General features: G+C 39.1%; 193 protein-coding genes and 1 tRNA gene (2 of these 194 running past the window's edge). 126 read left to right on the top strand and 68 right to left on the bottom strand.

Annotation, left to right across the window (positions count from 1 at the left end; translation table 11 throughout):
• The 6 genes from P0Y49_14265 to P0Y49_14240 all read right to left on the bottom strand — a co-directional run.
• A protein-coding gene (locus P0Y49_14265) for a hypothetical protein (GenBank protein WEK17962.1) crosses the window boundary here: on the bottom strand, positions 1-382 show its 5' portion. Its footprint begins 242 nt before the window's first position; the window shows 382 of its 624 coding nt (coding positions 1-382); its start codon is at positions 380-382; its stop codon lies off the left edge, out of view.
• A 273-nt stretch (positions 383-655) separates the two neighbouring features.
• Positions 656-1,222, bottom strand: a complete 567-nt coding sequence (locus tag P0Y49_14260) for a hypothetical protein (GenBank protein WEK17961.1) — start codon at positions 1,220-1,222, stop codon at positions 656-658.
• A gap of 167 nt (positions 1,223-1,389) precedes the next feature.
• Positions 1,390-1,971 carry a hypothetical protein gene (locus P0Y49_14255; protein ID WEK17960.1) on the bottom strand — a complete coding sequence of 194 codons (582 nt, stop codon included), beginning with the start codon at positions 1,969-1,971 and terminating at the stop codon, positions 1,390-1,392.
• 27 nt (positions 1,972-1,998) lie between these two features.
• Positions 1,999-6,405, bottom strand: coding sequence for a DUF6443 domain-containing protein (locus tag P0Y49_14250; protein ID WEK17959.1), 4,407 nt, complete (start codon positions 6,403-6,405; stop codon positions 1,999-2,001).
• Between the two features lie 3 nt (positions 6,406-6,408).
• A complete protein-coding gene (locus P0Y49_14245) occupies positions 6,409-9,999 on the bottom strand; it encodes a YD repeat-containing protein (GenBank protein ID WEK17958.1) in 3,591 nt (1,196 codons plus the stop codon).
• 184 nt (positions 10,000-10,183) lie between these two features.
• Complete coding sequence (locus tag P0Y49_14240; GenBank protein ID WEK17957.1) at positions 10,184-11,680, bottom strand: hypothetical protein; 1,497 nt, start codon at positions 11,678-11,680, stop codon at positions 10,184-10,186.
• 587 nt (positions 11,681-12,267) lie between these two features.
• Here P0Y49_14240 and P0Y49_14235 point away from each other — a divergent pair.
• Both P0Y49_14235 and P0Y49_14230 read left to right on the top strand, forming a co-directional pair.
• Positions 12,268-12,645, top strand: a complete 378-nt coding sequence (locus P0Y49_14235; GenBank protein WEK17956.1) for a helix-turn-helix transcriptional regulator — start codon at positions 12,268-12,270, stop codon at positions 12,643-12,645.
• A gap of 289 nt (positions 12,646-12,934) precedes the next feature.
• A complete protein-coding gene (locus P0Y49_14230) occupies positions 12,935-13,939 on the top strand; it encodes a T9SS type A sorting domain-containing protein (protein ID WEK17955.1) in 1,005 nt (334 codons plus the stop codon).
• 281 nt (positions 13,940-14,220) lie between these two features.
• Here the strand turns inward: P0Y49_14230 and mobC (P0Y49_14225) are convergent, their stop codons facing one another.
• The 4 genes from mobC (P0Y49_14225) to P0Y49_14210 form a co-directional block, all read right to left on the bottom strand.
• Complete coding sequence (gene mobC, locus P0Y49_14225; protein WEK21799.1) at positions 14,221-16,203, bottom strand: conjugal transfer protein MobC; 1,983 nt, start codon at positions 16,201-16,203, stop codon at positions 14,221-14,223.
• A 16-nt stretch (positions 16,204-16,219) separates the two neighbouring features.
• A complete protein-coding gene (locus P0Y49_14220) occupies positions 16,220-17,512 on the bottom strand; it encodes a relaxase/mobilization nuclease domain-containing protein (protein ID WEK17954.1) in 1,293 nt (430 codons plus the stop codon).
• Positions 17,497-17,889: a plasmid mobilization relaxosome protein MobC gene (locus tag P0Y49_14215; GenBank protein WEK17953.1), complete on the bottom strand. Its 393-nt coding sequence runs from the start codon at positions 17,887-17,889 to the stop codon at positions 17,497-17,499. Before P0Y49_14215 ends, P0Y49_14220 begins: the two co-directional genes overlap by 16 nt.
• Positions 17,890-18,078: 189 nt before the next feature.
• Positions 18,079-18,987 carry a toprim domain-containing protein gene (locus tag P0Y49_14210; GenBank protein WEK17952.1) on the bottom strand — a complete coding sequence of 303 codons (909 nt, stop codon included), beginning with the start codon at positions 18,985-18,987 and terminating at the stop codon, positions 18,079-18,081.
• Between the two features lie 152 nt (positions 18,988-19,139).
• Between P0Y49_14210 and P0Y49_14205 the strand changes: the two genes are divergently transcribed.
• Positions 19,140-19,418: a hypothetical protein gene (locus tag P0Y49_14205; GenBank protein WEK17951.1), complete on the top strand. Its 279-nt coding sequence runs from the start codon at positions 19,140-19,142 to the stop codon at positions 19,416-19,418.
• A gap of 143 nt (positions 19,419-19,561) precedes the next feature.
• Complete coding sequence (locus P0Y49_14200) at positions 19,562-19,738, top strand: hypothetical protein (GenBank protein WEK17950.1); 177 nt, start codon at positions 19,562-19,564, stop codon at positions 19,736-19,738.
• A 288-nt stretch (positions 19,739-20,026) separates the two neighbouring features.
• Here P0Y49_14200 and P0Y49_14195 read toward each other — a convergent pair whose 3' ends face one another.
• From P0Y49_14195 to P0Y49_14150, 10 genes are all read right to left on the bottom strand, one after another.
• On the bottom strand, positions 20,027-20,827 hold the full coding sequence (locus P0Y49_14195) for a PRTRC system ThiF family protein (protein WEK17949.1): 801 nt from the start codon (positions 20,825-20,827) through the stop codon (positions 20,027-20,029).
• Entirely contained in the window at positions 20,824-21,540 is a 717-nt protein-coding gene (locus P0Y49_14190; protein WEK17948.1) for a PRTRC system protein B, read from the bottom strand. The genes P0Y49_14195 and P0Y49_14190 overlap by 4 nt, the downstream gene beginning before the upstream one ends.
• A complete protein-coding gene (locus tag P0Y49_14185) occupies positions 21,533-22,633 on the bottom strand; it encodes a hypothetical protein (GenBank protein WEK17947.1) in 1,101 nt (366 codons plus the stop codon). The genes P0Y49_14190 and P0Y49_14185 overlap by 8 nt, the downstream gene beginning before the upstream one ends.
• A 62-nt stretch (positions 22,634-22,695) precedes the next feature.
• A complete protein-coding gene (locus P0Y49_14180) occupies positions 22,696-22,914 on the bottom strand; it encodes a PRTRC system protein C (GenBank protein ID WEK17946.1) in 219 nt (72 codons plus the stop codon).
• Positions 22,915-22,933: 19 nt separating this feature from the next.
• On the bottom strand, positions 22,934-23,479 hold the full coding sequence (locus tag P0Y49_14175; GenBank protein ID WEK17945.1) for a prtrc system protein e: 546 nt from the start codon (positions 23,477-23,479) through the stop codon (positions 22,934-22,936).
• A 26-nt stretch (positions 23,480-23,505) separates the two neighbouring features.
• On the bottom strand, positions 23,506-23,748 hold the full coding sequence (locus P0Y49_14170) for a hypothetical protein (GenBank protein WEK17944.1): 243 nt from the start codon (positions 23,746-23,748) through the stop codon (positions 23,506-23,508).
• 4 nt (positions 23,749-23,752) lie between these two features.
• On the bottom strand, positions 23,753-23,950 hold the full coding sequence (locus P0Y49_14165; protein WEK17943.1) for a hypothetical protein: 198 nt from the start codon (positions 23,948-23,950) through the stop codon (positions 23,753-23,755).
• Positions 23,951-24,003: 53 nt separating this feature from the next.
• On the bottom strand, positions 24,004-24,375 hold the full coding sequence (locus tag P0Y49_14160) for a hypothetical protein (protein ID WEK17942.1): 372 nt from the start codon (positions 24,373-24,375) through the stop codon (positions 24,004-24,006).
• Positions 24,376-24,458: 83 nt separating this feature from the next.
• Positions 24,459-24,995, bottom strand: coding sequence for an antirestriction protein ArdA (locus P0Y49_14155; GenBank protein WEK17941.1), 537 nt, complete (start codon positions 24,993-24,995; stop codon positions 24,459-24,461).
• Positions 24,996-25,043: 48 nt separating this feature from the next.
• Positions 25,044-25,448: a single-stranded DNA-binding protein gene (locus tag P0Y49_14150; GenBank protein ID WEK17940.1), complete on the bottom strand. Its 405-nt coding sequence runs from the start codon at positions 25,446-25,448 to the stop codon at positions 25,044-25,046.
• 418 nt (positions 25,449-25,866) lie between these two features.
• On the opposite strand from P0Y49_14150, the gene P0Y49_14145 reads away from it, so the two are divergent.
• Together P0Y49_14145 and P0Y49_14140 are read left to right on the top strand one after the other, a co-directional pair.
• The gene (locus P0Y49_14145; GenBank protein ID WEK17939.1) at positions 25,867-26,484 is read left to right on the top strand and encodes a class I SAM-dependent methyltransferase; all 618 of its coding nucleotides are present in this window, start codon (positions 25,867-25,869) and stop codon (positions 26,482-26,484) included.
• Complete coding sequence (locus P0Y49_14140; GenBank protein ID WEK17938.1) at positions 26,477-27,142, top strand: GNAT family N-acetyltransferase; 666 nt, start codon at positions 26,477-26,479, stop codon at positions 27,140-27,142. The genes P0Y49_14145 and P0Y49_14140 overlap by 8 nt, the downstream gene beginning before the upstream one ends.
• A gap of 348 nt (positions 27,143-27,490) precedes the next feature.
• Here P0Y49_14140 and P0Y49_14135 read toward each other — a convergent pair whose 3' ends face one another.
• Together P0Y49_14135 and P0Y49_14130 are read right to left on the bottom strand one after the other, a co-directional pair.
• A complete protein-coding gene (locus P0Y49_14135) occupies positions 27,491-29,200 on the bottom strand; it encodes an AAA family ATPase (GenBank protein ID WEK17937.1) in 1,710 nt (569 codons plus the stop codon).
• Positions 29,201-29,316: 116 nt separating this feature from the next.
• A complete protein-coding gene (locus tag P0Y49_14130; protein ID WEK17936.1) occupies positions 29,317-29,613 on the bottom strand; it encodes a hypothetical protein in 297 nt (98 codons plus the stop codon).
• A gap of 527 nt (positions 29,614-30,140) precedes the next feature.
• Here P0Y49_14130 and P0Y49_14125 point away from each other — a divergent pair.
• Positions 30,141-30,785, top strand: coding sequence for a hypothetical protein (locus P0Y49_14125; GenBank protein ID WEK17935.1), 645 nt, complete (start codon positions 30,141-30,143; stop codon positions 30,783-30,785).
• A gap of 205 nt (positions 30,786-30,990) precedes the next feature.
• On the opposite strand, the gene dnaE is transcribed toward P0Y49_14125, so the two are convergent.
• Together dnaE and dinB are read right to left on the bottom strand one after the other, a co-directional pair.
• Positions 30,991-33,936 carry a DNA polymerase III subunit alpha gene (gene dnaE / locus P0Y49_14120; GenBank protein WEK17934.1) on the bottom strand — a complete coding sequence of 982 codons (2,946 nt, stop codon included), beginning with the start codon at positions 33,934-33,936 and terminating at the stop codon, positions 30,991-30,993.
• A 22-nt stretch (positions 33,937-33,958) separates the two neighbouring features.
• Positions 33,959-35,098 (bottom strand): DNA polymerase IV, encoded by a 1,140-nt coding sequence (dinB, locus tag P0Y49_14115; protein ID WEK21798.1) that lies wholly within the window; start codon positions 35,096-35,098, stop codon positions 33,959-33,961.
• Positions 35,099-35,172: 74 nt separating this feature from the next.
• Between dinB and P0Y49_14110 the strand changes: the two genes are divergently transcribed.
• The 6 genes from P0Y49_14110 to P0Y49_14085 all read left to right on the top strand — a co-directional run bounded on the left by P0Y49_14110 (position 35,173) and on the right by P0Y49_14085 (position 40,107).
• Positions 35,173-35,988: a helix-turn-helix domain-containing protein gene (locus P0Y49_14110; protein ID WEK17933.1), complete on the top strand. Its 816-nt coding sequence runs from the start codon at positions 35,173-35,175 to the stop codon at positions 35,986-35,988.
• Positions 35,989-36,072: 84 nt separating this feature from the next.
• Entirely contained in the window at positions 36,073-36,621 is a 549-nt protein-coding gene (locus P0Y49_14105; protein WEK17932.1) for a GNAT family N-acetyltransferase, read from the top strand.
• 13 nt (positions 36,622-36,634) lie between these two features.
• The gene (locus P0Y49_14100) at positions 36,635-37,051 is read left to right on the top strand and encodes a hypothetical protein (protein ID WEK17931.1); all 417 of its coding nucleotides are present in this window, start codon (positions 36,635-36,637) and stop codon (positions 37,049-37,051) included.
• A gap of 243 nt (positions 37,052-37,294) precedes the next feature.
• Positions 37,295-37,849, top strand: coding sequence for a dihydrofolate reductase family protein (locus P0Y49_14095; GenBank protein ID WEK17930.1), 555 nt, complete (start codon positions 37,295-37,297; stop codon positions 37,847-37,849).
• Entirely contained in the window at positions 37,842-38,204 is a 363-nt protein-coding gene (locus tag P0Y49_14090) for a DUF2200 domain-containing protein (GenBank protein ID WEK17929.1), read from the top strand. Before P0Y49_14095 ends, P0Y49_14090 begins: the two co-directional genes overlap by 8 nt.
• 457 nt (positions 38,205-38,661) lie before the next feature.
• Positions 38,662-40,107, top strand: coding sequence for a hypothetical protein (locus P0Y49_14085; protein ID WEK17928.1), 1,446 nt, complete (start codon positions 38,662-38,664; stop codon positions 40,105-40,107).
• 62 nt (positions 40,108-40,169) lie between these two features.
• Here P0Y49_14085 and P0Y49_14080 read toward each other — a convergent pair whose 3' ends face one another.
• Both P0Y49_14080 and P0Y49_14075 read right to left on the bottom strand, forming a co-directional pair.
• The gene (locus P0Y49_14080; GenBank protein WEK17927.1) at positions 40,170-42,473 is read right to left on the bottom strand and encodes a gliding motility-associated C-terminal domain-containing protein; all 2,304 of its coding nucleotides are present in this window, start codon (positions 42,471-42,473) and stop codon (positions 40,170-40,172) included.
• A 54-nt stretch (positions 42,474-42,527) separates the two neighbouring features.
• Positions 42,528-45,344, bottom strand: a complete 2,817-nt coding sequence (locus tag P0Y49_14075; GenBank protein WEK17926.1) for an SBBP repeat-containing protein — start codon at positions 45,342-45,344, stop codon at positions 42,528-42,530.
• Positions 45,345-45,525: 181 nt separating this feature from the next.
• On the opposite strand from P0Y49_14075, the gene P0Y49_14070 reads away from it, so the two are divergent.
• The 3 genes from P0Y49_14070 (at position 45,526) to P0Y49_14060 (ending at position 51,466) form a co-directional block, all read left to right on the top strand.
• A complete protein-coding gene (locus P0Y49_14070; protein ID WEK17925.1) occupies positions 45,526-47,052 on the top strand; it encodes a hypothetical protein in 1,527 nt (508 codons plus the stop codon).
• Positions 47,053-47,098: 46 nt separating this feature from the next.
• The gene (locus P0Y49_14065; protein WEK17924.1) at positions 47,099-48,526 is read left to right on the top strand and encodes a P-loop NTPase fold protein; all 1,428 of its coding nucleotides are present in this window, start codon (positions 47,099-47,101) and stop codon (positions 48,524-48,526) included.
• Between the two features lie 129 nt (positions 48,527-48,655).
• Positions 48,656-51,466, top strand: a complete 2,811-nt coding sequence (locus tag P0Y49_14060; GenBank protein WEK17923.1) for a thiopeptide-type bacteriocin biosynthesis protein — start codon at positions 48,656-48,658, stop codon at positions 51,464-51,466.
• A 9-nt stretch (positions 51,467-51,475) separates the two neighbouring features.
• On the opposite strand, the gene P0Y49_14055 is transcribed toward P0Y49_14060, so the two are convergent.
• Together P0Y49_14055 and P0Y49_14050 are read right to left on the bottom strand one after the other, a co-directional pair.
• On the bottom strand, positions 51,476-52,192 hold the full coding sequence (locus tag P0Y49_14055; protein ID WEK17922.1) for a LytTR family DNA-binding domain-containing protein: 717 nt from the start codon (positions 52,190-52,192) through the stop codon (positions 51,476-51,478).
• Positions 52,189-53,238, bottom strand: coding sequence for a hypothetical protein (locus P0Y49_14050; GenBank protein WEK17921.1), 1,050 nt, complete (start codon positions 53,236-53,238; stop codon positions 52,189-52,191). The genes P0Y49_14055 and P0Y49_14050 overlap by 4 nt, the downstream gene beginning before the upstream one ends.
• 1,028 nt (positions 53,239-54,266) lie before the next feature.
• On the opposite strand from P0Y49_14050, the gene P0Y49_14045 reads away from it, so the two are divergent.
• The gene (locus P0Y49_14045) at positions 54,267-54,590 is read left to right on the top strand and encodes a hypothetical protein (GenBank protein ID WEK17920.1); all 324 of its coding nucleotides are present in this window, start codon (positions 54,267-54,269) and stop codon (positions 54,588-54,590) included.
• A 50-nt stretch (positions 54,591-54,640) separates the two neighbouring features.
• Here the strand turns inward: P0Y49_14045 and P0Y49_14040 are convergent, their stop codons facing one another.
• The 4 genes from P0Y49_14040 to P0Y49_14025 all read right to left on the bottom strand — a co-directional run bounded on the left by P0Y49_14040 (position 54,641) and on the right by P0Y49_14025 (position 62,381).
• Positions 54,641-55,972, bottom strand: a complete 1,332-nt coding sequence (locus P0Y49_14040; protein ID WEK17919.1) for a thioredoxin domain-containing protein — start codon at positions 55,970-55,972, stop codon at positions 54,641-54,643.
• Between the two features lie 7 nt (positions 55,973-55,979).
• Positions 55,980-57,374: a RagB/SusD family nutrient uptake outer membrane protein gene (locus tag P0Y49_14035; GenBank protein ID WEK17918.1), complete on the bottom strand. Its 1,395-nt coding sequence runs from the start codon at positions 57,372-57,374 to the stop codon at positions 55,980-55,982.
• A gap of 5 nt (positions 57,375-57,379) precedes the next feature.
• Positions 57,380-60,991 (bottom strand): SusC/RagA family TonB-linked outer membrane protein, encoded by a 3,612-nt coding sequence (locus tag P0Y49_14030; GenBank protein ID WEK17917.1) that lies wholly within the window; start codon positions 60,989-60,991, stop codon positions 57,380-57,382.
• Positions 60,992-61,190: 199 nt separating this feature from the next.
• Entirely contained in the window at positions 61,191-62,381 is a 1,191-nt protein-coding gene (locus P0Y49_14025) for a FecR family protein (protein ID WEK17916.1), read from the bottom strand.
• Between the two features lie 203 nt (positions 62,382-62,584).
• Between P0Y49_14025 and P0Y49_14020 the strand changes: the two genes are divergently transcribed.
• Together P0Y49_14020 and P0Y49_14015 are read left to right on the top strand one after the other, a co-directional pair.
• On the top strand, positions 62,585-63,106 hold the full coding sequence (locus tag P0Y49_14020) for a DUF2589 domain-containing protein (protein WEK17915.1): 522 nt from the start codon (positions 62,585-62,587) through the stop codon (positions 63,104-63,106).
• 204 nt (positions 63,107-63,310) lie between these two features.
• Positions 63,311-63,757: a hypothetical protein gene (locus tag P0Y49_14015; GenBank protein ID WEK17914.1), complete on the top strand. Its 447-nt coding sequence runs from the start codon at positions 63,311-63,313 to the stop codon at positions 63,755-63,757.
• Between the two features lie 20 nt (positions 63,758-63,777).
• Here the strand turns inward: P0Y49_14015 and P0Y49_14010 are convergent, their stop codons facing one another.
• Entirely contained in the window at positions 63,778-64,410 is a 633-nt protein-coding gene (locus P0Y49_14010; protein ID WEK17913.1) for an RNA polymerase sigma-70 factor, read from the bottom strand.
• Between the two features lie 158 nt (positions 64,411-64,568).
• Positions 64,569-64,949 carry a hypothetical protein gene (locus tag P0Y49_14005; protein ID WEK17912.1) on the bottom strand — a complete coding sequence of 127 codons (381 nt, stop codon included), beginning with the start codon at positions 64,947-64,949 and terminating at the stop codon, positions 64,569-64,571.
• Positions 64,950-65,108: 159 nt separating this feature from the next.
• Here P0Y49_14005 and P0Y49_14000 point away from each other — a divergent pair, with 159 nt between their 5' ends.
• From P0Y49_14000 to P0Y49_13885, 24 genes are all read left to right on the top strand, one after another.
• On the top strand, positions 65,109-66,062 hold the full coding sequence (locus P0Y49_14000; protein WEK17911.1) for a LytTR family DNA-binding domain-containing protein: 954 nt from the start codon (positions 65,109-65,111) through the stop codon (positions 66,060-66,062).
• Positions 66,063-66,174: 112 nt separating this feature from the next.
• Entirely contained in the window at positions 66,175-66,675 is a 501-nt protein-coding gene (locus P0Y49_13995; protein WEK17910.1) for a GNAT family N-acetyltransferase, read from the top strand.
• A 298-nt stretch (positions 66,676-66,973) separates the two neighbouring features.
• Positions 66,974-67,258: a hypothetical protein gene (locus P0Y49_13990; protein ID WEK17909.1), complete on the top strand. Its 285-nt coding sequence runs from the start codon at positions 66,974-66,976 to the stop codon at positions 67,256-67,258.
• A 10-nt stretch (positions 67,259-67,268) separates the two neighbouring features.
• Entirely contained in the window at positions 67,269-68,108 is an 840-nt protein-coding gene (locus P0Y49_13985; GenBank protein ID WEK17908.1) for an RteC domain-containing protein, read from the top strand.
• Between the two features lie 308 nt (positions 68,109-68,416).
• Entirely contained in the window at positions 68,417-68,830 is a 414-nt protein-coding gene (locus P0Y49_13980) for a hypothetical protein (GenBank protein WEK17907.1), read from the top strand.
• On the top strand, positions 68,815-70,023 hold the full coding sequence (locus P0Y49_13975) for a hypothetical protein (GenBank protein WEK17906.1): 1,209 nt from the start codon (positions 68,815-68,817) through the stop codon (positions 70,021-70,023). Before P0Y49_13980 ends, P0Y49_13975 begins: the two co-directional genes overlap by 16 nt.
• A 287-nt stretch (positions 70,024-70,310) precedes the next feature.
• Complete coding sequence (locus tag P0Y49_13970) at positions 70,311-70,604, top strand: DUF4134 domain-containing protein (protein WEK21797.1); 294 nt, start codon at positions 70,311-70,313, stop codon at positions 70,602-70,604.
• A gap of 6 nt (positions 70,605-70,610) precedes the next feature.
• Positions 70,611-71,045 carry a hypothetical protein gene (locus tag P0Y49_13965; protein WEK17905.1) on the top strand — a complete coding sequence of 145 codons (435 nt, stop codon included), beginning with the start codon at positions 70,611-70,613 and terminating at the stop codon, positions 71,043-71,045.
• A 38-nt stretch (positions 71,046-71,083) separates the two neighbouring features.
• The gene (locus P0Y49_13960) at positions 71,084-76,654 is read left to right on the top strand and encodes a helicase-related protein (GenBank protein WEK17904.1); all 5,571 of its coding nucleotides are present in this window, start codon (positions 71,084-71,086) and stop codon (positions 76,652-76,654) included.
• Positions 76,655-76,658: 4 nt separating this feature from the next.
• Positions 76,659-76,970 carry a DUF4133 domain-containing protein gene (locus P0Y49_13955; GenBank protein ID WEK17903.1) on the top strand — a complete coding sequence of 104 codons (312 nt, stop codon included), beginning with the start codon at positions 76,659-76,661 and terminating at the stop codon, positions 76,968-76,970.
• 10 nt (positions 76,971-76,980) lie between these two features.
• On the top strand, positions 76,981-77,781 hold the full coding sequence (locus P0Y49_13950; protein ID WEK17902.1) for a hypothetical protein: 801 nt from the start codon (positions 76,981-76,983) through the stop codon (positions 77,779-77,781).
• Between the two features lie 28 nt (positions 77,782-77,809).
• Entirely contained in the window at positions 77,810-80,269 is a 2,460-nt protein-coding gene (locus P0Y49_13945; protein WEK17901.1) for a TraG family conjugative transposon ATPase, read from the top strand.
• Complete coding sequence (locus P0Y49_13940) at positions 80,266-80,940, top strand: conjugal transfer protein TraI (protein WEK17900.1); 675 nt, start codon at positions 80,266-80,268, stop codon at positions 80,938-80,940. The genes P0Y49_13945 and P0Y49_13940 overlap by 4 nt, the downstream gene beginning before the upstream one ends.
• An 18-nt stretch (positions 80,941-80,958) precedes the next feature.
• The gene (locus P0Y49_13935; GenBank protein WEK17899.1) at positions 80,959-81,600 is read left to right on the top strand and encodes a hypothetical protein; all 642 of its coding nucleotides are present in this window, start codon (positions 80,959-80,961) and stop codon (positions 81,598-81,600) included.
• Positions 81,601-81,606: 6 nt separating this feature from the next.
• Complete coding sequence (locus tag P0Y49_13930) at positions 81,607-82,239, top strand: TerB family tellurite resistance protein (protein WEK17898.1); 633 nt, start codon at positions 81,607-81,609, stop codon at positions 82,237-82,239.
• Positions 82,240-82,251: 12 nt separating this feature from the next.
• Positions 82,252-83,496 carry a conjugative transposon protein TraJ gene (traJ, locus tag P0Y49_13925; protein WEK17897.1) on the top strand — a complete coding sequence of 415 codons (1,245 nt, stop codon included), beginning with the start codon at positions 82,252-82,254 and terminating at the stop codon, positions 83,494-83,496.
• An 11-nt stretch (positions 83,497-83,507) separates the two neighbouring features.
• Entirely contained in the window at positions 83,508-84,125 is a 618-nt protein-coding gene (gene traK / locus P0Y49_13920) for a conjugative transposon protein TraK (protein ID WEK17896.1), read from the top strand.
• A gap of 2 nt (positions 84,126-84,127) precedes the next feature.
• Positions 84,128-84,598, top strand: a complete 471-nt coding sequence (locus tag P0Y49_13915) for a hypothetical protein (protein WEK17895.1) — start codon at positions 84,128-84,130, stop codon at positions 84,596-84,598.
• A complete protein-coding gene (locus P0Y49_13910) occupies positions 84,585-85,451 on the top strand; it encodes a site-specific DNA-methyltransferase (protein WEK17894.1) in 867 nt (288 codons plus the stop codon). The genes P0Y49_13915 and P0Y49_13910 overlap by 14 nt, the downstream gene beginning before the upstream one ends.
• 10 nt (positions 85,452-85,461) lie before the next feature.
• Entirely contained in the window at positions 85,462-86,748 is a 1,287-nt protein-coding gene (gene traM, locus P0Y49_13905; GenBank protein WEK17893.1) for a conjugative transposon protein TraM, read from the top strand.
• 25 nt (positions 86,749-86,773) lie between these two features.
• The gene (gene traN, locus P0Y49_13900) at positions 86,774-87,628 is read left to right on the top strand and encodes a conjugative transposon protein TraN (protein ID WEK17892.1); all 855 of its coding nucleotides are present in this window, start codon (positions 86,774-86,776) and stop codon (positions 87,626-87,628) included.
• Entirely contained in the window at positions 87,628-88,863 is a 1,236-nt protein-coding gene (locus P0Y49_13895; GenBank protein WEK17891.1) for a hypothetical protein, read from the top strand. The genes traN and P0Y49_13895 overlap by 1 nt, the downstream gene beginning before the upstream one ends.
• Before the next feature lie 36 nt (positions 88,864-88,899).
• Entirely contained in the window at positions 88,900-89,925 is a 1,026-nt protein-coding gene (locus P0Y49_13890) for a hypothetical protein (GenBank protein ID WEK17890.1), read from the top strand.
• The gene (locus tag P0Y49_13885) at positions 89,922-90,236 is read left to right on the top strand and encodes a hypothetical protein (GenBank protein ID WEK17889.1); all 315 of its coding nucleotides are present in this window, start codon (positions 89,922-89,924) and stop codon (positions 90,234-90,236) included. Before P0Y49_13890 ends, P0Y49_13885 begins: the two co-directional genes overlap by 4 nt.
• 255 nt (positions 90,237-90,491) lie before the next feature.
• Here the strand turns inward: P0Y49_13885 and P0Y49_13880 are convergent, their stop codons facing one another.
• On the bottom strand, positions 90,492-91,352 hold the full coding sequence (locus tag P0Y49_13880) for a DUF2971 domain-containing protein (GenBank protein ID WEK17888.1): 861 nt from the start codon (positions 91,350-91,352) through the stop codon (positions 90,492-90,494).
• 737 nt (positions 91,353-92,089) lie between these two features.
• Here P0Y49_13880 and P0Y49_13875 point away from each other — a divergent pair.
• Positions 92,090-92,163: transfer RNA gene (locus tag P0Y49_13875), tRNA-Pro, on the top strand.
• Positions 92,164-92,445: 282 nt separating this feature from the next.
• Positions 92,446-93,699 (top strand): site-specific integrase, encoded by a 1,254-nt coding sequence (locus tag P0Y49_13870; GenBank protein WEK17887.1) that lies wholly within the window; start codon positions 92,446-92,448, stop codon positions 93,697-93,699.
• Here the strand turns inward: P0Y49_13870 and P0Y49_13865 are convergent.
• Complete coding sequence (locus P0Y49_13865; protein ID WEK17886.1) at positions 93,696-94,484, bottom strand: FRG domain-containing protein; 789 nt, start codon at positions 94,482-94,484, stop codon at positions 93,696-93,698. The genes P0Y49_13870 and P0Y49_13865 overlap by 4 nt on opposite strands.
• A gap of 101 nt (positions 94,485-94,585) precedes the next feature.
• Between P0Y49_13865 and P0Y49_13860 the strand changes: the two genes are divergently transcribed.
• The 4 genes from P0Y49_13860 to mobC (P0Y49_13845) all read left to right on the top strand — a co-directional run bounded on the left by P0Y49_13860 (position 94,586) and on the right by mobC (P0Y49_13845) (position 98,912).
• Positions 94,586-94,858, top strand: coding sequence for a helix-turn-helix domain-containing protein (locus tag P0Y49_13860; GenBank protein ID WEK17885.1), 273 nt, complete (start codon positions 94,586-94,588; stop codon positions 94,856-94,858).
• 358 nt (positions 94,859-95,216) lie between these two features.
• A complete protein-coding gene (locus P0Y49_13855; protein ID WEK17884.1) occupies positions 95,217-95,624 on the top strand; it encodes a mobilization protein in 408 nt (135 codons plus the stop codon).
• The gene (locus tag P0Y49_13850; protein ID WEK17883.1) at positions 95,609-96,865 is read left to right on the top strand and encodes a relaxase/mobilization nuclease domain-containing protein; all 1,257 of its coding nucleotides are present in this window, start codon (positions 95,609-95,611) and stop codon (positions 96,863-96,865) included. The genes P0Y49_13855 and P0Y49_13850 overlap by 16 nt, the downstream gene beginning before the upstream one ends.
• 10 nt (positions 96,866-96,875) lie before the next feature.
• Complete coding sequence (mobC, locus tag P0Y49_13845; GenBank protein ID WEK17882.1) at positions 96,876-98,912, top strand: conjugal transfer protein MobC; 2,037 nt, start codon at positions 96,876-96,878, stop codon at positions 98,910-98,912.
• Between the two features lie 266 nt (positions 98,913-99,178).
• Here the strand turns inward: mobC (P0Y49_13845) and P0Y49_13840 are convergent, their stop codons facing one another.
• The 4 genes from P0Y49_13840 to P0Y49_13825 all read right to left on the bottom strand — a co-directional run bounded on the left by P0Y49_13840 (position 99,179) and on the right by P0Y49_13825 (position 102,038).
• Positions 99,179-99,616, bottom strand: coding sequence for a hypothetical protein (locus P0Y49_13840; GenBank protein ID WEK17881.1), 438 nt, complete (start codon positions 99,614-99,616; stop codon positions 99,179-99,181).
• 254 nt (positions 99,617-99,870) lie between these two features.
• A complete protein-coding gene (locus P0Y49_13835) occupies positions 99,871-100,371 on the bottom strand; it encodes a hypothetical protein (protein WEK17880.1) in 501 nt (166 codons plus the stop codon).
• Positions 100,372-101,134: 763 nt separating this feature from the next.
• On the bottom strand, positions 101,135-101,545 hold the full coding sequence (locus P0Y49_13830) for a helix-turn-helix transcriptional regulator (protein WEK17879.1): 411 nt from the start codon (positions 101,543-101,545) through the stop codon (positions 101,135-101,137).
• A gap of 46 nt (positions 101,546-101,591) precedes the next feature.
• Entirely contained in the window at positions 101,592-102,038 is a 447-nt protein-coding gene (locus P0Y49_13825) for a hypothetical protein (GenBank protein ID WEK17878.1), read from the bottom strand.
• Positions 102,039-102,632: 594 nt separating this feature from the next.
• Here P0Y49_13825 and P0Y49_13820 point away from each other — a divergent pair.
• The 5 genes from P0Y49_13820 to P0Y49_13800 all read left to right on the top strand — a co-directional run bounded on the left by P0Y49_13820 (position 102,633) and on the right by P0Y49_13800 (position 109,692).
• Positions 102,633-103,001, top strand: coding sequence for a hypothetical protein (locus P0Y49_13820; GenBank protein ID WEK17877.1), 369 nt, complete (start codon positions 102,633-102,635; stop codon positions 102,999-103,001).
• Entirely contained in the window at positions 102,988-103,482 is a 495-nt protein-coding gene (locus P0Y49_13815) for a sigma-70 family RNA polymerase sigma factor (GenBank protein ID WEK17876.1), read from the top strand. Before P0Y49_13820 ends, P0Y49_13815 begins: the two co-directional genes overlap by 14 nt.
• A 554-nt stretch (positions 103,483-104,036) precedes the next feature.
• Complete coding sequence (locus P0Y49_13810; protein WEK17875.1) at positions 104,037-105,074, top strand: redoxin domain-containing protein; 1,038 nt, start codon at positions 104,037-104,039, stop codon at positions 105,072-105,074.
• An 18-nt stretch (positions 105,075-105,092) separates the two neighbouring features.
• Complete coding sequence (locus P0Y49_13805; GenBank protein ID WEK17874.1) at positions 105,093-108,302, top strand: SusC/RagA family TonB-linked outer membrane protein; 3,210 nt, start codon at positions 105,093-105,095, stop codon at positions 108,300-108,302.
• A gap of 46 nt (positions 108,303-108,348) precedes the next feature.
• Complete coding sequence (locus P0Y49_13800; GenBank protein ID WEK17873.1) at positions 108,349-109,692, top strand: RagB/SusD family nutrient uptake outer membrane protein; 1,344 nt, start codon at positions 108,349-108,351, stop codon at positions 109,690-109,692.
• Between the two features lie 55 nt (positions 109,693-109,747).
• Here P0Y49_13800 and P0Y49_13795 read toward each other — a convergent pair whose 3' ends face one another.
• Positions 109,748-110,122: a hypothetical protein gene (locus tag P0Y49_13795; protein ID WEK17872.1), complete on the bottom strand. Its 375-nt coding sequence runs from the start codon at positions 110,120-110,122 to the stop codon at positions 109,748-109,750.
• 265 nt (positions 110,123-110,387) lie between these two features.
• Positions 110,388-110,969, bottom strand: coding sequence for a hypothetical protein (locus P0Y49_13790; GenBank protein WEK17871.1), 582 nt, complete (start codon positions 110,967-110,969; stop codon positions 110,388-110,390).
• 408 nt (positions 110,970-111,377) lie between these two features.
• Here P0Y49_13790 and P0Y49_13785 point away from each other — a divergent pair, with 408 nt between their 5' ends.
• From P0Y49_13785 to P0Y49_13655, 27 genes are all read left to right on the top strand, one after another.
• Positions 111,378-112,643 carry a hypothetical protein gene (locus P0Y49_13785; protein ID WEK17870.1) on the top strand — a complete coding sequence of 422 codons (1,266 nt, stop codon included), beginning with the start codon at positions 111,378-111,380 and terminating at the stop codon, positions 112,641-112,643.
• A 182-nt stretch (positions 112,644-112,825) separates the two neighbouring features.
• Positions 112,826-113,701, top strand: coding sequence for an RteC domain-containing protein (locus tag P0Y49_13780; GenBank protein WEK17869.1), 876 nt, complete (start codon positions 112,826-112,828; stop codon positions 113,699-113,701).
• 123 nt (positions 113,702-113,824) lie between these two features.
• Positions 113,825-114,343, top strand: a complete 519-nt coding sequence (locus tag P0Y49_13775; protein WEK17868.1) for a hypothetical protein — start codon at positions 113,825-113,827, stop codon at positions 114,341-114,343.
• A 44-nt stretch (positions 114,344-114,387) separates the two neighbouring features.
• The gene (locus P0Y49_13770; protein WEK17867.1) at positions 114,388-114,738 is read left to right on the top strand and encodes a DUF4134 domain-containing protein; all 351 of its coding nucleotides are present in this window, start codon (positions 114,388-114,390) and stop codon (positions 114,736-114,738) included.
• A 2-nt stretch (positions 114,739-114,740) separates the two neighbouring features.
• The gene (locus tag P0Y49_13765; GenBank protein WEK17866.1) at positions 114,741-115,061 is read left to right on the top strand and encodes a DUF4133 domain-containing protein; all 321 of its coding nucleotides are present in this window, start codon (positions 114,741-114,743) and stop codon (positions 115,059-115,061) included.
• A gap of 2 nt (positions 115,062-115,063) precedes the next feature.
• The gene (locus P0Y49_13760; GenBank protein WEK17865.1) at positions 115,064-117,532 is read left to right on the top strand and encodes a TraG family conjugative transposon ATPase; all 2,469 of its coding nucleotides are present in this window, start codon (positions 115,064-115,066) and stop codon (positions 117,530-117,532) included.
• 72 nt (positions 117,533-117,604) lie between these two features.
• Positions 117,605-118,288, top strand: coding sequence for a conjugal transfer protein TraI (locus tag P0Y49_13755; GenBank protein WEK17864.1), 684 nt, complete (start codon positions 117,605-117,607; stop codon positions 118,286-118,288).
• A complete protein-coding gene (locus P0Y49_13750) occupies positions 118,272-118,925 on the top strand; it encodes a hypothetical protein (GenBank protein WEK17863.1) in 654 nt (217 codons plus the stop codon). Before P0Y49_13755 ends, P0Y49_13750 begins: the two co-directional genes overlap by 17 nt.
• Positions 118,912-119,547 (top strand): TerB family tellurite resistance protein, encoded by a 636-nt coding sequence (locus tag P0Y49_13745; protein WEK17862.1) that lies wholly within the window; start codon positions 118,912-118,914, stop codon positions 119,545-119,547. The genes P0Y49_13750 and P0Y49_13745 overlap by 14 nt, the downstream gene beginning before the upstream one ends.
• Before the next feature lie 11 nt (positions 119,548-119,558).
• Positions 119,559-120,749: a conjugative transposon protein TraJ gene (traJ, locus tag P0Y49_13740; GenBank protein WEK17861.1), complete on the top strand. Its 1,191-nt coding sequence runs from the start codon at positions 119,559-119,561 to the stop codon at positions 120,747-120,749.
• Positions 120,750-120,766: 17 nt separating this feature from the next.
• Positions 120,767-121,384: a conjugative transposon protein TraK gene (gene traK, locus P0Y49_13735; protein WEK17860.1), complete on the top strand. Its 618-nt coding sequence runs from the start codon at positions 120,767-120,769 to the stop codon at positions 121,382-121,384.
• A 247-nt stretch (positions 121,385-121,631) separates the two neighbouring features.
• Complete coding sequence (gene traM / locus P0Y49_13730; protein ID WEK17859.1) at positions 121,632-122,693, top strand: conjugative transposon protein TraM; 1,062 nt, start codon at positions 121,632-121,634, stop codon at positions 122,691-122,693.
• Between the two features lies 1 nt (position 122,694).
• The gene (locus tag P0Y49_13725; protein ID WEK17858.1) at positions 122,695-123,738 is read left to right on the top strand and encodes a hypothetical protein; all 1,044 of its coding nucleotides are present in this window, start codon (positions 122,695-122,697) and stop codon (positions 123,736-123,738) included.
• 30 nt (positions 123,739-123,768) lie between these two features.
• Positions 123,769-124,764: a hypothetical protein gene (locus P0Y49_13720; protein ID WEK17857.1), complete on the top strand. Its 996-nt coding sequence runs from the start codon at positions 123,769-123,771 to the stop codon at positions 124,762-124,764.
• A 61-nt stretch (positions 124,765-124,825) separates the two neighbouring features.
• Complete coding sequence (locus tag P0Y49_13715; protein ID WEK17856.1) at positions 124,826-125,002, top strand: histone H1; 177 nt, start codon at positions 124,826-124,828, stop codon at positions 125,000-125,002.
• Positions 125,003-125,533: 531 nt separating this feature from the next.
• Positions 125,534-126,130, top strand: coding sequence for a hypothetical protein (locus tag P0Y49_13710; GenBank protein WEK17855.1), 597 nt, complete (start codon positions 125,534-125,536; stop codon positions 126,128-126,130).
• Positions 126,131-126,177: 47 nt separating this feature from the next.
• Positions 126,178-126,360: a hypothetical protein gene (locus P0Y49_13705; protein ID WEK17854.1), complete on the top strand. Its 183-nt coding sequence runs from the start codon at positions 126,178-126,180 to the stop codon at positions 126,358-126,360.
• A gap of 4 nt (positions 126,361-126,364) precedes the next feature.
• Complete coding sequence (locus tag P0Y49_13700) at positions 126,365-127,456, top strand: DUF932 domain-containing protein (protein WEK17853.1); 1,092 nt, start codon at positions 126,365-126,367, stop codon at positions 127,454-127,456.
• Positions 127,457-127,525: 69 nt separating this feature from the next.
• On the top strand, positions 127,526-127,735 hold the full coding sequence (locus P0Y49_13695; protein WEK17852.1) for a hypothetical protein: 210 nt from the start codon (positions 127,526-127,528) through the stop codon (positions 127,733-127,735).
• Between the two features lie 14 nt (positions 127,736-127,749).
• Complete coding sequence (locus tag P0Y49_13690) at positions 127,750-128,124, top strand: hypothetical protein (protein ID WEK17851.1); 375 nt, start codon at positions 127,750-127,752, stop codon at positions 128,122-128,124.
• A 376-nt stretch (positions 128,125-128,500) separates the two neighbouring features.
• Positions 128,501-129,091: an RNA polymerase sigma-70 factor gene (locus P0Y49_13685; protein WEK17850.1), complete on the top strand. Its 591-nt coding sequence runs from the start codon at positions 128,501-128,503 to the stop codon at positions 129,089-129,091.
• Positions 129,092-129,178: 87 nt separating this feature from the next.
• Positions 129,179-130,456 (top strand): FecR domain-containing protein, encoded by a 1,278-nt coding sequence (locus tag P0Y49_13680; protein WEK17849.1) that lies wholly within the window; start codon positions 129,179-129,181, stop codon positions 130,454-130,456.
• 221 nt (positions 130,457-130,677) lie between these two features.
• Positions 130,678-134,247 (top strand): SusC/RagA family TonB-linked outer membrane protein, encoded by a 3,570-nt coding sequence (locus tag P0Y49_13675; protein ID WEK17848.1) that lies wholly within the window; start codon positions 130,678-130,680, stop codon positions 134,245-134,247.
• A gap of 9 nt (positions 134,248-134,256) precedes the next feature.
• The gene (locus P0Y49_13670; protein ID WEK17847.1) at positions 134,257-135,651 is read left to right on the top strand and encodes a RagB/SusD family nutrient uptake outer membrane protein; all 1,395 of its coding nucleotides are present in this window, start codon (positions 134,257-134,259) and stop codon (positions 135,649-135,651) included.
• Between the two features lie 25 nt (positions 135,652-135,676).
• Complete coding sequence (locus tag P0Y49_13665) at positions 135,677-136,210, top strand: hypothetical protein (GenBank protein WEK17846.1); 534 nt, start codon at positions 135,677-135,679, stop codon at positions 136,208-136,210.
• 12 nt (positions 136,211-136,222) lie between these two features.
• A complete protein-coding gene (locus P0Y49_13660) occupies positions 136,223-136,951 on the top strand; it encodes a hypothetical protein (protein ID WEK17845.1) in 729 nt (242 codons plus the stop codon).
• 21 nt (positions 136,952-136,972) lie between these two features.
• Positions 136,973-138,505 (top strand): TlpA disulfide reductase family protein, encoded by a 1,533-nt coding sequence (locus tag P0Y49_13655; GenBank protein ID WEK17844.1) that lies wholly within the window; start codon positions 136,973-136,975, stop codon positions 138,503-138,505.
• Positions 138,506-138,636: 131 nt separating this feature from the next.
• Here P0Y49_13655 and P0Y49_13650 read toward each other — a convergent pair whose 3' ends face one another.
• The gene (locus P0Y49_13650) at positions 138,637-138,948 is read right to left on the bottom strand and encodes a hypothetical protein (protein ID WEK17843.1); all 312 of its coding nucleotides are present in this window, start codon (positions 138,946-138,948) and stop codon (positions 138,637-138,639) included.
• A gap of 20 nt (positions 138,949-138,968) precedes the next feature.
• Between P0Y49_13650 and P0Y49_13645 the strand changes: the two genes are divergently transcribed.
• Both P0Y49_13645 and radC read left to right on the top strand, forming a co-directional pair.
• Entirely contained in the window at positions 138,969-139,346 is a 378-nt protein-coding gene (locus P0Y49_13645; GenBank protein ID WEK17842.1) for a hypothetical protein, read from the top strand.
• Positions 139,347-140,244: 898 nt separating this feature from the next.
• Positions 140,245-140,931: a DNA repair protein RadC gene (gene radC / locus P0Y49_13640; protein WEK17841.1), complete on the top strand. Its 687-nt coding sequence runs from the start codon at positions 140,245-140,247 to the stop codon at positions 140,929-140,931.
• On the opposite strand, the gene P0Y49_13635 is transcribed toward radC, so the two are convergent.
• Positions 140,926-141,324, bottom strand: coding sequence for a hypothetical protein (locus P0Y49_13635; GenBank protein ID WEK17840.1), 399 nt, complete (start codon positions 141,322-141,324; stop codon positions 140,926-140,928). The two genes, radC and P0Y49_13635, sit on opposite strands and share 6 nt — an antisense overlap.
• A gap of 289 nt (positions 141,325-141,613) precedes the next feature.
• Between P0Y49_13635 and P0Y49_13630 the strand changes: the two genes are divergently transcribed.
• Genes P0Y49_13630 through P0Y49_13620 form a run of 3 tightly spaced genes read left to right on the top strand, consistent with a single transcriptional unit; the run spans position 141,614 to position 144,186 of the window.
• A complete protein-coding gene (locus P0Y49_13630) occupies positions 141,614-142,231 on the top strand; it encodes a hypothetical protein (protein ID WEK17839.1) in 618 nt (205 codons plus the stop codon).
• 2 nt (positions 142,232-142,233) lie between these two features.
• A complete protein-coding gene (locus tag P0Y49_13625) occupies positions 142,234-143,817 on the top strand; it encodes a YifB family Mg chelatase-like AAA ATPase (protein WEK17838.1) in 1,584 nt (527 codons plus the stop codon).
• Positions 143,818-143,832: 15 nt separating this feature from the next.
• Entirely contained in the window at positions 143,833-144,186 is a 354-nt protein-coding gene (locus P0Y49_13620; protein ID WEK17837.1) for an endonuclease domain-containing protein, read from the top strand.
• 235 nt (positions 144,187-144,421) lie between these two features.
• On the opposite strand, the gene P0Y49_13615 is transcribed toward P0Y49_13620, so the two are convergent.
• Together P0Y49_13615 and P0Y49_13610 are read right to left on the bottom strand one after the other, a co-directional pair.
• The gene (locus P0Y49_13615) at positions 144,422-144,880 is read right to left on the bottom strand and encodes a hypothetical protein (GenBank protein ID WEK17836.1); all 459 of its coding nucleotides are present in this window, start codon (positions 144,878-144,880) and stop codon (positions 144,422-144,424) included.
• Between the two features lie 147 nt (positions 144,881-145,027).
• Positions 145,028-145,312, bottom strand: a complete 285-nt coding sequence (locus P0Y49_13610; protein WEK17835.1) for a hypothetical protein — start codon at positions 145,310-145,312, stop codon at positions 145,028-145,030.
• Between the two features lie 783 nt (positions 145,313-146,095).
• Here P0Y49_13610 and P0Y49_13605 point away from each other — a divergent pair.
• A complete protein-coding gene (locus tag P0Y49_13605) occupies positions 146,096-147,889 on the top strand; it encodes a hypothetical protein (GenBank protein ID WEK17834.1) in 1,794 nt (597 codons plus the stop codon).
• A 950-nt stretch (positions 147,890-148,839) separates the two neighbouring features.
• The gene (ltrA, locus tag P0Y49_13600; protein WEK17833.1) at positions 148,840-150,114 is read left to right on the top strand and encodes a group II intron reverse transcriptase/maturase; all 1,275 of its coding nucleotides are present in this window, start codon (positions 148,840-148,842) and stop codon (positions 150,112-150,114) included.
• Positions 150,115-150,194: 80 nt separating this feature from the next.
• Here ltrA and P0Y49_13595 read toward each other — a convergent pair whose 3' ends face one another.
• Together P0Y49_13595 and P0Y49_13590 are read right to left on the bottom strand one after the other, a co-directional pair.
• Positions 150,195-150,434: a hypothetical protein gene (locus P0Y49_13595; protein WEK17832.1), complete on the bottom strand. Its 240-nt coding sequence runs from the start codon at positions 150,432-150,434 to the stop codon at positions 150,195-150,197.
• Between the two features lie 311 nt (positions 150,435-150,745).
• On the bottom strand, positions 150,746-151,417 hold the full coding sequence (locus tag P0Y49_13590; protein ID WEK17831.1) for a hypothetical protein: 672 nt from the start codon (positions 151,415-151,417) through the stop codon (positions 150,746-150,748).
• A 123-nt stretch (positions 151,418-151,540) separates the two neighbouring features.
• Here P0Y49_13590 and P0Y49_13585 point away from each other — a divergent pair, with 123 nt between their 5' ends.
• On the top strand, positions 151,541-151,795 hold the full coding sequence (locus tag P0Y49_13585; protein WEK17830.1) for a hypothetical protein: 255 nt from the start codon (positions 151,541-151,543) through the stop codon (positions 151,793-151,795).
• 607 nt (positions 151,796-152,402) lie between these two features.
• On the opposite strand, the gene P0Y49_13580 is transcribed toward P0Y49_13585, so the two are convergent.
• From P0Y49_13580 to P0Y49_13560, 5 genes are all read right to left on the bottom strand, one after another.
• Positions 152,403-153,536 carry a DUF4143 domain-containing protein gene (locus P0Y49_13580; GenBank protein ID WEK21796.1) on the bottom strand — a complete coding sequence of 378 codons (1,134 nt, stop codon included), beginning with the start codon at positions 153,534-153,536 and terminating at the stop codon, positions 152,403-152,405.
• 26 nt (positions 153,537-153,562) lie between these two features.
• Positions 153,563-153,751, bottom strand: a complete 189-nt coding sequence (locus P0Y49_13575) for an AAA family ATPase (GenBank protein WEK17829.1) — start codon at positions 153,749-153,751, stop codon at positions 153,563-153,565.
• A gap of 537 nt (positions 153,752-154,288) precedes the next feature.
• Entirely contained in the window at positions 154,289-155,041 is a 753-nt protein-coding gene (locus P0Y49_13570; protein WEK17828.1) for a LytTR family DNA-binding domain-containing protein, read from the bottom strand.
• 3 nt (positions 155,042-155,044) lie between these two features.
• Positions 155,045-156,667: a histidine kinase gene (locus P0Y49_13565; protein ID WEK17827.1), complete on the bottom strand. Its 1,623-nt coding sequence runs from the start codon at positions 156,665-156,667 to the stop codon at positions 155,045-155,047.
• A gap of 261 nt (positions 156,668-156,928) precedes the next feature.
• Positions 156,929-157,543, bottom strand: a complete 615-nt coding sequence (locus P0Y49_13560; GenBank protein WEK17826.1) for a hypothetical protein — start codon at positions 157,541-157,543, stop codon at positions 156,929-156,931.
• A gap of 243 nt (positions 157,544-157,786) precedes the next feature.
• Here P0Y49_13560 and P0Y49_13555 point away from each other — a divergent pair, with 243 nt between their 5' ends.
• The 4 genes from P0Y49_13555 to P0Y49_13540 all read left to right on the top strand — a co-directional run bounded on the left by P0Y49_13555 (position 157,787) and on the right by P0Y49_13540 (position 163,046).
• On the top strand, positions 157,787-160,822 hold the full coding sequence (locus P0Y49_13555; GenBank protein ID WEK17825.1) for a two-component regulator propeller domain-containing protein: 3,036 nt from the start codon (positions 157,787-157,789) through the stop codon (positions 160,820-160,822).
• Between the two features lie 70 nt (positions 160,823-160,892).
• Positions 160,893-161,522 (top strand): response regulator transcription factor, encoded by a 630-nt coding sequence (locus tag P0Y49_13550; GenBank protein WEK17824.1) that lies wholly within the window; start codon positions 160,893-160,895, stop codon positions 161,520-161,522.
• A gap of 152 nt (positions 161,523-161,674) precedes the next feature.
• Positions 161,675-162,517, top strand: a complete 843-nt coding sequence (locus tag P0Y49_13545; protein ID WEK17823.1) for a hypothetical protein — start codon at positions 161,675-161,677, stop codon at positions 162,515-162,517.
• Positions 162,518-162,536: 19 nt separating this feature from the next.
• Positions 162,537-163,046 (top strand): hypothetical protein, encoded by a 510-nt coding sequence (locus P0Y49_13540; protein ID WEK17822.1) that lies wholly within the window; start codon positions 162,537-162,539, stop codon positions 163,044-163,046.
• An 8-nt stretch (positions 163,047-163,054) separates the two neighbouring features.
• Here P0Y49_13540 and P0Y49_13535 read toward each other — a convergent pair whose 3' ends face one another.
• The 3 genes from P0Y49_13535 to P0Y49_13525 form a co-directional block, all read right to left on the bottom strand.
• Positions 163,055-164,245: an acyloxyacyl hydrolase gene (locus P0Y49_13535; GenBank protein WEK17821.1), complete on the bottom strand. Its 1,191-nt coding sequence runs from the start codon at positions 164,243-164,245 to the stop codon at positions 163,055-163,057.
• A gap of 102 nt (positions 164,246-164,347) precedes the next feature.
• The gene (locus tag P0Y49_13530; protein ID WEK17820.1) at positions 164,348-166,336 is read right to left on the bottom strand and encodes a KUP/HAK/KT family potassium transporter; all 1,989 of its coding nucleotides are present in this window, start codon (positions 166,334-166,336) and stop codon (positions 164,348-164,350) included.
• 84 nt (positions 166,337-166,420) lie between these two features.
• Positions 166,421-166,846, bottom strand: a complete 426-nt coding sequence (locus P0Y49_13525) for an HIT family protein (protein ID WEK17819.1) — start codon at positions 166,844-166,846, stop codon at positions 166,421-166,423.
• Positions 166,847-167,026: 180 nt separating this feature from the next.
• Here P0Y49_13525 and P0Y49_13520 point away from each other — a divergent pair, with 180 nt between their 5' ends.
• The 17 genes from P0Y49_13520 to P0Y49_13440 all read left to right on the top strand — a co-directional run bounded on the left by P0Y49_13520 (position 167,027) and on the right by P0Y49_13440 (position 196,778).
• Positions 167,027-167,887, top strand: a complete 861-nt coding sequence (locus tag P0Y49_13520; protein WEK17818.1) for an ROK family protein — start codon at positions 167,027-167,029, stop codon at positions 167,885-167,887.
• A gap of 108 nt (positions 167,888-167,995) precedes the next feature.
• Positions 167,996-170,551 carry a galactose oxidase gene (locus tag P0Y49_13515; protein ID WEK17817.1) on the top strand — a complete coding sequence of 852 codons (2,556 nt, stop codon included), beginning with the start codon at positions 167,996-167,998 and terminating at the stop codon, positions 170,549-170,551.
• Positions 170,552-170,754: 203 nt separating this feature from the next.
• Positions 170,755-173,973, top strand: coding sequence for a SusC/RagA family TonB-linked outer membrane protein (locus P0Y49_13510; GenBank protein ID WEK17816.1), 3,219 nt, complete (start codon positions 170,755-170,757; stop codon positions 173,971-173,973).
• Positions 173,974-173,978: 5 nt separating this feature from the next.
• Positions 173,979-175,709: a SusD/RagB family nutrient-binding outer membrane lipoprotein gene (locus P0Y49_13505; protein WEK17815.1), complete on the top strand. Its 1,731-nt coding sequence runs from the start codon at positions 173,979-173,981 to the stop codon at positions 175,707-175,709.
• Positions 175,710-175,722: 13 nt separating this feature from the next.
• Entirely contained in the window at positions 175,723-176,853 is a 1,131-nt protein-coding gene (locus P0Y49_13500) for a glycoside hydrolase family 99-like domain-containing protein (GenBank protein WEK17814.1), read from the top strand.
• An 8-nt stretch (positions 176,854-176,861) separates the two neighbouring features.
• Positions 176,862-178,421, top strand: coding sequence for a BACON domain-containing carbohydrate-binding protein (locus tag P0Y49_13495; GenBank protein WEK17813.1), 1,560 nt, complete (start codon positions 176,862-176,864; stop codon positions 178,419-178,421).
• Between the two features lie 136 nt (positions 178,422-178,557).
• Positions 178,558-180,780, top strand: coding sequence for a c-type cytochrome (locus P0Y49_13490; GenBank protein WEK17812.1), 2,223 nt, complete (start codon positions 178,558-178,560; stop codon positions 180,778-180,780).
• Between the two features lie 97 nt (positions 180,781-180,877).
• Positions 180,878-183,157: a GH92 family glycosyl hydrolase gene (locus tag P0Y49_13485; protein ID WEK17811.1), complete on the top strand. Its 2,280-nt coding sequence runs from the start codon at positions 180,878-180,880 to the stop codon at positions 183,155-183,157.
• Between the two features lie 3 nt (positions 183,158-183,160).
• A complete protein-coding gene (locus P0Y49_13480) occupies positions 183,161-184,420 on the top strand; it encodes a glycoside hydrolase family 71/99-like protein (protein ID WEK17810.1) in 1,260 nt (419 codons plus the stop codon).
• 32 nt (positions 184,421-184,452) lie between these two features.
• Positions 184,453-185,688 (top strand): L-fucose:H+ symporter permease, encoded by a 1,236-nt coding sequence (gene fucP, locus P0Y49_13475; protein WEK17809.1) that lies wholly within the window; start codon positions 184,453-184,455, stop codon positions 185,686-185,688.
• A gap of 47 nt (positions 185,689-185,735) precedes the next feature.
• The gene (locus P0Y49_13470; GenBank protein WEK17808.1) at positions 185,736-189,356 is read left to right on the top strand and encodes a glycoside hydrolase family 2 TIM barrel-domain containing protein; all 3,621 of its coding nucleotides are present in this window, start codon (positions 185,736-185,738) and stop codon (positions 189,354-189,356) included.
• A 4-nt stretch (positions 189,357-189,360) separates the two neighbouring features.
• On the top strand, positions 189,361-190,326 hold the full coding sequence (locus P0Y49_13465) for a family 43 glycosylhydrolase (GenBank protein ID WEK17807.1): 966 nt from the start codon (positions 189,361-189,363) through the stop codon (positions 190,324-190,326).
• Positions 190,327-190,490: 164 nt separating this feature from the next.
• A complete protein-coding gene (locus P0Y49_13460) occupies positions 190,491-191,084 on the top strand; it encodes a hypothetical protein (protein ID WEK17806.1) in 594 nt (197 codons plus the stop codon).
• Positions 191,085-191,110: 26 nt separating this feature from the next.
• Positions 191,111-194,473, top strand: coding sequence for a glycoside hydrolase family 2 TIM barrel-domain containing protein (locus P0Y49_13455; GenBank protein WEK17805.1), 3,363 nt, complete (start codon positions 191,111-191,113; stop codon positions 194,471-194,473).
• Positions 194,474-194,540: 67 nt separating this feature from the next.
• On the top strand, positions 194,541-195,038 hold the full coding sequence (locus P0Y49_13450; GenBank protein ID WEK17804.1) for a phosphoheptose isomerase: 498 nt from the start codon (positions 194,541-194,543) through the stop codon (positions 195,036-195,038).
• Positions 195,039-195,179: 141 nt separating this feature from the next.
• Complete coding sequence (locus P0Y49_13445; protein ID WEK17803.1) at positions 195,180-196,010, top strand: hypothetical protein; 831 nt, start codon at positions 195,180-195,182, stop codon at positions 196,008-196,010.
• Between the two features lie 24 nt (positions 196,011-196,034).
• Positions 196,035-196,778, top strand: coding sequence for a hypothetical protein (locus P0Y49_13440; GenBank protein WEK17802.1), 744 nt, complete (start codon positions 196,035-196,037; stop codon positions 196,776-196,778).
• A gap of 38 nt (positions 196,779-196,816) precedes the next feature.
• Here P0Y49_13440 and P0Y49_13435 read toward each other — a convergent pair whose 3' ends face one another.
• From P0Y49_13435 to P0Y49_13420, 4 genes are all read right to left on the bottom strand, one after another.
• Positions 196,817-198,199 (bottom strand): FAD-binding oxidoreductase, encoded by a 1,383-nt coding sequence (locus P0Y49_13435; GenBank protein WEK17801.1) that lies wholly within the window; start codon positions 198,197-198,199, stop codon positions 196,817-196,819.
• A gap of 74 nt (positions 198,200-198,273) precedes the next feature.
• Complete coding sequence (locus P0Y49_13430; GenBank protein ID WEK17800.1) at positions 198,274-199,404, bottom strand: efflux RND transporter periplasmic adaptor subunit; 1,131 nt, start codon at positions 199,402-199,404, stop codon at positions 198,274-198,276.
• Between the two features lie 10 nt (positions 199,405-199,414).
• Positions 199,415-203,764 (bottom strand): CusA/CzcA family heavy metal efflux RND transporter, encoded by a 4,350-nt coding sequence (locus P0Y49_13425; protein WEK17799.1) that lies wholly within the window; start codon positions 203,762-203,764, stop codon positions 199,415-199,417.
• 97 nt (positions 203,765-203,861) lie between these two features.
• Complete coding sequence (locus P0Y49_13420) at positions 203,862-204,248, bottom strand: hypothetical protein (GenBank protein ID WEK17798.1); 387 nt, start codon at positions 204,246-204,248, stop codon at positions 203,862-203,864.
• Between the two features lie 190 nt (positions 204,249-204,438).
• Between P0Y49_13420 and galB the strand changes: the two genes are divergently transcribed.
• From galB to P0Y49_13405, 3 genes are all read left to right on the top strand, one after another.
• A complete protein-coding gene (gene galB / locus P0Y49_13415) occupies positions 204,439-207,174 on the top strand; it encodes a beta-galactosidase GalB (GenBank protein WEK17797.1) in 2,736 nt (911 codons plus the stop codon).
• Between the two features lie 100 nt (positions 207,175-207,274).
• On the top strand, positions 207,275-208,528 hold the full coding sequence (locus P0Y49_13410; protein WEK17796.1) for an erythromycin esterase family protein: 1,254 nt from the start codon (positions 207,275-207,277) through the stop codon (positions 208,526-208,528).
• Between the two features lie 20 nt (positions 208,529-208,548).
• A complete protein-coding gene (locus P0Y49_13405; protein ID WEK17795.1) occupies positions 208,549-209,388 on the top strand; it encodes a universal stress protein in 840 nt (279 codons plus the stop codon).
• Between the two features lie 34 nt (positions 209,389-209,422).
• Here the strand turns inward: P0Y49_13405 and P0Y49_13400 are convergent, their stop codons facing one another.
• Positions 209,423-209,827, bottom strand: coding sequence for a hypothetical protein (locus P0Y49_13400; protein ID WEK17794.1), 405 nt, complete (start codon positions 209,825-209,827; stop codon positions 209,423-209,425).
• Between the two features lie 139 nt (positions 209,828-209,966).
• Positions 209,967-210,254: a hypothetical protein gene (locus P0Y49_13395; protein WEK17793.1), complete on the bottom strand. Its 288-nt coding sequence runs from the start codon at positions 210,252-210,254 to the stop codon at positions 209,967-209,969.
• Between the two features lie 449 nt (positions 210,255-210,703).
• Between P0Y49_13395 and P0Y49_13390 the strand changes: the two genes are divergently transcribed.
• A complete protein-coding gene (locus tag P0Y49_13390; GenBank protein WEK17792.1) occupies positions 210,704-210,982 on the top strand; it encodes a transposase in 279 nt (92 codons plus the stop codon).
• A complete protein-coding gene (locus tag P0Y49_13385; GenBank protein ID WEK17791.1) occupies positions 210,979-211,830 on the top strand; it encodes an IS3 family transposase in 852 nt (283 codons plus the stop codon). Before P0Y49_13390 ends, P0Y49_13385 begins: the two co-directional genes overlap by 4 nt.
• A gap of 46 nt (positions 211,831-211,876) precedes the next feature.
• Here the strand turns inward: P0Y49_13385 and P0Y49_13380 are convergent, their stop codons facing one another.
• The 4 genes from P0Y49_13380 to P0Y49_13365 form a co-directional block, all read right to left on the bottom strand.
• Entirely contained in the window at positions 211,877-212,677 is an 801-nt protein-coding gene (locus P0Y49_13380) for a hypothetical protein (GenBank protein ID WEK17790.1), read from the bottom strand.
• Positions 212,670-212,936, bottom strand: coding sequence for a hypothetical protein (locus P0Y49_13375; GenBank protein ID WEK17789.1), 267 nt, complete (start codon positions 212,934-212,936; stop codon positions 212,670-212,672). The genes P0Y49_13380 and P0Y49_13375 overlap by 8 nt, the downstream gene beginning before the upstream one ends.
• Before the next feature lie 131 nt (positions 212,937-213,067).
• Positions 213,068-213,919 carry an IS3 family transposase gene (locus P0Y49_13370; protein ID WEK17788.1) on the bottom strand — a complete coding sequence of 284 codons (852 nt, stop codon included), beginning with the start codon at positions 213,917-213,919 and terminating at the stop codon, positions 213,068-213,070.
• Positions 213,916-214,194 (bottom strand): transposase, encoded by a 279-nt coding sequence (locus P0Y49_13365; protein ID WEK17787.1) that lies wholly within the window; start codon positions 214,192-214,194, stop codon positions 213,916-213,918. Before P0Y49_13365 ends, P0Y49_13370 begins: the two co-directional genes overlap by 4 nt.
• A 240-nt stretch (positions 214,195-214,434) precedes the next feature.
• Between P0Y49_13365 and P0Y49_13360 the strand changes: the two genes are divergently transcribed.
• The 4 genes from P0Y49_13360 (at position 214,435) to P0Y49_13345 (ending at position 217,646) form a co-directional block, all read left to right on the top strand.
• Positions 214,435-214,974 carry a peptidoglycan-binding protein gene (locus P0Y49_13360; protein WEK17786.1) on the top strand — a complete coding sequence of 180 codons (540 nt, stop codon included), beginning with the start codon at positions 214,435-214,437 and terminating at the stop codon, positions 214,972-214,974.
• A 21-nt stretch (positions 214,975-214,995) separates the two neighbouring features.
• Positions 214,996-215,625, top strand: a complete 630-nt coding sequence (locus P0Y49_13355) for a DUF6266 family protein (GenBank protein WEK17785.1) — start codon at positions 214,996-214,998, stop codon at positions 215,623-215,625.
• 10 nt (positions 215,626-215,635) lie between these two features.
• On the top strand, positions 215,636-216,274 hold the full coding sequence (locus tag P0Y49_13350; protein ID WEK17784.1) for a DUF6266 family protein: 639 nt from the start codon (positions 215,636-215,638) through the stop codon (positions 216,272-216,274).
• A gap of 100 nt (positions 216,275-216,374) precedes the next feature.
• Positions 216,375-217,646 carry a hypothetical protein gene (locus tag P0Y49_13345; GenBank protein ID WEK17783.1) on the top strand — a complete coding sequence of 424 codons (1,272 nt, stop codon included), beginning with the start codon at positions 216,375-216,377 and terminating at the stop codon, positions 217,644-217,646.
• 15 nt (positions 217,647-217,661) lie between these two features.
• On the opposite strand, the gene P0Y49_13340 is transcribed toward P0Y49_13345, so the two are convergent.
• Positions 217,662-218,186: an Rpn family recombination-promoting nuclease/putative transposase gene (locus P0Y49_13340; GenBank protein WEK17782.1), complete on the bottom strand. Its 525-nt coding sequence runs from the start codon at positions 218,184-218,186 to the stop codon at positions 217,662-217,664.
• A gap of 249 nt (positions 218,187-218,435) precedes the next feature.
• Positions 218,436-219,287: an Rpn family recombination-promoting nuclease/putative transposase gene (locus P0Y49_13335; GenBank protein WEK17781.1), complete on the bottom strand. Its 852-nt coding sequence runs from the start codon at positions 219,285-219,287 to the stop codon at positions 218,436-218,438.
• Positions 219,288-219,720: 433 nt separating this feature from the next.
• Between P0Y49_13335 and P0Y49_13330 the strand changes: the two genes are divergently transcribed.
• The 7 genes from P0Y49_13330 to P0Y49_13300 form a co-directional block, all read left to right on the top strand.
• Positions 219,721-220,161 (top strand): GtrA family protein, encoded by a 441-nt coding sequence (locus tag P0Y49_13330; GenBank protein WEK17780.1) that lies wholly within the window; start codon positions 219,721-219,723, stop codon positions 220,159-220,161.
• Complete coding sequence (locus P0Y49_13325; protein WEK17779.1) at positions 220,151-221,689, top strand: glycosyltransferase family 39 protein; 1,539 nt, start codon at positions 220,151-220,153, stop codon at positions 221,687-221,689. Before P0Y49_13330 ends, P0Y49_13325 begins: the two co-directional genes overlap by 11 nt.
• Positions 221,690-221,802: 113 nt before the next feature.
• A complete protein-coding gene (locus tag P0Y49_13320; protein WEK17778.1) occupies positions 221,803-222,390 on the top strand; it encodes a YceI family protein in 588 nt (195 codons plus the stop codon).
• Positions 222,391-222,476: 86 nt separating this feature from the next.
• The gene (locus P0Y49_13315) at positions 222,477-224,669 is read left to right on the top strand and encodes a polysaccharide lyase family 8 super-sandwich domain-containing protein (GenBank protein ID WEK17777.1); all 2,193 of its coding nucleotides are present in this window, start codon (positions 222,477-222,479) and stop codon (positions 224,667-224,669) included.
• A 187-nt stretch (positions 224,670-224,856) separates the two neighbouring features.
• Complete coding sequence (locus tag P0Y49_13310; protein WEK17776.1) at positions 224,857-225,471, top strand: hypothetical protein; 615 nt, start codon at positions 224,857-224,859, stop codon at positions 225,469-225,471.
• Between the two features lie 106 nt (positions 225,472-225,577).
• Positions 225,578-228,799: a TonB-dependent receptor gene (locus P0Y49_13305; protein ID WEK17775.1), complete on the top strand. Its 3,222-nt coding sequence runs from the start codon at positions 225,578-225,580 to the stop codon at positions 228,797-228,799.
• 109 nt (positions 228,800-228,908) lie between these two features.
• A protein-coding gene (locus P0Y49_13300) for a RagB/SusD family nutrient uptake outer membrane protein (protein WEK17774.1) crosses the window boundary here: on the top strand, positions 228,909-230,686 show its 5' portion. It continues 1 nt past the right edge of the window; only the first 1,778 of its 1,779 coding nucleotides appear in the window; it begins with the start codon at positions 228,909-228,911; only part of the stop codon is in view: it crosses the right edge, with 2 bases visible at positions 230,685-230,686.

Here is a 230,686-nt window from a genome sequence, read left to right as displayed (position 1 = left end):
GTAGAAAATTCACACAATACTTACTACTTGTCCATGAACATCTATTATCAATATTGTTGCCGTCATCTGGAATTTCCACGAGATCAGTTTTAGTCAAAGACGGTTCATCAATGAATTTCGCAAACCAGTTGATAATATCAAATTTGTCAAATGATCTAACGTAATTAATATTTAGTATATAGTCGTCTTTAACCAGCGTCTCTGTAGTGTCAAGCTCTGGATTTTCAATATCTATAGGATATTTTTGATGAATATGATCCATAATAAGTGATGTTCTTGTATATAAACTATCAGCAACAGTTTTATAAATATCACACTTTGTTTGAGCGTATATATTGCTGATGCCTGCTAGAGTGATTACTGTAATCAGAGTTTTCTTCATAATATTTTTTTTACACCCAAAGTTGACGAGACGTTGTCATCAGTGGCATTTTCAGGTATTCGAGAAGGAATATTTGAAAAGCCATTAGTTTTTGTATGTGCTTCCTCAATTAGAAAATCTGTAAATAATGGCCCCATTTATCCGGCTGAATGCCAATTAGATAAATGGGGCCAAAGTAACCAGATTTTCCAGTCATTACTAAATCATTAATAATCGCAGGAATTAGAAATACAATATAACGTCCGGGTTTCAATTCAATTTATAATCTGGAAGTTAAATCCGCCTATGTATAACCGTGTCAACTAATGATCTTAGTTTTGCTTTATCAATAACTGATTTTCCTTTTTTGTCCTGAAAATCTCTTAATGAATAGTAACTCCATTCTTCGGGGGGATAATCTACAATTATATGAACAGACGCAAATATCCCTAAGCCTTTTATGTAATAGAACTCATAAATATTATCATCAGCAAAGGTAAGGTTGGGATAAACTTGAAATACTTGATAAGAAAAAATGCAGGAGTCAATTGAAACTGTTTTTGATTCTGAATAGAAAAGACGTATTGTATCCGATAGAATCACCAAATCTGGATCTAAACGGTATTCGGAATATTTATTAGTATCCTTACGATCTGTTCTATTTATCATGCTATCTAAAACATGATTTTGTAACTCTTTCCATAAATATGGAATTACAATTGTACTATCACTCAATCTATGATCTTCTATTCTATTGATTCTTTTTATTGGATCTACAAATCTCCATAGACTTTTTTGGGGAACACTTTTTGACGAGAATAAACTGCAAAGTGATAACAAAAATACAGATAAAGTGTTCATTGATTTGTCTTTACGATGAAATCATTTTGTTATTTCTAAATATTCGCTCCAGGCATTTCGAACGGCAGATAAATATTTTTTATCTGCCGTTCGTGATTGAAAATCAATCATGTTTAATTTTTTTTCATGTAATGCGGCACAGGTCAAACAATGATAAGTTAGATAGGTTACCAATTAAAAATAACTTTTTCCACTAGCTTCTTTAAGAGGTCTTTCTTTACAATGGATTTCTTATCCTTTGTAAAGAGATCAATCAAATAATATCGACTCCATTCCTCATAATCCATTTCTACATTTTTATGTATAGCTCCAAATACGCCAAATCCTTTCATAAAATATATTGCGTAAATATTTTCATCTGCGTAATGGACCTTTGGATAAACTTGAAACTCATAATAAGTAAAAATACAAGAGTCTAAGGTTATCTTTCTTTTGTTGGCATACATCAATTTCATGCTGTCAGGTAAAGTGTAGAGAACTATGTCTGGCCATTCTTCAGTTTGTCCTTTAGATCTTTTATCCATAATGGAATCATAAATTTTTCCTTTTTCAATCATGCTATCCAATATTTTATTTGGAACTCCTTCCCAAATAAAAGGAAGCAAAGCATTTTCTTTATCCCATTTAGCCTCTTTAACTAGTTTGTTTTTTGCTTCAGGATTAATTACTCCCCAATTAGATTTAGTTGGTAAATTTGAAGAAGTATACAAACTACATAGGGCAAATGCCAATGAAAATAAATTATACATAAGTTGAAATTTTAAAAAATGAAGATATTATTTTTTTATTTGACCATCAGTACCTCTACCACCATCTAACATTTTCTTGATGTTTTCAATAGACATACCGCTTCCTCCATTTGTTTTTAAAAGAATTTTCTGTGCATTTATTAGAGTCGGTAATCCTTTCTTTTCCATGAAAGATCCATTAAAAACGTCATCTGAATGGTCACCATATCCAAATGTAAATTTACTTACATTGCTGAAATACTTCTTTTCGTTTATCATCCCATGTAGAAATGTTTCATGGGTAACCTTTGCAACGTTATACATGGTCTCATCATTTTCGTCGGAATATTTTTGAACAAATTTAAATGCTCTTGGAAAAACAAAAGAGGTTTTTAACCTTCCTCCATCTTTTTTCCCAAAAGTCCCTTTAGTATAATCAGAAGATGTGGCGGCCCCTCCATTATCTTGTTTTATATCACCTAAAGTATAATTTACATCTACACCTCCCTGACTAGATTTACCTTCCTCTGTAGCTTGAATATTTAAATCACAAACAATCTCACCTTGTAATGAAAAACCTGCTTGTGCATGGTCAAGCAAATATGCCTTCCCATTATCTGTTGAAGCGAAGATTTCAAAAGCTTTAACAGCTTTGGGGTTCACAAAGCTACCATCTTTGTTTTTTTCATATAATCCGGCAACATTGACACTGTCTCCTAATACATCAGTAAACAATACTGGATTATTTTCCATAGCCGCATAAGGTGAAATAGAAGTATTGGTAGCTGCTTTCGGATCAATTGAATTAAATCTACCTAACTGCGGATCAAGCCCCCTAAAAAAAGTCTCATAGGTCTCCAACCCAAAATGCTTTTCAAGAGTTATCCCCTGATATTTATACGGATTCGCCGCCACCCCAGTATTCGTAAACATATTCACCGTCAACCCAAACGGATAATAATGATCCTCCTCCGTCACCTCACTGGTGTACATATTCAGCGACAGGTTATCGAACCATACATCCTTTCCAATACTCTGGTTATCGATATAAACGATGAGCGTACCCACCCCCGGCGATACAATACCCGGATCGCTAACCGTACCCCAGCTGCTGCTACTGTTGCCATCCATAGGTGTGAGTACATTCCAGTTATTGGGCAGCTGTGCTACCTGTACCGATCCGCTCAGGTCGGCCTGCAGCTGCATCTTATCATTAAACCAAAGATAGTTTAAATGTGCTTTCGGTGCGTCCTTGTTATTGTTCTGGTTAATGATCTGGTCTACCTGTCCTGCCAGTGCAGGGTTTGCAAAAATGCTCCGTATCATGGCCTGGTTGTCGGGCAGCTTTTCTACCGGCATGCCTTTGGGGCCTATGGTGCTGCCACGCAGCAAAGTACCCATCAGCGATTCCATCATTTCGTTGGGCGATACCGGTGCATCGTGCTGGCCGTAATCGCCGTCATAAAAAGCATTCACATTAATGGTGAAACGGTCGCCCGGATTGGTCTGCAGCATAATAGCAGTGCCGATGCGCCTGTCCAGCTCCGCACCATTCAGCCTGGCCGCCATATCATCGGGGTCGGTGCTGCCGGGTTTGGTATCGCGTACAGCGGTGATGTTGTCGAAGATCAGGTTCTCTATGTTTGCCGTCGATATATTGTGCATGGCAAGATAGGGGTAGGCATTGGGCTTCGAGTTGATAGTGCTGCGCACATTACCCAAATGGTCCTTCACAAAATAATCATACACAAATTTGGTCTGCCACTCCCCATCCGGTACCGCAGCATATTCGGCATGCCCTGCGGCTATCGGCCTGGCGCGGCCTTCGTCGTTGAGTATATATTGCAGCTCCCTGTTCTTATACACAAAGTTGCCCACGTAATCCCATTGCTCCGTGGCTGCCGTCACTGCATCCACCATTACTTTGCGTATCCTGTTACCCGCAGCATCATAGGTATAGTTAATGGTGCCTTTGCCATCCACGGTGATCCTGCTTGGCTTGTTGAGGTGGTTGTACCTGATGGCGCTAATCTTCTTGTTGAGGTCCCAGACCAGGTTACCGTTCTTGTCATATCGGTATTCCTCTACCGTATTGGCATTGTTGTTGCCATCGTCCTTGAAGTCAGGCAGTGCAGCCGTTACAGCAGGTGCAACCCCGTCCTTCACATTAAAGAGCTGGTTGCTGCCAGGTGCATACTTATAGGCCAGTATATCCATTGGTATGGACGAGGCAGCTCCCGGCAGCCTTCCCATCTGGTTCATGGTAAGGATATTGCCGTTCAGGTCGTAGGTAATATTGGATGCCGTAAAATCCACACCGCCTGTCTTGTTCCAGCCACCGTTATACTGGTTAAACTCTGCATGTGTCAGGCGGTTCAGGTTATCGTAGGTATAACCATAGGCCCTTTTCACATGGTCTTTTCCCCACCAGGTAATACCTGCAATATTGCCGTTATACAGCCTGCTGGCAAAACCATTGTGGTAATACAGGTTTTCGTTGAAAACCGTATCCTGGTTATATTTGCGGAAGGCAATATGGTTCATCATACCGCCCATATTGTATTCCTGCAGGTTCAGCCCCGCAGTCCACTGTTTCAGGGTATTGCGGCCCAGGTGGTCGTATTCGTAACCGGAGAGTTCATAATCGGGCCCGTCATTGATCTTTTGGGTATGCTTCTTTACCAGGTCGTTGCCTTTGCCGCCTATACCGAAATTACGCTCAAAGGTATTGACAACCGTATAGTCGTAATAAATACCGTCGTTGGTGCCGGGTATCGCCACGGCAGAGGTATCGTGGTGCCTTAATTTATTCTTGTAAAGCTGCCCCTGGAAGTAATAGACATGGCTGTTAACGTCAAATCCGCCAATAATATTCGTTTCATTGGTCTGTATCGGCCTTGCCTTGGCATCATAATAAACGGCCTTATACATCCATTGGCCCGTAAGCCCTGTCTGCGGGTCGAGTACGCGCAGCGCCGATTTGGTAGGCAAGCCCCTGGCGATATAAGTTACATTCGATGGCACCGCCAGTACATTATTGGCAGGGATCATATCGGTAAACTCACCTGCAATAAAGCCGGGCATATCATCGCCATAATGGTCGTAATTGGTATAGCTCAGCATATCACAGTTAGCGATGCTCACCGGGCTCACATCTATCATATCATACTGTTTCAGGTAATAAAAGAGCGAAGGCATACTATAGCTCTGTGTACCATCCATAATGGCCTGTAGCGTTACCCTTGTCTCCGGCGTTCCGGCTATGCCGTAAATACCGGTCCATAAGGGGCGGTCCATGGCATCGTATCCGGTAAACTGCCATTTATTGATTTGCCTGAGGTTGCCGTCCTGCGAAAATACCATCCGGTCCCTTTTGTCATACACAAAATATTCTACGTCCTTGCCGGGTATCTTCTTTTCAATCACCCTGCCACGGTAGTCATACACATAGGAAAAACAGAGACCATCCATTACCTGTTGGGTAATAGCTGTCCAGGTAAAGTTTCCGGTAGTGCCGGTGGGTTTAACTGCTTCGGGTGGCAGCACGCAGCGTACCCTTCCCAGGTCGTCATACACATAAATGGTATAGGCATAGTCCGAAGGCCGGGTAGCACCCCAAGCATTCTGGGTAAGGTTTACCATTTTCATCACCACCTTGCCCTGCTTGTCTTTTACCTCCATCGAGCTTTTCCCATCTGCATCCGTCACAATAGTAATGTGCAATTGTCCCTGTGCATACTGCCCTGTGTTTACAGGCAATGCACCCGGAGTATTGGCAATGGTCCAGATAGGGAACCCGCCTGTAAGCACATATACATTCAGGCCGTTGTTATAAGACCAGTTGGTATTGGTTATATAATTATAGGTCGTGCCTTTACTACTGCCCACACCACCGCCACCTGGCGGCATGCTTTTTATGATCCTGCCCAATGGCGAAGGTTCGAAGACTGTCTGATTAAAGGGTTGTTCATCATTACCCGCCTCTTCATAGAACTTCCGCATCTGTGTGCTGTCGTTAAATTTGATGGTGCCATAAGAACCATTAAACACCAGTGGCCCCGTTGGCCCTGCAAAGGGCTGGTACTGGTAGGTTTCCCTGCCCATACTGTCATATACATATACGCCTACCAGGTCGTTGCCGCGCGCATGTGCCTTGCGGCCCACGGTTTGCAGCGGCCTTCCCAGTCCGTCCACATAATCGGTAGCCTGCCGGTAATAATTACTGCCGGAAGGTATATTGGATAAAGGCTGGTCGGGTATGAAGGTCCTTACATAATTGAACTGTCCGGTATTGACCAGGTTTTTGATACCCGGATATAGTACGGCAGGGTTGCTGCCCACCGTAACCGGGATATTGGCCGTAGGCGCCACCTGCGCATTTACATCAGAGGTTACTAAAGAGAAAGCCAGGGTTGCAACCAGCGCTATATTTAAAAAGGGATTGTTGTTGTTCATGGTCTAGTTATTAGTGCCCTGGTATTGATAAGAAGTTGATTTGATAAGGTTGCCCTGCTCGTCTTTTACGCTTTTCAGCCTGCCATAGGCATCATATTCATAAAAGCTGGTGGCTATCTGTTCGTTCACCACTGCCGTAACCCTGTTGCTGTTATCGTACACATTGCCCTGGAATACGCTGCCTGTAGGCAATGCCACCAGGTTGTCTATAAATGCAGTGCCGGAAATGACCAATGTTGTAAAATAACCAAATGGGTGGGTATCCGATGCGTCTATATGCCGGGTATACAGCGTCCAGCTGCCATTCGTCCGCCCCGTACTTTGCATGGGTAGGTTGTTGACCTTTACATCGCCGTTATAGGCCGCCCATACATACACATCCACACCGCCATCGGCATAAAAATCGGGGCAGGTAACAGGGCCGCCATGCAGGTCATAAAAGTAATTACCTGCAAAGGCGCCATAAGGGCTGCGGCTGCTTTCGGTCCAGGTATATTCACCCGGGTATTCAAAAGAGGTAAAGGCAAAGGCTGCATTTCCTTTAGGTACCATAGCCGTGGCAATCGGTAATCCCTTTGCTTTGTTCCAGATATACTTCCGGTATTTGTTGCCCCGCATCTCTATGCTTAAAGGGTTCGTGGCATCGTCGTATTGCAATACCTTTATTTCTGTTTCAGGGTCGCTGTTCAGTAACGACTGGCGCATACTGTCCACCAATAGCTTGCTGCCATCGAAACGGGTATAGCTGTATTGCTGGCTCAGCAGTTGTGCGTCCTTAAACTGTTTGGTACCCAGCGGCATGGTAATCCGGTTGCTGCTAACCATCTGCGCTATCGGGTTTGCATTGATGACGGTATTGGTTTCCGGCACATCGGTGGCATAATAGTTCTTCTGGATGTTCACGCTTCCGTCACTGTTACCGCTCCTTACAACAATAGGTTGCAGGTTATAGTCCCCGTATTTATAGTCATGCCACTCCGTAATTTTATTGTTGGCATTGTTCAGGTCATAGGTAATGGTAGAATCCGCATCGAGGTAAAGCCGGTTGCCTATGGCAATGTCATAAACACCCACAATTGGCGGCGCAAACCCCTGCTGTATTACCAGCGCTACATCGTACGATGTGGCAGAACATTTCATGGCCTGTATCGGATGCGAAAATGCGGTGCCGTTCGACAGGCTTACACCGGTATCATTCCACTTCTGGATCTTTACGGCAGCCGGCACAAAGCCGCTTCCGGTGTACTTATCCATAACCGTCTTTTCCTCATTACCCCTCGAGGTAGCAAAATCCAGCGGCGGCGCCAGCGGGAACCCGGTAGGGTAAGAGGGTATCGTACGGCAGGAGTAATAATGTTCCGTACGGTAGGTAACCCCATTGTCCGATACCTCTTCCATTACTTTGGGGTATACAATGCTGTTTGAAACATTCCCTTGGCCCGGCATATTGAAGCTGCCGTTGCGTACAATCCATTGGCCATTCTGTGAAACTTCCCAAAATGAATTACGGGCATTACCAATATACACGCCATAGGAAGAATCCGTTACAGGATCATGGTAACGGAACCTCCGTTTCTGGGTCATCTTGGAATAGGGGTCAAGGGTGGTAATCGATTTTACCCTCACACCTGCAAGCCCGTAATTGGGGAAAGGGGCATTGGGGTCTGGTACATTGTAACTTACATTAAAGTAGACAAATTGCCCGCCCGGCGGCTCCCCTTCTGCTGCATTAGCCGTAGGGGGAATATAGCCGTTATTGTTATAGGTCATGGTATAATTGCCATTGGGAAGGTAAACCCCAAAGGCACCGCCTGCCTGCCAGGAGCCACTATAAGAGCCACCGGCAACCCCGGGTATATTGGACGTTTTGCTGAGCGTATAATATGGGGTTCCATACACAGCATTGTTACTTCCCGGTGTGGGGTTAGGCGCATTGGGATAGCAGCTGATGGTTGCAATAACGCCCCCCTGGTTATTATTCAGGGTCGCATTCGGTGGTACATTGATGGTGAAGGATTTAGTAACCATATTGCCGATTGTACTAGAGCCCGGCTCCGGCAACTGTATCATCTGGTCAACGGTCATTAACTGCTCCTGTGGCAGGGAAGCCTGCTCTACCGGGGAAGCCGTCGTATTGGGCTCATATTCATAGTTGACCGTACCGCCTGTTGGCAGCCGGATAGCGGTTAAGATACCTGCAACAGTCCGGTCGAAATTCGGTTTCCGGTTGGCCCCCGCAAGCAATATATTGGTACCGGTAACATAGGGCGGTATCAGCGAACCCTCAAAAGTATTATAATTGGCGTAACCCCACCAGTCCTTGGCAAAAGAAAGCCTGGCCGGCATAGGGGTCTGGTTATAGCTAAAGGCATGCCTTATGGGTAAAGGGTTCGATTCGGAATTACCATATTCGGATATACTGTCCAGGCGCAGCGATTTTGTAATAAGCGTACTGTTTGCCGCCACCGGCATGGGCCCTATAGGGTAAGTACGGTCAAAATAACTGTGGTGCAGCACAAAGAGGTCCTGTACTTCATTGCTGCCATTTTTGATAACAATCTTGGAAAGGGCTTTGTTGCCCGCAGGCAGGTCCTGCCGGTCTGCCGTTTCATCTATAAAATCTACCGAAAAATTCGTGCCTCTTATCTTCGATAGCTTTGCCTGTCCGCCAATGGTGGTATTGCTGAACGACAATACCGGATAACGGAAGGCACCGCTGCGGGTCTCATAATCAATATTGGCGCCTGTTGTCCAGTAGCTGCTCAGCTGCCCCACATAGTCCAGCATCAGCGAATCGGTCTTGTCGGCATTAATAATTTTAGTCAGCTTCCAGGAAGTGGGTATTTCAGGGCCTGCCGGCGCAATACTGGGCGAAAACCCTACATTGCGTACCTGGCTCCTCGACGTTTCCCTGGCAGAAAAAATATAGGTATTGCCATCATCGGTTACAATGGTAAATGCCGAATTGGGCATATTGCTCCGGTCAAAGGTAATATTGAGGTGCGATGACTCATCAATGCACACAAACTTTGCCGGAACATCATCATATACAAATTTGCCGGAATAGGCACCGAAAGAAAAATAGAAGATATCCGGTTCTACATCCCAGGTGCCGTTCATGGCATCTACCCAAAGCTGCTGGTCTGCATAAGTACCCATTCCATTATTGTACTTTTGTACATATTCCCACATTTTCAATGGTTTGTTGAGGTAACCGGTGGTGCCCAAAGCCCCCTCATCAGCGCCCCCTCGCATTTCCCTGCTGATCTCTCCGCCACATATTAAAGAAAAGCCTAATCCATATGCCGTCGCCTGGTCGTCCACCTTCACGCCACCGGCTGCATGGTACGAAAGCGTGACCGGAATGGAGATGCCTTTGCCCGAAGCCGTATAGATCGGTATGCTTACCTGGGGTGTCCCTGTAAACAAGTTGACCGGATAGTCCTGGTACTTCATCAGCTGCGCCGACTCCGGTGAGGGGGAAAGATAGCTGTTCATGGTCTTCAGGTACAAATCGGTGGGCGCAGCCGTCTGGGCAAAACTTCCTATTGCAGACCCTGAAAGCAATAGCAAAGGCAAGATGTTGTTTCTCATAGGGTATTATTATTCATTTTTCTATTCTTAATAGTTATGTGTTTTATTCGGTGGTGATCGCCGTTTTGTTGCTCTGTAAGCCTCCTGTAAATAGGGACGTGCTTATAAGGTTATTCGTTGTAAAGGTAGAATCCGTGTCGGCCATAGCATGGCTGATACTTAATTGTTGTTTATATTTATTATACTAATTGCTTCCCCACCCAAACCTTAAAATAAACGGGCTCCTCATGTCCTCCTGCTGCCATAAAAAGTTATAGCCCACCAGGAAGGTGCCGTTCCATTTGCTGTTGATCTTGTAGCGCTTCATAATGCCCAGGTAGGCCGTTTGCTGCTGTCCGCCAAAGGCATCTTTCAGTGCGTTATTACCGGAAGGTTCCGGTGTCGGGCTGCCGTTTTGCGGGTCTGCATTTTGAGAGAGGTAAGCCCTGTTATCCGGCCTGAAGCTTCTTTCATAACCTGCCTGGAAACTGAAACCATAGATCCATTTCCAGTCGGTATAAGCACGCAGGGTAATGCCTTCATAAGTGATTTTGAGGTGCTGCCAGTCTTTGCCCAGCCCGGTACTCAGCCCGAAGCCGATGCCATAGCTCAGCCTGGGCGTATGCTTGAAACCTACGGAAGCAGAAACATCCATCATGGCAGGTTTCAGCCCGTCTACAGATGCCCTGGAGGTCTGGAAGCTGTATTGCGTCTCCAGCCTTTCGCGGAAAGGCTTTCCTCTTTCCGGGTTCTTCTTGAAAATGGGTTTTTCTATATTTTTGAGATTATCTTTTGTTTCCTTTGCGGCGGCTATGGCTTCCTTGCCCTGGCCCATTGTTTCCTTTGCTTTTCCAATGGCTTCCTTTGCTTTGCCTATTTCCTTGCCCACACCGCCGAGCTTGTCGGTGTATTGCTGCACCTGGTCGGCCATTTGCTGCTGCACGCTGTTCATGCTGCTGCCCAGCTTATCCTGTAACAAGCTGTTCACCTGGCTTTTCGTCTGGAAACCTGCTCTTTGCAGGTCGGCCGCAGTGGCATTATTGCCCAGTCCGCCAAAGGCATTATTGTCTTGCTTCAGGTATTTGTCGAAACCTTCTGTTCCCTGTAAATATTCAAGGGCTTCTGCTTCGGCATCATCGGGTTCGTCGGTCAGCTTTTTCCAGTTTTTGATTTTTTCACGGGCGTAGTAGACATCCTTCTGTATGCTTTCCATCCCTTTAATATTTTGGCTTTTGGCAAGGCTTTCCAGGCTTGCCGTCCGCTGGCTGATGAGGTTATCGATACCCTGTTGCCCGTTCAGCTGCCCCTGTAATTGGCCTAATTCTTTCGGCATGGGTACGCCTGTCTTATCTGCTATGGAAGCAGCGCCCCCCAGTTTACTTTGCTGGTTTTCTATAAAGCGTTGCACCCCTTTGAGGCTGTCGATGGCGGCATTCTTTTTATTTGCAAGCCTTTGCTGGTAACTTGTGTCTTTGGAAAGGAGGGCAATAGAATCGTAGGAAAGCCCCTGCTGGTTCACATATTGCAGGTAGGCAGCCGAATCTTTGGCAGCCAGCTTTTTGAGCAGTTTTGCCTCTTTGCGTTTTAGCCGCCTTAAAAGCCGCTGTTGGATCTTTTGCGATTTAGCAGTGTATTTATCCAGCGAAGTTATCTTGCTATTTAAATAGATAGTAGCATTGTCGATATTCTCTGCTGTTTCCACTTGTTGGGCATACAGAGATTGAAAATGAAGCAAAAGAAATAATGCAAGGATGTATGTAGAAATGTATTTCAGTAATGTTGATTTATATGCTCATACTAAGCATGTAAAAGATAGATTTATATGAAATTGCATTTATGGGGGTGCAAAAGTTGAAAATATAAATGACAAATTTTAGAGGAAATTTCCCCTTTTTAGCTTGGGGAAATTTCCCCATCCAAAAAGATGTTTTCTTTTCAAAATTTATCCCCTGATGGATTTTCAATAGAAAATGCACCATTGCAGGATTAGGAGTCTGGTAACAGTGAAAGCAGGAGCAATTCAAGAATTACTCAATAAATTTCGTTATTCGGTGAACAGGTTTATATCGGTGATAAATGCCATTTTATTTTAAAGGCAGACAAAAATAATGTCTTTTAATTAGTATCCAAATTTTTCATAGTTGCATTTAGTAAGTGTCCTAATTTGCTGAATCCCTTAACTTTGTCCCCTTACAGGTTGCTTACTGCAACTTGTAAGGGTGCAATAAGTAACTTATTTTAATAACTGAGTACTATCAATTCATTCTCTAAATCAATAAATTTATCAAGATGCCGCTCCAACAACAAGAACCTATCCATCTTGGAAGAAAAATTGAAAGCATAAGAAATCTTAAAGGAATTAAGCAGGAAACGCTGGCAAAAGCCTTAGGTATCTCAAGGCAAGGCTATGCGAAAATGGAGAAGAATGAAAAGGTTGATAAAGATAAGCTGGATATAATAGCGGAAACGTTAGGTGTTCCAGCTGAGGCTATAAAAAACTTTAATGAAAATGCCATAATCAACAACAATATATACGACCAGAACAATACTGTAATTAATTACAACATCAATGCTATTGAGAAAATTGTTGAATTGTATGATGCCCTTTTAAAAAGCGAAAGAGAAAAGATTGCACTGTTGGAGTCACTTTTAAATAACAAAAAGTAAATTTTCATATTGCTTTACTTCGTTCCTTACTTCAAAGTCAGCGATAAATACCAAACCGGCGATTTACTAAAATCACCCGGCCATGCCATATCGAAACGGATAGGATAGCCTGCAAGCATGGTTCTTAAGCTATATCCAAAAGAGCTGAGCTGTGTTTTAGGAGGTGGTAAGCCCGGTGCTGTATAAATAGTACAGAAATATGAAGTTTGAAATGCATTACTGTTTTTGTCATTATATTTGAACGCTAAATTCTTTAGTACAACATCATCAATCTATAAAATGCTCTCCCATGAATCACAAACTCTTTGGTTTATTATTATTATCGTCAATTTCGTTGACAGTAAATGCTCAAATCTCCATCAATGCCACGGATTACCCAGTTGGGGGTGGCGTTGTGTATACTTATAAAAGCGATACAACTGCCTTGTCACAAGGAGAAAGTGGAGAAAATAAAACCTGGAATTTCTCTCAATTGAATACCATAACGACATCAGATTATATAACACATGACTGCGGAGATACAACACTTTGCGACACCTTTCCCGGATCTAATTTTTACAATATTAATGTCGGTGCGAATTCCAGCAGTTTTTACATTAAAGATGCATCCGGAATATATCTAAACGGATACTATAAACCCGGGGTGAAAAATACGTTTAATGACCCAAGGCAGATCCTTAAGTTTCCCATACAATATAATACCTCATTTACAGATACCTTTGCAAGTGATGTCAATTTCGGGAATGTTTTATTCTATGTTGAAAGCGGCATCATTTCCGTCAGTGTCGATGGGTATGGTACTGTTAAAACACCAATCGGCACTTATGTAAATACATTGAGGATCAAAACAATTCTTACAATTCATGCAATAGATGGCACAATATCCCAAACTGAAATTTATGGATGGTACCAATCAGGCATAGGAAGCCCTGTGATGGAAATTTCAAATACACATTCTATACCGGAGGGACAACCGCCTGCGTTTCGTAATTATAGATACATAACAACCGCTCCAGTGCAACAACTAGGTATTGAGGAAACACAAAACAAAACAAACAACATATTTATCTATCCCAATCCTGCTCGGAACCAGTTTAGAGTTAATGTTGGCAACCTGAAAAATTATGCCATCAACGTAAGAAATGTTCTTGGTTCCACAGTATTTAAATCATCTCCGACTCTTAACCAAACCGAAACGACAATAACTACTAGCGGTTGGGCAAAAGGGATCTACATTGTAGAGGTAACAGGAATAGATGGTTCTTCTGTTCCCCAAAAGATTATTTTAGAATAAGCCATATCATAATGGGAGGTAGCATATGTCACCTCCCATTATTATGTTACCCAAAGGCGACTAACTAGACATTCCTTATATCTGAACTTACTACAATTTTGCGAGTGTCTGCACTTCAATTGCGCAAAAAACGAATCCTAAAACTTCTTTTTCTGGGATAGGATACATACGTGAACTGTCAGTTGTAATGCTAGTAAGAAGGAATTGATAATTTTCATAATTGAGGTATATGCTAATCTCCTATTATAAATAGTGTATGATTATTTTCACCTTTGCCTAGGTTACTTTTTCTTTATCACCAGATAAGAAAGCGCAGGATCGGCCATCATCCGCTCCATTTCAGAGTGCGCAATATCCAATACATCCTCCTTGATCTGAAGGAAATTCCGTTCCACCATGTCACGGTCAATCTTCCGGATCACAGGTATTTCCTTATAAGCGGCCTCCTCTTTTTGAATGGCAGGGATATCATTGAGTATCTCACAATGAAAGGCTTTGAGTGCAATTTTGTTATCCGGATCATCTGAAACCATACCTACAAATTCACCACTGGAAAGTCCTGCAATCTTACTGGAAGGTACTGCGGACTCCAGCTGTTTTGATTTACTGATGGAAGTATCGCCGCTATTAATCGATAACGATTGCCTGTCCTGCATGATTTTTCCAATCCGTTCTGATAGCTGCTTTGCGGTATCGCCCATGACTTGTCCACTGATCACATTACCCACAATGTTCATGATCACATCGGCTTCATCTTTACCATAATCCTTTCGTAATTGCGACATATCCTGCATTCCTAAAACCGTTGCTGACTTTGCACTGCGTGCAACTGCTATGTGATTGGAGATACCATTGAGGTATAAAGTTGGGAACTCATCGAAGATTAAACAGTTTTTTAATTTAGCTTTTTGATTGACAATTTTCAAAAGCCTGTTCACAAACAAACTGATCACTGCACCATAAATCTGTGATTTTTGTGGGTTGCTGCCAATACACAATATCTTTGGAGCTTCTGGGTTATTGATATCCAGGGAAAGGTCATTTCCGCTTAACACATAATATAAAGAAGGAGATGAAAGCCGGCCCAACGCAATCTTTGCAGAGGCAATCTGGCCTTCCAACTGCTCCATAACATCAGCTAAATAGGCATTGATAAAGGGGTTCACCAGATTCTCCAGCTCTTTCTCTGAACGTAATAAAGTGAACAAGAAATCATAATCCAGTTGTAAAAACTCAATCACATGTGGTAACGTGCAGTAAGCACCGTCCTGATATTTGCGCAGGTACCAGATAATAGCAGTAATCAGATTGATGGGTGATTCCACGAAAAAATCACCTTGCTTTTTGATCCATTCCTTGTTTAGTCCTAATAGTATAGTACGGGCTGATTCTGTAGCGTCCGTAATGTCCACCATCTGTGTGGGATCAAGTGGATTGCAACGGCTGCTTCTGGTTAAATCATCAAAGTTGATGGCGTAAAATGATGGCTTTACCTTATAATGATGCCTGTTTTTTAGCCAGGCATTGTAAGCAATAACAGAGAGGTCGGGGTACTTGAAATCAAATACGAATTGGGTATAACATTTTCGGCTTGTCTGCGTTATAAAGTGCCTTATGACGAAAAAACTTTTCCCGGAACCGGGTGTCCCAAGAACGAGTACAGCTCTAAAAATATTGATGAAATTGATAAAAGACTTGCGCCATTTACCTTTTAGCTTATACCGGGCAGGAAGGTTTACCGAGTATTCGTTCTCCAATAAGCGCTCTTCCTGAGGGAATGTTTCATTGTCGGAATTGAAAATATCATCCCGTAAGCTATCCTTAATGATCCTGGAAAGGAGGGTGCCACCGGAAAGCATCAGCAGAAATCCAATAGTGAGTATCCCTATATAGAGGACCGCCTGCAAGACAACATCCATCCTGGGTATCAGCGCCAAAGCACTAAAGAAATACAGCAATAGCCCTGTGATCAGATAGGCCAAAGCGGTCTTATAATTCATCTTTTCATCCTTTCTTCCTTTGGCTCCCAGTAAGGAAATAGCCAGGAATGCAAGGGCAATGAGTTTGGAATTATGGAAGTTTTTAAAGAGTCCCGTGTTACGGATATTGTCCAGAAGCCTATCCGTAAAGGATGTTGTAAATTGCCACTCGTAAAAAGCAGCATACAAATAATAATAACAATGGATTACCAGTAATACGACACTGATAAGTCGGCTCATATCCAGAATTTTCCTGAGCGCCTGTTCGTTTTCACCTGTCTGCATAGCCATGACGTTGTGTTTAGTTGTTATTGATTTTTCTTTTTTTCTTCTTTTTCTTTTTACCGGAGAGGTGGTAAGGGATGTAGTCTACCCCATGCTCCGGCTCCATCAATTCTTGTAGCAGGCTTGCCGGGTTATCTTGACTAGGTGTACTTGATGAAACCCCGAAACCCTTTTCAGCAGGAGGGTTTGGCACATTAGCCGGGTTAGTAGGTAGGGGTTTTTCTTTACCATTAAGTAATGATGGCGCTGGTATTTGCTTCGGTAAAAAACGGTCTAAGATGCCTTTGGCACTGTAGTTTGTCCCTATCTCCCGACCGTTGAATATAGATTTACTTTTATGGTCAACATAGGTGATGCCATAGATGATACCATCCTTATTTTGCCTTAAAACCGTATGGATGCCGGATGATTGAAGGGCATCCATGAGTTTATTTAAACTATCCATACCGGGTTTCCGCAGTGCTAAATCAATGGTATTTTTAACACGGGTTTTGTATTGCTGCTTGGTAACAGCACCTTTAAGGAATTTCTTTTCGAGGTTTTTTAAGGTTGGCTTATTATAAAATGCGCTTGCTTTAATAGGTACACCTACAGGGTTGCCGCACTCATCGAGTATCCTGTAGAGCAAGCCCCCATTTTTAAATACCCTGGAGCCTTCGCTGCCTTCGTCAGCCCTTACATTGTATTGCCCAAGTAGAGCATTGAGTTCATTCAGCGATCCATAATTATAGCTGTCCAACAATGCTGTAAGTACATTATGGATGGCCCTCCTGGAATCAGTTCGACCATAGATAACCTTAGCAGAACAAGCAGGTTTTAACTTGTAATCGTGTTTGGGCTGGTCTTCAGCCTTAACCAATCCAAAGTCTATTTCGATCTTCTTTCGTGCCGGTTCTGACTTTCGGATACCGAGGTGGTGAAGGTCTATCAGTGTGCCACCAGCTTCCACATTTGTGGTGACTAAATGGAGATGAGGATGTCCGGCATCGAAATGCTGATAGACAAGATAGGGCTGATTTCCAAAGCCTACCTTATCCATATAAACACAAGCGATCTCAACCATTTTCTCTGTTGAAAACTGCTCCAATGGGTCAAAATTCAACGTGACATGCATGCTGTTTACCTTTGCATTTGGATTCTGTGCAGCTAATTTCTGTAGCATCTCCAGCCGCATATTTTCCGTCATATCAGCAAGATTCTTAGGATAATTTTCAGCGTGGATGAGTGTTGCTACACCCTCCTTAACTTTGTTTTCATTGTAGCAAAAGCTGTTGCGGATCGACTTCGAGGGGCTCAGGATTGCAACCATTTGTCCGATGTTTTATTGATGTACAGCTTGATTTCCTCTATGCTTTTTTGCATGGCTTTCCGGTTGATTTCAAAGCCTAACAGCCAAGCTTTTATTTCAGGGTAAGTGGAAAGTGTATGGAGTTTATGTATAGCCTGGTTAAAGTTATTGGCCACGCCACTCAGGTCTTTTCGCAACTCATACAGCTCTTTAATGATGTCGTTAAGCGACTCGTTACGCACTGCTTTAATCAGTGGTTTTGCAAGCATAACACTACGCACGTAGGCACTGAGTTTGCGTTCTGTAGTAGACTTAAAATGCCTTATCAATAAGGCTTCTTCGGCAAGGGTCAGGCGTGCCTGCACCAGTTTTATCCGGTTGTTTTTCTGTTCTTTCATCACTTATCTTTTTCACGTTTAAAAAAGCAATCGTTGTTTTTAAAGCCTGCCCACGACTCCGGAGTAAGGGCAGCAAATTTTGGTTGTATTACAACCATTCATCTTGCCGATTACAGGGCCCACAGGTAATCGGGTTAACCTTTCTTTGAGAGAGAAGCTTTTGGAATTATTGTAGTAGCTCTGGTTTTACTAGGGCGGCTCTTTTAGCGAAGGATCAGATTGCACAGATACGATCCGCTTTTTCAATAAAAAGTCATTAAGGTCTTCATATCCTTTATAAAGGCCGGATTTGTCCTGAAAGCATTTATTTGCAGCTAAGGCTTTGACAGTACAATGCTGTCCGGCAGTGTTGTTGTCCAGATATAAATCCACGACCTCATAGGCCATCATTTGTTCTAATGATTTTTCAAAAAAGGAGAGGCTGTTCAGGATCAGGAAATCTGAATGGGAAGAAGGTATTTTTTGATAAAGGGTAACAAAAGACAGGAAGTCAAAGAAGCCTTCAAAAACGGAGAGTTTTTTATTGCCCTTAATGATGGTAGTAATTGCTTTAGGAGAGGAGCTGCCCTTGAAATAAGGGTTGCGGATTTCATAGCCCCCTATATCATTTTTGAATCCGATTCCATAATAGTTTTTACGGCCAATTTTATAATGCAGCTCTTCACAGAATTGCAACGCTAAATCTTTTGATATCCCTCGTGTAGAAAGATAGCTGATAAGTGAAGGTGCGGTAATGGGAGCGGAGCAAAGGATATTGACTTTTAATGATGGTACATTGGCTATTGGTTGAAAAGGTTTAACCAGCTTTTGAAAAGAAGAAAGATTTGGCAGGCTTTTTAAGAAATCTGCAACGGAGCAGTTGTAGAAGTGCGTGCCAAAGTCTATAAGGTTCCCACCCCAGCCCTCCCCGAAATCGTAGAACCTATTCAATTCTTTATTGACTTTAAAGGAAGGCGTTTTCTCCAGCCTGAAAGGCGAATGGTACCAGTAGTCACTACCCTTGATCCTGTGCGGCTGAAAGCCTATGCTGTCCAGATAATTTACGATGTCGATTTTCCTTGCCTGACTGCAAGAGATGCTTTGCTTTTCTTTTTCCATACTGCACTATTTCGTTTTCACTCATCTTAAAAAGTATGACAAAACTAAGTGCGTGGAACCACAAAAGGGTTAGCTGTATAAATTCTATACAGCTGAAAATCAGCTACGGTAGCTACTTTTGGTGGTGATGATTAACCATTAAAAATGTGCGTATGAAAACAGAAGGGGTAGCCGTCATCTATGATGCGGTTCTGAGTGTTCCGGGAATGGAAGACCAGGTAAAGGTGGATTTAAAACTACAAAGAAAGGATGTGTTGCTGTTGAGCCAGGCCATTGAACGTGGTATCAGTGCAGCAGCTAAAGGGGACAATTTATTAATTGATTTTGCTTCAAAAGAGTCGATCAACAAGCTTGCCGATCTTGCTGCACTATGCCTTGAAAAAGCCGGCATAACCGAACTTAGCAACAAACTTAAGTCTTTGGTTGTTTAAATTAAAGCGGGGCCTGGCCGGCAGGCCCTCCTTTCGATAAGCATATAAGTATGCTGACCAATAATCAAACTAACCTTAAAAAATGGTAGTTTGCAATTGCATCTATTGGGTAATATAAACCATCATACCCAAAGAACTTAAAAATGGACAAGACATCATTAAAAAAGCGACTTGCGGATTTACGCGATAACTATTCAGCTGGTGAAAGGCAATTAAGAAAACTAGAGCAACAAGAAATGGAGCTGAAACAGACGTTGCTTCGAATTTCAGGAGCCATAACCGTCCTTGAGGAAATGTTGCAACAACAAGAAGGAGAATAAGGAGTCAGTCAATGCATCAAAGAGCATGGTGTTATCCCTCACCGAAATAATATTGGAAGTAAGGAAGTGCTTAAGGGGTTAGGATTTACATATAAATCAGCGTTTAACACAATTCAGGATTTCTATAAAACCTGTAACTAAAGAACAATTGTGGTTATCAAAAGCTATAAAATACCATCAGAAAACCCGCAGCGTTTTTACGCTGCACCATTTCCATCGCGCCAAAACTACCCCCGAGTGAAACGAGGCCGTAGTTTTGGCGGCGGTTTCCCGCCGTTTTAAGTTGATTTAAGCCACTTTGAGTGGCTGGCTTACATAAGTGTTCAGATTCGTAAAAATGCCCCTATTCGCGGTCATTCCGCTGCGGAACATATCAGTGAGTAAACAGGCTGCTTTTTTGGCTACTTCTGCATTGATAAATAAACCTTGTTTATCCAGTGCTTCCGCTGCCGAACAGCTTGGCACATCCTCGTCGGATTGGCTTTCCAGTAATTCTTTAAATTCATCTGTGACAAAAGGCAGGTAGCTGACAGGCTTGTATAGTTTTGAATCGGGCTGTTTGATTTTGCTAATGGTCGAAAGTATAACCTGTCCTGTGAATTGTGCATTGCCCAAATCCATCCAATACAAAGGAATATCCCTATAACAGTTATTTTCATCTGCCAGTTTCTTTAGTACGGCTGCTATTTCAAAACGTGCTGCAATCTTATCGACACAAGAAATGTAAATGTTTGCCCTGTTATTCTGTTTATAAGGCAGCTCATTATCAGAGAAGGTATGTTGCACCGCTTTCCAGTTTGTGCCCCAAAAACGGTTAACTGCATTTATCCTTGCCACTGCCTTATTTAACCCGATTTCAGATTTTGCAAAAAGCTGGCGCAGGGTATTTAACTCGCTTACCGTATCATTATCCCAAAGCTGCACCTGAAAACCTGCATGGCCTAATGCAACTAAAGCGCGATTAAGCTTTGCAAGTTCCATAATCATATTACTGCCTGTGCCACCTGCACCCATCAGGTTTACACGGATTGGGTTAGTCGGGTTAATGAGGTAATTATGCACAAAGTGCATGGGTTCTGCTGTTTTCATTTCAAAAGGTCTTTAAGTGAACGGTTTGTTTTTACTAATCTGCTTTCAGGGAATTTATCATCGCTGTTTACAAGGCTGTGCCACAGGCTCACCAAATTACCCTTAACAGGAACATGGCCGCCAATGGTATGGCTGAAATAAGAATTAAAGAAAGCGTGTTCCCATTGCTGAATAAATGTTTCCAAACAGCAATCATCAGTGAAACTACTATTTACAGTACCCATACACACTTTTCCACTACTATACATATTGAAAAACGGGGCATTGAAAAGAGGCGTTTCTAATACAGGTTTTTCCTTTCCCTTGTATGCAAAAACCTCAAGGCTTTTCTTGTCCGCTTTCCAAATGAGCGCAGGTACATGCGCCTGTCCGCAGGGTATGCCTAAACTATCTGTAAAAAATAAGGGCTCTTTCTGCTCAGGGCTGTACCAAACCGCAAAGCCGCTTATACCTATTTCCATATACAATAATTTTTCAGGTAGCAGACCTTCACTTTGCAGGAAGTTGGTTTGCAGTTGCCTGGAAGCTGCAAGGCTATTGGCAAGGGCTACAGATTCGGATGTAGATAAAGGATGTGCATTGATGGGGGAGCCATGATCGTCTATGTCGTAGGCTTCCACATAGATGTCTTTGTCTTCTTCAAGCGTCTGATAGATCAGGAGTGCTTTTTGCGGAAGATAGACCTGTTCAAAAAGTGGGGTTATGTTATTCATCGCTTAGGTTATATAAGATTTCAGAAAGGTTACTTAAAAGCTCAAAAAGGCGTTTTTCAAAATCAAGATTATTATAGTTGCTACCACCGGGTTTATCAAATGTTTTCAATTGTAGCGGCTCATCTACAATGCCATTTTCCTGTAAGTCACTGTTGACCATTTCAAATAACTCGTCAAAAAGCCATCCGCTCTCAGACCACGTAAAGGAGATATACTCATCAGCTCGTGTGCGCTCATCCTCTTTTGCGAAAAACAATTCGGGATTGATGTTTTCATAAAACTTCTGATTGGGGTAATCAAGATAAAGACGGTGTGCTTTTTCGGACACCATAAAAACAGTGGCGTCCCATCCGTCATTTATCTTAAACATGTCCAGTCTCTTTTGCCACTGTTGCAGATGGCAAGTATTAGCCAACTGCCTGCCTAGCCGCTTGCCAAAATAATCCGCTTCCTTAAACTCCGATAAGGCACTGTTATATTCTGCTTTACTAAACCAATCTTCAGGTTCTGATGCTGTCGATTCCTTTATCATCTCATAACAGGTAGCTATATAGTCACCACGGTGATAAGATGGTATATGCGCAACATTCATTAAGTAGGCACATACAGAGAGGAGCAGGTCACATGCTAACCGCTTGCTCTTATCCTTTTGCAGACGGAATAATGGTCTGAGTGGTACGTAGTATAAAGTCATATTGGTATCGTAGGCTTCTACAGTCGTGATACAACATGAACTATTGCTGTTTTCTGTAATCAGAATTTCCTTTAGGAAATAATTTTGCTCCATATAATCTTTTACCTGCCGATAGGCTAGTGCAATATTAAAGGGGAATACCTGCTTGGCGTAATCAATAGGGGTAATGCCTTTGGCATCTACAAAGTGATGATAGGAGCTAAAGAAATCCTGCTGTGTCTGCTTCCAATCTTTTAGGGATGCTTTACCCATGACCATCGGAACAAAACGGCTTTTTAAAAAACCATTGGTAGCAGGTAAATCGGTGCGCTCCTTAATTTTTCTTTTTGCACCTGTGCTGCGTTCCTTGTTGCGTCTAACGCTTTGACTAAGCGGCCTATATTTTTGTAAGGTTTCCATGACTGCTGATTTTGTTGCTTGGGGATAACCCTAGCTGTTTTTCTATAGTTGTTTTTCATGACTTATCCTTTTGTACCTAATGTGCTGACGAACCTATACTGTACTTCATCATCTTTTATAACAGGTCCTTCAATATTGGCGGTGACAAGTTCAGTAAAAGTATTAGCATAAAAATTCATGACGGCCATAGGGCTGAATTTTGGTTCGGGGTCTGATAGCCTTGTTTCCTGTTCCTTTGTTTTATAGAGAAAAATGCGTGGGAGTTCCTTAGCGATTAACATAGTTTTGAATTTTAGGTGATTAAAAAAGGCTCGGTGGGAAAATGACTTTAGATAAATCCTCCCTGCGCTTACGAAGGATGTCCGCATATTCGGGATAGTCGGATGGTTCAGGAACTTTCATCCATGCCTCCCTGTGCTTGCCGTTTGCTTCGAGTTCATCGGCCTCTTTCATAGCAGCTTCATATTTCCGCTCCCTTTCAGTTTTCGGGTTTTCTTCTGCTATGCCTTCCGTCTTGGCTTTAACAGGTTTGTTTTTATCCTTAACCATCTTGGCGTTCAGCTTTGCGATTTCCTGTTGTTTGAGGTAATGCTCCATATTGCTGTGGATTTCAAATGTTCCTGTAAAGGCAGTGTTCAGATCAGGGAAGAAGCAAGTGTCCAACCTGATAGGGCTATCATTAAAATTGAGCGTTGGGATTATTTTTCTTGCACTGTCCCCACACGTTTCATCCTTATAGAGTACTGATACAATCATCTTGTTTTCCAGTTGCTTGATGACTACAACCCATTCGCTGTTACTGGCCGCAGGTAAGGCCGCAAGCGATTGAAAGAAATTCGTTTCCATGATTTTTAATTTTTGTGATTGAATAATTAAGCGTTGAGGATTAGAAAAAGGCCGAGTAGTATCAGGCCATAGGATGCCCATTTGAAAACCCATTCCAAAAAGAAAACGAGCAGTACCCATGCAAAACAGGAAGTGTTGAAATGCTGTAAGCCTCCCGCGCCCCTTCGTCTGTATTGTCTGCCGCCAATGATATATCGGGTGATTATGCCCATGCTAAGGGCAACTATGCCCCATAGCATGGGGTCGGTGGTGTCGATTAGATGTTTCATGATTTTAAATTTTGTCTTTGTTATCCATTTCTAATTGTAGCTGCATTAGTTTTTGCTGCATGTCCTTCCAATAGCGAAGCCTTTGCTGATCGAACCGTTGTAAGGATGGCGTGTCGGCTGCATCTTCGTGTGTGAGTTCAATGAACAATTCTACCTGCTCTATAGCGGCTTTCAGGTCTGTGACGATGATAATGCCGCCCATTAAATCTGTTATTTGCATTGCTGTAAATTTTTATGGTGAATGGTAATAGCTTTTTACCCAAAAAGGACACTGACCATTTTCTGAAACTTTGGGTGGTCGGTTCTGTTGTCTGCGTATTTTACAATGCAGTCATTGGTAAACATGGCCATGTGTCCATAAAATAACTGGTCGCTGAATACCTTACTGCTGCGCTCTAGGTTATACCTGTATTTATGGATAACCTTTTCTGTTTCTATGGCAAGGCTGTACCAAAAATCAAAGGTGATAAAGCCATCTGCCCATTGCTGCCTTAGTTTTATTTCATGTTCTTTTAGGTACTGACTGCGTTCTAGTATAGCTGCTATAATGGGCGCTTTTTCTTCGGGGAACAATTCAATGAGAATCCTTCCTTTTTCTGTATTCGTTAATAGGTTCAGTGCTTTCATGATCTTAATTTTTTAGTGTAAAGCAGACGGGGCATCCCCGTCTGCATGGGTTTTGATTTCCTTCATTTTGAAAACCTGTCGGGTTAGGAATTATAAAATACATACCCGTCTTCGCTCCAATAGCTGTCACCAAAAAGATCGTTTGCGTAGGCTTCATAATCGAAATAGGATTTCGCAAACTCTGACAGGTCATTGCGCTGCTGTGCTAACTCGTACGCAAAATCTTTCTCACTATCATACTCGCCTATATAATCATCCTTAAAATCTGCTATGAGATCGTCGGTGTCCTCAGATGAAAGTTTTCTACCCGTATTGTTGCACCATATCAAAAAAGGGGTTGTTTCTGAATCGCCTAAATCCTCCAAAGCATCGCGTACCATAAAAAACTTTTCAGAAAGGGAGCATTCACTTACCAACTCTTCGGGTATGTGTTCGTAGTCCTGAAACATATACTCAGGGTCTTGTTCATCCTTATGCAACAAAGCACAGGCTTCGTAAAATTCCGTGATGTCGCTGTAGTCGCTAAGTTTCAGCCATTTTCCAAATAGTGAACCGTCATTGTATTTCGCATAAGTGCCTACATAGATGGCTGCTTCTGCTATATTGCTATCGTGTGCCATGATATTTGTAATTAAAATGATTTGAAATTTTGTTGATTGAGAACCTGTTTAAAATGGCAAATCGTCATTGCCCTGCGTGCTTTGAACCGCTGCTGTAGCCAGATTGCTGAGGTTTGCGCTGTGTTGCCCATTGGAAGCCCCCCGAATTGGGGACAGTGTTTTGAAGTCATTGACATGACAGGTTATTGAACCTGCTGCCTCGCCATTGTTCTTTGTAAACACATTCATGCCGATACGCCCATATAGCTGTACCATAACACCTTTTCTTAACCGATTTGTAGCCTTTGTACTCAGCCAATAAGCACAGTTTACATAGGTGGTGATTTCCTGAAAGGTTCCGCCTTTGGGTTTGTAGCCGTCATTGATGGCGATTGAAAAATTAACGACCTCTTTGCCGCTCCTTGTGGTGTTTACCGTTGCATCTGCGGTAATCCTGCCTGTGATGATTTCCATAACATTTGTTTTTTAGTTGTGAACACTGTTTTGTTTCGCTCTCTTTTCCCCTTTTTTCCAAAAGAATTTTTCAAAAGAAAAAACGGGAAAAAAGAAAGCTGAAAAGGAATGGCTGAAGGGACCGGAGGGCTATAAGTCCCGAAGGGTGGCGAAACGGCAGTGCGCCATTATGCGCCCGCAGGTACAGGCAGACATTATCTTAGCTGCCCTTTTTGTCCGTTTCGATTGAAAAATTTATATGTCGCAGATGAGCTTACTTTTTAAAAATGAGCTTAACCGATTGGTCGAAGGCAATAAATGGATCAAAAGCTGTAAAATCAGGGTTCGTCAAAGCTTGCACCGAAAGAGAATGCAAAGTTTTTCTGGAATTTTGGTCAGCTTAAAACGATGAGGATTATATTTACTGAATAATCTAAAAATGGTGGATAAGAAATTACATTGGGAAAACGTCTTTACAAATAAGCAAGCCCATGAAGTAAGCTGGACACAGGATGTACCCCATACTTCTCTGGATTTCATAGATGGCTTTAATCTTCCGAAAACGGCAAGTATTATTGATATAGGGGGTGGAGACAGTAAACTGGTAGATTTTCTTTTAGCAAAAGGCTATCGGAACATTACAGTATTGGATATTTCGGAAAAGGCATTGGAGAGGGCAAAATTGCGGTTGGGAGAGCAGTCGGCCTTAGTGAAATGGATCGTATCTGACATTACCGAATTTGAGCCGGATCAGGGCTATGATATCTGGCATGACCGGGCAGCATTCCATTTCTTAACCACCGAGGAACAGATTAGCCGTTACATTACAATAGCGAGCAGAGCAGTTAAGCAGTATATGGTTATTGGAACATTTTCAAATGACGGGCCGCAAAAATGCAGCGGTTTAGAAATTAGGCAATATTCAGGGGAGACATTAAGTGGCCAGTTCGCCGGGTATTTCGAGAAAATAAAGTGTGTAACGGAAGATCATATAACCCCATTCCAGACAAAGCAAAATTTCTTGTTTTGTAGCTTTTCCCCGATTTGCAATGCCTAATCAAAGCATCCTTCATGAGGTTAACCCTTATATTGTCCAGACGTGGCTTAAAGGTTGGTCTGCTGCAAGGCAGCTACCTGCGCCAGTTATAGATGGCGAAATGCTTTTTGTAAATGTTGGTTGGCCCAATCAGGTCATGCGTTATGTTTTTGCTGCGCCCACGGATCAATTGAGACATTTGGCAGAAACCATTACTGATCCCTGGATTTTCCTAAAAGTCTGCGCTACCGCAGATCTAATGAAAGAATTATTACCCCTACGTTGGGTGATTCAAGCCCCGGCATATATGATGACCTGTAATAATAAAATGACATTATCAATAACAGAACTACCCAAAGGTTACACCATTGATATAAATAAGGAGACTGCTGTTCCTATTGTTAGGATACTTACACCAGAGCAGGAAGAGGCAGCCATTGGCCGGGTTGTGTTTGTGGATGGATTCGCAATATATGACCGAATTGAAACCCATCCCGGTCATCGACGAAATGGATTGGGAAGTATAGTGATGAAGACACTGGAAGCATTAGCAATAGATCATGGTATAAAAAAAGGGATACTCGTAGCCACAACGGAAGGCAAGTCGCTATATGAAAAACTGGGCTGGAAAATTTATACACCTTATACTACAGCCGTTATTCCTGCATTGATAACTTAATGCTTAATTAGCCTGAATAATTGCTGAATAGCCATGCCTGTCATGGGCTTTACAAGATAAATATTAAAAAAATAATGAATGTCTGTTTTTAGTTGACTTAAAAATCACCTATATTTTGTCTTTGGGAATTTATATTGAAACCGCAAATTTCCAGATTGCGCCTTATACTTACTAATAAATTGCCCCTCTATTCCAGAAGCACTAAAACTTTGGGATTTATCACCAAATTAAAAAGGTAGTAGTACGATATAGAATTAGTGAAGTCTGTATCGTAGCTCGACCAATTGATAACACCAATATAAAGTATAAATTATAAGATCACTGATTTCGAGGTAAAAATGAGCTTTTTTAGTTTTCTATTTCATGGTTGCCCTTTTTCCAAAGATCATCTTTTATCTTATCAAATATCGGTGTGGCTATGAATTTTGAAGGTTGAAAAACGTTCGCATTCTTTCCGATCTCCTTCTGGAGGCTTGCCTTCAGCTGGCCTAATACAGTTTTGCCATGAGAATATCTTAATGGATTATCCTTTATGTTTTTTTCCGCAACCTCAACATTTTCCCCAGCCTTGTGGCCTTGTTTGTTTTTAAGAGATTTATCGGTGAGCGTATTAACGTACTTCTTTCTAGACTTTTCGCTAGCATTTGCAATTGCAAGGGTTATTAATTCCTCCGCTCTTTGAATTGTAACTTCCGGGAAAATATGATTAATATGTTCACTGTTTAGCAAATGGGCTTCTATATCAGTTCCAGTAGTCACAAAATGGTATTCTATGTTTTGATTGTAGCCATGTAGAATTTCTTCCATTTCAGGATCTTCATAATAATCCCTATCTCTATGAATAGCTATTTTAATGTTAGGGGCATTTTTCAATATGAATGCAGAAAGTACGTTTGCTGTCTTTACATCAGAGCAACCTTTGTATGACCAAATATCTATTTCGTCAGTTGGGATACCGGAAGCTTGAACTATTGTTTTAATTGGAATTTGGTCTTCGTCTTCAGTTAATACTATCAATTTGAGCTTGTCATTTTTTAAAAGGTCACCTTTATCTAAAGCGCCAATATCCATCAGTACATTTACTATACTGAGTTCTTCGTTCAGTATTTTTCCTGAGTTGATCCAATTTATTTTTGCAATAGGTTCAAGTTCGTAAAGAAAATGTCTGGAATGTGTACTAATGATCACCTGAAATTCTTTTTCAACGGAAAGTTCAAAGAGCTTTTTGGCAAGCTTACGTTGATTGTTAGGATGTAAGTGCGCATCCGGTTCATCCAAAAGGAGTATTTTGGGTTTATATATATAGATATAGGCGAGGATTTGAATAATTTGAAGGAAACCTGTACCAGCAGCATCAATAGGCAAGTTTTTACCATCGTAGTTGATTCTGACATTTAAATGTTCATCTCTTTCTTTATCAAAATAAACAAGTATGTCAACATCAGGAAATATGTCCTTAACATCTTTCATAAAAGCTTGCCAGTCCTGTTCCTTGGTATGAAGAAGCCAAATTATGTTTCTAAAGACGTTATTAGCGTCTCCCCTTGCTGCGGCCCGTCTGACTAAACCAGGGCTCTTTAATTCCTCATAGCCTGGTATTCCGGCTAAGCCCGGTACATAAATAGAAAATGGTTCCTCTATTTTTCTAAGTAGATCACCTATGGGCCGGTTGTGAATTTCAGTTGCAATATTTTTATTCTTTCCCTTTCTAATGAGGACTTTACTGTGATCTTGACTATCCTTTTCAAAGAAATCAACTTGTATGGCCGACACCATCTCTGTTTTTAATTTACCTCCGTATGCTAAGGAATAAACATCTCTAAATGGTGCGTAGATCAGTTGTTCCGGGGTTAAAGAGGTGGGAAGTTTGCCATTTGTTCTGTTCCATTTAGTATACTCAAAATTTGTGGTTTGCGATACCGAAACAGCAAATTGAATTGCCTGGAGAATACTGCTCTTACCAGAGTTATTGGAACCAACCAGTACATTTAGGTTTTCAAGTTCAAGTGTAAGATCACTGATGTTTTTAAAGTTCCGAATCTGAATTTTTTCGATCATAGAGGTTAATTGATCGGTAAATATAAACAGCTTTAGGATAAAATAATATTATTCGTATATTTAATTATATTGGACTCAGAATTCTATTTAGGTCAAGTAATGTCTCTTTTATTAAATTACACACTCCTTGGATCAGGTTTCACCGGAAGCTTTGCAAGCTTCTGTACTTCTATTGCAGGATAGCCAAAGTCCAATACCACTTTACCTAAAATGAGGTAAACACCTGATCCATTTAACGGATAGGCAGCTAAGGATGGAGGGAAGTGTACGGTGTCGAAGAAGTCTCCGTTCACATCAAAGAATGTCCCGAATTTCATGACTTTACCATTTTTGGTGCGCACGTATTTTTCGCAAACATAATCCCCAACAAGCCGGATGACCTTGCCTTCATAGGCTTTCAGGTCACGAGCCATAACATCGTCCCTGAAGTCTATACCACCATTTCACCATTGATTCGAATACCGAAAAACCGATGAGTATTATTGCATTTGCACATCTATGTAATACATGAAATGCGGTATCTGTAATCACGGTTTTTGGGTATTTATATTTAATGTTAATTAATTTTAATAAAAATTAATTAACTTCATTACTGCTCTAATGCCAGAGAGTATACGATTCCAATATTTTAAACAATTAAAACCTTTATCAAGAGTTCAGTGTGGGCACTTAAAAAACCAACAACTCTACAACACAAATGGAAGGGAAATAAATAACGAAATATGAAAATTGTAGTTCTGAAAAGGGAGCAATAAAGTCCTCTAAAAAATGGAAGAGGCACCAATGAAAATATGGTAGTAGAATGGAGATTCACTATCTATTCCTAACCTATAAAACTAACTCATGGAATTTAATGGATTTGAAGTAACCCCTTGCGGGAATGCTGTATTATCAATCAGTAATAATATACTGACAGTTTCGGGAATATCAAATTCCGGCCTTGACGGGGGTACTGATAAAAATTGAAAATGCCGAACATTACACGGTTAATTTTGGGCCACTAGGAACTATTGCACAAAACAACGGTGTGTTAAAGAGTGCTCATCTTGTAAAAAACTCTTTTGGGCAGGTGACCACTGCTTACGAAACGTTCAAATGGTATAACCCGACAAGCAATAAGGTCATCTTTGGTTATAATGCAGAACTTTTGCCCCCTAGCTATCGTATATTCGGCAAACTACACGATCAACTTGTATTCGATCTAGATAACGGGGAAGTTACACATTCTCCTGATCCGGGTGTTCCTGCACCATCTGCATTTTGGGCATTAATCATTGCCGCCGCCGCAGTAGTTGCCGCCGTTTTTGATACTTTGTATTCTAAAACAACAACTACTACTACAAAAAATTATGATGCTAACGGGAATTATACTGGAGGCTCAACAACAACTACTACAGATCCAGAGCCATTTGAAATTGAAATAAATGGAACGACCCACATGATAACAGATTTTGGTATCAAGTACGATACAATTGTACCCCCTGAGTTAATTGGGTATCCATCGACAGAACCCTATAGCATAGGAGAACAAATAACAGGAACTAATTTATCAAGTTTCCAAATTACATCCATTCATTTACAATAATGTAAGGAGTATGAAATTGATAGATTTGCTCTTCAATATTTCATCGCTACATATTTGATAGTGTCAGTAAACTATAAGTATACAGTTGCAGGCAACACAGTAAATCAAGTGATTCAATGTCACAATTTGCTATGTTGCTCTGCAACTTTTTATTTGTCCTGAGCAAGACTCTTTATTTCCTGTATGGATTACCTATAGATGCATACTAAACACTCCTTGGATCAGGCTTCACAACCAACTTTGCAAGCTTCTGTACTTCGATTGCCGGATAGCCGAAGTCCAATACCACTTTACCTAAAATGAGGTAAACGCCTGATCCATTTAAGGGATATGCAGCTAAGGAAGGAGGGAAGTGTACAGTATCAAAGAAGTCACCATTAACATCAAAGAAGGTCCCGAATTTCATGACTTTACCATTTTTGGTGCGTACGTATTTTTCGCAAACATAATCACCTACAAGCCTGATGACTTGGCCTTCATAGGCTTTCAGGTCACAAGCGATAACATCACCCCTGAAATCTGTCCGTACCATATCAAACATAGATGCGGATACAGCGAAGCCAATCAGTTCCAGTTCATCATAGATATGCTCCACCAGTTGGGTATCAAATTTGGGAAGTAAGGGCTTTGAAACCTCCTGAAAGGCAAACATATCGGTATCCACTCTTTTCCTGTTGGTGTGACTGAGCATGAGGTGCGCTTCCCAAAGCAGTTCCTTTTTGCAGCTTCCGGTAAAGCGCAAGGCACCGACACGGATCAGGATAATTAACTGATCGAGTGAAATTCCTGTGCGCAATACAAAATTACTCATGCTGGTATAGGGGCCATTCATTTCCCTTTCATGCGGGATCAGTTGCGCATACTGGCTTTCCAAGTTTTGCATGACATCAAAACCAAGAAAGATTTCCTTACCTGTTATCGAAGCCAGATAGGAACTGTTATTGACACAGGGCAGATTGACGTTAGCCCCTGTTTTCTTTGCTTCATTGACATATACCTTCCTGGAATAAAAGCCGCCATAATTGTTGAGTACCGATACCATAAACTCCATCGGAAAGTAAGTTTTCAGGTAAAGGGACTGATAACTTTCTACCGCAAAAGAAGCGGAATGCGCTTTATTGAAACTATAGCCTGCAAAGGATTCCATCTGCCGCCATACCTCTCTTGTTATATGCTCCGGATAGTTCATGTCTGAACAATGATGGAAGAATTTGTCCTCAATTTCGGCAAGGTGTTTGGCGCTGCGCCCTTTACCACTCATCATCCTTCGTAAAACATCAGCGTCTGCAAGGTCAAGCCCACCAAAGGCGTGGCCGATCTTCATGACGTCTTCCTGATAAACCATTACGCCATAGGTCTCCTCTAATTGCTCCTTGAAAACCGGATGGATATATTCCACCTTATCCGGTGCATGATGCCTTTCAATATAAGCCTTCATCATACCTGAAGAGGCTACGCCCGGACGGATAATGGAACTGGCTGCAACCAGGGTTAGGTAATCCTTGCAATCCAGCTTGGCAATGAGTTGGCGCATGGCGGGGCTTTCAATATAAAAGCAGCCAATGGTATTGCTGCTGCGGAGTTGTGTATTGATCTTTTCATCGACAAAGAATTTTCGGGGTTGATGGATATCTACCACCTCACCTGTATTCTCTTTGATGATCTCTACGCAGTCTTTGATATGACCTAAACCACGCTGGCTCAGGATATCGAATTTCTCATATCCAATGTCTTCTGCAATGTGCATGTCAAACTGCATCGTTGGCAAACCTTTCGGCGGATAATCCAATGCGCAATAGGACGTTATAGGTTCCTCCGAAATGATGACACCGCTGGCATGTATGGTGCGCTGGTTAGGAAAATCAGCCATCTGGTCATAGACGGAAAGGATCATGGATACCACTTCGTTTTTATTGAGCATGCTGTGCGGGTCATGGATAAGGCGGTCTATCTCTGCTTTTGGCAAACCATAGATTTTCCCCATCTCCCGAAGGATGGAACGGTCACGGAAAGTACTCATGGCACCCATAAGTGCGGTATGGCTGGTACGGTAGCGCTTAAAGATATAATCATACATTTCATCCCGTTCCTTCCAGCTAAAATCTATATCAAAGTCAGGCGGGCTCTGGCGTTTGGGGTTAAGGAACCTTTCAAAGTAAAGGTCCAGCTCTATGGGGCAGACATCAGTGATCTGCAAACAATAGGCGACAATGGAATTGGCACCACTACCGCGACCGACATAATGAAAACCCCTTGACCTTGCATAGCGGCAGATATCATCGGTGATCAGGAAATAGGAAGAGAATTTCAGATTATCGATAATTTCCAGCTCTTTCAACACGCGGATTTCAGCCACTTTATCGGCCTTGCCATAACGTCTTTGAAAACCCTCTAATGCATACTTTCGCAGCAGTATGCGGTCATCGGCATGATTACCCGTGAATGTTTTCTTATTGCGATGCAGGCTAAAGTCAAAATCAAAGCTGCAATTCCCTAATAGCCTTTCAGTATTGGCTATGATCTGGGGGAAATCCCTGAAACGTTCCAGCAGTTGAGCTTTTGAAGGAAAGACTTCCATCATGTCGGCATATTGTTTTTCCGTTAATTGCGAGATCAATATGTTGTGCGAGATAGCCCTAAGCTGACGGTGCAGCTCATATTTATCCCGACCCGTAAAAGTTACCGGCTGCCACATCACCAGTTTTTGCTGTACGGAGGAAGGAAGCAAACGGATCTGGTTCAGGTGGATATGGCGGATACCGATAAATTCATTTACTGCAAGTTTCCTATCCTTATCATTTTTATTAAAGGGATAGATGAAATAGACATGTTTACACGCAGGAGCCTTTACTGGATAATTTGATTTATACCTGTTGGCTTCTGTAACCAGTTCATTGAGTTCCATGAATCCTGTGGTGTTGCGGGCAATGCCAATGTAAAGGAGTTCATCACCGTTGCGGAATTCCATACCAGCCAGGCCGTTGATGCCTTCCTTTTGGCAGGCCTTGATGTATTGCAAGGCACCTGTGCTGTTATTGATATCTGTCAGCACGGCGGTATCATAGCCACGCTGTATCAGTCCGGTAATTACCTCGTCGATACTGAGCGTGCCATAACGCAGGCTGAAATAACTATGTACATTGACTAACATCTCCCTTCCCCCTCAAACTATATTATAGACTAATGGCCCTCATCACTGCTTTTTCGCCAAAACGGTTGCGTATATTATCCATGGCAGCGGATAAATGGATGTCTTTGACGGAATCTGCAAACAGGTCAGCCTGGTAACTTCCGGTAATCAGTTCACTGAATTTGACACCGATCAGGCGGATAAGCATTCGACGGCTATAGAGCTGATGAAACAGTTCCATCGCTTTTTGGGAGAGCACCCGTTCTGAACTGGTATAGGAAATCCGTACCTGCTTGGTAAAAGTCTCAAAACTGGAATAGCGGATCTTAATGGTCAGGCAGGCTGTTAGTTTATTTTCTGCACGCAGGGAAAATGCAAGTTCGTCAATCATGGTAATGATAAGCCTGCGGAGTATTTCCATGTCAATGGTATCCTTGTCAAAAGTATGTTCCTTGCTCATGCTCTTTTGTTCCGCGTATGGCACTACCGGGCTATCATCAAGCCCGTTTGCTTTCCGCCAGATGGATACGCCATTTGCACCAAGTACCTTGTCCATCGTAACTGCTTCCATTTCCTGAAGGGTGACAATGCGGTACACGCCCATTTTCTGGAGCAGGCCGCAGGTCTTTTCTCCGGCACCGGGAATCTTGCGGATGGAAAGCGGGGCCAGGAAGTTCTTTTCGTCCCCTAAACACACCTGCCTTTCGCCACAGGGTTTGGCTTCACCCGTGGCAATCTTGGAAACTGTCTTGTTGATGGAAAGGCCAAAGGATATAGGCAAACCACTCTGATCCATGATACGCTTGCGGAGTTCCCGCGTCCATTTCCAGCAGCCGAAGAATTTATCCATTCCGGTAATGTCGAGGTAATGCTCGTCAATGGAAGCCTTTTCCACCAAAGGGGCTTTTTCAGAAATGATTTCCGTGACCATTTTACTATAATGGGAGTAGAGGTCATGGTCGCCGCGTACCAGGTGGGCTTCGGGGCAAAGCTGCCTGGCAAGCCTCATGGGCATGGCGCTATGTACCCCATATTTCCTGGCTTCATAGCTACAGGATGCCACCACCCCACGGTCACTGCTGCCACCGATCAGTACAGGTTTCCCAACAAGGCTGCTGTCCAGCAACCGTTCCACGGATACAAAAAAAGTATCCAAATCACAATGCACTATCTGCCTTTCCATCACTTTTTCAATTAAATTTCCTACTTTTGACACGATTAGTAACAAATCGTTGATTCCAATAGTAGCAAACGAAAATGAACCCGCAAAAAATATTTTTCCCCGGCAACATTAAATTCCTTCGGGAACGGAAGAAATTAAGCCAGGAATTCATGGCTAAAGCACTCGGAATCACACGTTCCAAGCTCAACGCATTGGAAAGTGGGCAGACAAAGGCACCCCAGCCGGAGGACTATGTTAATTTTTCGGGATTCTTCAAAATCAGTGTCGATACGCTGCTTAAAATTGATTTGCCGAAGCTCGGTGAGCTGCGGATCAGGGAACTGGAATCTGGCAATGATGTTTATATGATGGGCAGCAAAATCAGGATTCTGGCCATTACCGTTGATAAAAACAATAAGGAAAACGTCGAATATGTGCCGATCAAGGCTAAGGCCGGATACCGTTCCGGTTATAATGACCCGGAGTTTATTGCAACGCTACCTAAATTCAGTATGCCGAACTTGCCGGAAGCAGGGACGTTCCGGATGTTCCCGATCAGTGGCGATTCGATGCTGCCGATACCGGATGGCAGTGATGTGATTGCCGAATATGTGGAAGACTGGAGAAACATTAAAGCAGATACGCTCTGCATCGTCATCCTGAAAGGGGAACAGGAATTTGTATTTAAGCAGGTAAGGGTACAAACCGATGGCAATGTCCTGTTAAAATCACTTAATGCGCTTTATAAACCATATACAGTGGCCAATGAAGATGTATTGGAAGTCTGGAAATACTATAAATACCAGGCTAGCGAGTTACCGGAAGCCGCTACGGATTTACAGGAGGTGAAGCGTTTGATCCTTGAAGTAAAACAGGATATCCATAAGCAACAAAAACCGGATAAAGGATAAGGACAGCCATGTGTTTATATTTTGGACAGGGATGTTCAAAACTAGATTGCTTATTAAAATTACTGTTGAATTATTTTTACGCGTATGATGCTGGAACCCATTCATATTGAACATGCGGACCTGTTGGTACATTCCTTCAGGGCGGAGGAGATTAAAGGGATCGAAAGCGTGGCTGAGCAGGTTTATGGTATTTTATCGGATGAAGATACGCTCCGGTTCCTGCCTGAAAAACGGCTGTCTTCGGTAGATGATGCGGAAACCTTTTTGAAGGGAAGTTTACTCAACTTCCACTCCGGCAAAAACTACCTTCATTTTATCAGCAACCGGAAATCAGAAAAGATCATTGGTATGATCGATGTCATACCGCCGGAGACCGCTATGCAGTATTACCAACTAGAGCATTATCCTTATTTCATTGAGTTTTATCTGAAAGCAAATGCCGGAAGAAAACAAGTCATGTCTTTGGTTTTGCCCTTGTTTATAGAAAAAGTAAAGCAGCAAAGGATCAGGGAGCTTGCAGCTATTACCAACCGCGACAACATTGGCGCACAAAAAGTACTGCTGCGGTCCGGGTTTGGCTTTAGGGGCAGCTTTGATAGCCTTCAGGATTTTTATACCATTAGCTTCAATTAAAAAAACAGACACATTGACCACTAACCAAATTACGCTGGACTCAGCAAACCTTTACCATACCTTACAATCCGCATTCCGGCAGGCCACAGCTGATGAAACTGCTCTCCGGCAATGGATGGGTAGTAAGCGGACGCTTCCCCTTGATGAAACTTTACCGGAAAGATTTGATGGGCTGGTATCTAAACAATTACCGGAGGCTTTTGGCCACTTCATCAGTGGGGTGGACCTACAACATTCGTTCCTTCAACTAGGCCGGTATGTCCGGAGCTTTGCGGATGCGGCGTTTGTGATCAAAAATATGGAAACCTCTATTTTAAGCCAGATGGAAAAGTTTTCAATTACAGCGTCATGCAAATGGGTTGACGAATTGGTTAGCTGCTGTCATGAGGTTTCAAAAATGCATACCTTCCTGAATAACACAGATCAATAAACTTTTGCTTTTTGGGGCCGTAAATAAAAGAAGCCCATAACAAAGTATGGGCCTCTACTCTCAGCACTTTTGGCAAAGAAAACTGGAAGTAGCGCAAAGTTATAGCAATTCTGAACATGGAATACGCAATGCAGATTTAGTTCTCCAGATTACTTTATTTGCGATAATTAAGCATTATAATCTTTATGTCGGTTACATGAATTGTATAAAAAAAACTAATTTTATATAACAGAATTGAATATCATGAGAAAAGTCATATTTGCCCTTAATATCAGTATCGACGGCTGTTATGAGCACACGAGCTTCAGCCCGAAAAAGGAACTGATGGACTATTTCATCCAGCTCATGCAGGACACAGGCGTGATTGTTTACGGTCGCAAAACATACGACTTAATGATCCCTTACTGGCCGGAAATCGCTAAAAATAAAACCGGTGATCCAAAAGATGTCGCCTTTGCCGAGGTTATGACTCCAATTGAAAAAATTGTTCTTTCACGCACACTTAAAAGCGCCGCGGAAAATACAAGGATTGTCCGTGAAAATCCTGAAGGCCTGATCCGCGAGTTAAAAGAACAATCCGGTAAAAAAATCGCGATCAGCGGTACCAGTCTGCTTCCGGGCCTTTTGGAAGCTGGCCTGATTGATGAACTTTATCTCATTGTCCACCCAGTGCTGATAGGAGAAAACAAACGTTTATTTGATCATTTCCTACTGCCGGAAAAAACCGACTTTCAACTGCTGCATACGCAACAATTCCCATCCGGCGTAATCGCTCTTCAATACCAAAAAAATGGATAATAACGCTAGACATGATGACCGTATGGCAAAGATGGTCTTTGCCTCTGTGTATCCTTTATATCTTTCCAAAATTGAAAAGAAAGGCCGGACAAAGGAAGAATTAGATCAAATCATCACCTGGCTGACCGGCTTTAATAATACGCAAATCCAAGACCTTATCAAGAAGAAAGTAACCTTTGAAACTTTCTTCAGGCAGGCTGCACTAAATCCCCATGCCTCGCTCATAACGGGTGTAATCTGTGGATACCGGGTGGAAGATATCAAAAATCCTTTGACGCAACAGGTTCGTTTCCTGGATAAACTGGTTGATGAATTGGCCAAAGGCAAAAAGATGGAGAAAATATTAAGGGGCTAGTGAATGAAAACAGGTTAGTATGAAACCTTCTTTGCAAAGGCATTAAAACTAAACGAGGTGCAGCATAGCCGCACCCCATTCCGTTGTACACTCTCGTCTGTCTAATATACAAAAATAAAACTGCAAACTAAGAAAAGGATTCATTCCTGGATTGGTGTCATTCATTTGCCATTTGGGGATACTCATATGCCAATTGGGGGGATTCAGGTTTTTAGTGCCCTGATTGTTCCTTAAAGCGCTGAAACACTGCCGAACTTTATTCCATGCACCGGGTAAATACATGTCCGCTGTAATAATGGAAAAGTTATGCAACAATTATCCGTCACCATCAATTGCATGGAACCACGTGCGATTGATCTTCACAGCCATCCTCCTTAAATGTCCGGATTCAGGAAAACCAGAACCACTTAAGGTACGGACTTAAGATCAACCCATAAATCACTTCATAAACAACATCATGAAAAAAACAATCACTTTTGCATCAATAGCCATAGTGGCTATTGCCTTGTTCTTCGCCTGTAAAAAGGCCGGCGAGAACAGCAGCTTTAATTCACCAAATAGTAAATCCTCCGGAATCAAAGCATTGGTAGCCTGTAACTTTGTAACGTTATCTGGTACATTAACTACACAGACCTTATCGGCTGCCAATGTTTATAAAATCTCCGGTATTGTCAGGATACCGAGTGGCGTTACCCTCACCATTCCGGCAGGAACCGTCTTACAGGGGATCAAATCAGCTACCACTGCCTGGCTTGTTATTGAAAAAGGAGGGAAGCTGATCGCAACCGGAACTTCCAGCAACCCGATTGTGTTTACTTCTGATCAGAATGCAGGAGCAAGGGCTGCCGGAGACTGGGGCGGTATTGCTTTTGCAGGTAATGCACCTACCAATGTCAGTACCGGCCTGGATATCCCTTTAAGCGGCAGTTATACCTTAAGTGGCGGATCATCGATCAGCGCTGATAACTCAGGTAACCTGCAATATGTACAGATTCATTTTGCAGGAAAAGGCTACACCAATGATGCTTCTAAATCAGCACTGCTTTTGAATGCAGTAGGCACAGGAACGGCTATTGACCATGTGCAGATCAGCAATGCGCAATACGATGGTATCGGTAGTTATGGCGGCACTGTAAAACAAACCTATATGATCAGCCTGAATGCAGGCCGTACGGACTTTCCGATATCTTACGGTTACACTGGAAAAATACAGTTTATTGCAGCCATGCGGATGATCAATGGTGTAACGCCAACTGGCCCCGCTTATGGTCTTGATATTAGCAATGATCCTACAGGTACCAATAATACACCATTGACCCAACCTGTAATCAGTAATGCAACTGTTCTTGGTCCAAACTATTGTAATTCTACTGCTGTCAATAGTAATTTCCAATATGCTGTCAGATTTAATAATAATGGAGCTGGAAAAATTTATAACAGCGTTTTCTCTTCATGGAATGCTACAAGCACTTCCAGAGGGCTGCTAATCAATGGGAATAGCACCATCAGCCAAACAGCAAGTAATAATCTTGAATTTTCATATAATTCGTTCCATAACTCTGGTGTAACACCTTATACCAGTTCGTTATGGACTGGTGGATGTGAATCCACAATGGCAAGATGGATTGAAGGAACGGGTGTTGCCTCCTGTAAAGAATCTGGATATCAAGTCGTGGGTGTATCAGACTTAGACTACAATTCCAGCTTCTGTTCTGCTTTCTGTGACAATGGTTTTATTTCTAATTTTACTTTAGGAACCAATACAGATCTGGATACACCTAACTTTAGTTGGGACACAGGTAATTCATTTAATCATCCTGTTTATCGTGGTGCTTTCGGTGGTACAGATTTTACGCAAAGTTGGAGTAACTGGTGTCCGTTAAACACAGTTTACTGTTCATAGATTAAATATTTAAACAGGCAGACCCAAAATTGGATCTGCCTGTCAATTTCTGGTTCAGCTGGTTAACGAATCAGGTTTATATCTCCTTTATAAAGCTTTCGGAGCCCATTCGGATAGTCTAATTCAATCAGATAATAATAACTCCCCATGTCACAATCTCTTCCATTTTGAGTGCCATTCCAACCTTTATGACCATCAAGGGTAGAAAAGATCATTTGCCCATAACGGTTGAAAACTTTAAACTGCACCACTTTTTGATAGGTAATGTTGGAGATATTAAAGACATCATTGATCCCATCTCCATTTGGTGAAAAAGCATTTGGTGCAAAGTCCGGCATGGTGAAGTCAATATTGATGTTGACTTCTGTGGTATCCATACAGCCATATTCATTGATACCAACAACGTAAAGGAGCACTGGTTTTAATGGTCTTGAAATTGGATCGGCTTTAGATGCCGTATCCAAACTACTTGTCGGCCACCAGGTATAAAGCAATGCACCCTCGGCATGAAGCAGAATGCTATCTCCATAACGGATCATGGTATCGGCAGGGGAAGCAATAACTTCCGGTTTAGGTAAGGGCAGTATTTCAAAGTGTATTGTTGTATCACAACCTGTGGATGTTGTAATCTGCAATAAATAATTTCCAGGATCAAGTCCTCTTAGGGTATCACCATCATTTCCTGTAAAAGATTTGAGGATGCTTCCATCTTCGGCACGCCATATATAATTAAGGGTTGAGGTATTAGTTTCAATGCTGGCTATAGCAATTCCCATGTGCATTCCGGGACAGCTTTCATGTGTTTCTACAGTTGGAGTATGAACCATTTTGACGTAAAAAGTATCGGTCGCATAATTACAATCTTTAAAATAACTTACATGATAAGTACCGGTATGAAAAACTGTCCTTTTTATATCGCTTAAAGAGTTGTCCCACTGATGGCATGAACCATTTGTATCAGCAACAAGAACAAGGCTATCAGAAAAACAAACGGTATAATTATAAACATTCCCTTGAATGGTATCTACTGTATTGGTGGAAACTACAATGTCTTGCGGTAGAAAAGAGGTACCCCCAAGAGCAGAGCCAAAGAAAGAGCCTCCCATATTGCCCAAATAATCGTTGAGTATGTTATTGTTCAGTTGAGGTTGACAAGCAAGTCCCGAAATATTGGGCAGGCTGATCACATGGAATGCAGGGCCAGGATTAAATCCGACAGGTATGTTAGATGGATTAAGGCAGGTGTAACTTCCATTATCTACATAAAGTTTGCCATCACTACCTTGTTTAATTTCACCCAAAGGATTTGGCGCCACAAGGCTGCATGTGAGTCCATTTTCCATCATTGAAGGAGGGTTAGTAATGATTAATGTTTTAGACGCAATTATTGCCGGGGTAGATACTAAGGAAAGGTCATATTGAAAAAGTTTGCCTGCGGAAAGCCCCGTAGTAATACTTTGACTCCTATAGTTTTGACTCGCATATAGTTTAGTTCCATCGGGAGAAAAGCAAATACCGTTATACCTTTCATGGTTAGCCAAAGTATAGCTATTGATCTCGCTGTTGCCAGTCATCTCTAAAACCTTAGCATTCTTTAGCTTACCACTGCACTTTTCAAAATCATACAATTCAATCCCTTTCCAGTTGCTAATGGCAATATTATTTCCGGTGGGTGATGCTTTCAAATAGCCAAAGGCGATTTGATTATAATCCTGGAGACTAAAGTTCCCAATTGTTGATATTACTTTTTCGGGATGTAGTCCATTCCTGTCAACTATAAAACTATAGTATTCGTTAGCAATCCTGGAACGAATGACCAACCAAACGCCACTACAGGCTTTTATTGCCGTCATTTTCTGTGATACTACTGTTCCATAAGGCGATATCACAACATCCTTATGTCCGTTTACGATACCACCATTGCCATTGTTAAGACTCATGTCAAGCAATGAATAAAGCAATCCTTTATTATAACCATAGAAAATATAGTATTGATCTGGATTTGTAGGATGTGGTATGACTACTGGCATACACCATTCATTATCGACGCTGCACGTTAAATTGCTACCTGTAACCGGGATGCCGCTAGGTAGGTAGATATTCATGACCGCCGGAGCAAGAGAATTGTAATTGGAAAGCCTGACATAGAACCTTAATGTACCATTAGGTGAACAGACAGTAGCGCCATAACCCATAAGGTCAAATGCGCTTGGTATGGTAGAAAAAAAAGGTGAACCGGCATTGAAATTTAAAACTGTATTGTTCCCTGTTGGATAACTAGCGAACGTCCAGATATTATTTTCTCCCTGAGCTTGTGAAAGCAAAGGGAGAAAAGTAATTGCGAATAGAATTGAGAGCCATTTCATGACATTATTTTTTTTGGGTTGCCAGAATTCCGGCAAGCTTGTTAAACAATTGATTTATTGTTTGGAGACTTTACAAGAGCCAAGCATATTACCATTCAAATCACTAAATCTGATGAGGTACAGTCCGGTGACATAATGCTGCATATCAATACCAGCCAAACCAGATGGGATTGTGATGGACCGTAATACCTTACCTGCAATATCATAGATAACAGCTTTTGCCGAAACCTTAAGTTGGATGTGTAGGAAATCATTAACCGGATTTGGATAAATACTTATTCCATTTTCAACAAGCGGATGGTTAATACCCGTTTCAGTATAGTCAAAGCTTGCAGAGGTAATGCTACAGCCGGCGGTATTAAAAACAGCCACCGTATAAATTCCTGTTGCAGTCAAGGTGCAGTTTTGAGCGGTTGCACCTGTAATTGCATTACCATTTAGATACCATTGATAGCCTGCAAATGTTTGGTTCGTTGTGATTTGATTTCCGACTCTTGTAATTACCGGAACAGGAGGTAAGGCATTCACTGTAATGTTTAGGCTGACCGTATCGCTATGATAACAATCATTCATTGCCACGGCTTTTAAGATTCCGCTGTAGCCATTAAAGGTTATATCAATGGTGTCAGCCAAGCTGCTTCCAGTCCAGCCATTGGGCACAACCCAATTATAGGAATCAGCAGTTGATGAAGTCGCGTAATATTGGTGGTCAGAACCAGAACAAACGGTTGTGTCTCCATAAATCAATCCTCCGATTTGCGGAACATTGCAATCCTTAATCTTTATTAAAAAGCCATCAGCGTCACCACCACCAAATGAGGATTGATAGGCTCCGGAAGTGGCAATGCCCGTTGCGCTGACCGTTCTTCCACAAACAACAACATTTCCATTGGCGCCAATATCTAAACCAAATCCGTTGTCATCGTCAATCCCCCCTAGATAACTTGCCCATTGTAATGTATCACCAGAAAGATTTATTCTTCCGGCAAATGCATCCTGAATGCCGCCAAATGATGGCTGCATCGCGTTACTATTGGCAATACCATTGCTACTTGTGGTATATCCTGTAAAGTAAAGGGCATTATCAGCACCTAATTTTAATGCTGAAATGCCATCGCTTCCATTCCCACCATAATAAGTGCCCCATTGACGCAAACCAGTACTATTGAATTTTGCAATGAACGCATCTTCGCTACCACCAGCAAATGCTGATTGATGAACAGCCGTCGTACTGATACCTGTGGTGCTCGAAGAGGTACCACCGAGATAAATATTGCCTGCTTTGTCGGTTGCAGAGCTATAGACACGATCTACTCCTGTATTCCCATAATAAGTCCCCCAAAGTAGCTGACCTGATGGATTGAATTTTGCCAGGAAAGCATCTTCACCGTTAATCGCTGCGTCATAGGTACTTTGGAAACTCCCAGCTGTGGCGATACCTGCCGGGCTTCCAAGTGTTGAGCCACTTACATAAACATTGCCGCTGGTATCACATGAGAGTGAATACGGTAATTCATCTCCTGCCCCGCCATAATAGGTGCTCCAGTTTAAAGCACCCGTTGTTGAAAACTGAGCTAGGAATACATCTGATCCTCCGGCAAGTGTGGACTGATACGCCCCAGGGGTAGCTATGCCACTTGTGCTATTGGTATTTCCTGTTAAATAGATGTGGTTGGAATGGTCAGCACAAAGTGACATTGCGGTGTTTGCCTCATTTTGAGCACCTCCGAAATAGGTTCCCCATATTCGTTGTCCGGATGTGTCAAGTTTTACCAAAAAAGCTTCAGTTCTTGAAGCTGAGCCTAGTTTGGTCGTCTGGTAAGCCCCTGTAGTAGCAATTCCATCTGTACTATTGGTAAACCCAGCAAGGTAAATATTGCCAGAGGTATCAAATGCCACATTCCTTCCAAGGTCGTTGCCACTACCGCCATAATAGGTTGACCAGATCAGATTTCCAGAAATATTGAATTTTGACAATATAGCATCAGAACCAGCGGAATTACTGCCGCCTGCAAAGGTCGTTTGGTAAGCCCCTGTAGTAGCAATGTTGGTTGTGCTGTTAGTTGATCCAACGGTATAGATGTATCCGTCTCTGGCAACTTTGACTACTCTTAAATCATCATACTCAGTACCGCCAAAATAAGTACCCCAATCCACAATTGGGTCAATGATTAAGGTGCCTTGATATCTCTCTGTTGTAAAAGACAGGATATCGCCATTTAAACTAAATGAGGAAGCGACTTTCTTATTCCCCAATGCTTCGTATGCTATTGGCGCATGTTCTGTAATTTCACCAAGCGGAGTAATCGCTTTTAACGATCCGTCATTGTTCAGGTTAATATCGGTGCAGCCTTTATATTGGATCTTGATATCCGATACTTTTCCTCCTTCACGAATAATGAAGTCGTGTTCCATTTTCCCATTCTGAAAATAAAGTACCCAATCGATGTTTGGATATACTTCATGATAGGTAATTTTTTCAAAAGCTCTGACTATAATGACATCAGGATTTTGGGCTACATAATAATTCTCAAAAAAAGGTAGTTGGCCTGTTGTTGTTTTTACGGCATTGGGATTACTGCCCAGTAATTTAACATCCATCCGGTATAGTTCCTTATGGTCTGGGTGCTCCTTACTTATTTTCGACCATTGATAATGCAATTGTCCATTGCCAATAAATAAATTGAGTCCATGGTCTGCATTGATTTTAAAATCAATGTCATTTCTGGTATTGCCATTTTGATCAATGACCTGTCCTTTGTTTTCAGTGAACCTTTTGAGTGCATCTGATTTGGCATGAATGTGCAGGCAGGAGGGTAAGCAAAATAGAAGCGTAAGAAAAAGACTGAGAGATAAATTCCGGTTTACCATGATAAGAAATTTTTAGGGTGATAAATAGCAGGCCGTATTATTTGTACCTGACTAAAGCAAAAAAATGGCAATATTTCATAGCATCAAAAACATGTTTTAATCCAATTAGAGGTTAGTGATTTTAATTTTTGAATGCGATTTTGTCGTAACTTTAGAGAAAGCCATTCTTATGTATTACACAATGGAGGACCTTCGTCAACTGGTTAAATCCATGTCAGGAGCAGAGAAACGTTATTTCACTGTATTCTCAAATGCCTTGAATAAGGGCGGAGAAGAAACAAACTACCGGAAACTCTATGAATCTTTAACGAGTAATGAAAGTGAGGTTTCTGAAATTAATTCGAGCAAATCAAAACAGGTTTATACGACAGCGAAAAAGCAATTGTTTGGCAATATCCTCAAATCCATGCGTGCTTATTACCAGCATAAATCCCCTGAAATTATTATTCAGAACCAGCTTAGCGAGATCGAAATCCTGTATCATCTGAATCTGCCCCAGCAAAGTATGCTGATCCTGCAAAAAGCATATGCCCTTGCAGGTGAACATGAGAAGTTTGGATTACAGTTGCAGATTTTGGATTGGGAGCGGAGGCTAGCTATTGTATTGGATAATCCGCTAAGGCAAAACAGCGAGATCAGGAAAGAGGAAGGAACCATCCTGCTCAAACTGACACAGACCCTTGAAATGGAGAATATTTTTAGTGATGCAAAGGAACTTAAAAAGCAGTATGGTTATGTCAAGGGTAAAACGAAAGATAACCTGGAACTGGAAACCATTAAAGCCCCTGGTATGCCTGCGCTTAATGAATGTCGTTCACACAAAGCTACATTCTACTACCATTTCATCCACGCGCTTTATTACTGGATGATCTTTGATCATCGAAAAGCATATGAATACAGTCAAAAGTTACTAGAAATCAATATTGATGCGGTTCCTCCGAGTGATTATATCGATGGCATATTGGAACATGTCACCTCCTGCGTTTGCCTGGGGAAGTTCAATGATGCACTGATAGGGCTAAAGGTCACCGCCTCGGCCATTGAAGAACAAAAGCTGCATCAATCCAAAGCACTCGCATTTAAACAGTTCTATTACCAGGCATCCTATCAGATCATTATTTACAATTATACAGGAAACGTGGTTGAACTACATAATACCATTAAATGGGTTGAAGAAGAACTTGAAAAATTAAAAGACCAAATCCCGTTCGAAGCCAGACAGGTCATCAATGGCAACCTCATGAATGCTTATCTCGGACTCGGAGACTGGAAAAAAGTGAACGAGCTATGGAATAGCCTGTTCCGGAAACAATCCAAACAGATCAGACGAGATATCTATGATGACCTATACCTTTTCAGGCTATTCAATTTGATACAAAACAAAACCTATGCACTCATCCCATCGAAAGCAAAAGCAGCTTATCGTTATTACCTGCAGGTCAGTGATGAGGGCAGCAAAACGGATTTTGCAATGGAAATGCAACTCGCAGACATCTTTGATCAAGAATACGACCTGGAACATAAGCCTACACGTATTCGTGTGCTAACCCAAGCCCGAAAAATCATCAAACAATACTTGAAAAACTTAAAAGGCTTATCAGGTTTCCAGGAACATTATACCTTTTACGCCATCTGGATAGAAAGCCTAATCTCTGAAATTCCATTTAGTGAGGCAGCCAAGGACTGGTACGAAGCATTTAAAAAATAGTGTAAGTTGCATTTTTTTCACTTATGAATTCGCTTAATATTCCATTATGAACAATTTAGATTTGAGCTTAATCAAAGAACTAACTAAAAGTTTTACTGAGCATCTTGAAATAGAAAACAATCAAAGGATTATTCTTTCAGGTAAATTTGGGACTGGAAAATCTACATTCGTAAATAATTTCTTCTCAGATTCTGGGAAGTACAATGCAGTTTATCTTTTTCCTGTAAATTATTCGGTTGGATCCAACGAAGACATTTTTAAGTACATTAAATACGACATTTTACTAGAACTATTTTCGAAGAAGTATCCAATTGAAGTAATTCCTAAACTTGACATTTGGGGGAAATTGGCTTCATTTTTCCATAAAAACTCCACTACCATGGCGGCTAGTTACATTGCTGCTATTCCTGGTGTAGGAAAGGAGATTACATTAGCATCTTCAGTTTTGGCTGCTTGGAATGAAATCGTAATACAGCTGGACAGCTTAAAAAGTAGTAAGGATAATTTACCTCCTAGCGATTTGGAGGCTTTCGAAAAATTTACTGAAACAATAATAAATAAAGAAGGTAGCTTATATGAATTTGGAATTGAGACTATGTTAATTCGAAATATGCTTGAGAAGAAGCAAAAAGATGATAAAAAAGAGAATGTGCTTATCATTGATGATCTTGATCGGATTGATCCAGAACATATCTTTCGAATTTTCAACGTTTTTGGTACACATTTTAATGACCAAAAAAATTACGTTGGAAATAAATTTGGTTTTGATAAGGTTGTAATGATATGCGACATCGACAATGTTAGAAGTTTCTTTCACCACAAATACGGGCATGAGGGAGATTTTAGCGGATATATTGATAAGTTTTATTCACATAATATATTTAGTTATCTTGATTTCGAAGCAATTAATTATTTCTCCAGAAAACTTCTTTCCAGCATTAACGTAATTGATCAAAATGAGAGAAAAACTAACACGCTATTTAATGATGGTTTTGTATTTGAAATTGTAAGAGAGTTGATAATTAATAGAGCGGTCAATCTAAGAAATATTTCAAAGTGGCATGGTAAAACCTATGTGTTTAAGAAATATAGTCATGTTAACGATCACCATTTAAATACAGAAATTTATCCAATTATTAATAAGATGGATTTCTTATGTGAAGTAATAGGCCATAAAGTAGATTTAATTGGTGCAATAAAAAAAATTAATACTAGTAAAATGCTGCTGGATCCAAAGACAATGATGGATTACGCTTTGCCTTTAATTGAAGTATTTACATACGGAAATCCACCAGAACATGATATAATTAGCTTTAAGTTAGATGGTCTAACCTTTGTTTTTAATAGAGGTAAAGAAGATGGGAAAGCTTCATCCTTAACTTATAAAGGCGAAAATATTTTGCAAGTGTACGAAATTGATATGGGAAGCTTCTTGAAAAACTGCCTTATTGAATATCTAATTTACTTAAACTGACAAATAATAGATATGCTTTAAGATTTCACACCTCCATTTGAGTTCTTTACACCAATAAATCACAGTTTCACGAAATTTTTAAATTATTCTTGTTGTCAATCACTATGTTGGTCAAAGTTTAAAACAAATATGGCAAAATTGATTTTACACCCAACACTTATATATAGAGTACCAAGATTCTCTTACATTGAAAAAATAGACAATAATTTGGAAGAATTGAAAAGTATGATTAAAGATTCCTCACCGGACCTTTATACTATGATCGAAAATCTTACTTTAGAAGATTTCCAAGATGCTGACAGAAAAATTCAATTAAGTCTACGCAAATATTTTAACAGGGCTATATTTCGTTCCACGCCTTTTGGCTCGTTTGCTTCAGTTGGGACTGCAAGAATGGAAAATGATCCTGTAGGTAGAATTAAGATTACGAAGCAACAAAAAGTACATTCCTTTACCGATTGGGCGGTCAAGTCTGCCATTGAATATGATCCAGCTAAGTTGTTGAATGCAAATGTGAAATTATTTGCCAATACAAGCTATTATGTGGTACAGAATGAAATTAGGTATTTGCAAATGGGGGAAGATAATTTTGAAATGACAGCCATTGATTTTGATCCCATAATCATTGATATCCTCAAATGTCTAATCGAACCAAAACCATATGACATTCTTGTTAAAGAAATGGATTCAATTCTTCAACAGGATGAGTTAAACGATTACTTGTATGATTTGATTTCAATTCAGCTAATTATTACATCCCAACAACCTAATATCATCGGCCTAGATTTTTTTAATAGGATTGGAAGACAATTTATTAAAGAAGAAAAAGCCTACTTGATTGCCGAAAGAACCACATTAACAGGTTGTTTCAATAAAGAACATTTTAAACAACTTCCAGCCTTAGCTGATATACTCAGTTGCCTCGTTCATCAGGATACAGAAATAGAGTTAGAACAATTTAAGCAAAAATTTTTTCAACGTTTTGAACAAGCAGAGGTGCCAATAATGATGGCCTTAGATCCGGAGATTGGAATTGGATATGGGGAGATGAATTCTGATGTCCATTCCTCTCCGCTCATTCATAAATTAGCCACACAAGTAGGAACATCGAGCCGGTCAAAATCTGACAACGGCTTTAAAGACATCATTGGAAATACTTTACTCGAAAAAGGATTGGATGGAATAATCCAGCTTGAAGAGCTGATGGGGGATATTAAAGAAACGAAACTGCTGCCCAATACCCTAAATGCAGTCTGTAGTTTGAAAGGTAATCAAGTGTATCTTGATTATCTGGGTGGTGTAACAGCAACCTCTTTATTCGGACGGTTTGCTTTTGCAATACCGACGATTAAAAAGTTTTGCAATGAAATCGTTTCAATTGAAACCAACGCCAATCCTGATGTTATCTTTTTTGATATTGGTTACACGAAAGAAGATGACGTTGATAATATTAACCGAAGGCCTTCTATATATAATTTCCAACTTAACCTTCTTAATTATGATACTTCAGAAATGCCTTTATCGCTAACTGACATCTATATCAGTATTCAAAGGAACGAAGTGATACTGCGATCAGCAACATACAATAAAAGGCTTGTTCCCCGTGTTGCTTCAGCCTACAACTACCAGCGATCTGACCTGCCTTTATTCCGTTTTTTAATGGCGATTGAAAGTCAAAGTCTCCAAAGTAATTTACTATTTAGACCAAGTACCCTAATGCCTGGATTACCTCGCTATCCCCGTATTCAATTCCGGAATATCATAGTAAGTCCTGCTAGTTTCAGGATTTCGGCTGAACTGCTTAAAGGGCCTAATGGACTATTGAATAAAGTTACTCATTTACAAAAACACCTTATTGATCATCTTCCATTTGATTTTTATAAAGTGGGTAAAGGAGATCAGAAACTTTGTTTACATACTAAATCCAAAACCGACACAGAAATATTGCTATCTCTATTGGAGAAATCTGGCATACTTTATCTTGAAGAGACAACAATGGATGCAGATTCTTGTATTCGAGACGAAAACGGTGCTCCATATGAGTGTCAACTCATTCTTACGCTTTACCACCAAGAGAAAGTAGTATTACCAGTGATATCTAATAATTCGCATGGAAAAGAAATACGCAACTGGATACCACCTGGTCAAAATTGGCTTTATTTTGAACTATATTGTAGCCCTATTAGATCAGATATCATCCTAACAGAAAAAATAGGGAAATACTTATCTGTTTATAATTCCCGCATCAAGAAATGGTTCTTTATCCGTTACCTTGAGGGAGGAGATCATATTCGTTTACGCATTGAACTTTATGATGCTAATGATGCAAGGGAAATGACCGGAATGCTATCTGGTTTATTACAGGAAGAATTATCTTGTGGAACCATTTCGGATATCAAGCTTTGTACATATAAAAAAGAGGTTCACCGATATTCATCCGCGTTGATTACAGAGGTAGAAAACCACTTTCAACAGGACAGTATTTACATTTTACACATGCTGCAATTTATGTTACCTGACTTGGCAAAATATAAGCTTTGCATGGATATATTTGATACCATTCAATCTAGCCAAGTATTTAAAGACGAATCATTTAAAAACACTTTGGCTAAGGTTTCACAGTCACTCAATATAGAACATAAGATACAGCCGGATGGATTCAAAGAAATCAACAAGCAATACAAGGGTTTACTGATGCAAACATTTCCATCTCTAAGTGAAGGAGCAAATACTTTACATGCAGTATTAAAGGATTCCTTTATTTCAACTCTTGAAAAATGTCCAGTTTTTAGAAGGCCGGAAATGTTTGCTAATTTATTCCATATGCATATTAACAGATTATTCCGCCAGCATCAAAGGACACATGAGCTGCTTATTTATAATTTCGGATTAATGGACTTTAACAGAAAATTCCATCAGGGCAAAGCAAAGGCTAATTAATGGACTAATTCAAAGTGGATTCATTAATCTCAATAGCTCATCTTTATAGGAGCCGCCGATGGGCAACTTTGTTTTGTCCTTAAGTACAATTTCATTGCCTTCTACAGCGACGATATATTTAAGGTGTACTATAAAGCTTTTATGAACTCTGACAAATTCATTGCCTGGCAATATGGGTTCAAAACTCGCCAGGGACTTGAGTACGTTGATTTTACTCTTATCCTCCATATGACAGAAAATCCATTTATTTTTTGCCTCAATATAAACCAAATCCTTCAGTAGAAGCTGCTTGACAGTTCTTGAATCCAGTCTTAGGAAAATATCCTCATGATTGTAGTTTCGAATAGGCTCACTTTTGTTTTTCATTCGCAACGCAACCCTGTTAACTGCCCGGTTAAACAATTCCTGCCTTACAGGTTTCAAAAGGAAATCAACCACATCCACACTAAATGCCTCTAATGCATATTGATCATGGCCTGTGACGAAAATAATGTACGCAAAGTGCTGAATATACTCTGCCAGTTCAATGCCAGTCATCTCTTCCATATTGATATCCGAGAACACAATATCGGCTATCACCTTTCCCGTTCGGATCAGGTTCAGCGCTACAGTTGGATCAGTTTCGAAACCGACCAATTGTAAATCAGGATTTTCGTTAATAAGGCGGGAGAGACCCACAATAACATGCATATCATCATCGATTATAAAACAACGGATTTTTTTCATAGCTCAATTTTTAAATAAACCTCATAATTATCCTTCGAGGGTTTAATATTGAATTCGTAATGACCTTTATAAAAATATTCCATTATAGAGCGAACACCTTTAATGCCCATACCATTTCCATGTATAATACTCCTTTTATTGTAATTAAATGATTCAAAACAGATACAGTTGCGCTGCACTTTGATGCTGAGTATTGCAGGATAAACCGGATCATGAAGCACAGCATAGCGTATCATATTGTCCACTAAGGTGGCTAGTAAAGATGGAGGGATTGACAACACATTGGCATCATCATCTAAAGAGACTTTAAAATCAATAAATATTTTTCTCTCAGAAATTCGTTCATGAAACTCCAAGATGTTTTTAATCTGTTGGATTTCTTCCGTAACAGTTATTTTTTTGATGTTCCTGATGTCTAGCATAGAGAACCTTAATGTATCCGCAAATAGATGAACTGTATACGCCACATGAGGTAATTCAACTTCAGTATGGGATTTTATATAATTCAAACCATTGAACATGTTATGAAAGTTAAGCTGCATAAGAATTAGCGTATTTTCAATCCGTTCCCTTTCAGCTATTGCAGCTAACTTTTCTAATTCGAGTTTTTGCTTTTCATCTCTTAATCTAGTCCTTGTTTTAAAAAAGGATATTATTGAACCAATTCCTACAACATAGCCTAGCCGCCAAAAAGTTATGAGCATTTGTTTTTGTGAGGTTAAATAATTTAAAAAACCAATACTTTCGGACGGAGGATAAGAAATCCAATTTCGCAATATTACATGTGCGATAACTAATGTTGAAAATCGAAAAGCCAACGTAAATGCCTTATCTGGTACAAATAGTAATGGTAATATGAAATAAAAATTTACGTAAAAAGTTAAGACTTCCAAGGCGAAAATCAATAATCCAATTTCAGTCGGAGGCATCCCCCAAATCGTCATCATGAGAATTTGGTAACCAATTATAAATGCTATACCTACAAAATGGACTAAAATTTCCAGCCAATTGTTATTCAACTCGATTAAGAAAGAATCTTTTTTCATTTTCACGAAGTAATATGTAAGGTTCACACCTTTTAATTTGGGTTTCACGAATTAAAATTTGAAAGCGCTTTTTACGGTTCTATTTTTACACTACCAAGGCAATACAGCTAAGGCTATGAATTAAAACCATGATTAAAAAAGGCAAATCGAAACGAATCTCGGCACCAAAAAAATTGTACATTTTTACATCTATTGGCCAAGGAATTGAAAAGGCCAAGTCTGACACAATTGTTACCACAATCTCTTGGGGAAGTACTTGTTGCCATTAAAATTAAGTGCGAGTTCGCTCGCACTTATCAGAAAACATAAGCGCTTTATATGTCTATATAAAACTCAAAGTACAACACATTTCGATAAGAAGATAGCTTTAAGATGAAAAAAATAATTATTTTATCTTTTATATATTTCAACACAACTCGGAAGCTTATTTTAAGAATTAAATAAAGTTCTTTAATCTACCAAAACGTTTAAGAATTATACATGTCAAATTGAAAGTTTTTCCTATTTACAATTAAGATGTGTTGAACTAACCCCGATTGTTATGGGAATGAAATGCAATGCCACGGGCAAGGTTATCTTTCTCACCAAAGAAGAAGCAAAGAACCGCATGTTGTTGTTGAAAATTCGTTTCCACTATTTAAAACATAAAGTACATATCAAACATCGCCTGGGCAACCCCCACCAGAAAAGAGTTTATTACTGCCCACATTGTTTGGGATTTCATTTAACCAGCTGGACTTTTAATTATTTAAAATTCAGTAGACAAAAAAACAAAACATTTATTCAAGTTGGAGCGCTTAGGGCTAATCCGTTAACTATCAATCATGTTTATATACCCATTCTGGATTAAGCCTAACCAGATTTGAGACAATAAGGCTAGTCATAAATCACCGTCTAATGCTGGAAATAAGAAACGGCAATAGGCACACGGATATAAGGTACCAGCACTCGACCGTTCCGTCCGGCATAAGGTTTATGTAAAGGGACATTAGGCTGCATTTCACTTTAACCAACTAAATACACGCCAAATGAAAAAAACAATCTTCATTTTCGCTACTGCCCTTGTAGTATTGGGCTCTGTTTCAGCTAACGCTGGTGACCGTAAAACTACTGATGCATCTAATTCTCCTGCCGAGGTTAAAACTGAAGCTACCGGAACCACCTACTATATTACAGGTGAAACAACTAAAGATGGTCAACCAGCATATACGTTTGACAATCAAGAAAGGCCTTGTGATGGTGAAAGCATGCCTTGTCAGATCACAACTACGTCAGGCACACTTACGTCCCCTGTTTTGCAATCAGTGGTAAACAATCCTTCTTTAGTGCATATCGATTCTTTCCAGGATTAAGTTTAATCAATAGCATGGGTACTGTTGTATCCATGCTATTAATTCCCATTTTAATTAGTTACATCTTTAATTACCAATATTGGGATCATCCTCTCTTCTTTACTCAATACCAAACCCTGTTTCCTAAGTATTTCAATCAGCCCTTTCTTATCATCAGCATCAGTATGTTTAGGCAAGTCTACAAAGACAGTTGTGTTAAGCGCAATCCCTGTTTCATCCACAAATACAATGGACTGCTTTAAATTCTCCAGATAAGATAACCAACTGCTAATCTCTACATAGGGCACATTGTATTTATGAAAAAGGTTAGTATCATACTTAGTATGCTCTTCTGTCAGGGATTTGGGCTTTAATATGTTGTCGGTAATACGCCTGATTACATAAGCAGTCATTCTTTTTAGTTCAATTTTTCCGGCGACTCCTTTTTCAACAGACAAATACCTGTTGAGATCTATTCGCATAAAACTGCGAACACTATCTTTTAAACTTAAGGGAACTGCTATTTCGTAACTATATTGGTTTTTAGCATTCCATTCGTCCACTAGATTTGCGTCTTTAGGATAGTTAAATGAAACAGTATCCGTCACATCTATCTTCATTCTAAAGTTCGGCTTCATGTCAGCATATGCATCTGTAAAAAGTGCTTTTAGTGGAAGGTTTCGGGCGGTATATTTATATAGGTGCAAAGCTGAATCAGTATGAACAAGTGCCCCTGATCCGTATCCTGCATTTTTCCTGAGCATAGCAGAATAAAATAACGGATGCATTGAAGTATCGCCCGTTTGGATCAATCCCTGCTTTTTTACATCATAACCTGAGGATTTGATGTCCCTTTTAACAACCATTTTTACTTTTTTCCCATCGAGGACTTGTTGTACATGTTCTGCTGTGGCATTTTTTCCTGTAGTAGTCGCAATAACAACACCGGAACTGTCAATCCACACTTGGTAAGGCACACTACTGTGTACGAATATTTTGCGCCAGATGGTATCGCCTATCACATTAGGTAAGGATGAAAGCGCCTGAGGTGTTTTGTATAATTTTAAAATGGAGAGTTGCTTCTCAATATTCGCTTTTGTCTCCCAGGGATCTACGAGAATTACCTGAATCTTTCCATCAAATTGCTTTTGCAATTTTTCCATATGTGGCATTAACCTTATACAGCTTGTGCACCAGGTTGCCCAGAAATCTATAATAACCAACTTACCACGGAGTTCCTTCAGAGAAAATGATTTCTTAGGATAATTGACCACATTCTGAAATTCAGGTACATGATCAACCACATCACCAATTCCATAACTCTTGTAGCCTTTGTCTTGGCCATAACATAAGGTGGATAGCAGCACGCCTACTATTGCCACCAGTATTTTTTTATATTTCATCTCCCAGTTATCTTTCGTTTTGAATTAATCCGGTCAATTGAATTTCATTATCAGGTATTGGAAGCACATATAGTTTATCATTTGGTAGCAGTGTATAGTTTGTACCGTTAACCGTTCTGATAAGTGTTTTTTGAAAGGCTATTTCTTTGTTCAGCCTGCGTAGGTCTTCCCACCTTATATTAGCCACAAAGGGCAATTCCTTCCTTCTCTCAGTAAGGACTAAAGCTAGTGCAGCTGTGGCATCGGCGGCAGTTACGGCAGTAAATGTCCCAGTCTTATAACGGTTGACCAGTAAACGGTTGAGGTCGGAAAGTGCTGCATCTTTATTATTAAGCCTGGCAAAACATTCTGCTCTTATCAGGTATAATTCATTTGTTGCCAAGCCGCAAAAATTGTATGCGTTACCGGAATAGGTACCCCTGTATTTAGCGTTCGTGCCGGATAGGACGTAAAAAATGGTCTTTCTTAAATCATTGCTATTATACGATTGATATAATTCAGGTACAACTATTCCCGGACTGGTGCTGCTCACATTGACTGACCTGTATTTATTGCTGGAAGCAAAAAACAGGATTTCAGGATTGTTTTTACCATACACAGGAAAACGGTACGTAGTACCCATGTTGATAACCGAGCTATTATTATAGTCCAGTAATTCCGGATGGATAGCAATGGCATCACCAGCATAATTGGCTGCCTTGGTATAATCACCTGTATGTAAGTACAATTTTGCTGCCAGGGCAAATGCAGCGGCATTTATAGGACGCTGAAGATATGTTTGGGTAGGCGGGAGCAAATTGGTAGCTGCGGATGCGTCGGAGATCATTTGTTCATACAAGGCCTTCAGGGTTGACCGTTGTACAATCTCATTCACATCAGAGGATAACCGGATAGGCAGCCCAAGGTCAGATACAGCCGAACTATTATCGTACTGCTTACAAAAAAGCTGTGCCAAGTTGTAATAAGCAAATGCCCGATGAAATAAAGCCTGGCCTTTTACAGAATTGTAATTGGGCTCATTATCATTGATCTTCTTTAAGCCATCAAGAACGATGTTTGCATTTTCAATAATGGCAAAGAAGTTATTCCAATCTGTTGAATTACCGGCAACCCATATTGTGCGGTTCCAGGTATACAGATTCCTTTCTGCTTCCGGTACCGGTGAAAAGCTTGCATCGGGAATGGAGCTGTTATCGGCACCTGCAAGCCCGGCAGTTGAATATGTATAATTTAGTTTATAGGCATCATCCAGCAAAGCCTGGAAATCATTGGTTGATTCCGGTATCACAGACCCTTTATTGCTTTTTATATCTAGCCAGTCTTTGCCTTTATTACAGCTACAAAATGCCACGGTAGCCATAAAGAAGGCTATAAGAAGAAAGTATGGTATGTTATTTTTCATTTTCTTTAAAAATTAGCATTCAGTCCAAATGACATTGAGAAAGGGTTCGGGTAAATGGCCAAGCCATTGCCTGCCGCTGTAGGGTCAAGCCCTAATTTGTTTTTCCTCCAGATGATCCCCAGGTTATTAGCGTATAGATACAGGCTTACTTTAGATGCCTTTAGCTTCCTGTAAATTTGCTCAGGTAGATCATAGGCCAACTTTACATCCTGTAAACGGATATTATTTCCATTTTCTACCCTTGCTTCCGAATTTTGATAAAAGGAATTTCTGCTACTGTTGGTGGGATAAGACAAGGATGGCACAGAGGTATGCGCTTCATCACCCGGATGCTGCCATCTTGAAGTGTAATCCTGGTTCTGGCCGTATTGTAGAATGTCGGTGTAGTTTATACTTGTGGATGTGCGTTGGAAAACGAAGCCCAGCTGGTAAACAATATTTAAGGACAGACTAAAATTCTGGTATTGAAAATCATTACGGAAGGCTCCATAAACGGTAGGCAATAGTGATCCTTTATAAACTAAACTATCAGGATTGTAATTATTAATGATGGCAAGATAATCTTTACTGATTTTTCCATTCAGGTAACCTTGGGGATCGCCCGTTGCAGGGTCAAGACCTGCCCATTTGTAAGTGAATAAAGCGGATAATGGCTTACCAACCACCTTTCCAGGATCATAAATAGAGGAAGCATTGCGCACCGCATCATACTTGAGTACCTTATCATGAAGGGCAGTCAAAAGCAAGCTTGTATTCCATTTGAAGGCTCCCTTTAAATTTTCACTTTGCAGGGTAAGGTCAATCCCCTGTGTCTTTGTCTTTGCTGTATTGGCAGTATAGGTAGTAAAACCCGTTTGCGGAGCAAGGATCGTTGGCTGGATCAAATCATTTCCATTTTTTTGAAACAGCTCTATGGTTCCTGATATTACATTTCCTTTGGTTGCAAAGTCAAGACCCAAATTTATATTCCTTACTTTTTCCCATCTTAACCTTGGATTTGGTGCAGAAGTGTTGGTGATCGTTTTTGCTCCTGTAGACGAATCATTAAAGTAATAACCGATCAGGTAGGCTGATCCATTTTGGTAGGTATTGCCATTAAAGCCATAAGTTGCCCTTAGCTTTAAATATGGGAGCCATGTAACATCGTAAAAGGCTTCTTTGCCAATATTCCAGCCAAGCCCCGCAGACCAGAGCGGCGTAATACGGTCATTCGTTTTGGCGCCAAAGAGATTTGTCCCATCAGCCCTCGCACTCAGGTTCAGGATATATTTATCAGATAAAGTATATCCGGCGTTGGCATAATAGGATAGATAGCGGTTCAGCGTACCCGTTACCAAAGCATCCGGACTCGGAATTAATGCAGAACCTATTGGGTTTATGGGCAGGTAGTGTGCGTAGTCCAGGTTATTTACGGCAGTTCCAAATTGTTCTTCATAACCGTAAGAATTCCTAATAGAACCTTCCGTTTTAAACTGCCTTATTTCAACGCCCGCAATCGCCGTGATGGAGTGCTGTTTAAAGGTTTGGTTATAGTTTAGCTGCCCCCTTATGTTGTTCACATACCAATCATAATTCCCTAAATCCAATATCCCACCTAAAGGAAAATTATAAACCATTCCTGTACTTGTGCTAGGGACACTAAATTGATTGATGAGGTTTCGGGTATAGTATGTGCTTTGGCTATGATAATTTCTTTGTCGGATCATCTGTCTTTCATTCTGGTAATTTACCTCTGCACTCAACTGCGGCAGGAACTGATATTTAACGCCGAACCGGATCAGGATATCTGAAACCTTAGTACTATTATCTGCCATAGCAATTTCATCCAGAGGCCGGTACTGCCAGTCTAAAAAGCCTTTGGCAACCGCTGAAGCAGTATAACTGTCCCTCAGTCCACGGATAACTGGAAGGGCATTGCCATTTTGGTCTGCAAGACGGGCATAAGGGTAGATATTGCCGTAAGGATATCCGGTACCTGTATAAGATCCAAATCCAAAGTCGTTATTTAAATCTGTCTTATTCTGGCTATAATTGATACCAGCCATGAACTCCAGATTTTTTAGCGGGGAATAGGTGTTCAGCAAGTTGACTGTCGTGCGGCTAAATCCATTTCTTACAAGATTGCTACGGTTGTTGTCGTGACCTACAGAAAATTGGTAAGTCATATTCGGGCTTCCGCCCCTTAGCCCAAGCGAATATTGTTGGTTAATGGCTTTTTGATACACATACTTATTGTAGTCATTCCTAACGTCCGTATTTGCAAGCAGGTCTAACTGTGCCTGTATTGCAGTTTTATCAGCCGGGTTATTTGCGTTCTTAAGTTTCACCATTAACTCTACGCCAGGGGAAACAGTGGGAAAAGATGTATTGTCGTTAATCATAGCATCAAAAAATCCTTTATCATATAAGTACTGCTCCACCTCCATATAGCTTTTGGAATCGAGGTAGTTGCGGCTGCTAAAAAGATCTGGCTTATTGATAATAGTAATATTACTATTAAAGTCAATTTTCATCTTCTGGTTTTTCTGACCTTTCTTTGTTGTAATGACTATGACACCATTACCTGAGCGTGCTCCCCAAATGGAGGCGGCGGCGGCATCTTTTAAAATAGTAACGCTTTGGATGTCGTTCGGATTAATGTTACTGATCTCGCCCTCATAGGGAAAATTGTCTACTACGATGAGCGGTTCCGTGGAAGCATTGAAGGTACTTTTGCCCCTAATAATAATCCCGGTATTTCGGGTTATTGGATTTGTAGCTATAGGGGAAAGGGATGCGAAGGTACCTCTATAAAGACCAGTGGATATACCATCTATGCGATCTAAGATATTTGTACCAACCCTGCGGTTCAATAACTCATTATCAATCTGCACAAAACTCCCCGTTGCCCTTTCTTTCGGTAAACTCTGATAGCCGGTATTGACCACACTAAACTCCTCTAACTGGTTAATGGATTCTTTTAAGATAATGGTAGGGTTAGCATTATTCTTAGCATCCAGCTCTTGTGATTGATAGCCTACAAATGAAAATTGCAAGACTGCATTTTCATCCGCCACCTCTATAGTAAATTTTCCATCCTTATCAGTGAAAGCTGCTTTGGTAGTACCTTTAACCTTAATAGTCACACCAACCAAAGGAATTCCTTTTTCATCCAGGACTTTACCTGTTACAGTCAGCTTCTTTAAAAAGCCCATGATCTTATCCCTAACACTTTCCGGTTTAAGTTTTACTACAATAGTCTTGTCAATGATATCATAGGAGACAGGTTGACCTTCAAAGCACCTGTCCAACACTTCCTTAAAATCGGTTGCCTTAACATGGATACTAACCGGATGGGATTTAACAAGGTGCTTGTCATTATATATTGGTGCATAGCCGGTCTGCTTGCTGATTTCCTGAAGTGCTTTTTCCAATGAGGCATTGGTGAGCGACAAGGTAACCGTCTGGGCATGTGCCGCTGCACAAACATTCATGATCGTAACAGCAAGAAGGAACACGACAAAGTTGATACGCATAATGATCATTCTTTTAATGGCCGGATCAAGGCCAATGAGCCAGGATAACAGGCGCTGTTTTTCTTTGCCATGGTAGTTACCATAGCTTCTAAAAAAATTCATACTTTTGATTGGTTTGGGTTTGTTGATAAACGACTCTCGCGGGATGTTTTAAAACCCCAGACTTTGCCGGATCGCGCCCTTCACTGCGCTTTCCGGCTTTTTATTGTCTGAAGCATTATTACTACCTAATTTTAATTTTAAATACTTCTACATCATAGTTCGATCATAGGGTTAAACATAGGGTTAGCTATTGAGACCGTTAAGGTGTAATGATTAATTTCTTGCCCTTTTCTGTTGCTTCCAAAGCAAAGTGGATTTGCAGCGACTCAAATATTTTTAATACTGTTGCAAGGTTAGCCTGTCTGTCAATGGTTCCGGTTATGGTATCATCAGGAAATGTGCCGTGGTATTCAATTCTCAGGTCATACCACCTTGCAATCTGGCGCAAAACTTCTTGTACACTCGATTTCTTAAAGGTCATTTTGTTATTGACCCAAGCCATTTCCGAAGTTAGGTCTGCCTGTTGGACTTCCATATTGCCCATAGATTTGGTGACCATCTTTTGCCCTGGGATTAAGTTCATTGCCCTATCTGCCGAACTCACCTTAACGCTTCCTTCTTCAAGGGTGGTAACTGTCCGCCCTTCGTCAGCATAGCTATTGATATTGAAATGTGTTCCCAGTACGGTTACTTGCTGTGTGGCGGTTTTAACAATAAAAGGATGCTCTTTATCTTTGGCAACCTGGAAGTATGCTTCGCCGCTCAAAGTCACCCCCCGCAGCCCACGCCCCATGAAGGAAACAGGATAAGTGAGTTTTGATGCGGCATTAAGCCATACTTTGGTACCATCAGGCAAACGCACCTGATACTGGCCTCCATTCGGTGTTTCAATGGTATTGGACTTCATTGAAACGGATTGCTCTTCCAGGGTTGTATATTCAAGCTGGCCATCGCCTGCTTTCTTTATCAAGATTCCGGATTCAGACCCAATATTACCATCCATCGTGTCATTGAGATTTATCCTTTTGCCATCGGCTAGTGTAAGCATAGCTTTGTTACTGCCCGGTTCTATATCTTTCGCATTTATCACATAGCGGTGTTTAGTAGGTTGGCGCATTGATTTTAGAAAGTAAAGACCCAATAAGCTTATCAATAATAAGGTAGCTGCTGTAATAACATAAGTCCATATTTTGAAGCCTTTCGATTTCGGTGGTCGTTGGTCATTAATGTGTTTGAGCAAAGTTTCGTGGGTTGCGGCCAAACGCTTTTCCCTGTCGATATCCTGACTTAGCTCAGGCTGGTTAAACATGCTTTGCTCAATGAGACGCGTAACATAATCGTCCTCACTACCGGAACGTATATAGTTCATCAACTGCTCCACCTCGGCAATAGTAGCTTTGTTGGAAATATACTTGTTGAATAGGTTTATGATTTTCTGATTGTCTTCCACAGGTGCCTTTTATAGTAATACGGATACCTAAAGGGGTTCATCTGCTCCGGAACAAAAAAATTAATTATTTTTTATGCTGTTCCATTTTTGCATTCTGTTTTTATTAAGTCAGAAGAATTTGCTGTGCTGCAACTAAAGGTATTATGGATATGATGCCAAGTAATCTGAATAATTCCGTATGTTCGTTTTATAAACGCTTTAACATGGAAGAAAAAGATAATCTTCAGATAAACCCTCAGAAATTATCGACTTTAATAACGGAACCACTTCTCGCTGCAATTGCTGCCAGTAACAAAATGGCTAAGGCACAAACCGATTTCATACTGGAGACTTGTTTCAGGAAAAATGATTTGGGTCAATATGAGCCTGAAATGATTGAAATGACATTATCGCAGCAGGTAATTACTCCAGGTACATCAGAAAATCCGGAAACAACTTTCAAAAATATAGATACAACGGTCAAAGTACCTTTACTAACCATTGTGCCCGTAAATAGTATGGCTATAAACGAACTAACGCTCAATTTTGATGTAGAAGTTCTAAATGGTGGGGACAGGGGCGATAAAGGTTTACCGGAACTTTATGGGAAAGTGTCCGGCCAAAAAGTTGCAGGTAAGCCCATACTTTCCTTTAGTATTCATACTTCACAAATTCCATTACCGAAAGGGGTGAATATAATAATTGATGCTTTTAGTCAAAGTATCCAGGCAATTACTAAACCATAACAAACCCTATCATGAAAACAGAACAGCAAATTCCCTGTCCAGTTTGTAATACCTTAATCACATTTGATGCCAAACAGCTAATACTCGGCACCAATTTTCGATGTCCGGGCTGCCATACAAACATTGGTTTAGCTAATGATTCCAGGCCTATAGTCGAGCAGGCTTTGCAAAAATTGGATGATAGCCTAAAAAAAAGGAAAACTAATGGGAAGCCTGATTAATCTTCGTGGTTTTCTAACAGCTTCACGGAATTCTATTATAAAATCAACGCAGCAGATAACTGATTTTAATGAGCAGTTGCTTAAAGGCTATTATGATCCGCAAACGGGTGAACCACTTACCATATCGGTTAAGATGCCTGAGATACAATCCGGACAATTTGCCCTAGCATCACAGGATGTCCCGTTGCTTGCTATTTCCCCAATATCACAATTGGGGCTTTCTTCTGTAAGTATTAAAATGGAATTATGGGTATTAAAAGTGGATGGAGTGATTTATGTTACTATACCATCGGAAGCTGACCAAGTGCCTAATATTTCATCCAGCAAGGTTAACTTCAGTTTTGTTGTCGATCCATTACAAACTGAAGACGAATTTAGGAAGGAACTGGTTTCCGTTGAGGCTGCAGTAGGAAATCTGATGGTATCTTAGAGACTGCCTAACTATAACCCTTAATAGTTAAACAATAATGCGATCCAAATGACATACAAGCAGCGCCATAGTATTATGGTTGCTATTACCGCACCTGAATTATCTGCCGACATAAATTCTTCCTTTATAAATTTGGTAGCTTTTACAATATGGTCATTGATGGTAGAGGTTGAAATATTTAGCTGTTCGCTGACTTCTTTGTAGCTGATGCCTTCTATTTTGCAAAGCTGGTAAACCTGCCTGCGCATAGGGGGCAGCTTGCTGATGGTGGTATCCAAAATCACCTTGCTCTGTTTATAGGCCAATTCATCTTCCTGATCTGTATGCAGTTCTGTGCCTACGTGTATCAAGTAATTTTGAACCTGCGTTTTGACTTTCTCCCTACGCATGTAATCATATACAAGGTTGCTTGAAGTCCGGAACAAATAGGATTGAAAGGAAAGATTGCTGTCAATTGTTGCCCGGTTTTCCCAAAGCCTCATGAAAACATCCTGTAAAAACTCCTGGGCAAGATCAGGGTCTTTAACCAGGTGCAATATATTGGCGTATATCCTTTGGGAATAGGCATTGTAAATTTTCGTGAAAGCTTCGGAGCTGCCCTGGGTCAACTGCTTCAGTAACTCAGGCTCCTGTTCTAATGCTACTCCCTTCATTTTTATCCTGCTGCAATAATATGAATTTAATCATAATTTAACACAAATGCAATGCGGATTAAATCAAGGTTTTAATTAAAAATCCCTTGCAGGTAATATAACCGGCAAGGGAAGTAGTCTTTTGTCTAATTTTTTAAAATTTGGAATATCCTTTTGCCCTAAAGCAAAGTCCAGGAAAGGTGGATAGATGCATTGCCGGAAAGAACAGGCGATAGCCCGCCCTGGTGGATGATTTCCCCATCTTCATCAGAGGACAACTGCTTCGGCCTACCCATGGGATTTAGTGGGAGGTCATCCATCGTTATGCTGCCCCTGATATTTAATACTGCTGCAATCTGGCAGCCAAGGCTAAAAGCTGCACGTTCGGAAAGATCATTCAAATATGTTGCCTGACTGATTGTAAAAATAAAATGGGCATCCATAAAAGTTTTGATATCTGTAGCCAAAGCCTGTGCCTCAGTCAGCAAGTCCTCGTCTGATAGGAGGTAAAGTTCATTCTGTTTTTCGAGCAGTCCAATAGGTGTGAAGGGTTGTTTCATGTTTGTGAAAGGGTTAGATCAATAATTAAACAATAGGATAAAAAAGGCTTTCATTGCCGGCAAGGCCATTCCTCAATCAACAATATATTAATTATTATTAATATATTGTTAGCATTAAAGTTCTTATTGCTAACCAAATACCTTCCGATCCACCTACCTATGGAAACAGTTACTTCCGGCCCAGTAAGGCCGCATAAAAATTTTGAAAAACTCCTCCGCATTTTCCTGGCTATTATTGCCGCTCATTATATCGTTGTAAATGGCACCGATTATAATCTTTTAAAGTTGCTGATCAACAAAAACTATTACTTTGAAATGGCCTTTAGCGTGCTGGTTGCATTACTACTTGTAACCTGGATCAGTGCTGTCAGCTTCAGGCTTGACAAGCGCCTGGGATGGAACAGGCAAACAGTCCCGGAACGCAGCTTGTTCCAGTTCCTGCTGGGCGTAGCCCTTCCGCTTTTTGCGGAATTCATCTTTATCGTAGCTTATTTTTGGTTTGGTGCGCGCATCAATGTACTAAAGACTAACTTTATGAATACGGAGTTCAGGTTGGTTATTTTCCTGATCCTGTTTTTTAACCTTTATTGCATCGCCCGTTATTTTTATTACAAACAGCATATAGCCGAATTGGAACTGGAGCATTACAAACAACAGTTCCCTGTCCAAGCCCTTCAAGAACCTTTGCCGGAAAATGGCAGTACCGGACAGGATACCAGGTATGCACCGGAAACAGAAAATAATAAAAGGGAAATCTTTATCGTCAATACCACCTTACGCAGTATCCCTGTAAGGATTGAAGAGATATGCAGCTTCTACAGGGCCAGCGGCTGTTATTATCTGCGCACCTATGAACAAAGCATTAATGATGCCTTTGTTATCCCCCAGACCTTAAAAGAGGTAGAAGAACTCTTAGACCAAAACCAGTTTTTCCGGATCAACAGGCAAATGATAGTGAGCTTTAAATCCTGCGTATCCTTCAGGCCAGGGAAAGGAAAGATGCTGGAGCTTATTGTAGAACCCAAACATATAGATGAAAATGGAACCACGCTTGATTCCGTTTCCGTAAGCGAAGACCGTGTGCAGGCATTTAAGGCATGGATGGATAGGTAAGTCAGTATCTAAATATTTAGAACGCGTATTTTATTTGTGTAAGCATCCATTAATTTGAGAACTTTATGATGGAACCCACATTTAAAAACCTAATGCTAATAAATCCTAAAATATGGAACAAGACGGAAATACACCATTACAGTACAATATCACTTTGACTGAAACTGAAAAATATGATTTAGATACACTGTTTCAATTTCAGCTTGATAAAGAAGCAAATTATTTAGCTGCTTTTACAGCTAAAGACCCAAACGATAAAGCTGCCTATATTGAAAAGTATGCTAAAATTTTAGCTGACCCAACCATAAATATGAAGACAATAAAAATGAACAATACAATTGTTGGAAGTGTATCCAGATTTTTAATGGAAGGAGATAATGAAATTACATATTGGATTGACAAAAAGCATTGGGGTAAAGGAATTGCATCTACAGCGCTTAAAAACTTTCTGACCCTGGAAAACATAAGACCTATTTTGGGACGGGTTGCGTTTGACAATGTAGGTTCGCAAAAAGTTTTAGAAAAATGTGGCTTTATAAAAATTGGTAGAGACAAAGGTTTTGCAAATGCACGACAGTTGGAAATAGAAGAATTTATTTACAAGTTGACATAGCATTGATATAACAATGAACCAGAACCTGCCATAACCGTATCTCCATTTCCGTATAAATTCGGGACTACCAATTACTATGGATAGCCTCATTCCCCAAAGGGGCTATTGGTTAAAGAAAATGCCTGGAAACGGGAAGGCTTCTTCGGGCATTCAATTTTCTTTTTGGAGGATTCATCGGTCAAAACCGTGGACTCAGCAATTAAAACACCTACAGCTATCTGGAATGCTTTGTCGGAAGATAAATTTGCAAGCACTGTAAAATCAGTAAACATTTATCATCCTTAAACAAAGCCTTCACATGATTACAATTAAGAAACTGCCTGGAACATTCTGGGCGCCGGACACGTCCTCCATTTCAACTCCCACTCTTTTCAAGGGCATGTTCACTGCTCAAAAACACAAAGAACTCCTAACAAAAACAAAAACTTGTATTAAGGCTCAACCCGGTTTAGGATCAGGTAGACGCATTTTACATATCTTGCTTATAAATAAATCACCATTTGTTTTGCCCGTTTATCTTTTGGTTTGCTCACTTAAGCCAGCCAAAAGCAATCCTTTTGAATTGACACCTGGAAACCAATAAACATCAAACTATGGAGAAGTTAAGTAAAGACCTATTGTCGCGGATGCACAACGAGCTGCAAGTAATCGCAATAGAATCAGAAAATCCATTGCAAATGGCAGAAAGATCCTTTTACCTTGCAGATGCTACCGTTAAGGAATTAAAGGATACCATAACCCCTCAAAGCTTTAAAGGAAAGGAGCAGGAGATTAAATTCTTCAAGGAAATCAAACCTTTGTTCCAAAAGGAGCTGATCTACTATCAGGAGCTGTTCTACTATGAAGCTTCCAAGCCTTTTGGCAATGAAAAGGCCACCAAAGGTTACCTTTCTGAAGTTATGAAACGCATTCAATCCTATTTTGATAAGAACCGATACCTCTACAATTACCATCAAACCGGTTCCAACAGGTATGACGATGATTTTTTCCTAAGGCAAAGTGAGCGGCTGCCCCTGCAACCCATATCCACCATAGACCTTGACCTGGATTTCTCTACGCCTTATTCTACGACACTTGCAAAACTTTTAGCCTATGAACAGTTAAGGGACTACCTGCTTAATTCCGAATTCAATACAGCCAATTCAAACCTGCCTAATAGCACAGAGGCTAAGGAGCTGGGGCTGGTATGGTCTGATTCTAAGGCTGCGCTGATCGAACTGGCTTATGCTATCTATGCAAAAGGTTCTGTCAACTTTGGCAAAGCCAGTATCAAGCAGATTGTTACGGGCCTGGAATTTACATTTAATGTGCAATTGGGTAATTTCTACCGAACCTACCTTGACCTGCTGCTCCGGAAGAAAAAATCGACCCCTTACCTTGATGGGCTAAAGGACTTCCTGCTTATTTATATGGAAGAGAGCGTTGATAAGTAAAAAGGATCAAAATAATAGCAACATCTAAAAAACCCAAGCTTGGGTAAAATTGGGATAAATATTAAAAGGATTTCCTTATAACAGGTGTCAATTATACCCTTTAAATGCTCCCAACAGTATTAAAACCACATGAGCTTTGTCCTTATGTGGTTTTTTTACGCCCCCAACTCCGGAAAATTTAACAGAAAATATATTTACCCAAGCTTGGGTGAACTTGTGAAAAAAGGCTTTTGCGGCACTGCACTTTTGCTTCTGTAATCAGGGGAGGATAAACGCTCCCGGAGTTTAAACCTTAAAAACAGCAAGCAATGTTAGAAGCCATTACCTGGAAAACTTACCTAACCGTAATCCTCCTTTCAGTCCTGATCTATTATATCATGATCGGGTCTATTTTCTACCGCACAGAAATCAGGAACTTTTTAAAACGGCATAACCAAAAGGATGATGACAATGATTCGGAAGGGGCGGAGCATTTTTCTTCTTTCGACCAATTGGAAAACGTAGTAAAAGACATAAGGCATGACATCCTGGAGAAGGCAGGCAAAACCGCCAGCAAGGCTGAACTGCTTGGGCAGCTCAGCGAAAGACTGGCAAACTATGATGGGTTACATCAGCCTGCCTTCAGGATGGCCTTAAATAATTACATCATCCAACACGGAGAAAGTATCTGCGGGGTGGTTTTCAGCGAGCAAGAGCTGGAAGCAGCATGGGAAAAGCTGTAGGGCCCGACCTCAGGCAGGAGATGATACGAACCTGCAAAAAAAAGAGTACCCAATTCAATAAATTTTTACCAATAACCATGAAGAGAAAATTTTATGTAGGCGTGTCAATTCTGGCACTAACGGCAATCGGGCTTTTATACGCCTGTAAACGAACTGAGGGCATGGAACAAATGACCACAGACAAAGAAATGAATAGCAGGCCACTGGACATAACCGTTTCCAGTCCACAGGTCAGCAATAGCTGGCTGGAGTTTAAATCACAGGAGCAGTTTAATAACACGATGAAGATCCTGCATGAACAGTACCAAAGCCCTGAGGCGTTAGCCAAATGGGAAAGCACTTTTACCAAAAAGGATTTCGTATCACTGCGCAAGTTTTATGAACAGACGGATGCGGACAGTTCGGAAAAGCGGACTGCACCCACAGTGGATTCGCTGATCAGTACCAACAAAATATTGGATTGTCCCGATAGCTGGTTTGCAACGGTGCTTAGCAAGGATGGATACATACAGATTGCCGATACGGTATACAGTTTCAAGCCTGGGCAGAAAAATGGCGAAGCCTTTGCCGTACCTGCAAGGTATGCCACAGAGCTGATCAAAGGGATAGCCCCGGAAAGGATCAGCGGAAGCAAGATGCATCTGAGCTCCTTTTCTATTATTCCGATACCGCGCTGGAGCGAGGTTGGAGAGGATGTGCAGGGGGGATCTTCAAAAATTCCTATCTGTAGCTACCCCTCCAAATTCATGCCCAACTGGTGGGGACAGGTCGGCGGCGATATTTATGGCGGCGACAATGGCATGGATTTTCCGGAACATAATGGCCGGCAGGTAAAACTGCAATACCACAGATGGCGGGTGGGTTATATCTTCTATGCCAGTACAGGTGTCAGGGTAAAAATGCTGAAGCATACCCGTTTTGCAGGCTGGCTGAGCATTACCTACGCCGATTATATGATTATGGAAGCCTGTTGCAAAGGCCACCTATTCATTCCGGGCTTCCCGCTCATCCCTTTCAGTGCAAACACATTTCCAGCGTGGCCGGGCTTTATAAGATACTCAGAAAACAATTTTGAGAAAACGATGAAATGGGTGGCCAGCGGTCTGGCTAACGATATCCTGCTGGATCATTTCAATTTCCACTTTAAGGTCAATTATCGTGACCGGATCGTAGAACGGTTTATCAGGCAGTAACAAGAAATAAAGATACTGCGGGGCGGCCTGCCATTGGGAGATGGTGATATGGTTTGGGTTTGTAGCAGCAGGCTTGCCCCGCTTAGTAATTGCTGCCGTAGCCAGGTGGACAGGACGAGAGGACGGATAGAGGAAAGCCGACAGCAATAGGAATACCGGGGGCGGAAAGTTGGGTTTGGAATGTGATGAAGATTCCGCCTTCCGGTATTTTTTTTTAAAAGGGAAGTATAAATCAACGTGAGATGGAAAAAGTGAAGAGAGGGATGAATAAATGCTCCCATATAAAAATGAAGAATACGCTGGTAGCCGTGGTGCTGACCATGATAGCTGCAACGACACTAGCACAAGATGGCAATGCCGGGATACAATCTGCCAATACACAGGTACGGGGCTATTTTGCAAACGGGGTAAACCTGATGTATGCTGTTGGTGCGCTAGTGGGACTCATTGGTGCCATCAAGGTCTACCAGAAATGGAACTCCGGTGATCCCGATACTAGTAAAGTAGCAAGCGCCTGGTTTGGCAGCTGTATTTTTTTAGTGTTGGTAGCCACGATTATCAAGGCATTCTTTAATGTTTAAACAGAAATGGTCATGCAGACAGTATTAAAAGAAAAACTACAGGCCTATATCACGGTCAACAACCCGGAGGTGCTGAACGAATTACAGGCAGGCTTATCGGTCAGTGCATACCTCGAAGATAAGGTTAGTGCCGTTATGCCACTGGTACTACACCTGTTAGAAGAAGGAAAACCTTCTTACATCATCGAGGAACTTGCATTGAAGGAAATGACTGCATCGCTACGTCCTTCAAAGTTTAACTACATCAAAGAGCTATTGGAATCAGATTTCTTGGATTCCTATCAGGCGTTCAGTACAGCTGGTGTACTGACTTACGAATGCATCAACCTTATTGAAGCATGCAAAGACATCTTTGAGACCTTCTCCTTTAGCGAAGACAATGAAGATGACCGCTTCTTGAAATACGCAGTGATCGCAAAGATTCACGAATACCTTAATTAATCCATTACAGAAACAGTGCAGCAGGAAAAGACGGGACAATGGCATACAATACACTACATAAACTAAGGGACAACATAGCAGCGATCCGCATTGCCCTTGTCTTCAAGCAAGGGGATGTATTAAGCGATACAGCACTGGCTGAACTCCGTTTGTATTCCGGATTTGGGGGAATTAAGGCTGTACTGCTTGGCAATGGTTCAAAAGAGGAGTGGACAGCACAAGGTGCTATAGCCGCAGATTTCAGGCTCTATGATGATGTCATTTCATTGCATCAGTTATTAAAGGAGCATTTTGATGACATACAATACGGCCAGGTAATCGCCTCCATGAAAAACAGTGCATTGACTTCTTTTTATACGCCGGAAGTAATCCCACAAACGTTATATCAATCACTTGCTGAAAATGGTATTTATCCCAAACGGATCTATGAACCATCAGCAGGGGCAGGTATATTTATTACAGAAGCTTACAAAGCTTTTCCAACACTGGAACTGGTAACAGCCGTTGAAAAAGATTTGTTGACAGGCAAAGTATTACAAGCAATTGCAGCCGGTGAAAAAAAACTTACAAGTGTCCAGGTGTGCGGCTTTGAGGAGTCTACTAATGATGACCACGGGCAATATGACCTGATTGTAAGTAATATCCCATTCGGCAATTTTACGGTGTATGATCCGGCTTTCCCCCAGAAGGAATTATCAGGCAAGATCCATAATTACTTTTTTGCCAAAGGACTTGAAAAGCTTGCTGATGGCGGCATGTTGGCCTATATTACTACTTCGGCCTTCCTGAACAATGCTTCCAACAAAGAGGCGGTCAAGTATCTGTTAGAACGTGCTGATTTTGTCAGCCTGCACGTACTGCCCGATAACTTAATGAAGGATACCGGCAATACAGAAGCGCCCTGTCACTTACTTGTGCTTCAAAAAAACAGCAGTAAGGCTGAAATCAAATCTTATGAAAACTTTTTGCTGGAGACAACAGCAAAAAGAAACGAATACGGAAGCTATACGGTGAGTAGTATGATTGCTTTGCGGGAGCATGATTTCATTATAGGTAATGTTATAAAAGCGGGTACCAACCAATATGGCCAGGCTACAGAGGTTATCTGGCAGGAGGGTGGCATGGATCAAATCGCTGTCCCATTAAGCAGAGCATTATCCCTAAGGCTACAACATGATTTTAATAAGGAAGCCTTTGCACAAATATCATTTGATCCGATACCAACAAAGACCACAAAGGAGCAAAAACTAACGCTACTGCCGCTTCCCGAAACCAGGCCTATAGATGTTACGGTTCAACTTGGCTTATTTGATGTCGCGCCGGCTGAAAGTATCAACCGCGCCCATTCTTATCTCACCGATAGAGATACAGCGCTGATCCAAAAGCAAACGGTGAGGATCATTAGCACCATTAAAACCAAAGAAGCACCGGGTCATGAAAGTATTTTACTGCTTACTGCAAAGCTTACAAAGGGCAACCGGTTCGCCTATAAACTGATCTCCAACCTCCAGGAGATTGAAGCGCCTGCTTTTTGGATGGATGCATATCAATTAAGTCAGCACCAAAAAGCGCTGGGAGAAAAGCTTAAGGAGTATGACCATGCTTATTTCTTCGAAGGTGATTTGAGCCTTGAAAGCGCCTTTGGCCTAAAGGTAGATGGACTTTCTCCTTACAGCGAAATGAAACCATTTTACAGGCTGGATACGCTCGTTACCCAGGATGGCATGGTTGGGCTGATTACTTATGAAGACAGGGCAAAGCAGCATCCATTGTTTGATCCGTTGGTATCGCAAAATGACCTTGATTTTTACAAGGGTTATACGCAGGTAAGGGATCTTTATCTGGAACTCTTCCATGCGGAGGCGAGTGATCCGTTACAACTTTCTAATGCTACGCTCAGAAATGAGTTGAATGAACAATATGATACGCTGACAGCTGCGTACGGACAGTTCAATAGCCCAAAGAACAAAAAGCTGATCATGGCCGATGTTGCATTTGGATTAAATGTACTTTCTTCACTGGAACGCCGGGATCTGGAACAATACGTAAAATCAGATATTTTCTCCCTTAACCTAAATCTTGCAGAAGAAGCATTTAAGACTGATAAGGCAATAGAGGCACTTGCCCATTGCCTGAACATGAAAGGCTTTGTAGACATAAATTTCATTGCGGGCATTATTGAAAAGAACCAACAGCAATGTATTGCAGAACTAGGTGAACATATTTATCTCAATCCCATTACCGACAAATGGGAAACTGCCGATGCCTTTTTGAGTGGTAATGTGGTGGATAAACTGGCACGTAGTTTATCAAAGGTTCAGGATGAAGCTAATAACACACAATATCAACGAAGCATAGATGCACTAGAAAAAATACAACCTGAAAAAATTCCATTTGAGCTATTGGACTTCAACCTTGGCGAACGGTGGATACCGGTATCTTACTATGAGAAATTTGGCAAACAGCTCTTTGACCTGGAAACTACTGTTAGTTTTCTTAGCTCACTTGATACCTTCAAGGTAACGATAAAGGGCAGCAATGCTAAAGTAGACCAGGAATACGCCATACGGCCTAAAAGCGGGAAGAATACTTATGGCTATACTTTGCTCGAACATGCACTTGAAAACACTTCACCTTTCTTTACTTATGAGACACAGATAGGTGGTCAGACCGTCCGGATTCCGGATAATGACGCCACCCAACTTGCTCACCAGAAAATTGAAAACATAAGAGGGGCCTTCCTGATCTGGTTAACAGAACTTCCTTCAGCCGAAAGAAAGGCACTGGAACTTTTATACAATGACACTTTTAACTGTTACCGGTTGCGGGAGTATGATGGTAGTCATCTGAGCTTTCCAGGGCTGAACAAGGCTGCCCTTGGTATTGAAGACCTGTACAGCTCACAAAAAAATGCAGCATGGCGTATCATTGAAAACCGTGGTGGCCTGATCGATCATGAAGTAGGACTTGGAAAAACGCTTACCATGATTATTGCCGCACAGGAGATGAAGCGCTTGGATATCGTGCGTAAGCCAATGATCCTTGCGCTGAAATCCAATGCCAGCGAGATCAGGGATACCTATAAACTAGCCTACCCCAAGGCAAGGATACTGGCACCGGATGACAGTGATTACGAACCAGCGAAAAGGCTACGCCTTTTCCATGAAATCAAAAGCAATAATTGGGATTGCGTGATCCTGACCCATGATCAGTTTATCAAAATACCACAGGCACCGGAAGTGCAACAAGCCATCTTGCAGGCAGAACTGGACTGTGTAGACCAGGATCTCGAAACGCTCCGCTCATTGGGTGATGATATTTCAAAGTCAATGCTCAAAGGATTAGAGATCCGGAAAAATAACCTTACTGGGAAACTCAAAGGGATAGAAGCCCGGATAGAAAAAAGTAAGGATGAGGGCATCGATTTCCGTGAAATGGGTATTGATCATCTTTTCATTGATGAATCCCATAAATTTAAGAACCTGACTTTTACCACCCGTCATGGCCGTGTATCCGGCCTGGGCAATACAGAGGGCAGCCAGAAATCGCTCAATATGCTTTTTGCTATCCGTACACTGCAACAGAAATTCGATGCCGACCTGTGTGCTACTTTCTTATCCGGCACACCCATATCCAATAGCCTTACGGAGTTGTATCTCATATTCAAATACCTGCGCCCAAAGGAGATGAAGCGTCAGGGTATTGAAAATTTTGATGGCTGGGCTGCAGTGTATGCCCGCAAGACGACTGATTTTGAATTCAGTGTTACCAATGAGATCATTGCCAAAGAAAGGTTCCGTCATTTTATTAAGGTTCCCGAACTCGCGATGTTTTATAATGAGATTACGGATTATAAAACCGCTCAGCATATCCATCTCGATAAACCGGAACTGGACGAAGAGCTAGTGAGTATCAAGCCCACAGGGGATCAGCAGGAATATATCAAGTGCTTGATGGCCTTTGCGAAAACAGGAAATGCCCATTTTATCGGGCGGCCAGCGCTTAGTGCCAGTGAGGATAAGGCAAGGATGCTTATCGCCACCAATTATGCCAAAAAGATGTCTGCCGACATGCGGCTGATTGATCCGGTTCTATACGAAGACCACCCAAACCATAAGGTAAATGTTTGCGCCAGAAAAGTAGCGGAGTGGTATGAGAAGAGCCATGAGCAAAAGGGTACGCAGATTATCTTCTCCGATATCGGGACACCAAAAGCCGGTGTATTCAATCTTTACGATGCCCTCAAGGAAAAGCTGGTAAAGGATTTTAATATCCCTGCCCATGAGATCACTTTCATTCATGACAATGACTGGGTTGGCGTCAAAAGAGCAAAGCTATTTAATAAAATGAATAGCGGCCAGATCCGTATCCTATTGGGCAGTACGGAAAAAGCAGGCACCGGCCTTAATGTACAGCAACGCATGGTGGCCATGCACCATATCGATATCCCCTGGAAACCATCGGAGCTGGAACAGCGCAATGGACGGGGCGCACGTAAAGGAAACTGGGTGGCTAAAGCGCATTTTAACAACAAGATTAAGAGCTATATCTATGCTGTGGAACAAAGCCTGGATAATTACAAGTTCAATTTGCTGAAGAATAAACAGCTCTTTATCTCCCAGATGAAAAACAATGAACTCCATATCAGGACCATTGATGAAGGGTCAATAGATGAAAAAAGCGGCATGAATTTCAGCGAATATATCGCTATCCTTTCCGGTGATACTTCGCTGCTGGAAAAGAGTAAGGTGGAAAAGAAATTGGCCGTACTTGAAAATCTGAAAAAAGCCCATTTCCGTGAAATCAGTAATGGCAGATTCAGCCTTGAAAAAATGATTCTTAGTTGTGAGCGTAAAGAAGCTATTTTAGGTAAGCTACGGGAGGACAACTCCCACTATCAAAGGGTACTGAAGCATGAAAAGGATGGCATTAAATCCAATCCCCTACAACTGAGTGGCTGTAAGCATGCTGACACGGAAGTATTGGGTAAATATCTTATTGACCTTCATCAGACTGCTTATCAAAGTACCGACAACAGGCATATTGGGAGCTTATATGGATATGAACTTTTCCTGGTACCAAAATCGGAAACCAATAGGGATAACATAGCTATAGCTTGCAATTCATTTTTTGCAAGGCGTAGCGAAGATGGTATTCATTACACCTATAATGGCGGCTATCCTAATACAGATAATCCAAAACTCGCCGCCAGGTATTTTCTGAGTGCTATTGATATGGTAGGTCAACTCGAGCAAAGACACCAAAAGGAATTGATTGAGCTAAAGAAAGAAATCCCCCTAATGGAAAAAATCCTGGAAAAGCCCTTTCAACAAGAAGAGGATTTGCTAAAGCTCAAAAGCACGCTATCGCTTCTGGAAAAAGAAATCAATAGTAAAATTCAGGAAAGGCAGTTGGCAGAACGGCAACCGAAAGATAGTGTGGAACAAGATCAAGTGGATGGCGTGGTCACCAAAGTTGAAAACCTGTTGCTGGTTAGTCATATTGATGCGCATCAGCAAACGCACAGCAATATAAGGCCGCTTTATCAGAACAAGGAAACGGAAGAAAGGGCTATGAATCCGGTTAGGAGCAGAAAACTAAGAATGTAATATTATGGCAAACAGTGTATATCAAATCAACAAAGGCATTAACCGCAGCATTGAGTTTAAGGGGCTGCGCGCGCAATACATCTGGTATCTGGGCGCAGGCATTCTACTACTGCTCATGGTATATGCCACAATGTACATCATCGGGTTGCCATCCATTTTATGTGTGATCATTATTGCTATTGCAGCCAGCGGACTTATGGTCAAGGTATATGCACTCAGCAATAAATACGGGGAGTATGGCATGATGAAGGCGATTGCAAAACGGAGCATACCCAGGCTGGTCAAATGTAACAGCAGGAAAATATTTATCTATTAAAAAACGAAAGATGGAAAGGCAATTACCAACAATAGAAATAGAAGGAACTACCTTTTTGGTGGATGTAGCTAAAAAGGAACTGAGGGAACTGGGTAAGGATGTGAATACCATCTCCATTTTTGAGATGGATGATAAAGTGACACATTACGAATTTGAATACGACAAGGTGAGCAAAAATATACCCTTTCCTGGTTATCCTGATCTTATCGATATCCGTATCCCGCAATTTGTAAGCCTTGACCCGGAAGGGATGGCAATGGTTTACAATAAGACAGTAGCCGAACTGGAAAACAAAACAGATTTTGATATTATGGTCAATCAGGAGGTTCTTGAAGCAAGGCTTTCAGGGAGGCTGACCACAATAGAGATTGAAGGCCACACTTTTTATGTAGACCTACCCATGGACTGTATCCGGCCAAAAGATGACTTTTCTACCCTTGGAATTACGTTCAGTGAGTTGGAAGAGCATAGATCCCCATTTGAGGAGTGTTACGTTTTTCCGTATAACCCTGCAACTTTCCAGATAGAACAGTTGGACTATGATAAGATCACGTCCATTCCCAAAGATATAGTCCTTATTGAAATTCCACTGGAACATAAACTAGATCCTGTCGGTTTCGCCAGAAAATATGAGCGGGAGCAAAGGGAGTTTGTCCGGCAAAATAATATCCAGTCGCATTTTATTGCTAAAAGAGTGGATTGGGCTGATACCTATATCCCGAAGCTTATTGAGGAAAATAAGGAAAGATTATCAAAAAAGCCGGAAGTAAAAGAAGAGACCCCTAAAAAAAGAAAAGGAAAAAAAATGTAATTGAATTCATCTTAAAAGGATTTTGCGCATGGAAAAGTGGATAGATGATATTATGCCCATACTGGGCATAGAGCATAACTGTATTTTAAGTAAACAGGGCGATATAACGGTTGCCTACAAAGCAACGCTGCCGGAGATTTTTACCTTATCGGATCATGAATACGAGTCCTTTCACCAGGCATGGGTAAAGGCCATCAAGTTACTGCCCAAACATACGGTGTTTCACAAACAGGATTGGTTTGCGAAAAAGCAATATGAACCTACCAAAGAAGAAGACACCAATTTTTTGGCCGCCGCATCAGGACAGTATTTTAAGGGCCGTGTTTACCTGGAACATAGTTGTTATATCTACCTGACTAAGAAGCCTGATGGCCGAAAACTAAGCAGTTCTTTATTTTCCAACCTGCTTCGAAAAAGTATTGTACCGGAACAGACTATTAAGGCAGATATGTTGCAACGGTTTATAGACAGTTGCGGGCAGTTCAAAAAAATATTGGAAGACTCTGGCCTCGTAAAGTTGGAGCGGATATTGGACAGCGGACTTGGCAGTGGGCATCGCAGCAAAGGGGTTATTGAACATTATTGCAACCTTGCAGCGCAAGCAAAAGGTTTATCGGTTAGTGACATAGAGTTTAGGGATAGCATTACCGTTGGATCAAAGCAATGCCAGTTATACACGTTAGCTGATGTCACGGATCTTCCGGCACTTTGTGGGAGCAGGATCAACTATGAAAAATTCAGTACCGACAGGACCAAGTTCAGCATGGGATTTGCCAGTTCACTCGGCCAACTCCTGGACTGCGACCATCTTTATAACCAATATATCTTTATCGAAGATGAGCGTCAGACCATCAAGAAACTCGAAAGCAAAAAGCTCAGGCTGCAATCACTCTCTGCTTATAGCAGGGAAAATGCAATTTCGCGTGATGCGGTCAATGATTTTTTAAATGAAACGATCAGCGAACAGCGGCTTCCGGTAAAAGCGCATTTTAATGTGCTGCTCTGGTCAGAAGATAAAAGCGAATTAAAAGAGCTGAAAAACAAAGTCAGTTCAGCACTTGCCCAGATGGATGCCGTGGCAAAGGAAGAAACGGCAGGAGCCGCACAGATATTCTGGGCAGGGATTCCGGGCAACGCAGCGGATTTTCCTATCAATGATACCTTCGATACCTTTCTGGAACAAGCTACCTGTTTTCTGAACCTCGAAGGTGAACCACTAAGTGTGCTTCCACACCAGGGTATCAGGTTCTGCGACCGGCTTTCATCAAGACCCATTTATGTGGATCTCTTTGACCGTCCACGTGATAGCGGAGTAACCAGTAATATGGGAACACTTGTTTGTGGTACCAGCGGTGGTGGCAAGTCGATGACGGTAAACCACATACTTCATACCCTTTACAGGCAAAGCGCCCATTGCCTGACAGTTGATATTGGAGGAAGCTACAAGAGCTTAGTTGAACTCGTAGGTGGCTATTATTTTACTTACGAGGAATCAAACCCTATAAAATTCAATCCTTTCTTTTTGCCTGAAGGCCAGGAGCTCGATACCGAAAAGAAAGAAAGCCTGAAAAGCTTACTTGTAACGCTCTGGAAACAGGAGAATGAGAATTTCAACCGCAGTGAATATGTCGCACTTTCCAACGCCATGAGTGGTTACTATGAATACCTTGATCAGAATAAAAACGTTTTCGCCTGCTTCAATACCTTTTATGAGTACCTGGAAACGATTTACGTTGGTGTTTTAAAGCACCATAAAGTAAAAGACAAGGATTTTGATGTCGACAACTTTTTATACGTGCTGCGTCCTTATTATAGAGGTGGAGAGTTCGATTACCTGCTCAATGCTACGGAAAAGCTTGACTTATTGGGTCAGCAGTTTGTGGTTTTTGAACTCGATAACATCAAAGACCATCCCATTTTGTTCCCGGTGGTGACGCTCATTATCATGGAACTCTTTATCTCCAAAATGCGCAAGTTAAAAGGCACCCGTAAGGTGCTGGCGATTGATGAGGCATGGTCTGCCATTGCAAAAAGTGGCATGGCAGCCTTTTTAAAGTATGCCTTTAAGACGATCCGAAAATTCAATGGCGTGCCTATCGTTATCACGCAGGAACTAGATGATCTGATCAGCTCACCAATTATCAAAGATGCCATTATTAATAATGCAGATATTAAAATCCTGATGGACATGAAAAAGTTCATCAACAAGTTTGATAAGCTTCAGGACACATTGGGACTTTCCGAGAAAGCCAAGACCATACTGCTTTCTGTCAACAAAGATGACCGTGAAATCTTCATTGACCTCGGCGGTCAGGTACAAAAGGTATATAAGAACGAGTTATGCCCCGAAGAATATTACGCCTTCACCACAGAGGGCAAGGAACGGGTAAGGGTTGCTGAATACGCAGAGCGGTATGGAAGTATGGAAGCCGGAATTGCGGCCATGACAAAGGAAAGTAACGCTAAAAATAAAGAGGAGGTAAAATGAAAAAGCGAATCATGATTGTAATAATGATGCTGGTTATGCTGGCACCTGTAAAACAGACACATGCCCAGATACCCATACTGGAAATCATAAAGGCCGGTATAAAAAAAGTGATCCGCGCGGTTGACCTGCAAATCCAGCGGCAACAAAATAAGGTCATCTGGTTGCAGAACGCACAGAAAGTCCTTGAAAATGCACTATCCAAACTGAAGCTAACTGAAATCAGCGAATGGACCGAGAAGCAGAAAGACTTATACAAAACCTATTTCGAGGATTTAAAAAAGGTAAAGGCTGTGATCAGCTATTACCAAAGGATTCGGGAGGTGGTAGAAAAACAGAAACTTATTGTCAGCGAATATCAAAGGGCATGGGCACTGGTCAGGAGCGACAAGCATTTTACCCCATCTGAAATCGAATACATCGGAAAGGTCTATAGCGGCATATTGGAACATAGTGTGGATAATATGGAGGAACTCTACCTGGTCATTAATTCATTCCGTACACAAATGACTGACGCCAAACGATTGGAGATGATAGCTGGCGCTGCCCTAAAGGTGCAACAGAACTATATCGACCTAAGGGCTTTCAATGCCGATAATTCCATGCTGAGCTTGCAGCGCTCAAAGTCACAGCAGGAAGTGGACATGGTCAGGAAACTTTACGGTATACAGTAACAACAAAATTTAATAATTATGAAACGAATGATCACATTATTGTTCCTTGCTTCCCTTGCAATTGGGGCACAGGCACAGACTTTCGGGGAATGGTTCCGCCAGAAAAAAACACAACGCCAGTACCTGATCCAACAGATAGCTGCATTGCAGGTCTATATAGGGTATGCCAAAAAGGGCTATGAGATTGGAAAAGATGGGTTGAACCTCATAGGTGATATCAAAGACGGGGATTTCAACCTACACAAAACATACTTTGGATCACTCACTGCCGTAAATCCGGAAATCAAAAAGTACAGCCGTATAAAAAAGTGCTTTTACCTACAGGATAAAATAACAGCCTTGCGGGATAAGACGCTCCGGCAACTCAGGGACAGCAAAATGCTTACCCTTAGTGAAGGCAGTTATTGTGAAAGTGTACTCGGGCGGCTTGTAGCACAAAGCGATGACACGATCTCTTCACTCAGGCTCATTACGGAGGATGGTAATTTTTCGCTCAAAGATGACGAGCGGCTGCAAAGGATAAACGCCATGTACGAAGACATGGCAGATAAATATGAGTTCGCTTTATCGTTCAGCAACAATGCCCTTGCACTTGTCCGCAGCAGGTACAGGGATTATGAAGAATTGCAGGACATGGGCATTTTAAACGCCATTAAATAAAGGGATATGAAAAAGATAATTTTTGCAATGCTCCTGTTCCTATTGGGTTTCGGGACTTTAAATGTCCGGGCACAAAGTGATGAAGCCATCCAGCTGCTGTTAAATGTTGAAAAACTGACCCAGTTCAAACAGATCCTCAGCGATATGAAGAAAGGATACACGGTATTAAGCAAGGGATACAAAACCATCAAAGACCTGTCTGAAGGTAATTTCAGTATGCACAAGCTTTTTATTGATGGGCTTATGGAAGCAAGCCCTACGGTCAAAAAGTACTATAAGGTAGGCCGCATCATTGAATACCAGATCGTGCTTATCAAAGAATATAAAAATGCTTATTCAAGATTCAAGGGGAGCAACCTGCTTAACACGAGTGAAATAGCTTATATAGGTAATGTATATAGTAACCTGCTGAACCAAAGCCTGCGTAACCTCGATGAACTGGCCAATGTCATTACCTCCGGCAAGCTGGAGATGAACGATGACGAAAGGCTCAAAGCCATTGATGGTATCTATGATGAAATGGAAGATCAGCTCAGCTTCCTAAGAAGCTTTAACAACAACACATCGCTACTGACCAGCCAGCGTTACAGGGAGAAACAGGAAATAGAACGTAGCAAGCAATTGTATAACCTACCATAAATAAAACAACATATGAGCAAGTGGAGAGGAATCATCCTATGGATGATAGTGGGGATGGTATTGCCCTTATCAGGTCAGGCACAGGGCATGGCAAAAAATATTAAAAGCATGCAAAGCGTGTTGGAGCAGTTGTACAATGAGATGATGCCCAAATGCGATAAACTTATTGGTGTAGGTAGTGGCATAGCAGGCTTTGCAGCCCTGTTTTATATTGCTTCCAGGATATGGCGCCATATTGCCAATGCTGAGCCGGTGGATTTCTATCCCTTGTTCCGGCCATTTGTGCTGGGCTTCTGTATCCTAAATTTCCCAATGGTGATTGCAATGATCAATGGGGTAATGAAGCCCACCGTTACCGGAACAGCGGCGATGATGGAAGATTCCAACAAGGCCATCGAACTCCTGCTAGCGGAAAAAGAAAGGCTGGTAAAGCAAAGCGCTATTTACCAAATGTATGTTGGCCAGACCGGTAGCGGCGATAAGGACAAATGGCTGAAATATACCCAGGGCTTAAAGGATACAGACCCTGCACCCGACGAGGGTTTCCTGGCAGGGCTGGGCAGCGACATCTCTTTTGCGATGGCAAAGGCATCTTACAATTTCCGCAATAGCGTCAAGCAGTGGATGAGCGAAGTACTCAATGTGCTTTATGAGGCAGCGGCACTGTGTATCAATACGCTGAGGACTTTCCAATTGATTGTCCTTGCGATCCTTGGCCCGCTGGTCTTTGGTATTGCCGTCTTTGATGGCTTCCAGCATACACTCACAGCATGGCTTGCCAAATACCTGAACATCTATTTATGGTTGCCTGTGGCCAATATCTTCGGCTCAATCATCGGCACGATCCAGGAAAACATGCTCCATATCGATAACAGCCAGATTGCCCAGCATGGCGATACTTTTTTCAGCCCTTCGGATACAGGCTATCTCATTTTCATGATCATTGCCATTGTGGGTTATTTCACGGTGCCTTCCGTTGCCGGCTTTATTGTCAATTCCGGCGGTGGCGGTGCCATGGGACAAAAGGTAACCAGTATGCTGAGCAGCAGTACAAGCATGGCTACAGGAAGGATGGCACAGGGTGTTTCCAATATAGGTGACCTTAAAAAGAACTTTAATGAGGGCTATTCCGGAAAAGACGGAGGCAGTGGGTTAAGCGGAGCCGTCGGCAGGGGCATTGGCGGGACTTCAGCCTATATGGCCAGTAAGTTATCCGGCAATAATGGTAAAGATAATAGTGATGGTAAAACCTCTTAAACAGCAGCAGTATGTTTACTAAAACAAAAAACATAGATACGGCCTTCCGCCAGATCAGGTCATTTACCATTGCCGTTATAGCAGCATACACATTAGTTTGCGGCTATTGCATCTACAATAGCTATACAATCATTAAAGTGATGCAGGCCAAAGTTTACGTGCTGGCAAACGGTAAGGCCCTGGAGGCTTATGCCTCAGAGCGAAAGGACAATATCCCTATAGAAGCGAAGGATCACATCAGCACCTTCCATCAGTGTTTTTTCACTTTGGCGCCGGATGATAAGCTCATACAGGCCACCATTACAAAAGCGCTCTACCTGGCCGATGAGACTGCAAAAAGGCAGTACGATAACCTGAAGGAACAGAACTATTACAGCAATATCATTTCCGGTAATGTCAGCCAATCCATCACCACAGATAGCATTATTGTAAACACCGATGTTTATCCCTTTGCCTTCCGCTTTTTTGGCAGGCAGGAGATCACAAGGGCCACCACCGTTACCATGCGGAGTTTGATAACAGAAGGCTTTTTAAGAAATGTCCCCAGGAGTGAGAACAACTCACATGGTTTCCTGATCGAAGGTTGGCATACTTTAGAAAACAATGATTTAAGTATTAAAAACAGATAGGGATGGGATTTTTTAAAAGAAACAAAAGCAGTGGGCTTGCTGCGGTAAGTGATAAAGTAGCCCGTGGTATAGCAGGGGCTATCAATAAAGCACAGCACCGTTGGGTAAAGGCCATGGAAAGGCTTTCGGCCAGGCTTTCCATGAAGACGAAGGCTATTGTGCTCTGCACTTATCTAACGCTTATGTTTTTTGCCTGCGGATATACCATCGTAAAAAGCATAAGGAACTGGCACAGTAGTATCGTTGTGGAAACGCAATCCACTATGCCTGCGATCATAACGCAACATAGACATAGGCCTCCGTCAAAGCTAAATGAAGACCCTGTTAGAAACAGGATTCATTTATTCCGGCATTGGATGGATAGCTTAAACACCACTAAAGAAGGGAAGCAACAAATAGATAGCTTCCTGAAAACAAGGCCAGGATTGATGGACAGTATTGAGATGACAGGAGGGATATATGATGGAAATTAACAGGAAGGGGGATCGGAAAACGGAATTATGGGATCGGATAATTGAAGGGGATTGCCTGGAAGTAATGGAGCGTATAGAAGATGCCAGTGTTGACCTGATCCTCTGTGACCTTCCTTATGGGGTAACCAATAACCGTTGGGATACTATCATTGACATGAAAAGGTTGTGGGGGCATTATAAGAGGGTCATTAAGCCACGTGGTGTGATAGCATTAACTGGACAACATGCATTTACTGCAAGGCTCATCATGAGCAACCTTGCCTGGTTTAAGTATAAGATTGTATGGATTAAATCAAAGGCAGGGAACTTTCTGAATGCTAATAAACAACCGTTACGCCGACATGAGGATATCTGTATTTTTTATAACAAACAGCCTTTATATCAACCACAAAAAACCGAGGGAATACCATATGACAAAGGTATCCGGCAAGATAATGCATCAGGAAGCTATGGCAATTTCAAGGAGTTCCCGGTTAAAAATACCGACGGTAAAAGATACCCAACGGATGTGCTGTGTTTTGAAGAGGAGGACATTGCAGACTGGGTATATACAAGTGTTGCATCAGACACCGATGGCGTCTATCATCCCACCCAAAAGCCTGTTTCATTGGGCAGGTGGCTGATCCGGACATTTACCTGTCCCGGTGGTCTTGTACTGGATAATGCCTGTGGTAGTGGCAGTTTTCCGGTAGCTGCAATACTGGAAGGACGGCACTTTATCGGCATTGAAAAAAATGACAGGTCTTTTCACATGGGAAAACGGGTGGATTATATAGCTATCTGCCTTAAAAGGATAAAGGATGCCTGGATGCAGGTGAAACAAGCGGATTTATTTAACAACGAACCATTTTAAAACAACGATTATGGAAAATCAAGCCAGCAATTTAAAGAAGGAAAGGCAGAAAAAGTTCCTGACCGTACTGCCCATTATTGTCATCCCATTTTTGACCCTGATATTTTGGGCGATGGGTGGCGGGAAGGTAGAACAGGCCAAAGCGGAGGCATCAAACAAGAAAGGTATTAATAATATACTTCCCGATGCGAACCTAAAGGATGATAAGGGCCTTGATAAGATGAGCTATTATGACCGGGCTTCAAAAGATTCCGTACGGATTGGCCAGCAATCCCAAAATGACCCCAATTACCAATCCGGTAATTTGCCAGGTGCCTATTTACCTAACAGTCCTTACGTTTCAGCTTATCAGCCACAACCGGTGCAGGGCCTCAATACCTCGCCTTATACGGGAGCCGGATACAATGACCCCAATGAAGCAAGGGTCTTACAAAGGCTTGCTCAGCTCAATCAAGCAATGAATCAGCCAAGCCCATTACCTACCCAGGATAATAAAACAACAAATGTCATGGGCGCTTTGGATGGTGAGGCTGTAAAAAGACTGGAGGCTATGATGCAACAGATGCAATCCGGCAGTACACAGGAAGACCCTGAGACCCGGCAGCTCAATAGTATGCTTGAAAAGGTATTGGATATCCAACATCCGGAAAGGGTGCAGGAAAAAATCAGAAAGACATCGGAGGCCAGGCGCAACCAGGTTTTTGCCGTTTCATCGGGAATGAAACGAGAGGTAATCTCCATCCTCGATAAAAAGGTGACATCTGCTATTGCTACCAGTGATAACGGATTCTATTCCCTGGATGAAGATAAAGGTAGTGATGCACAAAATGCCATTGATGCCGTGGTGCATGAAACGCAGGTGATCGTAAATGGTTCTACGGTAAAACTCAGGCTCCTGGATGATGTCTATATCAATGGTAAACTTATCCCTAAAGATAATTTCATCTATGGAACGGCCTCGCTAAGCGGCGAACGCCTCGTCGTAAAGGTTACAGGCGTAAAATATTTAAAATCGCTTTTCCCCGTCGAGCTTTCTGTGGTAGATATCGATGGGATGGAGGGCATCTACGTTCCGGGCGCTATTGCCAGGGATGTTGCCAAAGCGTCCACGGAACGGGCCATACAGGATATCGGCTTTGGAAGTATGAGCGATAATATCGGGATACAGGCAGCAGGCGCGGGCGTGGAAGCCGCAAAATCGCTGTTCAGTAAAAAGGTAAAACTGATCAAAGTAACGGTAAAAGCAGGTTACAGGGTATTACTGCGTGACGAAAAACAAAAAATGGAGAACCAATAATTCAATTAATAATTTAAAACAGACGATGATGAGAAAGATTTGTGCAGGATGGATATCGCTGATGATCCTTTTAATTTCAGGTGGCCCGCTGATGGCCCAGAACCTTGTTGGTGGTGTGCAACAGGCTGCTATAGCTGCTTTACCACTACAGATCACCTTTGACAAGACCACTAATTTGTTGTTCCCTTATCCGATTAAGAGTGTAGATAAGGGAAGCAAGGGTGTACTCGCCCAGATTGCAAAAGGGGTAGAGAATATTTTGCAGATCAAGGCTGCCAGGCAGGGCTTTGCAGAAACCAACCTTACCGTAGTAACGGCAGATGGCAAGTTATATTCTTTTATGCTAAGTTATACTGACAACCCTTTGATACTTACGATTAAGATCGGCAGCAATATAAACTACCCAAAATCAGATGCGCTGTTTAGTTACCGGAGCGATAACGAAGCCAGGGTAAGTGACCTGACCGAGCAGATCAGTACTAAGAAACCAATACTGAAAGGCATTTCAGATGAAAAGTATGATGTTGCTATTGGGATGGATGGTGTTTACATCAAGGATGACAAATTATATTTCCAGTTCTCCCTTGCCAATAATTCCAATGTGGATTACGGTGTGGATGCGATCCGCTTTTATATCCGTGATAAGAAAAAATCAAAACGTACGGCATCGCAGGAAATTGAGTTAAGCCCTGTACAGGTCGCAGGCAATACCGAAATTATCAGGGGGCAATCCAGACAAAATTTTGTGATCGCTTTGCCCAAGTTCACGATCCCTGATAAGAAACTGCTTTTTATAGAACTGATGGAAGCCGGTGGTGGCAGGCATTTATCGCTTAAGGTGCAAAACAAGATCATTGTTGGCGCTAAAACAATTATGTAATGAAAATCAATACCGGCGATATAGATGGATTGGTTAGCCTGCTTCAGGAAGCTATGGTTAATGGACATGAAGTGGTGCTTTATCATGATGGGCCACAATTTTCCAAGGAAGGTATGGCAACTTACAGGGACGACTTTGATGCATTTGGGCATGATTACAGTAATGGACCCAGTACACATTATTATGCAATGGCTACGATCCAGCCTGTCCTGGAGAAATTACTCCAGCTTCAGGAGAAAATAGAAGTATTTAAAGGCCAGGAGCAGAGCCGTTCCATATCTTTTGATATCCCACAAATTATGTCAGATTATTATTTCAATGTTAATTTAAAAGCTAAGGTTATGAATGAGCAGAATGTAGAGTACCTGGAAAGGCAATTACAGAAAACAGGTATGGGAGAGATCCCCAAAGAGGATTTGCTGAGTAAGATCAGTGAGGGACAGGAAACGTTCACCTTATTACTGGAGAAAAAGTACGGTAACGATACCGCTGTAGCAATGCCGGTCTTCAGGAAATCGGACAAAGGCAACTATTTTTTTAACAGTTACGATATGACTGTCAAATCTGAGGACGGAAAGTCCATTACCCAAAATTTCAAGGTGCGCAGCCCACAAAGCTATGTGGTTGAAAAGGGGGAAACACCGAAGGAAGATAAAAAGGAATGGATCAATAGCACCATTACCTTTAAGGAAGCCTTTAACCTCCTGCAAGGCCGCTCGGTAAATAAGGAGTTTTTAAAGGTGGATAAGGCAGACGAACGCAACAGCGTCAAATTTGATTCCTGGCAGTACCTGGACTTCAAGAATGCAGATACAAACGGAAATTATCCGGCAGTATTTACAAAACCTTTTGATCTGGAAAAGGAACTGGGAAAATATCCTGTTAAGGAACTCCTCAGTGAAACCTATAAAAGTGAGTTGATTTCCTCCTTAAAGCGCGGCAACCGCCAGAGCGTTAATTATATCAATAAGGATGATACAAGAGAGAAGATGTATCTGGAAGCCAATCCTAGGTACGGGGTTTTAAAGGTGTATAACACACAGATGAAACCGGAAAGCCTTTCTTTTAAATCTAAGCCAGCCCTTTCCGAAAGTAAGGAGCAGGGCCAAACACAGTCAGAGGGGGTTCAAAAGGAGAATAAGCCATCTAATAAACAAAGCACAGATGGTGAAAAGCCGGAGGTTCCTAAGCCAGAAAAAGTAGTCAAGAAAAATAAGAAAGGCTTGGCTGCCTAGCTATTCCACTCATTAACGCTATAATCTAACCATATCATGAAAGAACCACTGGAACATTTTGAGCAGGAATTGGAGGCATGGCAGGCTCGTGAGCAAAAGTTTGAAAAACTCTTTGGTCCCGCCATACTTAAAACCAGTGCCTATTTAAAAGAAAAGCTGGCCATGTTTGAACAACTCGAATATAAATATGGTGCTGTGGAGCTTGGGTCGACCGGATCAAGCCTGCTGAGGCAGCGCAGGAGGGAAATAGAAAGAGCCGTTTATCCCAGCCCTGTAGTTAGGGCTTTGTACCGGCTTGCAAAGGCAGTACTATCAAACAGCAATAATTTTGCCTATGAAAAGCAAATCCTGAACAACTACAAACAAGTCCATGCCCAGGTACAGGCTTCGGGGTTCTCCATTGGGGAAGGCCAGGTGGAAAGGATGGTCCGGCAGGGAAACAGGGAGTGCACCCTCCCTGTTTCTTATTTCGTAAGCGAAAAAGAGAAGATGGACTTCGAATTGAAGTTTGTGAGGGACAATGCAGGAGAGTACCAAATGCAGGGATATACCGCCCAATACCAGTCCCTTGGTCCAGATGCGCTAAACAGGAGATGTACTTTTAGTAAAGATCAGTCAGTGGATATCTCTGCACGCCAGTGCTATAACCTGCTTGCAGGGAGAGCTATTTGTATAGATCATGGTCAAGGTAAGGGCCAGTGGATTCAGCTGGATTTTAATGATAAGGATGCAGCCGGAAATTTTAAGACGAAAGTTTTTCCACCTGATTATGGTTTTGACCTTTCAAAATCCATTTCAGATTTGGCTATTGTGGAAGCGCTGAATTTCTCTGCGAAAGCTACCTTAATGGATAAACTAAGTGAGGGTGAGCGGATTAGTGTTACCAATGAAAAAGGTCAGCAAGTTGAAATAGAGGCAAATCCGCACAGGCGAAGATTGGATATTTATGAGAAAGGTATTTTGAAAAATGGGACTGATAGAATTGCCAGTGCCGGATTTAAGGAAACCAGGCAAGCAACAATGAAAGTAGTTAAACCAGCAAAGGCTAAGGGGATCAGATGAAAGCAGGGAACGGTTATATGGAAGATATGTTGCTGCCTGTCCGGTCATTTTTTGTAGCAATACAAAGTGATCCAAGGATAGGGGCAACCCATATAGCTGTTTATATGGCATTGTATTGCAAATGCCTTGCGGAAGGTGACAATGAAATCCGTGTTTTTGCTAGCGATATTATGCCAGTTGCAAAAATTTTCAGTAGGATGACTTATTGTAAAGTCATTAATGACCTTTGTAGTATGGGCTATATTGAATATAAGCCATCTTTTGTGAAACCAAGCCTGATCAGGTTATTGTATATTAAATCAAGTTTATAAAAAAGAGAGGGGATAAATGGAAGATGATGCAAAGAAACTTGTGACAATTGCACACTTAAAAGAGTTTAGGGATGAAATAATTGTGGAAATTGGCAAACTAATAAAAAGGAACTTACCTAATTCTAGTAAAAAATGGCTAAAATCATGCGAAGTGAAAAAGTTTCTTAATGTGTCATCTGGGACCTTACAAACGATGCGCAACAAGTGGTGTGATTACTTTCATGAAAATTTATAAGGTATAGCAGAAAGCCATTTTCACTTTATCAGTCTGTATTCTAATGGATGCCTTTTCATATGGAAAAACGGAATTTTTCGATTTTCTAGATAATGAAATAATTGGTCCTTAAGCTCGGTGCTGTTTAGATCAAATCTAGTACCTAGGTAAACTGCTATCGGGTTTCCAATAGGGATTTTATTCAGAAACTCCGGACCTTGTCTAAAGTAGGTATATCTCCATTCTGCTTCATATTCCCAATCCTTTGATTTTATGAGTGTAGAGCCAATTTTACGAATTATATCAAGTTCTTCTAGTAAGCCAATCTTAAATATTTTTTCGCTATAGACGATGGGCTGAAGGAAAGGTCGTATTTTATCTTCATTGACTAAATCGTATTCAACGCAAATCCCTTTGTGTTGATCGGCATAATGACTCCAAAGCAACAAAGAATCATTGATTTCGCTGAAACTACAAATCTTGATATACTGGTTTGATTCTTCCCGTATTTGTTCCCAACGCTCTTGTATTTTCTTCAGTTGCTGCTCTGGTGTCAATGACAAAACAATCTTTTTTTTACAGCAGGTTTCTATATAAGTCTTGTAAGGTGTTTTACTTTGGGTAAGTTCTTTTATTTCACTTTTTGTAAGTTCCAGCTTAAATTTTTGCTTAAAAAATTCATGAAACTTTTCATCTGAAAAATAATGGCGCAAACATTCGTCATTGTCAAATTGAAGTGAACACTCAAAAGGATCATTAAGTGTATTAATCTCAGCACACCAGATATAGTTTTGCGTGAGATTGTCCAAGCTAAGCTCGCTAAGACCCCGATACTTAAAAAAAGAAGAAGGAAGATTTTGTTCCTTTAAACCAAATGCCTTTTCATAGTTTTCAGACATCATATATTCCCAATATTGTAGGGTCCAAACTCGCTTTCCGGGGGCCATTTTTATTCCGTTAAAATTATTTAAAAAGTTGAGCGCAGAACTGGAATCTAAGAGATATTATTGTGAACCAGTATCATTACTAATTAAGGTTGGAAAACCTTGAAATTCTGTCCTAACAGCATTTCCATTTCCTGTGTATCCCAAAGAGGTCTTGATTTGATTCTCTCCTGAAATACCTTCTGTATCTCTATATTGACTCAAATTATTATCTAGAAACAAGTTTCAAGTATGGTATCTGTTTGGAATTTAGCTATTTTATTATTGGCAGCAATTGAAGCGAGAAGTGTCTGAGAAATTAAATTAGATAATTCCTGAGAGCTGATCTGGGGACATTCCTTTTCTTCCATATCATAGCTATTATAAAACGAACATACAGAATTATTCAGATCACCCAACAATTAGTTTTGTATTTACTATTCGAAACAGTGCATTTGTAAAAGTCAAAAAGGTTCTTTTAAACAGACTGACACAATAATGAATATGGAAAATCATTTTCAGAATTTAATCTTAAACTATTTTGAAAACAAATTTGGAGTTTACAAAATCATTCGTACATTTGCAACCTCAAACAGCGGTTAAGGCCGCTAATTTGTTAAGATCTTGTACTAAATGGTTCGAACTTTGTACTGTGAGGACGACAAAACTACTTGGAAGAGTAGTTTAATATTGACCAGTAAAAACAGATACCAGTTCGGGGTGTAGCGTAGCCCGGTATCGCGCCTGCTTTGGGAGCAGGAGGTCGTAGGTTCGAATCCTGCCACCCCGACATTATAGAAGTCAAATTCTAACAAAAACCCTCTAAATGTAACAGTTTAGAGGGTTTTTTCATTTTAGTCATATCAAAGAAAAGCAAAGAATATCAAGGTTTTTATGCCCTATTCTACACCCTCTTTTTTTCAGCTATAATTGTCTTTCGATAAAAAGTAAAAGTCACTGTTTGAGTTTTTTATTTTACCGCCTTTTTTTGCTACTAAATTTTGCCTCCGATTTTAAGAAAAAATGTGAGGGGGCATAAAAGGGCATAAACGGGCTTAAAACAGTTTAAAGCATGAAAAGTACCCACACATTCAGTCTTTCTTTTTTCTTAAGAAAGGACAAAGCTAAAAATGGAAAGGCCCCACTATTCGCAAGAATTACCGTGGATGGTGCATTTACAGATATTTCAACTAAACAAAGGGTGGATATCTTAACTTGGAATCAGGGCAAACAAACTCTTTCAGGTAATGGAGCGGAGGAATTAATGGTGAGAGAAAAGATGCGTCTTCTAATTAACAATCTCAACAACGCTTACAATGATCTTAGGCATGAAAATAAAGCCGTGAATGCTGAATTGATAAAAGCAAGAGTAGAGGGGAGAGATAAAGATCTCTGTTCTTTAAATTTTTTGATGAACTATCATAATGTCGAGCTTGCCAGTTTGTTAGAACCGGGTACACTAAAAAATTATTTTTCTACTGAACGTTATTTACAGGAGTTCTTGGTAAAGAAACGAAAAATGAAAGATATATATCTGGACAGCATCGATAATAAGTTTATTACAGATTTTGGTATATATATGCTTAATCGTGTGCCAGATAAGGGGCAGAAACCGTGTGGAAACAATACACTTATGAAGCACATGGAACGCTTTAAGAAAGTATTTGGAGTTGCTTTGAAAAACGGTTGGACAATGAACCAGCCATTCCTTCATTTTGAACGGAAAATAATACATAAAGATCGTGATTGCCTCGAAATAGAAGAATTAAATCGCATCAGAGACGTTGATGGCTTAAAGAGTAGTGAGATAATCACTCGTGATCTTTTTGTCTTTTCTTGTTTAACTGGATTGGCTTACTGTGATTTGGTGAGTTTGGCTGAAAAGCATCTGGTTAAAGATAGTGCAGGGGAAAATTGGATTGAAATGATCAGACAGAAAAATAGAAACTTTACTGAGCGTAAATTTCATGTGTTATTATTACCCGAAGCTCTGGAGATTATTAAAAGATATAAAAACCACCAGTTTGTAAAAGAAAGTGGAACAATTTTTCCCTTCGTTTCTAATCAACTGGTAAATCGCCATCTTAAAATTATTGCAAAGGCAGCAAATATTAATAAAGTAATTACATTTCATTGGGCAAGGCATACTTTTGCTACCACAGTGACGCTTGAGAATGGGGTTCCAATGGAAAGTGTTTCGCACATGCTTGGTCATGCAAGTATCCGTACAACACAGATATATTCGAAAGTTAAAAGGAAAAAGGTGTTAAATGATATGACGGAACTAAGAAATAAGATTTCAGTACACCTATTAAAAGTGCTTTAATGATTATAAGTTACATTTAAAAATGATTTTTCTTCAATTTCGTCAGACATCTTGGAATATCGCCATTCTAAATGAGCGCAGTAACCATCTATATCAGGAAAGACGGAAGCATTATTGACTCCTAGGGTATGGAGCTGTTTTCTAATAGAAGCAAATTCTTTAGGGTTAATTATGGCTTTTGTAAGTTTGGGGCTAAAATCCTTATTTCTTTCTAAACTTATCATTTTCCCTTCTTCATTGATTTTATGTACAGTGAAAATTCCAGACTGTGCTGATATTCGCCTTGAAACAACTCTTGAACGGAAAATCTTCGTAAGATTATTACTAAAAGGACTAATAAGATCGGTGTCAGTTCTAAAATCCGCTGTTGTTGCATTTAATATCCATACAACACCATTATCTAAACCTGTTTTTTCATTTTTACGAGGAGCTTTTCGTACAGCAAACCATAATGCTACTAGCGCACTATATGTCCAATCAAGTAGTCTTGTAGGTAATCCATGATGTTGAGCTAATGCAAGCATATCCCAATCATTAGTGGGTTGAAATTCAGATAGTGGAAGTATTCCTCTTTCAAATTCTTTTAGTATTAATTCTTCAATCTTTTTTATAGGCCCATTTAACGTCAATCTAGAAAGCTTTGGAAGAAGTGGGCGATCTGCCCCCTGTCCTCTAAATATTAGGTCTGCCTTATTGTTTACCTCCTCACTAGATATTTTAATTCTGTCAATAAGAGCTATGTACTCAGATATGTTTTTGATTTCTAGAGTTTTATAATTTGGCATTTTTTTATGATATGTAAATTATTCTTAGCCACTACCCAACAGGTCACCATAAAAGTAGGGTTTCTATTTCAAATTTTGCACCATAACATAAACGTATTGATATGGCAGCATTCGATTTAATCACAAAAGATGATCTGGAAAAGTTTAAAATTGAACTTTTCGCAGAATTAAAAAGACCCGGCTACAAACTGAATAAAAAGCAAGAGCAAAAAGAATGGCTCAAGAGCTATGAGGTTCGATCTCTCTTAAATATTTCTGCTGGTACATTAGCGACCCTTAGACGAAAAGGAACCTTGCAATTTTCAAAAATTGGAGGCCTTCTTTATTACAAGCACGATGAGATTGTTAAATTATTAGAAGGAACTTCAGCATGAAAAGAGCAACTAGAAAAACCGCAGATTTTTTGGGGACATTTAGGCCAAAGTTTAAGCGATCAAGAGCAGAGCCACGAACAAGGATTAAGCGACTTCTAAGGGAAGCACTATACTTTCAAGACAAGGCAATTCTGGAAGACATTTACAAGAAATTTCTCACCTGAAAAAGCCAGATCATTTTAAATCAATCAAATTATTTATCTCAAACTGAAGTACAGAGTTACTATCGGGGTAGGTGCTTTGAAGTCCGCGTGGACTTAGCAAAGATGTATTTTCGCATGCGAAAAGCTCTTTGCCATCCTAACGGACGGGCATCACTCGGAACTCGTGATGCTAAAGTCAATAATAGGTGCAATGTATGTCAATAAGCAAAGCGAAGGACAATGAGAGCATTTTGAGCCATACGATTGTTGTAAGAATAACGGCAAGCCAATACGAGAAACTTGAAAAAATTTCCAAGTTGAGTGACAGCAGAACCATTGCAAATGTTGTTCGGAAAATTCTTGCTAATAGGCCAATAAAATTGCTTCATAAAGATATTTCCATGAACGCCCCAATGGAAGAAATGGCATTGATCCGCAAAGAAATCAAAAGCATAGGTGTGAACATCAATCAACAAACACATCGCTATCATGCGAGTACTTCAGAAACGGAAAGGTCTTTTCATTCTATAAAAACTGCTGAAACTTATAAATCTATCGAACCCAAAATAGATCAGCTCATGATGATAATCTCAAAACTTGCAGAGAAATGGTTGCAAGAATAAAAATAGGTACAAGCATAAGGGGCATACTCCATTATAACGAAAACAAAGTTGCCGAGGGGGAAGCAAAGCTAATATTAGCTAGTGGTTTTGCGGGCGACATTGAAAATATGACGTTTCAAAATAAGATACAACGGTTTCAGCACCTAACGGAGTTAAAGCCTAGTGTAGAAACGAATGCTTTACACATATCCTTAAACTTTGATACCTCTGAAAAAATTAGTAATGCCAAGATGCAGGAAATTGCAATAGCTTATATGGAGCGTATTGGATTTGGGGATCAACCTTTTTTGGTTTACAGACATAATGACGCAGGACACCAACACTTGCACATTGCAACAGTTAGTATTCAAAGGGATGGAGAAGCGATAAAAACCCATAACATAGGCAGAGACATATCTGAGCCAGCCAGAAAGTCAATCGAAAAAGATTTTTATCTAGTGATTGCAGAGCGTAAGCAGTATAAACAAGAGCCAGGCATAAAGGCAGCCGATATTGAAAAAGCAAAATACGGTAGAACTTCAACTAAACGCCAAATTAGTAACGTTTTGGCTGGCGTAGTGAATGATTATAAATTCACATCTCTTGCAGAGTTTAATGCTGTGCTTATGCAGTTTAATCTCATCGCTGATCGTGGGAAGGAAGAATCTGATATGTTCCAAAATAAAGGGCTTATTTATTCTTTAATTGGAAGTAATGGCGAAAAAATAGGTGTTCCGATTAAATCAAGCGCATTTTATAGTAAACCTACTTTACGCAATCTGGAAATTAAATTCGAGAGAAACATTGAAAAGCGCAAACCATACAAGTTGAATCTCATTGGACGGATCAATAAGGTTTTTACAAAGTATGAGCGTATTACCAAGGAGACACTGTTGGCTGAACTTAAAAAAGACGGAATAAATCTAGTCTTACGTCAAAATGACCACGGTCGTATTTATGGAACAACTTTCATCGATCATCAAAATAAGGCAGTTTTCAACGGAAGCGATTTAGGGAAGCTATATAGTGCTAATTCAATAATAGAAAGGATTAGCTCGGAAGATAGATTAAGATCGTTCCTACAGCCTGTAATCCATCAGAAAACATATCTGAAAGCACCTTCAAGTAAGCTTGAGAAAAATTATTTGCACAAAACGGCGCCAACAAATTACCTCAAAGATTTGCTTGATAAGTCCCAAGGTGACTATGCTCCAACAATTAAACGCAAGAAGAAGAAGAAAAAACGAGGACTAACCTTATAAAACGAAACTTATGAACACAGGAGAAGATACCCAGAGTTTGAGAAAAATCATAGAATTTACAAGGCTCATTAGCATTTTTATCTTAAGCATTCATTTCTATATCTGTTGTTATGCCGCATTTAAACAATGGGGATGCACGGCCGAAATTACTGATCGCTTGATTTCAAATATCGCCAAAACAGGCTTGTTTGATAACTTAGTAACCCCCAAGTTGGTGGCTTTACTTTTTCTAGCTATATCCCTTTTAGGCGTTAAAGGAAAAAAGGATGAAAATATACAAAAGAAGAATATTGTTACCTATATAATTAGTGGACTGATCTTATACTTTGTAAGTGTCCTTTGTTTACTATTGCCTCTACATTTAGTTTCAATTGCCATTTTATATATTGGACTTACTTCTGTCGGCTATATGTTAACCTTAGCTGGTGGTGGTCTATTGTCAAGATTAATCAAGGACACATTCAACAAAGATGTATTTAATACAGACAATGAATCCTTCCCACAAGAAGAAAGGTTACTTGAAAATGAGTACTCTATAAATCTCCCTGCCGCATACAATCTAAAGGGTGAAACGAGAAGGTCATTTATAAACTTAATTAATCCTTTTCGAGGCTGCCTTGTTTCCGGTAGTCCGGGGTCAGGAAAAACATATTTTGTGATACGTCACATAATTGAACAACACATAAAAAAAGGTTTTTCAATGTTTATTTATGACTATAAGTTTGATGATTTAACCAAGATCGCTTACAATAAACTATTACAGTATCATGGTAATTATAAAGTGAAACCTAAATTTTGGGTGATTGATTTCGACAAACCACTTCATCAATGTAACCCCCTTGATCCTAAAAGTATGGATGACATTACAGATGCCACTGAAGCAAGCCGTACTATTATGTTAGGTCTTAACAAAGAATGGTTAAAAAAAACAGGAGATTTTTTCGTTGAATCTCCAATCAATTTTTTAACAGCCGTTATTTGGTATTTGCGAAAGTATCAAAATGGCAAATATTGCACATTACCACATTGCATCGAACTAATTCAGGCAGATTATGATAAATTATTTGCCGTTCTACAAGAAGAAAATGAAATAATAGCTTTGATTAATCCATTTATCTCTGCTTATCAAAATAAAGCAATGGCGCAATTAGAGGGGCAAATCGCAAGTGCTAAGATTGGTTTAGCAAGGTTAGCTTCTCCACAATTGTATTATGTGTTGAGTGGGAATGATTTTACTTTGGACATCAATAATCCGTTAGAACCGAAGATTGTTTGTATGGGGAACAATCCGCAAAAACAGCAGATTTACGGCGCAGTACTCTCATTGTATGTGAGTAAGATGATTAAGTTGGTGAACCGTAAAGGGCAAATGAAAAGTAGTTTAATTTTCGATGAATTTCCTAGTATATACATAGGAGGAGCATCGGGCATTGATGGGTTGCTTGCCACTTGCAGATCGAATTTAGTGTGCTGTACGCTGGCTGTTCAAAATTATGAGCAGTTAACCAAAGACTATGGAGGTGAAGAGGCGGATGTTATAGTTGGTGTAGTGGGAAATATTATAAGTGGACAGGTAACGGGCAGTACTGCTAAAAAGCTAAGTGAAAACTTCGGAAAGATCATGCAAGATAAACAAAGCAGAAGCATTAATAGTGCTGATATTTCTATCTCAAAATCAACCCAAATGGATTTTGCGATACCTGCCTCAAAAATTGCCACCCTTTCATCTGGTGAATTTGTTGGGATTGTAGCAGATAATCCAGATGAAAAAATAAAGCTCAAAATGTTCCATTGTGAAATTCAAAATGACCATAAAGCCATTGCAGAAGAAGAAAGGAACTATAAACCTATACCTGTTGTTGAAAATGTAACGTATGGGGACATAATTGAAAATTATATAGCTATTAAGACAGATATTGAGAGGTTATTCGAATCTGAACTTGGAAAAATTGCAGCTAGACAGCAAAATGATGATATACAGCCACAGCCATTAACTGAGGATGAACAAGTAGAGGAAGAAGAAGCTGAAAAAGGAATTTCGATGTAGTGAGTAAATAAATTATAATCCTGGACAAAAAAAGCCGTTATGTGGTATGGACGTAAAAGCCATTGAAGGAATGAGACGGATAAAAATGGGCCATATCGGGCTTGATTGATGAGGCATATTTTGAAGCTGAAAAACAAAAAATAGCTCTTGGAAACAATCTTACCTAGTCCGTTCACTCCCCTCAATGGAAAATACAAAGGGAACAACGAAATTTGTTTCCTTTGTATCACTGTGCCTTGTTAATTACTAAAAGGCTAATAAATGACCTAACTTAACCTTAAGCTAGTCCTTATTTGAACGACTTCTTTGTGGATTGATCCAATTTCAGCAGTACATAACTTTCCATTTTTCTTTGCATTCTCATCTAAGAATGCCCCCAAACCGATTAAAAATGCTTTTATTGTATCTAAATGCTCATCTAATCCATTTTTTATTAAAAAGAATTTAACAACTGAAGCTTTAATTGTGTCTGCTAACAGCATTTCTAGCTCTCCAATTGAACTGATTCCATTTCTAGCGTTCCAGGTCTCTTCAAGAATATTTTCGACTATAACTGTGGATGCTGCTAAATCCGAAGTTCTTTTGTGGGTTATTGTAAATAACGAAGACTTATAGCGCCTACGAATTTCGGAAAAGGCATCATAATCTCCATTATTTAATAATTTTACTAATTCTCTATCAGTGCGTAAGCTATATTTATCCATCTTTTTCTAGTATTGTTTATTGTCCCAAAACTTTAGGTTTATAGTAGGTTATCACGTTCAAGACTTTCCTGATCCGTAATAGATATTTTTAATTTCTGCTCCTAAGTAAAGTAGGGAAAGGATAGGGTCAATTTTTCTAATGAACACTATATATAGGATGATGATGTAGAAAATCATATATCTATTTATTACCCGATCTGACTTGTGGGATTTAGAAGGTTTTGATAACATTTAAGTACTTTTCCAATAACGTTTTAATACCTGTTTTTTTCTGTGGAATAGGACGATACCTCAAAATCGCCAGTTTGTAATTCTTGGCTTTTTCGCATGATTAACCCTGCCTCTCTAATTTTTGCACCTACTTCCTCAACCGGAATGCGTAGTGTTTGGGCAATTTTAATGTTAGTATAACCTCTGTATGCTAAAATGAATGCAGCGGTATCAAGTTTGGCCCATGATGCCTCTCGATTTAAATCTGTATTTATTTTGAAACTCGAAATATTACCTTGATTTAATGCTAAATGTCTGGCTATATTAACCATCCATGTGAATAAGCGGTATTCATTCTCATCGTAATGCTCAATTGAAGTGTAAATTGTTTCAAAAGTTTTAATCAATAGTAATTCGTTATGTTCAAATCCTGCTATTTGTATTAATAAATCATTTATGGCACCAGAATATTTATTGTAGATGTATTCATATGCTTTTATTTCTCTAATTTTTAAATCTCTAATCAATTCAGCTTCTGAATCCAAGAGTGAAATGTTCCTTAGCACTTTAGCGTAACGGTTAAGTATAAGGATTTGGAAAAATTATTTTTGAATAACAAGTTGATGTCAATTATCAGATTGAGGGTTGCCATAGGTTGTATGTAGTTTATTAATTGTCTATATCATCACATTTCCACATTAGGAACATAAAAAGACCTAATATCAAAAAGCACCAGAATATGAGTTTAAGAATTTCTTCGCTGCTACATTCTTTCATTGGGAAACCATAAAATAGATATTGATCTGAATAGGTGGAAAACAAATCCATTTATAGTTTTTGAATTGTATTAGGTTCGTTAAAGAGGTATTTATTTGGAGGAGGTTTGCCGATTTTTGTAATCGTTTCTTTTATTTAACTATAAATCTGTCGAATTGATTACTAAAGAATCTAGTGGCCTAAACCTGTTCGTCTTTATATCTTCGATACAGAAAAATAAAAGCCTGTTTGATTTTTGATTTACAAAACATATAACTCTCCCTGTTTTTCAATTTTCAGAACTAGATTTTCCTTGTAGTTTGAATCCCTAGTTAATGGGTGAATAAAAGTTAGTTTTTTTCCAAAGCAAAATGGCGGGGGTAATCATAGCTGATTATATCCCCCGCACATTAACGCCTTCAATTCCAAACATATAAATTAAATGTATTATCAAAAAATTTTTGGCTGTAGTAAAAAACTACAGTGCGTTTAAATGCAATGAGGCCACATTATTTTAGAAATGTGGCCTCATCAATATTGAAGAATTGAAAACTATGCCTTTTTAAGTTGTGCTTTGATCGGAGCTGGAGTTTTGGAAGTTCTTGTGTTTTTTCTAGATAATTGTTCTTTTAAGCGTTCAATTTCCTGATCTCTTTCATCTAAAGCTCCTTTGAAATATTCAATAACTTCTGTTATTGGGTTGTTTATCTGGTCATTTGAAAACACATTATTATTGATCGTTATGCTTTTTTGGTCATAATCTTTGATTTGACTAACGGAGGCTTCTAAAATCTTTGATGCTTGTTCTAGTTTCTCCTCGGAAACTCTTTTGTTGTTCTCCATTCTTGATATATTTTGTTGGTTTACACCCATTTCGTTGGCGAAATCAATTTGCTTTATTCCTCTTAGTTTTCTTATTGCCTGAATGTTCCGACCAATGTGCTTGTTTTCAATCTGCTCCATAATGAGAGTTTAATAAACAAATATAATTAAAAACTTTAAGAGGCTTTTATTTCTTTATTGCGTTGTATTTCGCTAACAGTAAGTTATATTTATTTTCAAGTTCAGCATATTTTTCAGCGTTACGTTCACTGGTTAACTGACTTTTTTCCAGTAGAGCAGTGTACTTTCTCTGTAATTCAAGGTATGCTTTACTTTCTTTTTGCGCTAATTCAATTGAGTTTTCTGGCTGAAAATTAAGGATCTCGGGATAAAGTACTGAAAAATCATAATTAATTGCTCTTGCATACTTAGCCATTATTTTGAAATCAAGATATTCCTGTTTAATATGTGCATAAAAAGTATTCTCTTTGTAAGATGCTCGCTCCGCTGCATCCTTATTGCTCAACCCACTTTGAGAAACTGCTATATACAAGCTCTTCCCTCTGCCTTTCAAATCCTTTATATCTATAGACCTCGATTTCATCCTTACTAAAATAAGGCTATATAACTTCAATTTATATTTGATTTATAGTTTGATTTTAATTGAAAAAACTTATATTTGTTAATATTAAAAGTTTGAAAATGCGAATTTTATAAAGTTTGAATTAAAAATTAGTAGTTGAACAGTTGATGTTCTAATGGTGTAATTTAAAGAGTCTCACTTCCACTCGTCTGACAATAAAAATCGAACGTGAGAACGATAGATTATGCCTGCATTACTTAATTGTGCTATATTAGCATCGTTAAGGATGTGGGCGCTATCGTTTATGCAAAGTTCGAAGGCGTCAGACCCGGTGGAATAATGCAATTCGGAGTGCCCCTCCTTATTTCATATATGAGGCTCGTAATCAATACGAGCTATGGAGGTACAAAAAAAAATAGAATTTCCTTATCTGACTATTCACTACTTTAAGGTGAATAGTAAGTCTGTTTTTTTTTGTGTTTTTCTTGGCATAAGTCCATTTGATAAGTTATTCTCCCTAAAACCCAAAAATCCCATATAATATTCAGTTTTTCAAAGCGGGCGACCTTGCCTTATAGGTGGGGTTAGTGTCGCCTTGCTTTGTCTTTTTCAAATACGCTTTTCTAAATCCTAACTAACTTGAAAATGACTGAATATAGTAACCTTTCTGAATCAATATTAATTTGTCTGCTTAGGGCAGATGATCACCTTGCCTTTCAGGAACTTGCGAAACGGCAATTTAAAGCTTTACGAAATAATAGAGCAAAATATGTAGATGAATCCCCTGAGATCATTGCAGTAATTTCATTTACAATTCAAAAAATATGGGATAACCGCCATGAATTGGATGACAATACTGGACTATTTCCGAAATTATTAGGTGTTATTATTCCGAAACTATTTGAGGTTCTTTTTGAAAGTGACAGAAGTGAGGAACACTTATTCGCACTTGGCGAATATTTAAAACGGGGCACAATTGATGTAAAATACTCAAACTATCATGGAACAAATTAAAACATATTATACGCAGGACGAAATGATTGCGGGTTTGATTTTGAAAGACAAACTGGCTTTGAAGAGTTTGCATGATCAATTTCAGGGATGTTTATATGGTATTATTTCGGCCGTATTTGAAGATCATGAGGTGAGGATTGCTGTTTTTCAAAAAGCTATCCTTAAAATATGGGTTGATGCGGATCAATTCGATCCTGAAAAAGAGAAGTTCTTTACTTGGATGCTAAATATTGTCCGCCAAAGTATTAAAGACGAGTTTAACCATTCAACTCACTCTTCCGATTTAATGTATCGGGATGCTGATTTATGCCGGATTATTGATCACAATGATTTTCCGGTTTTCATTAGAATCTTTTTCTTCGGTAGTTCTATTGAGGAAATTGGTAAGGAGTGTGCTATGAGTCCTGATGATGTACGTAAATCGCTTTTTCATGGTATTGAAAGCCTTAAAAAACATTTAGCTCAATCTTTAGTGGAATGAAAAGGCTACTAACATATAGAACAATCTTAGACATACAACACCATTATGCCAAACCAAATTATTTTTTTATAACTAAGAACCAACCACCTTAAAGATTGAATGATATAAATATTAGGTTAACACTTTTAACCATGCACCGTCCCTGCCGAGAATGTGAATGCGTGGTAAGTGGAAACCATGCCTAAAATGGGTATGGCGCTCCACTCGTTATTTCACCTAGGCAGGGACGGATAGCGGGTTTGGAGCTCATGCTCATTTTTGAAGCTCCCAAAACCGTTTAATAACTATTGATTATCAATTTGATTATGAACGGAAATGCAATCTCAACCAACATATATAGGCCATTCAACCCTTAGAGGATTAATAAAAGTGAACTTATTCGATTCAGCTTTTATTCTTCTTTTGTATTTGTTCCTTTTGGGCACTCACTTCCTATTCAGGAAAAAATATAGGTTTTTACAAATCATATTCAAGAATCTAAAAAGACCCCCTGTTTAATCTTATTTATTCAGGCGATCATCCTTTAAAATTTCTTAACAACTAAACTCATTATCATGAAAAAAACAACGATTTACATCGTACTGGCATTGCTATGCCTAAATTTTAAGGTCAATGCGCAGGATAAAATACAAATGATCCAACCCTTAAAAATTGGTGATACGATACCCGAAATACTAAGAAGGCTGCCTTTAGAGGTAATTAATCAGAGGAATGGTGAACGGAATACCAGACTGAATGATTTTAAAAACAAACTTATCATTTTGGACTTTTGGGGAAGAAGTTGCGCCCCTTGTATAAAGGCATTGCCAAAGCTTGATAGCCTCAATGTCATGTTTGAAGACGATGCCATAATTTTACCAATTTCAGACTTCAATAGCGAATCAGAATTGAGGAGTACCCTTGAAAGGTTTAAAATTCAAACCTTATCAATTCATGGCCTTGAAAACAAAACACTTCTTAAATACTTTCCACATCAATTACAACCGCACCTTGTTTGGATAGATAAAGATTGGCGAATTTGCGCTATCACCACATCTGAATATGTCACTCCTACAAATATCAGCCGTTTACTAAATGGATTAAGTGCGGATTGGCCGAGTAAGCAAGATGTTTTGGACTATAACTCTTTATTGCCAATAATTTCAATCAACGTACCTGAAAGAGCTAAGCCGGAACATTTTCTCTATTCCGTTTTCACAACTCATTTAAATGGCATTTCCCCAAAGAACGGAAAAGTAACAGATAGTGTAAACCAAGCTACAACAACGACCTATTACAATATGAGATTATTGTCTTTTATTTCAATGGCACTGGATAATAAGATAGGTGCCCCTGTAGAACAGTTTGATTTGCAGGTCAAGGATAAAAGCAGGTTTATAATGGACAAAGCCGAGAATTATTCTGAATGGGCAATTGATAATACCTTCTGTTACTCAATTCGTCTTCCTATTCAAACCACCCCTAAGGTAACGCAGATGCTTATTCAGCAAGACTTAATTAAATGGATCAGTCTATTAGGGTTATCTATTAAAAAAGTTTCTGTAAACAAGCAAAATCAAAAGAAGTATTTGGTTACAGAAAATAATAATTGAAAATCAAACTAAAATATTATGAACAACAAAATATATCTCTTGGCTATTTCCTTGTGTATGTTTACGCAGGTTAATGCACAAAATAGCAAACGTCTTTTCTTCGGGAGGGTTATTTCCTATGATAACAGGAAGCCAATTGCTAACGCTACAATATTTAGCTTGAAGTCCAAAACAAAAACGATTTCAAATCTAAATGGTGATTTTTCGATTGATCTGGCTGCCTTCAGTGATAGCCTGATTGTCTCACATCTAAACTATCCAGATATTAAAGTTTATGTGGATGGGAAAACTCCTCAACCCTTTGTAATGAGCTTACAGACATCGGAAAGGTTACTACAAGAAGTCGCCATCACCCTAAATACAGGTTTCCAATCTATTGCTAAAGAACGGGCAACAGGGTCGTTTGTTCAGATTGATGAAAAGACCTACAATCAACAAATTGGGACCAATGCAATTGAAAGGTTGCGATATATCACAAATGGGGTAAGTCCCATCGCTGATAGGATTGGAGCTTTTGATAAAGGGCAAATGCTGATAAGGGGGTTAAGTACCTTTACCATTTCAGTGCAAAAGCCCTTGATTATCTTAGATAATTTTGAATATCAAGGTTCTTTGGATAACATTAATCCTAATGATATAGAAAATGTAACCTTTTTAAAAGATGCCGCCGCTGGATCGATATGGGGAGCAAAAGCCGCAAACGGTGTAATCGTAATCACCACTAAAAAAGGTAAGTTTAACCAGCGTGTTAACATTTCCATGAATGCAAACAGTAGTATCGTTGACAAGCCCAACCTATTCTATGAAAGGAATATTTCTTCTAATGACTTAATTGATTATGAACAATTTTTATTTAGCCAAAAATATCGGTTTGCTGATACTTCACGTTCAAATCATCCCCCTTTTTCACCTGTATATGAAATCTTGTTTAAACAGCAAAAAGGTGTCCTTAGTTCAGATCAAGCTTCTTCCCAGTTAAATAACCTAAGAAATTGGGATGTAAGGAATGATTTTAACCACTTCCTTTATCAAAAAGCTATTAATCAGCAATATGCAGTTGGCCTAAATGGTGGCTCTGAAAATCTAGCATGGATGTTTTCTGTCGGATTGGACAGGAACAGCGGTAATCTTAATGAAAAATATAATAGATTAACTTTAAGGTCTTCTAACGTTTACAAGGTCTTTGATAAACTTTCTATTAGTACCGATGTTTTTTTTACGAATAGTAACAATAAATCTGGTAGACCTGCTTATGGTAACATTAAGCCCAATAATGGAGCTTTACCAATGTATAGTCATTTAAGTGATGAAAAGGGCAATCCATTACCCCTGTACATTCAATATCGTGAGGGTTACATCGATAATTTGGGTGCAGGTAAGCTTTTGGATTGGCGTTATTACCCTTTAGATGATTACGAGCACAGTTTCACTAATGGATCAATACAGGATATTAATGCCACCATTGGGCTGAATTATAAAATAATTACCGGGTTGAATATTGATCTAAAATACAGATACCAGAAGCAAAATACAAACGGAAAGACGGAATTTGATCCATTAAGTTATTACAATCGTGATCTAATCAACAGCTTTAGCCAAATCAACCAAAGTACCGGAGCTGTCACATATAAAATTCCAAAAGGAAGTATTCTCGACATTGCTAATAGCAATTTATATGCTCAGAATCTACGGGGTCAAATCAATTACAACAAAGAATGGTCAAAGCATGAAATTAGTTTATTGGCTGGCTCTGAAATCAGTGAAACTAAAGTGGAAAATACAAAAAATCGTTCTTATGGTTATGATCCTGAAACATTGGGGTTCGCCAATGTCGATTATGCGAACACTTACCCATATTTCATTCAAGGTGGAAATAACTTTATTCCTAATGGAAAAGGATTCGGAAAGACTAATAACAGGTTTGCTTCATTTTATACGAATGGAGCATACACCTTTGATGAAAAATATACCCTTTCAGCAAGCGCTCGAAGGGATGCTTCAAACCTTTTTGGTGTAAATACGAATGACAAATGGAAGCCGCTTTGGTCTACAGGCGCTAGTTGGAATGTGACTAGGGAAGGTTTCTTTAGAACAACTTTCTTCAACAATTTGAAAATTAGAGGAAGCTATGGTAAACAGGGAAATATTGATCCCAATAAGGTTGCAGTAACCACTTTTGCCTACGCCGCAACAAATCCTTATACACTGACCCAGTGGAGCCAAATTGTTAACTATCCTAATCCTGATTTAAAATGGGAGCAGGTAAGTATGTTGAATTTGGGAATTGATTTTAGCATTTTAAACAATCGGGTTTCAGGAAGTTTGGAATATTACCATAAACGAATGAATGATCTTTATGGCTCAGTACCTATCGATAGAACAACTGGTATTGGCTTAGGAAGCATTACAAAAAATGTAGGCAAAGCCAAAGGAAACGGTATTGATATTCAAATTAGAACTGTTAATACTATTGGGCAACTTAAATGGAATAGTGACATAATTTTTAATACCTATTACGACAAAGTTACCAAGCTTAATGAACCACCAGTGTTAGGCAGTGGTGCCATAAGTAGTGGTATAACGCTTATTCAGGACTATTCAACTTACGGACTTTTCGCCTATAAATGGGCAGGTCTTGACCCATTAACAGGTGATCCGCAGGGGTACTTAGATGGAGCAATTAGCAAGAACTATAATGATATTAGAAATCAAACACAGTTTTCAGATATTAAATATATAGGCTCCCAAATTCCGAGAATTTATGGTTCATTAGGGAATACCTTCAATTGGAAGAATCTGGCACTAACATTTAGGGTAACTTACAAATTCGATTATTATTTCAGGAGGGAATCTATAGACTACACGAGTCTAACTGCTCAACTTAAAGGCCATGCAGATTATGCAAAAAGGTGGCAAAAACAGGGTGATGAAAAGGTTACTGACGTCCCATCGTTTATATTTCCGGCTGTTGCCGCAAGAGATGAGTTTTACAGGAGTTCCGAGGTGTTAGTTAGTAAAGGGGATCATATTAGGCTACAATATGTAAACCTTAGCTATGAACTGAATAAAAAACAGATCAAAAATTTACCATTCAGTAGGATACAGTTATATGGTGTTGCTAGTAACCTCGGAATAATATGGAAAGCGAACAAAGACGGCATTGATCCAGATTATTCAAAAATTCCTGATCCACAATCATACGCTTTTGGGATCAAATTAATTTACTAACCAAAAAATATAAATCATGTGTAAAATATTAAACAAAAACATAAATATGATACTTATCATATTTATGTTAATCAGTACAGTAGGCTGCAAAAAATTTCTTGATGAAAAACCAAATCAACAACTTGTTGTACCATCTACAATAAAGGATCTGCAATCTTTATTAGACGATCAAGCTTTAATGAACCAAAAGGAGCCTAATGCAAGCATTGTGGCTGCTGATAACTATAGTGTCAGAACAGCTAATTGGATTTCTGTTGACGAATTACAAAGAAATATGTATGTCTGGTCAAAGGAAAATCAATTTGTAGCAGGAGGTAATAATGCTTGGGTTGTCCTGTATTCTCAGATTTACAAAGCGAATATTGTTTTGGATAACATTAAAGGTGTTAACCGGAATTTGGGTAACCAAGTCGAATGGGATAACGTAAAAGGTCAGGCATTATTTATTAGGGCAAAGTGCTTTTTACAAGGTGCTTTTATATGGACACCTGTTTATAACGAGATGACAAATGACAACGATTTAGGTTTACCATTAAGATTAGACCCGAATTTTAATGTACCCTCTCAAAGAGCAAGTGTAAAACAAACCTATTTTCAGGTATTGGAAGACCTTAAACAAGCCACGTCCTTACTTCCAGTTACTCCAATCCACGTTATAAGACCATCCAAACCTGCCGCTTTTGGGTTGTTGGCGAGGACTTATCTAGCTATGGGAAAGCCGGATAGTTGTTTGAAATATGCGAATCTATGTTTGCAACTTAAAAATAAACTTATGGATTATAACGGAGGTGAAGGAATTAATGTTTTGGCTGAATACCCTTTTATGAGATTTAATCCTGAAGTGATATATGACAGCTATATGGGACAGCCAACTATTTTGTATTATGGAAACATTGATAAAGAACTTTATGACTCTTATTCAGATAATGATCTTAGAAAAAAAATGTACCATAGGAGCAGCGGGGCAATCGACTATTTTAAAGGATCATATTCTGGTACATTCAACCTTTTCAATGGTGTTGCTACCGATGAAGTTTATTTAATGCGTGCTGAATGTTTCGCTCGGTTAAACGATAAGGAATCAGCGTTAACTGATTTGAATACATTAATATCTAAGAGATGGAAAGTGGGACAAACTTATGTGCCATTTACTACTTCAACTGCTGAAGAAGCATTAATCCTTGTGCTAAACGAGAGAAGGAAAGAACTTGTTTTCCGGGGGCTTCGATGGATGGATATAAAGAGATTAAACAAACTAGGGGCTAACATTACATTAAAGCGATCCATAAATGGTCAGGACTACTCTTTGCCCCCGAATGATCTAGGGTACGCTATGCCTATACCAGAAGATATAATTTTAATTTCAGGCATGAAGCCTAATCCACGATAATATTTAGGATAAGGGAAATCACTTAGAAAGGTTTCCCTTATCTTTCTAATATCACTTATAATTTCTCATAAGCAATATTTGCCGGAGTTTCAACAAAAGCTTTTACGTCATTTGTTGACAAGGATTGAAAATACTGATCGAGTTTGTCAACCATTGTGCCCGAGCCTGTTAAGTTGGAATCATCAATTTGAAGAACGCAAATGTGACCTTCTCCCGGACAATCGCTCGGTGAAGTCGTATAAGTCCAATTGGCAGGGTTTCTATAAGCAATTTCGGTGTAGGTTGTACCTGAATATTCAAAATAAACAGTAGTTCCTTTCTGATTAATTTTGTGATTGCCTTTTTCACTTGTAAAGGCAAATAATCCAATAACCGCCATTAAGACGATTGATGCGAGAGCACTTAGCCACGCTTTTTTTTGTGTTTTCATAAAACTTTGGGTTTTGTTTAATAATATATAAGGTTAGGGGAGATGATCTAGGCCATCATTCTGATTAAGCTGGTTCGTAACCTGCTTTTAACTTTAATACTCTTTGTCACAGCACTCCTTTCTTTTAGGGTTATCAACTAATACGATTACTGAAATTAAAGTTCGTCTGTTTTCTAAGAATTACATCGGACATTTGAGGTGAAAAAATCGGACAAAAGTCCAGTCCAAACAGGACACATAGTTGAATTAGTGATAGTTTATCAGGTTATTTACCTCTTAAACGGCTTAGAGTTTTCACACTAATGCGGTGGAATTGGGCTATATGTTGAATTTCTGCCAGATTATAAATATTCGGATGAGCCAATTCGAGATGTTTAACCCTATGTTTGGCTGAATGTCTATAGTATTCTTCAAGTTCATGCCTTTTTCTCTCATAGTGACTTCTGATACTTTCTGACAATAATTCGACTTCGGGAAACTCATTTTTCATGGATAGAAATTCTGAAAACGGAATACCAACAAATAAAGTGTCTTCTAATAACTTAATGTAACTTGGGGATGGTTCCTTACTAAATAGCCCAGGAGTTGTATATGGAAAATCCTTTTCAAACCAAAAGTTTGAGGCCGTTTCCTCAAGCGTGATTGGATTAACCGATAGTTCCATAGCTGAACCCTTATAAATAAATAAACCGACTTCCTGTATCTGCTTATAATTTAAAACTCTACATCCCTTTTTATACCCAATTTCAAATAGATGGTCTGGCAGTTTAAGTTTGAAACCAGTTGTCATGTTAGGATTGTACTTTTCCAGTTCTTCTATCAGTAATTTATAAGCGTTGTTTTTCATAGCGTACATAGATTTAATAACCAAAGGGAAACTTATCCCAGTCATTGGGACACTAGGAGATTCGCCTTTTTGGTTTTTACGATTTTCCTCGTCACTTACCGGAAAACTGTAAAGAATTTAATTTATTCAATTAAGTTAAAAAAATATTACAATTCGCAATTAACAATTTAAAACTGAACTATCTGCATGACATTGTTTTAACTAAATAAAGTAACTCTTAAGTGAAATCGTCCTCTATGTCGCATTAACGGGTGATTTTGGGTGACAAAAATAAATTGGAAATTATCTCATATTTTGGTGATATTTACTATTAATTAAACGCAATTCTCAGGCTCTCGGCTCAATATAAACTTCATTCTGAAGTTAATAAGCTTAGGTATTGCATTGTTTTACCTTAAAGAAACTGCTTTGATAGGAGAATTTAGTCATTTGAACGCTTTTTTATTGTTATCGACAGAGCTAACAAAAAGTTGTTGCCGGGATAGGAAATATCCAGAAGGAGAAATAGCCTTAAGATTGGTATGGGATGAATTTTTGGTTGATATTGATAAACGAATTACTGAACAAGATGCACACAGTAAACTTGCGGTTTTTATTAAAATTGCCCAAAATAACCTTGTTGACTTTTTGGATCATCTTTATAACCTTAATGCTAAGTGCAGCCCGTGCACTGAAAGATGCCGTTTAGAAATTAAGGACTTTATTGCTGAAATTGCTACCGAAGTAGCACACATTTTGGAATCTTTTAGTACAAGGTTTTCAGAATATTTTGATATTAATGGCTTACTTCCACTTTGGATTGTTTACAAAAATAAAAAAGCAAGTGCGTTCCAAAATCGTATTATTCATAACCTTGAACTTAGAAAAGTCGATCCAGAGTTAATACATATCCTTAATGAATATTTAAGTTGTCTTCATACACCCGGAGATTTCAAAATGAAAAATTGGAGACAGTATTTTTATTTGGAAAGTCTTTCAGATGATCTGATTTATTTTACTGAATTATCCGCTTCCGAAGACGATACGCTCAAATTGATTAAAATACTCATTGGGTATAATTTCAATCCACTTCCTTTTTACGAATATATGCTAGAATTTTCTGCTAAGCTGATCAGTTCCGACATGCCATATGAGGAACAAGAAATGGAACTGCTGGTTTTATTAAAAACGATTGAAAATATACGCCCGGAAAGGAAAATGGGGTATATATTAGATGCTCCGGAAATTTTGGAGTCAGTTTCCAGCTTTATTACTCGTGAATTGGGGATTGTAGCTAAAATGAAGAGCGTCTTAATGCCTTATCCTGTAAACGGGGCTAATGGCCGAAATTCCAATTATTACTTTGAAGTTACGACAACAATCGAGGAATTATTTTTTTTAATAAGGGTCATGTTAGAGGTGCGGTTTATAAAAACAAAATTTAAATCGAATCTTTATAGCTTTGTCGCTAGACACATAAGAACGGATCGTACTAAGAATCCGTCTACTCAATATATGAGAAATGTATTTGGGACTAATAAAGAAGTTCCTGTAAGAATTGTAAGGAAGATACGTGCTTGGCTAATGAGTATGATTAATTATATAGATACTAACTTTGGTGGGCAAACAAAATTGTGGTTTCTTGCCATCCTTAACTATTCCTTTATTTTCAGGGTAGTTTTTAAATATGAATAAGGTAAATTTTTTTGAAATCTAAAAAATGCCTTGTTAAAACTGTAAGGTAAATTCTATCTTCTAGGTACTTTTGGCTCGGTTTACGGTCTTATATGACACTTTGGTAATGTCATATATGTCACTATACGGTGTAATCAATTAATTACAATTTGGTTGATATGTAAAACGAAAATCAAATTATTATGATTAAAGATTTAGCGGAACAGCTCTTCACAGAAGAGCGAATGGCAATTGATGAAATTGATAACTCGTCAAATCAGAGCATGACAGGTCAGCGTAAAGCAAAGGTCGAAACTACTTCGAGTTATTTAACACAACTTAAGGAAAGAGTACTTGATTATTCTTTTGCTTCAAAAGAAGAAGAAATTGGTTTTTTTAAGTTAACAAAACCAAAGTTCAGTAGCCTTTTAATTTTTTACAGCAATATCGAACGGATTGAACTTGATAAACCTGAAGGTGGGCTTTCTCATTTAAAAGGTTATTACGAGAATGAATTGAAGACTATTAAAAGGTTTTTTGAGGCAAACAGGCAAATTTACTCCTATTATCGTTCGGAAGCGGATTATTTGGACAACAAGCTATTTCTACGAGGGGTTTTAGATCCGCCAAGATGGTTATGTAAAATACGTGTTGATCAAGATGAAAGATTCTCTACTGCGGGTGATTATATGTTTGCTCGTATCATGGCTACTCAACAAATTGCCCGCTATCTTGAAAATTCCATTACTGGTTTAGACTTTCATCCCTTTACAGAAAATGACATTGAGACAAATTGGACAGGCGAAAGTATAAACCTTTTGGAAGTTGCTTATGGTGTTTATTGTACCTCGCAAGTTAATCATGGTAAAATTGGAATTGCTGAGCTTGTCCGGAAATTTGAAAAAGTATTCAATATAAATATGGGTAGACCGTATAGACGGTTTTTAGAGATCAAACAGCGCAAACGGCTAAGTCGCACTAAATACATCGAAGATATGGCAAAATCAATCAATAAAAAAATTGATGATGAAGATGCTTTTAATCCAAATGATATTAAAAACCCTGTTCAAAATGGGTAAGGTGTAAAATTCTCATTCAGTTTATTTGTAGCCACTACCCATTAGGTTGTCAATGAAAAATTCGTGGCTAACCAAACTTTGCTTTACCCGCTGCAATGGGGCATCGGGTTAAAGCAAATTAATATGTTACAACAATTCACCTGGCAGCAATTCCTTGTTGCAACCTTAATCCTCACACTGATCTGGTACTTCTCGGTAATGTTACTTTTTTACCGGAAGGAACTAAAAGCCTTTTTAAATGGCAAAAAATTGAAAGATGAAAATGATGCCCCCCTTCCACATCGATGGGATAAAAAAGTTGATGAATTACAACCAGCGCCCGAAGAAAATTTGATGGGTAAATCAAAGTTACCTGATGGGGTTTCTATTGTAGAGATGGAGGACATTCAATTTGCAAATGAAGATAATAAGGTGCAGTTACTTGGTTTGGTATCGGATGTGATTGAAGAGATCAAAACCATTTTTAATATTCTGGTCAACGAAGACGGCACTAAACAAGATTTTTTTAAACTCATTGAAGCTGTGAAAGAAAGCTATTCGGGTATCATAACCAGTCAGCATATCCCTCAAATCAATGAATTTATTATTGCCAATGCTTCATTTCACATAACACGTGAGGAATTGGATAATCTCTGGTTTTGATCCTTCCCTAATCATTTTCATTTTATCATTTAAAAATTGACTCCATGCAAAATCAATTCATTAATTCAAAAAAACAAAATTTTGCCAAATGCTTACTGGTTCTTTTTGCTCTTTTTACATCCAATATCTTAACCATTATTACTGCTTATGCTCAATCTGGGAACGGAAATGCGGGGATTCGAAAAGCGGCAGATGAGGTTGCCGGTTATTTTGATACTGGTTGCACCCTGATGTATGCCATTGGTGCGGTAATGGGCATCATAGGCGCTGTAAAAGTTTTCAATAAGTGGAATGCCGGAGAGCCAGACACTTCCAAAGTTGCTTCAGCTTGGTTTGGCTCTTGTATATTTCTGGTGATCGTTGCTACAGTTCTAAAATCCTTTTTCGGGGTCTGATTATGGCAAGCGTTTATCAAATTAACAAAGGCGTAAGTAAGCCCATTATGTTTAAGGGACTGAAAGCGCAATACATCGCTTATTTGGCGATTGGGTTAGTATTACTCTTACTAGGTTTTGCTATCGGTTATGTTCTTGGAATTAGCTTGTTTCTGCTCATGCCTATTATCGTGGTTGTCGGAACCGCATTGTTTTACAGTGTCTTCCGGTTAAGTCATCGATTCGGGGAACATGGGTTAATGAAATTTCTTGCTAAACGCAGTATTCCAGATCATATTAAATTCCGTTCAAGACGGCTATTCACTCAATTAAAACAGCACTAATCATGGTAGAAGCAGCCAATATTTTTCCGATTTATAAAATCGAACACAATTGCATTCTTTCTATGGCAGGAGACATTACAATTGTTTACAGAGCAGTATTGCCGGAGATTTTCACACTCTCGGAGCGAGATTACGAAACATATCATCAAGCATGGATCAGGGCGATCAAATTACTTCCACAGGACAGTGTTTTTCATAAACAGGATTGGTTTATTGAAGCTAACCATAAGCCGGATTTTGAAAAGCATGGAGGTAGCTTTTTATCTCTATCCAGCGAGAAGTTCTTTAATGAAAGACCTCATTTAGATCATGAATGTTTTATCTATCTCACCAAAAAGCCATCCGGCAGAAAGATTTCCTCTTCAACATATAGTAATATTTGTAGGAAAACGATTGTTCCTACCCAAACTATTGACCCGCTATTGTATAAGGAATTTGCAGATGCAAGCGGCCAGTTTGAACGGGTTCTGCAAGATAGCGGGTTCTGTAAGTTAGACAGGCTTAATGATGACGAGCTTGCCGGGACTGCGAATAAGGCAGGAATCATAGAACGTTATTGCTTTTTATTGGGTAAACAGCAGATGCCGATAATCAGAGATATTCATGTGAAGGACGAAATTCGGGTTGGTGAAAAACAAATTGAGTTGTATACTTTATCCGATACGGATGATCTGCCAGCACTATGTGGCAGCCGAATCAATTATGATAAATACAGCACAGATCGAACAAAGTTCAGTATTGGGTTTGCAAGTCCTCTAGGTGCTTTATTAAGCTGTAACCATATCCTTAACCAATATGTTTTTATCGATGATGCACAAAAGACGCTCAAAAGATTAGAAGCTAAAAAACTTCGTTTACACTCTCTTTCTTCGTATTCCCGTGAAAATGCTATCAATCGCGATGCAACAAATGACTTCTTAAATGAAGCCATTGCTTCAGGGCGGTCACCTGTTAAATCACATTTCAATGTTTTAGTGTGGTCGGAAGATCAGGCAAAAGCTAAGGACTTAAAAAATTTGGTTAGCTCCGCAATGGCACAAATGGATGCAGTAGCAAAAATTGAGACGGATGGTAAAGCTCAAATCTGGTTTTCTGGCATTCCCGGAAATGAGGCGGATTTTCCAATGAATGATACATTTGACACCTTTATTGAACAATCTACCTGCTTTTTTAACTTAGAGACTAATTACCGTTCATCAATTAGTCAGTACGGTATTCGTTTCGGTGATCGTTTGACAGGGAGTCCAATAAATGTGGACATTAGTAATGAACCTTACGATCTTGGATGGATCAATAACAGGTCGAAATTTTGTATTGGTGGTAGTGGCTCTGGCAAAAGTTTCCTGTTAAATCATATGCTCAGAACTTATTATGAGCAGGGTTCCCATGTGGTCGTGATGGATATTGGACACAGTTACAAAGGACTTTGTGAGTTAGTTGGAGGTTTTTATTTTACCTATACAGAAGAAAATCCAATCAAATTTAATCCGTTTTATTTATCCGAGGGGGACACTTGGGATACCGAAAAAAGGGAAAGCATTAAAACCTTGATTTTGGCGCTTTGGAAAAAAGATGATGAGCCTTACCGAAGATCAGAATATGTTGCGATCTCCAATGCATTGACCCTTTACTTTAGTCACCTGGACAATAATCCTGATATATTTCCTTGTTTCAATTCATTCTACGATTTTTTGCTGTCAGAATATATGCTTGTGCTTGAGAATGGCAAAGTGAAGGAAAAAGATTTTGACATCGGAAATTTTCTATATGTACTGAATCCTTATTATAAAGGTGGTGAATTTGACTATTTACTGAACGCAACCGAAAATCTGGATATGCTGCATGAACGCTTCATCATCTTTGAGTTGGACAATTTAAAAGATCATCCTATCCTTTTTCCAGTGACCGTAATGGTGATAATGGAATTGGTGATTTCCAAAATGCGCAAGCTTAAAGGTCTTCGTAAAATAATGCTAATCGAGGAATGTTGGAAAGCAATTGTTAAACCCGGAACCGCTGAATATATCCGCTATTTGTTCAAAACCATGCGTAAATTTTATGGGGAACCAATTGTAGCCACACAGGAAATTGAGGATGTGATCAGCTCACCAATTGTTAAAAACGCTATCATCAACAATTCTGATTGTAAGATACTATTAGACCAGAGTAAGTATGAAAACAAGTTCGAAATTATTCAAGAACTATTGGGCTTAACTGATAAAGAAAAAGCTCAGGTACTTTCCCTGAACAAGGCGAATGATCCGAACAGAAAGTATAAGGAAGTCTTCATTTCATTAGGTAATGGGCACTCAAAAGTGTACCGTACCGAAGTTTCCACTGAAGAATATCTGGCCTACAGTACTGAAGAAAGAGAGAAAGTTCAAGTTCAGGAATATGCCCGAAGGTATGGAAGCATACAAAAAGGAATAGCTGTGCTTGCACAGGAAATCAGACACGGTAAGAAGCTTTGAAGATTGCGATCAACTTACCTGGCATCATAATATTTCACACTAATTATTAAACCCATGAAAATTATATCATATATGAAAAAGTACATGGTCATTCTACCTTTAAGTGCCATAACCTTAATGGTCGGACTTCCCAAAAATGCAAATGCGCAAATCGCTGTTATGGAAGTTATCAAAGCAGGAGTTAAGAAAGTAATTAAAGCAGTAGACTTAAAAATTCAACGTCTACAGAACGAAACTATTTGGTTGCAAAATGCGCAAAAAGTGCTTGAAAACCAACTCTCTAAGTTAAAATTAACTGAAATCGCTGATTGGACTGACAAACAGAAAAACCTTTACAGTCAATATTACGATGAACTCTGGAAAATTAAATCTGCCATAGCTTATTATAAGCGCATTAAAGATTTAACTGAAAAACAAATGGCAATTGTCAATGAATACAAATGGGCTTGGAATTTATTTAAACAGGATAAGCACTTTAACATTGAAGAACTGGACTACATGGAAAAGGTTTATACGGGCATTCTTGAAGAAAGCATTAATAATCTTGACCAAATCTTACTTGTCCTTAGTTCATTTAAAACCCAAATGACCGATGCAGAGAGGTTGATCATCATTAACAAGGCTGCCGATCAAATGGACGCTAATTATACCAGCCTCAAAAAGTTCAATACCCAAAACATATCAACGAGTATTCAACGTGCCAATTCTCTAGACGAAACGGCCAGATTAAAAGAAATTTATGGAATCGAAAAATAATATCAGAAAAATTGCTGTTTTGATTTGCTTGTTATTGGCATTCACAACACAGCTTAGCCAGGCACAAACATTCTCCGAATTTTTCAAACAGGAAAAAACGCAGAAGAAATATCTGCTTCAGCAAATAGCTGCATTGGAGGTGTATATCGGCTATGCGAAAAAAGGCTATGATATAGCCAATTCTGGCTTGCGAACAATTAAGGACATTACTAATGGCGAATTTGGTCTGCATAGCGCCTTTATTAATTCCTTGAAAGCTGTTAACCCGGTTATTCGCAATAATGTAAAAGTTGCGGAGATCATAGAATGCCAGATCAGAATCAGCAAAGCATTTGGCGCTGTTCAATACAGCGATGCACTATCAATTAAAAATCGGCTGTATGTGCAAAATGTACAGGAAAATGTAATGGATGAATGCGAAAGTGACTTAGAGGAATTGCTATTGGTCATTACATCCGGGCGGTTAGAAATGAGTGACAAGGAAAGGCTGAGAAGGTTGAATAGGATAAATGAATCAATGGTAAATAAGTTCAGCTTTACCATTGATTTTATGGGGCAGGTTATGATGCTGATCCGGCAAACTGAAAAAGAACAAGAGTTTATTTATCAATTAAAAAAATATTATGAAATCGATTAGGTTAATAATTCCTGCGCTGTGCTTAGTGCTAATGGTATTTTCAGGTAACCAAAGTAAAGCACAGTCAACCGAGGTACAGCAGCTTTTACTGAATGTAGAAAAGCTAAGCCAGCTAAAGAACATTTTAAAGGATATGAAAAAGGGCTATACGATTATTTCCGGTGGGTATAATGCCATCAAGGATATTTCACAAGGTAATTTTTCTCTGCATTCGGTGTTTTTAGACGGGCTAATGATAGTTAGCCCCGAAGTGAAGAAGTATCGAAAAGTCGTTGATATCATAACTTACCAAAAGCGTATTATTTCGGAATACGAATCAGCCTTCAAACAGTTTAAAGCGACCAATAATTTCAATGCTTTGGAAATTGATTATTTGGGTAGAGTATATAAGAACCTCTTTAATCAAAGCATTGATAACCTTGACCAGCTTGTCATGATCATCACATCATCCAAACTTAGAATGAATGATGAAGAACGGTTACAGGCGATTGATCGAATCTTTGAAGACACTGAGGACAAGCTTGTATTTCTTAGAAGTTTCAACAGTCAGGCGCTTGGTCTTTCCTTTCAACGTGAAAAAGAAAGGGCGGATCTTAGACAAACCCTAAGCTTATTCCCTTAATCCCAAACATTATGAAAGTGAAAAATAAAGTCTCAATATGCTTTTTTGCTATTGCATTGCTGTTAACTCCCTTTACTTCAATGGCACAGGGATTAAGTGAGCAGGTTAGCGGATTACAGGCAGTGTTAGATAAAGTCTATAATGAAATGATCCCATTATGTTCTGATTTAATTTCAGTTGCCAGAGGAATCGCAGGATTTGGAGCCCTTTGGTATATAGCTAGTCGTGTTTGGGGTAATATCGCTCGTGCGGAACCTATAGATTTCTACCCTTTATTACGCCCATTTGCCCTTGGTATGGCGATTTTGAGTTTTCCAATGGTACTTGGGGTTATGAATGGGGTGCTTAGCCCGACTGTTACTGGAACCTCAGCAATGGTAAAGGACAGTGATGCAACGATCAAAGCCTTATTGAAACGAAAAGAACTTGAACTTAAGAAAACTGATAAATGGAAATACCTTGTCGGTGATGACGGAATGGGTGATCGAAAAGAATGGTATAAATACACACATCCTGAAGACAAAAACGGCACTGACGAAAATTGGGTTGAAGCGATAGGCAATAATATGAGATTCTGGCTTGACAAACAAGATTATAAAATGCGCCATAGCTTTAAACAGTTTATGAGTGAGGTTTTACAAGTGGTTTACTATGCTGCATCGCTTTGCATCAATACGGTAAGAACCTTTTTCTTGATTGTTCTGGCAATATTAGGCCCTCTCGTGCTTGGCTTTGCTGTATTTGATGGCTTACAACATACTTTATCTGTCTGGATTGCCCGATACATCAATATTTATTTGTGGCTGCCCATTGCAAACATCTTTGGCGCAATCTTAGGCAAGATCCAGCAAAGCATGATTAAGCTAGATATTGAACAAGCTCAACAAAATGGTGATACTTTTTTCAGTTCTACAGATTTAGCTTACCTGCTATTTTTGATCATTGGCATCATTGGCTATCGTTGCGTACCGAACGTAGCCAACTATATTATTCATGCCGGGGGTGGAAATTCAATGTTGACGAGGGTGAACTCAATGACAGGAACCACAAGTAGGACAAGCCAAAATATAGCTTCACAAACAGCTAAGGCCGCAGGTGGCATAGTGTCAGATGTTTATGATAATGCCTATCGTAACATTGGTTCCGGTATGGCCGAAGCATCGGGTCAGGATTACTTTAAAGACAAGCTATCAGGTAAATAACCCTTTAAACTTTAGTTATGTTTACACAATTTAAAAACATCGATACTGCTTTTAAGCACATCAAAACGTTTAGTATTTTTCTAATTCTTGCAAATACGATAACAATCTGTTTTGTGCTTTTCTGGAACAACAGAATTGTTGACAAGGCGAGCAATCGGATTTATATTCTATATAATGGTAAAGTACTGGAGGCCATCGCCTCGGATAAAAAATCTAATCTGCCTGTTGAACTCAGGGATCATATCAAAACTTTTCACCAACACTTCTTTACATTAAATCCAGATGATAAGGCAATCAGAGCAACGGTTAACAGGGCATTGTATCTGGCTGATGAATCCGCAAAGAAACAGTATGACAATCTGAAAGAATCAGGATATTACAATAATCTGATTGCTGCGAATATTGTTAAAGAAGTCCAAATGGACAGCATTAAGCTCAATATCGATCATTATCCTTATCACTTTACTTTTTATGGAACTGAAAAAATGGTCAGGTCAACAAGCACACTTTACCGACAGCTCATTACTCAAGGAGTAATCTATAGTCTTCAAACTCAGACTGACAACAATCCACATGGCTTTTTGATCCGAAATTGGGAAATAGTGGAAAATAAAGATTTACCCCCTAAAACTTAAAGCAATGGCCTTATTTAAACAAAGAAAAACGCAAACAAACGATAATACCCTTTCTGACAGAGTTAGCGAAGGTATTACCAAACAAGAGCACAAGCTTGCGGAATATTTGAATAACAAGACAAGTTTATTAAGTACGAAAACGATCCTGTTTGCATTGGTGCTATTCTGCATTGTAATTGGAACTTATTGCCTTCTGCTCATAACCTGTGCATTCAATTAACTCAATTATTTACATAATATTCAAAATATGGAAACGAAAACACGAATTGACAAAAGAAAGGTTTTGTTAATACTCCCTTTACTCATTATACCATTTCTCGGATTAGGATTTAAACTTTTAGGGGGCGGTGCAAATAATACCGAAGCCACTGGACAAAATGTTAAAAATGGCATCAATACTAATTTACCAGATGCAGCTTTTAAAAAAGATCAGCCAAAGGACAAATTGGATTTTTACGATCAGGCCGATAGGGACTCTATGAATAGAAGAGCAAACAGTATTGAAAACGTTGCAAAAAATCTTGGCTTTAATTCACAAATGGAAGAACCTCAAACCAGAGAAATCAACGCAAAATTAGAAGCACTAAATCGGGAAATCAATAAGCCAATTGAGGTTTCCGGCTCACATCAAAGCCCATCACCTCAAAATCAACAAGTTTCTTCAATTAAGCAGGATGTTGACCGATTGGAAGCGCTCATGAAAACGATGCAGGAGAGTAAAACTGAAGACCCTGAAATGCAACAATTAAACGGATTGATGCAAAATATTCTGGATATACAACACCCTGAACGAGTTCAACAAAAATACAAGCAACAGCAAACATTGAGCGCCGACAGTCAGTTTCGAGCTATTCCAGCAACGATTGCCGACAATAAAAAAGTGGTGCAGGGGGCAACTGTTAAATTGATATTGCAGGACAGCATAAAGATAAATGGTGTGGTAATTCCTAAAGGTCATTCCGTTTTTGGTGCCTGTAAAATTGTCAATCAACGTTTATTGCTGGACATAAAACAAATAAGACTAGGTACTTCTATCATCCCTGTAGATTTATCTGTTTATAGCTTAGACGGTATGATCGGCATTGATGCCCCCGAAGCGATGTTGTCCGATGCAGTAAATAGTGGATCAAATCAGGCAATCCGAGACATTGATTTTATGGGAATTGATCAAACTTTAATAACTCAAGTTGCAGGTGCCGGAATTGATGCTGCCAAGAATCTGATGAGCAAGAAACTACGACGGGTTAAAGTCAAAATACAATCTGGGCATTCAATTTTATTACGAAATAACCAATTGAAACAACGTTAGTATGGAAGCTCATGTCAATAGGGCAAAAGTCCTTTGGGAAAATTGGGAAAAGAGAGTTTCTAAAATTCGGGAATTAACCGGAAACCTTGATGATAAGCAGACGCTAAAGTATAAATACAAATTCCTAACAGATGGATTGCATAGGTTGTCAGTTAATCCTTCAGATAAAGAAAAACTTTATACTCATGCCATAAAGGTTGTAACTGCTAAATTAAGGAAAGAACTATACCCAAACCCCATTGTCAGATTTTTACACCGGGTTCAAAATGAATTGGTTAATAGACCTATACACCTGTTCTTACTAAAAGATTGGAAAAAAGAATCGACAAACTACATTCAGGAGCAGTTAAAAAGCGCTGGGCTTAATCATCTGGCAGGTAAAATAGAAAAGGAATTAGATTTTGAACGTGAAAAAATACACCTAAAATCTGTAAGTAATGTTTATGGTAACGATAAGCTGGAAGTAAATGTGCATTTAGCTAAAATTGATGAAAAGGCGTACGCATATAAGGGATATACCGCTACGTTAACTACAGAAAATGGAGAATCAAAATCTGCAACGTTTTTTCCAACTGACAATATTAAAGTCACTGAAGCATTAAACTTATTGCAGGGAAAGCCGATTTATAAGAGCACTCACCATTCAGAACCAAAAATGTGGATGCAATTAGGGCAAGTTCAGAATTTAGAAGAGGGTAAACTTGAACTAAACAAATTTCCCCCTGATTATGATTTTGATCTGAAAAAGATATTGCTTGAGCATTCGATCAAACTAGAGGTCTATGGAATTTCTATTTCAACTGTGCAAAAAGGGATTGAGGAAGGTAAAAGCGTAGCATTTGATGTGCCTGGGAAAGCTAAATTCTACCTTTCGGCTAATCCTTCTGAAAAGACAATCAATTTCTTCAATGCGGAAAAGAAGCCGATCACATTTGCCCATTTAAAAAAAATAATTAAACCCATTAGTAAAGAGCTGAACAAAGACTTGAAACTAATAAAACAGCGAAACATCGAACCTGAAAACCAATTACAGGTTACCCGTTGAACTATTTTTTAATCCTAAAATCTTAACATTATGAACAAGATTAATTTAAACAATTTGTTTGATCTTAAAGAGGATATGAAAGCTCTAGGTGCAAGCGAACAGTCCCTTAACCAATTAGAAGAAAATATCAGGAAAGGATCTGCCAGCTTTGAAATACTGGAAAGTAAGCAAGTATTAAATGGACACATTGATATTCGTTATCCGATAAAAACATCCGACCCGGAAAAAGGGTACTATTTTTCAAACTTCAAGGCACAATTTTATGGTGTTAAACCTTTGGAAGAAGGACATTCTTATTTTCTGATCACCCCAAATGGCGAGGGGAAAAACGACACTAAGAAATTTGACCACCCAATGGAAGCCATTGAGCAGTTTAAAAAGCGGGATCGAGATTGCGAATTAGTGGTTGGAAAAAGTGTTACCAGTAACTCTTTGGTAGCCAAAAGAGAAAAAAATGAAGTAGTTGTTACTAGAGACTATAGGAACGCTTTGTTTGGTAAGCCGACTGAACAAACATTTTATTGTCAGGAGGGAAAGGGATTTACAGTCCAACAGGCAGCGAATTTAGTTCAAGGTCGTTCGGTCTTCCGTGACGATTTAGCAACTAGACAAGGTGAGAAATATCAGGCATGGGTGAATTTAGATACTGAAAAAGGCAAAACAGGCCAAAATTTCCAACTAAAAACATATCGTGATCCCGCTTACGGTTTTGATTTGAAAAATGTACTAAAAGACTACAATATCAAATTCTTGAAAAATGCACCAAATCAACCTCAAAATTTGACGGAATTAGAAACTGCATTGAGAAATGGAGACAAACCTATTATTGGAGCAAGTAATAAGGGCGTTGATATGGAATTACAACTGGAAACAGCAGTTCGCTTCAGAAAAATGAATTTTTTTAAATTAGATGGAACACCTGAAAAACGAGAATTGTTCCTCACTAAAGAAGCACAAGTAACCCTTGCCCAAAATACTAAAGCGAAAGAAAACGACCTGTCAGAAGCCCAAGGACTAACAAGGTAGACGATCCTTAATTATACATACATTTTAAAATAACAGATTTTTAAACTTTAAACATTTAATCATGAAAAAATTCCTTGATTTAAAAACCTTAATCCTAACTAGCGAAAGGGATGCTCGTAAATTTTATGAAAAGGGTAACAAAACTGCCGGAACTAGATTGCGTAAGTCATTATTGATAGCTAGAAATCTTACCCAAAATATTCGCATAGAGGTCAGCAACCGAAAAAACGCAAAATAGCCCTCCCAATCCTACACAAGCCTGAATGTTTCCATTCAGGCTTTTTTTTGCCTCTTTTTTCCTTCCATTCTTTTTTTCTTACCCTAAAGTACCCAAGTGGAATAGCAACAGGCTAATCCTATAGCCTCAATTTCCACTCTCCTTATTAAGTGAAATACGTGCATTAAGTAAATAAAAAGCCCTCTCAGCCTTAATAGGTACAAATGTCCGAACAATCTTTTTTCCGTCAAGGCTAAACCCTTCGGGTTTGCTCAAAAAAAATCTTCCCTGCTCGCTTCGCTCACGAGGTTTTTTTTTTGGCAAAGCCTTGTCTTGCAAAAAAAAGATTGGATTCAGGTCAAGTACGACATTAAGGCGAGGAGGCTCCCGCCGACTATATTTTTAAAACCCATAGTACCATGAACGCAACAAAAGGCAGAAGCCCACCCACCGAATCCAAAGCCTAGCCGAAACAGTGCAGGCCGTTACAATTGCCTTAAACGGACACAATTTAAATTATTCAATTCAATTATCATTTTAAAAAACACAATCATGAAAAATCAAGGTAAAATCACTGGAACTAAAGGACAAGTAAACAACACAGCCGTAACCGCAAAAGATGCAATTCGTTCGGCTATCCCATCAAATGAAAGTGCGTTAACTCCCTCAAAAGCATTTGAGGAAGTAAATGCGGATGGTTTAGCGTTTAACGGACAGCCCTCTGATGTTATAGAAACGGAAGCCCCAATAATTGAATCGGAAAAAGAGATAGAAACTCCCATTGTAGAACCTACAAAAATGGAAATCAAAATGGGGATTGCTGAAAGGATAGCCGAGCAAAAAACTATACTAGACCGTCATATAAAACTAGGGGATGAACTCGCCCGCAAAATTAAACATCGTGAAAATTTAAAAACCATCATTTCTACGCTTGAAGAATTTGAACTCAGTTTAAAAGACGATGTGGACGAAACAGGCGGAAACTATTATCAAGGTTGTTTATTGACCATCAAGGACGATAACGGCAAAACGTTTACCACTAAAAATCCTGCGATTATAAAAGGCGTGGCCGAGCAGGTTAATAGTCTGTGTACTGAAAAATTAGAAGAAGTAGAAACAGGAATTGTAAACCTAATTCCTGCCAGTTAATCACTATGCGCCCCCCGTTTCTGTGGGGGCGCTTAATCCTTAATAACATGAAAAACCACATTCTATACTTAATGGTGCGTGTTGAGGTGAAAAGCAAATTTGAAAGCCTCTGTAAAACAATTTTAGATTTTGAAACATATACCATTTACACTTTTAAAAGTACTGAACAAGTTGAAGTACTGGAGACTGAAATTTTATTCACCGAATCAATTAACCCATTTAATAAATAAAGACATGGCACATAACTTAAATTACAACGAAAAAACAGAAAAATATAGCTTTTTCAGCACTAAAGAAAAAGCATGGCACAATTTAGGCACAATTGTACAAGACTATCCAACTAGCGCCGAGGCCATCAAGTTTGCGGGCTTGGATTATGTTGTTGAAAAGCGCCCCTTATTTACGGTTGATAAATCCAATTTAGATACTTTTAAAGACCCCGATGCGGATGATTATTTTGACGAATTGACTGCGGGTATTTTAGTGCCTAATTATTTCGCCACGCTGCGGACTGATACCGATGATGTGCTGGGCGTAGTCGGTAAAGATTATGAGATAGTACAGAATGTACAAGCATTTGATTTTTTTGACAGTATTGTTGGTGGTGGAGAAGGTATTTTGTATGAAACAGCCGGGGCATTGGGCAAAGGTGAGCGCATATTTATTACCGCTAAACTGCCCGATTATATTCGTGTAGGTCGAAACGATTGCATAGAAAAATATCTTTTCCTTACAACTTCTCACGATGGTTTAGGTTCTATTACCGCTGCATTTACGCCTATTCGCATCGTTTGTAACAACACTTTAAACGCAGCAATGCGCAATAAAACCAACTGTATACGTATTAAACACACTTCCAACGTACAGTACCGATTAAAAATAGCTCATACACTTCTAGGATTAACCAATCAGTTAGCCAATGAATTGGAACAAGTTTATAACAATTGGGCTACAATCAGAATTACAGATAGTAAACTGAAAGAATTAATTCAGGTTGCTATGTCTCCTAATAAAGAAACTACCGAGGCGTTACGCTCTGGTCAGTTAGACGAATTTTCAACTTTGTATAAAAATACCGTTGAGAACGTATTGGAGTATGCAATGTCCAGCCCATCCCAACAGCAGGAAACCACAAAAGGTACTTTGTTTGGTGCATATAATTCAATCACAGGCTACTATCAAAATGTGTGCAATTACAAGGATGATGAAAGTAAACTGAAATCAATTATGTACGGGACAGGCTTAAAACGTGGTCAAAAGGCTTTTGACCTCTGTACCGATTTTGCCAAAAATGGTAATACCATTCTTAGCGAACATGACTATTAAACGGGGGAGCAATTCCTCCTTTAATCTGTATGTACCCAAAAAATCATTTTAACTCTAACCTTTTAAAATATGAATCACTACATCACAGATTTAGACGGTAATCTATTGGAGGTTACCGACTTAAAAGAGGCTATTTTTCAGGTGGCTATGTACTTAACATACCTGTATGATCAGCCGAGCGAAGAACAGGCAATTTTTGCCATTAGGCGGACAAAATATTGGAAAGATATATATACGAAGCTGAATCTATTGAGAATTAAACAATCATTAACCGCATAATAAATAATCTAGATATGAAAACATTAGAGGAATTAACCAATACTGGTAAAGCTAAACTACTATTTGATCTGTTTCCTGAAGAATTGCCGTTATTTTTGGAACACCTTAACAACATTTGTATTGATTTGGAAGAACGGAAGGAAGTTCTTTTAAAAGAATGGGATAACGGGTTTTTATCATTTCATTTTTGGTTAGCCCTATCAAATGAAACATTAGGGATTTTAAAACGACATAAGTTTAATATGATGAAAAGTAGTACCGTTTTTGCCGATCAGCTATTTTTTAGCAATACCTATATGTTTGTGAATGATGGGATAGTAAAGTATGCAGAGCATAAAAATGAAAATAACAAGTTTAAAATAGCTGTTAACTTGCTTTATCATCCATAGTTAAAAATCGTTTTAAATAAGCTAAAAAGCCCACTGTAAGCATTTTAATAGGCTCAGGGGGCTTTTTGGCGGTCGCCTTTAAGTCATTTGTTATGTGATTTTCATTGGAATTAATTATGAGACACTACTGTGAATGAAAAGAACAATAGGACATCTTTAGTTTATCATCGAGAAAGGTGATCTATTTTTTGCACCACAAAGTTAACTTTGTGGTAAAACTTTTCCTTTCTCTTTTTAACGTTTAGGGCGCTTTTGATGAATAAATAACAATTTCTACTTTTTATTGGTAATTAATTAATTTATTGTTGATCTTCACATTGGGGTTGCTTTTATGGGTTGCAAGTTTTTAATTATTTATTAATAAAAAATGGGATACATGAATGCTTATAAAATACATACTGATCAAGAATTAACTACCTTGTTAAAACAGGATAGTCAAGCCGCTTTTAAACAAGTGTTTGATAGCTGGCATAAAAAGCTATTTCATTTTAGTTTACGATACCTGAACAATAGAGAGGAAGCAGAAGAGGCGGTTCATGATACTTTTTTAAATTTTTGGGCTTACAGGCAGAGTCTAGATACGGAATATCCCGTTGAAGCCTTGCTATACACCACTTGTAAGCGACTTTGTTTGAATAGAATGCGAGGAGCATCAAGGTCAAAAGTTGCGCATGATGTGCTCTGGAATAATTATGAAGACATATGTAACAGTACTGAGGAAGCATTAAACCTGGCAGATCTAGAGATCTTTACCGAACGAGCAATACTTAAATTGCCCAAACAACAACAATTAGTTTTCAGGATGAGCAGAGACGAAGGTCTTTCGCAGAAGGTAATTGCAGAAAAGTTGCAAATCTCAAAAGAAACCGTAAAAAAGCACAGCGCAGAAGCTTTAAAGTCGTTACGCATCCATTTTAATAATTATGGTTTACTTTGGTATTTCATGTTATTCATGTATAAAAATTAATTTTTTTCCTGTCGGACTACTCCCTGTTTCATTTCTCAGTGTATATACTATTATAAGCAGTCATACTGACGAAATACAAGAAACAAAATGGAGACATCAAACTATACGTATTTTCAGGGTCTATTACAGCGCTATGCAGATCATCAGATTAGCAAAGAGGAATATGATCAGCTTTTAGCTTATATCCGTGAAAATGGTATAACTGAAGAAATGCATGAAGTGTTGGATAGAGATTGGAATACACTTCCTGATGATTTTCCACTTTCCGCAGAGAAGAGTAATAGGTTATATGCAGGACTTGTTAATCAGTTAGAATTCGCTAAAATATCGGTAACTCCACAAGAGCCGAAAGGTTTGCAATTATGGTGGAAGGTTGCTGTGGCAGCATCAATGTTTTTAGTTATGGGACTAGGGATATGGTTTTATTCATATCAAAACTTATCGGATGATAAACTACATGATAGCCCTGATATTGTTGCAGGTAAAAATACGGCAACGCTAACACTTGCCAATGGCAAAAAGATAACGTTAAGTGATGCGAAAAATGGGGTAGTGGTTGACCTAGACAAATTGAGTTATGATGACGGTACAGCAGTTTTAACCCCTGGTAAGCAGCTCCCAATAAAGGATACTCCTACTGAGCCAACAGGAGATCAGCATATCACATTAGCAACCCCGAAAGGTGGACAATATCAAATTAAACTACCTGATGGTACAAAAGTATGGCTTAACGCTGCTTCGAGTATATCTTATAGTATGGTGCTTATTGAGCGTGGCTCTGTGCGTAAGGTTGCTCTTAGCGGCGAAGCATACTTTGAGGTAGCTAAAGATAAAAAACATCCTTTCATTGTTACCACAGATAAGCAGGAGATAGAGGTGTTGGGCACCCATTTTAATATAAATGCCTATCAGGATGAGGGAGTTATAATGACTACATTATTAGAAGGCTCAGTAAAAGTTAGAACAGTTAATTCCCCTCCTGATTCAGGAGGGGTGCCCAAGGGGCGGGGAGGTAGTGATGTTGAATCCTTTATTATTCTTAAGCCTGGGGAACAGTCAATTGTAAGTGGATATAATCAAATGAAAGTACAAGAAGTAAATATAGCCGATGCAATTGCATGGAAAAATGGTCTGTTTACTTTTAATAATGCTAATATGGAAACTGTGATGCGCCAAATTTCGCGCTGGTACAACGTTGAAGTGGAGTACGAACATGAAAGCATAAGGCGTAAACTATTAGATGGCTCTGTATCACGTTATAGCAATATTGCAGGAACATTGAATGCAATCACGCAAACAGGAGCAGCCAGATTTAAAATAGATTGTCGTAAAATTACTGTAATTAAATATAAAAGCACCCAATAAATTACCCTACACAAACCTAAAAAACACTAAACTAAATGACTAGATTTTTACTACAAGAAGAATAAGAGATCGGAAGATCTTTTGGGGAGATAAAAAAGAAACTGAGTAGTGGTTCGAAGCACTACCCAGTAATATTTTGAGTCAACCCTTTCCCGATACAATTGCCGGGATAAAATAATTGCTGAACTATTTCATGTAATAACTCAAAACTAAACGAAGGTATGAAATTATATACTTTTAAACTAGGTAATTGCCAATATTGGCACCCGCCTAAAATACTTACGATTGTGAGCTCTGCGCTAAGTAGAGTCGCAAAAATTGATAAACGAAAACTATTGATGCGAGTTAACCTTGTCATATTTTTATTAATCAGTAGTCTACTACAGGTATCTGCCAGTAGTTTTGGACAAAAAATTTCGTATACAAAAAATGGAGTAACACTTCGTGAATTTTTCAAGGAGATTACTATACAAACAGGTTATAATGTACTATACGCACCTGAAAAAGTAAAGGCTACTCAGCGGATTAATGTCGATTTTAAGGAAAAGGATTTAATCGAAGTTCTTCAAAAAATATGTGCAGATGAACAGTTTGTATATACCATAGACGAAAAAAATGTCTTCATCAAACCAGCAGAACAGTCATTGATAGGAAGAATAATAGCCGCCTTTAAAACAATTGATGTGAAAGGTCGTATTGTTGATGAAAATGGGAGCGGTTTAGCAGGGGCTAACATAAAGGTAAAAAACAATACACGATGGATGGTTACTGATGAAGAGGGTTTCTTTACTTTTAAAAATATACAAGAGAAGTCCATCCTTGTAATTTCATACTTAGGACGCGAGACATTAGAGATTCCTGCAAAGGAGGATGTTGGGACCATCAAACTGGTGCTGAGAAACGATAAACTCAACGAAGTACAAATTGTAAGTACGGGTTATCAGGAGCTTCCTAAGGAGCGGGCTACGGGGAGTTTTACCACTATCGATAATAAAACGATAAACCGTAGTGTTTCTACCAATATTCTGGATCGCCTGGATGGGGTAACGAGTGGGGTTTTGTTTACGCGTGGCTATTCAGGTATAGGCAGCAACAACCCTAAAATTTCTATACATGGCCGGAGTACCCTATTTGCAGGGGCCGAACCCTTAATCGTGGTCAACGGTTTTCCTTATGATGGTACAATTGATCAGATTAATCCAGCTGATGTAGAGAATATTAATATTTTGAAAGATGCTGCAGCCTCTTCTATTTGGGGCAGCAGATCCGGAAACGGGGTGATTGTGATTACCACAAAAAGCGGGCATAACAATCAAAAACTTCAAATTGAAGCCTCTTCCACCTTAACGGTAACGGATAAGCCTGATCTGTATTACCCAGGTCAATTGTCCGCTGCCGAATTTATTGATTTGGAACAATACCTTTTTTCCAAAGGTCTTTTTACCTCCAATTTTAGTAACCCATACAACGTAGTGTCGGCAGGGGTGGAGATCTTTAATCAAAGAAAAAATAATAAAATTACCAGTGCAGATTCGGCGGCTAAAATTGATGCTTTGAAAAGTTACGACATCAGAGCCGATCTAAACCGGTATATGTACAGACCTAGGGTACAGCAACAATATCAACTCAATTTAAGGGGTGGAACAGAAAATTATAGGTATTACATGTCTGGAGGATACAATAAGAATCTGGAAAGCAGTGTGCCTAATCATAATGAGCGGCTCACCTTAAATCTCAATAATACCTATGGTTTATTTAACAATCGATTGGAATTATCAGGAGATGTGAATATTGCTTCCATTAAAACCCATACTAAGACAGTTCCTTATACGCCTTATACGCCTTACGATCGCCTGGTAGATGAAAATGGGAATTCATTAGCTGTAGTTAAAGATTATCGAATGTCGTATGTAGATACAGCAGGCAAGGGCAAATTATTAGACTGGCATTTTCGTCCCATTGATGAATTATTTCCCAACCAGGAGGCCACAGTAGATCAATATCGACTAAAGGTTGGTGCAAATTTTAAAATTATTGAGGGTTTAGGCATTAGTGCCAATTATATGAGTTTGAATCAATATACCAATACGGAAACGCTTAGTGGTGCGGATAGCTACGCTGCCAGAAATTTAATTAACCGATATACTTCAATTTCTGGAAATACAGTGAATCGGGTGATCCCAGTAGGGGGTATTTTTAGTAAAAACAACAATGTGCTCCAATCACAATCCTTTCGGTCACAATTAAATTATCACAAAATCATAGCAAATGATCATGAAATCACAGCTATACTTGGCTATGAAGGCAGTGACAGCCGTTCAAATATAGCTGGTCTCACCTATTATGGTTATGATGCTGAAACATTAACCAATGCAAATGGGACTATAGACCCTTTAAAACTATATAAGCTTTATTATGGGCAAGGCTCAGGGTCTATTAATACAGCACCCGGTTTAACAAGAGGCATAGATATCAATCAATCCTACTATATCAATGCTTCTTATGGTTATAAAGGCCGATACATGCTGTCTGGAAGCGCGAGAAGGGACGAATCTAATATCTTTGGTGTGAAAACGAATCAAAAAGGTGTCCCTTTGTGGTCAACAGGAATAGCATGGATTCTGGATAGAGAAAAATTTTATCAGGTGGAATGGTTACCAGCATTGAAACTTCGTTTAACTTATGGCTATAATGGTAATGTGGATAAAACGGTATCCGCTTACTCCACTGCAGCAGTTTCTTCACAAAATATCAATGGTGATACATTTGCCAGGCTCGTAAATCCACCTAATCCCTCTTTAAGATGGGAGCGCGTGAAAACCTGGAATTTGGGATTCGACTTCGGCTTTAAGCGTAGTATGCTTACTGGAAGTATTGATTTTTATCAAAAAAATGCTTTCGATTTGATTGGGAATAACCCCATTGCCATGCAATCGGGCATTTTACAATTTAAAGGTAATGGCGCCAACCTACAGACAAAAGGAATTGATATACAGTTGAATAGTCGAAATTTAACTGGGGCACTCCTTTGGACGAGTACATTTTTATTCAACTTTAATACCGATAAGGTGACCAAATATGATGTAAAACAAAAGTCAAATGCGACTATACTCATCTCCAACAGTCAAAATCCTTTAGTGGGCTATCCTTACAATGCCATTTTTAGCTTCCCCTCTGCCGGATTGGATGCTGCCGGGGCACCGCAAGGTTATTTGAATGGAGTGGTGAGTAAAGATTATGGTAAAATTAACAGTCTGCTAGATCCCAGTCAATTGATATTTCATGGTTCAGCTACTCCAAAATATTTTGGTAGTCTGATCAATACTTTTAATTATCAAAACTTTGAATTGACCTTCAATATCATTTACAAATTTGACTATTATTTTAGAAGAGTAGGTGTTTTTTCTGGCAGTAATTATGGTTCTGCAGCAGGGTTGAACTATAACTTAACAGCCTACAATCAGCGTTGGCAAAAACCTGGTGACGAACTTTTGACACATATTCCGGCGCTAAATTATCCCGGGGTTACTGGTCTGGATCAGTTCTTTACCTATTCAGAAGATCTTGTTGAAAAGGGGGATCACATTAGGTTACAGGATATTAGGTTGAGTTATAATTTAGCTAAGCATAATTTTAACAAATTACCATTTAAAAGCGCTAGTGTGTTTTTTTATGGCCGAAACCTTGGTGTTTTATGGAGACAAAATAGATTACATATAGATCCCGATTTTGGATCTAATGGTATACCTCAGCCTTTTAGTGGTTCCTTGGGCATTAACCTTACTTTATAAGTTAAAATCATGATAGCTATATATATGAAAAAGATGATGATGATTCTAGTAATTTTCGCAGTGCTAGGCTGTACCAAAAAACTGGATCTGAAACCTGATAGTCTTATAGTCGTACCAAAATCAGCAAAAGATCTCCAATTAATTTTAGACAATACAGATGTCATGAATGTGACGCCTAATATAGGGCATGTATCTGCTGATGAGTATTTTTTTTCTAGTTTACAAGCATGGCAGTCATTATATTCTCCTGTAACCAGAGCTGCATCAGTTTGGCAAAAGGATATATATGCTGGAGTGACTCAAGTAAGTGATTGGATAAGGCCTTATAGTACAATTTACTATAGCAATACGGTGCTGGATATATTGGCTAGCCAGGATATTAGCAACGATAATGAGAAGCGGGTCCTTAAAGGATGGGCACTATTTGCAAGAGCTTATGCTTATTATAATTTAGTTAGTCTTTTTTCAAAAGCCTATGATCCATTAAGCGCATCGCAAGATTTGGGCGTTCCCTTGAAATTAAATGCTAATATTGACGAAATTCTTCAGCGAAGCACGCTGGAACAATGCTATAACCAAATCATTTTAGATGCAAAAGCGGCTGGGGACTTGTTGCAACAGGACATCATTTCCAATAAAAGATCACGTCCCTCTAAAGTCGCAGCTTATGCTTTACTCGCAAGAGTGTACTTAAATATGGGTAAGTTTACTGAGGCAGAGGCCTATGCAGACAAGACCTTGTCCTTGTATTCAACATTGACAGATTACAATCTAATTAGTAAAACAGCTGATTTTGGATTATCCTTTAATAGTGAAGAGATTATTTATTTAACTTCTCAATATCCTGATTATGATGAGCTTAACCCTGGTTTAGAAACAGCTTATGGAATCGTTCCCGAATTGATCAATCTATATAATCCGTCTGACTTAAGATTACCCATCTATTTTCAGAAAAATACTTTAGGTAATTACAATATTAGAAGTGTATACACTGGTAGTAGCACGCTTTTTTCAGGATTAGCCACCGATGAAATTTATTTAATTAAGGCCGAATGTCTGGCTAGACGAGGCGAAACGCTACAATCTATGAGTTATTTGAATCAATTGGGTATAAAACGATGGAATCCAAACGCAACCAGTCCATCCAAACCTTATGAAAACCTGATCGCCAATACGCCTGAAATTGCACTCGATAAAGTCTTGATTGAACGTAGGAAAGCATTGGTATTTCGCGGTATCAGATGGACAGATTTGAAAAGGTTAAATGTGGAGGGGCGTAATATTACCATCACCAGAAAATTAGATGATCAAATATTTACGTTGGAACCTAATAGTCCAAGATATGTTTTGCCCATCCCAGACGATGAAGTGGCACTCAGTGGAGTAGCGCAAAACGTTAGATAAAAAAAATACACTAAAAATCAATCACATGTACCTAAAGAAAATCAATAAACTAAGCACCTTAACAACAGTTTTGATGCTAACTGGACTATTAGCGAATGCACAGCTGCAGCAGCAACCGAGTCCTGATCTCACAGGGGTCTGGATTTATAACGCTCAAAAAAGTAACCTCCAAAGTTATCCGGCCTTTGTTTTCCCTAAGGGCTTAATTGTGAAAACAAGTCGGGATTCTGTTTTTGTAAGTCAGGTGATCAGCTATGCTGAAGGAAAAATCGGGGCAAATACTCAGCCTGTAAAATATGCTTTAGATGGAACGCCATCGGAAGTTGTGGTATCGGATAGCACTAAAGTCAGGCTAACTTTTAAAATCTCAGCAGATCGTAAAAGTGCAACTAAAAACATTCGTTTATTCTACACCAATAAACCTGATCAGGTACTGCGCAATACGAACGACATTTGGACTCTCTCTGAGGATGGAAAGGCGCTGGCATTGTTATTTACTGATCAAGTAGATGGCAGGAAAGCGTATACCGTAAAAGGAATATTTGATAGATACAATTAAAGCTATGAAAAAATGAAAAATGCCTGGATATTAGTATTTGCAATTTGTTTTGCTGCATGTAAAAAGGATGCAGAGGTTTTTAAGACCACCAGCTCAATAAACGTGATTAATGCAGCGGTAGATCTTGGGGGGCTAAAAGTAAATCCTACAGGAAAAGCTTATAGTTTCGCTAACACTACAAATCAAGTCCTTTATGGTGCCAATCGATTCTATTATGCAGAACTGGGCTACAAAGCATTGATTGCCGTAGCCACTGCGGATACCACAAAATTGTTGTTTAACGAAAGCCATAATATGGAATCCGGGTTTTATACCCTATACATTTCCGGGACCGCAGCAAAGGTAGAGAGCATGTTGTTGAAGGAGGTTGATTTTCCTTTTATTAAAACTGATGTAAGCACCCCTGCCTCAGCAAATTTTGTGACCAACGTACGCTTCGTAAACTTATCACCCAATAGCCCGGCTGTTAAAATTAAAATTAAAAATAACGCGGTCAATGAAGTGGATAATTTGACCTACAAGGGAATCAGTAATTGGAACAGGTATACCAATAAAGCAACGGCAACAACGCCTTACATTTTTGAAGTCAGAGATGCAAGTTCCGATGCCTTACTACTCAGCTATACCTTTAATGCTACGGTTACCAATAGATTTAAAAATGTAGCCCTGATCATTAAAGGGCTGGTTGGGACAAGCACAGGGGTAAATGCCTTTGGGATATTTGTTGTGAACTATTTTTAATAGCATTAATGACCATTTACTATGAAAAATAAAAAATTTTTACTGCTCATCGCAATGGTTTTCATGATCAGCTCATTGAAAGCGCAAAGCTATAGTTTTAACATTAAAGGTAGGGTCGATTCCACTATAGTTAACTATTTTAAGAACAAAAGTATCCAGATCAAGCTCTACGATCCGGCAAAAAATTTGCTGGGCGGGGAAGTGATCACCGTTCTATTGGATTCAAAAAGAAGATTCAATATAAATGTGAAGTCTGCTTCGGCATTAACTTATGCTTCATTTTGGGTTGTAAATGAGGGGGATAACAAAATGATGCTAGGTAATTTACTGCCATTGATCTTTCCAGCGAGGAATCACCGTGCAGAAGAATATTACTTGTTTGAAAATGGTGATGATGTTACTATGGATGTTGGCCAGAATGGGTATCTTCTTTTTTCTGGAAAAGGCGCAGAAAAATTAAACTGCCAATTCGATATTTATAATGTTGAAGGGGGATCAAAAGCTGTACGGAAGAGATTTATTAAACTAAGCAATGCTAAAGACTATGATAAAGCATTTAAATTAAATGCTGAGGATGTAAGTTTAATGATAAAATTACGTTTAAAGTTATTGGAAAGCTATAAGGGTGAATTTAGTGAATCGATGTACAATAGAATTTACTTAGATGCGATTGGCAACGCTCGTTTATGGGGATTAACTGAACAAAGTAACTTAGAAATATATGGTCTTGATGAAGCTGCATTGCCCGCGTTTAGAAATTTAAATAAAATGCGTGCTGATCAAGAACTAGAATTGACTGTTGATTCAAATTTTATACCTCATTCTGCCTATTATCCGGCGTATATCTTTGAAAAAGAATGGAACCTACAGCGGTTGTATGCTAAGGATGTAGGTTCTGGAGATTCATTTGTAGGGATGTATGATGTTTTACAACAAAAATATCAGGGTGCCTTAAGAGATCAATTACTCATGATATGTATTAGTCAATTGAATCGTTATTTTTCAGCTGAAATTCAATTGAGTTTAGGATTAGTGATGAAATCCATAACTGACCCTGCTTATAAAAAAACATTGATAGCCTGGCAAAAGAAACAAAATGAAGTCTTTCCATTTGAACTACAAGATACAGCAGGTAACATTCGTAAATTGAGTGATTATAAAGGTAAATTAGTCATTGTGGATTTTTGGTTCTCAGGATGTGGGTATTGTAAGATATTAAATAAGACGATGGAAACGATCATTAAAAAGTACGAAAACAATAAAAATATTGTCTTTTTAACCATCTCTTCTGACAGCGACAAAAAGACATGGATAACAAGTGTCTCAACGGGCTTGTATACCTCTCCGGGTACAATTAATTTATATACGAATGGACTAGGATTGGGACACCCAATTATAAAACATTATGATTTTTATAGTGCGCCACAACAATTAATCATTGATAAAGATGGACTATTAATTACATCACACCCCCCTCGGCCAGATGGGAGTTTAGATGATATGAAAAATTTTACTCAAATCATTGATAAATATCTTAACGCTTTAAATTTGTGATTTAAAGCGCGTTGAATTCATGCATATAAAACAAAGTAAAGTGAAGCGCTATCACATAGCGCTCACTTTACTTTAGCATTAGAAATTATTTGCTCTGTTTAGGATTAACGTATTTCTAATGTTAAACTCCATTATTGATATGCACCTTTATCTGTAGAATATGTAGGTGTACCAAGCTGAGCTTGGATAGCACTCAGTTGAGAAGGAACAGTAATGTCTAATGAAGCTGGAACTTGAGTTAAATCAAGGTTATTGGTATTTGGAAATTCCAATCTACATGAAATGTTTTCAACTTCTTGGCATGTAGTAAAAGGTTGTGTAGTTAATTTATATAGGCCGCTTCCATTGTTATAATAAGTGATAGTGGCAAATTTAGCATTGGTAAATGCACTAGCGCTCAAAGCAATTGCTGCAACTGCTACGCCGAAAAATAATCTTTTCATAATCTTAATAATTAATGAATATGACTGAATATAATTTGTTAACTAACACTGATCTCTTCACGCGCTTAAAGGGGGGAGATTATGCCGCGTATTCCGAAATTTACCAAAGATATGGGGGCATTCTATTTGTTTTTATACAGAAACGGTTCGCTGATAAAACTGATGCGGAAAATATTTTGATAGAAGTTTTTGTTGATCTCTGGGATAATAGAGAAATGATTGAAATTACAGGTTTGATCTCTACTTACTTTTATGTTTCTCTACGTACTAAAATGCTCAATTTTCTAGAACGTAATGCTATGCAAAATCATTACATCAATTTTATAGAAAACTTCAATGATAAGGATATTGTAATTACCGATGACTGGCTAGAGCAAAACAACTCGCACCTCCATTGAAAAGTAATGTCAATGCATTCCCAACAACGATGAGAGAAGTATTTTTATTAAGTCGAAATTGAATTTATAACTATCATCAGACGAGGTAAGTTAAAGATAAGAAATACTTGAGAAAATAAATTAATAGAGCAATTGACCTTATTAAGAAAGAAATAGAGCAGGTTAATTAAAATAAAAAATAATAAAACCTGTTCCAGCTAGCGCCTTCCAGAAGAGGTTAACTTTTTGGTAAATTAGACCGTTTATCTTTTTTATAAAAAAGTAGGCTACTAGCTTTTTTTGGAAAATGGATTTTTGGGCAAACATAAGTTGTATTTTTGGCGAATTTTGGCCCAAAAGTTCATTGTTGTTTTTATATATTCCGTAAATGCTCAGGACTTTTTTTGGTAATACTTTTTAAAACCTTATGAATAGGTTTATTTGTAGTAGTCAGCAGGTGTCTGCTATATTCCATCCTTAATGCAATTACCTGTTCCCGAAAGGGCTTGTTAAAGGCTTTCTTCTCCTTCGCGTTGGTATTCACATATAAAAATATCTTTCGACGTAGTACTCCTTAGTCCAAGAGAGATGTAGTAAGCATTTTTCTGTTGTTCAGAGATGAGATCTGGGCTTAAGATCCCATCAATGATTTCGAGATAGTTTCATTTTTAAAAAACGCTAATAATTGGTTGCGGATAAATTTCCTCTATTAAATCATACCTTTTAGGATTCAGAAAATAGCTTCTTTTATTCCCTCTACTTTAAACTCTATTTATTCTCCTCCTGATTCAGGAGGAGTCCCCTTTAGGGGGAGGTGGTGAAAAATAATAATCGTTTATAATCGGATAAAATCCGATTATAATACCTTAACTATTTAGTATTGTTCAGAGAAAAATTCATGACCATAATACAAAACACCATGTACAACAAAAAATTAACCATAAAAGATTGGTCTTTCCAGGATCGTCCGCGCGAAAAACTACTCATCCAAGGTAAAAAGATGATGAGTGATGCAGAGTTGCTTGCCATTTTAATTGGTTCGGGAAGCAGAGATGAAACCGCAGTTGAGTTAAGCAGACGGATTTTACACTGTATGGATAATGATATTCAGAAATTAGCTGAGCTTTCAATCCACGAATTATTGAAATTTAAGGGTATAGGGGAGGCAAAAGCAATTGCAATTATTGCAGCACTAGAGTTTAGTTATAGGCGCATTAATAAAGAAGCTACCAGACAAACGATCAAGATTCAAGAGAGCAAGGACATTTATAAACATATGACACAATATTTAAAAAATTTAAATGGGGAGGAATTTTGGGCTGTTATATTAAATAGGGAGAATCGAATTATTTGTACACATCAGTTAAATAAACAGTCAGAGACTAATTTAGATGCAAAACTATTATTTGAGCTAGCTTTGGAAAATCAAGCCCAGCGTATTATACTTTGCCGCTACGATCCATTTGGAACATTGAAGCCAAGTAATGAAGATTTATTGATCAATAAGCTTGTTGAAGCAGGGAAGATGCTAGGAGTCTGTGTATGTGATTATTTAATTTTAACTGATATGAACTATTTGAGTTTTACGGATCAAGGTTTGCTATGAAGTTTGTCCTTTCCATCTTGGAAAGTGTGTATTGCTAACTAACAATACTTTATCATTACTCAAAGACAGGTAGCCCATTTCGTAACAGAAGATATAAACAGAACCTTTGCTGGTTCTAAATATGCCAGTAAAGTAGCCAAAATTGAAGCCTTTTTCCTGAAGCTCTTTTCTACTTACTTTGGATTTATCAGTTGAATTTAGGTTCTGCAGGATTGTCCTGTTTTTTTTTAGAATTTTGTTGGTTTCACTTATTATTGTGGAGTTATTTGCATTTAATTCATTATTAAAGGCACTTCTACAATAATCATCGCAAAATTTTTTGTCTGAACGTCCTATCACGATTTTATCGCAACAAAGACATCTAGTTTCTGCTTTTGTAAGATTTTTTTTCATGTTTTTTAGATTTTATTTGAAATTCATACCGCATATATAAACTTTTTTAACTGTTTGACGGTAGTTTTTTGTCTTAATAGTTAATTTTTGCTTGTTAATCACTACTCCTCCTTTATTTTAAGATGTATTAATGTTCGACCAAATTGTTTTATAAGTCACTTGATTAAGGAGGTGGTTACTCTTTAGGTGATAATTGCCCGATTGTAAACGTAAGTAACCGATTAGTACACGGCTATTCTATTTAAGCGTGTTAAGTTTGAGCATGATTTGAATATTAAAACTAGAAATTATGGAAAATCAGATGATACAAATTGACTACGAATCTAGAATTATTGCTATTGAAGGGCAATGTATAATGGATCGCATTACACGTAATATGTTGTTTTATGGCATGGAACTGGCCATAAATCATGGTATTGATCTTGAAGAATTGTTAAGCCCAGATCAGCAAGTGATCACCGATGTTGAGATCTTAATTGGTATTGATGATCCCGGATTGAGGATTCTTGCACCATTTTTACTTCAGACACAACATATTTCTCAAGCAGTATTGTTAATCAATTCTTTAAAAAGAGAGTCACCATATCAATTGGAAGAGCAAGTTGGAAAAAATAAAGTGAAAAGGTTATCAGGTTCAGTCGAAATTATAGAAGAATGTATCATCTATTTGATCAAAGAACATGCTAGATTATATATTTTATCAATAGAAATTTCGGCTATGGACCCATTCAATGAAAAAGCGTTCCACAGGAATCCAAACAGTTTTATTGATAGGCAGTATGTAGGTGATTTAGATGTTAATGCAAATCTGCTAACTGCTTTTACCAATTCAACATATCATACAATTAATGAATTGAAGCGCTTGATATTATTACATAGAAAAAACACGAACTTATTAATCAATTAATTATGCTAGTAAAAACATATGCCAGTGCAGTTTTTGGTATAGAATCAACCACAATTACTGTTGAAATTAGTGTTACACCAGGTTCTCAATACATCATGGTTGGCTTGCCAGATAATGCAGTAAGAGAAAGTTTAAAACGAGTTGAAAGCGCAATTGTTGTTGCAGGATACCGAATGCCGAAACAGCGGATATTAGTTAATCTTTCGCCAGCAGATATACGTAAGGAAGGTTCATCCTTTGATCTGGCCATTGCGGTTGGCATCTTAGCCGCTTCTGGGCAGATACCTGCTGAGGCTTTGATTAATTATATCCTGTTGGGTGAATTGTCGCTGGACGGAAATGTTCGGCCAATAAAGGGCGCATTACCAGTTGCCATTAAAGGGAGAGAAGAAGGCTATAAAGGTTTAATAGTGCCCGAAGCAAATGCTAGAGAAGCTGCTATTGTTAATCAATTTGATGTCTATGGAATCAAAAACTTGAAAGGTGTTGTTGATTTTTTTAGTGGTGAAACTAAGCTGCAGCCAATTGTAATAGATACCCGGAAGGAGTTTAGTAAAAATGTCAATAATTACGATGCTGATTTTAGTGAGGTAAAAGGGCAGCAGAGTATTAAAAGAGCAATGGAAATTGCAGCAGCTGGTGGGCATAATGTTATTTTAATTGGCCCTCCTGGTGCAGGTAAAACGATGCTGGCAAAACGACTGCCTACTATTTTGCCTCCTCTAAGTTTGAGTGAAGCATTGGAAACTACTCGGATTCATTCTGTTTCCGCAAAACAGTTTACGGTTGATGCTTTGGTGACTACAAGACCTTTTCGCTCACCACATCATACCATCAGTGATGTAGCGCTTGTTGGTGGTGGGGTTCAGCCGCAACCTGGAGAAATATCACTTGCCCATAATGGGGTGTTGTTCCTGGATGAACTGCCGGAGTTTAAGCGAAGTGTATTGGAGGTTATGCGTCAACCCTTGGAGGAAAGAACGGTCTGCATTTCAAGGGCTAAATTTACGGTAGATTATCCTGCTAGCTTCATGTTGATAGCTTCGATGAATCCTTGTCCTTGTGGCTATTACAATCATCCAAGCATTAAATGTACTTGTGGGGCGGTGGCTGTTCAAAAATATCGCAATAAAGTATCTGGGCCTTTATTGGATCGTATTGATTTACATGTTGAAGTGATTCCGGTAGTTTTTTCTGAGTTGGATTCTACCGAGTTAACGGAAAAAAGTATGATGATACGAGATCGGGTAATAAAGGCAAGAGAAGTTCAGACGAAAAGATTTGTTAATAATAATGAGGTATATGCAAATGCACAAATGAGTTCTAAACAGGTGAGGGAAGTCTGTAGGATTGGCGATGATGGTCGATGGATACTCGAGACAGCTATGAAAAAACAGGCTATGTCAGCAAGGGCTTATGACAGAATACTGAAGGTAGCGAGAACAATTGCAGATTTAGACAGTTCTGAGCATATTGAAATAAAGCATCTATCCGAGGCAATACAATTCAGGAGCTTAGATATTACGGCTAAAAGTAATGTTAAGGTACAAGAATTGAAAGGTTACAATATAGGTTTGGTAGGTTAAGCTTAAATTGAAAAAATGGATATTCACAATCAAAAGTATTTAGCGGCATTTCGCAAAGGACTGAGGTCTAAATTGACTATAGCGGAAGCTTTGTTTTGGAGAGAACTTAAATGCAGGAAATTGGCAGGGTTTAAGTTCAGACGACAGCATAGTGTAGGTAATTACATCCTTGATTTTTATTGTGCTTCGAAGCGTTTAGCAATAGAACTAGATGGGGAAATTCATAACGATCCGTCGATAAAAGAGAATGATAGGATTCGTACAGAGTTTTTGAAGACATATGGAATTAAAGTATTGAGGTTCGAGAATGTCGATGTAGTTAAAAATGTAGAAGGCGTGTTGGAAGCGGTTAAAAAAGAGCTCGTTTAATCATGACTCAGCTAATTTGTGTACATATTTGATCTTAGTACTTATTATTTAGTTCTGTATAAAAGAGGGTGTAAAATAAACTGTGTTTCTAAGTTAATAATTAACTATTTGACAGTTTATTTTACACCCTCTTGGATTCCAAAATAAACTATGGGAAATCGTACAAAATTATTACAATTAGATCATTCCGAATAGCCTGAAATATTTAGGGATGCACCTTATATTAGTAGGTAAGTTAATAAAGGTATCGGGGTTTGTTTTTTAAATACTCTTCTTTCTCTTTCAACAATCTGATCGTATCTTCCTGTAAATTCAGCTTCTCAGTCGTGTGTTTTAGCTCAACACTAAGCTTATCAACCTTTGCTTCCAATTCCAATGTTTCAGCTTTGCGAAAGCTGGCAATCGGCTCTTTATCATCATAAAAGGAGAAAAGGTTATAATCCAGTGCTATGCTCAAAGTCAATAACAGCTCAGTGTCAATTGTCTTACGTTTATAAATATCCGATACATTCTGTTTAGTGGAATTAATCAGCCTACCAAGGCTAGATGGTTTAAGGTTCTTGCTTTCGGCAATCTCTTTTACAAATTCTCCAATTAATTTAACTCTCTCAGAAATATCTGAATGAGCAACGAGATCTCCATTTTTTAAAACCTCTGCGTTTAGTATTTCTTTGTTATCTTCGGTTATCTCCATATTCGTGAGTTATTATTTCTGACAAATTATTCAAAATTAGAAAACGATAGGTAAATAAACTAGATGTCAATCAATTCAAAATTATCATTAAAGACTCTTATTTCCTGTCTTGATTCTATAAGCACTTTTTCCAATTCAGTATAAAGACTATTTGCAAGCGCATAGGTTTTTTTTAAAAAAGTCGGTTTTTTCATTTAAAAATAGCTTTAAGGCTGGTAACAATTGACGCTGTATCTGTCCAGTGGTTACTCTGGTGACAGGAACAGTCTCACTTTTTGGGGTTCTACGATGCAGCTTGTCAGAGAAACGGCCTTGTCCTTCCATTTTTCTTGTTAACCTGTGCTTAGTGTTTAAAGCCATTTTGATAAATTCAAATTCTTCTTCGGACAAAATGAGATTAATATTTACAATATAAGTATACTTAACTTTCATGAGAGATTGTTTAGATAATTGCTAAATGTAGATTTTAGGATCTATCTAATAGTTATTCACTTCATTCAAGCTATTTCAAATAACTAATTCACAAAAGAAAGGACCATATTTGAATGGTAATCAAGAACCCTAGAAGTATATGCAGTTCAATTCATTTGAATGCATGATGAACTGCCTGAAATGTAAATTATTCCTTCACCTTATTGGCTAAATTAGTAATATCAAGCAGCTTTTGAAGTCTCCACCGTACTGGTTCCGAGACTCTTTCATTACCACTACGAAGTATTGCAAAGGATTTTTCAAGGAACCCCTCTACGTTTGAAATGAATACCCCACTATCTATTTGTGCTGTTTCATTAGAAGTGCTTTATAAAAAAAAAGTTTTAACAGTTCAGTCGGATTTTCATTAATGCTCATTTAACAAAAATAGCCATTAGTTCTCCGTTTTCTTTAACCTATTTCGTCAACTTTGATTTAAATCCTACCATTTTTATTGATGTAATCAATGTCCGACTAACATTTTCACAATCCCTACTTAGGATTTAAACCATACTCATTCAGATATTAAAGGGGTCTTAATTTTATTAATGAATGTTTATCAGATTATTCTTAAATTAGATAAAGGATAGGGCAAATTTTAGTATTCTCAAAACTGAAGGAACAAAAACACATAAACAAGTGATTTTTCTTTAAAATATTTATACGTACAATCGTTAAGAAGCGGTATTTATTAACATTGGGTTTAAAAAAGTTAGTTGAAATTTTTTACAAAAAATGCTAATTATGAATAAATTTTACTTAGTTATTTGCTTAATTTTTCAGGTTGTCATTGCTAATGGACAACCGCCATCCTTCAAGTACCATCCTTCTGCTACATTTAAAATTGGAAGGGGTTTTAACCTGTTGAATTTTTCCGAACCTAAAAGAGACTTTTTGGAGAGTTCAGTTCTAGACCGTCAGAGCCGTGAAAGTAGTAATATTAGTATTAGGGCAATAACTAATGAATCTGATTTGAACGAGATTCAAAACTTTAGTTCTGAGGTTGACGCTTCTTACCTTGCATTTTCAGCAAGTGGGGCATTAAATTTAGAAAAAAGCTATTTATATAACAAGAAGCAGCTCGCAATTGCCATCATTGCAAATGCATCATTTGGAACGGAATATTTAACTAAAGAAGTGCTAACTCCAGAAGCCAGAAGTTTAACCAGAAACCCTAAAGAGTTCAGAAATAGATTTGGAGATTACTATATTTCAGGTCAAAAATTAGGTCAAACAATCATTATTTTATGCAAAATATCAGATGTAAATGAAGAATTGAAGAAGAATCTAACCGCAAGTTTGTCTGGTGGGATCTCAATTGGAGCTTTTGATGCAAGCATGTCTGCAACATTTAATGAAGTTATGTCACAAGCAAATCGAGATCGAAAATTAGAATATGAAAGTTATAAATTGGGCAGCTACAATTACGAAAAGGATGCTGAAATTCTGAACTCCCTTAAAGGTATTACCGATTTTAACACTACTATAGCATCAATTCAATCCATCCTAGCTGCACATCTTCTGAAATTTAATATAGATAATGCAAGTATTACGGAATTTTTTTATTCACCCTTTTCAAATTTTGGAATACCGGTTGTGTCTCCAAATAGTTACATGAATGTCAGATTTCAAAAGCTAAAGGTTATAACTGATTTTTATAGAAGGGTACAAACCGATATTGAATTAATTAATGAAATAAAGCTTTTGCCGTATTATTCAGAATATAAATTTATTGGTGATAATGATTATTTAGATAGTGCAAAGACAAATTTAGAAAGGTATCTTTTAAAACTTACTCAAGCTCATCAAAATTGTTTAGATAAATTATGTGATTTAAATAAGTCTTCATGTTGTACATTACCTACTGACGAAAATAGATATGATGATTTTTTTAATCCAACCAAGAAAATTAACGAAATAGAAGAGAATCTTTCAATTGCTTTTAGTAAATATAGTAGAGGGCCGTATGAGGGTTTAACAATGGTAAATCCAAATATTATTAATGCTGAGGCATACTTCGTTAAAACTTCTTACAAAATTCCAGATACAAAAACTGATGTGACTGATATTGAGCCAAATATTTTTGATATATCACCCGCTAGTACCAAAAAGATTAGGTTTGTTTTAGCTTTTGAGATGATTTATCCTGTTGTTAATCCTCCAAATTGGGGAGAATATGTGCCTCTCATTCAGATTTTAACAGCTACTCATATCAGCCAAAGAGCAACACTGGTTATAAATCGAGATGGGTCGAAGGTAGGTAGTTCTGCAAGTTACTCTGGATCTTTTACAGCCCCAATTAATTTTGATTTACCTTTTAATAACGACCCGATAGGAGCGTTTGATCCTAACAATCAAAGTGCTGGACTAGGGATTTCAAAACGTTTTTATTGGGCATCTGACTGGAAGAATGAAACAGAGGCCGCTCCAGTTGATAATTTGATATTTCAATATACAGGGTTAGTTAACTCGATTAGAAACATAAATCTAAATTCCGTAAAAATTAAAAACTATACTTTTAAAGTCGAGGTTCAATAATTATTTGGGTTGAACCCGAGCGTTTTGTGGGCGTTTAGTTAAAAATGATGAAACAAGATTTTGATATTGGTTTTTCCAAATTTTTGGTTCTAAGGTATTCCGGTTAAGGCCATTTTTGAGGAGTCAACGCTAAGAATTAATAGAAGAAAATATTTATTTAATAAAACCTTTTGTTGATAAATCATCAATTATAGGTTCAATAAGGCCTAAGAAGTGATCTAAGTGTTCAAAGTATTCCCGCTCATGGGTACTAAATAGGTTTCAATCAAATTGATTGATTTTTTGTATGAATGTAATATACATCACTATATTTAGTGACGAGAGCGTTAATTTAACGGGGGTAAATCTTAGGATTTATCCCCGTTTCTTGTGTGCTGGGGATGGCAATCAGCTATAGGGTGCAAGTCCCGAACACACTTTGCAGTAGGAAGTGTTAGCCAATAGCAAGGGTGTCGTGGGTGACTGCGAATCCGAAGGAAGCTGGCGGCAAATATGGGGGCCTACGAACAGGAACTGTATATAAGGCGAGGTGATATGGGTGATGTTGCAAGACAAACAAAAGCCCTATACTGCACAGAATATCACTACGTAGATACAGGGGCCACATCCATAGAAAGCGGATTGCCTTACCCCAGGAGATCTCCCTATAATCTATCGAGTGCAAGCGCGATTGCTGTAGAAGAAACAGTGGACAGTATCGTAATGTCCATCTGGTACAGGGAGAAGTCAGCAGATTCCATAGTACTGTTTTTTTTTACAGGAAGGGATGAATGTTGGGATGGCAAAGGAAACAGGAAGTTTACGGCAGAGCGTTCACAACGGAACCACTTTAGAGAACTGCTTACATGAGGGTAGGACGGAATCCGAGAGCAGATGGTAAGAGGAGTTGAGCCGAGCCGTGCAACCAATGTGCACAATGCCTGGGGAGGAGTTTTTTTTTTTTTAGTAGTATGCTTGAAGAAATATTAGACATCCGAAATGTACAAAGAGCCTTTGGGCAGGTCACTGCCAACAAGGGCGCTGGTGGTATTGATGGTATGCAGACCGATGAACTTCGGGACTACCTGAATTCCAACTGGCAGGCATTACGGTCTGATATTCTGAATGGCGTGTACCGTCCGAGTTTGGTCAGAAAGGTAGAGATACCCAAGACTGGGGGCGGTGTGAGGATGCTTGGCATCCCAACGGTGATCGACAGGTTGATCCAACAGTCTATTTCCCAATGGCTGAGTCCAAAATACGAGGGCGGCTTTTCATCGAACAGTTACGGGTTCCGACCAAATCGCAATGCCCATCAGGCAGTGCTCAGGGCGCAGGAACACCTCAATGGAGGCTATACGTGGATAGTTGAGCTTGATCTGGACAAATTCTTTGATCGGGTAAACCACGACAAACTCATGAACCTGCTATCGATGAGGGTAAGTGATAGGCGCACCCTAAAGCTTATCCGATTATATCTGAGCAGTGGTATTATGGAGAATGGACTGGTTACCCCCAGAAGAGAGGGTACGCCACAGGGCAGTCCACTCAGTCCGCTTTTATCCAACATTGTTCTTCATGAACTGGATGTCAAGCTCGAAGAACGGGGTCACAGGTTCGTACGGTACGCTGATGATTGCAGTATCTATGTTCGTAGCAGAAAATCGGCAGACAGGGTGATGGATAACATCACCAGCTATCTGGAAGCAGGGTTAAGGCTGAAAGTGAACCGTGATAAGAGTAAAGTGAGCAGGCCATCACGCAGTACACTGCTGGGCTTCTCCTTCTACAAGACGGGAAAGGATTGGAAAATGAGGATTGCAACCAAGTCGGTGAAAAGTATGAAACAGAAACTTATTGGATATACCAGACGCAACGATCCAATTACTATTACCGAACGGATCAGAAAACTGGATATGGTCATAAGGGGCTGGGTCAACTATTTCTCCATCGCTGGGGCTAAGCATGTGATGACAAGATTGGACGAAATGACAAGGGTCAGACTGCGGATGATCATCTGGAAACAGTGGAAAAATGCAGGATGTCGAATCCGAAACCTGATTAAACTAGGGGCTGGAAAGCAGAAAGCATTTGAGTGGTCTAACAGTAGAAAGTCCTACTGTCGGTTGTCACATAGTCCAATTCTTCAGTGTATTCTGAGTATTGAGTATTTCGCAAAGCTGAAGTACACTGGTTTTGTCAACTACTACTATTGGAAAACCGAACACCAAACGAAGTTATTCTAACAAACCGCCGTATGCCGAACGGCACGTACGGTGGTGTGAGAGGACAGATAGGGAAATAATCCCTATCTTCCTACTCGATTTTATATCTGATATTCGGCTTTTAAACGTGCTTTGTAATTATTTAGGGCTTTACCTGCATCATCTACTTCGTTTACAGTTATCTGCATCTTTGCAATTAATTCAGTATCATCATGTTCATTCTTTTTGTATTGCTGTTCTTGTGCCTCCAAGGTTAGATAGTTCTTTTGCTTTTCAATTAGAACATCTTGAAGCCTGTTTAATTTCACTTTTTCTTTTATTGTTACATTGTTTAAATACATATCATTTGGATTGGCCGTAAAGCTCCCAAGAATTAAAACAACAAAAAAATATTACTTAAAATTTTTGGCACTCGCCAAATGTGTAAGCCTCTTATTTATAAGTAAGACAATTAGAAGTTTTTTTGCTATTATGAAACGACCTGTAATGTATGTTTAAGTAATATTCTCTCTAAAAGCCCCCTACTAACAGCTATTTTTCCGATTCTTATCAAATCATCCTTAAATTGTTTCGACCTTAATACGGCGGGGGGTACCAAGCCGCATTTGGCAGATGGGCTAACGGGTATTGGCTTTTGCTAATTCTTATTAACCTACAATTTTAACAGTTGCTCTATTAATGATAAATCAGAAGCATCTACAGACAGTTTTATTCCTGAAGGGTATTCCAAAGTAACTAATTTTTGTAATAATCTATCGTTTGATATAAAACTAGAATGGGCTACCTGATCATTGTCTTTTACGGTCGAATAGTCTTGGTTATATAGATCAAGTCTTGCCTTTACGCAAATTTCAGTTTCTTTTTGCATAGGTGAACTATGTTGACCAGTATATAATAGTTCACTTCTATTTTTCTCTACAATTCCACTTTCTGTTATTGACAATTCTGAAAGTTGATCTGTTTTACTATTTGATAAACGCCAATAGTTTGAAAAAGGTCTTGGACGAAAGTTGATTAACCATGCAAGAAGTTCAATGTTTTTTTCACGGGTTTTAATGCCTTTTTTCAAAAAGTTGTTAAGCGGTTTAAATTTATCAGTGTCACATTTTTTGACAGCTAAATCTGATATTTCTTTTTCGTATGGAATTTCAAGAAATTCCTTTAGCATTCGATTATCCAAATTATCACATCCCGCTTCGAACAATAATTGGAATTCGTTGCGGATGTTGGCGCAGGTAGGGTACATTAAATTTTTTGAAAGCTCTCCCGCCGTTTTTTTTTCTTCGTAGAAGCTTATTACCGCAAATCTGTATTTTTCTATCATCGTTAGAGAATTAGATAATAAATTTAACGGAAATTAAACGACCATATATGTATTTTATCTAAAATTTATCCATTTTACGGGAAACCGTAAAGCTTAACTTTAAATAGTTTGTATCTTTCACTAATGAAAACTCAAAAAGACCTACCAGAGATGCGATCATTAACCGAAAGGGTGTTAAATGTATATGTGGCGGGTTTTTTAGACCCAACCATGACCGCTAGTCATGTTATTACAGTATTTGACTTAGTGGAACACAATCCTGATGGCAAGTCACGCCTTCAAAGACTTATGGAAGAAAAACTCACAAAAGAACTAACGCCGCAGGAGATTGAAGAAGCCATTGAACTACTAGAGGATTATCCATTAAATAGCAACTGATTGTTGCCTAAAAGATGTTTAATCGTGTTTTAATAACTATACAATGATTTTGGGTATTGAATCATGATAGTTTTTTGGCTGAAATAACAGAGCATCTAAGTCTTAAATATAGTAAACTGATACCAGTAAATAAATTTCAAGATGTAGATTTCTCTTGTAAGTTTTTAGTGGTAAGATAATCGGCTCAATAACCCCTAGAAATCGTTATAAATGTTCAAAGTATTCCTTCTCAAGGACGCTAATAAGACTGTTATAGATAAGTTGGGGGGACTAAAACCGTATTGAATCTAAAAGTATCAAAACTAAACTATAAGATACAAAGTCATTTAGAAATTTATAACATTTTTATTCAAAGTTTATTTTGCAAGATGCCATCAAAAACCTATCTTTGAGCTATCAAATAAGTAGTTATTTATACTTTGCTATCGGACGATAGTTATACAAGATAACAAAACATTTTATGTTGATTTGATTTGAAATGAATTATGCCCTATTCTACACCCTGATATTTTAGGAGGATATAAGTAGTTGGAAGTAAGATATATATAACGTTTGTGTGGCATCCTGCCACCCCGACACATTATTAAAAGCCTTTAAACCGCAAGATTTAAAGGCTTTTTTGCATCCAGTCGATATAGTTTTCTATTCTTCCTGCTAGGTAAAAAGGTAAATTTAGTAAAGTATATTCTTTTCCATTTGAAGTGCTTATCTTATCTATTTTTAATTGACCTCCATAAATTCTTATGGCGAATGCATGTGTAGTAGCATCCATAAAAGCATGTAAAGACTTTAATGTCCCTGTTGCGCCAGATTTAACTTCAATAGGTATAATTACGCTATTATAAGACATCACAAAATCAACTTCAGCAGTAGAATTTGGCTTTTCTCTTACCCAAAAATGTAATTCATTTAATATATTATATTTTGCAGCTAATAATTCCTGTCCCACAATGTGTTCTGCAATCTTGCCTTTATAAACTGTGTCTATATCCTTTGTAAGGATCAGTTCTTTTTGTAATCCAGCAAAGAAGTTTAACATTCCGGTGTCGAGTACATGAAGGCGGGGGGATTTTTTCTTGTCTGGCAAGAGAGGAACAGCGGTGCTGGTGGTTGGGTATACGAGTTGAATCAACATCACTTTTTGTAGCGTTTGCATGCCTTCACTAACTTCTCTTGACCCATAGTTTGAGTTGCCAAAGCCTTGAAATTTGATGCGGTTACCTGCTTCAAGGAAACTGGTGTTAATAATGTGCCTTATGATTTGAACCAGATTGTTATTCCGTCCATATTTCTCAACATCTTCTATGTATGAATATATCAAGGATTGGTATACTTCTCTCAAGGTAAGGAGGTTTTTATTGGCGATATAATGCCTGATCACTTCAGGCATCCCACCTATAAGTGTATAGGTGTGAAATAAATCAAGTAATTTAGAATGCGTAAAATCTTTTATGGGCATTTCCTTTAAGGCCACTGAAGCCTGGTTTTCATTTAATGCGAGTAAAAATTCATGAAATGAAACGGGTCTCAGAATTTTGTATTCTACACGACCAACAGGGATTTTCGTTTGGCCATTGATTGCTGTTTCTAAAAGGGAGCCTGCTGCTATGACATTTAAGGATGGTATTTTTTCATAGAAATAACGAAGCATATTTAAAGCTCCAGGTACTTCCTGTATTTCATCTATAAACAGTAATGTATTTTTTAAATTGGCTATGTCTTTATTAAAAAGGAAAAATATTTGCTGAGTTAGTTGCTCAACTCTGCCTAATCAGTAAAATCAAGTGAATTATCTGCTTGTTCTAAATTTAAGTAAATATATTGCTCATAATGTTCTGAAAACATATTGACAACAGTAGTTTTACCGACTTGTCTCGCTCCCCGGAGTAACAATGGTTTGCGTTCAGGGTTGTTTTTCCATTTAATCAGCTCGTCAATAATATCTCTTCTAAACATGATTTTGATATATTTTGTAATATTTATAGGGTAAAATTACTTAAAATTTGTAATATTTATAGGGTTATTTTTCTGTTGTTTTGTAATGTTTATAGGGTATTTTGGGTAATTCGATTTCAATGAATACTGAGCTATTAAAAGTCACCCGAGCAAAGAATTTGGCAATCTACTATAGAGCTCATGTCAAGGATTCACTCTTATTACTTAATAAAAATGCCACTGAGATAGAATTCGATAGGAGTCAACTTTCTTACTTAAACAGTAAAGAAAGTATGCAAAGTGTTAGTATTGAGTTGAATAATATTCAGCAGGTTATTGACGAATACCAAAATTCGCTGCAACGATACAAATTATTTTTGGCAATGATATATTACTTTACACTACAGCTTTTTGATTACTCATATGCTAGCGATGTTGAGGTAATTTATTGTTAAATGTTCGAAGATAAATTGCGGGATCAATACCTTCAACTTTCATTTTTAAATTATCATAAGTTTCTAACAGCGGATAGATCGGTTTTCATAGAAATAAATACAATCAATTCAGATAGCTGTTTAGTGCTAACTGTACCATTGATTTATTGGGCTTGGATACAGGGATTCTATCTCCGTTACTTAACAGCAGTACACCACCATCCTCCTTTATCCAGCTTTTTACAAAAATGCTATTGACAAGATGACTTTGGTGGGTACGTAAAAATCCTATTGACTTTAATAGGTCGGCATACTCTTTAATGGAGCGAGATACCAGAATCCGGTCACCATTGACCAGGTAAAAGAACGTATAAGAATTATCTGATTCGCATCGGACAATCTCATTAATCGTAACATAACGTATTTCATGCAATTGTGGAAGTGCAATTTTGGTAGGTTGTTTTGTCCCATTCTGGATGTGGTTTAATAGAAAATTCAATTGCTTGTTTTTTTCCTTTGCCCTGTACTTTTCTTCTGCTTTACTGACGGCTTGGATCAATTCAGAAATATTCACTGGTTTCAACAGATAATCCAGCGCTGCAAATTTGATCGCTGTGATACCATACTTGTCAAAGGCAGTGACGAAAATGACTTCAAATCTATGCATAGGTACCAGTTTTAGCAAATCAAATCCCGTTTGAGATCCCATTTGTATGTCCAGGAAAAGTAGGTCCGGCTGGTGAATATTGATTAAATCAAAGGCCATATTCAGATCTGTAGCAGCTGCCATGACATGGATTGCTGGACAATATTTACGGAGTAAGGAAATGAGGTTTTCATTGTTGGAATGTTCATCATCAATTAATAATGCTTTCATAAATTACAGCCATTGGGATAAAGTGATCTTAATGGTTGTTCCAGATAAGCCTGACTCTATTGTCAGAAAAATGGGGCATTCATGATAAAGATCATTTAATAAAGATATTCTTTTTTTAGTCAGTTTAAGCCCTAATCCACCATCCTCCTGGTCTACCGTAAAACCAACGCCATTGTCAGCTATGGTAATTAACAAGTTATTCTCTTCTTTATAAAAGTTAAGGGCAATTTCACCTTTTCCCTTTAGTGGTGCAATAGCATGTTTAACCGCATTTTCTACAAAAGGTTGTATAAGCATAGTGGGGATTTCAGTATAGCTATTCAATTCATCATTCACCTGTATTTTATACTTAAATGGAAAACGCAATTGTTCCATAGCAATATAATCTTCCAGTAGTTCAATTTCATCCTTTAGACTGATTTTTGCCTCTTCATTTAGAATACGCCTGGTTAGTCTCGCAAACTTACTGAGATACGAATTAGCAGATGCAATCTCATTTTTGTTAATCAGGTTTTGAATTCCTCCCAAGGCGTTGAAGACAAAATGTGGATTGAGCCTAGCGCGCACATTTTCCAACTCGGTTTCTGCTGCTGCCGCCTGATGCCTTGAAATAGTTAGTTTTTTTCTGGTGTTTTTCCGGATCAGGAAGATCAGGATGCTGCCAAGCAATAAAAGTGCTAGCAAACTTAAAATAACTTCCTGGATAGAATATGTGATAGGTGGAGGCAAGACCATGAATGACATGTTGAAGGATTTATTTTCAATTGGTCTAAGGTTATGGCCATTTGAACCTATATATGGTATTATGGAAAGTCTATACTCCCCAGGTGTCAGAAAGTAATCCGTAGGAATAAAATAGCCAGGATTTCCACTTTCATAACTCCAGTTATTAGAAAGAAACCGGATGTTCTCTTTTCCATTAACTTTGTTTTTCAGGATAAGTTGATAAGCAAAATCTAAATCTGTTTTTTGCATGATAATACGAATGCCTTGGGTTTGATTCCTAATTCTGAAGGCAGTGTCGTTTTTCAAAGGTTTATTATCTACAGTGTATAAGTTTTCCGTGATTTGTGTTTTTATTCTTTTGCCCTGTTCTTGCAAAAAGATACGCTTACACTTAGCCTGTTCGAAGCGTTTGTTATAGATCATTAATGTAGTCACCTTACTTCCTTCAGGATATCTGAATATTTTAATAGTAAATTTTTTATTAACCACATTGGGAAGTTCCAGTTTCATGGTCAGGTATCCCGGATAATCACTTCGTTCATTCCAAACGAAATCAATCACACTCAACTTTTCATTAGATCTGATCAGTGTGGTATCGTTTTCAAAAACGGAATAGCGGTAATAACTTAAACTGTCCTTTCTTACAAGTGCAGTTAGTAAAATTTTCTGGGCTCCTTCCAGGAAAGTTAAACTGCCTAGAGGAACGTTAGGTATTGGATTAAATGGATTTATCGATTTTGTGTTTTTGTCGGTGGCTAGGAAAAGAGGAATATTAGAGGACAATGCACTGACACGATAATTTACAGGTTGCCCATATACATCAACTACTGGTGTTTCATTCTGACCATTACAAAAGCTGAACCAGAGGCACAAAACTAAAATGTTAAATATTACTTTCATGTTTAAGTTTTTAAATATGCTTTAAACCTCTGACAAATACACGAAAATAAAAATATACAATTTGAAAGCGATCAGCTTTATCTGGAATATTGCTTCTTTAGAGTTGAATCTGTTTACAGCGAAACTTAACTGATTTGAACGGGTATATTGACGAGCATTCAATTACCTGAAATTTTGGAGTTTTCAGCGACCTGGTTTTTCGCCGAAGGTTATTAGTAAAGCTAATATAATATTGAGTTTACCAGTGTTTGGTGTTTCAATTTAAGGCTTGATATTATCCCTTTTGGATTGTTTTTTTGATTTTGGAACAGCATATTTTCTGCCTATCATCTCTATACATTCTTTACGGGCTTTGTTGATGAACTTTTGAAGCCCTTCTTTGCCTTCATTTTCTTTAAGTCCGTTAGGGAATTCTGCTGTGACTTTAAAAGAAATGCAGTCAACATACTCCTTTTTCATTTCAGGGGGCAGCATCTTTATTTCATCCAGGGCATATAGCTGCAGGTTCAATTGGTTTTTAGCATCAGGTTCCCAAATATTTACATTATGCTGCAGCACCCCCGCACATTCTGCACCCATTTTCATCACAGAAACCTTCATACTGTCGGTCATCTCTTTATCAAGATTGGAAATCCCTTTAGGAAACATTTCTTTCATTTTAGATAGACAGCAGTCGGCATAAGCACGTCTCGCCTTTTCACTCTTTGTAATTGTTCCGGCTTGAGTATAGAATACATCAGTCATTTGTTTTTCCAGCTGCGTATCCCAAGTCTTTGCATCATTTCTGGCTGTTATTCTCTGACATCTGTTACAAGCAATTACAAGTGCCAATAAACTTAATAGAATGCTAAATAGTTGTTTGTGGACAGAAGTCATATGAGCATTAATAACGTGGTTATTTGGTTGGTTATAGCAAATATGTAAAAATTAATTGATATTCTTGTTGAAGGACGATACTTGATATTTTGCATACAAATTATTTTTATCTTGAGCTTTCTCTTAATTTTGAACGTTCTTTATGGATTCACTATTTACGAGTTTATTGTTTTTTAAAAAATCTTGGTTATTAAAACGTTATATTTAATTTAAATCAGATTTTATTGAAATAAATAGAAAATTGTGAAAGGTCTGCTGACTTATGCTTTTTTACTTCAAGGTATATTTGCATCTGCACAGTATACCGCTGTTTCATTTCATAATATCAGTCTGAATGAAGGTTTATCACAAAGCTCTGTAGTTGATATTGCTATGGATACCAAAGGCTTTGTATGGCTTGCCACGCAAGATGGTTTAAACCGCTATGATGGGAAAGATTTCTTAGTGCTGGATAAAAGATTTGATGATCTTACTTCAGGTACCAATAGCAGGCTTGGAAAGATTGTGCCAGGACTGAACCAATCTTTTTGGATCATTGCTAAAGGTGGTTATTTAGAGCGATTTAGTTTGATTAATAATACCTTTCAATCTGTGCCTGTTTATGCTGGTAAAGTCAGGCTAGTCATTACTTGTGTTCTTCAAGAGAAAAATGAAAAACTCTGGATAGGCACTGAAAATGGAAAACTATTGCTTTACAATTGTAAAACTGATCAAATTGACAGGGAAATAGATATCCAGCCAGGTATGCCCAGGTCAGCAGTCAATATGTTGTTTAAAGATCAACAGCAGCGGTTATGGGTAGTAGGGAGCAGTGTGGGATATCTTGATGGAGACCAAATCCTTAACCTATCTGTCAAAGCAGATGAATTAAAAACGGGATTGGTATATAGCTGCCTCACTGAAGATAAAGAAGGTAATCTTTGGCTTGGCAGTTTGGGCGGCGGTCTGTTTTTCAAAAAGAAGAATGAGGTGCATTTCGGGCAATTTAGAGGTTTTTCCACTGTTCGGTTTCCAGCAGATTTGGTTATTGAGGCTATTTTTTCCGAGGATAAGGGGAAATTGTGGATTGGAACCTATGGCAAAGGTCTGTTCATCATTGATCCAAAGGAAGAAGAGATAGGTCAGTTTGTTAACGACAAAAGAAATCCATCATCCATCCCCTTTAATGATATCCTTTCTATTAAACAGGATAAAGATAAAGGAATATGGATAGGTACTGATGGTGGGGGACTGAGTTATTTTAATGCAAACAGGAATAATTTTATCTTGTTCAACAATCAAACTGTTCCTGAAAAAGTGGAAATTGCATTGGTCAGGTCCATTACTACTGATAAAAGGGGGAATATCTGGGCGGGCACGACCAACAAGGGCTTAACACGGATCAACTATCAAAAATCCGAATACAAAACCTGGGAGCTACCCTCTTACCAGAAAAACATTTATAACCCGGATCGGATCGTTTCTCTTTTTTACGATAAGAAAGACATATTGTGGATAGGGACGCAGGGCAATGGTCTAATCCTCTGGGACTCCAAAAAAGAACAGATCATAAAAAGGTTTCACCCAGGTTCGGTATCCAAATTAAATATGCCGGATGGAACCGTTTGGTGTATGTATCCAACTGCCGGAGATAAAATCTGGGTCGGTAGCGGAAGTAGTGGCCTTTGCTTGATGGACAAACAAAACGGGATTATTGGCCAGTATAAACCCGGCAATCAAGGAAGTGTAGATGCCATTCGTGCTATTGTTTCTGTAGATGACAGTACGCTTTGTATTGCATTTGAGAAGACCGGTATTCAGCTTTTTAATACCATAACCAGAACTTTTTACCCTATCAATTCAAGGGGGTTGAATGCCTTTTTTAGCAAGCGCATTACAATTAAATGTCTTTACTACCATCAATCCGTATTATGGATCGGGACTGGTGGCAAGGGGATACTGGCCTACAACCGATTAAGTGGTAAAACTCAATTGCTGACAGAAAAGGAGGGGCTGCCTAATAATACGATTTATGGAATTTTATCCGATGCCAGGGGATATTTGTGGGTAAGTACCAATAAAGGCCTTAGTCGTTTTAGTCCGGATGTGCTGAGAAATAAAGCCAGACCTTCTCAATTTACGAACTATGTCTCTGTACAGGGCTTGCAAAGCAATGAATTTAATACGGGAGCTTACTTCAAAGCGCCCAATGGGATGTTGCTGTTTGGTGGAATCAATGGATTAAATCTGTTCGATCCGGCAAAATTTAAAGAAGAAAGCAAGGCAATACCTGTCGTTTTTACTAAAATATTGGTAGACAATGAACCTGTTGAAGGTGATACGGCTGCCGCCTTTAAAAAAGTAATCAAACTTAACTATAAGAACCATTCTGTTGCTTTCAATTTTGCCGCGCTGGATTTTTTCTCTTCCCCCCGGCATTATTATTATAAGCTGGAAGGCTATGACAAAAATTGGATAGATGGAAATCAAAGGAATTACGTTTCTTATTCAAATGTACCTACAGGGAAATATAGTTTTCAGGTTAAGTATACCAAAAGAGGCGTTACCGAAGGTAAAATAGCGAAAATAAGTGTAAATATTAAAGGGCCTTTCTGGGAGAAATGGTGGTTTATTCTGTTGCTTGTTTTGCTGTTTATCGGCTTAATCTATACTTTGTACCGCTATAGAATTGCTCAGGTATTTAAACTGGTTCAAATCCGACAAAGGATAGCTACAGACCTGCATGATGATATTGGCTCTACTTTGTCTAACATCAATATACTAGCTGAACTTTCTAAAAATAGCCTTGAAAATCCTGCCCGGGCCAATACATTCTTGGACCGGATCTCTGAAGAAGTGCAAGCTTCCAGTCAATCTCTCGATGACATCATTTGGAGTGTAAATACACAAAATGACAACTGGGAGGAAACCTTTAGTCGGATGCGTCGTTACGCCGCAGAAGTGTTTGAAAATAGTCGTGTCCATTATACAATAAAACTGATCGAACAGGCTGGTATAACCAGGTTGAACATGGAAAAGAGAAGGGATATTTTTCTGATCTATAAAGAGCTCATCAATAACATCAACAAGCATTCAGAAGCAACCGAAGTAGAGGTTGAAATGTGGTTTCAGCAACATCAACTGGTTATGTTGGTGCATGACAATGGGAAAGGTTTTGATAAACAGGCTAAAACACATCGTAATGGCCTTAAAAATCTAAGTAGTCGGGTTACGCGATGGAAGGGAAGCATAGCTGTTGAATCCGATAAGACGGGAACTTGTATAAAGATCATCATATAATTTTCAAACCAGGCCGGGTATCACTCATTTGCGGGATTGGAATGCCTGATTAAATGAGTAATTTAGATGAATGAATTCTATTAGCCTTATTTTATTTGAGGATAATGACCGGCTCAGGGAATCTCTGGTCTATCTGTTCAATAATACGGATGGTTTTACTGTCCTGGCAGATTATAATGATTGTAACGATGCGGCTTCTGCAATCCGTGTCCATAAGCCTGACGTGGTATTAATGGACATTGATATGCCTGGACAGGGAGGAATTAAAGGCGTAACTATGGTTAAAGAAACACAACCGCTTACTTCTGTGATCATGTATACTGTCTTTGAAGATGATGATAAATTGTTCCAATGCCTGTGTGCGGGGGCTAATGGATATTTGCTAAAAAAAACACCCCCAGGTAAACTGTTTGAAGCGATACAAGAAGTCATGGAAGGAGGAGCGCCTATGTCCCCCTCCATCGCTAGAAAAGTAATGAATAGCTTTAAACATGGGAAACCTACCCAATATAACCTTACACCCCGGGAATTGGAAGTGATCCATTTACTGATCAAAGGCTACAGCTCAAAAATGATCGCCGGGGAATTAAATATATCCTTTGATACTGCACGTTCTCATTTAAAGAACATCTACATCAAGCTGCATGTAAACTGTGGCAAACAGGCCATTTCTAAAGTGCTCATCGAGCACATTCTGTAATTTTTTCTGATTGCCATACTACCCAAAGATGTGATTTTTTGGCATTGTAAGTAGCTGCAATTTTGTTGAAGTTATTTATTGACCAATAAATTCTTACTACTATGAAATCTCTGGTAAACATCATTTGTTGTATTGTGGCTATTAGCTTTTTTATGAGTTGCAAAAAAGGGAGCACACCTGCACCGGTTGTACCGACTCCTGGTAATAAGGCTACAGGCTGCCTGATCACTAAATCCTCAACTGCCCCTACAACTCGTTATGAGTATAATTATACTAACAATAAAATGACTTCCATTGTAGGGTATTATACCTTATTGTTTCCTGAGTTTTGGAGTACTATTAATTATACCTCTGCAGGAGCCATAGGTAGTGTTGTTCAGGAAATTGGATCTAAATCAGAGTTCTATCGTCCGGATAGCTATACTTATAATTTTCCAAATGGCTTTTTTAATCCTATGGTTGAAACCACTACTCATGTAACAGGTGGCGCAATAAAAGATAATCCGGTGGGAACGGTTATAAACCAGGCTAAGTATAACATCGTAATTGGTGACCAAAACAGACCTTCCTACATCAAAGAGGTATACAAGGACATAGAAATGAAAATTTATTATGACGACAAGTTCAATGCGACCCAGGTGACCTATGAACCACTTACCGGAGTGCGCGGTAAGACTACAATTGTAGCTACCTATGATGATAAACCCAATGCTTATGTAGATGTTCCGGATTGGAAATGGATCGTTATGATGGATTGGATGAATCCTGATTATGTGGTCATGCTTACTGCGCTTAGCCAAAGCAATCCGCTGACAATTTCGCTGATCAGTACTACAGTTTTACCAGGATCGGTTGATTATGTACTTAACTATAAGATCACCTATACTTATAATGACAAGGGTTTACCCTTAACCAGTAGCACCACCATGACTCAAAGTACAAGTAATTATGCACCATATGTTTACCAGGGAACATTTCAGTATACCTGCAAATAAATCATTAAATTCTAAAATAATGAAAAAGTTAGTTTTAACCTTAAGTGTTTTAGCCATAATGGTTACCATTATCAGTTGTAACGGTGGCGCGCAAAATGATGCGAAAAATCTGGCATCGCAAATTCAAACAACAATTAAAGAAACAGCTCCAGGGTCAATACCTACAACAGCAGCTGGCCTAACCATGCGCGCCAAAATTGATGGAAAAGAATGGCAGGCCAATGCTATGATGCCCGTAACAGACAGGACAGGCCGAATAGTGGGCTACCATGATAAGGATTACATCAGCCTTATTTATAACAGAAAGGACCTGGTACAAGGCAAAAAAATTAAAATTAGTTCTGTTGACTTTGTTAATCATGATAATGGTATTTGCGGAGGAGGGGATGGTGAAATGACCATTACAAAGGTGGATAGCGACTGGGTAGAAGGTACCTTCTTTTTTACCGTAAACCACTGTTCCGATGAAAAGGGAAAAACAAATATAAAAGTAACGGATGGTTTTTTTCGTTTTCCGCTTGAAAAGTAAAACAAGCATTAATCTCTTATGCTATTCGCATTCTTTTTCTTTATGTTAAAAACAAAGCCAAAATTGGCATAATGAGCCTCAAAGCCATGAATATATATTTTCGCATTCAGCGCCATCCAGTTGGTTAAATAATATTTTCCACCGAGGACCCAATAATAATGGGTAGGATCAACGGTTTTGTAATGCAAATAGTAGCCGTAGTTGAACATTAAAGCCATGCGACCCAGCCAAATATCCGTGCCAAGACTTACACCAAGTGCCAAATGATCAAACGAGGTCCCAGACTCCTGGTAAGTTCTATAGAAGTCATTGTACGAAAATGGCTTAAAGTAATAAACGACATCGGTTCCTAATTTTATACTGAAAATAGAATTTAACCGGTAGGCATACCCTGCATACATCCCTAATAGATATAAATCAGATGTGGCGCTTTTTTGCGCCGCCGAGTCAGGCAAAGGAATAGGATTGCCCGTCTGGGGATTAATATAATTTCCTGCCTGTATAAAACCACGTCTACCTGCGCCGATACTTACTTCAAAGGATTGTTTATTATCACTGTCAAAGGTTTCTGCTTTTCTATTTGGACCACTTATATGGAGGTTCTGCGTAATCCCAAGGGAGGCATTTATATTATCGATGCCGTAGTTGGGTAACTTAAATGCCGAATTGGAATAATGAAAAAAATCAATACCTAGCATTATCTTGTTTGAGGGCGAGATAGGTGTTTCTGCCCTAAGGCCCGCTTGGATTGCCAGATTAATGTGACTCCCCACTAAGGGATTATTATTCGTATAATAAGTTTGGGTGGTATAAGAAAAACCGATGCCTGGTGAAAATATAAAAGCTGTTTTGCCGACATTAAATATGCCGAAATCTACAATTGTTAGTGCGGCATAGGTACTGCCGATTAGTCGTTTTGGGTTAGAAATTTGATCAGATGAAATACCTTGTGTATTTAGCCAGGCGGCAGTAATGGCCACATCTTTTACATTAAGCGTTTTTATCCAACCAACATCATTATTGGCCATATTTAACCGATACGCAATTTCACCGCCATAAAAATTACCTTTAAGCTGATAATCTGAGGTGAAGATGGTTATACCTTGTATTGCTTTTATGGAGATACTGTTTTGGTTATTTTGAGCAAAACAGTATGACAAATTAATGAGCAGGAAAAATAAAAATGAATAGGTTTTCATATTTAAATAAAAGAGGAACAGCTAAGCCTGAAGTCTGTTTTTAAATTGAAAAAAAACTTTTCTATATAATGCTAAGGATAACTACTATATCTCCGCGAGGGGTTAGTCTTTCCTTTTGGGATAATTTTTCATGGCAACTCTTTTCAAACCAATATCACTTACCGGCTTAACCACAAAAGGTATCTTTTCAATACTAACGTCGCTTGTATCTAAACCAAAGGCTTGCGCTTCTGTTAATTCAAATTTTCTCAACGCAAAATAACTATGTAAGATAAATCCTTCACTAAGACTAAATTCATTATCATAGGATAGAAATTTTTCCATAATCACAAAGCGGAAGTCAGCGGTCAAATTGTATTTCTTTAGTGAGTCATAAGGACTGGTAATATCAAGCTCCTTGCTATTTACCATATCTTCAATTACTTTTCTAAACATAACATCGATCTTGGGCTGTATTCTGAACCCCAGGTGGAAGGTTACACGGATGATTTTGTCTTCTTCAATTTCATTTACGGTATATTCCATCCTATATGGGTCGTCAGCTTGTTCCAGGTGAATAAACCAGTATACATCTGCACGCTTTGGTTTCCTGCTAAAAATGGAATAGATGATATTTTGCTCGATCTGCTTGTTATTGCTGGCTTTGGTAAAGTAAACCAGGTGTGTTGCATATTTAGGAATTCCCTGATCAGCACTTAAATCCTTAATAAAAGGGATCTGATCTTTTAAATCAACAAAATGTACAAAACGCTGGTTAATCTTACGCGCTCTATACCAAATGTACATGGTAAAGATCAACCCAAATTCAAATACCAGGAAGAAAAGTCTTTTCAGCAGTTTAGCCGCGTTGGCCACGAAAAATGAAAATTCAATGCATAAAAACACACCAACAATGATGGTTACCAACCATAAAGGCCAGCATTTGACATACCGCATGAAATAATACATCAATAGGGTAGTCATCAGCATGGCTATGGTAATGGAAAATCCATAGGCAGCTGTCATCGCAGACGAAGTACGGAAATACAGGCATACAGCAATACAACCGATACATATTATCCAGTTAATGCTGGGTATATAGAGCTGTCCGCGTATAGCAGAGGGGTATTTCACGGTGATATGCGGCCAAATGTTCATGCTGATCGCTTCACTGATCAAGGTAAAAGAACCGCTGATTAATGCCTGGCTGGCTATAATCGTAGCTAAAGTGGCGAGCGCTATCCCCGGTATCAAAAAAGAATGAGGAACAATTTCAAAAAACGGATTGATACCATCAAAATCCTTAGTTGAGGGCTGCATTAAAACCCAGGCCCCTTGTCCTAGATAATTAAGCAGTAAAGTGATTTTTATAAAGATCCAGCTTACCTGAATGTTTTTTTTGCCACAATGCCCCAAATCTGAATAAAGCGCTTCTGCTCCTGTAGTACATAAGAATACAACGCCCAATAGCCAAAAACCTCCTGGATGATCAATTAATAATCTTACACCATAATAGGGGTTAAAAGCTTTGATAATCTCCAGATGTTGCACAAATTGTAAAACGCCCACGATCCCCAGCATTAAAAACCATAATAACATAATCGGCCCAAATGAAGAACCTACTATGGCAGTTCCAAAGCGCTGGAAAAAGAACAACAAGACCAGGATCGTAATAACAATGATTAAAACCAGGTTATTTCCGGGAACTATTGTATCTGAGAATCCATTAACCATATGCAGACCCTCAATTGCTGAGGTAATGGAAATAGGAGGTGTAATGATACCGTCGGCCAGTAAGGTACCAGCTCCTACAATAGCAGGGATAGCCAGCCATTTGCCATGACGCCTGACTAAAGCATAAAGTGCGAAAATTCCCCCTTCTCCACGATTATCTGCCTGTAGAGTAATAAATACATACTTGAAAGTGGTCTGTAGTGTTAATGTCCAAAAGATACAAGAAATAGAACCTAAGACAAGACTTTCATTGATTTTTCCCCCTTCAATAAGCAAGCTTTGAAACACATAAAGCGGTGAAGTTCCAATATCCCCGAAAACTATTCCAAGGGTGACTAACATTCCTGCTGCTGATAGCTTTTTTAAGGATTGATCCATATTCGTTTGAATTGCATTAACTTAAGCCGGTACAGTCGTGCAATTCTCGAACCAATTTACAGAAGATTTAAAAGCGTCGAAAAACTATAGTTCTGCTTTAATCTTTTCTATAACTTCTGCATATTCAATGTCAGAAAGCGCAACCTTTTGTGGGTTCATTTCAAAAACACCACCAAACCCATATCCATCTTTATACTTAGGAACAATGTGCATATGTAAATGAGATAAGGTATCAGCATATGCACCATAGTTAATTTTATCAGGATTAAATGCAGCAGCAATAGCTTTTCCTACTTTTGCCACATCTTTCATAAATGCGTTACGTTGCTCATCGCTTAAGTCATGGAACTCAATTCCATGGTCTTTATAAACTACATTACAGCGACCTGGGTGAGATTGCTCTTTAAATAAAAACAATTGAGAAACTTCTAAATCTCCGATTTTAATCATTAAACGATTTAATGTTTCATTATTTTGGCAATACAAACATTCTGAAATAGGTGTAGGCATAATATTATTTTAGATAAATATTGATTTTATGTTTTAGCAATTAGCAAATTTAAAAATACTAAGGAGAGTTGGAATAGCTGGAAAAAAATTAATGGTTTTTCCCCCGTTAATCATTTATTAAACATTTATTAATCTTGTCGGATAAGTTTGGATTGTGTAAACAACCAAATAGACATTATAATGGAAAAACTTATTTTAAGTGCTGATATCGGCGGTTCTCACATTACTGCCGCACTTGTTGATCTTGACAAAAAGAAGGAATTAAGCGGCACATGGTCAAGAACAAAACTCAACTCGGCTGGTACTTCAACTGAAATCATCAATACCTGGGCAGAAACGTTGGAGAAGTCTAGTATAGGACATGATCTAAAGTCGTTAAAGATCAATATTGCTATGCCAGGGCCAATGAATTATAGAAGTGGAATTTGCAAAATAAAAGATCAGGGAAAATACGAATCCCTTTATAACTTGAATATAAAACAAATGCTGGCGAGTCGTTTAGGGATTCAGCCTTCAGCAATTCATTTTATAAATGATGCCGCATGCTTTTTGAAAGGCGAAGTCTTTAGCGGAAGTCTGGAAGGATATGATCATGCTATCGGTTTAACATTAGGAACGGGATTGGGAACTTCATATCTTGTAAATGGTAAGGTAGTGGACTCTGGCTTGTGGTGCATGCCTTTTTTAAATGGGATTGCAGAAGATTATATTTCCACCAGATGGTTTATTAAGCGTTTCGATGAATTGGCTGGCATATCAATTAAAGATGTAAAAGACCTGGTCGACAACCACGCCGGGTCGCCATGTTTTAATACGGTTTTTGCAGAGTTTAGCATCAATTTAGCAGGTTTTATCCATAAATTCATTCGAAAAAAGATGCCTTTGGCAGTCGTACTTGGGGGTAATATTGCCCAGGCTGATGCTCACTTTATAAATGATACAAGGAAACACCTGGCTACGCTTATGGGGTATAGCTTGCCTGTTAAAAAATCCATGTTGGGCGAGAAAGCAGCATTATTGGGTGCAGGATCCGCAAACTAATTAAGAATAGTCTAAAAGTAACTTCAAAACAAAAAGACATGAGTAAGAGCTAAATTTACATATAGCTGTTAATCTATGCAGATATATATTATATTCGTAATGCTTATTATGAGAACCAAATACCTGCTGCTTACTTTATCTGTTTTTTTTATTTTTTGCTGTAACAAAAGCTTTTCGCAATCATACGGCCTTGGATTTTATAGTCACGAAGTTGTGCAGGATCAGCGAACAGGACTTGATCTGAGTCCAGGGAAAACACTTTGTTTTAGCTCAAGTTTTGAAGTTGCTTTTGACCTTAGTTTTATGCCCGATAGAGATGACTATTTCGGCTATATTCTTCGGTTTGTAGATAATAATAACGAGAATATTGATTTGATTTATGATAAGAATCCTGAAGAGAAAAATCATTTCAAGTTAATCATAGGAGATAAGTTCTCTAAAATCGCCTTTAACATTCCTTCGAATGTTTTATTCAGCTCCTGGAACACAATTAAGTTCAAGTTTGATTATGAGAAACAATTGTTGAGTTTATCTTATGGGAAGTTTTCATCTCAAACCAGTTTAGTGCTTAAGAAAGACGATTGCTTTAAAATTCTATTTGGAGCAAACGAATATCTGGGCTTTAAAACAACAGATGTGCCCCCAATGAAAATTAAAAATGTAAAGATTTCTCAAGAAGGTGATGTAAAGTATATATGGAAGTTAGATGAATATGACGGTACGGCTGCAAGGGAGCAAATTAACAATAAAGATGCATCTGTAGTTAATCCTTTATGGATAAAGAAGCTTCATCACGAATGGCAATTGCTTAAAAATATTTCTGTTAAAGGAGCCGCAAGTGTGGCCTTTGATACGAAAAATGAAGTTTTGAATATTGTTGGCGTAGATTCCTTGTTTAAATACCATGTGAAGTCCAGGAAATTAGAATCTGTAGGTTACTTATCCGGAAACCAAAATCTCCTGCGGGGTAATCAATCATTATTTGATAATAAGAATGATCGCTTACTGAACTTTTATATTGACCAGAAAGTGGTAAGTACATTTGATACACTTCACAAAAAATGGAGTCGGAATTTTAACCTCAATACACCGATTACAGATTTTTGGCAATACAATAAATTTTACTCAGCTGTAGATTCTTCTTTATACCTGATAGGTGGTTACGGCCATTTTTTTTATAAGAATCAAATTCAGCGATATCATTTCCCCTCTGGAACCTGGCAAACTGTAAAGGTATCCGGCGACAGATTTACACCGAGATATTTAGCGGCCTTAGGCAGCACTAAGCAAGGAGCCTATATTTTTGGTGGCTATGGTAGTTCGACAGGTGAGCAGATGTTAAATCCGAGGAATTTATACGATCTGCTTTATTTTGATGTCAGGAAACAATCCATAAAGAAGATTTATGAGCTAAAGACTACCGGAGAGCACTTTGTGTTTGCGAATTCTTTAATTATTAATGAAAAAGATAATACCTATTATGCTTTAATATTCCCCAAACATAAGTATAAATCAAGTTTACAGCTCATTCATGGATCATTGTTAAAACCTGAATATAAACTTAGTGGCAGCCCAATCCCTTATCTTTTTCATGACATTAACTCTTTTGCGGATCTTTTCTATTGTGCCGAAAGTAAAAGATTTATTGCTGTTACGCTGTTTAGAGATGAAAGTGACCATACCAATATTCAGATTTATTCCCTATACAGTCCGCCAATTAATGCTGATCCAAGGCTTACAGGTACCTCAAATAAAACCGTTTATTTCCTTGCTTCTATCGCAGCGCTCATTATTGCGAGTATAGGTCTGATATACTTCAGGAAAAGGAATCAGTCTCAAAAAAATGAACCAATCCAGCCTGAAGCTACAACTGAAGCCCTTGTAAAAGCAGCTGCTCAGGTTTCATCTAAACATTACGCTAAGGAATTTAAATCTTCTATTTTCCTTTTTGGGGACATGCAGGTTTTTGATAAAGAAGGACAGGAAATAACCAAACAATTCACCCCTTTAATCAAAGAACTTTTTCTGATTATCCTATTGTATACGATTAGATGGGAGCGTGGTATTAGTTCTGAAAAACTAAAAGAGCTATTGTGGTTTGATAAATCAGAAGAAAGCGCCCGAAACAATAGATCTGTAAATATTGCAAAATTAAAAAGCATCCTGGAGAAATTAGACCATTGTGTGGTATCAAAAGAAACAGGATATTGGAAAATCAATTGTGATTTTGAAAGCACCTTTGTTGACTATTACCATTGTTTTGCAACGATAAAAGACCGAAAAAAGCTGGACAAAGATAAGGTTGCTGAATTGGCAGAAATCATTAAACGTGGTGCATTTTTACCAAATGCCAATTATGAATGGATGGATCAGTTTAAAGCAGAAATTTCTAATGAAATCATTGATACTTATCTTCATTTTGCACATTCCATTGTCATTGCCGATAATCCGGATTTACTCATCGAATTGGCCAATTATATCTTTTATTTTGATCCGATCAACGAAGAGGCTATGATCATTACCTGTAAAGCGCTCGTGCATTTAGGTAAGCACTCTCAAGCTAAAAATACTTATGAGAATTTCTGTAAAGAATATAAGCTTTTATACGGTGAGGAATTCAATAAAAGCTTCAATGAAGTACTAAGTTCTCCCGCTACCGATTAATTCGCTAAGATTAGTTAATTATTTTTTACCCTTAAACACCACTTAAGGGTATTTTTTTAAAAAAAGAACAAATAATTTAGCTTGTTAATTATTTATTATGCTTTTGTTAATGCCCGAAACGAACTTCATGTCGATAACAAAATTATGAACCACGCATATCTATATGATGTGCATTAACTAAACTTAACCAAATATAAATGATTATGAAATCAAAACTACTCATGCTATTAATGGCATGTTGCGTGACGCTCAGTAGTTACGCGCAGTCCATTGTTAAAGGAAAGGTTCTGGATGAATTGGGCAAGGGACTACCCGGTGCAACGGTGGCACTAAAGGACTCAAAAGTTCGAACGATAACAAATAATAACGGAGAATTTGGTATTGGAGTTCCGAATTTAACAAATGCTATTTTAGAGGTAAGCTATATAGGATATATGCTTCAGGTCATTGAGGTTGGAGGAAAGAATAATCTTACCATCAGATTAAAGCCAAATCCAGCGTCACTTAACGAAGTTGTTGTAACGGCGTTAGGTATCAAACGTGATGCTAAATCATTGGGTTATTCCAGACAAGGTGTTGATGTAGATGAGCTAACTGAAGCTCGTGATCCAAATATCATTAACATGTTAAGTGGAAAGGTCGCCGGCTTACAAATCGTAACGAGTGGACAGCCTACTGGAAGTACAAGGGTAGTGCTAAGAGGTCCCAGCTCCTTAACAGGGAATAATGAACCCTTATGGGTCGTTGATGGTATTCCTATCGATAATTCTTCAGGTCAGAACGGTAATCTGGATTACGGTAGTGGTGCTAGTGTGCTAAATCCGGACGACATCGAAAGCCTTGAGGTTTTAAAAGGACCTAACGCAGCTGCTTTATATGGTTCAATGGCAGCGAATGGAGCTATTCTGGTTACCACAAAAAAAGGAAAGGTGAGCAAGAACTTTGGAATAAGTGTCAATTCTAATTTCATGGCCAGTACCATTACAGAACTCCCTGCTTATCAAAATGTGTATGGTGAAGGTAATGCCGGAAGGTTCGTGCAGGACTTAAATAATATTGATCCCACTTTAGGGGTTTATATGATGGGAAAAACAGATAGATCCTGGGGAGCGCCTATGCTTGGCCAACCGTATGCCAGTTTTTCCGGAGCAGTGCGTACTTATATTCCTCAACCGGGTAACGTAGAAGATCTTTACCACTCTTCGCTTACAGGCATACAGAATATCTCAGTAAGTAAAGCCGACAATGCTTCTTCCTTCAGACTTTCCTATACTTTTACGAATGGACACGATGTGTTGGAGAAACAGAATATCGTTAACAAGCACAATATTGCTTTAAATGCTTCAAGGGTGGTTAAACCTTATTTAAGAATAGAAACCAGTTTGCAATATGCCAATGAAGATGTAAAAAACAGGACTTATAGAAATATGGACAACAACAGTCCAATGAATGCTTATATCTTCATGATTAGAAGTTTGAGCCCTTCAGATTTAACGCCTTGGGAAGATGCGAATGGAAATTCCTTTAATTATACGAACAAAGGTGGTTTTGAGAATCAGTACTGGTCCATTAATGAGAATTCTAATGGGGATAGAAGAAATAGACTGATAGGTGGGATAACCGCAATCTTAGACATTAATAAAGATTTAAAATTCAGAGCAAAAGTTGCTACGGATATGTTATTTGGAACAGGCTTTACCTATGTTGAAAAAGGAGGAGCTATTTCTAAAACAGGATCTTATTCCGAATTCACGCAAAATAATTCGAACTGGAACAAGGAAGGTTTGTTGATGTATAATAAAAAGCTTTCTAAGTTTTCAATTTCCGCAAATTTGGGCGGTAACCTGAGAACCAGTAATAATTACAGAACTGATGCCAGAACAACTGCGCTTGCCGTTCATAAAATGATTAGCATCAGTAATACCTCTGTAACTCCCCTTGCTTCCGAGCAATTGGATCGGACAGCAGTTAACTCTGTATTTGGTACAGCAACTTTTGGCTATAATGACTATTTATTTGTTGATGTAACGGGTAGAAATGACTGGTCTTCTACCTTACCTAAAGCCAACAGATCTTTCTTTTACCCATCCGTAAGTGGAAGCTTCTTGTTTGGTGATTATTTTAAACTTCCAAAGGACATCATCAGCTTTGGTAAGGTAAGGGCTTCCATTGCCAGGGTTGGTAATGCAACAAGTGCAAATAACCTGATCTCGGCTTTTAATTATGGAGGTAATTTCTTAGGCAATTCGTGGGTTGCCATGGATACTAAATTGAAAAATCCAAACTTAAAGCCAGAGCAAACTACTTCTGCTGAAGTTGGACTGGAGCTCAAGTTTTTGAAAGGACGTATAGCTTTGGATGCTACTGCGTACAAATCTTCATCTGTTAATCAGATCTTCGAAGCAGCTGTTCCGGTAGAAAGTGGTTTTAGCAGAGCAGTCCTGAATGCCGGTGAAATTCAAAATAAAGGTCTTGAATTTACTTTAGGTGCAACCGCTGTTAAAACGAGAGATTTTAGCTGGAACGTAAATGCCAATTGGTCAATGAATAAAAATAAGGTCGTATCTCTGACACCGGGGATTGATCGGTTTCAACTTGGAGGATGGTGGCAAATGTCTGTAAATGCCGACGTGGGAATGCCTATCGGATCAATCAGAGGAAATGATCAATATCGGGCAAGTACAGGTGAGGTGATTATTAAAAGCGATAGCGGTCAGCCTTATTATGATCAGAATGTATATCTGGGTAATTTTCTACCTAAATGGCTCGGCTCATTTGGTTCGACATTCAGATACAAAAATTTCGACCTGAATTTCAATTTTTCAATTAAAATGGGGGGAGATATTTATTCTGTGGGTAACCATAAAGCAAACGTTGCTGGAAATACCATTGCAAGTTTACAAGGAAGAGAAGAGTTTTTGTTTAGCACTATTATTCTGGGCGAGAGTGGGACAGAACAGAAAGGTGTAACCCAGCTTTATGGTTTACCTTATCCAGATGCCAACCGCTCAAAAGGGATGAAGTTTGATGGTTATTATCCAAAGTTGGATGCTTCGGGCAAACCAATACTTGATGCGAATGGCCGTATGGTACCGGGAGAAAAAGCAGATTATAATGTCTCACCACAAGCTTACTGGCAATATATGGATTACAATATGCATGTCAATATCTTCGATGCATCCTATATTAAGCTTAACCAATTTATTTTGGGTTATAATTTTCCATCCAAAATTTTTAGCAAGACCCCATTCCAAACTGCCAGAATCGCATTGGTTGGAAGAAATCTGTGGACAATTCTTAAACATACACCTAATGGTATAGACCCCGAATCAGCAAATTCTTCGGGAAATGCTCAGGGAATTGAGCAAGGCGGTTCGCTTCCTTATGCTACCTATGGGGTTGATTTTAAATTTACATTTTAATAATTATGAAGAAATACATCATATATATAGCGATTGCTGCAATTGGTTTGCTACAATCCTGTACCAAGAATTTTGAAGAAATAAATAAAAACCCGAGTCAATTTAATGCTCCCGATGCGGAGGCAATTTTCACGGGAGTGGTAAAAGCAACAGCAGATCAGATGGAAAGAAATAATTATCTGTTTTTCTGGACCTATTCAAATTTTTTCGCTATTGACGGAGGTACGGCAAGGTATGGTACCGGCGACGATACCAACTGGCAACAAATGTATATTAACATATTGGGCAATATCAATCAGCTCAAAAAACTTTATGCAGATAATCCGCAGTTTACGAATAGAATACAAATTGCAGAGATATGGGAATGTTATGCATATTCTTATTTAGTTGGAACTTATGGTCCGGTACCATACAGCAAGGCATTAACAACAGGTACTCCTGTAATCGATTTTGATGACGAGAATACTATTTACGCGAGTTTGCTGGACAGGCTTAAAAAAGCTTCGGATAATTTGAATCTTGCCGGAGATAAGTATAGTCCGGACGTTGTATTTAATGGTGACTTGTTGAAATGGAAAAAATTTGCCAATTCTCTGCGGTTAAGAATCGCCTTAAGGTGTTTGAGAAATCAACCTGATCTGGCACAAGCGGCAATCAAAGAGTTGATGAGCAATGAAAGTACTTTGCTGGCATCATCAGTTGATAATGTGAAAATCGCATACGGAACGGGAGAGGGTAATGAAGCACCTTATTACATTCGATTGGTTAAAAACACAATTAACGATGGCGACTATCCTAAAATGAATGATTACCTGTTCACCAATTTCAGATCTTATTCTGATCCGAGGATGGGCGCTTATTTTGAATCTGTTCCGGTTGCAGACCGCTATGCAATTATCGACACTTTAACAAGCAACCTGGATGATACTTTAAGAGTTGTATCTTATAAAATCCCTTACCTGGGCAGCCCTAAATCACCCGCAGTTTTGCCAACCTGGGGACTTATAGGTCAGAGTCCGATAAGTGGTTCGGTATTTAGAAATTTCAGCAAACCTAAAGCCGCTATCATAACTTCCAATCATCCTTTTAATATTATGGATTATGCAGAAGTGTGCTTCATGAAAGCTGAAGCCAGATATCTAAATTATGGAGGTGTCAAAACTGCTCAACAATATTATGAAGATGGGATTAATGAGAATTTTTCGACCTGGGGGATTTCTAATTCTGCTCCATCATATTTAAGTCAGGGCGGAATCAAGTGGGGGACCCAGGGCAAAGGATTTAATTATTATACTGGGATTGTAAATACCAATATTCCCCTAAATGACCTGAGCAAAATCTGGATCCAGAGATGGATAAATTATTACCCGGATGGAGCCTTTGAGGCCTGGTGTTTACAGCGTAGAACACAGTCATTGAATCTGCCACCACTCACCAATGCGGGTAATCCAAACTTAAATTCTACAGTTACTGATATTCCGGACCGATGGGAATTCCCTAATGTGGTTAGAACATATAATTCTATAGCCTATAAAGCAGCAATAAGCAAATTCGGTGGACTGGATTTACCTACTATGCAATTAAACTTTTCTGTTCCAATCGTACGTAAAGACTGGAATACGGTAACAGCATTCTACGATGCCAGGTACCTTCAGAAATGGTATGGTACAACCATTCAGGACCTGACAGCCGCGGGTGTATCCTATGTGCTAGTTAATAAATTTAAAAAACCATAATTAAGTTATAATCATGAGATCTATATATATAAAAAGTTGCTTTCTGGCTTTGCTTGCATCTACATTTTTATGCTCCTGCAAAAAAGACAAGGGGCCTTCTGTTGATGATACGCTGCTTAGCTATGAAATTCAAAATGTTCCTGCTACCAGAGATTTCCCTGTAGGTGCCTTTTACTTGAATACGGGTGCATTTAATACCTCTATTGTAGATGTACCGGTAGTTGGAAAATACAATTTTACCAATGGTGTTCCAGTGCCTGCAAGTCCGTCCGATCCCGCTATTATGCCTCAGCATATCGATTTTGCGCTTAAGGCAAAAATAGATTATTTCATTTTCTCTGTAAGATCTGTAACCTTTGATAACAGCGGATATAATGCGGATTCTTTGTTGATCAAATCATTCCTGGATGTCCCGGCTTCTGCAAATATGAAGTTTGCAGTTTCCTACACTTTGGATATTTCCAAATTCGGTGTAAGTAACACAGTGGCTCTGGAAACCAGGCCCCAAGCTACAATTGATGGCTTTTATAATGATTTTAAGCGTTTGGCAACCTTTTTTGGAAAAAGTAATTATATGAAAACAGGAGGTAAGTGTATCCTGGTCATAAATTCTGCACAAAATCTGAATGCCATTAACTCCCCTGCAGTTTATGCAGAGATTAGAAAACGACTTTCTGCATTGGGTTTTGAACTTTTTATCGTTGGAATGCAAGACAAGTGGTCTCCGCCGCAAAGATTTTACTACAGATTTCAAAATTGCGTGGATGCGATGTATGAAGCCAATATGATTGATGCAGGTGACTCCCCAGATAAAGTCTATCTGTTTCATCAGATGGTAAATGAAAACTGGAAGTATTGGAAGCAGATGTTAGACTCCTGGAATATTGAATTTATTCCCTCAATTGCACCTGGAAGAATTTATACTTACGAAAATGCAACCAGTAAAAATTTACCACTGAAAAGATCCGAAAGTTTCTTTAGGAAATTTTGCAGCGTAGCGAAAATGAATGCTTCAAAGAGTGGTTTGATATTTATCGACTCTTTTAATGAATTCAGGAAAGACACACAAATCGAACCTGCTCAGAGCTATGGGAATCTTTATCTGGATATCACCCGTCAGGAATTTAAACTTAATCAGAATTAAAACTCAAGATGATGAAGAAGAAAATATTCATTTTTGCAGCGCTGCTTACAATTTTGTTTTGCTGTAAGAAAAAAGACAATATTAAGCCGGAAGAACCAGTATCTATCGTTGGGGCAGATCAACTCGCGGCTACAAGTAAGCCAAGTTCCCTGAGTTTTCCGGTAAGCTCTACTGTTGAGCTCAAATTATTTAGTGATGCAGCCTGGTGTAAACCTACAAAAGTGGGAGATAGTGTAAAATTAGCTGTTGATGAAAATAAAGCATTAGATAAACGGACTGCAAAAATTGTGGTCAGCGCCAGTGTTGGATTATATGCTAAAATTGTCTACGTCGTTCAGGATGGAGGGCCACCTTATCTAACTATAGATCAAAAGGAAGCTCAGTATGATGAGATGGGAAGAACGGATTCGGTAAAAGTAAATAGTAATCTGGATTGGGCTCCTTCCAGTAATGCCGATTGGTGTGCAGCCACCAAAGAAAATGGTAAATTAGTGGTAAAAGTCCGTCAAAGCTTCCAGTTAACAAAGAGGCAAGCTATTGTAACCATTAAAAAAGATCCTTATACACTTGTACAAACTTTTACCGTAAATCAGGATGCAGCATCCTTTGGTGTGGATAAAGATGGATTTTCATTCCCTGTAGCAGGCGGATCAGACCAGACGAGAGTGGTGGCCACCGGGGCATGGACAGCCACAAGTAACGCCGCCTGGTGTAAAGCAGTTCAGAGTGGAACCAATGTCATCATAACTGCAGATCCAAATACAGGAAGGCCACGTACGGCAGAAATTTCAATATCATCAGGTGCAAAAGTAGCTAAGATTATAGTGACCCAGGCCGGATATACCGGACTTGAATTGGATCAGCAGGCACTTGTCGCTTTATACAATAGTGCCGGTGGAGCTGCATGGACAACAACCTGGAACCTCAATACTACAGTCTCTTCTGCATGGAAAGGCATTACAATTGCAACTGTAAATGGCGAAAGTAGAGTTACGGGTTTAAATTTAGGAACTAACAATCTTGTAGGAACACTGCCAGACAAGCTTGGGCAACTTACGGAACTGAAAAATCTGGTGCTGAACAATAACTTACTCACCGGTGGTTTACCTGCTTCAATCGCAAATCTTACCAACTTAACAGAGATCAGTTTACAGGTAAACCCAGGCTTTTTTAATGGCCCTGTACCAACAAGTATTTCACAATTGAAGCAATTAGCCGTATTAAATTTAAATACCACAGGTCTAACTGGAGCTTTTCCAACCTGGATATCTAATTTAAGTAATCTTAATACATTGGTTTTTAGTAACAATAAGCTGGATGGTGAGATGCCTGCACAGGTAACTGATTTGAAACTACTTAGAACATTTCAGAGTCATAGCAATAATTTGAGTGGTTCATTACCTGTTGGGTTTGGTACCGTGGCAAATCTTGGTTCTTTTGAAGTTAAAAACAACAGGTTTACAGGAGCAATACCTGCCGATTTGAAATCGCATCTAAAATGGTCAACTTTTAACCTTGCAAATATTTGCCCTCAGCAAACAGGGTATGGATTTACCAATTGTAATTAATTAAAAATTAAGGCTATCACGAGTCTCAAAGCTCGTGATAGTTTTTTAGAATTTCTATCCTGATTACCAATAAAGAAAATGACCATATATGCTATCGCTAAAATAAGCAGGCATAAACAAGGACTGGAAATAGATTATGAAAAGAAACAAGAAACTTGTATGGAGTATCCTGGTATTGTCGATGGTTATATATACCTGTAAAGTATCCAGACAAATCGTACAACGTGATGCCAATGGAAACATTATCGTGAATAAGAACCCTTCACCAGCTTATTTATCTCCTCAGGAAAGTTTAAAGACCATGCATTTGCAGAAGGGATATCACCTGGAGCTGGTAGCCAGTGAACCCATGATTCATGAGCCTGTAGCTATAGCATGGGATGGAAACGGAAGAATGTATGTCGCCGAAATGAATACCTATATGCAGGATGCAGATGGAACCGGTGAAATGAAACCAATATGTACAGTTAAACGGCTGGAAGATACCAATGGTGATGGAAAAATGGACAAGGCTGTTGTTTTTATAGATCAGTTGCTATTGCCAAGAATGATTCTCGCTCTGGATGATCGGATTTTGGTAAATGAAACAAATTCCAATAATATTTACAGTTACAGGGATACCGATGGAGATGGAAAAGCAGATGAAAAGAAATTGGTTTTCAGAAATGACGAGATCAGTACCAGTAATCTGGAACATCAAAAGAGTGGGTTAATGTGGAACCTTGACAATAGAATTTATGTCACTGTTGAGAATAAGCGATATGTGTATCAAGATGGAATGCTTAAAGCCGAGTCCCTGTATGAAGGGCCGGGAGGCCAATGGGGCTTAACCAGCGATAATTATGGGAGATTGTTTTTTTCTGCCGCCGGATCAGAAACACCTGCACTTAACTTTCAGCAAAATCCTGCCTATGGCAGATTTGATTTTAAAGATCAGTATAATGACGATTTTCAGGCAGTGTGGCCCATTATTTCTACCCCTGATGTTCAGGGAGGCTTAAGCAGATTACGTCCGGATAGTACACTTAATCATTTTACTGCTTGTACAGGACAATCAATTTTTAGGGGAACTGCATTACCGGCAGATGCACAAGGAGATTTATTTATATGTGAGCCGGTAGGCAGGTTAATCAGACGTGCTAAAGTGACGAATACGAATGGAAAAATTACTTTAAAAAACGCTTACAATAAAGAGGAATTCATTGCATCTACAGATATGAATTTTAGACCTGTGAATAGCGTAACAGGACCAGATGGATGTCTATACATTGTTGATATGTACCGTGGAATCATACAAGAAGGCAATTGGACAAAAAAAGGCACCTATCTCCGTAAACAAATTGATGAAAAGAAATTTGATAAGAATATTGGTAGAGGTAGAATTTACCGTGTAGTATATGATGGTATAAAACCAGATCGGAATGTGCCGAAAATGTTAGACCTAAGTACAGATAAATTAATTCCTTATCTGGCACATGCTAATGGATGGTGGCGCGATAATGCGCAGAAATTGATTGTAATTCGTGGCGATAAATCAGTCGTTCCTGCTTTGAAAGTCATGGCATTGAGTAAAACAACCAGCCAACTGGGTAAGATACATGCGCTATGGACATTGAGCGGCTTAAAAGTTTTAGATAAGGAACTGCTTAAACAAGCATTTCGGGACAATGATCCGGAGCTGCGTAAAACTGCCGTGTGGATCTGTGACGACCTGGTTGGGAAAGGAGCTGAGCAACTGATCAATGAGATGGAATTCCTTAAAAACGACCCTAATGCCGATGTGCGTTTTCAGCTGGCCTTAACATTAAGATTTAGCAAGTCAGATAAAGCCCAGGATATTATCAAATATATGATCGCAAATTATCCTGATAATCAGTTATTAGTTGAATCTCAGAAAAGCTTTGAAAATGAGAATAATGCACGTGTGCTAGCAGCCAGGAAAGCAGCAGCAATGAAGGAAGAAGATCAAAAATTGATGTTAAATGGAGCCACTATCTTTAAGCAATTGTGTGCCATTTGTCATGGTGCCGACGGAAAGGGGGTGACTATTGGCGGAAAGGATATGCCTGCACCTCCATTGGCTGGAGTAAAAGATGTAAATGGAGATCCTGAAAAACTAATCAAAATTTTACTTCATGGCTTATCCGGTCCTGTTGATGATAAAAAGTATGCGGATGCTATGCCGGCACTTGGGAGCAATGACGACGAATATATTGCTTCGGTACTGAGCTATATCCGGAATGATCTTGGAAACAAAGCACCCCTGATTAAACCAGAAGAAGTCAGGAAAGTAAGGGCGGCGAATCAAGGCCGCACTAAGAACTGGACCATTAAAGAACTGGAAAGCACAAAAAAATAGAAAACCTACATATCACATGCAGAATGACCCTTTTTAGAGGTTATTGTGCCCATGATATGTAAAAAAATAACCTATATATTAATCTTAAGTCTTCAGAATGATAAAGAATATTATTCAATTTATAATCAGGAATGCGTTGTTTTTAACCTTGCTTTTCTTTAATAACGGATGTGCTGTTGGACAGGAAAAGTCCTATGATGGTTCAGGTAATCTAAAATATGTAGACCCTTTGATTGGCAATGTCGGTCACTTATTGCAACCCACAAGGCCAACTGTTCAATTGCCCAACCAAATGATCAGAATGTTTCCGCAGAGAAAGGATTATATGGACGATCAGATTTCAAGCTTTCCTCTAAATGTGGTTTCTCATCGGTTGGGAGAGGTTTTTGCCCTAAAGCCTGCTACTCAAAATCCGGAGCCTGATAGCTGGAAAAGAAAAATGACCTATGATTATGACCTCGAAATTACCCGCCCATGGTATTACAGCACTTATCTTATTGATGATGATGTTAAGGTTTCATTTACTCCGGGGAAAAAAACAGGCTATTATAAATTTGAATTCCCCGCTAAAGGAATGAAGGCACTACTCTTTGAAAACTACAATCAGGGTTTGAATGAATTTAGCTTTATTTCTGCCAACGAAATTACCGGCATGGAGGTTTATCATGATGATATTAAAGTTTATCTATATGGTGTTTTTAGTGAAGAGGCTGTTGTGGGTACAGTAAAGGATAACAAGCTTTCGCCGGTACGTAAAGTTACTGGAAAAGATGCCCGTGCCTGGGTTCGTTTTCCGCAGAACACAACCGGAACTATTGAATTTAAATATGCAATATCCTATGTAAGTGCAGAACAAGCTAAAAAGAACTATAACAATGAATTGAAGAACATGAGTTTTGATCAGCAAGTTGCTATAGCTGAAGCTGCATGGGCAAAAGTGATCAATCAAATCAAAACTACCGGTGCTACAGAAGCTCAGCGGCGCTCATTTTATACCGCTTTATATCGTTGTTACGAACGTATGGTAGATATCACAGAAGACGGCCAATACTTTAGCGGATTTGATCACAAGATACATCAGAGTAATCGCCCGTTTTATGTAGACGACTGGGCCTGGGATACTTATCTGGCACATCATCCCCTTAGAATTATCCTGAATCCGGAGCAGGAAGAAGATATGTTAAATTCATATGTAAAGATGTATGAGCAAAGCGGTTGGATGCCAACTTTTCCGGTGTTGTTTGGCGATCATGCCTGTATGAATGGATTTCATTCCACCGTTAGTTTTTTAGATGCGCATAGAAAAGGATTAAAAAACTTTGACCTGAATAAGGCTTATGAGGGCTCGTTAAAGAATGCAAATGAAGCAACTATGATTCCATGGAGAAATGGACCAAAAACAGAACTTGATGATTTTTACCATAGTAAGGGTTATTTCCCTGCGCTGAATATTGGTGAAAAGGAATATGTAGCAACGGTCGACAAATTTGAAAAACGTCAGGCTGTAGCAGTCACATTAGGACACAGTTACGATGATTGGGCATTAGGCCAACTTGCAAAGGATATGGGAAAACAACAGGATTATGCTAAGTTTAATTTGAGAGGTCAGAACTATAAAAATCTTTGGAGTAATGAAGCAGGGTTGTTCTTACCTAAGGATAATAAAGGAAACTGGATAAAAATTGATCCAAAATTTGACGGCGGCATGGGAGGCAGGGATTATTATGATGAAAACAACGGTTGGACTTACATGTGGCAGGTGCAACATGATGTTGATGGTTTGATGACCCTGATGGGCGGAAGAAAGGCTTTTGAGAATAAACTGGATCAACTATTCCGGGAACCATTAGGAAGAAGTCAGTACGAGTTTCAGGCAAGATTTCCGGACGTAACAGGAATAGTCGGACAGTTTTCTATGGGAAACGAACCTGGTTTTCATATCCCTTACTTATATAATTATACATCGTCTCCATGGAAAACACAAAAACGTATCCGGTTCCTGTTGGATACCTGGTTTAAAGATAATGTATTTGGTATTCCGGGTGATGAAGATGGTGGCGGAATGACTGCATTTGTGGTTTTCTCGGCCATGGGATTTTACCCGGTAACACCCGGAATACCAGTATATACAATTGGAAGTCCTGTATTTGAAAAAGTAGCCATTGATTTACCGAATGGCAAAACCTTCCAGATTATAGCGAATAAAAGTTCAGTGGTAAATAAATATATTCAAAGTGCAAAGTTTGATGGTAAAGTATTAGACACTCCATGGTTTACCCATCAGCAACTTATTGCCGGCGGTAAGCTGGAACTGGAAATGGGACCATTGCCAAATAAAATATGGGGAACAGGACAGGATTTAAAAATGTCAAAATAAGAAATGATGAGGAGAAAAATATATTTACTGTTGATATGTGCTATGATAACCGGTTTTGGTTATGCCCAAAATAAACATGCCAGACAATCCAGGTTCGCGAGTTATAAAGGATTGGTCATGGCGGGTTATCAAGGTTGGTTTAATGCTAAAGGAGATGGTGCTGATCGAGGCTGGAATCATTATGGAAACATCGATAAAGAAAGAATAGGAGTAGAAATCTGGCCGGAGATGTCTGAATATGAAAAAACATATAAAACACCCTTTAAACTGGCAAATGGCGACAATGCATACCTGTTTAGTGCTTATGACGAGTCGACCGTAAAGCTTCATTTTAAATGGATGCAACAATATGGTATTGATGGTGCATTTGTTCAGCGCTTCGTTACCAATCTCAAGTACGCGAAAGGAGTTAATCACAACAATAAAGTGCTTTCCTCTGCACTCAATGCTGCTGAAAAGTATAAAAGAGCAATTGCAGTAATGTACGATTTTTCGGGCATGCAAGACGGTGATGAACAGCTGGTTATTAATGATTTTAAGCAACTGGTAGACAGTATGAAACTGACCAGCCGAGGTAACAATCAAAGTTATCTATATCACAATGGAAAGCCTTTGGTAGCCCTTTGGGGAGTGGGTTTTAATGACAACAGAAAGTATTCATTAAAAAATGTTCGTACGATTATTGATTTTTTACAAAAGGATCCGGTTTACGGAGGCTGTTCTATTCTGTTGGGTGTTCCAACGCAGTGGCGAGAGCTTGCCGGAGATACAGAACCTGATCCGGAATTGCTGGAAACATTCAAGAAGATAGACATCATACATCCCTGGTTTGTTGGTCGGTTTATTGAGTCCCGGATTCCAAAGATGATGGAAAGGGTCCGGGCAGATATTGCCTGGTGCAAACAATATAACATAGACTATGTACCCGTAGTTTATCCGGGCTTTAGCTGGCATAACATGAGACCAGAGTCCCCATTAGATCAAATTCCAAGAAATAAGGGGCAGTTCTTCTGGAAGCAACTTTCAGGTACGATTCAAAATGGTGCAGAAATGTTGTACGTGGCTATGTTTGATGAAGTAGATGAAGGAACGGCAATTTTTAAAATCAGTAAAAATCCTCCGGCAGGCAACATTGAGTTTGTTAAGCCGGAAGAAGGCATCCCTTCAGATTATTATTTGTACCTGAGTGGCTATGCAGGCAAAATGCTGAGGAAAGAAATCCCTTTTCAACTTAATATTCCCGCTCCTATACTTAAAAAATAGAATTGGATTTAAATTATCTAACAACCAAAAAAATGAACGAATCAACCACTAAAGTCGCTTTTACCGACAAGAAATTTCTGCTCACGCTTGTCTTTGTTACCTCACTTTTTATGTTTTGGGGGATCGCCATTACCATGGCCGATGTATTAAACAAACACTTTCAACATACCATGAGTCTTTCCAAATCACAGTCGGCCTTTGTACAGTTTGCAGTTTTTGGTGCTTATGCCGTAATGGGGATTCCTGCCGGCTTATTTATGAAACGTTTTGGTTATAAAAAAGGCGTGCTTTTGGGGCTATCCCTTTTTGCATTGGGCGCCTTCTTATTTGTGCCTGCCGCCAATATTTCCTCATTTGCCTTTTTTGGTATTGCCCTGTTTATTGTTGGCTGTGGTTTATCTACGCTGGAAACGGTAGCGCATCCTTTCGTCGCTTCACTCGGAGATCAGCGGACCAGTGATCAGCGGATTAATTTTGCACAGTCTTTTAACGCAGTTGGCGCTATGCTGGGCCCTGCAATCGGTAGCTACTTTTTATTGAGTCATAATGTGGAAGGGAGTACAGACCTTACTTCCGTTAAAATACTATATGCGGTAATAGGTGTGGTTATTTTGTTGGTTTCCATATCTTTTTCTTTTGTTAAAGTTCCACCTACTACAGACCCACATGCGGTTTCATCTCTGGATGCAGAGCATATAGACATTGCACCCGATAAAAAGTTATTGGCTCATAAACATTTTGTGTGGGCCGTTGCAGCGCAGTTCTTTAATGTGGCTGCCCAGGCAGGAACATGGGCGTTTTTTATCAATTATGGGCATGAAAAGATGGGCTTTACTGATGCCGAAGCAGGTAATTATATGGTTGCCTTTATGGGAATGATGCTAGCAGGACGTTTTATAGGGACATTTTTAATGCGTCTGATTGCCCCAAATAAGCTATTGGCGGCATTTGCTTTAGGAAACATTGTGATGTGCCTCATCGTTGCTCAAAGCTTTGGTGTGGTGTCTTTCGTTGCTTTATTGATGATCAATTTCTTTTTTAGCATTATGTTCCCTACCATCTTTAGTTTGGGCCTTAAAAACCTTGGTGCACATACACAACAGGCTGCTTCATTTTTGTCAATGGGAGTAGTGGGGGGGGCATTTTTCCCTTTCATCATGGGGCTAATAGCCGACAGAGTCGGAATTGCCAATGCATATTATGCCCCGATCATTTGCTATGTAGTGATCTTCCTGTTTGCCTACAAATTTTATAAAGTAAAACACTAAGGCTGTTTTACATTTTTTTATACCAAATTATAACACACACAATGACGATGAGCGATCAATTTCGAACCCTTACTTTAATGCTGTTGTTTTTTAGTACAAATCTGTTTGCGCAATCAAAGATTGATGTAACAGAACGGTTTGAGAACCCTAAAAGCAAGTTAGAAAAAACCGGTAAAGGTTTGCTTAAGATAGAAAACGGGGTTTTAAAAAGTAAAGATGCTTATGCCACATTTGGCGATGCTGATATGGTTAATTATGAATTCAGCTTCAGAGCACGTACACCGGAAAATGAAAAGCAGGTACAAATCTGGTCTGGATTCAGAGCTTTAAGCAGAAACGACCGGTATATTTTGGGCCTTCGGGGTGGGATAGAAAATGACCTTTATCTGGCTAGATTAGGCTATATGGGGACAGATGACCATCTGGCCTTAAGACATCTTGATTTTCAGTTAACGCCCGGTAAATGGTACGATATCAAAGTCCAGGTTGTGGGTAGTCGCATCAAAGTTTTTTTGAATAAGGAGGAGCTACCCTGGATCGATGTTCAAGATCCAAATATGCAGCTAGCTGCGAAAGGGAAAGTCGTATTGGGCGGGAGCTGGATCAATACGGAGTTTGATGATCTGAAGATAAAATCACTGGCAGCAGATTATTTCTCCGGTAATCCCGTAAAAGAATACCAGGTCAAAAAAGCTGATAAAAATCTACTACGCGAAAAACAAAGAGCAGCATATAAACCAATTCCGGTTAAACCAATAGGGCAATCCAGAACAAAAATATCACTGGATGGCGCATGGTTGTTCAGTCCCGGTTACGAGTCAAAAACTGCTGATGCGATTTCGCCTTCATCTTCTGATCAGGATTGGCATGTCATGACCGTTCCTCAATTTTGGAATCCAAATCGGGAGTGGCTTCATGGTGAAAGGTATAATACAGCAAGTAAAGGCGTTTCAGACAATTATTACCAAAAGGAAATAGAACGTTGTGAAGGCTATACTTTCGATTATAAAAAAACTGATGTGGGCTATTACAGGCAATGGCTGGAACTACCGGAAAACATCAACGGAAAATATCTTGAATTGACTTTTGATGCGGTATCAAAAATTGGCGAGGTGTTTATCAACGGAAAACGAGCTTCAGACCCACATATTGGGATGTTTGGAGAATTTAAAGTCAACGCTACACCTTTTTTAAAGCCTGGAAAAAATCTGATTGTAGTTAAAGTATCTCGTGATTATGTAAAAGACATCAAAGATGCGGATAAAGTAACCGATGTTGCGGTAACTGTTCCGGTTACAAACAAAATGTTGAAAGATCTGGCACATGGATTTTACAATGATGATCCTGCAGGGATCTGGCAACCGGTAGCTTTGGTGATCTCAGATCCGGTAAGAATTACTGATGTGTATATTAAACCCAAATTAACAGGAGCTGATTTTGAAGTAACGGTTAAAAACAACAGCAATGCCGCGCAAAAATTTACCTTGTCTACAGCAATCAACTCAGCCAAAAACAAATCAGCATTGTATGATGCAGTGAATTTAAAAGATTTGTCTTTAAATGCCGGAGAAGAAAAGACCTTCAGCTATAGTGTACAAAATCTAAAACCATTGTTGTGGACACCAACCATTCCAAACCTGTACAATTTCAATTTTATATTGGGGTTGGTCGGAAAGGAGGCTGATCGTCAGATGGTTGTTTCCGGATTCAGGACATTTAAAGCCAGGGGGGATTTCTTTTATTTAAATGACAAACAATATTGGCTAAGAGGAGGTAACCATACCCCGATGTCTCTTGCACCTAATGATACTGCCCTTGCCAACCAGTTCAATAAATTATTGCATGATGGAAACATTATGGTTACGCGTACACATACTGCTCCTTACAATGAGTTGTGGTTATCTTCATCAGATCAGAACGGTGTAGGTGTTAGTTATGAAGGGGGATGGCCCTGGTTAATGATTAGAAACAGTATGCCCGATCCCAAATTGATAGAACTCTGGAAAAATGAGTTTTATGACCTGATCAAAAAATACAGAAATCATCCTGCGTTGTTGTTCTGGACAGTAAATAACGAGATGAAATTTTACGACAACGATCCGGATTTTGAGCAGGCTAAACTTAAAATGGCAATCATCTCTGATGTAGTTAAAAGAATCCGTCAGATTGATCCGACAAGACCGGTTTGTTTTGACTCCAATTACACCAGGAATGAAAGGAAGTTTGGTAAAGATTTCTTTACTAAAATTGATGACGGTGATATCGATGATCACCACTGGTACGTCAATTGGTATCATGGTTCTATTTTTAATGAATTTAATGGTGAGTGGCAAAAGAATTTTAAAAATGAAGGCAGGCCATTAATTAGTCAGGAGTTTTCTACAGGCTATGCCAGCGAAACCGGGCATCCGACACGATTTTATACCTATGTACATCAAAATCCCGGATCGCTTGTGGGTAATTATGCCTATGAATTTGCCAATCCGGAGTATTTTTTAAAAGCACAAACCTTTATTACCCGGGAATCCGCAGAAGCGGTACGCAGAACAAACGAAAAAGCTGCTGGTATCTTGCATTTTGCTGCATTAACCTGGTTTAAGAACATTTATCTGGCTGATAAAATTGCGCCACATCCAAGTTATCTGGCCATGAAAAAAGCATTACAACCGGTACTCGTTTCTGCGGAACTTTGGGGCAGACATTTTTATGCAGGGGCACAGTTGCCGGCAAGAATTTATGTGGTGAATGATAGAGATGATGCAACAGCACTTGCTGAGACAGAACTCCAGTGGTCTATACAAGATGCCAATGGTAAAACCCTGGTAAGTGGTAAAGAAGCGATTGAGCCTGTTGCTTATTACGGTCGTAAGTGGATTGCGCCGAAAATTAACATTCCTTCAATTTTACCTGCTGCTAAAATTAATGCAAAGTTGGTTTTAAGGCTATTGGAGAAAGGAAAAACGGTGTCTGAAAACGATTATGAATTGTTGCTTTCTAATCAGAAATGGTTAGGCGCAAATGAATTGAAAGGACAGAATATTGTATTGGTAGATAAATCAGACAAGGCTACAGCAGTTGCAGATTACATTGGGCTAACTTATAAAAAGAGCAATTCCCTGATAGAGGCTATCCAGGGAAAACCAGGTATCTTAATTTTAAGTGGCTTAGACGCTGCAAACACCTCTGCAGCGGAGATCGCGCAGGTCAAATCTTTTGTGACCGCAGGTGGAAAGTTATTGCTGTTAAATTCAGGTAAACTGGCAGTATCCTTATTCCCGGAACAGGTACGTGACGTTTTACAGGAAAATGGTGAGATTGTATCTATCGAAATTCCGGAATCCACTGTTTTTGATGATATAGATCCTATGGAAACCAGGTATTTCAACAACAATAAAAGAGACAATCCACTTGTGATGAAAAGTGCTTATAAAATTAATCGGGATCAAGGGATAGAGGCGCTGGCTTCGTTTGTTAAAATTCACGGATATCTGGAGGGGGACATGAATGAACGGACCAGGAAACTGGACGAGATTAAAGGCTTTCCAATTGTGAAGATCAAAAATACAGGAACTGCGATTTTATCAGAAATGATGCTTGAAAAAGGCACAACCGATCCTGTTGCAGGAAAACTATTTGTAAACATGTTAAAAGACTTATCAAGCAATTAATCATATGAAAAATCTATTTTTTGTTCTAATATCTGCCGGCTTTATATTTTCAGGTTGTTCATCGAAGAAATCAATTTATAAGTCAGAAGGAAATCCATTCATCAGACAGATGTATACTGCCGATCCGTCTGCCAGGGTTTGGAAAGACGGGCGTTTGTATGTTTATCCGTCTCATGATGTAGACCCGCCACGTGGATGCGATTTAATGGATCAATATCATGTGTTTTCTACAAATGATATGGTGCACTGGAAAGATCATGGTGAAATCCTGCGCGCTTCTCAAGTACCTTGGGGACGTAAAGAAGGTGGTTTTATGTGGGCTCCAGACTGCGTATATAAAAACGGTTTATATTATTTTTACTTTCCTCATCCTAGTGGGACAGAATGGAATAAGACCTGGAAAGTGGGCATTGCAACCAGTAAAAAGCCAGCTAGTGATTTTGTGGTTCAGGGATATCTGGATTTGGGCAATGACAATTTCGCCATGATTGATCCTTGTGTTTTTGTGGACGATGATGGCCAATCTTATTTCTATTACGGTGGGGGAGATCGATGTGCCGGTGGTAAATTGAAAGACAACATGAAGGAATTAGCGCAACCCTTAGTATTTATGGAAGGACTGAAAGATTTTCATGAGGCTACCTGGGTGTTTAAAAGAAAAGGGCTCTACTACCTGACTTATGCGGATAACCACAGAGAAAATGGAAAAGGAGCTAACCGTTTGAGTTATGCAACCAGTACTAATCCATTAGGGCCATGGACTTATAGAGGTGTTTATCTGGATCCCACCGGTTGTGATACCAGTCATGGTTCAGTAGTGGAATATAAAGGACAATGGTACGCATTTTATCATAATAGTGTGCTTTCCGGGAAGGGGAATCTCCGATCTATTTGCGTAGATAAATTGTATTTTAATGAAGATGGAAGCATACAAAAAGTAAAACAAACCGGTAAAGGCATTTCAAATTAGCAGCACCTCTGGCAATCACCATAATCTCTGTTTTTTTTAATATTTAAGTAATTGTGGGCCTGTTAATGATTTATTATGCTTTTGTTAATTGCAAAAGTTGATTTTAGGCTAACGGATGACCATAGTGGATCATTCATTTAAACCAACACAAATCAAATATAAACATGATGAAAAAAGTTTTTACCTCAGTTCTGTTATTGGTGGCATGTGCTTATGCAAATGCCCAGAAAGTTCAAGTCTTGGATCGTTGCGAATCTTTAGGTGAAAAACCTAACCATTGGTTTACCAATGGTGGGCCAACTAACCTGGATGTGGACAGCAAGGAAGGAAGCAGTTCGATTGCTTCAAGCACTTTCAAAGCTGAACGATTTAGAAGAATTTATGCCCAGGAGTTTAATACCGGCGTAACTAAAGATAATGGTTACCTCGCATTCTGGCTTTTTATAGAAAATCCGGAGTTATTAAACGGAAACGGACAAATTGCAATTTCGAGTCAGGGTTCGGCAGAAAAAGATGCTTACTGTTATGCTTTTGGTGGCTTAAAGATTGGGTCAACCAGGCTTGCGGCGGGCTGGAATCATGTCATCGTTCCGCTAAGTTTCTTTAAAGACGTTCATGATCAGCCAAATTTAGCTGCGGTCAATTATTTTAGAGTTTTGCTTTACAATCAAAAAGATGATTCGACTGCACAGAATATGAAAATTGACCATATTCGTTTTAGTACAGATAAGACGCAATTGGAGGCGTCTGCCAAATAATAGCTGATGCCCTTTGATAAAAATAAATGAGAATTTTAAACAACAATATAAGCAGGGTGATGGCCCTGCTTATGCTCCCATTTGTCGGTTATGCGCAGGAAAAGAGTAAAACTTTTACAGCCGAATTTGCTCCGACAGATAATTGGGTAAAACCTGTGGAAAAGCCATACAGGCAAGAGATATGCTTAAATGGATCATGGCAATTCCAGCCTGTAGACTTGCCTCAGAATTTTAAAGAAGGTATTGATCCTACACCGAAACTTGCAGATGCCAAAGCCGGAAACTGGGAAAAAACGCCGATCAAAATTCCATCGCCATGGAATGTGAACAGCTTTGCCGATAAAAACGGCCAGGGTGGCGATTTCAGAACTTATCCTAGTTATCCTAAAAGTTGGGAAGCTGTGAAAATGGGTTTGCTTCGCAAAACTATGACTGTTCCCGTCGCCTGGAAGGGGCAAAGAATATTATTGCATTTCGAAGCCCTGGCCGGCGACGCTCGTATTTTGATGAATGGAAAAGAAGTAGGTCAACATTTTGGGATCTTCCTGCCATTTGATGTTGATGTAACCGAAGCAGTTACCTTTGGTAAAGAAAATGAATTGACCATAGGAGTGCGGAAAGCTTCCCTGTTTGATAAAAGGAGTGACTATGGTCGCAGAACTTATCAGGCTGGCTCATTCTGGGGACAGCACATTGCTGGAATCTGGCAGGATGTATATCTTTTGGCTGTACCAGAAATCAGGATCACAGATGTATATGTGAAACCTCTATTGGATCAGAATAAGTTGGAAGCAGAAGTAACGGTGACAAACAATACAGCGCAGAAAAAGAAGGTTACCTTAAACGGAGATGTATATAAATGGATTTCAAAAGCCGGTAAAGATCATTTAACGGCAGCTGCTCCAAGTTCAGCTTTGGAAACTAAATCTGCATTGAACATCGCCCCGATATCGATTGAAGTGCCGGCTAACGGAACAGCGAAAGTTACCTTGTCAGCCCTGGTGGATAATAAACTCAATACCTGGAGTCCATCTGCACCTAATTTGTATGGTTTGGTCATTAAAACCAGTGTAGATCATAAAGTTATAGACAGTAAGTATAGTCGCTTTGGCTGGAGACAAACTGCACTGAAAGACGGAGCGTTTTTGTTGAATGGAAAGCCTTTTGTGATAAAAGGAGATTCCTGGCATTTTATGGGTATCCCGCAAATGACACGCCGATACCCTTACGCCTGGTATACCGCTATTCGGGCTGCAAATCTAAATGCGGTACGTCTTCATGCGCAGCCTTATCCTTCCTTTTATATGGATGTAGCTGACGAAATGGGAATTTTGGTATTAGATGAAACTGCGGTTTGGGCAAGTGATGGTGGACCTAAATTGGATGATCCGGCTTATTGGAAGGACTCTGAAAATCATCTTCAGGAACTGATTAGGAGAGACCGAAGCCACCCAAGTGTGATTGGATGGAGTATCTCCAATGAGGTGATGCCGATTGTTCATGGGGTGATGCGTAATCCGCCGGGGATGAAAGAAAATCTGATTAAACATTATACGATTTGGGCGGATATCTGTCGCACACTTGATCCGACACGTCCCTGGATTTCTGCTGATGGAGAAGATGATGGGGAAGGCAATTTACCCGTTTACCTGGTGCACTATGGTGGAGATGCAGCGATGGAAAGAGGCCGGAAAAGTGGAAAACCCTGGGGGGTAGGAGAAGCCGGGAACGCTTATTACGGTACACCGGAACAAGTGTCAGAAAGTAACGGCAATCGAGCTTATGAATCTTTTCAAGGTAGGATGGAAGGTGTAGCAGCATCCTCTTATGCTTCGCTGATGATGCAGGCAAAATACAAAGCCAGCTATAGAAGTGTCTTTAATCTGGCCTGGTATGGGCTTAAGCCACTTCCATTGGGGTTAAAGGATAAAACAAAGGCGCCTACCTTAAAAGATGGGATTTTCTTTACTTCCTTTGCTGAAGGCAAATCAGGTGTACAGCCAGAACGACTGGGTCCTTATACTACCACCTTAAACCCCGGATATGATAGCACATTGCCGCTGTATGAGCCCTGGCCACTGTTCGATGCGATCAGAGATGCTAGTGCTGAGCCGGCAAAAGCTACAAAGTGGGTTTATCAAAAAAAAGAAGGGGAGGAGAAAATAGCGCCAAAACAGATCAAATCTGTTCAGGTCATTGGTGCGAAAGCTAGTAGACTTGCCTTGAAATTGAAGCTGATCGGGGTCAATATAAATGCAGTTAATGACTCAGAAATACCTGCTTTACTAATTATAGATGGCGACAACCCACCGGGAACCGATCAGTTGGCATTTATCAATAAAGTGTATGCCAACGGAGGAACGGTATTAGTCCTTAATCCAACCGTAAATAAACAGAAAGAATTAAACGCTATTTTACCGGCAAAATTGGAAATCAACGGCCGCCAGGCTTCTTCTTTATTGCCTGTTACAAAAGATCCTGTAATCTCCGGGCTTACCGCAAAAGATCTTTATTTTTCTGAACTAACACCATCAGATGCAGTACTAAATTGCTTAGCAGGACCACTTGTTGAGCAAAGCACAGTTTTATTAAAAGCTAACGATACAGATTGGCTAAAATGGAACAAACAAGCCGAGTATGCAAAAACGGCTATGGTTTTAAGATCCGAGCTGGAAAGCAAACCATCAGGAGCGGCATTGATAAAAAAGGAGATCGGTAAAGGTCAATTATTAATCACTACACTTTCTGTAGACCCACGAACTTCAAAGGCCGAAAATGTAACCGGTACCTTACTGAGCAATCTTGGTTTAACCTTAAAAAAGATCAATCAGGATGGTAAACCTGTGCTTAAAACAGGCGGAATAGTTGCCGGATTGATGCTGGGTAGTTTTCCAATTACTTCCATAAATGAGGCCGGTGAAAAGGAAATTCTGAATGCTGCTGAATTAGGCAAAGTTGCAGATGGGACCAGGATGTTGTCAAAATCATGGATTAAAATCAATAGTGAAAACGGAATGTTTGACCTTAAAAAAATAAGTTTTGAAGGGCCTAAAGAAAATGCAGAAGCTTACTTCAGCTTTTGGGTATTCAGTCCGCGTCCTTTGGACGACCTCCTGATCGAACCCAATATGCCGGTGGTAGATCTGGAAGTTTCTGTAGATGATGCGGCAAAAATCTGGCTTAATGGTAAGCAGGTGGCTAAGAACATCAGGACTGGACCACTAGAAGGGGGAAAGACAGTTGCTCATGCACTTAAATTCCACCAGGGATGGAACCAAATTCTAATTAAAACCATACAAGCAGGTGGTAATTGGCAGTTTGCCGGACATTTTACTTCCAGTCAACCTGAATTCCTTTTTGAAATGGATTCAGCTTTACAGGCACCTTAAATCCAAATCAAGAGAAAGTTCATCATGAACTTTCTCTTTTAATAAAACGATACATAACCAGAAATAAATGTTAAATCAGAAGAAAGAATTATTTGATAGTGTAGCACAGCGACTAAAAATTGAAGGCTTTAATGTTATCAACCGTGATGAAACCCGTCCTTGGGGTGGTTTTTTTGTGATTGAGGAAGATCAGGCACAACGGTTTGCAAATGTATATTTTGATAAACTGAATGTAGAAGATCTAAAAATTTCAGGTAAGCTAAGCCCAAAAATATTAATTGTTGCCCCCAATACCCGACTTTCATGGCAGTATCATCATCGCCGCGCGGAGATTTGGAGTGTCGTAAATGGATCGGTTGGTGTGATGACCAGTGAAACTGATGACCAGGGACATGTAGAGCAATTAGTGCCGCAACAAACAATTAGATTAAAACAAGGTCAGCGTCACCGCTTAATTGGTTTGGAAGGTTGGGGTATTGTTTCTGAAATATGGCAGCACACTGATTCAGAAAACCCTTCGGATGAAAGTGATATTGTTAGGGTTCAGGATGATTTTGGAAGATAAGCGCTTTAAGGTAGTTCGTTCGAGTCTATAATCAATTCTTTGCGCACAAAATAGGATAATATCTTTTCAATATGACTTATCGTGTGTAAATTAACCTTTTCATTCCAAGGATACTCCTACATAACGATTGAAGACATTATAATGAAACCACTGATAACCTTATTACTTTTTTCTTTAACCCTGATCACTTTTTCCGGTAATGCCCAGCATTTGAAAATACCCCAACGCAAAGTAAATGCTTTGACAGGTTCTGCATTTGCAGCCTCTATCCGCGATTCCCTGCTTTCTCTTTCCGAGCGGGAAGAACTTATGCTAAAAGAGGTTGAACATGGTAATGTCCCGGATTTTTACCGGAGTTTTTTACCTGTTACTGATACTGCCAATATTGAAGGAAAACAGTATATTATCAAATATTTTGTGGCGCCCGATTACCTGGTTATAGGTTCGGATAAGGATTATTTTTACGCTCCATTAACAGCGGCAGCAGCGCAGAAGATAGCCAACAAACTAAATTGCAGTCTTCCTACCAGAAAAATGTCTGACCGGATTTACCAATCTGCCATTTTTAAATTAACACCCGAGCCAATTCCACCTTCAATGAAGATGATGACCGTTCCGGTTTTTGAAGATCACAATAGGCTTGTACATCAGCAGCTGGATCGGATAGGGGCAAAACCGGGCAGTCTTGTTGCCGGGAATAAAAAGGATGTAATCATATCGAATAAGATTGCAGCTACAGACGGGACTTTAAGAGTGGTTATTTATGGCTGGCATAAGCCAGATGGCAAGGCTATTCAACCACTATATAATGGACATAAATATGATTGGGTCGATTATAGTCATGGCATCAGACTAATACAAAATCAGGTTTACTTGAATGGGCGTAAAACCACCATCAAAAAAATATTGAAGTCAAAAAAGCTTAATGTGCTACTATCCGATGAAGATGTCATTCGTATCCATTATCTTTAACACCGAAGAATTTTGTTGTAAACTATGAAAAGATATCTTTTATTATTTTTGTTATTCCCGGCATTATCAGGGTATGCTCAAAACACGATCAACAACTACAAATACGTATTGGTGCCAGAGCGATTCAGTTTTTTAAAGCAGGATCATCAGTATGGATTAAACAGCGAGGCTAAGACTTTGCTGGAGCAAAAGGGCTTTACAGTTTATTTTGATGATACCGATTTGCCTAATGAAATAGCTAATAACAAATGTAGGGCGATGAATGTAGATCTTATAGAGAAAGGAGGAATGTTTACCACCTCACTTACGCTGGTATTAAAAGACTGTCAGGGGAACGTGATCTTTAAAGGTAAAGAAGGGAAAAGCAGAGAAAAGGAATATTATGCGGCCTATAATGAAGCTTTAAAGAATACCTTTGCTTCCTTAAATGAGGTTCCCTATACTTTTACCGGCGAAGCTGGTAAGATTGACCCTCCATCATCAGTTCCTTCCAGGACTGTCGTGACACACACAAATCAACCGGCAGTAGCAGCAGAAGTTACTCAAGCCTCAGGAACATTATATGCTCAGGCAACAGCAAATGGCTTTCAGCTAATAGATACAACTCCGAAGAAAGTGCTAACCCTTTATAAAACCTCAATACAGGATTGTTTCATTGCAGATAATGGTCAAGCAAAAGGAATTGTGCTGAAAAAAGACGGAAAGTGGTTTTTTGAATATTACAATAATGATAAACTGATTTCCGAAGGCTTAATGATTAAGTTTTAATATTCCAGTAAGTTACACCAAAATAGTAGCTCCATTAATCAGCTGGTTAATGGAGCATGGGGTTTTATATTTTGATTTACCCTAAATAAATTATTTGGATCGTACTTGCGCTTAATCGCAGCTAATCTTTCGTAATTTTCACCATAGGTTGCTTTTACGCGTTCTTCTCCTTCATCCATCATAAAGTTCACATAAGCACCGCCGGCAGAATAAGGATGAAGTGCTTCCCAATACTGTTTAGTCCAGGTTGTAATCTTTTCTTTGTTTACCGGATCTGGGTCAACACCTACAATCACCATTGCCCATGTAGCATCGCGGTAACTCCAGGGCGTATCTGTTTTACTAATTCGTGATGCCGCACCATTAATGGGATACAAGTGCATAGTTGAATGCATGGTAGGTAGTTCATTGGCAAACCTAATATGCGCAGTAATCGCTTCATCGCTTAATTCTTTTACAAAGTCAGCACGCCAATACCATTGAAGACCAGGAGGATATAAGCCGTCAAACATACTTTGCAAAACCGGTTGGGGTAAAGGACCAACAAAATCAAGCGCAGGAGTTTTAAAAGACCGAATAGGCTTAAAGGTTTTTTCAGCGTTTTCCATAGGCCCGGTAAAAGCCCATACAATACCGCACATTTTTTTAAGGTGGAGATGTTCCGGAAAAGGGGCTGCAGGAGGAACAGTTAGGAATGCAAAAAAACCATTCAGGTCATCCGGTGCATCTTTTATCAGTTCACGATACCATTTCATTACCTCCTCAGCTTCACTTAACTCATATAATATAGGACCACCGTACACCATCGATATAGGGTGCAGTTTAAATGTAAAAGCAGTAACTACGCCAAAATTTCCGCCACCTCCCCTCACTGCCCAAAATAAGTCTTGATTTTGATCTGCATTTGCGACAACAAAACTTCCGTCAGCCAACACCATGTCTACTGATAACAGATTATCAATACTCAGACCGTATTTACGGGTAAAATAACCAATACCTCCTCCGGTAGTTAAACCTCCCACACCAGTTGTAGAAATAATTCCGCTGGGTGTCGCCATACCAAACACATGGGTAGCATGGTCAATATCCCCCCAGGTGCATCCTCCACCTACCACTACGGTTTTTGCCTGTGGGTCGATACGGGTATAATTCATCCTGGAAAGGTCAATTACCAATCCGTCTTCACAAATCCCTAATCCTCCGGCATTGTGTCCACCACTACGAATGGAAAGAAGTATATTATTTTCTCTTGCAAAATTCACTGACCGTATCACATCAGCTACATCCATGCAACGGGCAATCATCCGGGGATGTTTGCTGATCATTGCATTGTACACCTTACGGGCGTCATCATATTCCTTATCCAGAGGTTCAATTAAGCCGCCTCTCAAACTCTCCCTAAATTCCTTAATAGTTGCCATAACCTAAGTTTATTAAATGATTCTAGGGACAATTAAATTTAAGCATTTGTTTTAAATAAAAAGAATGAAATGGTTTACTCCTCCTTATTTTTCATCATCATCAATAAAGAATAAGCTCCATTTAATACAAAATCCTGACTTTCCATATTGCTGTTACTTGCAAATATAATCGCTGTATAGCCATTGGTATTTTCGCCGGTATTCACCTCAATCATTTCGAATGTCCTTTTGCCTTTACTTATAAAAACAAAGTTTTTGCCTTCATATTGTACGATTGCTTCGGTAGGAAGTACCGTTGCTGTTGCATTTTTAACCTCAACTTCCGCATTCATATAGGTGCCTGGAATGAGACGCTTATTATAGTTTTCAAAATGACAATGTACGTCTGTATTCCTATCGTCCGACAGGTCCTTTCCGATCATTAGAATCGTACATTTATGTTTCTTTTCCCGTTCATTATTTGTATAAGCGAATAACTCCTGTCCCACATAGAGCTTATCCAGATCACGTTCAAATACCTTCAATGCCAAATGGATGTCAGAAGGATCAACCAATTCAAACAATACCTCTGTTGGCGTCACATACTTGCCAATATTTACATTTACTTTTGAAACATAGCCACTAATGGGGGCGTAAATATTTACGCTTTTGATAATTTTAGTCTCACTGATGTTGTTCACATTGATTCCCGCAATGGACAGTTTTTCTTTTAAAGATGAAATAAGTACAAGCTGACTCCTATAATCGGCTTCTGATTGCTGAAAGACCTTGTCACTGCTGGCCTGACTTTGATTCAAGTCCTTTTGCCTCTTATATTCATTTTCTAAATATTTGATCCTTGCCTTAGCGGTCAGGTAATCTTGTTGTAACTGGATGTATTGCTGATCTTCTACCGTACCAATTACCTGGCCTTTTTTAATGTGCATACCCGGCAACAGGTTGGTAGATTTTAAATATCCCCCTAAAGGTACACTGATAGATACCATATTTTGTGGTGGAACGTCTATTTTTCCATTGAGCTTTAAGGTGGTGTAGATCTGCTTGTGTTCCACTTTACCGGTGGTGATGGCTGCATTTTTGAATTGTGCAGCTGTCAGGTTCACACTGTTCGAATCGATCGCCACATCTTCAGGAACTGTATTATTTTGCTGTCCACAGCCCGATATGAGCAGGAGCATGGCAGATAAGTAGGTAAGGAGTCTCATATTATATAAATTAAGGATGAGTTAGATAATTAAGAAGAATCAACGTTTCATTAAGGTTTTTAACTGCTTCCAGGTAATCGCTTTTTACAGCAGTAGCCTGATTGATCAATTGTACCCATTCCAGGTAGTTGATATTTCCACTATTTAGTTGTTGAGTTGCTGTTTTAGCAATTAAATCAGCATTTTTTAATGATTTCGCTTCGAAATATTCCACAGTCCCGCGATATTTTCGATACTGTGCAAGGGTGGATTGGTATGTTCCGGATAGCTTTTGTAAACTCAGTTCATAATTACTTTCTGCCAGTTCCATGTTGATCCTGGCACTGTTGATTTTGCCCTTTAGATACCCGGCAAAAATAGGAATACCCAAGCCCAGCTGTACGGAACTAAATCGGTTTGAAGCTGTATAGAACTTTTCATCAGCACCAATGCCTCTGATGCTTCCGTTATTATAGCCCAATGATAACTCAGGGAGTAGCTTGCTTTTTTCGACTGCAATAGCTGCTTTGGCTATTTGTTGTTCCTGCAAAACAACTTTAATTTCGGGGTGCGCTCCAGGGTCAAAGCGATTCAGCTCATGGACAGCTATAGGTTTGATTTCAGCTACTGGTTTAAAAGTGCTGGTTGAATTGAGTAATACTTGAAACTGGAGCTGCGAAATCTCTTCATCAGCTTCCACCTGTCTCAATTGTAGCTCAATTTGTGCCAATAGTGTTTCTGCACTTGTTTTTTCAAGGATATTGCTTTCGCCCTTTAAAAGTCGAAGTTCAGCCTTTTTGTAAAATGCCGTATAAAGACTATCTGCCTGAAGTAGCAGATTCTTTTTTTGTTGCAGGTAAACCATCATGTAAAACACCTGGCTTACTTCCTTCTTTAAGCTGGCCGTTCCCAGCGCCACTGCCAGCACACTGCTCTTCCAGTCTTCGTGCAACAACTTATTTTGCCTGGCGTAAACAGTCGGAAAGCTAAAGGACTGGCTTATTCCAAACTTCGTGTCGGTATAGCTGCTGTTGATTTGTCCGCCTTCTGCAAAAACATTCGCTTGAGGAATGTTTGCAGAAGTGCTGATCAATGTTTGCCGGTACTGTGCCTTTAGTTTTTCATTTTTTACCGTTAGGTTGTTTTTTACCGCCGTATCTATTGCAGCCTGTAGGGTTATTGGCGTTTGGGCATGAGTAATGGAAGTCATGCCCATTAAGAGTAATAGTGTTGCCCCGGTAATGGCTGGTTTCTTTATTGCTGTTTTAAAGCCTGTTTCAAACATGATATATAGAATTGGTAAAACAAATAGGGTGAGGAAGGTAGCGATCAATAAACCCCCAATAACCACCGTTGCCAATGGCCTTTGAACTTCTGCGCCTGCTCCATTGCTCAGGGCCATCGGTAAAAAACCTAATGAAGCCACAAAGGCAGTCATCAATACAGGCCTTAACCGCACTTTGGTACCCATCAGCACAATGCGCTTAAGGTCTTTGACGCCTTCCTGCTTAAGCTGATTAAATTCCGAAATCAGTACAATACCATTTAACACCGCCACACCAAAAAGTGCAATAAAACCTACACCGGCACTGATGCTAAATGGCATTCCTCTCATGGCCAGAAATAAAATGCCCCCAATGGCAGATAGTGGAATCGCCGAATAAATCAATAAGCCCTGTTTCAAGGAATTGAAAGCAAAATAAAGCAGTAAGAAGATGAGTAACAAAGAAACAGGAACGGCTATCATTAAACGATTCTTTGCCGCATTTAAATTTTCAAAGGCGCCCCCATAGCTTACATAATAACCTGCAGGAAGCTTCATCTGCTGATTTACCTTTTGCTGAAGTTCTTTGACAATTGTTTGTACATCTCTTCCACGTACATTAAAGCCTACCACAATTCTCCTTTTCGCATCTTCCCGCTGTATTTGATTGGGTCCATCTTTGATCTGAACATCTGCCAATTGATATAAGGCTATCTGGTTGCCTTTAGGGGTTGGGATCAACAGATTTTGAATATCCTTTAAATCCCTTTTTTCTGATCCACTAATTCTGACCACCACCTCAAAGCGTTTTTCACCTTCAAACAGCAGTCCTGTACTTTGTCCTGCCAGAGCCGTGTTTACAATTTTATTTACATCCTCAATGTTTAGATCATATTGGGCCAATGCATTGCGGTTGTAATCGATAATGATCTGAGGCATACCGACTACTGTTTCTACATAGAGGTTTTTTGCGCCATCAACAGTGTTGATGATCTTGCCCAGCTGATTAGCGTAATGGGATAAAGTATCTAAGTCTTCACCGAATATTTTGCAGACCACATCCTGCCTTGCCCCGGTCATCAGCTCATTGAACCTCATCTGAACAGGAAATTGAAATCCGGCAGTAATCCCCGGTACATCCTGCAGGGCTTTCCCCATTTTTTCAGACAGCTCATTAAATGTTTTCGCAGAAGTCCATTCCTTTTTAGGTTTCAGGATCACCATCATATCACTTGCCTCCATAGGCATTGGATCTGTTGGTACTTCGCCACTCCCTATTTTGGTGACTACTTTTTCTACTTCCGGAAATTGATTTTTTAAGATCTTTGCCGCCTTTTGTGTATTGACAATTGTAGTTGTGATGCTGCTTCCCGGCAATACCCTGGTATCAACAGCAAAATCACCTTCTTCTAAGGCGGGTATAAATTCTCCACCAAGGTTGGTTAGCAGAAATATGGATAGGATAAATAAACTGCCAACACCCAGCATCACCATCTTCGGGAAATTCATGATATAGCCTAATGCTGCCTGGTAGTTTCGTTCTATGGAGGCCAATATCCGATCCGAGATGTTTGGGACATGCTTTGTTTTTTTGCTTAGAAAAACCGCACTCATCATAGGTATGTAGGTGAGTGAAAGTATAAAAGCGCCCAGTAGTGCAAAAGCAACAGTTTGCGCCATGGGTTTAAACATTTTTCCTTCAATCCCCTGGAGGGTAAAAATAGGAAGATAAACCACCAGGATAATGATTTGGCCAAACACCGCGCTGTTCATCATTTTACTGGCAGAGCCATTCACCTCCATGTCCATCTCTTGCTGACTTAGCCGATCATTGGCTTTGCTGTGTTTGCCATGGCTCAACCGGTGCATGACCGCCTCAACGATGATAACTGCCCCATCTACAATCAGGCCGAAATCCAGTGCTCCCAGACTCATCAGATTGCCGCTAACCCCAAAAAGGTTCATCATGATGATGGCAAATAACATCGCCAGGGGAATCACAGAGGCGACTAAAATACCGGCTCTGAAATTACCTAAGAATAAGACAAGTACGAAGACAACGATCAGTGCACCTTCCAGCAAATTTTGGCTTACGGTGCCAATGGCATTGTTAACCATCTTTGTGCGGTCTAAAAAAGGCTCAATGATTACTCCTTCAGGCAAGGTTTTCTGGATCTGTAAGATGCGGTCTTTAACATTTTTGATAACCTCACTGCTGTTGGCCCCCTTTAGCATCATCACCACAGCTCCGGCAACTTCGCCTTCATCATTGTAGCACATGGCTCCATAGCGCGTAGCGTAGCCGGTTTTAACGGTGGCAATGTCTTTAATGAAAAGCGGACTGCCTCCCGCAGTAGTTTTGATCAATGTATTTTCAATATCGTTCGTACTTTTAAAAAGCCCCTGGCTCCTGATGTACAAAACCGTTGGTCCTTTTTCGATGTAAGCACCCCCGGTATTTTGGTTATTTTTTTCAAGCGCATTGAACACATCAGTGATGCTAATGCCGTGCGATGATAGTTCATTTGGGTTGACTTCAATCGAATAGTGCTTGAGTTTGCCACCGAAGCTGCTTACCTCTGCAATTCCCTTTACGCCTAGTAATTGCCGGCGCACGATCCAGTCTTGTATAGTACGCAAATCTGTCTCATTATATTTGCCTGCATAGCCTGGTTTTGGTTTTACTACATACTGGTAGATTTCTCCCAGACCGGTGCTAACCGGGCCAAGTTCAGGAACGCCAATACCAGGTGGGATTTGTGATTGTACTTGCTGTAAACGTTCGGAGACTTGTTGACGAGCCCAGTAGATATCAGTCGCATCATCAAAAACTATAGTCACCAGGGATAAACCAAACCTGGAAAAGCTCCGGATTTCTTTGAGACCAGATATATTACTATTGGCCTGTTCAATCGGGTAGGTAACCAGCCGCTCAATATCTGTAGCACCAAATGAAGGTGCAATGGTAATTACCTGCACCTGGTTATCGGTGATGTCAGGAACAGCATCGATGGGCAGTTTAGTCACTTCATAGCTGCCATATCCGATCAGGGCGAGCATAAAAAGCGCAATAATGAGCTTATTCCTAACGGAAAAAGCAATAATGTTATTCAGCATAACCTAAAAATGTGGAAATTAGTAAATGGAAATGTGTAGCAAAGCTTCCCTTAGGGGTGCATCACCAGACATAAATCATCAATAAATTGAAACCTAATTAACAGGATTTTGGAGGTTGCCAAATACCCGACATAAAATCAGATGGAATAAAGGAATCATCTGCAATATAGATTTTTGATGAGATGATTTGCAAGGGGTTGACGTGGAACAGTACCATTGAATCCGGAATAAAAGCCGGAGCATTTGGGGCAGAAAAATGATCTGATCCCTTAAATGGCAACTGCATGTCTCTTTCATGATCAAAGTCTTTTGCGCTATCATAGATATAATGCTGCGTCAAAAAATCAAAGAATGAAATGTTAGGATTTAGTATTTTATGCTCTGCATAATGGTCAAAGAAAACCGGTAGTTTCATCAATTGAGACACCTCATTTGTAGAGAACAAATGAATCGTGAGAAACAATATTGCGGCTAACTTTTTCAAGGTCGTAAAGTTAATTAGAATTTTATCACATTTTGTAAGTATTGGTGCTATTTATAAAATAAAATGGATATCACTTGTTTTGACCAGATTACTTGTATTTATTTGTAAATACAATCGGTTGCATTGTTTTAAAATTGATAGCCAATAAACAATGTTACGATAGCCAAACTTTAACCAAAACAAATTTGATATGAACAAGTTAACTCGAATCAACCTTCTTTTTTTCTTCATAATGTTAAGCTGGATAGGGAATGTGATTGCTCAGACTAAGTCAAATGGGGTAAGGGAACGTATATTGATCAATAAAGGATGGCGGTTTTATAAATACGAACCCAGTCAAAAGACAGATGAGTTGATATATGATGTGCGTCCGGATGTAAATGTGGATGTAGATAAGATTGCTGCTGATGCCAAGCCAACAGAAGCTGTAACGGTAAAGGATTCCATTCCGGTTCTCAAATCTTATATTATGCCAACGGGCAATGATTTCTTAAAAGATAAAAATAAAGCATATGTGCGTCCTAAGGGTAATCCTGGTCAGGACTTCCCCTTTGTGCAAAGTTCTTTTAATGATAGCTCATGGGAGCAGATCAATCTGCCGCATGACTGGGCGATTAAAGGGCCATTTTATCAAGGAGACAATTCGCCGGTTGGTGGTGGTATGGGACGTTTACCTATACAAGGAGTGGCATGGTATCGAAAAAAGCTGGATATCCCTAAGTCTGATGCCGGTAAATCTATTTTTCTTGATGTGGATGGTGCAATGTCTTATGCTATGGTATGGCTAAATGGGAAATTGATTGGGGGATGGCCAAACGGGTATACTTCCTGGCGCGTCGACCTTACACCTTACCTTATTCCCGGAGGTAACAATCAGCTTGCCATTCGTTTAGATAATCCCTTAAGTTCTTCCCGCTGGTATCCGGGTGGAGGTATTTATAGAAATGTCTGGCTCACTAAAGTTGACCCTGTACATGTGGCTCATTGGGGAACATTTTTGAAAACCAGCAATATTTCAGTAAAATCTGCAAAAATAGATCTGGAAGTTAAAATAGATAACAATTCACGTAAAGATGAGCATTTGGATGTGGCCACTGCAATCTATTTATTAGATAAAAACGGCAACAAGTCGGGTACTCAGGTGGCTTCGATAGCACCAATTCAACTAACAGTTCAAGCGCTTGGAAAGGGGAAGGTACAAGGAGGAGTTATGATTGCTAACCCTAAACTCTGGTTTCCGGAACAGCACAGTAACCGTTATGTGGCAGTGACTACCGTTTCTGCAAAGGGCAAGATTGTAGACATTTATGAAACACCTTTCGGTATTCGTGATGTAAAACTAGATCCTGTGCAAGGCCTTTTTATCAATGGGAAGAAAACCGTAATTAAGGGAGTTAATCAGCATGCCGATCTTGGAGCGCTTGGTATGGCTTTCAATGAGCGTGCAGCAGAGCGCCAACTCGAGATGCTTCGCGAAATGGGTTGCAATGCCATCCGTATGTCACACAATCCACCTACACCTGAATTACTTGAGCTAACCGATCGTATGGGCTTTTTGGTTATCGATGAAATCTTTGACTCCTGGGAGCGGAAAAAGACACCCTTAGATTTTCACCTGATTTTTCCTGAATGGCATGAACAGGATCTAAGGGCATTAATCAAACGTGATCGCAATCACCCTTCAGTAATTCTTTGGAGTTTCGGAAATGAAGTAGGGGAGCAATATACCGATAAGGAAGGCGCTTTGGTAGCCAAAAAACTATACGATATTGTAAAGGATGAGGATCCAACCCGATTAACCACAGTAGCCATGAATTATTCCAAGCCCAATATGCCACTTCCCGGAGTAGTAGATGTAATTGGTCTGAATTATCAAGGGGAAGGGATACGGAATGGTGATGCCTATGCAGGACTAAAAGGGATCAACACTGCACCCATGTTCCCAGGGTTCCATGAGAAATTTCCGGATAAGCCAATTCTGAGCACAGAAAATGCAGCCGCGGTGAGTAGTCGCGGTGAGTATCTTTTTCCGGTTTATGGAGGAAATAGTTCGCCAATCAGGGATACCCTGGGTGGAAACCCAAAGAGCCACCAGGTCAGTGCTTATGAGTTGTACTCGGTAGATTTTGGTGCTTCGCCTGATAAAGTTTTCGCTACTATGGCTAAACATCCCTTTGTAGCAGGTGGCTTTGTATGGAGCGGCTGGGATTACCTTGGCGAACCTACGCCTTATTACAGTTCAAGGAGTTCTTATTTCGGCATCATCGACTTAGCCGGATTTAAAAAGGACCGCTTTTACCTTTACCAATCGCAATGGCGACCGGAAGTCCCTATGGTGCATATATTGCCACATTGGAATTGGCCGGAAAGAGTTGGTAAAGTGACACCAGTGCATGTTTTTACCTCGGGTGATGAAGCAGAATTGTTCCTTAATGGAAAGTCGCTGGGCAGAAAGAAAATGGCAGATTTTGAATATCGACTCCGCTGGGATCAGCTTAGCTATGAACCCGGTGAATTAAAGGTGATCGCCTACAAAGCTGGAAAAGTATGGGCTGAGGAAACTGTTAAAACAACAGGAGCACCCAAAAAACTGGTGCTGTCGGCAGATCGGGCTACCATTAAAGATGATGGCGTTGATTTGTCCTTTATTACCGTTAAGGTAACTGATGAGCATGGATTGATGGTTCCAAATGCAAAGCAGCTGATCAAATTTACCATTGACGGTCCGGGAGAAATTGTGGCAACCGATAATGGTGATGCGACTAACATGGTTTCTTTTGCTGCTCATGAGCGTGATGCTTTCAATGGACTTTGTCTGGTGATTGTCCGTGCTAAGGCGGCACAGTCAGGGGTAATCAGGATAACCGCAAGTTCAGCCGGGCTTGGAAGTGGCACCATGGTCGTAAATACTTCGGCATCCAGATAAGAACGGTATCCTGTAAAAGTCATCGAACATTTCATCTTTTTTGAAACAATCCTGATCCTGATTGTTTTATAGGACTGATTACTGTTTAAATCTGACTGAGATGGAATCTAATCTTGAACATTCAAAAGCCCTGGATCCTTTATTGGAGCGGATCGGTGATGCACATTGCGTATTACTTGGAGAAGCTTCCCATGGCACGCACGAATATTACACCTGGCGTACGGCTATATCGAAAAGACTGATTGAGGAAAAAGGTTTTAATTTTATTGCCATAGAAGGAGACTGGCCCGATTGTTACCGGCTGAACCGTTATATCAAAGGATACGATTCAGCAGATAAAAGTCCCGAAGAAATGCTGAGAAGTTTTAGAAGATGGCCAACCTGGATGTGGGCAAACTGGGAGGTAACGGCACTGATCAGCTGGCTTAAAGATTACAATAAGCAGCTTTATCCCAATAAAAAGATTGGTTTTTATGGCCTGGATGTCTATAGCCTATGGGAATCGTTATATGTCATTACTGAATACCTGGAAGGCACAGATCCGGCCACAGCAGCAATTGCGAAAAAGGCCATTCAATGTTTTGAACCTTATGACCGTGACGAGTACAGGTATGCCAGGGAGCAAGCTACCATAGCTGATTCTTGTCGGGATACACTGGTGAGCATGTTAACTGAAATCCGTAAAAAAGCCTCAGGATATAACCATGATCCTGAAGCTGCGCTGAATACTGAACAGAATGCGAATGTCGCTGTAAATGCAGAAGAATACTACAGGAACATGACCGGCTTTAATGACAATACCTGGAACCTGAGGGAGTCGCATATGATAGAAACCCTTTATCGGCTGCGCAAATTTCATGGGGCCGGAGCTAAAACCATTATATGGGCACACAATACACACATTGGTGATGCCAGATATACCAATATGCATGCCGAAGGCATGGTCAACCTGGGCCAGCTGCTAAGAGAAGAAATGGGGCTTCAGGATGTGGTACTCGTTGGCTTTGGATCTTATCAGGGAACAGTAATTGCAGCAAAAGAGTGGGGTGGAGAAATGGAAGAGATGAATGTTCCCGAAGCTCATCCGGGAAGTGTAGAAGAACTGCTGCATCAGGATGCTGCGACAGACAGACTCTTAATATTTGAAAGAGACAAAAAACAGCGCTTTGATAAGATGATGCCCCATAGGGCCATTGGAGTTATCTATCACCCGAAAAGGGAAAGTTATGGGGCCTCTGTATTGAGTTCCAGGTATGATGCCTTCATTTATATTGATCAGACTATGGCACTGCATCCTTTATACCTTAGACCAGATGGTCATCAAATTCCCGAAACTTATCCTTTTTCCTATTAATCTATTAAACGAGGAATATCATGGAAACAAGTAATATGCTGATACTAACCGATTTCTCCAATGCCGCTTTAAATGCGGCCAGGTATGCAGCTGCATTGGCCTATCAGCTTAAGACCCCGAAGCTGATCTTATATCATTCTTTTGAGCCTGCAGCTATACCACCTATAATTTTTGTCCCCCTTTCGGAGGGATTTACAGATTCCCTGGATGAGAGCAATGGTAGGATTACTGAATTAAAAAATGACCTTCAGGATTGGTTACCTGAACAGACTAAAATAGAAACCTTAGTAGATGACAGGGCCTTGGTGCCCGCTGTTAATACGCTAATTGGCCAGTATGACATCGGACTTGTAGTGGCGGGGATTACCGGAAAAAGTAATCTTGAAAAAATTCTGATCGGTAGCAATACCATAGGCCTTGCAAAAAATGGTCAGGCCCCATTGCTGATCGTGCCACCGGTTGCTGCTTTTCAACCCATAAAAACCATTGTTTTTGCCGGTGACCTGAAGCAGGTTTCTGAGCCAGGCTCAGTATTTGCAATCAAAACTTTCGTACATGCACTGGGGGCAAGATTAATCTTGCTGAATGTTGATGATTACGGGAAGCATTCTGATGCAGACAACAACGATGAGATGGCTGCGCTGCACGAGATTTGGGGTTCGCAAGTAGAATACCATTACATCGATCATAATGATACCGTTGCAGGCATCATGGAATTTGCAGGACAACAGCGCGCAGAATTGGTCATTACTATTCTAAAAGAGCATAGCTTTTTTGAAAATATTTTTCATCGGAGCATGACCACCAGGCTTGCATACCATACCCATCTGCCCTTACTGCTATTCAAAGAGAAGTTATAAAAGGGATCTTATCTACTATCTTGCTGTTCCAAACCTATCTTAGGTTTTTATATTTCTGATATTCAACACCTGCTATAGAATCTAACATCTTGCTTGTATACAATGCTAAACATGTACTAATGATGTGTTTACCTTCTGATCCCTCAGCAACCTTTCCTATACTGGCTATGGAATCTGATACCATCTTCACATTTGTACTTTTTGCTATGCTATCAATAATATGATCAGAGTACATTATAAACTCCCCACCGCCGCCTTTGTTCTGTTTCATAAGTTCTTTAAATGTTCTGGATCCATTAAAGCCATAGTATAGACATTTTTCAAATACTGCCTGTTTAAAATAAGCCTTAAAAATTAATTCTTTTTCATCTATCTTCGTACGTTTACAACCAAAAAAAATCATTAGGAAGATTGTAAAGCTTGATATTTTAATTCTCATATCGGTTTAATTTAAATTCCATACGTTAATGCTCACTATCTCTCCTTTAGGATTAAAATATTCTCAAAGCACAAGCATTAAACCTCGTTGCGGGACTTGTAATACTTAGGAGATTTGAAGTGTTGGAAAGGCATACATACTAATCGTAATAATCAATAGTATCGATAAACCATCTGCCTTTTTCTTTTGTAAGCGTAAATATCATTTTAGTTTGATATTTGGAAATATAAAATTGGACAATGGATTTATTGCTAACTATTACAATTTTCTTAAACAAGCCTTTTTTATAATGATCTAATATAAGTTCAGGTTCATAGCTTTGGAGAGGGATATCTAAATCTAAGCCATCTGTTTTTATAATAGCATCTTCTTCTATTTCTGGATCTTTATCTAAACCCTTTCCTATTTTATAAAAATACCCCCGCAAATTATTTAAGTATAATTCGGAGAATAAACGGCTTTTTCTGTATTTATTAAGATATAATTCAACTCCATCTTTGTCAATCTCTATCTTTTTTTTATTCCCTTGCTTGATAGCTTTAGTAATCGAATACTTGGGACTTAAATTTTCTCGATCTGTTATCTTATCCCATTCAAAAAAACTAGTAATTGTTCTTTTTATTTCAATTATATCTTTGTTTTGGACTGTATTAGTCGCATTTAAACAGAAGACAAAACAATAATAAACTCTTCATTTTGATTATTTTTTTATGCTTTTTCTAATGTGGGTTAAAATAAAATCATGATGACCAGCAAGGTTTTGATATTGGCTTTTACTTCTTCCAGAAATTTTTCAGGTTAGCGGATTATAATACAATTTATAATACTCCCCAAATATTGGACAGCTGATTAAATTCATAAATTTAACAGTTGAAAATGAAAAAAGAGCGTAGAAAATTCAGTTCTGTTTTCAAGACCAAAGTGGTGCTTGAAGCAATTAAGGAAAGTAGTACCATGCAAGAACTTGCGTCCAAATACAGTCTCCATCCCACACAGATCACCGCGTGGAAGCGTGAATTTCTTGAGAAAGCCGATACGGTGTTTGGTTCAGAGAAACCAGATGAAAAGGAAGAATCTAAAGAGAAGGAACTGTACTCCAAGATTGGCGAACTTCAGATCCAGGTTGATTTCCTAAAAAAAGTCTTGGGGAAATGAGTATGATTGAAAGGCGTAGCCTTATTTCCCCGGAGCACCAGGCGCTGAGTATTGCCAGTCAGTGCAAGCTACTGAACTTGCAGCGCAGCTGCTATTATTTCAAGCCTAAAGGCGAGTCGCTGTTCAACCAGTCGATAATGAATTTGATTGACCGTAAGTTTCTTGACTGCCCGTTTTACGGCGTGGACCGGATGACTGCGTATCTTAACAAAGATTTGGGATGTCATGTGAATAACAAGCGTATACGTCGTCTTTATCGTGTGATGAACCTGCGGACAATTTATCCTAAAAAGAACCTGAGCAAGGCTAATGCGGCACACCATAAATATCCATATTTGCTGAAAGGCTTGAAAATAGATCGGCCGGGCCAGGTTTGGCAGGCTGATATCACTTATATTCCCATGTTCAGAGGCTTCATGTATATGTTTGCCATTATTGATGTGTACAGCCGAAAGATTGTCGGATGGAGCATTTCAAATACCATGACCGTAGAATGGTGCAGAGATGTACTGCTTGAAACCATTGAAGAACATGGTACACCTGGTATATTTAATACGGATCAAGGCTCACAGTTCACCAGTCCGATCTTCACTAAAGCACTTAAAGACAGTAATGTAAGTATATCTATGGATGGCAAGGGAAGAGCCTTGGATAATGTGTTCATTGAGCGATTCTGGAGATCTTTGAAACAGGAGTATATTTATCTTAACCCACCTAACGGTGGTATGGAATTATTCCAGGGTATAAAACGGTATGTGGAATTTTATAACAATGAACGAAGGCATCGGTCAATGGACGATCTTACGCCAAATGAGGTATTCTATCAAAATAATAAAAAAGTGTCCTAAATAATCTTAAGTTTGACCTATAGCTGTCCAGCAAACCGGGAGTACTTCAGAGTATATTAGGATATCTCGTCAAAAAGTTTGGTAAGTCATTTACAAGGGCCTTGAATTTTGGATAATTAGTCAATTCTGAAACGTCTAAAATTGGTAAATTAATTGTTGAATTTGAAATGTCGTTGGCTTGAATTAATTCTGAAAACGTTGCGTCAGTATTTTCATTTAAATACGCAATTGCCCATTTTCCAAATTCTTTGGTTTCTAAAGTCTCTGCCTGTAAATAATTCAGTAGTTCTTCAACAATATTTGAATTATTGTTTAAAAAAGATACTTCGCTATCACTTAAGTGCATATCGGTATTGGGGTCTGCATTGTAATAATGGATGATCAGTTCTGTTGATGTTAATGGTTGTGGATTTGTGTTTGGGTCAGGAATGTCTTCATCGGGTATTGACATTTCAGAACAAGGTATTATATACTCCTGTCCCGGTGGTGGAGGTGTTGTTGGTACTACATAATTTGGGTCAGGATTACAATGTATAGGCGCGTAATCATCAGGATTTGTACCGCCTCCGTTCCCATTTCCATTTCCTGTAGGCGGTTGACCGCTACCGCCTGAAGGCGGGCCACCAACACCACCGCCACTTGGCCCACCATCCTCTACTGCTAAGCAATCATAAGCAGTTTCGTATGATAGGGTAGTCGTATAACCTTGTTTGGGTACATCTCCGCAGGTACAACCCCCAGCTACCCACATTTCATAGGTGTGGCCCTTACAGCTACAAAGGCTACGACCTGTAGTAAGGGTATATGTGGTGGTGTAAAAACAAATTTGTTGCTCATCATTAGACATCACGGTGCCTTTTATCCCGGATATTTTTTTTTGAACTGATTGTATTATTGGCCGTTCTATTCAAATTTTCTTCTTTAAAGTCGATAACCCGTTTTGTTTTGCCATCCCAATCCTTTACTAAAATTCTTCCTTCGTATTTCCTTGAAATTTTTGAATTTATCCATTTTTCAGTGGGCTTTAATTCTACCCATTCTGTTATGATGTGATCCTTGTTATCTTTGTACATCATCATATAATTCAAGAATCCGAATTTTACCATCTTCTTTTCTGAAATATGAACGAATACACCTTCTTTATGTAGTGGAACTAGGACGGCATTTGTTTTAATGGAAAGGCCTTTATGAAGTACTCCCGGTTTGCTGGACAGCTATAGGTCAAACTTAAGATTATTTAGGACACTTTTTTATTATTTTGATAGAATACCTCATTTGGCGTAAGATCGTCCATTGACCGATGCCTTCGTTCATTGTTATAAAATTCCACATACCGTTTTATACCCTGGAATAATTCCATACCACCGTTAGGTGGGTTAAGATAAATATACTCCTGTTTCAAAGATCTCCAGAATCGCTCAATGAACACATTATCCAAGGCTCTTCCCTTGCCATCCATAGATATACTTACATTACTGTCTTTAAGTGCTTTAGTGAAGATCGGACTGGTGAACTGTGAGCCTTGATCCGTATTAAATATACCAGGTGTACCATGTTCTTCAATGGTTTCAAGCAGTACATCTCTGCACCATTCTACGGTCATGGTATTTGAAATGCTCCATCCGACAATCTTTCGGCTGTACACATCAATAATGGCAAACATATACATGAAGCCTCTGAACATGGGAATATAAGTGATATCAGCCTGCCAAACCTGGCCCGGCCGATCTATTTTCAAGCCTTTCAGCAAATATGGATATTTATGGTGTGCCGCATTAGCCTTGCTCAGGTTCTTTTTAGGATAAATTGTCCGCAGGTTCATCACACGATAAAGACGACGTATACGCTTGTTATTCACATGACATCCCAAATCTTTGTTAAGATACGCAGTCATCCGGTCCACGCCGTAAAACGGGCAGTCAAGAAACTTACGGTCAATCAAATTCATTATCGACTGGTTGAACAGCGACTCGCCTTTAGGCTTGAAATAATAGCAGCTGCGCTGCAAGTTCAGTAGCTTGCACTGACTGGCAATACTCAGCGCCTGGTGCTCCGGGGAAATAAGGCTACGCCTTTCAATCATACTCATTTCCCCAAGACTTTTTTTAGGAAATCAACCTGGATCTGAAGTTCGCCAATCTTGGAGTACAGTTCCTTCTCTTTAGATTCTTCCTTTTCATCTGGTTTCTCTGAACCAAACACCGTATCGGCTTTCTCAAGAAATTCACGCTTCCACGCGGTGATCTGTGTGGGATGGAGACTGTATTTGGACGCAAGTTCTTGCATGGTACTACTTTCCTTAATTGCTTCAAGCACCACTTTGGTCTTGAAAACAGAACTGAATTTTCTACGCTCTTTTTTCATTTTCAACTGTTAAATTTATGAATTTAATCAGCCGTCCAATATTTGGGGAGTATTATAATTTTTTAGCAGCCCCGAACTGAGTGCGGGAATTAACCAGAGTGTGCCATTGATGGTGGTGTTAAGTCTGATTACTTATTTAATACTGATGGAGCTTAGCCTTTGGCTGTTCAACAGGTTTTTAATGAGGATGGGCTGTCCGCCGATAGATGAAATAGTTTTAAAATTTAAGGACCTAAAAGAATGGCAACAATTAATTTTTTTATGGGCATGTTATGCCTTGGTATTGTTAGCCGGGGCAGTATGCCTGGCTGCAATTTTATAACATTTGATAAATACAATTATGGAAAATCAAGAAATAGAACTGCAATCATCGAAATCGCCCGAAAAGAAATCGGTGTTAGGGAATCTGGTCACAATTCTGGCCAGAGAATCAGTGAGTATCTTAATTACGTGGGTTTTAAACAGGCTGCTCCCTGGTGCGCGGCGTTCGTCTCGTGGTGTCACAAGGAAGTAGGACTGCCAGAACCCAGATCGGCATGGAGCCCGGCATTGTTTCCTCTGCGGCGCCTGGCAAGGGATCGGCTCCCCGGAATGGTCATTGGGATTTATTTCCCTTCGATAAATCGGATAGGGCATGTTGGTTTGATTGAACAGGTACACGGAAGCTTAATTTTTTCAATTGAGGGGAATACCAACATAGCGGGAAGCAGGGAAGGGGATGCAGTAATGCGGAAAGTAAGACATAAAAGGACGATAGCGAAATATGCAGATTGGTTATAAGGACATTAAAACAGTAATATTATGGGGATTTTAAGAAGTGGAATATTTGGGGGTTTTGAGAAAAAAACAGGACGGTTGGTTGGGAGGCGGCTAAAAGACAAAAGTGTGATTTCCGGTACCCCGCACAAATCAACGAAAGCAAGGTCGCAGGCACAACTTGAGCAGCAATTGAAGCTGGAGTTGGTAATCTCATTTTTGGTGAAGTTTAGCAATCTGATCGCAGTAGGATTTAGAAAAGTTAGGGGGAAGGGAAATGCATTTAATACTGCTGTTAAGCATAATTTTAAGCATATCGTAACAGGGATAGCACCCAACTTCACTATTGATTATACGAGAATGGTTTACAGTGTGGGTAGTTTGGCCGGTCCAAATCAACCTGAACTTTCATTAATGGATGATGTAGTGCAAATCAGATGGCTACCGGATGTGCAAATGCAGTTTAGCCAAAACACAGATAAGGCAAGTTTTACAGTTTATTGCCCCGATAAGGATTTTGTGATCACAAAAATTGGTACTGCGCTCAGATCTGCGCTGAGCTATCATATGGTCTTACCTTCAGGTTTAAGTGAGGGCAGGCTTCATTGCTTTATGAATTTTGTGAGTGCTGACGGAAAATGGGTCAGCAATAGTACGTATTTAGGAACAATTTAAAAATCAAACAATGGGAATTTTAAAAAATGGTATTATGGGAAACTACCGTGGTAGAATCGGTAATCTTGTATTTTATGTTTTAAATGGTAAAACAGTGGTACGCACAATTGGCAAAACGACCAAACCTCCCACCGAACTGCAATTAAAATGCAGACAGGAAATGAGTGTGGTAAGCAGTTTTTTAAAGCACATTACAGAATTTATCAATGTGGGCTTTAACTTAATGGCTAAATATAACAATAAGCATCCTTTTAATATGGCCCTTTCCTATAATAGGAAGTATGCTTTACAGGGAAGATATCCTGATATCGGGGTAAACTTTAAAAAGGTATTGGTGACAGAAGGAAGTGTGTTGAATGCGATAGATCCGTTCATTGAAAGCATACCTGAGGGGTTAAAGTTTAGTTGGAGTTGTCCTGATAGTTTAAACTGGTCACGGCCTAATGACAATGTGATGCTGCTTGCGTATTTTCCGGTATTGCAAAAAGCGGAGTATGTTCTTTATGGAGCAAAAAGATCAGCAGGTTCAGATATTTTAAGTCTTCCAGCTGATCTGTTAAATGAATATATGGAAGTCTATATTTCTTTTGTCGCAGAAGATAGAAGGGGGATTGCTAATAGCACCTATCTCGGGAGTTTTAATGATTAGCTTATTCCAAAATTCTTTTTGTATTTTTCTATCGGCGAAAATGCAGGATGTAAAATGTCAATGGTTTGATCAAATATTGTCGATACCTAATAAAGCTAAAATGGATAGGAAAAAAAAGAAACAATTGGCGAATAAGTCTGCTGCTAACGTTGAGTTGCAACGAAGAGCTTTGAAAGATAGATTTTTGGATCGTGTTAAAAAAGTAGTTCTGCAGATCGGCAATGAAGCGCTTTTGGAAAAATTCCCGGCTATTTATTTTGAAAAACTCTACGAATGTCGTTATACGGTACTAAAAGCGAAAGCTGCCCCTGGTTCAGATATTCCCAGGAATAGAGTAATTCAGTTTAATAAACTATTACAGCAGCTGATGGACGGCATAGAAGTTATATTTCCTAATGGAAATAAAATCCCAATTTCCTGGTACCTCTCAGAAGGGATGACATTAGCAGACTGTATCAGCGGGATTGAAACTTATGATGATCCTAAACTGGAAGAAATTAAGGCGTCTTTTGCTTTTTGTTCACATGATGGTAAGTTCCATCATCATCTACAGGAGACATTGATTGACCTGGTAACTGATACCTGCACATTGTTAAGTGATTACAATGACCATATTTACAGGGCCGATCTTTCAATGACTTCCTATTTTGCGAAATTGAGTTCGCAAAATGATATCATTATTTACACCTTTAAACCAAAGAAAGAAATGATAGAAACGAAGAAGGGTACGCGTAGCGCTATACGTCTGGGTTGGCCTTCTTCAGAATTCGAGTGGAAATATTTTAATGTCAAGCCATCATTACTGGGTTTTAAAACCCAAGGACTGGATATTCCTCTGGAAATATACATCGGGACTCATACACTTGAGAGACTACAAAAAAGGATCAATATAACTCCGGGATTGATGCATCAAATACTGCTGCTCACCTTTTTAGAACCCAGGATACCTCACCGATGGGATGGAGACAAAACTTATGTCGATTTTATGGTCTCTGATCAAAAAGTTGGATATCTTGTAGTGAAACTACATGGCAGCAAAATGATGATCCATACTTTTTTATTTCTAACTAACAATGATACTTTGGAAGGTGAAAAACTTGGACGTCTTTTAAATATCGTTAAGGAGGATAAAAAATATTTGGAAATTGATAGCCTTCCGGCTTTCAATTCCTATCATATTGACAAAAATGAAGAGCTAAGCAAACTATTTAAAGATGCAGGCTGCGGATCTTTGCTAAAACTTGGCCACCTAGAAGAATTCACTGCCAACCAGATCGCAGATAAAGATCCTGAATCTATTTTACACTACCTGGCAGATGCTCCATACTTTAGCAAAGAGGTTTCTATAAATGATAGAGATTTATCAATATAGTAAGGGCGATTTCTACTATAAAGACTCTATTTCTTGTATAGTGAGTCCGGTCGTCTCAGCGATAAAGTTTAAAGAAATATTTCCGGCTTTTAATTTGAAAGCCATTTCTTTACGTTCTTCCACACGACCCTTTTCAATACCCCTCTCAAGTGCCTCTTCTTTCACATACTCCATCGCACTATAATTGTCACGTTGTATTTTTAATCTTTGCTGATATTCGTTCATTTCCTCTTGGGTTAAGTTGCCAACTTCCGCAATCTCAAATACTTTGTCATATTCTCCCTTTCCTATCAAAGATAGCGGAATTTCGGATAGTTCTTTTAGGTTATTTAAGATGTAAAGCCATTCTTCCAGTTCATTTTCCAATTCTCCTTCTGGTTTCTTAAATTTAGGCATCTCTATAAAAATATATGCCAATTTTGGATAAAATTCCTGGTTCGCATTGATTTCCATTAGCCGGACATCATGTATAAAATGATCAGGGTGGCTGTCATCGAATTTAAAATTCATGATGGCTATAAAGTATATTTCAGGAATCATATAATTCCAATCTGCAACTACACCGACACCCTTCGTTTAATTGAATTTAACCAAATAAAATAACATAAACTCTGGTGAAAAATTTAAATGTTGGTATCATACCCGCGTAGTAGATAGAAGGAGGATTGCTAATAGCACTTATCTCGGGAGTTTTAATGATTAGCTTATAAAGATTCTATTATTTACACTTTTAAACCAAAGAAAGAAATGACAGAAAGGAAGAAAGGATTGATGCATCAAATATTCTGCTTATAAAGACTCTATTTCTTGTATAGTTAGTCCTGTGGTTTTAGAGATAATGCTAAAAGGAATGTTTTCGGATTTTAATTTGATCGCGACTTCTCGACGCCCCTCTTCAAGTGCCACTTCTTTTACATACTCCATTGCGCTATAATTATCACGCTGTATTTTTAATCTTTGCTGATATTCGTTCATTTCATCTGGGGTTAAGTTGCCAACTTCCGCAATCTCAAATACTTTGTCATATTCTCCCTTGCCTATCAAAGATAGCGGAATTTCGGATAGTTCTTTTAGGTTATTTAATATGTAAAGCCACTCTTCCAGTTCATTTTCCAATTCCCCTTCTAGTTTCTTAAATTTAGGCATCTCTATAAAAATATATGCCAACTTTGGATAAAACTCCTGGTTCGCATTGATTTCCATCAGCCGGACATCATGTATAAAATGATCCGGATGGCTGTCATCAAATTTAAAATTCATGATAGCTATAAAGTATATTTCAGGAATCATATAATTCCAATCTGCAATTACACCGACTCCCTGCTCCTGAATCAAATTTGCCGTATAAAAAATGCTTCGGTCTTTAAAGTTTTTAACTTTTGCTTTCTGCATTTCTACGATAAAATTTTCGCCCTTGTCACTGGTACAGTACAAATCAAATACTGTTTTTCTATAATCCTTACCAGAACCTTTATATTCCGTATCATTATATTGAATATCAACAATTACTTTCCTGCCTTTTAGTACTTGATTGAGAAAACTGATTAGAAAACTCTTGTTGGGTGCTTTACCAAAAATATGCTTAAATCCAAAGTCACTATAAGGATCAATAAATCTTGCGCCATCAGTTTCTTCACTCATTTTTCCCTGGCTATTTCAACAAACGTAATTAGATAATTAATGATAAACATTACTGAACTGAAATTCAGTCGAAAGCTGTGTTTAATTGAATTTAACCAAATAAAATAACGACTATAAGTTTTCTATATTTAGCACACGGTAGAGCCACCAGATTGCAGATTTTGAAAGATGGAAAACAAAACAGATTTATTTCTGTTTTGTCTTTTTAATAGGTAATATCAGTTAACCAAACATTGACACAATGAATTATTCTTCCGGTAATGCCTGTTTAATATGGAGCGTGCATTTTTGCATTATCTTTTAAAATGTTGATTGGAATTAAAAAATGCCCGATATATTTTTGGGGGGATGGCATATTCTATGTGTTGGTTGTACTATTATTTTTGATATTGAAAAAATGCCGTATTGCAGGTACATTATCTAAACAGCAGGTATGCAATTCTCAGGTCATAACAAAGTAGTCAGAATAGATCGTTTCCTTTCAAAAGAGAAGCTTATACAATTGATCAAATTCGGGATTGTTGGCTGTTCTGGCCTGGTCATAGATTTTGCCATTACCTATTTTTTTAAGGAATATGTAGGGTTAAATAGATTTATTGCAAATGCGCTGGGCTTTAGTGCAGCAGTAACCAATAATTACTTCATCCATAGATTCTGGACCTTTAAGAGCGACGAAAGACAGATCGCCAAACAGTTTTTAAAATTCCTGATCGTTTCAGTTATAGGATTGGGTATAAACACCCTGTGCATCTATACCATTCAACAATGGACATACTTGTCATTCTATGTGGCAAAATTTATAGCTATTTTGTTGGTTTTTATGTGGAATTATACTTTAAATGCGCTCGTAACATTCAAAAAAAATGAAATCTAAGATAGATAGCATCTGGTTACTTATTTTATTAACAACAGCTGTAAGGATAATTATAGCATTAACGCTGGATTTTGGAAATGATGAGGTTTATTACTGGACCTATGCCCGGCATTTGGAGTGGAATTATTTCGATCATCCACCTATTGTAGCCTGGCTGATTAGGATTACCACATTAAATCTTTCTTTACATAACGAATTAGCTGCCAGATTTGGTGCTATCCTCTCTTCTGCAATTTGTACATTTATCATCTATAAAACAGGTGCTCTGATCCATAATAAACGGTCGGGCTGGTACGCCGCTCTTCTTTATTCTGCTTCTTTTTATTGCAGCATTATAGCGGGTACCTTTATTTTGCCGGATAGCCCACAAATGGTCTTTTGGATGCTTGGCCTGTTTATGCTGATCAAAATTGATAAGTCAACAAATGCCTCCAGGCCTAATCTGCTTTGGATTTATTTTGGTATCGTAGCCGGACTCTGTATCATGTGTAAGGTACACGGTGTTTTTCTGTGGTTGGCTGTCGGCCTGTATGCTGCGATTTGGAAACCTGTTTGGTGGCGAAATCCATGGATGTATATTTCAGGGGTAATAAGTTTGCTGATCATTTCTCCAATAGTGATCTGGAATTTTCAAAATCATTTCATTACCTACGCTTACCATGGAAGTAGGGTAACACCAACAACAGAACTTAATCCTATCGCTTTTTTCAGGGAAATATTTGGCGAGTTTTTTTATAACAATCCTTTTGTGTTCTTACTGGGCTGGGGAGCTGTATGGAGTTGGCATAAAAGTAGATTGGTTGTTGCTAAAAAGGATCTTGCCTTATTGATATGCTACAGTTTGCCACTAATTGTTACCCTGTTTTTTTTAGCCTTATTCAGAACAACCTTACCACACTGGTCTGGCCCGGCATATAGTGTGCTCATATTGATGATCGCTATAAAACTGGCTGATTATACGGATAGAAAAGCCAATAGAATTGTGATGTCCTCGTTAGCATTTTATCTGGTTATTGTAATTGCAGGTCTGATCATGATCAATTTTTATCCCGGAACAATCGGTCCTTCGGATGATCCTAAAACTGTTGCTAAGGGTGACGTAACACTCGATCTATATGGGTGGAGGGATGCAGGTAAGCAATTTGAGCAGTTATATCAAAATGACATCAAAGATGGAAAGATGCTTGCTCATGAGCCAATCATCATCAATAAGTGGTTTCCGGCTGCACACATTGATTTTTACATAGCCGGTATAACTAAACAAGAAACCTATGGTATCGGGCCGATCTTTGATCTTCATCAATATTATTTTTATAATCAATACCTTAAGGAACCGGTAAAAGGATCTGATGCCTATTATATTACCAGTTCAAATATGTTTTCAGAGCAAGACATTGATTTCAATAAAGAATATTTTGAAAAGATAGAAGACCCGGTACTTCTCCCGATAAAGAGAAATGGGAAAATATGCAAGAACTTAATGGTATATCGGTTGCGAGGATTTAAAGGAAACTTTGTTAAGCACTGAATCCTACTCTGGTTTTTTATGGAAATTATGATTTGATTGTAAAATCTTAACATAGGTCAATGAAAGCAGTTAGATTTTGAGCTTATCTTTGGATCAAATTAATAACCCAGAAAATGAAATTAAAAATCAACACTATTTTATTGTTAGTAGCTGTAGTTGCATTGTCAGCTTTTAAAAACCCTAACAAACCGGTTACTTACACTGTAGATGCCGCAAAATCAACTATTACATGGCTTGGTAAAAAAGTAACAGGATCTCATAACGGAACCATTGCTTTAAAATCAGGATCATTAGACATTAATGGTAAAAATGTAACTGGTGGTACATTTGTTATCGATATGACTTCAATTGCTGATGCTGATGGTAGCGATAAGTTAGAAGGTCACTTGAAAGCTGATGATTTCTTCGGTGCAGCTAAATTCCCTACTTCAACTTTTGTGATCACTAAAGTGACCGGTGCAGGTGCAAATGTAACTGTTGCTGGTAACCTGACTATCAAAGGTATTACGAAGCCTTTAAGCTTCCCTGCAACTGTAGCTGTTAATGCAGATGGTACTGTTTCTGCTTTGGCTGGTAAAATCACTGTTGACAGAACTAAGTATGACATCAGATATGGTTCAAAATCTTTCTTCGATAGCATTGGCGACAAAGCAATTGATGATAACTTTGAAATCGGAGTTAAATTGATCGCTAAAAAATAATTTTTCCTGTAATGGAAAGAAAAGGCTTGCTCATTTTATTGGGCAGGCCTTTTTTGTTGGGGGGTAAAAAATTATATTCGCTAAATATGATGAAGCCCATTTTTCTTGTTGTCTTATTTACCCTCGGTTTAGTTTTTTTTAATCCTGCAGCAGCTCAGTCTGATCCGGTATACCGGATAATATTGCAACGGGTTCATCAGGAGCAAATGGATGAAGTGCAAGATATCAGGAAGCTGGACAAGGAGGTTAAAGACAATCTTTCGGGTTTAAACCTGGAGAATGGAAAATGGGAATCCATAAATTATGCCGATCATAAACGAATCAATCCAAATTGGTTGCCTGTATTGGAAAAGATAAGGACGATGACTCTGGCTTATTCATCCCCCAAAAGTAGCTATTATAAGGATAAAAAGATTTGGGAAGCAATTGATAAAAGCCTGAAATATTTTACCGGTCTTAAGCCTTTACCTTATTGTGATAATTGGTATCAACAGGGGATTACACGACCGCAGACTTTGGCGCTAAGCCTTGTCAATATGAGGTTTGGGGAGCTGCCTTTAGATAGTCTGGTTGAAAAAAATACACTTGCAGCGATATGTAAGGATACTGCTGTTACCAGCAATGGGCGAAATAATCCCATGCACAAATTCAACTTTGGTGCCAATAGATCGCAGATCGCTATGGGCTGGATATTTATAGGTGCGTTATTAGAGAACGAAAAAATGGTGGATGTGGGTGTGAAAGAAGCCTATTCACCCATTCAGTACACAACAGGAGAAGGAATTCAATATGATCTTTCTTATGATATGCACTTTGGATATCTATATAACGGAGGTTATGGAACAGAGTTTATGAGATGTGTGATTAAGTCTGCGGCTTATACTTTTGGAACAAAGTATGCTTTACAAGGAGGGCAGCTGGATTTATTTAGAAAATTTATATTAGAATCAATATTTGGGGTTATTCGCGGTAAATGGATGGATTGGAATGTTGTGGGGAGAGGTATTTCGCGTGTGGGTGCCATAGCAAAAGACTACTCGCCATATCTTGAACATCTGGAAAAAATTGATCCTCAGGGAAAGGAACAATATAGCAACATCAGGAAAAGAATGAAAGGCGAAGTGCCCGTTTCCTTTAATGTGGAACCTTTTCATAGTCATTATTGGAATACTGATTACACTGTACATGCCAGATCTTCGTACTTTATGTCTGTACATGCGGTATCTAACAGAAAATATTCCCAGGAGATTGGAAATTTAGAAAATATGAAGGGATTTTGGGGAGCAGAGGGAACGATGAATCTCCAGTTGAAGGGTAACGAATATTACAATATATTCCCACTGTGGAATTGGACCAAACTACCAGGTACTACTTTACCAGACACTTTGCCAGTGGTTAAAGATAAAGCGCCGGGTGTGGGGGACAGGAGAGGTACCCATCCTTTTTCGGGCGGTGTATCGGATGCACGCTATGGCGTGACGACCTACGTAATGGATAATGATTTGTATACATCAGCAAAAAAGTCGTGGTTTATGTTTGATGATGAAATTGTATGTTTAGGAACAGGTATTGGTTCTACACTACCTTATTCGGTTAGCACTACTTTAAATCAGACAATTCTTGCAAATGATGGACTGACTTTATGTACAGGTGGTCGTATTTCACATTATAAAAAAGACCTCCATTTAAGTTTTAAGGATCAGTTAGAATGGGTATGGCACGACCATGTAGGATATGTGTTTCCTCAAAAAGGCAACGTCTATCTGTCTGCTGAAAACAGGGTTGGCGATTGGACGGGGATTAGCATGACAGGTGAAGATGTTAATAAAAAAGTAGAAGCCAAATCTGTTTTCCAGTTAAACTTGCAACATGGTATTAGACCTGAAAATGGAAAATACGCCTATATTTTGCTACCGGGTATCGAAAGTCCGATGAAGGTGAAGCATTATCTGGAAAAGAAGAACATTAGCATTGAATCCAATACTGAAAAGCTTCAGGCGGTATATCATCATAGATTGAAGATCTGGCAAGTGGTGTTTTACGAGGGTAATGTTCAATTTGACGATGGGCAAATCAAAGTATCGACAGATATTCCATCTGTATTGATGCTAAGGAAATTGGAAAACGGCAAATATCAACTTTATGCTGCAGATCCTTCCCAGCTTTCCAAAACGTTGAGTGTTAAGATAAAGATAAAAGGATCCGATCCCCAAACGATTAATTTAGACCTTCCTCAAAAGGAATATGCCGGTAAGACCGTATCGGTGGTTATCAATTAACTTTTTGCCTTTGGCAGCACCAAAGCTGCCAATAACCTCATCTCATGCCGGTTTAGGTGATACATAGGATTTTTGCCAATGAAACATTTGTATAGTTTAAATGAACAAAATTCCCCCTATTTCATAAGGTGGTCGAAGTACATTTACTGAAATTATAAACCATAATATAAACCTAAACCAAAATTAAATGAAAAAATTATTACTAAGCTGCTGTTTAGTGGTGGGTATGACATCTATGTCTACGGCACAAAGTCTTTTGATAGCTATAGAAGCTGAAAATGGGAGATTGGGGTCCGATTGGAACTCTTTAACAGATTTGGGGCTTGGGTATATTAGTCCTAAAACCGATAAGATTGAATCTTATTTTCCGGGTAATGAAACAAAAGTTGCAACCTATTCTATAAAATTTCCTAAAGCTGGGGAATATGAATTATACCTGAAAGTGAAAGTAGGAAGTGGAGGAGCGAATGATGATAGTTTTTTTAGTGGAAAAGGTTTCGGTAATAAAGATGTAAGAAAATCAGATGATTGGGCAATGGTAAATGGGTTCTTTATTAGTGGATACCATGCTGATCAATCTACTGCTGTTGTTGAAGCTGCAGGCGCAGGTAAAACCGATACATGGAAGTGGGTAAGTATGTCTAAATTTAGTAATAAAGCAACAAATTATATAGTTCCGGAAGGACAACTGACACAAACTTTCCAAATCGCAGGGAGAGAAGATGGGCTGGATATAGATAAATTTGTTTTTGCTTCTAAAGGTACATTAGTAACAGTAGAGCAGCTTAATAACGCTAAATAAATATGCTATTTGATTGATTTAGCCATCAGTTATTTAAAGTAAATCAAGTTTAAATTTATTAATTAATTATATGGACATTTTGTTGTTTTATCAAAAACACATACAGATGAATAGAAAGACTATTGCCGTTTTTTTAACGGGCTTTTTATTCATATTTAGCGCTCAAGTCTTTGCAAATCACGTAAAAGATGCTGCATTTCAGGATATCAGAATTACCGGAACTATAAAGGACAAATCAGGTGATCCAATTGTAGGCGTGATCGTTTCAATTTTAGGAACGAATAAAAGTGCCAGCAGTGATAAAAATGGAAAGTATGCGATCATGGCGAGCAAAGGGCAGATCCTTATTTTTTCATACATTGGAATGAAAAAACAAAACATTACCGTTGGTACCAATAGGGTAATAGATGTAGTGCTAAAAGATGATGAGATCAATTTAAATGAAGTTGTTGTCAACGTGGGTTATGGCACAATGAAGCGAAGTGATTTAACCGGATCCGTATCATCTATCACCGCTAAAAGCTATGAGAACTCTGTATCTACCACATTAGATCAAGCCTTACAAGGTCGTGTTGCCGGTTTACAAATGGCTCAGAACTCCGGAGTTCCCGGTGGTGGTAGTTCTATACAGATACGCGGGGTAAGCTCTATTAGTAATACCAATGAACCAATCTATGTTGTAGATGGCGTAATTATAAATGGAAAAACAGGTGATAATGACGTAAATGCAATAGCAAGTATTAACCCTGCTGATATTGAGAGTGTGGAGATACTTAAAGATGCATCTGCTACGGCTATCTATGGTGCACAAGGCGCAAATGGGGTTATTATTGTTACCTTAAAAAAGGGAAAAGAAGGCATTCCGATATTCAATTTTAATACAAAACAGGGGTATCAGGAAATACCCAAGTTCATAGACATGATGAACTTAAGGGAGTATGCACAACAACGCAATGACATGTCAGATGTGTTGGGTTATGGCAGAAGGGCAGATTTTGCCAATCCATCAATTCTAGGAGAAGGAACAAACTGGCAAAAGGAGCTTTATAGCCATGCACCTATGCAGACTTATGATATTTCTGTTCGTGGAGGAAATAGAGCCTCAACTTATTCCATATCTGCCGGATATCTGAATCAGGATGGAATTGTTTTTGGTGCCGGATACAAACGTGGGACTTTTCGTGTAAGCACAGATAATCAGGTTGGTTCATGGGTTAAAATGGGAGGTAGTGTAAATGTAAACACTGATAAACAAGAGACTTCTGTATCCTCCTGGAGTGTAATAGGAAGTTCATTATTCCAGGCTCCAAGTATCCCTGTACGTAATGCTGATGGCTCGTACGGAGGACCAACAACCGAATTAGACCCAAATAATTTAAGCTATGCTAACCCGGTGGCCATCGCTTTGTTAAACCAACGAAACAGAGACAAATTTGGAACTAGGGGTAATATGTACCTGAATTTACAGCCGCTTAAATGGTTCAACTTTAGAACAGAATTTAGTGGTGAAGGAAATATTGATAACTATCAGGAGTTTTTACCAGCCTATCAGTTTGGACAATCCGTTAAAGCTAGTCCTGATAACAGACATGATAAAACCTTTAGGACATTCTGGTCCTGGAAAAACCTGGCAAATTTTGACAAAACATTTGCAAAAAAACACCGGATGACATTGATGGTGGGGCAAGAAATGTGGTCAAGATACAGTGATTTTCTAAGTGGAAACAGGCAGGGAGGATCTAATGAACTAACAGGTTTAGATGCCGGAGATGCAACTATTGCTCAGAATAGTGGGAACAGTGGCAAAAACACAATGTTTTCTATATTTAGTCGTCTAACTTATGATTATGCCGGTAAGTACGCTTTTACAGGAACAATTCGTCGTGATGGCTCCAGTAATTTTGCACCCGGTCATCAATGGGGAACATTTCCTTCAGCGGCTGCAGCCTGGCGTATATCAGAAGAGGATTTCTTTAAACCCCTGAAAGATGTTGTAAATAATATGAAGTTCAGGTTGAGTTATGGAAAGGTAGGTAACTCAAATGTAAGCGCATTTGCTTATGGAAGTAATTTGATAAACGTTCCAACCGCCAATTGGGGACCATCATTCAAAACAGGTAATATCTCCAATGAAAATTTATCATGGGAAACTACCAAATCCTGGAATGCCGGTTTGGATCTGAATCTTTTTAAGAATAGAATAGAACTAATTGTTGATGCTTATATTAAGAAAACAGATGATTTATTGCTTAGATTAAGCTTACCTGCTTTTACAGGTACGGGTTCCGCATATCCCGGAACAGCCGAAGCACCATGGTATAATATAGGAGCTATACAGAATAAGGGGGTTGAATTTACTTTAAATACTGTCAATATTTCCAAATCAGAGTTCAGCTGGAATTCAGCATTGGTTTTTACCCTAAATCGTAATATGGTAACCCGTATGAACACTGAAACGGCAGATGTTCCTATGTATGATTATTCCAATGGCAATAATATAGTTACACGTACCATGACGGGAAGCCCGGTAAGTCAGTTTTATGGCTACAAGTATGTTGGACGTATTAATTCGGCTGCTGACTTCCTGAAAGATAATGGAAATGGTACAAGTACGGTTATCGTTCCAACTTTTAAATATAGGAAAGGTGATATTATCAATAATACAGATCCTGCCCTGATTAGCTCAACATATATAGGCGATTTGCTATTTGCAGATGTTAACGGAGATGGTATTGTAAATGATGCTGATATTACAAACATAGGAAACCCGTTTCCTGATTTTACTTTTGGGTTTACCAATAACTTTAAATACGGAAATTTTGATTTTAGTTTCTTTCTGGATGGTGCTGTTGGAGCTAAGGCATTTAATATTTTAAGAAGCAGGACAGATGATCCACGTAGCAGCGCAAATGTGAGGAAATATGTAGCGAACTATGCAAAGTTGGGATATATAGACGGAAACGCTGATAACAAAAATATATGGAATGTTTATGTTTTGCCTGGGTCTGATCCGGATGTAGGACGTATGTCTGTTCAAAATACCAATAATAGTATATTTAGTAGCCGTTTTGTAGAAGATGTTACCTACCTGCGTATTCAGAATATCACTTTGGGGTATAGATTTCCTACAAAGATGATTTCTAAATATGGTTTAAAGGGCTTACGTGTTTACTCTAATCTTCAAAACGTATATACATTTTCTAATTACTCGGGGTACGACCCGCTAGTAGGTTCGCAAAGTGGACAAAGTATGCTAAGGTATGGTGTAGACGGTGGTAGTGTTCCGGTTCCACGTATTTATACTTTTGGCTTAGACTTAAACTTTTAAAAACTAATCTCATGAGACCATCATGTGCAGCAGAACACAAAACCGAAATGAATAAATTTTTGGTAGCACATGATCGCTTCATAGCCTTTAAAAATCAAATTATATTCTGATGAAAAATAAAAAGATAATAGCCTGCATTTTCTGTTTCCTGGGAATGGTTAGTTTAACAGGCTGTAAAAAATTTCTGTTGCAAACATCTGATACGCAAAAAGAGGCTGGTCAGTCTTTCCGTACTATTGAAGATTTACGGGCAAGCACCGCATTTTTATATACTGCACCTTGGTCAAAGTTTCATCGTGACGTTCCCGCAATAACGGACGGAAGAGCTAACAATCTCTACATTGATGGTGTTACCGGGACATTGGCTTCTATTTCATTATTTGCAGAAAGTTCAAATTTTGTAGAGTTTGGAGTGGTATGGTCAGGTGCTTATGTAGCCATTACGCAGTCTGATTATATTATAAAAGATTATGTTCCAATGGCAATAGCCAACGGAGTAGACGCGACTAAAGCAAAAGCATGTGAAGGAGAGGCCCGTTTTATGCGTGGTACAGGTTATTGGTATTTAGCCATGTTATGGCATGATGTGCCCATCATTGATGATCCCAGAGACCAGGTGTTAAACACGATCATTGCTCCAAATCGTTTTGAGGATATATTGCAATATGCGATAAATGATTTAACATCAGCTGTAGAATTGCTCCCGGCAACAGATACAAAAGGCCGTGTTACTAAATATAGTGCCAAAGCTATGTTAGCCAGACTTTGCTTAACCGCAGCTAATTACGCACAAGGAAACAGATTTTCAACAGATTATTTAACCCGAAACAATGTTGGAAGTAATAATGAACTGGCAGAAAAGTATTACAATCAGGTTAAAACATTAACTGAAAGTGTGATCACAGAATCAAGCTATGATATTTTAGACGACTACGAAGATTTGTTTAAAACGCAGAATAACAACAATAGAGAGGTTTTGTTTGGTGTTCAGTATCCATCGGGGCTTACAGATGCGGATTTGCGTAATGCGGTGAGTGAAAAATTGGCTTATAATGCCGAGGTGACTGGAAATTTAGCGAATAGCAGTAGTCTTTTCGTGTCTTATGATATGCTAAAATGGTTTGTTGATGATGGGGCACTGTCAAGATTAAGGGGGAGTGTTTGTATTCCCGGCCAAAATTATTCATACCTGGGTACACAGCTTCCGGCAGGTAGTTGGACTGTGCCTGTAAGTACTTCGAGCAGGACTAAATGTAGCTTAAAGAAATATATGGTAGGTAGTACTAAAGATACTGATGGTGCTGCTGTAAAAGGAAATTCAGGATTGATACCAGCTGTGATTAGAATGGCAGAAGTCTACTTAATGTATACAGAAGCAGCAATGGGGTTAACTGACCAAACTTCTGATGCTAAAGCGTTGAGTTATTTTAATAAGGTTAGAAAGCGGGCATTCAAGTTAAACATAAACGACTTTGTGCCCTACACAATTGTTACTAAAAATACGCTTTTAAAGGAAAGACGTTTGGAGTTCTTTTATGAAGGATTGTATTGGCCTGATTTGGTACGCAGATCATTTTATGATATGAATTGGGTGCTCAGCTTCTTAAATAATAAATTGAAAGATAGTAATGCAAGTACTGAGTTTACAAGCTGGACATCCTATTCTTATACGTATGATCCGACAAAATATGCTACTACCGGTGGATGGAATAGTTCTCCACGTCAACAAGCAGGATATATTCCTCAACAAGTAGTACACAACGTTCCCGAAGGTTCGTATGTTCATGCAGTTGGTGCTAAATCAAATATATGGGCATTCCCTTATCCTTCAATCGAATCTTCAGCGAATCCTAAATTAAATTCTGAGCCTGTTAAGTATCAATTTTA

This window comes from Candidatus Pedobacter colombiensis (assembly GCA_029202485.1).
GTDB lineage: Bacteria > Bacteroidota > Bacteroidia > Sphingobacteriales > Sphingobacteriaceae > Pedobacter > Pedobacter colombiensis.
The sequence above is the reverse complement of the archived record's forward strand: the minus strand, read 5'-3'. Positions and strand labels throughout refer to the sequence as shown.

Coding starts and splice junctions, on each gene's coding strand:
- P0Y49_14260 (WEK17961.1), bottom strand. CDS start 1,222: ATGAACACTTTATCTGTATTTTTGTTATCACTTTGCAGTTTATTCTCG.
- P0Y49_14255 (WEK17960.1), bottom strand. CDS start 1,971: ATGTATAATTTATTTTCATTGGCATTTGCCCTATGTAGTTTGTATACT.
- P0Y49_14250 (WEK17959.1), bottom strand. CDS start 6,405: ATGAACAACAACAATCCCTTTTTAAATATAGCGCTGGTTGCAACCCTG.
- P0Y49_14245 (WEK17958.1), bottom strand. CDS start 9,999: ATGAGAAACAACATCTTGCCTTTGCTATTGCTTTCAGGGTCTGCAATA.
- P0Y49_14235 (WEK17956.1), top strand. CDS start 12,268: ATGCCGCTCCAACAACAAGAACCTATCCATCTTGGAAGAAAAATTGAA.
- P0Y49_14230 (WEK17955.1), top strand. CDS start 12,935: ATGAATCACAAACTCTTTGGTTTATTATTATTATCGTCAATTTCGTTG.
- mobC (WEK21799.1), bottom strand. CDS start 16,203: ATGCAGACAGGTGAAAACGAACAGGCGCTCAGGAAAATTCTGGATATG.
- P0Y49_14220 (WEK17954.1), bottom strand. CDS start 17,512: ATGGTTGCAATCCTGAGCCCCTCGAAGTCGATCCGCAACAGCTTTTGC.
- P0Y49_14215 (WEK17953.1), bottom strand. CDS start 17,889: ATGAAAGAACAGAAAAACAACCGGATAAAACTGGTGCAGGCACGCCTG.
- P0Y49_14210 (WEK17952.1), bottom strand. CDS start 18,987: ATGGAAAAAGAAAAGCAAAGCATCTCTTGCAGTCAGGCAAGGAAAATC.
- P0Y49_14205 (WEK17951.1), top strand. CDS start 19,140: ATGAAAACAGAAGGGGTAGCCGTCATCTATGATGCGGTTCTGAGTGTT.
- P0Y49_14200 (WEK17950.1), top strand. CDS start 19,562: ATGGACAAGACATCATTAAAAAAGCGACTTGCGGATTTACGCGATAAC.
- P0Y49_14195 (WEK17949.1), bottom strand. CDS start 20,827: ATGAAAACAGCAGAACCCATGCACTTTGTGCATAATTACCTCATTAAC.
- P0Y49_14190 (WEK17948.1), bottom strand. CDS start 21,540: ATGAATAACATAACCCCACTTTTTGAACAGGTCTATCTTCCGCAAAAA.
- P0Y49_14185 (WEK17947.1), bottom strand. CDS start 22,633: ATGGAAACCTTACAAAAATATAGGCCGCTTAGTCAAAGCGTTAGACGC.
- P0Y49_14180 (WEK17946.1), bottom strand. CDS start 22,914: ATGTTAATCGCTAAGGAACTCCCACGCATTTTTCTCTATAAAACAAAG.
- P0Y49_14175 (WEK17945.1), bottom strand. CDS start 23,479: ATGGAAACGAATTTCTTTCAATCGCTTGCGGCCTTACCTGCGGCCAGT.
- P0Y49_14170 (WEK17944.1), bottom strand. CDS start 23,748: ATGAAACATCTAATCGACACCACCGACCCCATGCTATGGGGCATAGTT.
- P0Y49_14165 (WEK17943.1), bottom strand. CDS start 23,950: ATGGGCGGCATTATCATCGTCACAGACCTGAAAGCCGCTATAGAGCAG.
- P0Y49_14160 (WEK17942.1), bottom strand. CDS start 24,375: ATGAAAGCACTGAACCTATTAACGAATACAGAAAAAGGAAGGATTCTC.
- P0Y49_14155 (WEK17941.1), bottom strand. CDS start 24,995: ATGGCACACGATAGCAATATAGCAGAAGCAGCCATCTATGTAGGCACT.
- P0Y49_14150 (WEK17940.1), bottom strand. CDS start 25,448: ATGGAAATCATCACAGGCAGGATTACCGCAGATGCAACGGTAAACACC.
- P0Y49_14145 (WEK17939.1), top strand. CDS start 25,867: ATGGTGGATAAGAAATTACATTGGGAAAACGTCTTTACAAATAAGCAA.
- P0Y49_14140 (WEK17938.1), top strand. CDS start 26,477: ATGCCTAATCAAAGCATCCTTCATGAGGTTAACCCTTATATTGTCCAG.
- P0Y49_14135 (WEK17937.1), bottom strand. CDS start 29,200: ATGATCGAAAAAATTCAGATTCGGAACTTTAAAAACATCAGTGATCTT.
- P0Y49_14130 (WEK17936.1), bottom strand. CDS start 29,613: ATGGCTCGTGACCTGAAAGCCTATGAAGGCAAGGTCATCCGGCTTGTT.
- dnaE (WEK17934.1), bottom strand. CDS start 33,936: ATGTTAGTCAATGTACATAGTTATTTCAGCCTGCGTTATGGCACGCTC.
- dinB (WEK21798.1), bottom strand. CDS start 35,098: ATGGAAAGGCAGATAGTGCATTGTGATTTGGATACTTTTTTTGTATCC.
- P0Y49_14110 (WEK17933.1), top strand. CDS start 35,173: ATGAACCCGCAAAAAATATTTTTCCCCGGCAACATTAAATTCCTTCGG.
- P0Y49_14105 (WEK17932.1), top strand. CDS start 36,073: ATGATGCTGGAACCCATTCATATTGAACATGCGGACCTGTTGGTACAT.
- P0Y49_14095 (WEK17930.1), top strand. CDS start 37,295: ATGAGAAAAGTCATATTTGCCCTTAATATCAGTATCGACGGCTGTTAT.
- P0Y49_14090 (WEK17929.1), top strand. CDS start 37,842: ATGGATAATAACGCTAGACATGATGACCGTATGGCAAAGATGGTCTTT.
- P0Y49_14085 (WEK17928.1), top strand. CDS start 38,662: ATGAAAAAAACAATCACTTTTGCATCAATAGCCATAGTGGCTATTGCC.
- P0Y49_14080 (WEK17927.1), bottom strand. CDS start 42,473: ATGAAATGGCTCTCAATTCTATTCGCAATTACTTTTCTCCCTTTGCTT.
- P0Y49_14075 (WEK17926.1), bottom strand. CDS start 45,344: ATGGTAAACCGGAATTTATCTCTCAGTCTTTTTCTTACGCTTCTATTT.
- P0Y49_14070 (WEK17925.1), top strand. CDS start 45,526: ATGGAGGACCTTCGTCAACTGGTTAAATCCATGTCAGGAGCAGAGAAA.
- P0Y49_14065 (WEK17924.1), top strand. CDS start 47,099: ATGAACAATTTAGATTTGAGCTTAATCAAAGAACTAACTAAAAGTTTT.
- P0Y49_14060 (WEK17923.1), top strand. CDS start 48,656: ATGGCAAAATTGATTTTACACCCAACACTTATATATAGAGTACCAAGA.
- P0Y49_14055 (WEK17922.1), bottom strand. CDS start 52,192: ATGAAAAAAATCCGTTGTTTTATAATCGATGATGATATGCATGTTATT.
- P0Y49_14050 (WEK17921.1), bottom strand. CDS start 53,238: ATGAAAAAAGATTCTTTCTTAATCGAGTTGAATAACAATTGGCTGGAA.
- P0Y49_14045 (WEK17920.1), top strand. CDS start 54,267: ATGAAAAAAACAATCTTCATTTTCGCTACTGCCCTTGTAGTATTGGGC.
- P0Y49_14040 (WEK17919.1), bottom strand. CDS start 55,972: ATGAAATATAAAAAAATACTGGTGGCAATAGTAGGCGTGCTGCTATCC.
- P0Y49_14035 (WEK17918.1), bottom strand. CDS start 57,374: ATGAAAAATAACATACCATACTTTCTTCTTATAGCCTTCTTTATGGCT.
- P0Y49_14030 (WEK17917.1), bottom strand. CDS start 60,991: ATGAATTTTTTTAGAAGCTATGGTAACTACCATGGCAAAGAAAAACAG.
- P0Y49_14020 (WEK17915.1), top strand. CDS start 62,585: ATGGAAGAAAAAGATAATCTTCAGATAAACCCTCAGAAATTATCGACT.
- P0Y49_14015 (WEK17914.1), top strand. CDS start 63,311: ATGGGAAGCCTGATTAATCTTCGTGGTTTTCTAACAGCTTCACGGAAT.
- P0Y49_14010 (WEK17913.1), bottom strand. CDS start 64,410: ATGAAGGGAGTAGCATTAGAACAGGAGCCTGAGTTACTGAAGCAGTTG.
- P0Y49_14005 (WEK17912.1), bottom strand. CDS start 64,949: ATGAAACAACCCTTCACACCTATTGGACTGCTCGAAAAACAGAATGAA.
- P0Y49_14000 (WEK17911.1), top strand. CDS start 65,109: ATGGAAACAGTTACTTCCGGCCCAGTAAGGCCGCATAAAAATTTTGAA.
- P0Y49_13995 (WEK17910.1), top strand. CDS start 66,175: ATGGAACAAGACGGAAATACACCATTACAGTACAATATCACTTTGACT.
- P0Y49_13990 (WEK17909.1), top strand. CDS start 66,974: ATGATTACAATTAAGAAACTGCCTGGAACATTCTGGGCGCCGGACACG.
- P0Y49_13985 (WEK17908.1), top strand. CDS start 67,269: ATGGAGAAGTTAAGTAAAGACCTATTGTCGCGGATGCACAACGAGCTG.
- P0Y49_13980 (WEK17907.1), top strand. CDS start 68,417: ATGTTAGAAGCCATTACCTGGAAAACTTACCTAACCGTAATCCTCCTT.
- P0Y49_13975 (WEK17906.1), top strand. CDS start 68,815: ATGGGAAAAGCTGTAGGGCCCGACCTCAGGCAGGAGATGATACGAACC.
- P0Y49_13970 (WEK21797.1), top strand. CDS start 70,311: ATGAAGAATACGCTGGTAGCCGTGGTGCTGACCATGATAGCTGCAACG.
- P0Y49_13965 (WEK17905.1), top strand. CDS start 70,611: ATGGTCATGCAGACAGTATTAAAAGAAAAACTACAGGCCTATATCACG.
- P0Y49_13960 (WEK17904.1), top strand. CDS start 71,084: ATGGCATACAATACACTACATAAACTAAGGGACAACATAGCAGCGATC.
- P0Y49_13955 (WEK17903.1), top strand. CDS start 76,659: ATGGCAAACAGTGTATATCAAATCAACAAAGGCATTAACCGCAGCATT.
- P0Y49_13950 (WEK17902.1), top strand. CDS start 76,981: ATGGAAAGGCAATTACCAACAATAGAAATAGAAGGAACTACCTTTTTG.
- P0Y49_13945 (WEK17901.1), top strand. CDS start 77,810: ATGGAAAAGTGGATAGATGATATTATGCCCATACTGGGCATAGAGCAT.
- P0Y49_13940 (WEK17900.1), top strand. CDS start 80,266: ATGAAAAAGCGAATCATGATTGTAATAATGATGCTGGTTATGCTGGCA.
- P0Y49_13935 (WEK17899.1), top strand. CDS start 80,959: ATGAAACGAATGATCACATTATTGTTCCTTGCTTCCCTTGCAATTGGG.
- P0Y49_13930 (WEK17898.1), top strand. CDS start 81,607: ATGAAAAAGATAATTTTTGCAATGCTCCTGTTCCTATTGGGTTTCGGG.
- traJ (WEK17897.1), top strand. CDS start 82,252: ATGAGCAAGTGGAGAGGAATCATCCTATGGATGATAGTGGGGATGGTA.
- traK (WEK17896.1), top strand. CDS start 83,508: ATGTTTACTAAAACAAAAAACATAGATACGGCCTTCCGCCAGATCAGG.
- P0Y49_13915 (WEK17895.1), top strand. CDS start 84,128: ATGGGATTTTTTAAAAGAAACAAAAGCAGTGGGCTTGCTGCGGTAAGT.
- P0Y49_13910 (WEK17894.1), top strand. CDS start 84,585: ATGATGGAAATTAACAGGAAGGGGGATCGGAAAACGGAATTATGGGAT.
- traM (WEK17893.1), top strand. CDS start 85,462: ATGGAAAATCAAGCCAGCAATTTAAAGAAGGAAAGGCAGAAAAAGTTC.
- traN (WEK17892.1), top strand. CDS start 86,774: ATGATGAGAAAGATTTGTGCAGGATGGATATCGCTGATGATCCTTTTA.
- P0Y49_13895 (WEK17891.1), top strand. CDS start 87,628: ATGAAAATCAATACCGGCGATATAGATGGATTGGTTAGCCTGCTTCAG.
- P0Y49_13890 (WEK17890.1), top strand. CDS start 88,900: ATGAAAGAACCACTGGAACATTTTGAGCAGGAATTGGAGGCATGGCAG.
- P0Y49_13885 (WEK17889.1), top strand. CDS start 89,922: ATGAAAGCAGGGAACGGTTATATGGAAGATATGTTGCTGCCTGTCCGG.
- P0Y49_13880 (WEK17888.1), bottom strand. CDS start 91,352: ATGATGTCTGAAAACTATGAAAAGGCATTTGGTTTAAAGGAACAAAAT.
- P0Y49_13870 (WEK17887.1), top strand. CDS start 92,446: ATGAAAAGTACCCACACATTCAGTCTTTCTTTTTTCTTAAGAAAGGAC.
- P0Y49_13865 (WEK17886.1), bottom strand. CDS start 94,484: ATGCCAAATTATAAAACTCTAGAAATCAAAAACATATCTGAGTACATA.
- P0Y49_13860 (WEK17885.1), top strand. CDS start 94,586: ATGGCAGCATTCGATTTAATCACAAAAGATGATCTGGAAAAGTTTAAA.
- P0Y49_13855 (WEK17884.1), top strand. CDS start 95,217: ATGTCAATAAGCAAAGCGAAGGACAATGAGAGCATTTTGAGCCATACG.
- P0Y49_13850 (WEK17883.1), top strand. CDS start 95,609: ATGGTTGCAAGAATAAAAATAGGTACAAGCATAAGGGGCATACTCCAT.
- mobC (WEK17882.1), top strand. CDS start 96,876: ATGAACACAGGAGAAGATACCCAGAGTTTGAGAAAAATCATAGAATTT.
- P0Y49_13840 (WEK17881.1), bottom strand. CDS start 99,616: ATGGATAAATATAGCTTACGCACTGATAGAGAATTAGTAAAATTATTA.
- P0Y49_13830 (WEK17879.1), bottom strand. CDS start 101,545: ATGGAGCAGATTGAAAACAAGCACATTGGTCGGAACATTCAGGCAATA.
- P0Y49_13820 (WEK17877.1), top strand. CDS start 102,633: ATGACTGAATATAGTAACCTTTCTGAATCAATATTAATTTGTCTGCTT.
- P0Y49_13815 (WEK17876.1), top strand. CDS start 102,988: ATGGAACAAATTAAAACATATTATACGCAGGACGAAATGATTGCGGGT.
- P0Y49_13810 (WEK17875.1), top strand. CDS start 104,037: ATGAAAAAAACAACGATTTACATCGTACTGGCATTGCTATGCCTAAAT.
- P0Y49_13805 (WEK17874.1), top strand. CDS start 105,093: ATGAACAACAAAATATATCTCTTGGCTATTTCCTTGTGTATGTTTACG.
- P0Y49_13800 (WEK17873.1), top strand. CDS start 108,349: ATGATACTTATCATATTTATGTTAATCAGTACAGTAGGCTGCAAAAAA.
- P0Y49_13795 (WEK17872.1), bottom strand. CDS start 110,122: ATGAAAACACAAAAAAAAGCGTGGCTAAGTGCTCTCGCATCAATCGTC.
- P0Y49_13790 (WEK17871.1), bottom strand. CDS start 110,969: ATGAAAAACAACGCTTATAAATTACTGATAGAAGAACTGGAAAAGTAC.
- P0Y49_13780 (WEK17869.1), top strand. CDS start 112,826: ATGATTAAAGATTTAGCGGAACAGCTCTTCACAGAAGAGCGAATGGCA.
- P0Y49_13775 (WEK17868.1), top strand. CDS start 113,825: ATGTTACAACAATTCACCTGGCAGCAATTCCTTGTTGCAACCTTAATC.
- P0Y49_13770 (WEK17867.1), top strand. CDS start 114,388: ATGCAAAATCAATTCATTAATTCAAAAAAACAAAATTTTGCCAAATGC.
- P0Y49_13765 (WEK17866.1), top strand. CDS start 114,741: ATGGCAAGCGTTTATCAAATTAACAAAGGCGTAAGTAAGCCCATTATG.
- P0Y49_13760 (WEK17865.1), top strand. CDS start 115,064: ATGGTAGAAGCAGCCAATATTTTTCCGATTTATAAAATCGAACACAAT.
- P0Y49_13755 (WEK17864.1), top strand. CDS start 117,605: ATGAAAAAGTACATGGTCATTCTACCTTTAAGTGCCATAACCTTAATG.
- P0Y49_13750 (WEK17863.1), top strand. CDS start 118,272: ATGGAATCGAAAAATAATATCAGAAAAATTGCTGTTTTGATTTGCTTG.
- P0Y49_13745 (WEK17862.1), top strand. CDS start 118,912: ATGAAATCGATTAGGTTAATAATTCCTGCGCTGTGCTTAGTGCTAATG.
- traJ (WEK17861.1), top strand. CDS start 119,559: ATGAAAGTGAAAAATAAAGTCTCAATATGCTTTTTTGCTATTGCATTG.
- traK (WEK17860.1), top strand. CDS start 120,767: ATGTTTACACAATTTAAAAACATCGATACTGCTTTTAAGCACATCAAA.
- traM (WEK17859.1), top strand. CDS start 121,632: ATGGAAACGAAAACACGAATTGACAAAAGAAAGGTTTTGTTAATACTC.
- P0Y49_13725 (WEK17858.1), top strand. CDS start 122,695: ATGGAAGCTCATGTCAATAGGGCAAAAGTCCTTTGGGAAAATTGGGAA.
- P0Y49_13720 (WEK17857.1), top strand. CDS start 123,769: ATGAACAAGATTAATTTAAACAATTTGTTTGATCTTAAAGAGGATATG.
- P0Y49_13715 (WEK17856.1), top strand. CDS start 124,826: ATGAAAAAATTCCTTGATTTAAAAACCTTAATCCTAACTAGCGAAAGG.
- P0Y49_13710 (WEK17855.1), top strand. CDS start 125,534: ATGAAAAATCAAGGTAAAATCACTGGAACTAAAGGACAAGTAAACAAC.
- P0Y49_13705 (WEK17854.1), top strand. CDS start 126,178: ATGAAAAACCACATTCTATACTTAATGGTGCGTGTTGAGGTGAAAAGC.
- P0Y49_13700 (WEK17853.1), top strand. CDS start 126,365: ATGGCACATAACTTAAATTACAACGAAAAAACAGAAAAATATAGCTTT.
- P0Y49_13695 (WEK17852.1), top strand. CDS start 127,526: ATGAATCACTACATCACAGATTTAGACGGTAATCTATTGGAGGTTACC.
- P0Y49_13690 (WEK17851.1), top strand. CDS start 127,750: ATGAAAACATTAGAGGAATTAACCAATACTGGTAAAGCTAAACTACTA.
- P0Y49_13685 (WEK17850.1), top strand. CDS start 128,501: ATGAATGCTTATAAAATACATACTGATCAAGAATTAACTACCTTGTTA.
- P0Y49_13680 (WEK17849.1), top strand. CDS start 129,179: ATGGAGACATCAAACTATACGTATTTTCAGGGTCTATTACAGCGCTAT.
- P0Y49_13675 (WEK17848.1), top strand. CDS start 130,678: ATGAAATTATATACTTTTAAACTAGGTAATTGCCAATATTGGCACCCG.
- P0Y49_13670 (WEK17847.1), top strand. CDS start 134,257: ATGATAGCTATATATATGAAAAAGATGATGATGATTCTAGTAATTTTC.
- P0Y49_13665 (WEK17846.1), top strand. CDS start 135,677: ATGTACCTAAAGAAAATCAATAAACTAAGCACCTTAACAACAGTTTTG.
- P0Y49_13660 (WEK17845.1), top strand. CDS start 136,223: ATGAAAAATGCCTGGATATTAGTATTTGCAATTTGTTTTGCTGCATGT.
- P0Y49_13655 (WEK17844.1), top strand. CDS start 136,973: ATGAAAAATAAAAAATTTTTACTGCTCATCGCAATGGTTTTCATGATC.
- P0Y49_13650 (WEK17843.1), bottom strand. CDS start 138,948: ATGAAAAGATTATTTTTCGGCGTAGCAGTTGCAGCAATTGCTTTGAGC.
- P0Y49_13645 (WEK17842.1), top strand. CDS start 138,969: ATGACTGAATATAATTTGTTAACTAACACTGATCTCTTCACGCGCTTA.
- radC (WEK17841.1), top strand. CDS start 140,245: ATGTACAACAAAAAATTAACCATAAAAGATTGGTCTTTCCAGGATCGT.
- P0Y49_13635 (WEK17840.1), bottom strand. CDS start 141,324: ATGAAAAAAAATCTTACAAAAGCAGAAACTAGATGTCTTTGTTGCGAT.
- P0Y49_13630 (WEK17839.1), top strand. CDS start 141,614: ATGGAAAATCAGATGATACAAATTGACTACGAATCTAGAATTATTGCT.
- P0Y49_13625 (WEK17838.1), top strand. CDS start 142,234: ATGCTAGTAAAAACATATGCCAGTGCAGTTTTTGGTATAGAATCAACC.
- P0Y49_13620 (WEK17837.1), top strand. CDS start 143,833: ATGGATATTCACAATCAAAAGTATTTAGCGGCATTTCGCAAAGGACTG.
- P0Y49_13615 (WEK17836.1), bottom strand. CDS start 144,880: ATGGAGATAACCGAAGATAACAAAGAAATACTAAACGCAGAGGTTTTA.
- P0Y49_13610 (WEK17835.1), bottom strand. CDS start 145,312: ATGAAAGTTAAGTATACTTATATTGTAAATATTAATCTCATTTTGTCC.
- P0Y49_13605 (WEK17834.1), top strand. CDS start 146,096: ATGAATAAATTTTACTTAGTTATTTGCTTAATTTTTCAGGTTGTCATT.
- ltrA (WEK17833.1), top strand. CDS start 148,840: ATGCTTGAAGAAATATTAGACATCCGAAATGTACAAAGAGCCTTTGGG.
- P0Y49_13595 (WEK17832.1), bottom strand. CDS start 150,434: ATGTATTTAAACAATGTAACAATAAAAGAAAAAGTGAAATTAAACAGG.
- P0Y49_13590 (WEK17831.1), bottom strand. CDS start 151,417: ATGATAGAAAAATACAGATTTGCGGTAATAAGCTTCTACGAAGAAAAA.
- P0Y49_13585 (WEK17830.1), top strand. CDS start 151,541: ATGAAAACTCAAAAAGACCTACCAGAGATGCGATCATTAACCGAAAGG.
- P0Y49_13575 (WEK17829.1), bottom strand. CDS start 153,751: ATGTTTAGAAGAGATATTATTGACGAGCTGATTAAATGGAAAAACAAC.
- P0Y49_13570 (WEK17828.1), bottom strand. CDS start 155,041: ATGAAAGCATTATTAATTGATGATGAACATTCCAACAATGAAAACCTC.
- P0Y49_13565 (WEK17827.1), bottom strand. CDS start 156,667: ATGAAAGTAATATTTAACATTTTAGTTTTGTGCCTCTGGTTCAGCTTT.
- P0Y49_13560 (WEK17826.1), bottom strand. CDS start 157,543: ATGACTTCTGTCCACAAACAACTATTTAGCATTCTATTAAGTTTATTG.
- P0Y49_13550 (WEK17824.1), top strand. CDS start 160,893: ATGAATTCTATTAGCCTTATTTTATTTGAGGATAATGACCGGCTCAGG.
- P0Y49_13545 (WEK17823.1), top strand. CDS start 161,675: ATGAGTTGCAAAAAAGGGAGCACACCTGCACCGGTTGTACCGACTCCT.
- P0Y49_13540 (WEK17822.1), top strand. CDS start 162,537: ATGAAAAAGTTAGTTTTAACCTTAAGTGTTTTAGCCATAATGGTTACC.
- P0Y49_13535 (WEK17821.1), bottom strand. CDS start 164,245: ATGAAAACCTATTCATTTTTATTTTTCCTGCTCATTAATTTGTCATAC.
- P0Y49_13530 (WEK17820.1), bottom strand. CDS start 166,336: ATGGATCAATCCTTAAAAAAGCTATCAGCAGCAGGAATGTTAGTCACC.
- P0Y49_13525 (WEK17819.1), bottom strand. CDS start 166,846: ATGCCTACACCTATTTCAGAATGTTTGTATTGCCAAAATAATGAAACA.
- P0Y49_13520 (WEK17818.1), top strand. CDS start 167,027: ATGGAAAAACTTATTTTAAGTGCTGATATCGGCGGTTCTCACATTACT.
- P0Y49_13515 (WEK17817.1), top strand. CDS start 167,996: ATGAGAACCAAATACCTGCTGCTTACTTTATCTGTTTTTTTTATTTTT.
- P0Y49_13510 (WEK17816.1), top strand. CDS start 170,755: ATGAAATCAAAACTACTCATGCTATTAATGGCATGTTGCGTGACGCTC.
- P0Y49_13505 (WEK17815.1), top strand. CDS start 173,979: ATGAAGAAATACATCATATATATAGCGATTGCTGCAATTGGTTTGCTA.
- P0Y49_13500 (WEK17814.1), top strand. CDS start 175,723: ATGAGATCTATATATATAAAAAGTTGCTTTCTGGCTTTGCTTGCATCT.
- P0Y49_13495 (WEK17813.1), top strand. CDS start 176,862: ATGATGAAGAAGAAAATATTCATTTTTGCAGCGCTGCTTACAATTTTG.
- P0Y49_13490 (WEK17812.1), top strand. CDS start 178,558: ATGAAAAGAAACAAGAAACTTGTATGGAGTATCCTGGTATTGTCGATG.
- P0Y49_13485 (WEK17811.1), top strand. CDS start 180,878: ATGATAAAGAATATTATTCAATTTATAATCAGGAATGCGTTGTTTTTA.
- P0Y49_13480 (WEK17810.1), top strand. CDS start 183,161: ATGATGAGGAGAAAAATATATTTACTGTTGATATGTGCTATGATAACC.
- fucP (WEK17809.1), top strand. CDS start 184,453: ATGAACGAATCAACCACTAAAGTCGCTTTTACCGACAAGAAATTTCTG.
- P0Y49_13470 (WEK17808.1), top strand. CDS start 185,736: ATGAGCGATCAATTTCGAACCCTTACTTTAATGCTGTTGTTTTTTAGT.
- P0Y49_13465 (WEK17807.1), top strand. CDS start 189,361: ATGAAAAATCTATTTTTTGTTCTAATATCTGCCGGCTTTATATTTTCA.
- P0Y49_13460 (WEK17806.1), top strand. CDS start 190,491: ATGATGAAAAAAGTTTTTACCTCAGTTCTGTTATTGGTGGCATGTGCT.
- P0Y49_13455 (WEK17805.1), top strand. CDS start 191,111: ATGAGAATTTTAAACAACAATATAAGCAGGGTGATGGCCCTGCTTATG.
- P0Y49_13450 (WEK17804.1), top strand. CDS start 194,541: ATGTTAAATCAGAAGAAAGAATTATTTGATAGTGTAGCACAGCGACTA.
- P0Y49_13445 (WEK17803.1), top strand. CDS start 195,180: ATGAAACCACTGATAACCTTATTACTTTTTTCTTTAACCCTGATCACT.
- P0Y49_13440 (WEK17802.1), top strand. CDS start 196,035: ATGAAAAGATATCTTTTATTATTTTTGTTATTCCCGGCATTATCAGGG.
- P0Y49_13435 (WEK17801.1), bottom strand. CDS start 198,199: ATGGCAACTATTAAGGAATTTAGGGAGAGTTTGAGAGGCGGCTTAATT.
- P0Y49_13430 (WEK17800.1), bottom strand. CDS start 199,404: ATGAGACTCCTTACCTACTTATCTGCCATGCTCCTGCTCATATCGGGC.
- P0Y49_13425 (WEK17799.1), bottom strand. CDS start 203,764: ATGCTGAATAACATTATTGCTTTTTCCGTTAGGAATAAGCTCATTATT.
- galB (WEK17797.1), top strand. CDS start 204,439: ATGAACAAGTTAACTCGAATCAACCTTCTTTTTTTCTTCATAATGTTA.
- P0Y49_13410 (WEK17796.1), top strand. CDS start 207,275: ATGGAATCTAATCTTGAACATTCAAAAGCCCTGGATCCTTTATTGGAG.
- P0Y49_13405 (WEK17795.1), top strand. CDS start 208,549: ATGGAAACAAGTAATATGCTGATACTAACCGATTTCTCCAATGCCGCT.
- P0Y49_13400 (WEK17794.1), bottom strand. CDS start 209,827: ATGAGAATTAAAATATCAAGCTTTACAATCTTCCTAATGATTTTTTTT.
- P0Y49_13390 (WEK17792.1), top strand. CDS start 210,704: ATGAAAAAAGAGCGTAGAAAATTCAGTTCTGTTTTCAAGACCAAAGTG.
- P0Y49_13385 (WEK17791.1), top strand. CDS start 210,979: ATGAGTATGATTGAAAGGCGTAGCCTTATTTCCCCGGAGCACCAGGCG.
- P0Y49_13380 (WEK17790.1), bottom strand. CDS start 212,677: ATGTCTAATGATGAGCAACAAATTTGTTTTTACACCACCACATATACC.
- P0Y49_13375 (WEK17789.1), bottom strand. CDS start 212,936: ATGGTAAAATTCGGATTCTTGAATTATATGATGATGTACAAAGATAAC.
- P0Y49_13370 (WEK17788.1), bottom strand. CDS start 213,919: ATGAGTATGATTGAAAGGCGTAGCCTTATTTCCCCGGAGCACCAGGCG.
- P0Y49_13365 (WEK17787.1), bottom strand. CDS start 214,194: ATGAAAAAAGAGCGTAGAAAATTCAGTTCTGTTTTCAAGACCAAAGTG.
- P0Y49_13360 (WEK17786.1), top strand. CDS start 214,435: ATGGCAACAATTAATTTTTTTATGGGCATGTTATGCCTTGGTATTGTT.
- P0Y49_13355 (WEK17785.1), top strand. CDS start 214,996: ATGGGGATTTTAAGAAGTGGAATATTTGGGGGTTTTGAGAAAAAAACA.
- P0Y49_13350 (WEK17784.1), top strand. CDS start 215,636: ATGGGAATTTTAAAAAATGGTATTATGGGAAACTACCGTGGTAGAATC.
- P0Y49_13345 (WEK17783.1), top strand. CDS start 216,375: ATGGATAGGAAAAAAAAGAAACAATTGGCGAATAAGTCTGCTGCTAAC.
- P0Y49_13340 (WEK17782.1), bottom strand. CDS start 218,186: ATGATTCCTGAAATATACTTTATAGCCATCATGAATTTTAAATTCGAT.
- P0Y49_13335 (WEK17781.1), bottom strand. CDS start 219,287: ATGAGTGAAGAAACTGATGGCGCAAGATTTATTGATCCTTATAGTGAC.
- P0Y49_13330 (WEK17780.1), top strand. CDS start 219,721: ATGCAATTCTCAGGTCATAACAAAGTAGTCAGAATAGATCGTTTCCTT.
- P0Y49_13325 (WEK17779.1), top strand. CDS start 220,151: ATGAAATCTAAGATAGATAGCATCTGGTTACTTATTTTATTAACAACA.
- P0Y49_13320 (WEK17778.1), top strand. CDS start 221,803: ATGAAATTAAAAATCAACACTATTTTATTGTTAGTAGCTGTAGTTGCA.
- P0Y49_13315 (WEK17777.1), top strand. CDS start 222,477: ATGATGAAGCCCATTTTTCTTGTTGTCTTATTTACCCTCGGTTTAGTT.
- P0Y49_13310 (WEK17776.1), top strand. CDS start 224,857: ATGAAAAAATTATTACTAAGCTGCTGTTTAGTGGTGGGTATGACATCT.
- P0Y49_13305 (WEK17775.1), top strand. CDS start 225,578: ATGAATAGAAAGACTATTGCCGTTTTTTTAACGGGCTTTTTATTCATA.